The 222,058-nt window shown below is 66.6% G+C and carries 209 protein-coding genes, 1 tRNA gene, 2 other RNA genes and 1 pseudogene (2 of these 213 only partly in view); 134 read left to right on the top strand and 79 right to left on the bottom strand.

The features are described from left to right. From AC1DNE_RS01090 to AC1DNE_RS01105, 4 genes are all read left to right on the top strand, one after another. Window positions 1-1,189 carry the 3' portion of an elongation factor G gene (locus AC1DNE_RS01090; RefSeq protein ID WP_441469817.1) on the top strand. 896 nt of this gene lie to the left of the window's left edge, so only the last 1,189 of its 2,085 coding nucleotides appear in the window; its start codon lies beyond the left edge, outside the window; it ends in the stop codon at window positions 1,187-1,189. 279 nt (window positions 1,190-1,468) lie between these two features. Continuing rightward, window positions 1,469-2,134, top strand: a complete 666-nt coding sequence (locus AC1DNE_RS01095) for a phosphoribosyltransferase (RefSeq protein ID WP_441469816.1) — start codon at window positions 1,469-1,471, stop codon at window positions 2,132-2,134. Between the two features lie 408 nt (window positions 2,135-2,542). Continuing rightward, window positions 2,543-4,258: an AMP-binding protein gene (locus AC1DNE_RS01100; protein WP_441469815.1), complete on the top strand. Its 1,716-nt coding sequence runs from the start codon at window positions 2,543-2,545 to the stop codon at window positions 4,256-4,258. A 206-nt stretch (window positions 4,259-4,464) separates the two neighbouring features. Then, window positions 4,465-5,574 carry a sulfite oxidase gene (locus AC1DNE_RS01105; protein ID WP_441469814.1) on the top strand — a complete coding sequence of 370 codons (1,110 nt, stop codon included), beginning with the start codon at window positions 4,465-4,467 and terminating at the stop codon, window positions 5,572-5,574. A 262-nt stretch (window positions 5,575-5,836) separates the two neighbouring features. Here AC1DNE_RS01105 and mtaB read toward each other — a convergent pair whose 3' ends face one another. Both mtaB and dapF read right to left on the bottom strand, forming a co-directional pair. Next, window positions 5,837-7,108: a tRNA (N(6)-L-threonylcarbamoyladenosine(37)-C(2))-methylthiotransferase MtaB gene (gene mtaB / locus AC1DNE_RS01110; RefSeq protein ID WP_441469813.1), complete on the bottom strand. Its 1,272-nt coding sequence runs from the start codon at window positions 7,106-7,108 to the stop codon at window positions 5,837-5,839. Continuing rightward, on the bottom strand, window positions 7,108-7,992 hold the full coding sequence (dapF, locus tag AC1DNE_RS01115; protein ID WP_476765069.1) for a diaminopimelate epimerase: 885 nt from the start codon (window positions 7,990-7,992) through the stop codon (window positions 7,108-7,110). The genes mtaB and dapF overlap by 1 nt, the downstream gene beginning before the upstream one ends. Before the next feature lie 118 nt (window positions 7,993-8,110). On the opposite strand from dapF, the gene AC1DNE_RS01120 reads away from it, so the two are divergent. Next, complete coding sequence (locus AC1DNE_RS01120) at window positions 8,111-9,019, top strand: GyrI-like domain-containing protein (RefSeq protein ID WP_441469811.1); 909 nt, start codon at window positions 8,111-8,113, stop codon at window positions 9,017-9,019. 103 nt (window positions 9,020-9,122) lie between these two features. On the opposite strand, the gene AC1DNE_RS01125 is transcribed toward AC1DNE_RS01120, so the two are convergent. From AC1DNE_RS01125 to AC1DNE_RS01145, 5 genes are all read right to left on the bottom strand, one after another. Continuing rightward, window positions 9,123-10,181, bottom strand: coding sequence for an MBL fold metallo-hydrolase (locus tag AC1DNE_RS01125; RefSeq protein WP_441469810.1), 1,059 nt, complete (start codon window positions 10,179-10,181; stop codon window positions 9,123-9,125). 33 nt (window positions 10,182-10,214) lie between these two features. Further along, complete coding sequence (locus AC1DNE_RS01130; RefSeq protein WP_441469809.1) at window positions 10,215-10,823, bottom strand: class I SAM-dependent methyltransferase; 609 nt, start codon at window positions 10,821-10,823, stop codon at window positions 10,215-10,217. A 7-nt stretch (window positions 10,824-10,830) separates the two neighbouring features. Then, window positions 10,831-11,457 (bottom strand): LysE family translocator, encoded by a 627-nt coding sequence (locus tag AC1DNE_RS01135; protein WP_441469808.1) that lies wholly within the window; start codon window positions 11,455-11,457, stop codon window positions 10,831-10,833. Window positions 11,458-11,583: 126 nt separating this feature from the next. Then, entirely contained in the window at window positions 11,584-11,925 is a 342-nt protein-coding gene (locus tag AC1DNE_RS01140; RefSeq protein ID WP_441469807.1) for a hypothetical protein, read from the bottom strand. Window positions 11,926-12,087: 162 nt separating this feature from the next. After that, complete coding sequence (locus AC1DNE_RS01145) at window positions 12,088-12,645, bottom strand: CAP domain-containing protein (protein WP_476765070.1); 558 nt, start codon at window positions 12,643-12,645, stop codon at window positions 12,088-12,090. 379 nt (window positions 12,646-13,024) lie between these two features. Between AC1DNE_RS01145 and ffh the strand changes: the two genes are divergently transcribed. The 5 genes from ffh (at window position 13,025) to trmD (ending at window position 17,150) form a co-directional block, all read left to right on the top strand. Continuing rightward, complete coding sequence (gene ffh / locus AC1DNE_RS01150) at window positions 13,025-14,602, top strand: signal recognition particle protein (RefSeq protein ID WP_476765071.1); 1,578 nt, start codon at window positions 13,025-13,027, stop codon at window positions 14,600-14,602. Window positions 14,603-14,651: 49 nt separating this feature from the next. Continuing rightward, the gene (gene rpsP, locus AC1DNE_RS01155; RefSeq protein ID WP_476765072.1) at window positions 14,652-15,020 is read left to right on the top strand and encodes a 30S ribosomal protein S16; all 369 of its coding nucleotides are present in this window, start codon (window positions 14,652-14,654) and stop codon (window positions 15,018-15,020) included. Between the two features lie 99 nt (window positions 15,021-15,119). Next, window positions 15,120-15,641: a ribosome maturation factor RimM gene (gene rimM, locus AC1DNE_RS01160; protein ID WP_476765073.1), complete on the top strand. Its 522-nt coding sequence runs from the start codon at window positions 15,120-15,122 to the stop codon at window positions 15,639-15,641. Beyond that, window positions 15,628-16,299: an HAD family hydrolase gene (locus AC1DNE_RS01165; RefSeq protein WP_476765074.1), complete on the top strand. Its 672-nt coding sequence runs from the start codon at window positions 15,628-15,630 to the stop codon at window positions 16,297-16,299. Before rimM ends, AC1DNE_RS01165 begins: the two co-directional genes overlap by 14 nt. A 155-nt stretch (window positions 16,300-16,454) precedes the next feature. Next, window positions 16,455-17,150, top strand: a complete 696-nt coding sequence (gene trmD, locus AC1DNE_RS01170) for a tRNA (guanosine(37)-N1)-methyltransferase TrmD (RefSeq protein WP_476765075.1) — start codon at window positions 16,455-16,457, stop codon at window positions 17,148-17,150. Window positions 17,151-17,264: 114 nt separating this feature from the next. On the opposite strand, the gene AC1DNE_RS01175 is transcribed toward trmD, so the two are convergent. Continuing rightward, a complete protein-coding gene (locus tag AC1DNE_RS01175; protein ID WP_476765076.1) occupies window positions 17,265-17,639 on the bottom strand; it encodes a rhodanese-like domain-containing protein in 375 nt (124 codons plus the stop codon). Window positions 17,640-17,692: 53 nt separating this feature from the next. After that, window positions 17,693-18,895: a pyridoxal phosphate-dependent aminotransferase gene (locus AC1DNE_RS01180; RefSeq protein ID WP_441469799.1), complete on the bottom strand. Its 1,203-nt coding sequence runs from the start codon at window positions 18,893-18,895 to the stop codon at window positions 17,693-17,695. A gap of 164 nt (window positions 18,896-19,059) precedes the next feature. On the opposite strand from AC1DNE_RS01180, the gene AC1DNE_RS01185 reads away from it, so the two are divergent. After that, window positions 19,060-19,542 (top strand): YaiI/YqxD family protein, encoded by a 483-nt coding sequence (locus tag AC1DNE_RS01185; RefSeq protein WP_441469798.1) that lies wholly within the window; start codon window positions 19,060-19,062, stop codon window positions 19,540-19,542. A 36-nt stretch (window positions 19,543-19,578) separates the two neighbouring features. On the opposite strand, the gene AC1DNE_RS01190 is transcribed toward AC1DNE_RS01185, so the two are convergent. Continuing rightward, on the bottom strand, window positions 19,579-20,256 hold the full coding sequence (locus AC1DNE_RS01190; protein WP_441469797.1) for a hypothetical protein: 678 nt from the start codon (window positions 20,254-20,256) through the stop codon (window positions 19,579-19,581). 324 nt (window positions 20,257-20,580) lie between these two features. Here AC1DNE_RS01190 and AC1DNE_RS01195 point away from each other — a divergent pair, with 324 nt between their 5' ends. The 4 genes from AC1DNE_RS01195 (at window position 20,581) to AC1DNE_RS01210 (ending at window position 25,274) form a co-directional block, all read left to right on the top strand. Further along, a complete protein-coding gene (locus AC1DNE_RS01195; protein ID WP_441469796.1) occupies window positions 20,581-21,555 on the top strand; it encodes a Bug family tripartite tricarboxylate transporter substrate binding protein in 975 nt (324 codons plus the stop codon). Between the two features lie 105 nt (window positions 21,556-21,660). After that, window positions 21,661-22,962 (top strand): NAD(P)H-dependent oxidoreductase, encoded by a 1,302-nt coding sequence (locus AC1DNE_RS01200; protein ID WP_476765078.1) that lies wholly within the window; start codon window positions 21,661-21,663, stop codon window positions 22,960-22,962. A gap of 367 nt (window positions 22,963-23,329) precedes the next feature. Next, window positions 23,330-24,031, top strand: coding sequence for a phosphatase PAP2 family protein (locus AC1DNE_RS01205; RefSeq protein WP_476840884.1), 702 nt, complete (start codon window positions 23,330-23,332; stop codon window positions 24,029-24,031). A gap of 112 nt (window positions 24,032-24,143) precedes the next feature. Further along, window positions 24,144-25,274, top strand: coding sequence for a PQQ-dependent sugar dehydrogenase (locus AC1DNE_RS01210; RefSeq protein ID WP_476840885.1), 1,131 nt, complete (start codon window positions 24,144-24,146; stop codon window positions 25,272-25,274). Window positions 25,275-25,405: 131 nt separating this feature from the next. On the opposite strand, the gene AC1DNE_RS01215 is transcribed toward AC1DNE_RS01210, so the two are convergent. Both AC1DNE_RS01215 and AC1DNE_RS01220 read right to left on the bottom strand, forming a co-directional pair. Further along, window positions 25,406-25,708: a hypothetical protein gene (locus AC1DNE_RS01215; RefSeq protein WP_476765080.1), complete on the bottom strand. Its 303-nt coding sequence runs from the start codon at window positions 25,706-25,708 to the stop codon at window positions 25,406-25,408. 166 nt (window positions 25,709-25,874) lie between these two features. Beyond that, window positions 25,875-26,135 carry a SemiSWEET family sugar transporter gene (locus tag AC1DNE_RS01220; RefSeq protein WP_441469791.1) on the bottom strand — a complete coding sequence of 87 codons (261 nt, stop codon included), beginning with the start codon at window positions 26,133-26,135 and terminating at the stop codon, window positions 25,875-25,877. 135 nt (window positions 26,136-26,270) lie between these two features. Here AC1DNE_RS01220 and AC1DNE_RS01225 point away from each other — a divergent pair, with 135 nt between their 5' ends. From AC1DNE_RS01225 to AC1DNE_RS01255, 7 genes are all read left to right on the top strand, one after another. Continuing rightward, window positions 26,271-27,455 (top strand): lytic murein transglycosylase, encoded by a 1,185-nt coding sequence (locus tag AC1DNE_RS01225; RefSeq protein WP_476765081.1) that lies wholly within the window; start codon window positions 26,271-26,273, stop codon window positions 27,453-27,455. A gap of 187 nt (window positions 27,456-27,642) precedes the next feature. After that, window positions 27,643-28,029, top strand: a complete 387-nt coding sequence (locus AC1DNE_RS01230; RefSeq protein ID WP_441469789.1) for a RidA family protein — start codon at window positions 27,643-27,645, stop codon at window positions 28,027-28,029. A gap of 271 nt (window positions 28,030-28,300) precedes the next feature. Continuing rightward, on the top strand, window positions 28,301-29,410 hold the full coding sequence (gene leuB, locus AC1DNE_RS01235; RefSeq protein WP_476765082.1) for a 3-isopropylmalate dehydrogenase: 1,110 nt from the start codon (window positions 28,301-28,303) through the stop codon (window positions 29,408-29,410). Between the two features lie 59 nt (window positions 29,411-29,469). After that, window positions 29,470-30,060: a hypothetical protein gene (locus AC1DNE_RS01240; protein WP_476840886.1), complete on the top strand. Its 591-nt coding sequence runs from the start codon at window positions 29,470-29,472 to the stop codon at window positions 30,058-30,060. A 76-nt stretch (window positions 30,061-30,136) separates the two neighbouring features. Continuing rightward, window positions 30,137-31,093: a protein-methionine-sulfoxide reductase catalytic subunit MsrP gene (msrP, locus tag AC1DNE_RS01245; protein WP_476765084.1), complete on the top strand. Its 957-nt coding sequence runs from the start codon at window positions 30,137-30,139 to the stop codon at window positions 31,091-31,093. An 84-nt stretch (window positions 31,094-31,177) separates the two neighbouring features. Further along, on the top strand, window positions 31,178-31,753 hold the full coding sequence (locus tag AC1DNE_RS01250; protein WP_441469786.1) for a methylated-DNA--[protein]-cysteine S-methyltransferase: 576 nt from the start codon (window positions 31,178-31,180) through the stop codon (window positions 31,751-31,753). A 121-nt stretch (window positions 31,754-31,874) separates the two neighbouring features. Further along, window positions 31,875-32,426 (top strand): NADPH-dependent FMN reductase, encoded by a 552-nt coding sequence (locus AC1DNE_RS01255; protein WP_476765085.1) that lies wholly within the window; start codon window positions 31,875-31,877, stop codon window positions 32,424-32,426. Window positions 32,427-32,976: 550 nt separating this feature from the next. Here the strand turns inward: AC1DNE_RS01255 and AC1DNE_RS01260 are convergent. The 3 genes from AC1DNE_RS01260 to AC1DNE_RS01270 all read right to left on the bottom strand — a co-directional run bounded on the left by AC1DNE_RS01260 (window position 32,977) and on the right by AC1DNE_RS01270 (window position 36,074). Further along, window positions 32,977-33,867, bottom strand: coding sequence for a LysR family transcriptional regulator (locus tag AC1DNE_RS01260; protein WP_149133170.1), 891 nt, complete (start codon window positions 33,865-33,867; stop codon window positions 32,977-32,979). 144 nt (window positions 33,868-34,011) lie between these two features. Beyond that, a complete protein-coding gene (gene trxB, locus AC1DNE_RS01265) occupies window positions 34,012-34,977 on the bottom strand; it encodes a thioredoxin-disulfide reductase (protein ID WP_476765086.1) in 966 nt (321 codons plus the stop codon). 86 nt (window positions 34,978-35,063) lie between these two features. Next, window positions 35,064-36,074 carry a mitochondrial fission ELM1 family protein gene (locus AC1DNE_RS01270; RefSeq protein ID WP_441469783.1) on the bottom strand — a complete coding sequence of 337 codons (1,011 nt, stop codon included), beginning with the start codon at window positions 36,072-36,074 and terminating at the stop codon, window positions 35,064-35,066. A gap of 77 nt (window positions 36,075-36,151) precedes the next feature. Between AC1DNE_RS01270 and AC1DNE_RS01275 the strand changes: the two genes are divergently transcribed. Then, window positions 36,152-36,616, top strand: coding sequence for an Lrp/AsnC family transcriptional regulator (locus AC1DNE_RS01275; RefSeq protein ID WP_441469782.1), 465 nt, complete (start codon window positions 36,152-36,154; stop codon window positions 36,614-36,616). Between the two features lie 142 nt (window positions 36,617-36,758). Here AC1DNE_RS01275 and AC1DNE_RS01280 read toward each other — a convergent pair whose 3' ends face one another. Then, on the bottom strand, window positions 36,759-37,256 hold the full coding sequence (locus tag AC1DNE_RS01280) for a hypothetical protein (protein WP_441469781.1): 498 nt from the start codon (window positions 37,254-37,256) through the stop codon (window positions 36,759-36,761). 177 nt (window positions 37,257-37,433) lie between these two features. Here AC1DNE_RS01280 and AC1DNE_RS01285 point away from each other — a divergent pair, with 177 nt between their 5' ends. Beyond that, complete coding sequence (locus AC1DNE_RS01285; RefSeq protein ID WP_441469780.1) at window positions 37,434-38,045, top strand: MarC family protein; 612 nt, start codon at window positions 37,434-37,436, stop codon at window positions 38,043-38,045. Between the two features lie 123 nt (window positions 38,046-38,168). On the opposite strand, the gene greA is transcribed toward AC1DNE_RS01285, so the two are convergent. The 3 genes from greA to AC1DNE_RS01300 form a co-directional block, all read right to left on the bottom strand. Further along, entirely contained in the window at window positions 38,169-38,642 is a 474-nt protein-coding gene (gene greA / locus AC1DNE_RS01290; protein WP_441469779.1) for a transcription elongation factor GreA, read from the bottom strand. Between the two features lie 105 nt (window positions 38,643-38,747). Further along, on the bottom strand, window positions 38,748-42,065 hold the full coding sequence (carB, locus tag AC1DNE_RS01295; RefSeq protein WP_441469778.1) for a carbamoyl-phosphate synthase large subunit: 3,318 nt from the start codon (window positions 42,063-42,065) through the stop codon (window positions 38,748-38,750). 141 nt (window positions 42,066-42,206) lie between these two features. After that, the gene (locus AC1DNE_RS01300; RefSeq protein ID WP_441469777.1) at window positions 42,207-43,421 is read right to left on the bottom strand and encodes an MFS transporter; all 1,215 of its coding nucleotides are present in this window, start codon (window positions 43,419-43,421) and stop codon (window positions 42,207-42,209) included. A gap of 154 nt (window positions 43,422-43,575) precedes the next feature. Here AC1DNE_RS01300 and AC1DNE_RS01305 point away from each other — a divergent pair, with 154 nt between their 5' ends. The 4 genes from AC1DNE_RS01305 to AC1DNE_RS01320 all read left to right on the top strand — a co-directional run bounded on the left by AC1DNE_RS01305 (window position 43,576) and on the right by AC1DNE_RS01320 (window position 47,071). Next, the gene (locus AC1DNE_RS01305; protein WP_441469776.1) at window positions 43,576-43,965 is read left to right on the top strand and encodes an ArsR/SmtB family transcription factor; all 390 of its coding nucleotides are present in this window, start codon (window positions 43,576-43,578) and stop codon (window positions 43,963-43,965) included. Between the two features lie 97 nt (window positions 43,966-44,062). Then, entirely contained in the window at window positions 44,063-45,124 is a 1,062-nt protein-coding gene (locus AC1DNE_RS01310; protein WP_441469775.1) for a class I SAM-dependent methyltransferase, read from the top strand. 142 nt (window positions 45,125-45,266) lie between these two features. Then, the gene (locus AC1DNE_RS01315; RefSeq protein ID WP_441469774.1) at window positions 45,267-46,601 is read left to right on the top strand and encodes a hypothetical protein; all 1,335 of its coding nucleotides are present in this window, start codon (window positions 45,267-45,269) and stop codon (window positions 46,599-46,601) included. A 65-nt stretch (window positions 46,602-46,666) separates the two neighbouring features. Continuing rightward, entirely contained in the window at window positions 46,667-47,071 is a 405-nt protein-coding gene (locus AC1DNE_RS01320) for a GtrA family protein (protein ID WP_441469773.1), read from the top strand. A gap of 24 nt (window positions 47,072-47,095) precedes the next feature. On the opposite strand, the gene AC1DNE_RS01325 is transcribed toward AC1DNE_RS01320, so the two are convergent. The 3 genes from AC1DNE_RS01325 to AC1DNE_RS01335 form a co-directional block, all read right to left on the bottom strand. Then, complete coding sequence (locus AC1DNE_RS01325; RefSeq protein ID WP_441469772.1) at window positions 47,096-47,566, bottom strand: hypothetical protein; 471 nt, start codon at window positions 47,564-47,566, stop codon at window positions 47,096-47,098. Between the two features lie 5 nt (window positions 47,567-47,571). Next, window positions 47,572-48,366 carry a hypothetical protein gene (locus AC1DNE_RS01330; RefSeq protein ID WP_441469771.1) on the bottom strand — a complete coding sequence of 265 codons (795 nt, stop codon included), beginning with the start codon at window positions 48,364-48,366 and terminating at the stop codon, window positions 47,572-47,574. Window positions 48,367-48,504: 138 nt separating this feature from the next. After that, the gene (locus tag AC1DNE_RS01335; protein WP_441469770.1) at window positions 48,505-49,197 is read right to left on the bottom strand and encodes a class I SAM-dependent methyltransferase; all 693 of its coding nucleotides are present in this window, start codon (window positions 49,195-49,197) and stop codon (window positions 48,505-48,507) included. 149 nt (window positions 49,198-49,346) lie between these two features. On the opposite strand from AC1DNE_RS01335, the gene AC1DNE_RS01340 reads away from it, so the two are divergent. After that, a complete protein-coding gene (locus AC1DNE_RS01340; protein WP_441469769.1) occupies window positions 49,347-50,606 on the top strand; it encodes a class I SAM-dependent methyltransferase in 1,260 nt (419 codons plus the stop codon). A 118-nt stretch (window positions 50,607-50,724) separates the two neighbouring features. Here the strand turns inward: AC1DNE_RS01340 and AC1DNE_RS01345 are convergent, their stop codons facing one another. Next, window positions 50,725-51,633 carry a DMT family transporter gene (locus tag AC1DNE_RS01345; protein WP_476840887.1) on the bottom strand — a complete coding sequence of 303 codons (909 nt, stop codon included), beginning with the start codon at window positions 51,631-51,633 and terminating at the stop codon, window positions 50,725-50,727. Between the two features lie 91 nt (window positions 51,634-51,724). On the opposite strand from AC1DNE_RS01345, the gene AC1DNE_RS01350 reads away from it, so the two are divergent. Beyond that, entirely contained in the window at window positions 51,725-52,657 is a 933-nt protein-coding gene (locus AC1DNE_RS01350; RefSeq protein WP_441469767.1) for a LysR substrate-binding domain-containing protein, read from the top strand. A 105-nt stretch (window positions 52,658-52,762) separates the two neighbouring features. Here the strand turns inward: AC1DNE_RS01350 and AC1DNE_RS01355 are convergent, their stop codons facing one another. From AC1DNE_RS01355 to carA, 4 genes are all read right to left on the bottom strand, one after another. After that, a complete protein-coding gene (locus tag AC1DNE_RS01355; RefSeq protein ID WP_441469766.1) occupies window positions 52,763-53,188 on the bottom strand; it encodes a group III truncated hemoglobin in 426 nt (141 codons plus the stop codon). 51 nt (window positions 53,189-53,239) lie between these two features. After that, the gene (locus AC1DNE_RS01360; protein ID WP_441469765.1) at window positions 53,240-54,058 is read right to left on the bottom strand and encodes a prephenate dehydrogenase/arogenate dehydrogenase family protein; all 819 of its coding nucleotides are present in this window, start codon (window positions 54,056-54,058) and stop codon (window positions 53,240-53,242) included. 171 nt (window positions 54,059-54,229) lie between these two features. Beyond that, window positions 54,230-54,559, bottom strand: coding sequence for an NIPSNAP family protein (locus AC1DNE_RS01365; RefSeq protein ID WP_441469764.1), 330 nt, complete (start codon window positions 54,557-54,559; stop codon window positions 54,230-54,232). Between the two features lie 172 nt (window positions 54,560-54,731). After that, the gene (gene carA, locus AC1DNE_RS01370; protein ID WP_476840888.1) at window positions 54,732-55,940 is read right to left on the bottom strand and encodes a glutamine-hydrolyzing carbamoyl-phosphate synthase small subunit; all 1,209 of its coding nucleotides are present in this window, start codon (window positions 55,938-55,940) and stop codon (window positions 54,732-54,734) included. Window positions 55,941-56,095: 155 nt separating this feature from the next. On the opposite strand from carA, the gene AC1DNE_RS01375 reads away from it, so the two are divergent. The 6 genes from AC1DNE_RS01375 (at window position 56,096) to AC1DNE_RS01400 (ending at window position 62,692) form a co-directional block, all read left to right on the top strand. After that, window positions 56,096-56,557 carry a GatB/YqeY domain-containing protein gene (locus tag AC1DNE_RS01375; protein WP_441469762.1) on the top strand — a complete coding sequence of 154 codons (462 nt, stop codon included), beginning with the start codon at window positions 56,096-56,098 and terminating at the stop codon, window positions 56,555-56,557. A 117-nt stretch (window positions 56,558-56,674) separates the two neighbouring features. Then, window positions 56,675-58,567, top strand: a complete 1,893-nt coding sequence (gene dnaG / locus AC1DNE_RS01380) for a DNA primase (protein WP_441469761.1) — start codon at window positions 56,675-56,677, stop codon at window positions 58,565-58,567. Between the two features lie 199 nt (window positions 58,568-58,766). Beyond that, window positions 58,767-60,779, top strand: a complete 2,013-nt coding sequence (gene rpoD, locus AC1DNE_RS01385; protein WP_441469760.1) for an RNA polymerase sigma factor RpoD — start codon at window positions 58,767-58,769, stop codon at window positions 60,777-60,779. Window positions 60,780-61,001: 222 nt separating this feature from the next. Then, window positions 61,002-61,562 (top strand): hypothetical protein, encoded by a 561-nt coding sequence (locus tag AC1DNE_RS01390; RefSeq protein ID WP_476765090.1) that lies wholly within the window; start codon window positions 61,002-61,004, stop codon window positions 61,560-61,562. An 85-nt stretch (window positions 61,563-61,647) separates the two neighbouring features. After that, entirely contained in the window at window positions 61,648-62,259 is a 612-nt protein-coding gene (locus AC1DNE_RS01395) for a LysE family translocator (RefSeq protein ID WP_476765091.1), read from the top strand. Window positions 62,260-62,266: 7 nt separating this feature from the next. Further along, window positions 62,267-62,692: a secondary thiamine-phosphate synthase enzyme YjbQ gene (locus AC1DNE_RS01400; RefSeq protein WP_476765092.1), complete on the top strand. Its 426-nt coding sequence runs from the start codon at window positions 62,267-62,269 to the stop codon at window positions 62,690-62,692. 5 nt (window positions 62,693-62,697) lie between these two features. On the opposite strand, the gene AC1DNE_RS01405 is transcribed toward AC1DNE_RS01400, so the two are convergent. Then, window positions 62,698-62,949, bottom strand: coding sequence for a DUF2798 domain-containing protein (locus AC1DNE_RS01405; RefSeq protein ID WP_476765093.1), 252 nt, complete (start codon window positions 62,947-62,949; stop codon window positions 62,698-62,700). A gap of 150 nt (window positions 62,950-63,099) precedes the next feature. Then, a complete protein-coding gene (locus AC1DNE_RS01410) occupies window positions 63,100-63,417 on the bottom strand; it encodes a hypothetical protein (protein ID WP_476765094.1) in 318 nt (105 codons plus the stop codon). Between the two features lie 205 nt (window positions 63,418-63,622). Between AC1DNE_RS01410 and AC1DNE_RS01415 the strand changes: the two genes are divergently transcribed. Then, on the top strand, window positions 63,623-63,910 hold the full coding sequence (locus AC1DNE_RS01415) for an HlyU family transcriptional regulator (protein WP_441470032.1): 288 nt from the start codon (window positions 63,623-63,625) through the stop codon (window positions 63,908-63,910). A 28-nt stretch (window positions 63,911-63,938) separates the two neighbouring features. On the opposite strand, the gene AC1DNE_RS01420 is transcribed toward AC1DNE_RS01415, so the two are convergent. Both AC1DNE_RS01420 and AC1DNE_RS01425 read right to left on the bottom strand, forming a co-directional pair. After that, window positions 63,939-64,178, bottom strand: a complete 240-nt coding sequence (locus AC1DNE_RS01420) for a ketopantoate reductase C-terminal domain-containing protein (protein ID WP_476765095.1) — start codon at window positions 64,176-64,178, stop codon at window positions 63,939-63,941. Window positions 64,179-64,269: 91 nt separating this feature from the next. After that, window positions 64,270-64,956 (bottom strand): annotated as a pseudogene (locus AC1DNE_RS01425) (2-dehydropantoate 2-reductase N-terminal domain-containing protein); the annotation flags it as partial. 180 nt (window positions 64,957-65,136) lie between these two features. On the opposite strand from AC1DNE_RS01425, the gene AC1DNE_RS01430 reads away from it, so the two are divergent. Further along, entirely contained in the window at window positions 65,137-66,384 is a 1,248-nt protein-coding gene (locus tag AC1DNE_RS01430; protein WP_441469753.1) for an MFS transporter, read from the top strand. Here the strand turns inward: AC1DNE_RS01430 and AC1DNE_RS01435 are convergent. Next, a complete protein-coding gene (locus AC1DNE_RS01435) occupies window positions 66,357-66,779 on the bottom strand; it encodes a VOC family protein (RefSeq protein WP_476765096.1) in 423 nt (140 codons plus the stop codon). The genes AC1DNE_RS01430 and AC1DNE_RS01435 overlap by 28 nt on opposite strands. A 48-nt stretch (window positions 66,780-66,827) precedes the next feature. Here AC1DNE_RS01435 and AC1DNE_RS01440 point away from each other — a divergent pair, with 48 nt between their 5' ends. The 5 genes from AC1DNE_RS01440 to AC1DNE_RS01460 all read left to right on the top strand — a co-directional run bounded on the left by AC1DNE_RS01440 (window position 66,828) and on the right by AC1DNE_RS01460 (window position 70,998). Beyond that, window positions 66,828-66,947: a hypothetical protein gene (locus tag AC1DNE_RS01440; protein ID WP_476765097.1), complete on the top strand. Its 120-nt coding sequence runs from the start codon at window positions 66,828-66,830 to the stop codon at window positions 66,945-66,947. Further along, window positions 66,922-67,332: an acyl-CoA thioesterase gene (locus tag AC1DNE_RS01445; RefSeq protein WP_476765098.1), complete on the top strand. Its 411-nt coding sequence runs from the start codon at window positions 66,922-66,924 to the stop codon at window positions 67,330-67,332. The genes AC1DNE_RS01440 and AC1DNE_RS01445 overlap by 26 nt, the downstream gene beginning before the upstream one ends. Before the next feature lie 311 nt (window positions 67,333-67,643). Beyond that, window positions 67,644-70,052, top strand: a complete 2,409-nt coding sequence (locus tag AC1DNE_RS01450; protein WP_441469750.1) for a methyl-accepting chemotaxis protein — start codon at window positions 67,644-67,646, stop codon at window positions 70,050-70,052. A gap of 112 nt (window positions 70,053-70,164) precedes the next feature. Then, window positions 70,165-70,240: transfer RNA gene (locus tag AC1DNE_RS01455), tRNA-Ile, on the top strand. Window positions 70,241-70,623: 383 nt separating this feature from the next. Further along, window positions 70,624-70,998 carry a VOC family protein gene (locus AC1DNE_RS01460; RefSeq protein ID WP_476765099.1) on the top strand — a complete coding sequence of 125 codons (375 nt, stop codon included), beginning with the start codon at window positions 70,624-70,626 and terminating at the stop codon, window positions 70,996-70,998. A gap of 892 nt (window positions 70,999-71,890) precedes the next feature. Here the strand turns inward: AC1DNE_RS01460 and AC1DNE_RS01465 are convergent. Beyond that, window positions 71,891-72,085, bottom strand: a complete 195-nt coding sequence (locus tag AC1DNE_RS01465; protein ID WP_476840889.1) for a hypothetical protein — start codon at window positions 72,083-72,085, stop codon at window positions 71,891-71,893. A gap of 285 nt (window positions 72,086-72,370) precedes the next feature. Here AC1DNE_RS01465 and AC1DNE_RS01470 point away from each other — a divergent pair, with 285 nt between their 5' ends. Together AC1DNE_RS01470 and AC1DNE_RS01475 are read left to right on the top strand one after the other, a co-directional pair. Then, entirely contained in the window at window positions 72,371-73,228 is an 858-nt protein-coding gene (locus AC1DNE_RS01470; RefSeq protein WP_476840890.1) for a LysR substrate-binding domain-containing protein, read from the top strand. Between the two features lie 130 nt (window positions 73,229-73,358). Beyond that, entirely contained in the window at window positions 73,359-74,759 is a 1,401-nt protein-coding gene (locus AC1DNE_RS01475) for an amidohydrolase family protein (protein WP_476840891.1), read from the top strand. Between the two features lie 100 nt (window positions 74,760-74,859). On the opposite strand, the gene AC1DNE_RS01480 is transcribed toward AC1DNE_RS01475, so the two are convergent. After that, entirely contained in the window at window positions 74,860-75,606 is a 747-nt protein-coding gene (locus tag AC1DNE_RS01480) for a superoxide dismutase (protein ID WP_441469745.1), read from the bottom strand. Between the two features lie 271 nt (window positions 75,607-75,877). Here AC1DNE_RS01480 and AC1DNE_RS01485 point away from each other — a divergent pair, with 271 nt between their 5' ends. From AC1DNE_RS01485 to AC1DNE_RS01540, 12 genes are all read left to right on the top strand, one after another. Continuing rightward, the gene (locus tag AC1DNE_RS01485; protein ID WP_441469744.1) at window positions 75,878-77,380 is read left to right on the top strand and encodes a methyl-accepting chemotaxis protein; all 1,503 of its coding nucleotides are present in this window, start codon (window positions 75,878-75,880) and stop codon (window positions 77,378-77,380) included. A 53-nt stretch (window positions 77,381-77,433) separates the two neighbouring features. Further along, the gene (locus AC1DNE_RS01490) at window positions 77,434-77,901 is read left to right on the top strand and encodes a response regulator (protein ID WP_441469743.1); all 468 of its coding nucleotides are present in this window, start codon (window positions 77,434-77,436) and stop codon (window positions 77,899-77,901) included. A gap of 99 nt (window positions 77,902-78,000) precedes the next feature. Beyond that, window positions 78,001-78,306, top strand: coding sequence for an STAS domain-containing protein (locus AC1DNE_RS01495; protein ID WP_441469742.1), 306 nt, complete (start codon window positions 78,001-78,003; stop codon window positions 78,304-78,306). A 5-nt stretch (window positions 78,307-78,311) separates the two neighbouring features. Beyond that, a complete protein-coding gene (locus AC1DNE_RS01500) occupies window positions 78,312-78,671 on the top strand; it encodes a response regulator (protein WP_265054221.1) in 360 nt (119 codons plus the stop codon). Window positions 78,672-78,681: 10 nt separating this feature from the next. Continuing rightward, entirely contained in the window at window positions 78,682-81,024 is a 2,343-nt protein-coding gene (locus tag AC1DNE_RS01505; RefSeq protein ID WP_441469741.1) for a chemotaxis protein CheA, read from the top strand. Further along, the gene (locus AC1DNE_RS01510; protein WP_149133215.1) at window positions 81,021-81,533 is read left to right on the top strand and encodes a chemotaxis protein CheW; all 513 of its coding nucleotides are present in this window, start codon (window positions 81,021-81,023) and stop codon (window positions 81,531-81,533) included. Before AC1DNE_RS01505 ends, AC1DNE_RS01510 begins: the two co-directional genes overlap by 4 nt. A gap of 65 nt (window positions 81,534-81,598) precedes the next feature. After that, window positions 81,599-83,419 carry a methyl-accepting chemotaxis protein gene (locus AC1DNE_RS01515; protein WP_476766262.1) on the top strand — a complete coding sequence of 607 codons (1,821 nt, stop codon included), beginning with the start codon at window positions 81,599-81,601 and terminating at the stop codon, window positions 83,417-83,419. A 3-nt stretch (window positions 83,420-83,422) separates the two neighbouring features. Further along, complete coding sequence (locus AC1DNE_RS01520) at window positions 83,423-84,304, top strand: CheR family methyltransferase (protein WP_441469739.1); 882 nt, start codon at window positions 83,423-83,425, stop codon at window positions 84,302-84,304. Continuing rightward, entirely contained in the window at window positions 84,301-84,894 is a 594-nt protein-coding gene (locus AC1DNE_RS01525) for a chemoreceptor glutamine deamidase CheD (protein ID WP_441469738.1), read from the top strand. Before AC1DNE_RS01520 ends, AC1DNE_RS01525 begins: the two co-directional genes overlap by 4 nt. Continuing rightward, window positions 84,894-85,991, top strand: a complete 1,098-nt coding sequence (cheB, locus tag AC1DNE_RS01530; protein ID WP_441469737.1) for a chemotaxis-specific protein-glutamate methyltransferase CheB — start codon at window positions 84,894-84,896, stop codon at window positions 85,989-85,991. Before AC1DNE_RS01525 ends, cheB begins: the two co-directional genes overlap by 1 nt. 11 nt (window positions 85,992-86,002) lie before the next feature. After that, on the top strand, window positions 86,003-86,389 hold the full coding sequence (locus AC1DNE_RS01535) for a response regulator (protein ID WP_089174559.1): 387 nt from the start codon (window positions 86,003-86,005) through the stop codon (window positions 86,387-86,389). Window positions 86,390-86,497: 108 nt separating this feature from the next. After that, window positions 86,498-87,067 carry a glutathione peroxidase gene (locus AC1DNE_RS01540; RefSeq protein WP_441469736.1) on the top strand — a complete coding sequence of 190 codons (570 nt, stop codon included), beginning with the start codon at window positions 86,498-86,500 and terminating at the stop codon, window positions 87,065-87,067. A 139-nt stretch (window positions 87,068-87,206) separates the two neighbouring features. On the opposite strand, the gene mog is transcribed toward AC1DNE_RS01540, so the two are convergent. From mog to fliK, 4 genes are all read right to left on the bottom strand, one after another. Continuing rightward, window positions 87,207-87,740, bottom strand: coding sequence for a molybdopterin adenylyltransferase (mog, locus tag AC1DNE_RS01545; RefSeq protein WP_441469735.1), 534 nt, complete (start codon window positions 87,738-87,740; stop codon window positions 87,207-87,209). 93 nt (window positions 87,741-87,833) lie between these two features. Continuing rightward, window positions 87,834-88,994 (bottom strand): GNAT family N-acetyltransferase, encoded by a 1,161-nt coding sequence (locus AC1DNE_RS01550; RefSeq protein WP_441469734.1) that lies wholly within the window; start codon window positions 88,992-88,994, stop codon window positions 87,834-87,836. Then, window positions 88,991-89,284, bottom strand: a complete 294-nt coding sequence (locus tag AC1DNE_RS01555) for an EscU/YscU/HrcU family type III secretion system export apparatus switch protein (protein ID WP_441469733.1) — start codon at window positions 89,282-89,284, stop codon at window positions 88,991-88,993. The genes AC1DNE_RS01550 and AC1DNE_RS01555 overlap by 4 nt, the downstream gene beginning before the upstream one ends. Further along, on the bottom strand, window positions 89,281-90,876 hold the full coding sequence (gene fliK / locus AC1DNE_RS01560; protein ID WP_476840892.1) for a flagellar hook-length control protein FliK: 1,596 nt from the start codon (window positions 90,874-90,876) through the stop codon (window positions 89,281-89,283). The genes AC1DNE_RS01555 and fliK overlap by 4 nt, the downstream gene beginning before the upstream one ends. A 156-nt stretch (window positions 90,877-91,032) precedes the next feature. Between fliK and AC1DNE_RS01565 the strand changes: the two genes are divergently transcribed. Further along, a complete protein-coding gene (locus tag AC1DNE_RS01565; RefSeq protein ID WP_441469731.1) occupies window positions 91,033-92,043 on the top strand; it encodes an aldo/keto reductase in 1,011 nt (336 codons plus the stop codon). Window positions 92,044-92,158: 115 nt separating this feature from the next. Continuing rightward, window positions 92,159-93,973, top strand: a complete 1,815-nt coding sequence (locus AC1DNE_RS01570; RefSeq protein WP_441469730.1) for a monovalent cation:proton antiporter-2 (CPA2) family protein — start codon at window positions 92,159-92,161, stop codon at window positions 93,971-93,973. A gap of 112 nt (window positions 93,974-94,085) precedes the next feature. Here AC1DNE_RS01570 and AC1DNE_RS01575 read toward each other — a convergent pair whose 3' ends face one another. Further along, the gene (locus AC1DNE_RS01575) at window positions 94,086-94,403 is read right to left on the bottom strand and encodes a hypothetical protein (RefSeq protein ID WP_441469729.1); all 318 of its coding nucleotides are present in this window, start codon (window positions 94,401-94,403) and stop codon (window positions 94,086-94,088) included. A 94-nt stretch (window positions 94,404-94,497) separates the two neighbouring features. Next, window positions 94,498-95,115, bottom strand: coding sequence for a TetR/AcrR family transcriptional regulator (locus AC1DNE_RS01580; protein WP_441469728.1), 618 nt, complete (start codon window positions 95,113-95,115; stop codon window positions 94,498-94,500). Window positions 95,116-95,228: 113 nt separating this feature from the next. Here AC1DNE_RS01580 and AC1DNE_RS01585 point away from each other — a divergent pair, with 113 nt between their 5' ends. Next, on the top strand, window positions 95,229-95,969 hold the full coding sequence (locus AC1DNE_RS01585) for a 3-oxoacyl-ACP reductase family protein (protein WP_441469727.1): 741 nt from the start codon (window positions 95,229-95,231) through the stop codon (window positions 95,967-95,969). 63 nt (window positions 95,970-96,032) lie between these two features. On the opposite strand, the gene AC1DNE_RS01590 is transcribed toward AC1DNE_RS01585, so the two are convergent. Next, window positions 96,033-96,842, bottom strand: coding sequence for an MBL fold metallo-hydrolase (locus tag AC1DNE_RS01590; protein ID WP_441469726.1), 810 nt, complete (start codon window positions 96,840-96,842; stop codon window positions 96,033-96,035). A 111-nt stretch (window positions 96,843-96,953) separates the two neighbouring features. After that, window positions 96,954-97,499 carry a hypothetical protein gene (locus tag AC1DNE_RS01595; RefSeq protein WP_441469725.1) on the bottom strand — a complete coding sequence of 182 codons (546 nt, stop codon included), beginning with the start codon at window positions 97,497-97,499 and terminating at the stop codon, window positions 96,954-96,956. A gap of 163 nt (window positions 97,500-97,662) precedes the next feature. Between AC1DNE_RS01595 and ettA the strand changes: the two genes are divergently transcribed. Beyond that, on the top strand, window positions 97,663-99,315 hold the full coding sequence (ettA, locus tag AC1DNE_RS01600; RefSeq protein WP_441469724.1) for an energy-dependent translational throttle protein EttA: 1,653 nt from the start codon (window positions 97,663-97,665) through the stop codon (window positions 99,313-99,315). Window positions 99,316-99,472: 157 nt separating this feature from the next. On the opposite strand, the gene AC1DNE_RS01605 is transcribed toward ettA, so the two are convergent. The 3 genes from AC1DNE_RS01605 to AC1DNE_RS01615 form a co-directional block, all read right to left on the bottom strand. Continuing rightward, window positions 99,473-101,287 carry an SGNH/GDSL hydrolase family protein gene (locus tag AC1DNE_RS01605; RefSeq protein WP_441469723.1) on the bottom strand — a complete coding sequence of 605 codons (1,815 nt, stop codon included), beginning with the start codon at window positions 101,285-101,287 and terminating at the stop codon, window positions 99,473-99,475. An 85-nt stretch (window positions 101,288-101,372) separates the two neighbouring features. Beyond that, the gene (locus AC1DNE_RS01610; protein ID WP_476766266.1) at window positions 101,373-102,524 is read right to left on the bottom strand and encodes an alpha-hydroxy acid oxidase; all 1,152 of its coding nucleotides are present in this window, start codon (window positions 102,522-102,524) and stop codon (window positions 101,373-101,375) included. Window positions 102,525-102,620: 96 nt separating this feature from the next. Continuing rightward, window positions 102,621-103,244: a YitT family protein gene (locus AC1DNE_RS01615; protein WP_476840893.1), complete on the bottom strand. Its 624-nt coding sequence runs from the start codon at window positions 103,242-103,244 to the stop codon at window positions 102,621-102,623. A gap of 130 nt (window positions 103,245-103,374) precedes the next feature. Here AC1DNE_RS01615 and AC1DNE_RS01620 point away from each other — a divergent pair, with 130 nt between their 5' ends. The 7 genes from AC1DNE_RS01620 (at window position 103,375) to AC1DNE_RS01650 (ending at window position 113,290) form a co-directional block, all read left to right on the top strand. After that, window positions 103,375-105,573, top strand: coding sequence for a glycoside hydrolase family 3 N-terminal domain-containing protein (locus AC1DNE_RS01620; RefSeq protein ID WP_476840894.1), 2,199 nt, complete (start codon window positions 103,375-103,377; stop codon window positions 105,571-105,573). A 126-nt stretch (window positions 105,574-105,699) separates the two neighbouring features. Further along, the gene (locus tag AC1DNE_RS01625) at window positions 105,700-105,903 is read left to right on the top strand and encodes a cold-shock protein (RefSeq protein WP_441470030.1); all 204 of its coding nucleotides are present in this window, start codon (window positions 105,700-105,702) and stop codon (window positions 105,901-105,903) included. A gap of 828 nt (window positions 105,904-106,731) precedes the next feature. Further along, a complete protein-coding gene (locus AC1DNE_RS01630; RefSeq protein ID WP_476766268.1) occupies window positions 106,732-107,745 on the top strand; it encodes an ArsR/SmtB family transcription factor in 1,014 nt (337 codons plus the stop codon). Then, window positions 107,745-108,656 (top strand): methylenetetrahydrofolate reductase [NAD(P)H], encoded by a 912-nt coding sequence (gene metF, locus AC1DNE_RS01635; protein WP_441469719.1) that lies wholly within the window; start codon window positions 107,745-107,747, stop codon window positions 108,654-108,656. Before AC1DNE_RS01630 ends, metF begins: the two co-directional genes overlap by 1 nt. Window positions 108,657-108,661: 5 nt before the next feature. After that, window positions 108,662-112,414 (top strand): methionine synthase, encoded by a 3,753-nt coding sequence (gene metH, locus AC1DNE_RS01640; RefSeq protein ID WP_476840895.1) that lies wholly within the window; start codon window positions 108,662-108,664, stop codon window positions 112,412-112,414. 123 nt (window positions 112,415-112,537) lie between these two features. Further along, complete coding sequence (locus AC1DNE_RS01645; RefSeq protein WP_441469717.1) at window positions 112,538-112,846, top strand: alkylphosphonate utilization protein; 309 nt, start codon at window positions 112,538-112,540, stop codon at window positions 112,844-112,846. Between the two features lie 12 nt (window positions 112,847-112,858). Next, a complete protein-coding gene (locus AC1DNE_RS01650) occupies window positions 112,859-113,290 on the top strand; it encodes an N-acetyltransferase family protein (protein ID WP_476840896.1) in 432 nt (143 codons plus the stop codon). Window positions 113,291-113,308: 18 nt separating this feature from the next. Here AC1DNE_RS01650 and AC1DNE_RS01655 read toward each other — a convergent pair whose 3' ends face one another. The 6 genes from AC1DNE_RS01655 to AC1DNE_RS01680 all read right to left on the bottom strand — a co-directional run bounded on the left by AC1DNE_RS01655 (window position 113,309) and on the right by AC1DNE_RS01680 (window position 119,975). Next, window positions 113,309-114,250 (bottom strand): sensor domain-containing diguanylate cyclase, encoded by a 942-nt coding sequence (locus tag AC1DNE_RS01655; protein WP_476766272.1) that lies wholly within the window; start codon window positions 114,248-114,250, stop codon window positions 113,309-113,311. Between the two features lie 82 nt (window positions 114,251-114,332). Continuing rightward, the gene (locus AC1DNE_RS01660; RefSeq protein ID WP_441469714.1) at window positions 114,333-115,565 is read right to left on the bottom strand and encodes an ABC transporter permease; all 1,233 of its coding nucleotides are present in this window, start codon (window positions 115,563-115,565) and stop codon (window positions 114,333-114,335) included. Next, window positions 115,562-116,326 carry an ABC transporter ATP-binding protein gene (locus AC1DNE_RS01665; protein ID WP_441469713.1) on the bottom strand — a complete coding sequence of 255 codons (765 nt, stop codon included), beginning with the start codon at window positions 116,324-116,326 and terminating at the stop codon, window positions 115,562-115,564. Before AC1DNE_RS01665 ends, AC1DNE_RS01660 begins: the two co-directional genes overlap by 4 nt. A 166-nt stretch (window positions 116,327-116,492) precedes the next feature. Next, the gene (locus AC1DNE_RS01670) at window positions 116,493-118,154 is read right to left on the bottom strand and encodes an efflux RND transporter periplasmic adaptor subunit (RefSeq protein WP_441469712.1); all 1,662 of its coding nucleotides are present in this window, start codon (window positions 118,152-118,154) and stop codon (window positions 116,493-116,495) included. 107 nt (window positions 118,155-118,261) lie between these two features. Continuing rightward, complete coding sequence (locus AC1DNE_RS01675; RefSeq protein ID WP_441469711.1) at window positions 118,262-119,050, bottom strand: N-acetylmuramoyl-L-alanine amidase; 789 nt, start codon at window positions 119,048-119,050, stop codon at window positions 118,262-118,264. 175 nt (window positions 119,051-119,225) lie between these two features. Further along, window positions 119,226-119,975: a TerB family tellurite resistance protein gene (locus AC1DNE_RS01680; RefSeq protein WP_441469710.1), complete on the bottom strand. Its 750-nt coding sequence runs from the start codon at window positions 119,973-119,975 to the stop codon at window positions 119,226-119,228. A 429-nt stretch (window positions 119,976-120,404) separates the two neighbouring features. On the opposite strand from AC1DNE_RS01680, the gene AC1DNE_RS01685 reads away from it, so the two are divergent. Together AC1DNE_RS01685 and rnpB are read left to right on the top strand one after the other, a co-directional pair. Next, on the top strand, window positions 120,405-121,007 hold the full coding sequence (locus tag AC1DNE_RS01685) for a lytic transglycosylase domain-containing protein (protein WP_441469709.1): 603 nt from the start codon (window positions 120,405-120,407) through the stop codon (window positions 121,005-121,007). 223 nt (window positions 121,008-121,230) lie between these two features. Beyond that, an RNA gene (gene rnpB / locus AC1DNE_RS01690) (RNase P RNA component class A) lies at window positions 121,231-121,636 on the top strand. A 196-nt stretch (window positions 121,637-121,832) separates the two neighbouring features. Here the strand turns inward: rnpB and AC1DNE_RS01695 are convergent. Then, window positions 121,833-122,255, bottom strand: a complete 423-nt coding sequence (locus AC1DNE_RS01695) for an organic hydroperoxide resistance protein (RefSeq protein WP_441469708.1) — start codon at window positions 122,253-122,255, stop codon at window positions 121,833-121,835. Window positions 122,256-122,401: 146 nt separating this feature from the next. Between AC1DNE_RS01695 and AC1DNE_RS01700 the strand changes: the two genes are divergently transcribed. From AC1DNE_RS01700 to murD, 9 genes are all read left to right on the top strand, one after another. Further along, window positions 122,402-122,866 (top strand): MarR family winged helix-turn-helix transcriptional regulator, encoded by a 465-nt coding sequence (locus tag AC1DNE_RS01700; RefSeq protein WP_441469707.1) that lies wholly within the window; start codon window positions 122,402-122,404, stop codon window positions 122,864-122,866. Between the two features lie 468 nt (window positions 122,867-123,334). After that, the gene (locus AC1DNE_RS01705) at window positions 123,335-123,811 is read left to right on the top strand and encodes a division/cell wall cluster transcriptional repressor MraZ (protein WP_441469706.1); all 477 of its coding nucleotides are present in this window, start codon (window positions 123,335-123,337) and stop codon (window positions 123,809-123,811) included. Then, window positions 123,808-124,848, top strand: a complete 1,041-nt coding sequence (gene rsmH / locus AC1DNE_RS01710) for a 16S rRNA (cytosine(1402)-N(4))-methyltransferase RsmH (protein WP_441469705.1) — start codon at window positions 123,808-123,810, stop codon at window positions 124,846-124,848. Before AC1DNE_RS01705 ends, rsmH begins: the two co-directional genes overlap by 4 nt. Before the next feature lie 2 nt (window positions 124,849-124,850). Continuing rightward, window positions 124,851-125,237: a cell division protein FtsL gene (gene ftsL, locus AC1DNE_RS01715; RefSeq protein WP_441469704.1), complete on the top strand. Its 387-nt coding sequence runs from the start codon at window positions 124,851-124,853 to the stop codon at window positions 125,235-125,237. 26 nt (window positions 125,238-125,263) lie between these two features. Then, a complete protein-coding gene (locus AC1DNE_RS01720; protein ID WP_441470029.1) occupies window positions 125,264-127,012 on the top strand; it encodes a peptidoglycan D,D-transpeptidase FtsI family protein in 1,749 nt (582 codons plus the stop codon). A 28-nt stretch (window positions 127,013-127,040) separates the two neighbouring features. Next, on the top strand, window positions 127,041-128,495 hold the full coding sequence (locus AC1DNE_RS01725) for a UDP-N-acetylmuramoyl-L-alanyl-D-glutamate--2,6-diaminopimelate ligase (protein WP_441469703.1): 1,455 nt from the start codon (window positions 127,041-127,043) through the stop codon (window positions 128,493-128,495). After that, a complete protein-coding gene (locus tag AC1DNE_RS01730; protein WP_441469702.1) occupies window positions 128,492-129,916 on the top strand; it encodes a UDP-N-acetylmuramoylalanyl-D-glutamyl-2,6-diaminopimelate--D-alanyl-D-alanine ligase in 1,425 nt (474 codons plus the stop codon). The genes AC1DNE_RS01725 and AC1DNE_RS01730 overlap by 4 nt, the downstream gene beginning before the upstream one ends. Window positions 129,917-130,049: 133 nt before the next feature. After that, window positions 130,050-131,132: a phospho-N-acetylmuramoyl-pentapeptide-transferase gene (gene mraY / locus AC1DNE_RS01735; RefSeq protein ID WP_441469701.1), complete on the top strand. Its 1,083-nt coding sequence runs from the start codon at window positions 130,050-130,052 to the stop codon at window positions 131,130-131,132. Between the two features lie 10 nt (window positions 131,133-131,142). Further along, entirely contained in the window at window positions 131,143-132,591 is a 1,449-nt protein-coding gene (gene murD / locus AC1DNE_RS01740) for a UDP-N-acetylmuramoyl-L-alanine--D-glutamate ligase (RefSeq protein WP_441469700.1), read from the top strand. Between the two features lie 148 nt (window positions 132,592-132,739). On the opposite strand, the gene AC1DNE_RS01745 is transcribed toward murD, so the two are convergent. The 3 genes from AC1DNE_RS01745 to AC1DNE_RS01755 are packed head-to-tail and all read right to left on the bottom strand — an operon-like array spanning window position 132,740 to window position 136,011. Further along, window positions 132,740-133,369 (bottom strand): Isoquinoline 1-oxidoreductase subunit, encoded by a 630-nt coding sequence (locus AC1DNE_RS01745; protein WP_476766275.1) that lies wholly within the window; start codon window positions 133,367-133,369, stop codon window positions 132,740-132,742. Beyond that, window positions 133,369-135,549, bottom strand: coding sequence for a xanthine dehydrogenase family protein molybdopterin-binding subunit (locus AC1DNE_RS01750; RefSeq protein WP_476766276.1), 2,181 nt, complete (start codon window positions 135,547-135,549; stop codon window positions 133,369-133,371). Before AC1DNE_RS01750 ends, AC1DNE_RS01745 begins: the two co-directional genes overlap by 1 nt. A gap of 3 nt (window positions 135,550-135,552) precedes the next feature. Beyond that, window positions 135,553-136,011 carry a (2Fe-2S)-binding protein gene (locus tag AC1DNE_RS01755; RefSeq protein WP_476766277.1) on the bottom strand — a complete coding sequence of 153 codons (459 nt, stop codon included), beginning with the start codon at window positions 136,009-136,011 and terminating at the stop codon, window positions 135,553-135,555. 156 nt (window positions 136,012-136,167) lie between these two features. Here AC1DNE_RS01755 and AC1DNE_RS01760 point away from each other — a divergent pair, with 156 nt between their 5' ends. After that, window positions 136,168-136,836, top strand: a complete 669-nt coding sequence (locus tag AC1DNE_RS01760) for a TetR/AcrR family transcriptional regulator (protein ID WP_476766278.1) — start codon at window positions 136,168-136,170, stop codon at window positions 136,834-136,836. Between the two features lie 83 nt (window positions 136,837-136,919). On the opposite strand, the gene AC1DNE_RS01765 is transcribed toward AC1DNE_RS01760, so the two are convergent. Continuing rightward, window positions 136,920-138,173, bottom strand: coding sequence for an MFS transporter (locus AC1DNE_RS01765; RefSeq protein WP_441469695.1), 1,254 nt, complete (start codon window positions 138,171-138,173; stop codon window positions 136,920-136,922). 94 nt (window positions 138,174-138,267) lie between these two features. Between AC1DNE_RS01765 and AC1DNE_RS01770 the strand changes: the two genes are divergently transcribed. The 5 genes from AC1DNE_RS01770 (at window position 138,268) to murB (ending at window position 144,009) form a co-directional block, all read left to right on the top strand. After that, window positions 138,268-139,131 carry a LysR family transcriptional regulator gene (locus AC1DNE_RS01770; protein WP_476766279.1) on the top strand — a complete coding sequence of 288 codons (864 nt, stop codon included), beginning with the start codon at window positions 138,268-138,270 and terminating at the stop codon, window positions 139,129-139,131. A 126-nt stretch (window positions 139,132-139,257) separates the two neighbouring features. Beyond that, window positions 139,258-140,391 (top strand): FtsW/RodA/SpoVE family cell cycle protein, encoded by a 1,134-nt coding sequence (locus AC1DNE_RS01775; protein WP_441469693.1) that lies wholly within the window; start codon window positions 139,258-139,260, stop codon window positions 140,389-140,391. A 2-nt stretch (window positions 140,392-140,393) separates the two neighbouring features. Then, complete coding sequence (gene murG / locus AC1DNE_RS01780; RefSeq protein WP_476766280.1) at window positions 140,394-141,497, top strand: undecaprenyldiphospho-muramoylpentapeptide beta-N-acetylglucosaminyltransferase; 1,104 nt, start codon at window positions 140,394-140,396, stop codon at window positions 141,495-141,497. A gap of 15 nt (window positions 141,498-141,512) precedes the next feature. Then, window positions 141,513-142,919 carry a UDP-N-acetylmuramate--L-alanine ligase gene (murC, locus tag AC1DNE_RS01785; RefSeq protein WP_441469691.1) on the top strand — a complete coding sequence of 469 codons (1,407 nt, stop codon included), beginning with the start codon at window positions 141,513-141,515 and terminating at the stop codon, window positions 142,917-142,919. A 163-nt stretch (window positions 142,920-143,082) separates the two neighbouring features. Then, window positions 143,083-144,009: a UDP-N-acetylmuramate dehydrogenase gene (gene murB / locus AC1DNE_RS01790; protein ID WP_441469690.1), complete on the top strand. Its 927-nt coding sequence runs from the start codon at window positions 143,083-143,085 to the stop codon at window positions 144,007-144,009. Here murB and AC1DNE_RS01795 read toward each other — a convergent pair. Continuing rightward, on the bottom strand, window positions 143,984-144,871 hold the full coding sequence (locus AC1DNE_RS01795; RefSeq protein ID WP_441469689.1) for an EamA family transporter: 888 nt from the start codon (window positions 144,869-144,871) through the stop codon (window positions 143,984-143,986). The genes murB and AC1DNE_RS01795 overlap by 26 nt on opposite strands. Window positions 144,872-144,988: 117 nt before the next feature. Here AC1DNE_RS01795 and AC1DNE_RS01800 point away from each other — a divergent pair, with 117 nt between their 5' ends. From AC1DNE_RS01800 to recN, 8 genes are all read left to right on the top strand, one after another. After that, a complete protein-coding gene (locus tag AC1DNE_RS01800; RefSeq protein ID WP_476840897.1) occupies window positions 144,989-145,486 on the top strand; it encodes a MarR family winged helix-turn-helix transcriptional regulator in 498 nt (165 codons plus the stop codon). A 92-nt stretch (window positions 145,487-145,578) separates the two neighbouring features. Beyond that, entirely contained in the window at window positions 145,579-146,493 is a 915-nt protein-coding gene (locus tag AC1DNE_RS01805; RefSeq protein ID WP_441469687.1) for a D-alanine--D-alanine ligase, read from the top strand. 5 nt (window positions 146,494-146,498) lie between these two features. After that, on the top strand, window positions 146,499-147,461 hold the full coding sequence (locus tag AC1DNE_RS01810) for a cell division protein FtsQ/DivIB (RefSeq protein WP_476766282.1): 963 nt from the start codon (window positions 146,499-146,501) through the stop codon (window positions 147,459-147,461). Beyond that, complete coding sequence (ftsA, locus tag AC1DNE_RS01815) at window positions 147,458-148,789, top strand: cell division protein FtsA (RefSeq protein ID WP_441469685.1); 1,332 nt, start codon at window positions 147,458-147,460, stop codon at window positions 148,787-148,789. Before AC1DNE_RS01810 ends, ftsA begins: the two co-directional genes overlap by 4 nt. A 97-nt stretch (window positions 148,790-148,886) precedes the next feature. Then, complete coding sequence (gene ftsZ / locus AC1DNE_RS01820) at window positions 148,887-150,593, top strand: cell division protein FtsZ (protein WP_441469684.1); 1,707 nt, start codon at window positions 148,887-148,889, stop codon at window positions 150,591-150,593. 301 nt (window positions 150,594-150,894) lie between these two features. Further along, the gene (gene lpxC, locus AC1DNE_RS01825; RefSeq protein WP_441469683.1) at window positions 150,895-151,842 is read left to right on the top strand and encodes a UDP-3-O-acyl-N-acetylglucosamine deacetylase; all 948 of its coding nucleotides are present in this window, start codon (window positions 150,895-150,897) and stop codon (window positions 151,840-151,842) included. 165 nt (window positions 151,843-152,007) lie between these two features. Beyond that, entirely contained in the window at window positions 152,008-152,931 is a 924-nt protein-coding gene (locus AC1DNE_RS01830; protein WP_441469682.1) for an outer membrane protein assembly factor BamD, read from the top strand. A 61-nt stretch (window positions 152,932-152,992) separates the two neighbouring features. After that, on the top strand, window positions 152,993-154,672 hold the full coding sequence (recN, locus tag AC1DNE_RS01835; protein WP_441469681.1) for a DNA repair protein RecN: 1,680 nt from the start codon (window positions 152,993-152,995) through the stop codon (window positions 154,670-154,672). A gap of 68 nt (window positions 154,673-154,740) precedes the next feature. On the opposite strand, the gene aidB is transcribed toward recN, so the two are convergent. After that, complete coding sequence (gene aidB / locus AC1DNE_RS01840; protein WP_441469680.1) at window positions 154,741-155,562, bottom strand: AidB family quorum-quenching N-acyl homoserine lactonase; 822 nt, start codon at window positions 155,560-155,562, stop codon at window positions 154,741-154,743. Between the two features lie 360 nt (window positions 155,563-155,922). Between aidB and AC1DNE_RS01845 the strand changes: the two genes are divergently transcribed. Beyond that, window positions 155,923-157,953 (top strand): DEAD/DEAH box helicase, encoded by a 2,031-nt coding sequence (locus AC1DNE_RS01845; protein WP_476766284.1) that lies wholly within the window; start codon window positions 155,923-155,925, stop codon window positions 157,951-157,953. Window positions 157,954-158,344: 391 nt separating this feature from the next. Here the strand turns inward: AC1DNE_RS01845 and AC1DNE_RS01850 are convergent, their stop codons facing one another. Continuing rightward, complete coding sequence (locus AC1DNE_RS01850; protein ID WP_441469678.1) at window positions 158,345-159,136, bottom strand: DUF2189 domain-containing protein; 792 nt, start codon at window positions 159,134-159,136, stop codon at window positions 158,345-158,347. Window positions 159,137-159,486: 350 nt separating this feature from the next. Here AC1DNE_RS01850 and ligA point away from each other — a divergent pair, with 350 nt between their 5' ends. Then, on the top strand, window positions 159,487-161,667 hold the full coding sequence (gene ligA / locus AC1DNE_RS01855) for an NAD-dependent DNA ligase LigA (protein ID WP_476766286.1): 2,181 nt from the start codon (window positions 159,487-159,489) through the stop codon (window positions 161,665-161,667). A 140-nt stretch (window positions 161,668-161,807) separates the two neighbouring features. Here ligA and AC1DNE_RS01860 read toward each other — a convergent pair whose 3' ends face one another. Then, the gene (locus tag AC1DNE_RS01860) at window positions 161,808-162,782 is read right to left on the bottom strand and encodes an AraC family transcriptional regulator (protein WP_476766287.1); all 975 of its coding nucleotides are present in this window, start codon (window positions 162,780-162,782) and stop codon (window positions 161,808-161,810) included. A gap of 95 nt (window positions 162,783-162,877) precedes the next feature. On the opposite strand from AC1DNE_RS01860, the gene AC1DNE_RS01865 reads away from it, so the two are divergent. The 4 genes from AC1DNE_RS01865 (at window position 162,878) to AC1DNE_RS01880 (ending at window position 166,281) form a co-directional block, all read left to right on the top strand. After that, window positions 162,878-164,122: an MFS transporter gene (locus AC1DNE_RS01865; RefSeq protein ID WP_476766288.1), complete on the top strand. Its 1,245-nt coding sequence runs from the start codon at window positions 162,878-162,880 to the stop codon at window positions 164,120-164,122. A gap of 261 nt (window positions 164,123-164,383) precedes the next feature. Continuing rightward, a complete protein-coding gene (locus AC1DNE_RS01870) occupies window positions 164,384-165,247 on the top strand; it encodes an AraC family ligand binding domain-containing protein (RefSeq protein ID WP_476840898.1) in 864 nt (287 codons plus the stop codon). Window positions 165,248-165,271: 24 nt separating this feature from the next. Further along, entirely contained in the window at window positions 165,272-165,985 is a 714-nt protein-coding gene (locus AC1DNE_RS01875) for an AzlC family ABC transporter permease (protein ID WP_476766290.1), read from the top strand. Further along, on the top strand, window positions 165,982-166,281 hold the full coding sequence (locus tag AC1DNE_RS01880; protein ID WP_149133317.1) for an AzlD family protein: 300 nt from the start codon (window positions 165,982-165,984) through the stop codon (window positions 166,279-166,281). Before AC1DNE_RS01875 ends, AC1DNE_RS01880 begins: the two co-directional genes overlap by 4 nt. Before the next feature lie 118 nt (window positions 166,282-166,399). Here AC1DNE_RS01880 and AC1DNE_RS01885 read toward each other — a convergent pair whose 3' ends face one another. Continuing rightward, the gene (locus AC1DNE_RS01885) at window positions 166,400-168,235 is read right to left on the bottom strand and encodes an aminopeptidase P family protein (RefSeq protein ID WP_476840899.1); all 1,836 of its coding nucleotides are present in this window, start codon (window positions 168,233-168,235) and stop codon (window positions 166,400-166,402) included. Between the two features lie 396 nt (window positions 168,236-168,631). Between AC1DNE_RS01885 and AC1DNE_RS01890 the strand changes: the two genes are divergently transcribed. Together AC1DNE_RS01890 and AC1DNE_RS01895 are read left to right on the top strand one after the other, a co-directional pair. Further along, window positions 168,632-168,877 (top strand): hypothetical protein, encoded by a 246-nt coding sequence (locus AC1DNE_RS01890; protein WP_441469671.1) that lies wholly within the window; start codon window positions 168,632-168,634, stop codon window positions 168,875-168,877. A 53-nt stretch (window positions 168,878-168,930) separates the two neighbouring features. Then, entirely contained in the window at window positions 168,931-169,059 is a 129-nt protein-coding gene (locus AC1DNE_RS01895; RefSeq protein WP_441469670.1) for a hypothetical protein, read from the top strand. Window positions 169,060-169,116: 57 nt separating this feature from the next. On the opposite strand, the gene AC1DNE_RS01900 is transcribed toward AC1DNE_RS01895, so the two are convergent. Both AC1DNE_RS01900 and AC1DNE_RS01905 read right to left on the bottom strand, forming a co-directional pair. Then, window positions 169,117-170,064, bottom strand: coding sequence for a 50S ribosomal protein L11 methyltransferase (locus tag AC1DNE_RS01900; protein ID WP_441469669.1), 948 nt, complete (start codon window positions 170,062-170,064; stop codon window positions 169,117-169,119). A gap of 150 nt (window positions 170,065-170,214) precedes the next feature. Continuing rightward, complete coding sequence (locus AC1DNE_RS01905) at window positions 170,215-170,970, bottom strand: SDR family oxidoreductase (protein ID WP_441469668.1); 756 nt, start codon at window positions 170,968-170,970, stop codon at window positions 170,215-170,217. Window positions 170,971-171,071: 101 nt separating this feature from the next. Here AC1DNE_RS01905 and AC1DNE_RS01910 point away from each other — a divergent pair, with 101 nt between their 5' ends. Next, window positions 171,072-171,491 (top strand): winged helix-turn-helix transcriptional regulator, encoded by a 420-nt coding sequence (locus tag AC1DNE_RS01910; RefSeq protein WP_441469667.1) that lies wholly within the window; start codon window positions 171,072-171,074, stop codon window positions 171,489-171,491. Window positions 171,492-171,655: 164 nt separating this feature from the next. On the opposite strand, the gene AC1DNE_RS01915 is transcribed toward AC1DNE_RS01910, so the two are convergent. The 4 genes from AC1DNE_RS01915 to AC1DNE_RS01930 form a co-directional block, all read right to left on the bottom strand. Further along, window positions 171,656-172,078 (bottom strand): GNAT family N-acetyltransferase, encoded by a 423-nt coding sequence (locus AC1DNE_RS01915; RefSeq protein ID WP_441469666.1) that lies wholly within the window; start codon window positions 172,076-172,078, stop codon window positions 171,656-171,658. 42 nt (window positions 172,079-172,120) lie between these two features. Then, a complete protein-coding gene (locus AC1DNE_RS01920; protein ID WP_441469665.1) occupies window positions 172,121-172,408 on the bottom strand; it encodes a type II toxin-antitoxin system HicB family antitoxin in 288 nt (95 codons plus the stop codon). Between the two features lies 1 nt (window position 172,409). Beyond that, entirely contained in the window at window positions 172,410-172,604 is a 195-nt protein-coding gene (locus tag AC1DNE_RS01925) for a type II toxin-antitoxin system HicA family toxin (protein WP_441469664.1), read from the bottom strand. Between the two features lie 109 nt (window positions 172,605-172,713). Then, on the bottom strand, window positions 172,714-175,080 hold the full coding sequence (locus tag AC1DNE_RS01930) for an ATP-dependent helicase (RefSeq protein ID WP_476766292.1): 2,367 nt from the start codon (window positions 175,078-175,080) through the stop codon (window positions 172,714-172,716). A 243-nt stretch (window positions 175,081-175,323) separates the two neighbouring features. Between AC1DNE_RS01930 and AC1DNE_RS01935 the strand changes: the two genes are divergently transcribed. Continuing rightward, window positions 175,324-176,976 carry an acyl-CoA dehydrogenase family protein gene (locus AC1DNE_RS01935; protein WP_441469662.1) on the top strand — a complete coding sequence of 551 codons (1,653 nt, stop codon included), beginning with the start codon at window positions 175,324-175,326 and terminating at the stop codon, window positions 176,974-176,976. A gap of 114 nt (window positions 176,977-177,090) precedes the next feature. Here AC1DNE_RS01935 and msrB read toward each other — a convergent pair whose 3' ends face one another. After that, entirely contained in the window at window positions 177,091-177,519 is a 429-nt protein-coding gene (gene msrB / locus AC1DNE_RS01940; RefSeq protein WP_441470028.1) for a peptide-methionine (R)-S-oxide reductase MsrB, read from the bottom strand. Between the two features lie 203 nt (window positions 177,520-177,722). Between msrB and AC1DNE_RS01945 the strand changes: the two genes are divergently transcribed. Both AC1DNE_RS01945 and AC1DNE_RS01950 read left to right on the top strand, forming a co-directional pair. Then, window positions 177,723-178,988: a BtaA family protein gene (locus AC1DNE_RS01945; RefSeq protein WP_441469661.1), complete on the top strand. Its 1,266-nt coding sequence runs from the start codon at window positions 177,723-177,725 to the stop codon at window positions 178,986-178,988. Next, window positions 178,985-179,653, top strand: a complete 669-nt coding sequence (locus tag AC1DNE_RS01950) for a class I SAM-dependent methyltransferase (protein WP_441469660.1) — start codon at window positions 178,985-178,987, stop codon at window positions 179,651-179,653. Before AC1DNE_RS01945 ends, AC1DNE_RS01950 begins: the two co-directional genes overlap by 4 nt. Before the next feature lie 68 nt (window positions 179,654-179,721). Here AC1DNE_RS01950 and AC1DNE_RS01955 read toward each other — a convergent pair whose 3' ends face one another. Then, entirely contained in the window at window positions 179,722-180,288 is a 567-nt protein-coding gene (locus AC1DNE_RS01955; RefSeq protein ID WP_441469659.1) for a thioesterase family protein, read from the bottom strand. A gap of 203 nt (window positions 180,289-180,491) precedes the next feature. Here AC1DNE_RS01955 and AC1DNE_RS01960 point away from each other — a divergent pair, with 203 nt between their 5' ends. Next, window positions 180,492-181,931 (top strand): FAD-binding oxidoreductase, encoded by a 1,440-nt coding sequence (locus AC1DNE_RS01960; protein ID WP_441469658.1) that lies wholly within the window; start codon window positions 180,492-180,494, stop codon window positions 181,929-181,931. A gap of 136 nt (window positions 181,932-182,067) precedes the next feature. Further along, window positions 182,068-185,637: an AsmA family protein gene (locus AC1DNE_RS01965; protein ID WP_441469657.1), complete on the top strand. Its 3,570-nt coding sequence runs from the start codon at window positions 182,068-182,070 to the stop codon at window positions 185,635-185,637. A gap of 58 nt (window positions 185,638-185,695) precedes the next feature. On the opposite strand, the gene AC1DNE_RS01970 is transcribed toward AC1DNE_RS01965, so the two are convergent. From AC1DNE_RS01970 to AC1DNE_RS02000, 7 genes are all read right to left on the bottom strand, one after another. Then, the gene (locus AC1DNE_RS01970) at window positions 185,696-185,938 is read right to left on the bottom strand and encodes a ribbon-helix-helix domain-containing protein (protein ID WP_441469656.1); all 243 of its coding nucleotides are present in this window, start codon (window positions 185,936-185,938) and stop codon (window positions 185,696-185,698) included. Then, a complete protein-coding gene (locus AC1DNE_RS01975; RefSeq protein WP_441469655.1) occupies window positions 185,935-186,135 on the bottom strand; it encodes a DUF4169 family protein in 201 nt (66 codons plus the stop codon). Before AC1DNE_RS01975 ends, AC1DNE_RS01970 begins: the two co-directional genes overlap by 4 nt. A gap of 13 nt (window positions 186,136-186,148) precedes the next feature. Next, entirely contained in the window at window positions 186,149-187,543 is a 1,395-nt protein-coding gene (gene fumC / locus AC1DNE_RS01980; protein ID WP_441469654.1) for a class II fumarate hydratase, read from the bottom strand. An 11-nt stretch (window positions 187,544-187,554) separates the two neighbouring features. Further along, window positions 187,555-188,130 carry an SspB family protein gene (locus AC1DNE_RS01985; protein WP_441469653.1) on the bottom strand — a complete coding sequence of 192 codons (576 nt, stop codon included), beginning with the start codon at window positions 188,128-188,130 and terminating at the stop codon, window positions 187,555-187,557. A 56-nt stretch (window positions 188,131-188,186) separates the two neighbouring features. Further along, window positions 188,187-188,542, bottom strand: a transfer-messenger RNA (tmRNA) gene (ssrA, locus tag AC1DNE_RS01990). Window positions 188,543-188,580: 38 nt separating this feature from the next. Beyond that, window positions 188,581-188,811, bottom strand: a complete 231-nt coding sequence (locus AC1DNE_RS01995) for a hypothetical protein (RefSeq protein ID WP_441469652.1) — start codon at window positions 188,809-188,811, stop codon at window positions 188,581-188,583. A 342-nt stretch (window positions 188,812-189,153) separates the two neighbouring features. Continuing rightward, on the bottom strand, window positions 189,154-189,348 hold the full coding sequence (locus AC1DNE_RS02000; RefSeq protein WP_441469651.1) for a hypothetical protein: 195 nt from the start codon (window positions 189,346-189,348) through the stop codon (window positions 189,154-189,156). A gap of 226 nt (window positions 189,349-189,574) precedes the next feature. Between AC1DNE_RS02000 and AC1DNE_RS02005 the strand changes: the two genes are divergently transcribed. The 12 genes from AC1DNE_RS02005 to AC1DNE_RS02060 all read left to right on the top strand — a co-directional run bounded on the left by AC1DNE_RS02005 (window position 189,575) and on the right by AC1DNE_RS02060 (window position 201,413). After that, the gene (locus AC1DNE_RS02005; RefSeq protein ID WP_476765533.1) at window positions 189,575-190,477 is read left to right on the top strand and encodes a thymidylate synthase; all 903 of its coding nucleotides are present in this window, start codon (window positions 189,575-189,577) and stop codon (window positions 190,475-190,477) included. Window positions 190,478-190,841: 364 nt separating this feature from the next. Beyond that, the gene (mbfA, locus tag AC1DNE_RS02010) at window positions 190,842-191,831 is read left to right on the top strand and encodes an iron exporter MbfA (RefSeq protein WP_441469649.1); all 990 of its coding nucleotides are present in this window, start codon (window positions 190,842-190,844) and stop codon (window positions 191,829-191,831) included. An 18-nt stretch (window positions 191,832-191,849) separates the two neighbouring features. Next, window positions 191,850-192,422, top strand: coding sequence for a cytochrome b (locus tag AC1DNE_RS02015; protein WP_441469648.1), 573 nt, complete (start codon window positions 191,850-191,852; stop codon window positions 192,420-192,422). 462 nt (window positions 192,423-192,884) lie between these two features. Beyond that, on the top strand, window positions 192,885-193,694 hold the full coding sequence (locus AC1DNE_RS02020) for an ABC transporter ATP-binding protein (RefSeq protein ID WP_441469647.1): 810 nt from the start codon (window positions 192,885-192,887) through the stop codon (window positions 193,692-193,694). Then, on the top strand, window positions 193,648-194,481 hold the full coding sequence (locus tag AC1DNE_RS02025) for an ABC transporter permease (protein ID WP_441469646.1): 834 nt from the start codon (window positions 193,648-193,650) through the stop codon (window positions 194,479-194,481). Before AC1DNE_RS02020 ends, AC1DNE_RS02025 begins: the two co-directional genes overlap by 47 nt. Before the next feature lie 178 nt (window positions 194,482-194,659). After that, window positions 194,660-196,033 (top strand): NRAMP family divalent metal transporter, encoded by a 1,374-nt coding sequence (locus AC1DNE_RS02030; protein WP_441469645.1) that lies wholly within the window; start codon window positions 194,660-194,662, stop codon window positions 196,031-196,033. A gap of 386 nt (window positions 196,034-196,419) precedes the next feature. Then, a complete protein-coding gene (locus AC1DNE_RS02035; RefSeq protein WP_441469644.1) occupies window positions 196,420-196,836 on the top strand; it encodes a RidA family protein in 417 nt (138 codons plus the stop codon). Then, window positions 196,833-198,002, top strand: coding sequence for a pyridoxal phosphate-dependent aminotransferase (locus AC1DNE_RS02040; protein WP_441469643.1), 1,170 nt, complete (start codon window positions 196,833-196,835; stop codon window positions 198,000-198,002). The genes AC1DNE_RS02035 and AC1DNE_RS02040 overlap by 4 nt, the downstream gene beginning before the upstream one ends. 55 nt (window positions 198,003-198,057) lie before the next feature. Then, window positions 198,058-198,837, top strand: coding sequence for an ABC transporter ATP-binding protein (locus AC1DNE_RS02045; RefSeq protein ID WP_441469642.1), 780 nt, complete (start codon window positions 198,058-198,060; stop codon window positions 198,835-198,837). After that, window positions 198,834-199,562, top strand: a complete 729-nt coding sequence (locus AC1DNE_RS02050) for an ABC transporter ATP-binding protein (protein ID WP_441469641.1) — start codon at window positions 198,834-198,836, stop codon at window positions 199,560-199,562. The genes AC1DNE_RS02045 and AC1DNE_RS02050 overlap by 4 nt, the downstream gene beginning before the upstream one ends. After that, on the top strand, window positions 199,559-200,461 hold the full coding sequence (locus tag AC1DNE_RS02055) for a branched-chain amino acid ABC transporter permease (RefSeq protein WP_476803723.1): 903 nt from the start codon (window positions 199,559-199,561) through the stop codon (window positions 200,459-200,461). Before AC1DNE_RS02050 ends, AC1DNE_RS02055 begins: the two co-directional genes overlap by 4 nt. 7 nt (window positions 200,462-200,468) lie before the next feature. After that, window positions 200,469-201,413: a branched-chain amino acid ABC transporter permease gene (locus tag AC1DNE_RS02060; protein WP_476840900.1), complete on the top strand. Its 945-nt coding sequence runs from the start codon at window positions 200,469-200,471 to the stop codon at window positions 201,411-201,413. 28 nt (window positions 201,414-201,441) lie between these two features. Here AC1DNE_RS02060 and AC1DNE_RS02065 read toward each other — a convergent pair whose 3' ends face one another. Continuing rightward, entirely contained in the window at window positions 201,442-202,164 is a 723-nt protein-coding gene (locus tag AC1DNE_RS02065; RefSeq protein ID WP_441469638.1) for a GntR family transcriptional regulator, read from the bottom strand. Window positions 202,165-202,500: 336 nt separating this feature from the next. Between AC1DNE_RS02065 and AC1DNE_RS02070 the strand changes: the two genes are divergently transcribed. From AC1DNE_RS02070 to AC1DNE_RS02085, 4 genes are all read left to right on the top strand, one after another. After that, window positions 202,501-203,784 (top strand): ABC transporter substrate-binding protein, encoded by a 1,284-nt coding sequence (locus tag AC1DNE_RS02070; protein WP_441469637.1) that lies wholly within the window; start codon window positions 202,501-202,503, stop codon window positions 203,782-203,784. 70 nt (window positions 203,785-203,854) lie between these two features. Then, window positions 203,855-206,152, top strand: coding sequence for a molybdopterin guanine dinucleotide-containing S/N-oxide reductase (locus AC1DNE_RS02075; RefSeq protein WP_441469636.1), 2,298 nt, complete (start codon window positions 203,855-203,857; stop codon window positions 206,150-206,152). Beyond that, a complete protein-coding gene (locus AC1DNE_RS02080; protein ID WP_441469635.1) occupies window positions 206,149-207,462 on the top strand; it encodes an NAD(P)/FAD-dependent oxidoreductase in 1,314 nt (437 codons plus the stop codon). Before AC1DNE_RS02075 ends, AC1DNE_RS02080 begins: the two co-directional genes overlap by 4 nt. Before the next feature lie 2 nt (window positions 207,463-207,464). Beyond that, window positions 207,465-208,436, top strand: a complete 972-nt coding sequence (locus tag AC1DNE_RS02085) for an ornithine cyclodeaminase family protein (RefSeq protein WP_441469634.1) — start codon at window positions 207,465-207,467, stop codon at window positions 208,434-208,436. 3 nt (window positions 208,437-208,439) lie between these two features. Here the strand turns inward: AC1DNE_RS02085 and AC1DNE_RS02090 are convergent, their stop codons facing one another. Continuing rightward, window positions 208,440-208,961, bottom strand: coding sequence for a MarR family winged helix-turn-helix transcriptional regulator (locus tag AC1DNE_RS02090; RefSeq protein ID WP_441469633.1), 522 nt, complete (start codon window positions 208,959-208,961; stop codon window positions 208,440-208,442). 70 nt (window positions 208,962-209,031) lie between these two features. After that, window positions 209,032-209,823 (bottom strand): cyclase family protein, encoded by a 792-nt coding sequence (locus AC1DNE_RS02095; protein WP_476765526.1) that lies wholly within the window; start codon window positions 209,821-209,823, stop codon window positions 209,032-209,034. A 281-nt stretch (window positions 209,824-210,104) separates the two neighbouring features. On the opposite strand from AC1DNE_RS02095, the gene AC1DNE_RS02100 reads away from it, so the two are divergent. The 11 genes from AC1DNE_RS02100 to AC1DNE_RS02150 all read left to right on the top strand — a co-directional run. Further along, window positions 210,105-212,255: a thiamine pyrophosphate-dependent enzyme gene (locus AC1DNE_RS02100; protein ID WP_441469631.1), complete on the top strand. Its 2,151-nt coding sequence runs from the start codon at window positions 210,105-210,107 to the stop codon at window positions 212,253-212,255. A gap of 6 nt (window positions 212,256-212,261) precedes the next feature. Beyond that, window positions 212,262-213,836, top strand: coding sequence for an indolepyruvate oxidoreductase subunit beta family protein (locus tag AC1DNE_RS02105; RefSeq protein ID WP_441469630.1), 1,575 nt, complete (start codon window positions 212,262-212,264; stop codon window positions 213,834-213,836). Window positions 213,837-213,973: 137 nt separating this feature from the next. Next, window positions 213,974-215,548 carry a Re/Si-specific NAD(P)(+) transhydrogenase subunit alpha gene (locus tag AC1DNE_RS02110; RefSeq protein WP_476765525.1) on the top strand — a complete coding sequence of 525 codons (1,575 nt, stop codon included), beginning with the start codon at window positions 213,974-213,976 and terminating at the stop codon, window positions 215,546-215,548. A gap of 13 nt (window positions 215,549-215,561) precedes the next feature. Then, window positions 215,562-216,995: a Re/Si-specific NAD(P)(+) transhydrogenase subunit beta gene (gene pntB / locus AC1DNE_RS02115; RefSeq protein WP_441469628.1), complete on the top strand. Its 1,434-nt coding sequence runs from the start codon at window positions 215,562-215,564 to the stop codon at window positions 216,993-216,995. A gap of 355 nt (window positions 216,996-217,350) precedes the next feature. Further along, window positions 217,351-217,620: a thymidylate synthase gene (locus tag AC1DNE_RS02120; protein WP_441469627.1), complete on the top strand. Its 270-nt coding sequence runs from the start codon at window positions 217,351-217,353 to the stop codon at window positions 217,618-217,620. Further along, window positions 217,617-218,099: a GNAT family N-acetyltransferase gene (locus AC1DNE_RS02125; protein ID WP_441469626.1), complete on the top strand. Its 483-nt coding sequence runs from the start codon at window positions 217,617-217,619 to the stop codon at window positions 218,097-218,099. The genes AC1DNE_RS02120 and AC1DNE_RS02125 overlap by 4 nt, the downstream gene beginning before the upstream one ends. A 4-nt stretch (window positions 218,100-218,103) precedes the next feature. Continuing rightward, window positions 218,104-218,619 carry a dihydrofolate reductase gene (locus AC1DNE_RS02130; protein WP_441469625.1) on the top strand — a complete coding sequence of 172 codons (516 nt, stop codon included), beginning with the start codon at window positions 218,104-218,106 and terminating at the stop codon, window positions 218,617-218,619. Window positions 218,620-218,773: 154 nt separating this feature from the next. Further along, window positions 218,774-219,934 (top strand): FtsH protease activity modulator HflK, encoded by a 1,161-nt coding sequence (gene hflK, locus AC1DNE_RS02135; protein WP_441469624.1) that lies wholly within the window; start codon window positions 218,774-218,776, stop codon window positions 219,932-219,934. Next, a complete protein-coding gene (gene hflC, locus AC1DNE_RS02140) occupies window positions 219,931-220,866 on the top strand; it encodes a protease modulator HflC (protein ID WP_441469623.1) in 936 nt (311 codons plus the stop codon). Before hflK ends, hflC begins: the two co-directional genes overlap by 4 nt. Before the next feature lie 18 nt (window positions 220,867-220,884). Beyond that, entirely contained in the window at window positions 220,885-221,076 is a 192-nt protein-coding gene (locus AC1DNE_RS02145) for a DUF2065 domain-containing protein (RefSeq protein ID WP_400506061.1), read from the top strand. A 134-nt stretch (window positions 221,077-221,210) separates the two neighbouring features. Next, window positions 221,211-222,058, top strand: partial view of a DegQ family serine endoprotease gene (locus AC1DNE_RS02150; RefSeq protein WP_441469622.1) — the 5' portion only. It continues 670 nt past the right edge of the window; 848 of the gene's 1,518 nt are visible here — the first part of the coding sequence; the start codon lies at window positions 221,211-221,213; the stop codon falls past the right edge of the window.

Below are 222,058 nucleotides of genomic sequence, written 5' to 3' on the forward strand. Positions count from 1 at the left end.
CGAAGGGCCTCCGCTCGCCCAGGTGATGAAGACCTGGCATTCGAGCCAGGGCGGCAAGCTCTCGCTGGCGCGGGTGATGCGCGGCCGGATGGCCGAAGGTGACACCGTGACATCGTCGGGCGGCGTGGAGGCCCGCATTGCCGGTGTGCTGGCGCTCAAGGGCGCTGAGCAAAGCCGCAAGCCGGCGGCCGAGGAGGGCGAGGTCGCGGCGTTCGCCAAGCTGGAAGGCATCGGGACCGGGGAATCCTTCATGCTCGGCAAGCAGCGGGCAAGCGTCGTCAGCGCGATCGCGCCGCCGGAGGCTGTCCATGCGGTCGCCATCGCGGTGAAAGACCGCAAGGACGATGTCCGGCTGGCCGCAGCCTTGCAGCGATTGACGGAGGAGGACGCGGCGCTTTCGGTCACGCAGGTCCCTGAGCTGGGCGAGACCCGTCTGACCGGGCAGGGCGAGATGCATCTGCGTGTCGCGCTCGAGAAGCTCGCGGGCCGCTACGGCGTGACTGTCGCGAGCCGTTCGCCCCAGGTCGGCTATCGCGAGAGCATCCGCGGTCACGCCGGCGCGCGCGGCCGGCATCGCAAGCAGAGCGGTGGCCACGGCCAGTATGGCGATGTCGTGATCGAGGTCGCGCCGCTGCCCCGCGGGGACGGCATTCGCTTCGTCGACAAGATCACCGGCGGGGTGGTGCCGCGCCAGTATATCGGCTCGGTCGAGGCCGGCATGCGCGACTTCTGCGAGAAGGGGCCGCTCGGTTTCCCGATCGTCGATATCGAGGTCACGTTGACGGACGGCTCCTACCACACGGTCGATTCCTCGGACATGGCGTTCCGGCAGGCGGCGCGGCTGGCGATGAGCGAGGCGATGCCGCAGGCGAAGCCCGTCCTGCTCGAGCCGATCCTGTCCGTCGATGTCGTCATCCCGTCGGAGGCGATGTCGCGCGCATCGGCTCTGATCTCTGCCCGGCGCGGCCAGATCCTCGGATACGATACGCGAGCGGGCTGGCGCGGCTGGGACCAGATCAAGGCGCTGGTGCCGGAGGCCGAGATGCCCGGGCTGATCGTCGAGCTGCGCTCGGCGACCTCGGGCGTCGGCTCGTTCAACGCACGCTTCGACCATCTGGCGGAGCTCGCCGGCAAACCGGCGGAGGCGGTCGTCTCCGCGCAGGCCCTGGCTTCCGCCCAGGGGCGCTGACGGGGAACCCGCCTGAACCGTACCGCAGTGGCGGGAGCTTCGGCTCCCGCCGTCTTCGGAATTGATCGCTACCGTCATGGCGGGATGCAAAAGGCAGCTTCTCGGCGTTCGGCAATGTCTGCGAATGACGCGTCGGCCTTCGGTATTGGCCCCATCGCTGGCTCGCGTGGAATGCTGAATTTGTTCGGGCCGTCTGACCGGGATGGACGGCCCGGCTCCGAAGCCGCCGGACGCAATCTCGAAAGGCAGCGCATCCGGGCGCATGGGGAGGGCTGACACGTGGCCACCGTCTTCTCCGATCGCCGTGAGGCCGGCCGAAAGCTGGGGAACAGGCTTCGCCGGTATCGCGAGCGAGGCGATGTCGTCGTCCTGGCGCTGCCACGAGGGGGAGTGCCCGTCGGCTTCGAGGTTGCGCGAGCCTTGAAGGCTCCGCTCGACGTTCTCGTCGTGCGCAAGCTCGGCTTTCCCGGAGATGAAGAAATGGCCATGGGCGCGATCGCGACGGCGGGGACACGTGTCCTGAACCGGGACGTTATCGCCGCGCTTGGCATCGCCCAGGACGTGATCGACAAGGTGGCCGCCAAAGAGGAGCAGGAACTGCTTCGCCGCGAGCGTCTCTACCGCGGAGATCGCGCGCCGCTTTATCTGGAGGGCCGGACCGTCATCGTCGTGGATGACGGCCTGGCCACGGGCGCGACGATGCGGGCCGCGGTCATGGCGCTTCGGGACAAGCATCCGGCCCGCATCGTGGTCGCGGCTCCGGTCGGAAGCCGGGAGATCTGCGAAGCGATGAAGACCGTCGCTGAGGAGGTGGTTTGCGTGACGATGCCGCGTTACTTCGTGGGCGTCGGAAGCTGGTATTCCGATTTCTCGCAAACCAGCGACGACGAGGTTCGCTCCCTGCTGGACGAGGCCAACGGGCTGTTGACCAAGCCGGGTCATTAGAGCGTGCCGAGGCTTATGCGTAACCAGGATGCCGTCCCGGCCGGACGGAAGCGGAGAGCCGCGATATCCATGTCCGAACCTTTATCGGAAGCGCTCTGGCATGGATCGCGGGGCAAGCCCGGGATGACACCTCGGTTCCCGGTGGAATCAGCATACGCCAACGACGCACAAGGGTGCATGGTTTCGCCATCCCGGCGAGATCGTCCGCATCCCGGTTCGTCAGCCGCTTCCGGTTTCGCTTGCCTTCATCCCTTTCGGATAGTTTATATGTAAACGTTGTGCGGAGCGGAACAGCCGGCGCTTGCGCCTTGGTTCGCTGTTCCGCACTCTATGACGATGACAGTCCAACGATGTCGACAAGGCTCGGAACCCGGCGATGACGGGTAACCGGGCGACAGGGAGGAGATGATGAACGCGATCGGCGCCACGCAGGCCACGCAAGATTCGCGGCCGTGGCTTGCGCATTATCCACCGGCGGTGCCGGCGGAGCTGGACGACGCCAAGATCGGCACGCTGGTCGATCTGATCCGTTCGTCCTGCGCGCGCTATGCCAACAGGCAGGCCTTCGAGAGCTTCGGCAAGACGATCACCTTCGCGGAGACCCTGCGCGCAGCCGAGGCCTTCGCCGGGTGGCTGCAGGCCAAGGGGCTCAAGAAGGGGGATCGTGTCGCGCTGATGATGCCGAACATCCTGGCCTATCCGTCGGCGATCTTCGGCACGCTTCTCGGCGGCTTCACCGTGGTCAACGTCAACCCGCTCTACACGGCGCGCGAGCTGACCCATCAGGTCAACGATGCGGGGGCGCGCGTCCTCGTGGTGATCGAGAACTTCGCCCATGTCGTCGAGGAGGCGAAGCCGAACCTGAAGGTCGATGCGATCGTCATCGCCACGGCCGGCGACCTGATGGGTTTCAAGGGCAAGATCGTCAATTTCGTCGCGCGCCGGATCAAGAAGGTCGTCAAGCCGTTCAATCTGCCGGGCGCCGTGCCGCTGCAGCAGATCCTGCAGGGCGGCGTAGGGATGACACCGGTAACGGTGACGTCGCAGGATGTCGCCTTCCTGCAATATACGGGCGGGACGACCGGCGTGGCCAAGGGCGCGACGCTGACGCATCGCAATGTCGCGGCGAACGTCCAGCAGGCCGGGCTCTGGCTGGAATGGGTGCTGGAGCCGCCCCAAGGGCGCGGCGAATACCAGCACGTCATGGTCACGGCGCTGCCGCTCTATCACATCTTCGCGCTGACCTGCTGTTGCCTGTTCCTGCTGCGGATCGGCGCCAAGAGCCTGCTGATCGCCAACCCGCGCGACATCCCCGGCTTCGTCAAGACGCTGAGGTCGAGCCGTTTCACCCTGATCTCCGGCGTCAACACGCTCTACAACGCGCTGGCCAATCACCCCGAGATCAAGAACGTCGACTTCTCCGAGCTGCGCTTCGCCGTGGCCGGCGGCATGGCGACGCAGGCCGCGGTCGCCAAGCAGTGGAAGGCCGTGACCGGGCGCCCGATCATCGAAGGCTATGGATTGTCCGAGACCTCCCCGGTCGCGACGATCAACCGGCCGGATATCCAGGAATTCACCGGCACCATCGGCTATCCGATCCCCTCGACCGAGATCGCCATACGCGACGCCGAGGGCCATGACATGCCGCTGGGCGAATCCGGCGAGATCTGCATCCGCGGGCCGCAGGTGATGGCCGGTTACTGGAACCGCCCGGACGAGACCGCCAAGGCGATGACGGCGGACGGCTTCTTCCGCAGCGGCGATATCGGCGTGATGCTGCCGGACGGGCAGATCAAGGTCGTCGACCGCATGAAGGACATGGTGCTGGTCTCCGGCTTCAACGTCTATCCGAACGAAGTCGAGGACGTTCTGGCCGCGCATCCGGGCGTGCTCGAGTCGGCGGTCATCGGCCTGCCCGACGAGCATTCCGGCGAGGCCGTCACCGCCTTCGTCGTGCGCAAGGACCAGACGCTGACGGCGGAGGAGCTGCGCGCCTACTGCAAGGAGAACCTGACGGGCTACAAGGTGCCCAAGCAGATCTTCTTCCGGGAAACCCTGCCAAAGACCAATGTCGGCAAGGTGTTGCGCCGCGCGCTGCGCGAGGAGGTCGTCGTCAAGCGCTAGCGCGACGGGCCGAAAAGTGGAGCCCATCTTTCGGAAAAATCCGATGCCGAACAAGCAACTGGATCGCCACCCTGCGCCCGGCAGCGCGCATGGCGATCCAGCGGACGGCGGCAGCGTGGTCGACAGTCAGGACAGCAACGTGTCTTCTGTGCGGGGTTTCGCGGGAGGGAATCGCCGCCGCGAGCCGTCACGGAGAAGATTGTCGTTTGCCTCGCCGTCTCGTCGAATTTCCACTGCTGCGCCGGCTGAAGCCTGGGCTCCATGTCTATGACGAGGAGGCGCTGAATGCCGAGCCGGCCATCGGCCTGCTCGACCAGGCGATCACGCCGATCGATTCCTTCTTCATCCGCAACAACGGCGATCTGCCGGAGGTTGGCGGCGAACACGACTGGACGCTGACGATCGAGGGCGAGGTCGAGCGCCCGACCGTCTGGACCATTGCGGGCCTGCGCCAGCGCTTCGAGACCGTCACAGTCACGGCCGTCCTCGAATGCGCCGGCAACGGGCGTTCGCAGTTCTCTCCCGCCACTGATGGGCTGCAATGGCGGCTCGGGGCCGTCGGCTGCGCGCGCTGGACCGGGGTGCGGCTGGCGGATGTGCTGGAGCATGCCGGCCCGAAACCGAGCGCCGTCTATACCGGGCATCATGCGCCCGACCGGCAGATCGGCAGGCCGGAGAAGGCGGCTCTGTCGCGCGGCCTGCCGATGGCCAAGGCGCTGGCGCCGGAAACGCTGATCGCCTTCGCGATGAACGACGAGCCGCTGCCGCGCCTGCATGGCGGGCCGCTGCGGATCGTCGCGCCGGGCTATCCCGGCTCGGCCTGGCAGAAATGGCTCGACGGGATCAGCCTGCGCCCGGTCGAGCATGACGGCGAGAAGATGCGCGGCACCGACTATCGGATGCCGATCGAGGCGCTGCGGCCGGGCGAGGCGTTCGATCCGGCCAATTTCGCGGTAATCACCGACATGCCGGTCAAATCGCTCATCACCACCCCGGTCGACGGCTTCACGGTGAAGCACGGAGAGCCGCTGACAGTCGGCGGTTTCGCCTGGAGCGGGGCCATTCCGCTCGCTTCGGTCGAGCTTTCCTGCGATGGCGGCGGTAACTGGCACGACATCCCGTTGCAGCCGGGCGAGGGGCCTTTCGCCTGGCGGCGCTTCGAGGCGGAGGTTTCCGCCGACCAGGTCGGGCCACTGGTCATCATGGTGCGGGCGCATGACGTGGCAGGCAACAGCCAGCCGCTGGAGATCGCCTGGAACCCGCGTGGCTATTGCAACAACCAGGTGCAGCGCCTCCGCGGCTCGGTGGTCGCCTGAAGGTTTGAACCTTTTCGGCTCTCGCCGCGTCTAATGTTCGGGCCCGCCGCACCGGCAAGGCTCCGCCGCCCCGGTCTCTCCTCCTCCTCCCATCGGCGACCGGGGCGGCTATTCTTCCCTGATCGCGCGCATCCTGGCCCGAGCAAGCTCGTCGTGCTCGGGCTTGACCCGAGCATATCCCGCAAGATGAGGCTCTCGCGCTTTTCACGAGCCGCGATTCTCGGGTCTGCGCTTCGGCTCGCCCGAACATGACACACCGAGCTCAGGCCGCGAGAAGGGCCTTGCCATCGGCCGTATGGCTGGTCGTCCTGACGATCTGACCGGCCGCGATGTCGCTGATAAAGCGGACCAGCGTGAAATCCTCGGCCCGGCCGGTGTTACCGCGTTCGGTCAGGACGCTGAGCGGCCGGCCGACGCGCTCGGCGAGATGCCGCTCATGCGCAGCGCCTGCTGCCAGCCGCAGCCGTGCGGCGCGCTCCGCGACGACGCCGGCGGGTAGTTGCGGCATGCGCGCGGCCGGCGTGTCCGGGCGGGCGGAGTAGGGGAAGACGTGCACGAAGCTCAGCCCGCACTCCTCGACCAGTCCAAGCGAACCGGTGAACATCGCCTCGTCCTCAGTCGGGAAACCGGCGATGAGATCGGCGCCGAAGACGATGTCGGGGCGCAAGGCCCGGATCTCGGCGCAGAAGCGGACGGCGTCGGCGCGGCTGTGGCGGCGCTTCATGCGCTTCAGAATGAGGTCGTCGCCGGCCTGCAGGGACAGGTGCAGATGCGGCATCAGCCGCGCCTCGGTCGCGAGCAGGTCGCGCAGCCTGTCGTCGACCTCGACCGCGTCGATCGAAGACAGGCGCAGGCGCGGCAGTTCGGGGAGCGCCCGAAAAATTGCCTGGGCGAGAGCACCGAGCGACGGCTGGTTCGGCAGGTCGCGGCCATAGCTGGTGAGGTCGACGCCGGTCAGCACGACTTCGCGCGCGCCGGCCTCGACCAGCCGGCGGCATTGCGCGACCACATCATCGGCCGGGAGCGAGCGCGAATGGCCGCGACCGAAGGGGATGACGCAGAAGGTGCAGCGATGGTCGCAGCCGTTCTGGACCTGGACGAAGCCGCGCGTATGGCCGGTGAAGCGGCCGGTGGCCGGCGCGCGCAATGTCGTGCGGGCCATGATGTCGCCGACATCGAGCTTGTCCGCGGCGGCTGCATCCGCGCTTCCAAGGCTGTTGGAGCGGGCAAGCGCGGCCCAGCTCGCGGGATTGAGCTTCTCGTCATTGCCGAGGATACGGTCCGTCTCCGGCATCGCCGCGAAACGGGCGGGTTCGATCTGCGCGGCGCAGCCGGTGACGATGACCGGGCGGTCCGGCTTCTCGCGCTTCAGGCGGCGCACGGCCTGCCGCGCCTGGCGCGTCGCCTCGGCGGTGACGGCGCAGGAATTGACGATGGCGGCGTCCTTCAGCCCGGCGGCCTGCGCCTGGAGCCGCAGCGCCTCGCTCTCGACGATGTTGAGGCGGCAGCCGAAGGTGACGACCTCCAGCGCCATCAGGCGGCGCGCTCGATCAGGGCCGGGTCGATCCGGCCTTCCCATTCGAATTCGACCGGGCCGGTCATCAGCACATGGCCGTCGCTCTCGCGCCATTCGATCGCGAGGTCGCCGCCGGGCAGGCTGACCGTGGCCTTGCGGGCGGTAAGTTCACGCCGCACGCCCGCGACCAGCGCCGCGCAGGCGCCGGAGCCGCAGGCCTGGGTGATGCCGGCGCCGCGCTCCCAGACGCGCAGGACGATATGATCGGGCGCCTTCACCGCGGCGAGTTCGATATTGGCGCGGTCGGGGAAGATCGGATGGTTCTCGAGCAGCGGGCCGATCTGCTCGAGATTGTAGGCGTAGGGGTCGTCGACGAAGAAGACCGCGTGGGGATTGCCCATGTTGACGGCGCAGGGCGTGTGCAGGATCGGGTTGTCGATCGGCCCGATCTGCAATTCGAAGCGGCTGGTGTCCTCGAAGGGCTCGGCCAGCGGGATCTGGTCCCAGTCGAGACGCGGCGCACCCATGTCGACGGTGAAGAGGGCTTCACCCTCGCGCACCGTCGGCAGCAGCCCGGCCTTGGTCTGGAGGGCGAGGCTCGTCTTGGCGGCGTCGCCCATCTGCGGATCGGCGATCATCGCCCAGGCGACGCACCGCGTCCCGTTGCCGCAGGCGCCGGCCTCGGAACCATCGGTGTTGTAGATGCGCACGAAAGCGTCGGTGCCGGGCGCCACGGCATCGTGCAGGACCATGAGCTGGTCGAAGCGGGCGCGGGGCTCGGCAGCGATGGCGCGCGCCTCCGCCTCGCTGACGACATGCTTCGTGCCGCGCAGGTCGAGCACCGTGATCTGGTTGCCCAGCCCGTTCATCTTCAGGAACCGGCGATTGGCCAGAGCGTTCATTTGGTCACATGTCCCATGAATAGTGGGTCTATGGCCGAGGCGATGTGAAAAAGCCACCCTCATCCCGTTCCTGTGAAAAGGTGGACATTCTATGTTGCGCTGCAAGGGCGCGAATCGCGTGAAACTCAGGGCCGTGACGATGCGGTATTCCCGGATTTGTGTTCTGGCGCTTGCCGGCATGGTGAGCGTTTCCAGTGGAACGGTCTTCGCGCAGCAGCGCGTTGCTGCGCCGAGCCCGGTCGAGTCCGCGCCATTGGCGCCGCCGCCGGGCGCTGCTCCGGCCCAGGTGCCGGCCACCCCGGCACAGACGCCGCCGGCGCCTGCGCCCGGGCAGCCGTCTAGCCCGCAGCCGGTACAGCCGCCTCCGGCGCTGCAGGGGCCTGTGACGCCGCAACCTGTCCAGCCCGCGCCGACGCCATCGATGCCGATCGAGCCACAGCCGGTGCAACCGCCGCCGACGCTGCCCGCCCCGGGCCAGCCGCTGCCGCCCGCGCCGTCGCAGCAGCAGACCGGCGTGCCCGATCCCAATTCGACATTGGCCGGGAAGGGCACGGACAGCAGCGATGTCGGCGAGGTCGTGCTCTCGCCGAAGCCGGTGCTGATGCTGTCCGGGCAGGCGACCTGGGATCAGGGGTTCCAGAAACTCTCCAACAGCATCAAGACCCTGCGAGCCGAGGCGCAAAGGGCGGGGCTGGCGGTCGCGGGCAGGCCGCTCGCGCTGTTCGTCGAGACGACGGATGACGGCTTTCGTTTCGATGCGATGCTGCCGGTCGCGATTCCGCCCGGTGGGCAAGCGCCGTCTCTGGGCGCGGATTTCAGGATGGGAACCTCGCCCGCAGGGCCGGCGCTGCGCTTCCTGCACCAGGCGCCCTATGACGACATCGACTCGACCTATGAGACGATCACCGCCTATCTCGAAGCCAAGAGCATCGTCGTGAAGGACACCTTCCTCGAGGAATATGTCAGCGAGCTCAATGATCCGGGCGACCCGAATCTCGAGATCAACGTCTACGTGCAGCCCAAATAGAGCGCTCGTGCCGCGTCGTCATTGCGGGGAGCGGGGGGCCGGGTGGATGTCGAGCACGATCCGCCTGGATTGCTTCGCTGCGCTCGCAATGACGCGGTGAGCGCTACGCGCTCCAGCTCAACCCCGGCCGCATCGGCCTGAAGCGCTCTTCCGGCAGACCGGCTTGGGCGAGCGCCACTTTCAGCGCTTCCGGCGGCCGCTCCACGCCCTCGTCGGTGAGCTGGAAGGTGCCCCAGTGGTGCCCGATGGCCTGCTCGGCGCGCAGCGCCTGCATGACCTTGACCGCCTCGTCGGGGTTCATGTGGTTGTCCGACATGAACCAGCGCGGCTCATAGGCGCCGATCGGCAGCACGGCGAGACGGAATGGCCCATGCTCGCGGCCCAGCCGCTCATAGAGCGAGCCGTCGTGATAGCCGGTGTCCCCGATATGGAAGATTTTCGTGCCGGCCGCTTCGAGAACGTAGGAGCACCAGAGCGCCATGCGCCGGTCGAAGGCGCCGCGCGCCGACCAGTGATAGCTCGGCAGCAGCGTGATCGCGACGGCTTCCGACAATTGGAGCCGGTCGTTCCAGTCGTGGGCCTCGGCATGGGCGTCCGGGATGCGGGCCCGCACGATGGTGTCGTTGCCGAGTGGCATGATCATGCGCGGCTGGTCGCGGTGATGGATGCGCGCCAGCGTCTCGATGTCGAGATGGTCGTAGTGGTTGTGGGTGATCAGGACCGTATCGATCTTCGGCAGATCGTCGAAGGCGACGCCGGGCTCGTTCACACGCCTGGGGCCAATGAAGGAGAAGGGGCTGGCCCGCTCGGAATAGACCGGGTCGACCAGCAGGTTGAGGCCGCCGACCTGATAGAGAAACGAGGCGTGGCCGAGATGGACGATGCGAATGCCATCGACGCGCGCGGGCGGCTTGTCCTGCGGCGGCGCCGCATATTGCAGCGGGAAGGTCTCACGCTCGCGCTTGCCCGTCTGCCAGCGCAGGACGTCGAGCAGCCCCTTGCTGCCCGAGCGGCCATCGCTGAAGACGATGCCGTTGAAATGGTCGCTGACGGGGCCCTGGTAATAGGGGTTGCGCGAGCGGGAAATCGTGGCCCAGGCGGCGCCGGTCGAGGCCAGCAGCGCACCGAGACCGACGAAAGAGAGGAGTTTGCGGCGGGTCATGGCCCAGAAGAGGTAGGTCGCCGCAACGCCGGGTCAAGTCTCCGGGGCCTTGATCGCCAGGGCATGAAGCCAGCGCGTGGCCATGCGGTCATAGCCGGAGCCCATCTCCTCCTCGATCTGCAGGGACTGCCAGCCCCTGGCTGGTCCGTAGGCGTCGCGCAATTCGGCGGATGAGAGATAATTGAAATACCGACCGAGGCTGTCGCGTCCTTCGGCTTCTCCGGCCTTGAAGCTGGCGTAGAAGACGCCGCCCGGTCGCAACGCGGCACGGATGCGGTCGATGATGCCGGGCAGGCCCGGGCGCGGCGCGTGCAGCAGGCAGGCATGCGCCCAGACGCCATCATAGGCCGCGACCTCGGCCAGATCCTCGAAGAGCAGGACGCGGACCTCGCGGCCGAGCCGTTGCGCGGCCTGCTTCGCCAGCTCGGGCGAGCCGTCCGTCGGGACCACGTCGAAGCCGCGGCGCAGCATCTCCTCGCTGTCCTGGCCGCCGCCGCAACCGAGTTCGAGAATGCGGGCGCCGGGAACAAGCCCTGCGGCGAAGATGTCGATGCGGCGGTTTTCGGCCTGCCTGTCCCGCCCGGCATAGGCGCTGGCTTCCTCGGCATAGAAGCCGAGGGTTTGACTGTCCTTGCTCGACATTGCGGCGTCAGTTGCTTCCGGAGCGGATCGCGACCGTCGCGACACCGGCGCCGATCAGCAGCGTGCCGCCAGCTTTGTTGAAGAGCCCGATTGCGCGGGGGTTGCTGACCACGGCCCGGGCGCGCGAGGCGATCAGCGCGTAGCCCATGGCATTGGCGAAGGCGAGGCTGATGAAGGTCGCCTCGAAGATCAGCATCTGCGTCCAGAAATCGCCCTTGGTGTCGAGGAACTGCGGAAGGAAGGCGACGAAGAAGGTGATGCTCTTCGGGTTGAGCGCGGTCACCAGCCAGGCATGGCCGAGCATCTTCCAGGCGGGCGCGGCATCTTCGCGCGGTTTGGCGTCGAGAGAGCCGCCGGCGCGGAAGAGCTTGATCCCGAGCCAGACGAGATAGGCGGCGCCGATCCATTTCAGAGCGGTGAAGACCATGGCGGAGGTGGCGAGCAAAGCGCCGACACCGAGCATGGAGAGCGTCATCGCCGTGAAATCACCGAGCGCGACGCCCACGGCGATCGGGAAGGCCGTGCGCCAGCCCTGGCCGAGCGCATAGGAGATGACGAGGAGGATCGTCGGCCCGGGGATGACCAGCAGGACGGCGGTGGCGGCGGCGAAGGCGGCCCAGGCTTCGAAGGTCATGATGATGGCTCCGTTAAAACCAGAGCCATCACCAGAAGTGGTGTCTTGTAAAGAGCCGGGCCGCGGGAATTGAAAATTGGTGCCCGGCGTTTTCGACGATGCCTTCTTTTCTAGGTGCGCGGCGGCTCAGCGTGCACTGTCGAGGAAGTCGCAGAGGGCTGTCCGGACAGCCCCTTCCGGCGACATCTGGCCGGGCTGCACGGTAAAGGCGATGTCGACGCGCGTGCCGGTGGCCTGTTTGCGCGCCGTCACCTTCAGGATCTGTGGGCGGCCGGAGCCCGTCACTTCCTGCATGGCGGAGATCGTGCCGCTGGCCTTGTCGGTCCGGATGTCCATGAAGTCGCCATCGGCCTGGATCGCTTTGGCGATCGCAGGGAGCACAGCGGCCGGCGGCTTCTTGAATAGATCCCAGGTCTTATAGGTAATCTGCGAGACCATCGGGACGCCGGCGGAGTTGAAATTCGTCATGCAAGGCTGTGCTTGACCTTGCGTTACGCCCGCGATCAGAAATGGGACGGCTAGCGAGAATGCTATTCCTGAAAACTTAGCCATTGCAGTCCGTATCCTCTATGAAAGGACACAATTGCTAGCTGCAAGGACCACGGCCTGTCATCTCGGAATTTCCGCTCGTCAACGCCTTTGGGCGGGTATAAGCGGCCCGGTATCGAGGGTTACGCGCTGCCCGGGCTCGGCCGCGACCACCAGCACCCACCAGGCGCGGTAGGTCGTGCGCGGGTCCTTGGACAGTGCAATGCCGTAGCGGGTCGCTTCCTTCATCCGCAGATTGGCATCGTGGCCGGGCGATTTGCGCCAGCCGTCGAAAGCCTCTTCGACCGAGAAGTAGCCGCCGCCGAGGTTCTCCGCCGCCCGCGCGCTGTCGATGCCCGCGGCATGGATGCGGGCGGTGAAGTCGCCGCCGGCGTCGTGCGAGAGCGCGTTCGCTGCGACCATCGCATCCGCCTGGCGCTGTGCCATCGCCATCAGCCGCGGATCCGGCCGGACGGGACCGAGGCCGTTGCTGGCGCGGTAGGCATTGAGGATGCGCCCGGCCTGGGCCGGATCAAGCGAAACGGCGTTGAGTTTCTCGACCATGCGGTGATCGAGCGGGCCCTCGCGCCGCGGATCGCCGGCGCAGGCGGCCAGGAAGAGGGTAAGGGCAAGCAGAGGAAGGGCGGTGGCAATCTTCATGGGCATCGCTGTCGAATCGGGGGCAGCAGCGATGCCGTCAGATCAGGGCCATTCTACGGCCGAGACTCGTGATATCGTGTCCTGCCGGACAGGAAGCCGGCAGACCTGTTTTCTGCGGCGATGGGTTCGGGCGCCGCAAAGACACGTTCATCCGCAGCGAAACCAATCCCAACCTTGACTTTCGCCGCATTCTTCGGCTTTAAGGCCGCATCCGTTTCGCCGACATCGCCGAAACCACATCAGCCGACCGGGCCGCGCCAGCCGCTTCCACGAGCCCGGAGGTCAACGTCCGACAGCGCGTTTGCGCCCTCGGGCGCGAAACCGTTTGGCAGTGAGGTTCTGGTGTTGACGGTTCCCTGAGGCAAGTAGGCAGGTCCGCATGTTCGGCACGCTGAGCGAAAGACTCTCCGGCATCCTCTCGGGGCTGACCCGCAGGGGTGCGCTGACCGAGGAGGACGTCAACGCCGCCCTGCGCGAGGTGCGCCGCGCGCTGCTCGAGGCGGACGTTGCGCTCGAGGTCGTCCGCAGCTTCACCGACAAGGTGCGCGAGCGCGCCATCGGCGCCGAGGTGCTGAAATCGGTCACGCCCGGCCAGCAGGTCATCAAGATCGTCAACGACGTCCTGATCGAGACGCTCGGCGGAGAGGGGGAGGTCATCAGCCTCGATGCCGTGCCGCCGGTGCCGATCCTGATGGTCGGTCTGCAGGGCTCGGGCAAGACCACCTCGACCGCGAAGATCGCCAAGCGCCTGACCGAGCGCAACAAGAAGAAGGTACTGATGGCGTCGCTCGATACGCGACGCCCGGCCGCCATGGAGCAGCTTGCCGTGCTCGGCCAGCAGGTCGGCGTGCAGACGCTGCCGATTGTCGCCGGCCAGTCGGCCGTGCAGATCGCCAAGCGTGCGATCGAGGCGGGCCGCCTCGGCGGCTACGACGTCGTGATGCTCGACACCGCCGGCCGCGTGACGCTCGACGATACGCTGATGGAAGAGGTCGCGCAGGTGAAGGTCGCGACCGGCCCGCATGAGGTGCTGCTCGTTGCCGATGCGCTGACCGGCCAGGACGCGGTCAACACGGCGCGCGCCTTCGATGCGCGCGTCGGTCTCACCGGCATCGTGCTGACCCGCATGGACGGCGATTCGCGCGGTGGCGCGGCGCTTTCGATGCGCGCCGTCACCGGCAAGCCGATCAAGCTCGTCGGCACGGGCGAGAAGGTCGGCGAGCTCGAGGATTTTCATCCCTCGCGCGTCGCCAACCGTATCCTCGGCATGGGCGACATCGTCAGCCTCGTCGAGCGCGCGGCCGAGACGATCGACGCCGAGCAGGCGCAGGCGACCGCGCAGCGCATGGCGAAGGGTCAGTTCGACCTCTCCGACATGCGCGCGCAGCTCCAGCAGATGGAGAAGATGGGCGGTATCGGCGGCGTCATGAGCATGCTGCCCGGCATGAAGCAGGCCCAGTCCCAGCTCGCCAGCGCCGGCGTCGGTGACAAGATGTTCAAGCGCATGATCGCCGCGATCGATTCGATGACGCCGGCCGAGCGCAAGAATCCCGATTTGCTCAAGAACAGTCGCAAGAAGCGCATCGCGGCCGGCTCCGGCACCTCGGCGGAGCAGATCAACAAGCTGCTCAAGATGCATCGCGGCATGGCCGACGCCATGAAGATGATGAGCAAGCAGAAGGGCGGCATGCTCGGCAAGCTCGGCTCGATGTTCGGGCTCGGCGGCGGCCTGCCGGCCGGCATGCCCGATCCGTCGAAGATGGACCCGGCGCAGCTTGCCGAATTGCAGAAACAGCTCGGTGCGGGCGGTGGCGGCCTGCCGTCGATGCCGCCGGGCGGTTTTCCAGGATTGCCGAAGGGCGTGACCCCGCCGGCCGGCATGATGCCGAAGCTGCCGGGCCTTGGTGGCGGCGGCCTGCCCGGGATGGGCGGCAACCCGTTCGGCAAGAAGAAGTAGCCTTCAACGTTACGCACGACTTCAAACTTCAAACCAAAGGAAGAAGACCATGTCCCTCAAGATCCGCCTGACCCGCGGCGGCGCCAAGAAGCGCCCCTACTACCGCATCGTCGTCGCCGACGCCCGTAGCCCGCGCGATGGCCGCTTCATCGACAAGATCGGCTCCTATGACCCGATGAAGCCGAAGGACGCTGCCGACCGCGTCGTGCTCGACATCGAGAAGGTCCAGTCCTGGCTCGCCAAGGGCGCCCAGCCGACCGAYCGCGTCCTGCGCTTCCTCGACGCCGCCGGCATTGCCAAGCGTCCGGCCCGCAACAACCCGAACAAGGCTGTCCCGGGCGAGAAGGCCAAGGAGCGCGCCGAGAAGAAGGCCGAGAAGGCCGCTGCTCCGGCTGCCGAAGAAGCCGCCGAGGCGTGAGCTTGACTGCTCGCACGTCATTCTCGGGCGAAGCGCAGCTTCGACCCGAGAATCTCCTGCATGAGATGCCCGGGTCAGGCCCGGGCATGACGTGCTGACATGAGCGAACTCATCCTGCTAGGCATCGTCGGTGCGCCGCATGGCGTGCGCGGCGAGGTCAGGATCAAGACCTTTACCGGCGATCCGCTCGCGATCGCCGGTTACGGCCCGCTCTCCGACAGCAAGGGCCGCAGCTTCGAGATCACCGATATCCGCCCTGCCAAGGAAGTGGTCGTCGCCCGGCTCAAGGGCGTGACGACGCGCGAGGCGGCCGAAGCGCTGAACGGCGTCGAGCTGTTCGTCGCGCGCGACAAGCTGTCGGCAGGCGAGGACGAGGACGAGTTTTTGCAGGCCGATCTGATCGGCTGCAGCGTGGCCGGGCCGGACGGCATCGTGCTCGGCACCGTCACAGCGGTCGAGAACTATGGTGCGGGCGACCTGCTCGACATCGAGACGCCGGACGGACGATCCGTCCTGATGCCCTTCACCAAGGCCTTCGCACCGCGCATCGACATCGCGGCGCGCCGGATCGAGGCCGAGCCGCCCCTGGGATTGTTCGAGCCCGACGATGACAAACGATAGGCCGGCCCGCGCGCTGATCTTCGACATGGACGGCACCATCGTCGACAATATGCGTTTCCATGACGACGCCTGGGAAAGCTGGCACGTCAGCAACAAATTACCCTTCGACCGCGAGACCTTTTCGGCCCGCACGGCCGGGATGGCGCTGGCCGAGATCGTCGGGCCCTACTTCCCGCATGCGACCGCCGACGAGATCGCGGCGATGGGCGATGCCAAGGAAGCGCTCTATCGCGAGGCCTATCGCCCGCATGTCGCGGCGACGGCCGGTCTGCTGGAGTTGATGGCGCGAGCCGATGCGGCGGGCGTGCCGATGGCTGTCGGTACCGCCGCGCCGCCGCCGAATATCGAGGTGGTGCTCGATGCGCTGGACCTGCGCCGGCGTTTCGCCACCATCGTTTCGCCGAGCCAGGGTTTTCGCGGCAAGCCGCATCCTGACATGTTCCTGGCTGCGGCCGAGCGGATGAATGTCGACCCCGCTGATTGCATCGTCTTCGAGGATGCCCCGCTCGGCGTCGAGGCGGCACGGCGTGCCGGCATGCGGGCGGTGGCACTGCTCACCCTGCTCGATGCGAGCGGCTTCGCTGCTTATGACAACCTGATTGCGTCGGCTCCCGATTTCACGGCGCTGGACGGCTTGCCGGCGCTGCGCTTCAGTTAGTTGCTGTCCATCTTGGCGGGTCATCCCGGACAAGCCGCGTGAGCGGCGCCGATCCGGGATCCATGCCTGAACCGTTCCGGCATGGATCCCGGGTCTCCACTACGCTCCGCCCGGGATGACAGGCTGGAAGCAATTGCCTTATTTCAAGGTCGACCATGCCCTTTCGCGCTTCGATCCTGACGCTCTACCCGGAGATGTTTCCCGGGCCGCTCGGCATTTCGCTGGCGGGCGAGGGGCTGCGCAAGGGGCTGTGGTCCCTCGACACTCACCAGATCCGCGACCACGGCATCGGCCGCCATCGCAATGTCGACGACAACCCGGCCGGCGGCGGCGCCGGTATGGTGCTGCGCTGCGACGTGCTGGCGGCGGCGATCGATGCGGCGGTAGCGACGGATGATCAACGTCCGCGCCTGCTGATGTCACCGCGCGGGCGGCCCTTGCAGCAGGCGCAGGCGCGTGAATGGGCCGCGGGGCCGGGCCTCGTCATCGTCTGCGGGCGTTTCGAGGGCGTCGACGAGCGCGTGATCGAAGGGCGCAACCTGATCGAGGTCTCGATCGGCGACTACATCCTCTCCGGCGGCGAGATGGCGGCGCTGACGCTGCTCGACGCCTGCGTGAGGCTTATCCCCGGCGTGATGGGCAAGGTGGCGTCGGGCGAGGACGAGAGCTTCGAGAACGGGCTGCTCGAATATCCGCATTATACGCGGCCGCGTGAATGGGAGGGCAGGGGCCTGCCGGACGCGCTGCTCTCCGGCGACCATGCCCGCATCGCGAAATGGCGGCGCGAGCAGGCGGATAAGATCACGCGGGAGAGACGGCCGGATTTGTTGAAAGGACATGGCCAAGGCTGACCTGTGCCGTCATTCTCGGGCGAAGCGTAGCGCAGACCCGAGAATCTCTTTCCGGAAGAGGCGCCTTTTTCTGCATGAGATGCTCGGGGCAAGCCCGAGCATGACGGCCGTTCCTTACCGATAACCCGCCACCGGCAGTCTCTCGGCCAGCCAGCCGCCCGGCCCGAGCACGCCACCACGCACCGCCGCGAGATCGCGCCAGCCGCGTCCGCCCAGCTTCTGCGCCACGGCAACCGCCTGCGCGCCGGTGCGATCGATCAGCACGATGCGCTTGCCGGGATTGTCGAGGCGAAGCCCGGCGATCCTGACCTCGAAGGCCGGTGCGTCGACGTCGAGTGGCACGGCTCCCTGGGGCAGACCTGTATCGGCCCATTCCTGCGCGCCGCGGATATCGACCAGCAAGATCCGCTTCGCCTGGGCGGCCTCGAAGGCCTCGCGTGCGGAGAGCGTTGCCGTTGCCTGCCCGAAAACGAAAGTGGCCGGAAGCACGAGGCTCCCGGCCAGAAGGGTGCGGCGCGTTGCGGCGCCTTTGATCATTGTGCTCAGCGCAGCTCGGCGCAGAAGCGCTGGATGCGGCGGCAGGCCTCTTCCAGCTTCTCGTCCGAAGTGGCGTAGGAGATGCGGAAGTTCGGGCCGAGGCCGAAGGACGAGCCGTGCACGGCCGCGACGGCTTCCGTTTCCAGCAGGCCCATGACGAGGTCCTCGTCCGTCTCGATCTTCTTGCCGTTCGGCAGGGTCTTGCCGATCAGGGCGGAGCAATCGGGGTAGACGTAGAAAGCGCCTTCCGGCACCGGGCATTTCAGGCCGCGGGTCTGGTTCAGCATGGAGACGACGAGGTCGCGGCGACGCTCGAAGGCCTTCTTGAAAACCGGGATGTGCTCCTGCGTGCCGTCGAGCGCCTCGACCGCGGCCCACTGCGAGATCGCCGAGGTGCCCGAGGTCTGCTGGCCCTGGACCAGGTCCATGGCGTTGATGAGGTGCTGCGGGCCGGCGGCGTAGCCGATGCGCCAGCCGGTCATGGCGTAGGACTTGGAAACGCCGTTCATGGTCAGCGTCCGCTCATAGAGGGCGGGCTCGACCTGCGCCGGGGTGACGAACTGGAAGTCGCCATAGACGAGGTGCTCATACATGTCGTCGGTCAGGATCCAGACATGCGGATGGCGCATCAGCACGTCCGTGAGCTTCTTCATCTCGGCATGGCTGTAGGCGGCGCCGGACGGGTTCGACGGCGAGTTCAGGATCACCCACTTGGTCTTGGGGGTGATGGCCTTCTCGAGATCTTCCGGCTGCAGCTTGAAGTCGTTCTTCAGGTAGGTCTCGGCGAAGGTCGCCGTGCCGCCGCAGAGCGCCACCATCTCGGGATAGCTGACCCAGTAGGGCGAGACGCAGATGACCTCGTCGCCGGGGTTCAGCGTGGCGAGCAGCGCATTGTAAATGACGTGCTTGCCGCCGGTGGAGACGATGGTCTGGCTCGCCTTGTAGTCGAGGCCGTTCTCGCGCTTGAACTTGCGGGCGACGGCCTCGCGCAGCTGCGGGATGCCGGAGACCGGGGTGTACTTGGTCTCGCCGCGACGGATCGCGGCGATGGCCGCTTCCTTGATATTGTCCGGCGTATCGAAATCGGGCTCGCCGACGGAGAGCGAGATCACATCCTTGCCCTGGGCTTTCAGGTCCCGGGCCTTCTGCGTGATCGTGATGGTCGCTGAGGGCTTCACGCGCTTCAGGGCATCGGCAAGAAAGGCCATGGGACTGGTCTCCGGAGGAGCGGAATGGTGAGCGCCCAGTGGGGCGCGCGCGTGGTTTATGACTCGGCGGCAATGATCGCAAGCGCAACTGCTTGATGTTTTGCAGAAGGGTCATGAATTCGAGGCGGTTTGCCCTTGCGGTCACGGCATGCGAAGGCCGAGACATGACGAGCGCTGCCGCAACCATCGCGATCTATGTCGATGCCGACGCCTGTCCGGTGAAGCCGGAGATCTACCGGGTCGCCGAGCGGCATCGCATCAAGGTCTTCGTTGTCGCCAACAGCTTCATCAACGTGCCGCGCGAGCCCTGGCTCGAGCGCGTCATCGTGTCGGACGGTTTTGACGCCGCCGACAACTGGATCGCTGAGCGGGTCTCGCGCGGCGACATCGTGATCACCTCCGACATCCCGCTGGCCGATCGCTGCATCAAGGCCGGCGCCGATGTGATCGGTTCGACCGGAAAGCCCTTCTCCGAGGCCTCGATCGGCATGGCGCTGGCGACGCGCGACATGATGGAGGACCTGCGGGCGATGGGGGCGGCGAGCGGCGGGCCAAAGCCGTTCTCCGCCCGCGACCGCTCCGCTTTCCTGCAGGCGCTGGACGTCGCGGTCCAGCGCCTCAAGCGTGCCGGATTCCAGGTCAGCTGAAAGCCATTTCGACGCAGGCCTTGACCTGCGCCCATCTCAGCGCTCCGGGAACAGGAATGTCAGTACGGCACGCACACCCCAGCGCGGAGCGTCATCGGGCCTGACGGCATAGTATTTGAGGCCGATGCTGGCGCTCATCGCCTGTTTGCCGACATTGAAGACCTGCGAGGCACTGACATTGATCGGGACGGTCCATTTGCGGTTGACCCAATCATAGTTCGTCTCGGTGTTGAGACCGACGCTGAACCCTTGCCCGAAGCTGTAGGACAGGAATGGCTGAAGCAAGGTCGTGCTGACGTCGCTGCGACCATCCGGCCCGGCATAGGACCAGATGTGGTTTGCCAGGCCGCCAACGGTCCACGCCCCTTCCTGCACCAGCAGGAGCGCGGTGGGTCCTGCGCCCCATTTGCCGGAGCCCAGCTTTTCGCTCGAGGCCGTGGGCCAGAGAAAGACAGGGCCCAGCGCCCATATCACGCCGTTCTTGGGTGAGCTCGGCGTGAGGAAGAAGCTCTGGGTGATGTCGCCGACCCCGGCCGCGTCGGCCGCGCCATATCGCTCGCGCCGGATGACCGGCAGGATCGTCCGGACGATCAGGTTCCAGTCCTGGTTCAGATGGACTGGAATAACGGGCTGGATATTCGTCGTTGAGGAAAAGCCATCGTTCTTGGCGCCTCCCCGGAACTCGAAATTGCCCTGCAAGGGCAGACTGATCATAGGCGAAACCGGATTTTGGAGCTTCTTCGAGAGCTCTTCCGCATCCTGTGCGACGGCAAGGCCAGGCAAGACACAAATGGCCGCGACAAGCTTCGCGGCCATCCTCAACAACGATTTAGGCATAGACAGAAAAGGCCCCACGCATGCGGCTCGAATCGGCCGCGACCTTACGCTACCCGAGGGGCCGGCCGCGCTACAGCGCGCCGAGCGCAGGATGGTACGTCATCCTGGCATTCCTTCCCGCGCTGGACGTCGGCAGGCTTTCCCCCTAATTCTCGCCACAACCAAGGCCCGTCTCCTAACCGGGCGCTCCGGAGGATGCTCATGTCGTTGACCCGTCGTTCCACGCTCGGCCTGATGGCCGGCGCCGTCTTCGCTCCGTCGATCGTCCGGGCCCAGAGCTTCCCCAGCAAGGTCGTCACCCTGGTCGTGCCCTATCCGGCGGGCGGGCCGACAGACGCGATCGCGCGCTTCGTCGCGCAGGATCTGTCGACGGCCTTCGGCCAGAACGTCATCGTCGACAACCGGGCGGGTGCCTCGGGCGCAGTCGGCACGCGCGCTGTCGCTCATGCGGCTGCTGACGGCTACACCATCATCTTCGGCAACAACCAGACGCATGGCAACAACATGTTCCTGCTGAAGGAGCCCGGCTACGACGCGGTGAAGGATTTCGCGCCGCTCGCCGGTGTCGGCGCCTTCGAGCATGCCTTCGTCGTCCGCAACGACCTGCCGGCCAAGAACATCCAGGAGCTGATCGCGCTCGCCAAGGCGGAGCCGGGCAAGCTGAATTACGGCTCGACCGGCGTGGGCTCCGGCTCGCACCTCGCAATGGAGCTGTTCATGCAGCGCACCGGCATCAAGATGACGCATGTGCCCTTCCGGGGCGCCGCGCCGCTGGTGCAGGAGATCGTCGCCGGCCGTATCGACATCGCCAATTCGACGTTGCCGAGCGTGCTCGAGCAGATCAACGGCGGCGCTCTGCGCGCGCTCGCGCTTGCCAGCCCCGAGCGCAACCCGCGCGCCAAGGACATCCCGACACTGCGCGAGCAGGGCGTGAGCAACGCAGACGCCGACTCCTGGGCCGCCTTCTTCGCTCCGGTGAAGACGCCGGATGCCGTGCTGGACACGCTGTCCAAGGCGGTCATCGCCTCGCTGAACAAGCCCGAGACGCGTGAGGCCATCCTGAAGCTCGGCTTCACGCTCAAGGTGCGTGATCCGGCGGCGTTCAAGCCCTATCACACCCAGGAGATCGCGACCTGGAAGCAGATCATCGCCGATGCCGGCGTGAAGCCGGAGTAAGGCGCCTCGAGCGTCATTCCCGGGCGGAGCGGAGACCCGGGAATCTCGTCGAAGAGATGCACGGGGCAAGCCCGAGCATGACGGCGCTCCGGACGGAGTGAAGCCATGAACCTGATGCCCAAGCTCGCCGCCCGTCGCGAGGCCGGGAAGCCGGTGCGCGCGGCGCTGATCGGCGCCGGCAAGTTCGGTTCGATGTTCCTGTCGCAGGTGCCGCATATCGAGGGGCTTGAGGTCGTGGTCATCGCCGATCTCGACCCCGAGCGTGCCCGGGCCGCTTGCCGCAATGTCGGCTGGGACGAGGCGCGGATCGCACGAACCCGTTTCCTCGACGATGGTGTTCAGGCTGCACGCACAGATGGCGTCGAGGTGCTGCTGGAAGCGACGGGGCATCCTGCCGCAGGTGCCCGGCATGCGCTCGCCGCCATCGAGGCCGGGCGCCATGTCGTCATGGTCAATGTCGAGGCTGATGTGCTGGTCGGGCCGGTGCTGGCGAAGCGGGCGAAGGCTGCCGGCGTCGTCTATTCGATGGCCTATGGCGACCAGCCTGCGCTGGTCTGCGAGATGGTCGACTGGGCGCGCGCCACTGGCTTCACCGTCGCCGCCGCCGGCAAGGGCACGAAGTACCTGCCGGCCTATCACCACGTCACGCCCGACGACGTCTGGGCCCATTACGGCCTGACGCCGGAGGCGGCGAAGACGGCGGGCATGAACCCGCAGATGTTCAATTCCTTCCTTGACGGTACGAAGTCCGCCATCGAGATGGCGGCCATCGCCAACGCCTGCGAGCTCGACGTGCCGGAGGCGGGTCTCGCATTTCCGCCCTGCGGCGTCGACGATCTCGCCCATGTGCTGCGCCCACGCAGCGTCGGCGGGCAGTTGGAACGGGACGGCATGGTCGAGGTCGTGTCCTCGCTGGAGCGGGACGGCCGCCTGGTCTTCCGCGATCTGCGCTGGGGCGTCTATGTCGTGCTCAAGGCGCCGAACGACTATGCCGCCGCCTGCTTCAGGCAGTACGGCCTGCCGACCGATGCGACCGGGCGCTATGCCGCGATGTACAAGCCCTTCCACCTGATCGGCCTCGAACTGCCGATTTCGGTGCTGAACGCGGCACTCAGGGCCGAACCGACCGGCACGACGAGCGGCTGGCGGGGCGATGCCGTCGCAGTCGCCAAGCGGGCGCTGAAGGCAGGCGAGATGCTGGACGGCGAGGGCGGCTACACCGTCTACGGCAGGCTGATGCCGGCGGCCGCGAGCCGCGCCTGCGGCGCGCTGCCGATCGGACTTGCCCATGGCGTGAAGCTCAAGCGAGACGTGGCGGCCGGCCAGCCGGTGACGGAGGCGGATGTGACGCTGGACGAAAGCCAGCCGATCGTGGCGCTGCGTCGTGAGCTCGTTGCGGTGAGCTAGCGTCAAAAACGGCAGCGAGCGGCATTTTTAACGATGTGCGTTGACCGAGACTTAAGCGTCGCGAGCTATCGTCGGCCTCCGGTCTAGAAGGTGGCGTGTCTTGGAGACAGTAATCGAAGCGCAGGAGGCCAATCGAGCTAATCGTATCACGTGGGCGCTGCTCACCTGCTTATTGCTCGTTGCACTTGGCTGGTTGCCGTTCTCGACGGTCTCGCTCGCGCCGATGTCGCTGCTGTTGCCGATCTCGGTCGGTGCCGGCCTGACTGCGGGCGCGTGGTACTATCGCTGCCGACGCGGAGAAGGCAGGCTGTCCGATGCCCTCGATTGCACCGGGCAGATGACCGCCTTCACGGCCCTCGGACCGATGTTGTCCTATCTGATCGCGACAGTCGGCTTTCCGCTTCAGGATCGAGCGTTCTACGCAGCAGATCTCAGCCTTGGGCTTGATTGGCTCGCCTATCTCAAAGCCGTCGATGCCCGTCCCTGGCTCGGAGCACTGTTTTCGTTCGCCTATGCGAGCTTCATTCCTCAGGCGATCGTGCTGATCGCAGTGCTGAGCTTCAGCGGTGAGGGAACACGGATCCGCGTCATCATTCTCGCGATGATGATCGCGGGGGTGATAACGATCCTCATTTCCGGATTCCTGCCGGCGATGGCAATGTTCGTCCATTTGGGGCTTGGCCCTGCCGACTACCCGAATCTCAAGCCGGCGGCTTCGTTCGTCCATGTCGTCGACATGGCGGGCCTGCGGTCCGGTGCCCCTTTCCGCCTCGACCTCATGCGAGCCGAGGGGATCATTACCTTCCCGTCCTATCACGCGGCAGTCGGAATGCTGCTGCTGATCGGCAGCGCAGCCAATCGCTGGGCGCGATGGCCGCTCGGGCTCCTGAGTCTCACGATGATCGCCGCAACGCCGATCGACGGCGGCCACTACTTCGTCGACGTGGCGGCAGGGCTCGGGATCGCGGTGGGCAGCTATTTCCTGGCGCGGCGTTTCATTGTCGTGACTGGGCCGGCTTGCCAAAGCAGTGCTCGCCTCGCTAATGCCGGCCTGCAAGCGACATTGTGATGGCGCATCATGTAGTCGTCTCCGAAGCGCCCGGGGCCTACGCCTAGCCCACGCCTAGCGGTCGCGCCCTTGACGCTTCTTGGGCGAGTTGCGTCGTCTTTTGGGAGCCTCCATGCGCAATCCGATCCTGCGGATCAGTATCCTCAGTGCGATTTTAGCGATGGAGCCGAGCATGGCGCCAGCCCAGCAGCGTTTCCCCTCCAGTGGCGGCGAACTCGCCGTCGAGAGCGTTGCCAGCGGGTTGCAGCATCCTTGGGGGCTCGCCTTCCTGCCGGACGGGCGCATGCTCGTCACCGAGCGCCCCGGCAGGCTCAGGATCGTCGATGCCAAGGGCGAGCTGTCCCGCCCGATCACCGGCGTTCCCAGCGTGGTGGCGCGCGGGCAGGGCGGGTTGCTCGGAGTGACGCTTGACCCTGCCTTCGCGCAGAACCGCCTCGTCTATTTCTCCTTCGCGGAACCGCGTTCAGGCGGCAACGGCACCAGCGTCGGACGCGGGCGCCTCAACGAGCAGAGCACTGCGCTGACCAATGTCGAGGTGGTCTTCCGGCAGATGCCCTCGATCGAGTCCAACATGCATTTCGGCTCCCGCCTCGTCTTCGATCGGACGGGGGCACTGTTCGTCACGGTTGGGGACCGCTACAGCCAGCGCGATCAGGCGCAGAATCCGGCCAATCATCTCGGCAAGGTCATTCGCATCCGCCCAGACGGCGGCGCGCCGGCCGACAACCCCAAGAAGCAGGGTTGGGCGCCGGAAGTCTGGTCGATCGGCCATCGCAACGTCCAGGGCGCGGCGCTGCATCCGGACACGGGCCAGCTCTGGATGGCCGAACACGGCGCCCGCGGCGGCGACGAGATCAACACGCCCAAGGCCGGGCTGAACTATGGCTGGCCGGTGATCACCTACGGGGTCGATTATTCCGGGGCGAAGATCGGCGAGGGCACGGCCAAGCCCGGCATGGAGCAGCCGCTGTTCTACTGGGACCCGTCGATCGCGCCCTCCGGCGCGGCCTTCTACACTGGCCCGGTCTGGCCGGCCTGGAAGAACTCGCTCTTCGTCGGGGCGCTTGCCGGCCAGATGCTGGTCCGGCTTTCGACGCAGGGCGAAACGGTGACCGGCGAGGAGCGGCTCCTCACCACGATCGGCGAGCGCATCCGTGACGTGGTCCAGGGGCCGGACGGGTTCCTCTACCTGCTCACGGACGACGACAACGGCAAGATCCTGCGGGTGCGGCCGGCCAAGTGAGCATAAGGGCACGTCATGCCCGGGTTTGACCGGAGCATCTGTCGTCGAAGGAGGCTCCTTCAGCCTCATACTGCCCGAGATTCTCGGGTCTACGCTTCGCTACACCCGAGAATGACGTTCTGCGGGGCGCCTTACGGCCCGCAATCCCACTCGCTTTCGACGGCGAAGACCTTGCGCGTCGAGAGGTGGCCGTCCGCGTCATAGAGATCGCCGACATAGTACTCCGTGCCGGTGGCATCGCGCGTGCTCCGCTCGACCTGCAGCGACCAGCCATAGCCGAGCTGCTTGCCGCCCTGCCAGCTGCGATGGATGGCGCTCGGCGAGGCGGCGGAGAGGATGCGGGCCGTGTCGCTGCTCGGGCTGCAAGTCGGCCCGGCGATCGCCGCGCCCGGTGCGAGCATGAGGCCAAAGAAGATCAGTGCCGTCTTGTTCAAGGCTGGTATCCCCAGTCGGTTCGTCGGTTTGGAGCGTCGGCCAGAGCTGAGCGTGCTCAGCCCTTGGCGTGAAAAAGACTCAAGGAGGGCATGCAGGGTGGGCTTTCTTGCGACGGCCTGTTTGACGACGACAGATAACGGGCTTTCCGCATCGCGGTTCCGGCCGTCAGCCGAAGCGGAGCTTCATGGTGATGATGAGGAGGACGAGCAGGAGCGTGAGTGCATTGGCGGCTATGACCGGCCAGGAGAGGATCTGGATGCCATAGCTCAGCCACAGCGCAGTGCCTGCGGCAAAAAGTCCCTGTGTCCATAGCGAGATCGCGCGGGTGTCGCGGGTGCGGATGGTCCGCCAGGCCTGCGGCAGCCAGCAAAGGCTGGTCAGCGTGGCGGCGGCGAAGCCTAGGAGTTCGATGGCGGCTGGCGACATGGCGGCGAATCGCGGGAAGAAGGGTTGCTTCCCCATAGCGGAATTCGCTTCTTCGTGCCGCCATTCTCGACGGTTAACCTCCATTAACCACAGCGACCTAGCCTGCCCGAGAATCTGTCCGAATCGGTGGAGACCATGCGCGTCTATCAACTGGCCTTGCCACTCGCCCTGCTTGCTTCCACGGCTTCGGCTCAAGGGAGCTTCCAGTCCTGCCTTGCGGGCCTGCGCTCGGAGGCGGCGGCCAAGGGCGTCTCGAGCGCGACCTTCGACCGGGCCATGGCCGGCGTCGAGCCGGACATGAAGGTCATCGAGGCGATGAACAACCAGCCGGAGTTCAAGACGCCGATCTGGGACTATCTCGGCACGCTGGTCGATGACGAGAAGGTGGCGGAGGGGCGCGCGATGATGCGCCAGCATGCTTCGACCCTTGCGGCGGCCGAGCAGCGCTTCGGCGTCGACCGCCATACCATCGCCGCCGTCTGGGGCGTCGAGAGCGATTTCGGCAAGGCGCGCGGCAAGATGCCTCTCGTCCAGGCTCTTTCCACCGGCGCATGCCTGGCGCCTCGCCGCAACGCCTTCTTCAAGGGCGAGCTGATCGCGACGCTGCAGATCATCCAGCGTGGGGACGTGCGCCCCGAACGGCTGTTCGGCTCCTGGGCCGGCGCCTTCGGCCACACCCAGTTCATCCCCTCGACCTATCTGCGCCTTGCCGTCGATGGCGACGGAGACGGGCGGCGCGATCTCGTCGACTCCATTCCCGATGCATTGCATTCGACCGCGAACTTCATGGCCAAGGCTGGCTGGGTGACCGGCGCGACCTGGGGCTACGAAGTGCGCGTGCCGGATGGGTATTCGGGTCCGACCGGGCGCAACCCCAAGCAACCGGTCTCGACATGGTCGGCGCGCGGCATCGTGAAATACGATGGCTCGCCGCTGAACGGCACAGGCAATGCCGGCCTGCTGATGCCGGCCGGTCGCAACGGTCCGGCCTTCCTCGTCTTCAAGAACTACGACGCGGCCTACAGCTACAACGGCGCGGATTCCTACGCGCTCGCCATCTCGCTGCTCTCCGACCGGCTGCGGGGCAAGCCGGGCGTGCAGGGCGAGTGGCCGACCGACGATCTGCCGCTCTCGCGCGAGCAGCGGCGCGAGCTCCAGCGCCTGCTGATCTCCCGCGGCTATAATGTCGGCGAGCCCGATGGCGCGGTGGGGTCGCTGACCCGGACGGCGATCAAGGAGATCGAGGGGAAGCTCGGCATGCCGCAGACCGGGCGGCCGGGCGAGAAGGTGTTGCGCGCGCTGAAGAGTGGGCGGGTCTAGCAGCCTTTCCAGAAAACGGGTGGCATCGGTTTTTCGGCAGGGCGAAGAACCGCGTCATCCCGGACAAGCCGCGTCGGCGGTGCCGACCCGGGATCCATGCCTGAGTCTGGACGACAGAGGCTCAGGCATGGATCCCGGGTCTCCCTTCGGTCGCCTGGGATGACCGGTGTTTCATTCGGAGAACCCCATGCGCCGCCTCATTTCCACCGGCTCGCCCTTCGAGCGTTCTTTCGGCTATTCGCGCGCCGTCATCGACGGGGATCTCGTCTTCGTTTCCGGTACGACGGGTTACAATTACGCGACCATGACGCTGCCGGAGGATGCGGCCGAGCAGGCGCGCAACATCTTCCGCACGATAAGCTCCGTGCTGGAGGAAGCGGGATCGTCGCTGTCGCAGGCTGTGCGGGCGCAGTACTTCGTCACCGACCGCAGCTATTGCGAACCGGTTCTCACGGTCTGCGGCGAGTTCTTCCGTGAGATCAGGCCCGCGGCCGGCATCTATGTCGTCGCCGGGCTGCTGAAGCCGGAGATGAAGGTCGAGATCGAGGTCACGGCAAGGCTGCCTAAGACCTGAAGCCGTTTAGAGGCTGTTGGAAACCCCTCAGCCCTCATCCTGAGGAGCGCCGCAGGCGCCGCGTCTCGAAGGATGCTCCAGATGTCTTCCGAGCCTTCTGAAACATCCTTCGAGACGCGCCTGCGGCGCCCCTCGGGATGAGGGCTCGGAGAGTTTATGAAGCGGCTCCTAGCCCGCACAGGGCAGGGCTGCATCGCGGCGCTTGCGTGCGTCGCCAGTCGCTCGTAATCACCCCGCCAACGCAAACACGCGACAAGGCGAGGCGACGATCATGGCGACCCACAAGCTCCTGCTGCTCCCCGGCGACGGCATCGGCCCCGAGGTGATGGGCCAGGTCGAGCAGATCGTGTCCTGGTTCGGCAAGCAGGGCCTCGCCTCGTTCGAGATCGAGAAGGGTCTGGTCGGCGGCGCGGCCTATGACGCGCACAAGGCGGCGATCTCCGAGGGCGACATGAAGCTCGCCCAGGACGCCGACGCCGTGCTCTTCGGCGCGGTCGGCGGCCCGAAATGGGCCGATGTGCCCTATCAGCATCGCCCGGAAGCCGGCCTGCTGCGCCTGCGCAAGGAACTCGGCCTGTTCGCCAACTTGCGCCCCGCGATCTGCTATCCGGCACTGGCCTCGGCCTCCTCGCTCAAGCCGGAGGTGGTCGAAGGCCTCGACATCCTGATCGTGCGCGAGCTCACCGGCGGTGTCTATTTCGGCGAGCCGAAGGAGATCGTCACGCTCGAGGACGGCTCCAAGCGCGGCGTCGACACCCAGCTCTACACCACGCCGGAAATCGAGCGCATCTCGCGCGTCGCCTTCGAGCTGGCGCGCACCCGCCGCAACAAGGTCTCCTCCGCCGAGAAGCACAACGTCATGAAGACCGGCGTGCTCTGGAAGCAGACGGTCACCGCGCTGCACGCCGCCGAGTACGGGGATGTCGAGCTCGAGCATGTGCTCGCCGACAACTGCGCCATGCAGCTGGTGCGCTGGCCGAAGCAGTACGATGTCATCGTCTGCGACAACCTCTTCGGCGACATCCTCTCCGACGTCGCGGCGATGCTGACCGGTTCGCTCGGCATGCTGCCTTCGGCTTCGCTCGGCGCCGAGGATCCGGCAACGGGCAAGCGCAAGGCGCTCTACGAGCCCGTCCATGGCTCGGCGCCGGACATCGCCGGCAAGGGCCTCGCCAACCCGATCGCGATGATCGGCTCCTTCGCCATGGCGCTGCGCTATTCCTTCGGCGCGGGCGAGGCGGCCGATCGGCTTGAAGGCGCGATTTCCGACGTGCTGGGTTCCGGCACCCGCACCAAGGACATCGCCGCGCCGGGCGCCAACGCGGTCTCGACCAGCGAGATGGGCCAGGCGATCATCAAGGCGCTGGAAGCGCGGGGCTGATAGAGCCATCGAAGCTGTCATGCTTACATGAAGCACTGATTCTCGCGAGGATGTGCTTCATGGGCTTGGCTCGCCGCTTTGGCGTCGTTGCATTGATTTTCGGCGCGGCTGTCCCGGCCTTCGCGCAAAGTTGTCCAAGCATCGACGCACGTTCACGCCTCGTGCTTGAGCGGCCGGATGCCTCTACAGAACTATCTGTGCGGCAGCCGCTGGTTGTTGCGGAGACCAAGTTCCGCAACGGATCATCGGTCAAGGTGACCTATTATCAGGGGCTGGTCGAGCTTGATCGCGCGCAGCGTGATCGAGTTTTCGTCTTCAAGCCGAAGAGCCCGCTCGACACATTTTTCCCCATCAAGCCAAACGCCGTTCTTCGTTTCGAGGCCGAGCACGGCGAGGAAGGCCAACAACTTCGGAAAGCCACTGTGGAGCTGGCTGTCGTTGGTGCTCGGAAGTTCAGCATCGGCAATTGCACGAGCACCGTCTGGCTTATCGAACGGCGCGTTCCCGGCAGTGGCAGTGAGATGCGGGTCACCGAAACCTACTATTACTCGGACGAATTCAAATCGATCCTGGCGCGCGAATATCCTGAGAATGGAGGGCGCCGCGATATCATCAGCTATACGCGGATGTCGCAGCAGTCAGGCGATTGACCTCGCCCCCTCGTGAATTGCCGTGACCCCGCTTTCGTGGCCTAACAACCGCCAACGAAAACGGAGTATGTCCGTCATGCTGATCAAGCGCCGTGCCGGCTGGGAAATGCCGGAAAACCAGGCCACGCCCGAGAGCGTGTTCCTCAACCGCCGTCAGTTGATGACTGCCGGCGCCGGGTTGATCGCGGGAGCCGCGTTACCGGGCCGTGCGATGGCCGAGGGAGCCGATCCCACGCTCGATCTCTATCCGGCCAAGCGCAACGAAGCCTACAAGCTCGACGTGGCGCTGACGAAAGAAGACGACGCGGCGAACTACAATAATTTCTACGAGTTCGGCATGTCGAAGGACATCGTCGATGCCTCGAAGCGCCTCGCCACGCGGCCCTGGACCATCCAGGTCGAGGGCCTCGTCGAAAAGCCCTTCGAGATCGGTTTCGACGACCTCGTGCGCAAGCTGCCGCTGGAAGAGCGGCTCTATCGTTTCCGCTGCGTCGAGGCCTGGGCGATGGCGGTGCCGTGGACCGGCATCCCGCTCGCATCCTTTGTGGCGCTGGCCAACCCGCTCTCGGGCGCGAAATACATCCGCTTCGAGACCTTCCTCAATCCGCGCGTCGCGCCCGGCCAGGGGCAGCGCTGGTATCCCTGGCCCTATACCGAGGGGCTGACGATCGCGGAGGCGACCAGCGAGCTGCCGCTTTTGGTGACCGGCATCTACGGCAAGCCATTGCCGACGCAGCATGGCGCGCCGATCCGGCTGATCACGCCGTGGAAATACGGCTTTAAGTCGGTGAAATCGATCCGCAAGATCAGTTTCGTCGCCGAGCGGCCGAAGACCTTCTGGGAGGGACTCCAGGCTTCCGAATACGGCTTCTGGGCGAATGTGAACCCGGCGGTGCCGCATCCGCGCTGGAGTCAGGCGAGCGAGCAGGTGCTGGGCTCGCGCGACCGGCGCCCGACGCTGATCTACAATGGCTATGGCGAGCAGGTTGCCGGCCTCTACAAGGGGTTGGAGAACGAGCGCCTGTTCATGTGAGGGGCAGCAGGTTTCGGGTGCCCCAGCCGCACCGGGCCATGGTAGCGTGAAGCCACCATGCAGTCGGAACGGCACGAAACGCCCATGGCCACCCAGCATTTCCATCTCTTCGACACCGCGATCGGCACCTGTGCGCTGGTCTGGGAAGGCGAGCGCTTCATCGGCGCGCAATTGCCCGAACGCGACGAGGATGCGGCGCACAAACGGCTGGCGCGGCGCTATCCGGAGGCTGAGGAGGCCGGGGCGACCGGGTTCGTCGCCGAGGCCGTGGCCGGCATCCGGGCGCTGTTCGATGGGGAGAAGCGCGATCTCGCCCATCTGCCGGTCGCGCTTGAGATGGTCTCCGACTTCAACCGCAAAGTCTACGAGGTTGCGCTCTCCATCCCGCCGGGCGAGACGTTGACCTATGGCGAGGTGGCGCAGCGCATCGGCGAGCCCGGCGCGGCGCGGGCCGTCGGCGTCGCACTCGGCCAGAATCCCTGGCCGATCATCGTGCCCTGCCACCGCGTGCTGGCTGCAGGCGGCAAGACTGGCGGCTTCTCGGCCGATGGCGGCGTCGAGACCAAGCTCAGGATCCTGACGATCGAGAAGGCGCGCACGAGCGCCGAGCCCGGCCTGTTCGGGGCGCTGCCGCTTGCGGCACGGCCTGCCCGACGCTGAGCCGCGCAATTACCTGTTTTCCTTAAAATCGCGCAATAGCGCGTTTGCAGCGAGGTCGCTTGCGAGGCGCGCACAGGGGCCGCTACTGTTCGGGCATTTCCACGCTTCTTCGAGAGATATCATGGCCAAACTCAAGCTCGCCGTCATCGTGGGCAGCAATCGTCGCGACTCGATCAATCGTAAGCTGGCCCAGGCGCTGGTGAAGCTGGGAGCGAACGCTTTCGACGCGTCCTTCGTCCAGATCGACGACCTGCCGATGTTCAACCAGGATCTTGAGGCCGAGCGGCCGGAGTCGACGCTCCGGCTGAAACGCGAGATCGAGGCGGCAGACGCGATCCTGATCGTGACGCCGGAACACAACCGCTCGATCCCCGCCGTGCTCAAAAACGCCATCGACTGGGCGTCGCGGCCCTATGGCCGGAATTCCTGGGCCAACAAGACGGTGGCCGTGACGGGCACCAGCGCCGGCGTGGTCGGTACTGCCGTGTCGCAACAGGAGCTGCGCATGATCCTGACCAACCTTGCCGGCGTCGTGGTTGGCGGGCAGGTCTTCATCACCTTCAAGGACGGCCTGATCGACGCCGAGCACAACATCGCCAATGAAGGCACGCGCGCTTTCCTGCAGGGCTTCCTCGATCAGTTCGCCGGGATCGCCGCCAAGCTCGCGGCCTGACGGGGCAGGCGCTTCCCGCAAACTTCCATCGCAGGCGTCGCCTTTCCGGGCGGCGCCTTTTTGCTGGCCAGTGGCGGGGCAAAAAAAAGGGCCGGCGTCCCCGAGGGGAGCCGGCCTTGAAAGTTTGAAACATCTGGCGAAACCGCCAAACATCTCAGAGGGGAACGGCTGAAACGAACTCAACGCCGGGAGGAGATTGCGGAGCCCGTTCCGAACAACCGTGAGTGCAATATCGGGCATCACCTGCCGTTTTGCAATGCAGCATAGTTTGGGTCCGCCATGCGTTATCTGCATGAGATAGTGGCAAATGGTACGAATTTGAGCTTAAATGATTGAGAAATATGCACTCATTGCACGCTCGCTTCGCTTGTGGGTACAATTTTAGGTCGTTGAACGGGGTGTTTTCGCTCTTTTGGTGGTTATCTGTCGTTTTCGATGTGCGGATTTGCGCAGGGATTGCGCCGTCCTGGTCACAAAACCGCCAGAATTGAAAACGGGCGCCGTAGGCGCCCGATTCAACTGCCATATCGAAGAAGAGGCAGGCCTGCTGTCAGTAGGTCCAGCGTTGGGCCTTCTGGATCAGGAAGTCACGGAAGACCTGGACGCGGGCGACCGACTTCATTTCTTCCGGATAGACCAGATAGCTTTCGAGCTGCGGCATCTCGGTCTCGCGCATCAGCTGCACGAGAGGGGAGCCGGTCTCGATCAGATAGTCGGGCAGCACCGCGATGCCGGCGCCCGAATCCACCGCACGCTTCATCGCGGTGATGTTGTTCACCGTCAGGTGGATCGGCCGCGGGTTGCGCTGGTCGCGCCCCATCGTGCCCAGCCAGTGCACCGCCGTCAGATAGGAGGGCGAGGTGCCGCCGAAGGACAGGATACGGTGGTTGTCCAGGTCGTCATAGGTCTTCGGCTCGCCGAAGCGCTTCACATAGGCAGGCGAAGCGTAGACGTGGAAGTGCACCGTGAAGAGCTTGCGCTGGATCAGGTCCGGCTGCTGCGGCTGGCGCAGGCGGATTGCGATGTCGGCCTCGCGCATCGACAGGTCGAGTTCCTCATCCGTGAGGATGAGCTCGACCCGGATGTCCGGATAGAGATCCATGAACTCGGCAAGGCGCGGGGTCAGCCAGTGGCCGCCGAGGCCGCGCGTCGCGGTCACCTTGAGCTCGCCGGAAGGGTGCTCGCGCGTTTCCGAAAGCTGCGAGCGGGTCCGCTCCAGGCGCTGCGTCATCTCGCGAGCCGCGCGCCAGAGCAATTCGCCCTGTTCCGTGAGGATCAGACCGCGCGTATGCCGATGGAACAGCGGCGCGCGCAGCTCCCGCTCAAGCGCCCCGATCTGCCGGCTGACGGCCGATTGACTCAAGCCCAGAACATCGCCAGCTTTGGTAAAACTGCCTGACTCCGCGACCGTATAAAAGATTCTAATGCGGTCCCAATCCACCGCGCTTCCCCCGCTATGCGTTTTTTGCATGATGGGGGATAAAGAGGCGGTGCGTCAATGTCCGTGTGACAAATGTCGCCCATTATCCGTACTTAATCTGGTTACACGTCCCATCAGATTCGGTGATGAGTACGGAAAAAGCGGCTATTCAGCCGCTTCTCGCTGGTCGAGCTCGCTCGCAGCGAGCCAACGCTCTGCATCGAGGGCGGCCATGCAACCCAGGCCGGCCGCCGTGACCGCCTGACGATAGTGCTCGTCGGTGACGTCGCCGGCCGCGAAGACGCCCGGAACGTTCGTCCGGGTCGTGCCGGGCTCGACATCGATGTAGCCCGATTCGCGCATCGTGAGCTGGTCGGCGAAGAGTTCGGTCGCCGGCTTGTGGCCGATGGCAATGAAGACGCCGTCGGCCTTCAGCTCGCTCGCCGCGCCCGTCTTGGTATTGGTCAGGCGCAGATGGGTGACGTTCGGCGGCTGCGTGCCGCCACAGATCTCGGCGATGGCGCTGTCCCAGACCACTTCGATCTTCGGATGCCTGAACAGGCGCTCCTGCATCACGCGCTCGGCGCGCAGGCTGTCGCGGCGATGGACCAGCGTGACCTTGCTCGCGAGGTTGGCGAGGTAGAGCGCCTCCTCGACCGCAGTGTTGCCGCCGCCGACGACCACGACCTCCTTGTTCCGGAAGAAGAAGCCGTCGCAGGTCGCGCAGGCCGAGACGCCGAAGCCCTGGAAGGCCTGCTCCGAGGGGAGGCCGAGCCATTTGGCCTGGGCGCCGGTCGCGATGATCAGCGCGTCGCAGGAATAGGTCTCCCCGCCATCGCCCCAAAGGCGGAAGGGGCGCTGCGAGAGGTCCACGCGGGCGATGTGGTCGGAGACCATCTTCGTGCCCATGTGCTCGGCCTGGGCGCGCATCTGCTCCATCAGCCAGGGACCCTGGATCACGTCGGCGAAGCCGGGGTAATTCTCGACATCGGTGGTGATCATCAGCTGGCCGCCGGCCTGCATGCCGGAGATCAGCACCGGCTCCATCATGGCGCGGGCGGCGTAGATCGCCGCGGTGTAGCCGGCGGGGCCGGAGCCGACGATCATGACGCGGGCGTGGGTGTGGGCCATCGTCTCAATTCCTCTCCTGCGGCCGGGCGCCGCGGCTTCGATCCGTCAGATACGGCGGCGCGGCGCCGAAACAAGAGCCATCGGGCTCAAGCCGCGCCCAGCCCCAGAACGGCCCGGTGGCGCTGCCAGCCCTGCCGTATCGCATCGGCGATGACGGGCGTGGAGTCTATCGGCTGGTAGCCCTCGCCTTCAAGGCGTCCACAGAAGCGATGCACAACGCCCTCGCGCTCCAGCGCCTGGATCAGCGCCGCGATCTTGGGATGGCCGCCTTGCGGCTCGAACACCAAGATCGGTGCGCCCGTCGCGGCGGCCTCGCCGATCATGTTGGTGGAATCGGCGGTTGCGACGATGGCATCGGCATTGGCGAGCAGGGCGAGATAGGGGTTCTCGCCCGAACCGTCCCACCACCAGCCGCCGTGACGGGCGAAGACGGTTGCGACGGCGGCGGCCAGTGCGGGGGAGGTGCGCCGGGAGGGCGAGCCCATCAGGGACGCGCCCGACCGTGCCAACGCGTCGAGCTGCCCGGCGAAGCGCTCGATATCGGCCGGCGTGAAGCGGTGATGGCGGCTGTCACCGCCGACCAGCACCGCGACGCGCGGCCTTGGCAGGCCGGCGACCGCCGCGGGCGGAGCAGCGCGCGCGGCAGCCAGCTTCTGCGGTGTCAGGCGGTGAGGGGATGTGGTGGTGACGAGGACATTGTCGCCGCGCAGCCGGTCATGCCCGGCAACCCAGATCAGGTCCGCGGCGGCGGGGCCGGTGCGCGGGTCCTTGAGGAAAACGGTATAGGTCGCGCCGTTCGAGACCTTCTTCAGCGTCCGCAGATAGGCGACGGCGCGCCGTCCCGAGGCGATCGCGACCTCCGGAAAGGGCGGGCTGAGGGGGCTTCCCGGCCGGTCCGGCGCCTCGCGTGGATCGATCGGGCCGCGCGGCATCAGCCAGGCCCACGGCTTGCGCGGCTTCACCCGGCGGATTTCCGGGGCGGCACCCAGCCGCTCGGCCACGCCGAGGCACTGCAACTCGTCGCCGGCCTTGCCGTCGCTCAGGACCCAGACGGTCGGCGTCGGATTTTCGTGCATGGCTGTCTGCGTCTGCGGCATGCGCCTTGTATCGCCCGTCGCTGCCGTCTACACCAGCCCGGCTTTTCTTTGAGGATACTTTGCCTTCGGGGATCTTCGTGCGTCCGAAACTCGACGATATCGACCTGCGCATCCTGCGCGAGCTCCAGGCCGATGGGCGCATGACCAATGTCGAGCTCGCCAGCCGCGTCGGCATTTCGCCGCCGCCCTGCCTGCGCCGCGTCAGGGCGCTTGAGGAAGCCGGGCTGATCCGCGGCTACCATGCCGATCTCGACGAGCGAAAGCTGGGCTACGAGGTGGTTTGCTTCGCTTTCGTGCATCTGGCGAGCCAGGCCGAAGCCGATCTCGCTGCGTTTCAGGGCCGTATCCGCGAATGGGCTACGGTGCGCGAATGCTGGACGCTCTCGGGGGACATCGATTTCGCGCTGAAATGCGTGGCGCCGGACCTGAAGGCCTTCCAAGATTTCGTCGGGGAACTGACGGCCATGCCGAATGTCCGCAACGTCCGCACCGCGCTCGCCCTCGACCGGGTCAAGGACGAGCCGATCGTGCCCTTCGGCTGAGCGGCTTCCGAGCATCCAGCCCCGCATCCTTCAAGACGCAACCTTCGGCTACTCCGCAGGATGATTCAGCTGGCTCCGGAGCCTCCTTCGAGACGCCGTTGGCAGTGCCTCAGAGCTCAAAAATGCTCCGAACGATCTGCATTCAGCCGACGTAGCGCTTGATCCAGTAGGCGTTGTTGCGGGCGAGCGCCTTCAGGCGAAGCTGATCGACGTCCGGCCGATACCAGGCGCCGGCGCCGCCGGAGAGTTCCGTCGACATGATCGGATAACTTGCAAGCTCGCGGCCTTTGCGATCGTAGAGCGTCGCGATGCTTTCCAGATAGTCATTGGAAGCCCCGCCATCGGACGGCTTGCCGCTGCCGCCGCCGCCGGCGTAGCTCGCCAGCCAGATGCTGCTGACGTTGACGACGAGGATCGTGCCGGCGCCGCGCTGCAGCGACGGGCCGAGCAGGTCGATGAGCGTGCGTTCGAGCTCGCTCTTCACGATCGCAACATTTTCGCCCCAGGCCTGGGTCACGGTTGGCGAGAACTGGATCTTGATCGCGCCGATCGGCACGGTCTGAGCGGAGGCGATGCCGGGCACCAGAGCCAACGCCGCGGCACCGAGCGAGGAAGCGAGAAACAGTCGACGCGTCATCATGGCCCGGGTCTCCAAATGCTTGCCGCTTCAATGTAGGTGCGCGGCTGAGATAGTCCATGGCAGCAGGCCCGCGCCTCATCTTCCCTCGATCTTGGTTGCCAAGATGTGTCGGGGTGCGGCTGCATATCCGCTATCGCCCGGGCATGCTCTATGAGGCGCGAGACGCGGGGGGATTCGATGGAACGCTGGTTGACGGAATTCGTGAAGCTCTGGGTGGTGATCGATCCGATCGGCACCCTGCCGGTGTTCCTGGCGGTCACGGCCGGGCTCAGCGCTGCAGCGGCGCGGCGCATTGCCATTCAGGGATCGCTCGTCGCCTTCCTCGTGCTGCTGTTTTTCGTCGTGCTCGGCCAGATCCTGCTGACGGCAATGGATATCGAGCTGAGCTCCTTCCAGATCGCCGGGAACATCGTGCTGTTCCTGTTCGCGCTGACGATGATCTTCGGCGAATCGAAACTTGAGGAGGATCAGAAGCTTCTGCGCTCCTCAGACCTCGAGAAGGCGGTCTATCCACTGGCAATTCCGAGCATCGCCAGCCCCGGCGCGATGCTGACCGTGATGACCATCACCGACAATTCGAGATTCAGCATCGCCGAACAGGCCGAGACCGTGGTTCAGATTGCGATTATCTTCGCCATCCTGCTCGGATTGCTGTTCTGCGCCTCGCGCATCATCGCCGTCATCGGCAATGCGGGTGCGAGCGTCATCAGCCGGGTGATGGGCCTTATCCTGGCGAGCGTCGCTGTGGACGGTATCATCAGGGCGGTGAAGATCGTCGTGATGGGGTGACGCCCGGCGTCGCCACGCCGGGTTCGCCCCGAACATCTCCGTGCTCGTTCATCACCGGCCGCGCCCGAAACACAAATGCTCGCCACCAGGGCGAGCATGGTGCTGTCTGCGGAGATGCTGAGCTCAGCGGAAGTCGACGCTGACGACCTCGTAGGATTTGCCGCCGCCGGGCGTGTTGACCTGGACGGAATCGCCGACCTTCTTGCCGATCAGCGCGCGCGCGATCGGCGAGCCGATCGAGACCTTGCCGGACCTGACGTCCGATTCCGGCTCGCCGACGATCTGGTAGCTCTTCTCTTCCTCGGTATCGTCGTCGATCAGCTTGACGGTCGCGCCGAACTTGATCGTGTCGCCGCCGAGCTTGCTGACATCGATGATGTCGGCGCGGCCGATCAGCGATTCGAGTTCCATGATCCGGCCTTCGTTGAGCGACTGCGCTTCCTTGGCCGCGTGATATTCCGCGTTCTCGGAGAGATCACCCAGCGCGCGCGCTTCGGCGATCGCCGTGATGATGCGCTGGCGCTGGACCTGCTGGCGGTCCTTCAGCTCGGCCTCCAGGGCGGCGAAGCCGCCCGCGGTCATCGGAACCTTTTCCATTCTTTCCGTCCCACAAGCTCCGAAAGCGCGGCCCACCGGCGGTAAAGTGACCGTCGGTGTCTCCGCGCTTCCGCTCAATTTTTGAACTTCGCCGCGAACGGCCTCTCAGGCCGCGCGTTCGAAGTATGACTGCAACGATCGTACTTCGAGATCGCCGCTGCAATAGGCCTTGATGCCCTCCGCGGCAGCGATCGCTCCGGCCAAGGTGGTATAATAGGGCACCTTGTGCAAGAGGGCTGTTCGACGGAGCGAACGGGAATCCGCAAGCGCCTGTGGACCCTCCGTGGTGTTGAAGATCAGCTGGATTTCGCCGTTCTTGATCGCGTCGACGACATGCGGCCGACCTTCCAGAACCTTGTTGATCCGCGCTGCGTCGATGCCCTGTTCCTGCAGCAGGCGCAGCGTGCCGCCGGTCGCGACGATACGGAAGCCGAGATCGGCGAGGATGCGCACGGAGGGGACGATGCGCGGCTTGTCGTCGTCACGCACCGAGACGAAGACCGTGCCCTTGACCGGCACCTTGGAGCCGGCGCCGAGCTGGCTCTTGGCGAAGGCGGTGTCGAAGGAGCGGTCGAGGCCGATGACCTCGCCGGTCGAGCGCATCTCCGGCCCGAGCAGGACATCGACGCCAGGGAAGCGCGCGAAGGGGAAGACCGCTTCCTTGACGCCGACATGGTCGAGCACCGCCGGCTTCAGGCCGAAGCCCGCCAGCGGCTCGCCGGCCATGATGCGGGCCGCGATCTTGGCGATCGGCTGCCCGATGACCTTGGCGACGAAGGGCACGGTGCGCGAGGCGCGCGGATTGACCTCGAGGACGTAGATCTCGCCGTCCTTGATGGCGTATTGCACGTTCATCAGGCCGCCGACATCGAGCGCGAGCGCCATCGCCTTGGTCTGGCGCTCCAGCTCGGCGATGGTCTCGGCCGAGAGCGAGCGCGGCGGCAGCGAGCAGGCCGAATCGCCGGAGTGGATGCCGGCTTCCTCGATATGCTCCATGATGCCTGCGATGAAGGCGTCCTTGCCGTCCGCGAGGCAGTCGACATCGACCTCGATCGCGTCCGACAGGTAGCGGTCGAACAGCAGCGGGTTCTTGCCGAGGACGGTGTTGATCTGGCCCGTCTTGTCGTTCGGATACTTGGCCTTGACCTCGGAGGGGATCAGCGAGGGCAGGGTGCCTAGCAGGTAGTCCTCGAACATCACCTCGTCGCGGATGATGGCCATGGCGCGGCCGCCGAGCACGTAGGAGGGGCGAACGACGAAGGGCAGGCCGAGTTCGCCGGCAATGATGCGGGACTGCTCGACCGAGTAGGCGATGCCGTTCTTCGGCTGCTTCAGGTGCAGCTTGTCGAGCAGGCGCTTGAAGCGGTCCCGGTCTTCCGCGAGGTCGATCGCGTCAGGCGAAGTGCCGAGGATCGGGATGCCCGCCTCTTCCAGCGCATTCGCGAGCTTCAGCGGGGTCTGGCCGCCGAACTGGACGATGACGCCGTGCAGCGTGCCGTTCTGCTTCTCGGTCTCGAGGATCTCGAGCACGTCCTCCGCGGTCAGCGGCTCGAAATAGAGCCGGTCGGAGGTGTCGTAGTCGGTCGAGACCGTCTCCGGGTTGCAGTTGATCATGATGGTCTCGTAGCCGGCGTCGCGCAGCGCGTAGCAGGCATGGCAGCAGCAATAGTCGAACTCGATGCCCTGGCCGATGCGGTTCGGACCGCCGCCGAGGATGACGACCTTCTTGCGATCGGAAGGATTGGCCTCGTCCGCCGTCTTGCCGGCGAAAGGCATGGCATAGCTCGAATACATGTAGGCGGTCGGCGAGGCGAACTCCGCCGCGCAGGTGTCGATGCGCTTGTAGACGGGGCGGACGTCGAGCGACTTGCGCAGCGCCCTGACCTCGGCCTCGGTCTTGCCCGCAACCGCGGCGAGGCGCTTGTCCGAGAAGCCCATCGCCTTGATCTGGCGGAAGGCGCCGGGCGTCTGCGGCAGGCCGAACTTGCGGATCTTCTCCTCGGTCTCGACGATGCCGCGCATCTGGGCGAGGAACCAGGGATCGATCTTGCAGCTCTCGTGGATCTCCTCGTCGCTGAAGCCAAAGCGCATGGCCTGGGCGACGTGGAGGATGCGGTCCGGCGTCGGCGTCGAGATCGCGGCCTTGATGGCGTTGCGGTCGTCGCCATGGCCGAAGCCCTCGATCTCGATCTCGTCGAGCCCGTCAAGGCCCGTTTCCAGCGAGCGCAGCGCCTTCTGCAGCGATTCCTGGAAGGTGCGGCCGATCGCCATGGCCTCGCCGACCGACTTCATCGCGGTCGTCAGCGTCGGCTCGGAACCCGGGAACTTCTCGAAGGCGAAGCGCGGGATCTTGGTGACGACATAGTCGATCGTCGGCTCGAAGGAGGCCGGGGTCGCGCCGCCGGTGATGTCGTTCTCGATCTCGTCGAGCGTGTAGCCGACGGCCAGACGCGCCGCGACCTTGGCGATCGGGAAGCCGGTCGCCTTGGAAGCGAGAGCAGACGAGCGCGAGACGCGCGGGTTCATCTCGATGACGATCATGCGGCCGGTGGCCGGGTCGATCGCGAACTGAACATTCGAGCCGCCGGTCTCGACGCCGATCTCGCGCAGCACCGCCAGCGAGGCGTCGCGCATGATCTGGTATTCCTTGTCGGTCAGCGTCAGGGCCGGCGCGACGGTGATCGAATCGCCGGTATGGACGCCCATCGGATCGAAATTCTCGATCGAGCAGACGATGATGCAGTTGTCCTTCTTGTCCCGGACGACCTCCATCTCGTATTCCTTCCAGCCCAGCACGCTCTCCTCGATGAGGACCTCGCTGGTCGGGGAGGCGTCGATGCCGCGCTCGACGATGTCGATGAACTCGCCCTTGTTGTAGGCGATGCCGCCGCCCGTGCCGCCCATGGTGAAGGAGGGGCGGATGATCGCGGGAAGGCCGATATCCTCGAGCGCGTCGAGCGCCTGGCCGAGCGTCTTGATGTGATGCGAGCGTGGGGTGTCGAGGCCGATCTTGGTCATTGCCTCGCGGAAGAGCTCGCGGTCCTCGGCCTTGTCGATGGCCTCGGCCGTGGCGCCGATCATCTCGACGTTGAACTTCTCCAGCACGCCCATCTTCTTCAGCGAGAGCGCGCAGTTCAGCGCGGTCTGGCCGCCCATCGTCGGCAGCAGCGCGTCGGGGCGCTCCTTCTCGATGATCTTGGCGACGATCTCGGGCGTGATCGGCTCGACATAGGTCGCATCGGCCAGGTCCGGATCGGTCATGATCGTCGCCGGATTCGAGTTGACCAGGATGATGCGGTAGCCCTCGGCCTTCAGCGTCTTGCAGGCCTGGGTGCCGGAATAGTCGAACTCGCAGGCCTGTCCGATGATGATGGGGCCGGCGCCGATGATCAGGATGGACTTGATGTCTGTGCGCTTGGGCATGATCTCGACCGGTCTTGCGGGCGCGCGCAAGGCCGGTCCGATCGGGCGAGCGGAGGCCTGGCGAACGTCTGAATGAATGCTAGGCGCTCGCTATAGACGGCCAAGGCGGCGGGGGGAAGCTAAAAGCGCTTCCCCCGTCGCTCAACGCACAGGCCTTGGCGCGGGAACGATGAGATCGATCTCCAGCGAACGGGGCTGCCGGCGCTTGCGCCGCATGGCGATGAAGAGCACGGCGAGGGCCGCAATCTCGCAGGCGGCGCCGACGAAGCCGAGCGGCCAGGTGCCGGCATGGCGCATGACTTGCTGGCCGAGCGCAGCGCCGGCCGCGATGCCGAAATAGAGCGCGGAGGCATTGAGCGAGAGCGCGACCACGGCCGCGTCCGGTGCCATCGCCGCGAGGCGCGACATCTGCGAGGGGTGCCCCGCCCAACCCGCCGCGCTCCAGATCAGCAGCACGAAGGGGATCGGGTAGATCGCCAGTGCCGGCGGCAGGTTGACGGCGATCAGCGAGGCGGTGAGCAACGCCGCGGCCAGCACGGTCAGCACGACGGTCAGCGTCCGCTCCGGGCCGAAGCGGTCGCTCGCGATGCCGCCGAGCTGGTTGCCGATGGCCGAGCCGATGCCGGAGACGACCAGCGCCGCGGCGAGCCAGGGGCCGGCGATACCGGCATGGTTGGTCAGGAAGGGCGCGATATAGGTGTAGAGAACGAAGGCGCCGGTGGTCCAAAGCATCGTTGTTGCCAGCGCCAGCAGCACATCGCTGCGCCCCGCGACCTGCAGGCGCTCGCGTAGCGTGTTCGTGCTGTGCGGCAGGCCCTTGGGCAGCTTGACGAGAAGGCCCGCCAGAGACAACGCGCTGAACAGCGTCACGATCAGGAAGGCAAGGTGCCAGCCGCCGAAACCGACCACGGCCGTGCCGATCGGGATGCCGAGAATCAGCGAGACCGTCATACCGCCGGTGACCAGTGCGATGGCGCGGCCGCGCCGCTCCGGCGCGGAGACCGCGACGGCGACTGCGTTCGCCGCCGGCATGAAGACGCCCGCCGAGAGCGCCATCACGATCCGGGCGGCCATCACCACCCAGAAATCGCTGGCGAAGGCGGCACCGAGATTGGCAAGGCCGAACACCGTCATCGCGCCGACCAGCACCGTCTTGCGGTCGGCATCGCCGAGCACGGTGGAGAGTATCGGCGAGCCGATCGCATAGGCGAGGGCGAAGATCGAGATGAGCAGGCCGGCGGTGTCGACAGAAACGCTCAGGCCGTTGGCGAGGTGGGGCAGGATGCCGGTGACGATCAGGCTGCCCGTGCCGATGGCGAAGGCGCCGCCGGCGAGGGAAAGAAGGCGCGTATCCATGGGAATGATCCTTGCGGATGATCGCTGTTTCGAAGGCAAGCTTCAAAACTTCAATGATCGTTGAATTTTAAGGGTGCCGATCACTGCCCGCAAGGGTAATTTCAATGAATGTTGAATATTGTCAGCGGCAGCTTCATCGCCTATCTCGGAGGCGATGAAGCCGGTCTTCCACCCCGATATCGAGGATGTCGCGCCCGCCGACGTGTTCGCGGCGCTGGCGGATCCGATACGGCTCGGCATCCTCGTCGCGCTCGCCGATGTCAGCGAGGTCGACAAGGCGCGCTGCAGCCATTTCACCGCCTTCGCCTCGCCTTCGCTGCTGTCCTACCACTTCGCCAAGCTGCGCGAGGCCGGCATCACCCGCATGCGGGTGGAGGGAACGTCGCGCTATCTCAGCATCCGGCGCGACGAGCTGAACCAGCGCTTTCCCGGGCTGATCGACAGCGTGATCGAGACCGCGCGGCGTGACCCGAACCTGCCGCGGCTCGGTCCCGAATGGCTTTCAGGCAGCGACGAGACGCAGGGTTCGACTTCGCCCCGTTGACAGCGTCTGGCGCAGGTTTAGCGTCCTCTCTTCCGCGATGGCGTCGAGCCGGATCGCGACGCGGCACCGGCCACGCCCGAACCCGAGGAGCATGGCCATGCGTGCTGCTGACCCTCAGAAACTCGATGCCCTGGTGGGGCGTCTCGTCGGTGACGTCGGAGCCTCCGTCACTGGCGCCCTGATCGTGCTGGGCGACCAGCTCGGCCTCTACAAGGCGATGGGCGACGGCGAGCCCGTCACCTCCCGGCAACTGGCAGAGAAGACAGGCTTCAAAGAACGCTATGTGCGCGAATGGCTCGCCGGCCAGGCGTCGGCCGGCTATGTCGACTATGACGAGGGCAGCGACAGCTTCAGCCTCTCGCCGGAGCAGGCCATGGCCTTCGCCGAAGACGACAGCCCCGCCTTCTTCGCCGGTGCCTTCGAGATCGTGCAGTCGATGTGGGTCGACGAGCCGAAGGTCGAGGAGGCCTTCCGAACCGGCTCGGGCCTCGGCTGGCACGAGCACAGCAAATGCCTGTTCCGGGGAACCGAGCGCTTCTTCCGGCCCGGCTACAACGCGCATCTGACCGCGGAGTGGATTCCGGCGCTGGACGGTGTCCAGGCCAAGTTGATGCAGGGCGCGACCGTCGCCGATGTCGGCTGCGGGCACGGCTCATCCACCATCCTGATGGCGCAGGCCTATCCGCAATCGCGCTTCTATGGCTTCGACTATCACGGGCCTTCGATCGAGCGGGCGCGCGAGGCGGCGGAGAAGGCGGGCGTTGCCGATCGCATCGTCTTCGAGCGTGCCTCCGCGAAGGACTTCCCCGAGCGGAAATACGACCTCGTGACGATGTTCGACTGCCTGCACGACATGGGCGATCCGGTCGGTGCGGGGAAGCATGTGCGGGAGTCGCTGGCGCGGGACGGCAGCTGGATGATCGTCGAGCCCTTCGCGCACGACCATCTCAAGGACAATCTGAACCCGGTCGGGCGGATCTTCTACGGCGCGTCCACGATGATCTGCACGCCAGCCTCTCTTTCGCAGGAGGTCGGGCTCGGCCTCGGCGCGCAGGCCGGCGAGATGCGGCTGCGGAAGGTCGCGATGGATGCGGGCTTCTCGCATTTCCGCCGGGCGACCGAGACGCCGTTCAACATGGTCTTCGAGGTGCGGGCCTAACACGGTTCGGCTGAAACCCAGGGGGCGCGGTCGGAAGCGCCGCAGGGGGCGGGATTTATCCACCGCTCGCCGCAGAAGCGAGTTGAGGTGTCGGTCGTTATTATGCAATGTTATATCATTGCGTAATAAGTGGAGTTTTCCCTTGTCTTCGTCTCGCCTCGTTGCGGCCGGCTTCGGCCTCGTCGGCTGCCTGCTCGCGTCCGCGGCCCTTGCGCATGACCATGCGCTGCTACGCGGGCGGCTCGTCTTCGCCGACCACGAAAAAACGGTCGTCCGCATCCTCGACCTCGACAGCGGCGAGGTCACGCATAGCTTCGACGTGCCAAAAGCCAATCCGGGTTTCGCCGCGGTTTCCGGCGGGCGCTACGTCGTGGTCAAGACGGGAGACGACGCGGGGACGCTGCGCATCCTCGACACCGGGCTGATCGCCGAGTCGCATGGCGACCATGTCGATCTCGACAAGGCCGAGCCGAAGCTCCTCGACTTCTCGACGAAAGGGGACCGGCCTGCCCATGTCATTTCGGGCCATGGGCAGCTCGCGCTGTTCTATGACGGCTTACGTCCCTGGGAAGGCAAGAGCGAGCCCAAGGTGGTGATGCTCGCCATCGACGCCCTGGCCAAGCCGGAACCCGAGGTCACGATCTGGCCGAGCCCGGCGCCGCAGCATGGCATTGCCGTGCCGCTCGGAGCGCGGCAATGGTTGATCTCGGTGCCCAACCCCGCCTATGCCAAGGGCGATGACCGCAGCGCCTCGCCACGTCCCAACGGCTTCGAGATCCTCGAGCAGGGCCGAGCGTCACAGAACGATGGCGGTTGGAAGCGTGTCGCAGGCTTCAACGACCCGGCGCGAGCGGAAGCTTCCTGCAAGCTCTATCACGGCTATGCGCCGGCGCGCGGCGGGCGCTATGTCTTCGGCTGCACCGAAGGGGAGGGCGGCGGTTTGCTGGTGCTGTCCAAAGCCGCGAAAGGCGCCGCAGACGGTTGGAGCGCGCGGAAGCTCGCCTATCCCGACGAACGGCGCACCAGCGCGCTCAAGTCCCGCGAAGGCGGACGCCATCTCGTCGGCAATTACGGGTTGAAGGCGCCCTATGACGCGCTGCTCCGGATCGATCCCGAAGCGAAGGCGCTCTCCGCCGAGGATGTGCTGCCGGTGCCGGGCGAGCAGGCTGTCTGCCGGTTCGAGCTCAGCAGCAATGGCAGCCGGCTCGCCAATCTGACGCCGGACGGCAAGCTCAGGATCTACGAGGTCGGGCCCGCCTGGAAGGAAATCGCCTCCTTCGACGCGGTCCCGGCCTTCGACTGTGCCTACGCGGCGAAGACGCCAACGCCGAGTCTCGCCGTGATCGGGGGCAGCGCCTTCGTCAGCGACCCGACGAACGCGCGCATCCGCGAATATCATCTCCACACGTTGAAGCAGGGGCTCGATATGCCGGTCGGCGGCATGCCCGCCAACCTTGCCGGCAGCGACGCCGGATAATTCGTGAAGCAGCGCGGGGCGAAAAAATCGTTCGCCCCGCGCTGTCCATGATCTAGGAAGCGCGGATGCCGTTTCGCCGCTATCCGCGCCAGTTCCGCCAGCTCATGGCCTATGTCGTCGCCGGCGGGCTCACCGCGGTCGCGCATTACGGCGTGCTGATCGGGCTCGTCGAGCTCGGCCGGATCGATCCTGTTCCGGCGACGCTCGCCGGCTTCGTCGTCGGCGCGCTGGTTTCCTATACGCTGAACCGCTGGATGACCTTCGACGCCACGCGCACCCATGCGCAAGCGGGGTGGCGCTTCGCCCTGATCGCAGCCGGCGGCTTCGTGCTCACCGGAATCCTGATGCATTTCTTCGTGACGAGGGCTGGCTTGCCCTATCTGCCGATGCAGATCGTCACCACCGGCGTGGTGATGGTGTTCTCGTTCCTCGGTCACAAATTCTTCAGCTTCGCCGACCGGGCGGCCTGACGGCACGCCGCCCGGTCGTTTTCCTCACTGCTGCGGGGCGACCGTCAGCGTGAGCTGGCGGCGGCCGATGCGGCCTTCCTTGTCGGTCGCCTCGATCTCGATGATGTGGCTTCCGCTGGGGACGAGGACTGAGGGCGCGTCGATTCCTGCCGGCGTGATGAAGGGCTTGATCCGCTCGGTGATGTCGACCGGAGGCTGGCGGCGATAGAAGACGCGCACGGTCGCCGGATCGATCGGCACGCCGTTGCTCGGCATGAAGCGAACGGCCAGCCGGAAAGGCTTGCCGTCAACACTCTTGTCGGGCGTCGGCAAGGTGTCGATGCTGGGGCCGCGGGTGAGGTTGCGCGTGCTGGCTGGGGCCTTGGCTGTGGTCGGCAAGCCCGCTTCCTCACGGGTGATGAGCTGAACCGGTTCGGCGGCGTGTGCCGTCGTCGACATCACAGCGGCGGCGAGAACAACACGCAGAATGTGCGGGATGAGCACAGTCTTCATCATCGTCCCTATTTCACTCCCAAGATTCCGGCGATGAGGCCGGCGATGGCAGAAATGATGGTACCGGCCATCAGGATGGTGGTTTCGATGGTTTTCAGCGTTTCCATCGGCACCTTGCCATGCACGGCCAGCAGCCCCTTCCGCAGTTCCGGCAGCGAGACGAGGCCCCGCGCGGTGAGCGCAGCCTGCGTCACGCGCAGCAACATCCCCGAGAACATGGAGGCGCCGATGCTCAGCGCATAGAACGAAGTCTCGCGCCAGGCTGCCAGCCCTTGCGGAAGGAGCGGTATATTGTCGTGCCAACCGAGCAATGCGTTCATGGTCACGACGGAAAAAATCGCGAAACCGATGGCGATGCCGATATCGAAGGCGATCAGCCGCGGGCGAAGCCCGAAATAGAGCATGCCGGTGATGAAGGGGATCGCGATCGAGGCAAGGCGCAGCGCCCAGAGCGGCAGGTCGAGCCAAAGGACGATCGCGCAATAGGCCAGCAGCAGCAAAGTCAGGCCGAAGGGCAACACCCAGTAGCGGCGGCGCGCAACGGAGTGGGCGATCGGAGGGGCAGGCTCAGGCGTGTCCGCCTTCTCGGATGCTACAGGTTCCAGGGCTGCAACGGGTCTTGCAGCCAGTGCGGCGCGGTCCTCTTCGGCACGCTTCTCGAAGGCCGTGAGCCGCTCCTCCAGAGCACCGAGGCGACGCAGCAGGGGAAGGACCGGCGTCAGGTCACGCCCGCAGCAACGGCAGGACAGGACGCCCGCCTTGAGCGTGGCGTCGCAATAGGGACAGTTGAACTGATCCTGCACGGAGCTCTCACGCCTTCGGGGCAAGCCGCGCTCAGAGCCACGTTCGCTCCGCCAAATCAAGCTACTTTGCGCGCTCCCCTAGCGGAACTTTAGTATAAGTCAGCATTCTTGCCGTAATGGATGCGCGGCCTATTTCGATCAGGTGGGCTTCGTCGCCTTGAACGTCATCCGATGCGGGTTGTGGCCGAAATTCGCGGGCCTCTGCAGGTCGGCGAAGCCGGCCTCGCCGATCAGTTCGGAGATGGCGTCCGGGGTGTAGGTCGACAGCCCGTATTGCGCCCTGAGCTTCCGGTAGTCCGAAAAGGCGGTGCGGATGAGGCCTGCGAGCGCCGCCATCAGGAAGCCGCCGCGCCAGGCGAAGCCGAGAAGCTGCGAGGCATCGGTGAGCGGGCTGACGTCGGGCGGAATGACGTCCGCTATCACCAGCTTGCCGCCGGGCCTGAGCTTGCTGCGCCAGGTTTCGAGCAGCGCCTTCAATTCGTCGCGGGAGAGATACTGGACGAGCGAATTGGCGACGACGAGATCGAGCGAAGCCTCCGGCAGAGCCTCGACCTCTTCGGGGGAGACGACCGTGATGTTGACCTTGCGGCCGAACTGGGCGCGCAGTTTGTCACGCACGGTGGGCGCAGCTTCGCAAAGATAGAGCCTGCCGCAGGCCGAGGCGACGCGTGCCGCATCGAGCGCCTCGCCGCAGCCATGGTCGAGCACGACGGCGTCGGGCGCGGGAACATGTGCGATCACGTCGCTTGCGATGGCGTGGTAGTGCAGCGCCTTGTGGCGCGGCGAGACGTAGATGGAATGTTCGCCGTTCCAGAAATCGCGCCAGGACATGGGCAGTATCGATCCTCGGGGTCGCTCACGACCGTTGCCCGATGACTAGACGCAAGCGGCAGGGCTTCGCAACAGCCGGGGTTCCGGGACGCGGCGGTTTCCGCTTAAGTCACGATTGCGTCCCCGACTCGGGGCGCGCGGGACGGGGGATGCCGATGCTGCTGCTGCCGCGATTGCTCAAGGGGTTCGTCCGGCAGGGACGCCTCACCGTCATCACGCCGGACGGCAAGCGCCACGTCTTCGGACCCGGTCCAGCCGAGATGTTGTTCGCCGGCGTGCGAAAGACGGCGCCCTCGGTCACGGTGCGCTTCCATGACAACCGTATCGAGCGCGAGCTTTTCCTCAATCCCGAGCTCGCCTTGGCCGAAGGCTACATGGATGGCCGGATCGACTTCGAGGAAGGCACGATCCACGATCTGCTGACGCTGTTCTGGCTGCAGCGCAAGGAGCTGCGGAAGCACCCGCTGCAGAAGGTGATCCGGCAGGTGCGCTTCCGCATCCGGCGCTGGCGCATGCACAACCCGCTCGGCCTCGCGGGCAAGAAGGTCAAGCACCACTACGACATCCCGACCGATTTCTATCGGCTCTGGCTCGACGAGAGCATGACCTATTCCTGTGCGTACTGGCACTCGCCGGATGTCGGGCTGGAGAACGCGCAGAAGGCCAAGCTCCGGCACATCGCCGCCAAGCTGAAGATCGAGCCCGGCATGCGTGTGCTCGATATCGGCTCGGGCTGGGGCGAACTGGCGATCTATCTGGCCAAGGCCTGCGGGGCGAAGGTGACCGGCCTCAACGTCTCGCCCGACCAGATGGCGGCGGCTGCGAGGCGCGCCGAGGCGGCTGGGGTCGGCGATGCCGTAACCTTCGTCAACAAGGACTATCGCGAGCTCACCGGGACGTTCGACCGCATCGTCTCGGTCGGCATGATGGAGCATGTCGGCGTCGCGCATTACGGCGAGTATTTCGAGGGGATCCGCGATCTCCTGACGCCGGACGGGATCGCACTCGTCCACTGCATCGGCCGCGCCGGGCCGCCCGGCTTCACCGGGCCGTTCTTCGAGAAGTACATCTTCCCAGGCGGCTATGCGCCGGCATTGTCGGAGGTGTTCGCCGCAGTCGAGCAGACCGGGCTCTGGTCCTCGGACTGCGAATTCTGGCGCCGCCACTACCACTGGACACTGGAGGCCTGGCGCGAGCGCTTCATGGCGAGGCGCGAGGAAGTGGTCGGCATGATGGGCGAGCGCTTCGCGCGGATGTGGGAGTTCTATCTCTGCGCCTGCTCGATCTCCTTCGACATCGGCGGCGACATGGTGTTCCAACTGCTGCTCGGGCCGCACAAGAGCGCCGTCCCGATCATCCGCGACTACATCGCGGATGACGAGAAGGCGCTGGCCGCGAAGGGGTTTTGAGCGGGCTGCCCTCATTGCGAGCGCAGCGAAGCAGTCCAGGAGGCGCAGGGCTCTGCCGCGCCTGGATTGCTTCGTCGCTTCGCTCCTCGCAATGACGACATAGGCCGAGGAAAGCGCCTTACCGCTTCAGATTGACGATCACCACGCCGGCGAGTGCCATGGCGCCGCCCATCAGGCCGAAGGCCGTCGGGACTTCGCTGAGCCAGAGGAAGCCGATCAGCATCGCCATCGGCGGCACGGCGTATTGGAAGTTCGACGCGCGGGCGGCCGGCAGGCGCGAGAGGGTGATCGCCCAGGTGCCGTAGGCGATCAGGCTCGGCACGGCGGCGAGATAGACCACCGACCAGAAGGAGACGGCCGGGGCGACCTGCGCCTGCGCGATCGCGGAAGGCAGGAAGGGCAGCAGCACGAAGCCGCCGATCGCCATGTTCCAGGCCGCGACATGGAGCGGCTTGTAGCGGGCGAAGAGCGGCTTCTGCACGACAGTGGTGATGGCGTTGCAGAACGCGGCGCCGAGAATCAGCAGCACGCTCATGCCGATCTCGACATCGAGCCCCTTGCCGATCGCGATCACGCCGATGCCGGCGAAGGAAAGGGCGGTGCCGAACCAGGCGATCAGGCTGAAGCGCTCGCCCAGGATCATCATGGCGAGGACGGCGGTCATGATCGGGTTGGTGTTGATGATGAAGGCGGCAGGGCCAGCCGGCACGACGCGCTGGCCGAAGTTCAGCAGCAGCGCATAACCCGCGATAAAGATGACGCCGCCGACGAGGAAGCGCCAGATATCGGCGCTTTCTGGTAGCTTCGCCCGCGTCGCGAGAAGGAAGAGCGCGGCGGGGCCGCCGGCGAGCGCGAAGCGCAGCGCAGCCATCTCGGCCGGGCCGAAGCCGGCCAGGCCGGCGCGGATCGCCGGGAAGGAGGAAGCCCAGGCCATGACCGTGAAGGTGACGGTGAAGACCAGCGTCGGGTCGAGGCGCTGAGAACCGGAAGTGGTCGGCGCGGAGGATGCGCAGCTTGAGGAGGACATGGCGTCGATCCATCGGTGACGAAAGGTTGCTCCCGATAGACGCCTCAGCGAGCTGATTGACAAACGAACAATTCGCGCATGAGCTGTGAGGATGGATCACAGCTCGAACCTCCCTCCGCTCGACACCTTGCGCGCCTTCGAAGCCGCCGCGCGCACCGGCAGCTTCTCTTCGGCGGCCGAGGCGCTGAACCTGACCCATGGCGCCATCAGCCGGCAGATCGCCAAGCTCGAGCATTGGCTGGGCCTGCGCGTCTTCCTGCGGCAGGCGCGCGGCGTCTCGCTGACGCCGGAGGGGCAGCGCCTGCTCCAGCGCACGCAGGAGGCCTTCGCGCTGATCGCGGATACCTCCGAGCGCTGGCGCGAGGCGCGCGGCGCTTCGGTGGTGCGCGTCAGCGCGCCGCCCTCGGTTTGCGCCTTGTGGCTGATGCCGCGTCTGGCGGTTCTGGAGGCGGGCATGCCGGCCCTGCGCATCGTGCTGCAGGTCGAGCATCGCAAGGTGGATTTTGAAGAGGAAGGTGTAGACCTCGGGATACGTTGCGGACGCGGCGGCGCGCCGGACCGGCTTTCGCTCAAGTTGTTCGAGGAGTGGTGCTTCCCGATCGCCTCGCCGCAGCTCGCTGCGCTGATCGGGGAGGGGCCTCCCGAGCGACTGCTCGGCCAGCCGCTGATCCACGATTCCGACGCTGCGGGCTGGAAGGCCTGGTTCGCGGCGCAGGGGCTGGATTATCGCCCGCGCCCGCAGGACCGCCGTTTCGAGGATTACAACCTCGTGCTGGATGCTGCGGCGCACGGCCTCGGTATCGCGCTGGCCCGTCCGCCGCTGGCGCGCGAGCAGCTCACGGCGGGTCGGATCATGCGCGTGGATGCACGCGAGGCACTGAACCCCGTGTCCTACTGGCTCGACCGGCCCCATGGCGCACTCAGACCTTCGGCGGCAGCTTTGGCCGAGCGCATTGCGCGGGCGGCCGGTGCGGCCAGAGGCGACATCGAGGCGTTCCTGAGCCGGGAGGCGCGGGCTGCTTGATCCGCGTCATACTCGGGCTTGACCCGAGCATCTCGTGACCAGCAGGTGCCGGAACCTCTTTCGGCCTGAGATTCTCGGGACAAGCCCGAGAATGACGAGCTGCATTTACCGCAAGCTATGCCGCGGAGCGGCGAACTCCCCGCGCTGGCTGGCGCGGGCCATCTCGAAACTGTCGGCGATGCGTCGCGCCCTGACGATGAAGGCCTGCGCGATATCCGGCGGGCAGACCTCGTGCGCGGTGATCTCGAACAGGTCGAGCCAGCGGTCGAAATGCTTGCCCTCCAGGGGCAGGATGAGATGCGGACGCATCGGCCGGCCGTTGTAGCGGCCGGAGCGTAGCATCACGCCGCTCCAGAAATCGGTGATCTTGCCGATATGATCGTCCCAGTCCTCCACCGCTGCCGCGAAGACCGGGCCGATCAGGTCGTCCTGACGCGCCCGCTCATAGAAGGTGCGGACCAGCTCGGCGATCATCGGCTCGCGCAGGTCAGGGTGGGCAGCGCCCGGATGAATGAGGGGGTTGTCGGTCATCTTTGGGGCATTCGAGGTTTCTCGTATTGTCTGCGGGCCGAGCGGAGAAGGCTAGGCCCGCACGGTTTCTGCGACCTTGTGAGGCAGGGTGGGGTCGGGCGGGGCGATATCCTGTTGGCCGTGCTCCAGAAACAGCCGCATCTCGTCGGCGAGCGCGAAGAAGCGATCCCGCACCGCCTTGGCGTGGGGATTGGCGCGCTCGATCGCCATGAAGACGTTGGGTGCGTCGTAGCGGACCATCTCCGTCGCCTGCATCAGGTGGTCAAAGCTCGCAGTGGTCATCGTCCGGGGCAGCGGCTCCATGCGGACCAGGATCTTGGCGATGAGATGGGTCAGGCCCTGCACCATGGCAGCCTCGCGGTCATGGGCGTCGGCCGTGGTCACGATGACCTTCAGCTTGAGCACGCGGCGCAGGAAGGCGGCGATGCGCGGGGTGCTGCCGCCCCTGATCGGGCAGAGCGCGATCTTGAGCCCGTCGAGGCCGTTGCGGGCGCTCTGCGGGCCGAAGAGCGGGTGCGTGCCGATGATCTCGACATCCTCCGGCAAGGCCGCCTCCATCGCCCGTGCCGGGCCGATCTTGACGGAGCCGACGTCGAGGACCACGGCGCCGGCCTTGAGATGCGCGCGCAGCGACGCGATCGCCTCGGGGATCGCCGGGACGGGCACTGCGAGAATGACGAGATCGCAGGCCCCGATTTCGGCGGGGGAGGCGGGAACCAGCCCCTGGCCGCTCGCATCCGGCTCGGGCGGATGGGCCGGGTCACAGATGCGCAATGCAAAATGCGGCTGGAGATGGCGGGCCATCAGTCGCCCGAAGGCGCCGAAGCCCATGATGCCGATGGAGGTGACGGCTCTGATCGTGGAAGACATCGCTCTGGTCCGGTGGGAGCCGCGATGCCGGGTGATCTGCCTGAATTCAACCGCCAGCGCGGCGGTTGAACATGGGAATGCCACCGCCTCTATGAGGACGGGGCGTAATAGCTGCGGAAGCTGGCCATCAGGCTGGTCATGGCCCGTTTAAAGCTCGCGGGCGCAACGCTGTCAATCGAGCGGGGGCGAATAGTCGGTCGGCGTCAGCGTGCGGTCCTCGATCGCGCCGACCATGTCGCCGTGCTCGATCTTGGTGGCGCGCTTGATCTCGCTCCATTCCGGATCGGCCATGAAGCTCGCCCAGGCCTTGGCCTTCGTCTCGGCGTCGGGCCAGGCGAGGATATAGGCGAATTCGGTCCGCCCGGCGCTAGCCGTTTCCCACATCGCCACGATCCTGAAGCCGTGGCGGCCCATGATGCGGGCGGCATGGTCACGGAAGCGGGCATGGAAGGCCGCCTTGTTGCGCTCGAAGATCTCGTAGATGCGCAACTGGTGGATCATGCCTGCCTCCAATCGGGACTGCGTCTTACCGAGCCCTCATCCTGAGGAGGCCGCAATGGCGGCCGTCTCGAAGGATGGTCTGCCGTGCGCCGGAGCCTGCCGAAGCATCCTCGAGACGCAAGCTTCGCTTGCTCCTCAGGATGAGGGTTCTGACGCTGAAGCAGCGACCTCTTCAGGCCGCCTTCTTGCCCTTCTCTGCCACCATCAGCTCGACGAAGCGGTTGAAGAGATAGTGGCTGTCCTGCGGGCCGGGAGAGGCCTCCGGATGATGCTGGACGCTGAAGGCCGGGCGGTCGGTCAGCGCGATGCCGCTGTTCGAGCCGTCGAAGAGCGAGACATGGGTCTCGACCGCATTCGCCGGCAGGCTGGCGGGATCGACGGCGAAACCGTGGTTCATCGAGACGATCTCGACCTTGCCCGTGGTCTTGTCCTGCACCGGATGGTTGGCGCCGTGGTGGCCCTGCTTCATCTTCATCGTCTGGCCGCCGATGGCGAGCGCCATCATCTGGTGTCCCAGGCAGATGCCGAAGGTGGGGATATTCCGATCCAGCAGCTGCTTGATCACCGGCACGGCGTATTCGCCGGTCGCGGCCGGGTCGCCCGGGCCGTTGGAGAGGAAGATGCCATCGGGGGTGAGGGCCAGAATATCCTCGGCGGTTGCGGTCGAGGGCACCACTGTGACGTCGCAACCGGCCTTGGCGAGCAGGCGCAGGATGTTGCGCTTCACGCCATAGTCGATGGCGACGACCTTGAAATTGCTGGTTTCGCGCTTGCCATAGCCGGCCGGCCAGACCCAGGGGGTCTCATCCCAATCGTAGCGCTGCGAGGCGGTGACGAGCGGGACGAGGTCGAGGCCGGCCATGGAGGGCAGCTCCGCCGCCTGCTTCTTCAGCCGCTCGATGTCGAAGACGCCGTCCGGGCTGTGCGCGAGGATGGCGTTGGGCATGCCGTTGTCGCGGATCAGCGCGGTGAGTGCGCGGGTGTCGATGCCGCAGATGCCGACGATGTTCCGGGCCTTCAGCCAGGCGTCGAAATGCCGGTTGGCGCGCYAGTTCGAGGGCTCGGTGATGGCGGCATGGAGCACGCAGCCGCGCACGCCCGAGGAGGCGGCGGCGTTCACCGTCTCGGTGTCCTCCTCGTTCACGCCGACATTGCCGACATGCGGGAAGGTGAAGGTGATGATCTGCCCGGCATAGGACGGGTCGGTCAGGATCTCCTGATAGCCGGTCATCGCGGTGTTGAAGCAGACCTCGCCGGGCGCTTCGCCCACGGCGCCGAGGCCGAAGCCTTCCAGCACCGTGCCGTCGGCGAGCACGAGGAGCGCGGTCGCGTGCGGTTCGGTCCAGCCGCCTGGGGCGGGGTTTCCTTCGGAAGCGGTCATGTCTATGTCTCGGTCCAGGCCGCGCCAGCGGCAGAATGCGGGGGCGGGGCTGCAGAAATCCACTCCGCCGGTCTGGAACGCGAGCCATAAAGAGCCGGGCGCTGCCCGTCAATCAAGGTTGGCGCAGGCCGCACAAGAGAAAAAGGAACAACGAGATGACGAGCCTGCGCGAGCGCTTCACCAGCGATTTGAAGGAAGCGATGAAGGCCGGCGAAAAGGGCAGGGTTGGCGCGATCCGCCTGATCCAGGCGGCGCTCAAGGAAAAGGACATCGAGGCGCGCGGCGCCGGCAAGGGCGAGGCCACGGCCGACGAAATCCTCGGCGTGCTCCAGAAGATGATCAAGCAGCGCCAGGAATCGATCGCGATCTACGACGCCAACAACCGTCCCGAGCTCGCCGATGGCGAGCGCGTCGAGGTCGCGGTGATCTCATCCTATCTGCCCAAGCAGATGTCGGACGACGAGGTGAAGGCCGCTATCGACAAGGCCATCGCCGAGAGCGGCGCGACTGCGGTCAAGGACATGGGCAAGGTCATCGGCATCCTCCGCGCCGCCTATGCCGGCCAGATGGATTTCGGCAAGGTCAGCCCGATGGTGAAGGCGGCGCTGGGCGGCTGAGCTGCCCGGACAGCCGCTTTTCGGCTGCCGCCATCATCTTTGTGAATCACGGGAGAAAGCCAACTGCCGGCGCGATCGGCGGTTGGCTTTCGGCTTTTGCAGGTCCACATAAGGTCGATGAAATTCCCCCCTTCCGTCCTTGAGGAGATCAAGGCGCGGCTGCCGGTTTCGGCGGTCGTGGGTAAGCGCGTGCGCCTTCAAAAAGCGGGGCGCGAATGGAAGGGGCTCTCGCCCTTCAACGCCGAGAAGACGCCTTCCTTCTTCGTCAACGACCAGAAGGCCTCGTTCTTCGATTTCTCCTCCGGCAAGAACGGCGACATCTTCAAATTCGTGATGGAGACGGAAGGGCTCTCCTTCCCCGAGGCGGTCGAGAAGCTTGCGGCCGAGGCTGGCGTCATTCTGCCCAAGATCACGCAGGAGGCGCAGGTCCAGGAGGAGAAGCGCAAGGGGTTGCACGAGGTCGTGGAGCTCGCGGCGCAATTCTTCGAGGCCGAGCTGATGGGCGATCGCGGCGGCGCTGCCCGGCGCTATCTCGCGACGCGCGGGCTCGACGGCGAGGCGCGCACACGCTTTCGCCTCGGCTACGGCCCGGTCGACCGCTTCGCGCTGCGCGACCATCTTGCCGGCAAGGGCGTGCCGGCCGAGCTGATGATGGAGGCGGGGCTGCTCGTGCATGGCGATGAGATCGCCGTGCCCTACGACCGCTTCCGCGACCGCGTCATGTTCCCGATCCACGATTCCCGCGGGCGTGTCGTCGCCTTCGGCGGGCGGGCGATGAGCGCGGAGGTGGCGGCGAAGTACCTCAACTCGCCGGAGACGCCGCTCTTCCACAAGGGCCACCTGCTGTTCAACCACCACAATGCCCGCAAGGCGGCGCATGACACGAGCCAGGTGATCGTGGTCGAGGGCTATGTCGACGTCATCGCGATGTCGCTTTCGGGCTTTCCGCAGACAGTGGCGCCGCTCGGCACGGCGCTTACCGAGGGCCAGCTCGGCCTGCTCTGGCGGATGGCCGACGAGCCGGTGATCTGCCTCGACGGCGACAAGGCCGGGCGCAAGGCGGCTAGCCGCGCCATCGATCTGGCATTGCCGCTCCTGGAGCCCGGAAAGTCGCTCTCCTTCGCGCTGCTGCCGGACGGGCAGGATCCCGACGATCTCGCCCGGTCGGGCGGGCGGCAGGCGATCGCGGAGGTAATTGCCGGGGCGCGCCCGCTGGTCGACATGCTCTGGCAGCGCGAGGTCGAGGCCAGCCCGCTCGACACGCCGGAGCGGCGCGCCGCCTTCGAACGCCGTCTCAAGGAGCCGCTGGCCGAGATCCGCGACGAGACGACCCGCAAGCATTACCGCCGCGAGATGGACGAGCGGCTGGCGCAGCTCTTCACCAGCGCTGCCCCGGCACGGCAGGAGCGTGGCGGCGGGGGAGGAAACTTCCAGCGCGGCAGGGGCGGACCAGCCCCGCGGGGCGGCCGGCAGGTGCCATCCTGGCTCGCCGGTCCCTTGCGGGCCTCGAGCGCGCTGACCCAGTCGCGACTCGTGGCTAAGGTGCGCGGCGAGGACCAGCGCGAGGCCTTCATCCTGCTGGCGCTGGCCAGCCACCCCGACCTCATCCTGCGCTGCGCCGACGAAATTGCCGAGCTTTCGCTGGACGGGCCGGCAGCCGAGCGCTTCCGGCAGGCGCTGCTCGATGCGGTCGAGGATAAGCTCGACCGGGAGATCCTGGCGAATCGGCTGGTGCAACCGCGTGTGCGGGAGGCCCATAATCAACTCATGGCTGTCACCGGCCCCGCAGAACGGCGCAAGCTGGCGCAAGATGCTGATCCTGAATCGGTTTTTGACTCGATTTATCAGGCTATCGTCTTGCATCATCGCGCTCGAACGCTAAATAGCGAGTTGAGAGCAGCCGAGCGTGCATTGGCTGACGATGCGACCGAAGCCAATTTCGCCTGGATCAAGGACGTGAAGGCCCGCCTCGAAGCGATCGAGGGCACCGAGGCAATGTCCGAGGATTGATAGCCCAGCGAATGGTGGACGCAGGTTCGATGCGCGCGGGGCTGGTGGGGTGGTTCACGATTCGTCAACGACGTCTGGTGCCATCTGCGAATAGATTTGGGTGGGTGAGCGCGCCGGGCCTGCGGTCGCGCCGCCCTTTTATGCGTCGGTATATGACTTTTCTGGTCATGGCCGGCGCGCGAGTGCGGAGCGCTGATTGATGGCGACGAAAGCGAGCGAACGGGAAAAGACCGATCAGGTCGCGCCGGATGCCCCCCCGACTACCGACGGCCCGTTGCTCGATCTGACCGATCAGGCCGTAAGGCGGATGATCAAGCTCGCGAAGAAGCGCGGCTATGTCACCTATGACGAACTGAACGAAGTGCTGCCCTCGGAGGAGTTCTCCTCCGAGCAGATCGAGGACGTGCTCGGCCAGCTCAGCGAGCAGGGCATCAACGTCGTCGACAACGAGGATCCGGAAGCGGCAGGCGAGGAACGCGCCAACCGCAAGGATGCCGCCGGCGGCGACGACGACGAGGTTGAAGGCGGCGATCTGGTCGAGGCATCGCGCCAGACGCTTCCGACCGAGACCAAGCGCAACCTCGAGCCGACCGAGCGCACCGACGACCCGGTGCGCATGTATCTGCGCGAGATGGGCTCGGTGGAGCTTCTCTCCCGCGAGGGCGAGATCGCCATCGCCAAGCGCATCGAGGCCGGCCGCGAGGCGATGATCGCGGGTCTCTGCGAGAGCCCGCTGACCTTCCAGGCCATCATCATCTGGCGCGACGAGCTCGTCGACGGCAAGGTGCTGCTGCGCGACATCATCGATCTCGAAGCGACCTATGCCGGCCCGGACGGCAAGAACCCGGCCGTCCCCGGCGAGGAGGAGGGCGAGGAAGGCGAGCAGGCTGAGGCCGCCGAGGGCGAAGCTCCGCCCGAGATGGACGACGACGACATCGAGAACAACGTGTCGCTTTCGGCCATGGAGGCCGAGATCAAGCCGCGCGTCCTGGAGACGTTCAACGCCATCGCAGACGACTACAAGAAGCTGCGTCGTCTGCAGGACCAGGACATCGCCAACCGGCTGGAGAACACCAAGCTCTCGCCGTCGCAGGACCGCAAGTACAAGAAGCTCAAGGACGACATCATCACCGCGGTGAAGTCGCTCTCGCTCAACAACAACCGCATCGAGGCGCTGGTCGAGCAGCTCTACGACATCAACAAGCGCCTGATCGGCCATGAGACGCGCCTGCTGCGCCTCGCTGAGAGCTATGGCGTCGGCCGCGAGGACTTCCTCAAGCAGCATGTCGGCGGCGAGCTCGATCCGAAATGGCTGCTGCGCGTCTCCAAGCTCGGCTCGCGCGGCTGGAAGGAATTCGTCGCCTCGGAGAAGGACCGGATCAAGGACCTGCGCGAGGAGGTGCACACGCTCGCCTCCGAGACCGGCCTGGAGATCCAGGAATTCCGCAAGATCGTGCTGATGGTCCAGAAGGGTGAGCGCGAGGCCCGGCAGGCGAAGAAGGAGATGATCGAGGCCAATCTGCGTCTCGTGATCTCGATCGCCAAGAAGTACACGAACCGCGGCCTGCAGTTCCTCGACCTGATCCAGGAAGGCAATATCGGCCTGATGAAGGCGGTCGATAAGTTCGAGTACCGCCGGGGTTATAAGTTCTCGACCTATGCGACCTGGTGGATCCGGCAGGCGATCACCCGCTCGATCGCCGACCAGGCCCGCACGATCCGCATCCCCGTCCACATGATCGAGACGATCAACAAGATCGTGCGAACCTCGCGCCAGATGCTGCACGAGATCGGCCGCGAGCCGACCCCGGAGGAGCTGGCCGAGAAGCTGGCCATGCCGCTGGAGAAGGTGCGCAAGGTCCTGAAGATCGCCAAGGAGCCGATCTCTCTGGAAACGCCGATCGGCGACGAGGAAGACAGCCATCTCGGCGACTTCATCGAGGACAAGAACGCGATCCTGCCGATCGACGCGGCGATCCAGTCGAATCTGCGCGAGACGACGACCCGCGTGCTGGCCTCGCTCACCCCGCGCGAGGAGCGCGTGCTGCGCATGCGCTTCGGCATCGGCATGAACACCGACCACACCCTCGAAGAGGTCGGCCAGCAGTTCAGCGTCACCCGCGAGCGCATCCGCCAGATCGAGGCGAAGGCGCTCAGGAAGCTGAAGCATCCGAGCCGCTCGCGGAAGCTCCGGAGCTTCCTCGACAACTGATCGCGAGCAGGCCGGCGGCGACGCCTGCCGATCGAGAACGGGGCCCGCTTCCATGCTTTGGAGGCGGGCTTTTCTTTTGGCGCGCGCTGAAGCCAGCGCCAGATCGGTCCTCCTGCGAATGCAGGATGCGGCCGGGCCGGCGGCTGGTCAGTCTGCCGCCGCTCGACGATCTGGCGGTCGGTCGGTCATCGACATCGCTGCCTTGCGCTCAGGAGGTTGCCCGTGCTTCCGTTCAGCTACGATGCCCTTGCCGAGCGCTTCGCCACGATCCGCCCCTGGGCGAAGAACGCGATCGGCGACGCCACCAATCGCTGCGCCATCTGCATGGGCTACACGCTGCGCCTGACGCCGTCGCAGGACGACGCGACGATCCAGACCATCATGAATGCGGATATCAGCGCATCCTTCCAGGGCGCTCCGCCGCTGGCGGGCGGGCCTCGCCCGGGAGTGCTGCCCGGCTCGGGGAGACCGCTCGGCGGCCTGAGCCAGCTCCTCTTCATCCGCGCTTCGGAGTTGCTTCCGCGTGTTCAGCGGGCGTATGGCCCGGCCGATATCGAGGGCGTCTGCAAGGATGTCACCCCCAAGGTGCTCGGCCGGAAGGGCGTGCTCTATCTGGAGAACTGCTACCAGACGAGCGGCGACAAGAGGCGTTCCTTTCTGTTCTTTCAATGGACGAATGGCGACCATTGGGACCTGTTCGAGGGCACCACCATCATCGCGCAGGAGGAAAAACTGGCTGGCAACAGGCATACCGGCCAGCTCTATTTCTGGCAGGCGCGCTGACGCGCCTGATGTCATCGCGGGCCGGCGCGACTTGATCTTCCGGGCGAGAGAGGGCCTCCTGCGCCTCCCAGCCGCCGGAGGCGCCATGTCCCCAGAATTCCTGCTGACCTCGCTGATCATCGTCGCTTCGCCGGGAACGGGGGCGATCTACACCATTGCCGCTGGCCTCACGCGCGGCAGCCGAGCGAGCGTGCTCGCGGCTATCGCCTGCACGATCGGGATCGTGCCGCATCTGATCGCGGCGATGATGGGCATCGCGGCGCTGCTGCACGCCAGCGCGCTCGCCTTCGCCATCGTGAAATATGCCGGCGTCGCCTATCTGCTCTACATGGCCTGGCAGACGCTCAGGGAGCATGGCGCGCTCAAGGTCGAAACCAAGGCGGATGCGCGCTCGGCCTGGCTCGTGCTGCGCGACGGGCTGGCCATCAACCTGCTCAACCCCAAGCTCTCGATCTTCTTCGTCGCCTTCCTGCCGCAGTTCATCGCGGCCGACGAAGCCAGTCCGATGGGGCGTATGCTGGAGCTCTCGGGCGTGTTCATGGCGATGACCTTCATCGTCTTCGCGCTCTATGGGCTCTTCGCCGCGGCGATGCGCGACAAGGTCATCGGCCGCCCGGCGGTGATGGCGTGGCTCAGGCGCAGCTTCGCTGCCGCCTTCGTCGCGCTCGGCGCCAAGCTCGCGCTCACCGAGCGTTGAAATCGGAATGCCGCGCCAGACGATCCTGACGATCGATACGCACGGGGCCGGGCTCTACGAGTTCACCGACCGCGCCGTGGCTTTCGTGCGCGCCGGCGGGGAGACGAGCGGGCTGCTGACGCTGTTCGTACGGCACACCTCCTGCTCCCTGCTGATCCAGGAAAATGCCGACCCCGACGTGCGGCAGGATCTCGACACCTTCTTTCGCCGGCTGGTGCCGGCCGCGGATGATCCGGCGATGGCGTATCTCGTCCATCGCGCCGAGGGGCCCGACGACATGCCCGCCCATATCAAGGCGGCGCTGACGCCGGTTTCCCTCTCGGTTCCGGTGATGGGCGGGCGGCTCGCGCTCGGCACCTGGCAGGGCATCTATCTCTTCGAGCACCGGGCCAGGCCGCATCGGCGCGAGGTCGCACTGCACCTCGGCGCGTAGCGGGTTCAGGCCGGCGGAGCCACAACCAGCGCGACGAGGCGCCGGACCACGGGCAGCACCAGCAGCAGGGTCGGGAAGGCGACGATCCAGGACAGGGCCCAGGAGCCGGGCCAGGTCTGCAGGAATTCGGCCGTCGGGCCCAGCGCCTTCAGCGTCGAGATACCCGAGACGACGAAGGTCATCAGCACGGACAGGAAGAATGGCATGGCCACCCCGGCGTAGCGGGCAGGGAGGCGGCGGAAAACAAGGCGAGGCATCAGTCAGGCTTTCGCAAGTGGCAGGCCGTTCGGGAGCACCCGATCCGGCCATGAGCCGGTTGGGTGCGTTGCCTGACGTGAGACGCTTACGAACGGGAACGAAGCCCGATGGCGGCTCCATAGTCGATTGACATGGCGCTGCCAAGCCGTCTACCGCGCCACGAAAATGTCCGGGGCGGGCAAGGGCTCCCAGGATTCGCCGGCGCCAACGAGACAGCTGATGCCGGTGGGCGCGGTGGCGAGGAGGGTCCAGGTGCCGGCGGGGCCGACATAGAGCTCGAACAGCATGCCGCTCTCGGTCAAACCACTCCCGACCATGCGCTCGCCGAAAGTCTCGCGGAGCTTTCCGGCAACATGGGCGCGTTCGGCACAAGGCCGCTCCGGCGGCGCAGGCTGCTGGGCGAGGGCGCGGGGCGCAAATGCCACGCCGGCCAATCCAGCGATCACCAGGACCTTGATCAACGTCACGGCCACCTCCCTGTCCGGAGGCGGCCGCCTGGGCGGCACGACGACGGCAAGTCTTGCGACCGCCCAGAACAGATTTGATGTGGGAAGTCGGTACGGTCGTTCAAGCGCCCGAGGCAGCGCGGCGGGCCAGTTTCGGCGAGCCGAAACAGTGCTCCCCTTGGCGCTGCTCCTGTCCTATATCAGCGGCAAGCAATCCGGAGGTGCCATGTCTTTCTTCAAATCCCTGTTCGGCGGTCGCAAGGCCGCGGAGGAGAAGCCGGCCGGCCCGGTCAAGAGCATCGAGCACAACGGCTTCACCATTCACGCGACGCCCTATCAGGAGGGCGGCCAGTACCAGCTCTGCGGCGTCATCGAGAAGGTGATCGAGGGCGAGACGAAGAGCCATCGCTTCATCCGCGCCGACCGCTTCCCGGGGCAGGCCGAAGCCGCAGACTTCACGCTGATAAAGGGCCAGCAGATCGTCGACATGGAAGGCGAACGAATCTTCCGCTGAGCACTGGCCCCGGCGCAACCGAGGCGCGCTATTTGCCCGGGGCCCGCCGCAGCGCTTGCAGAAGCTGGTCTGCGGTCCATGGGGACCGTGGGCTTTGCGCTTCGGCATCATGGACGAGTTCGCAGAGCCGGGCATTGACGGGGGCGGTTTGTCCGAGCCCTGCCGCCAGCCTGACCACCTCGCCATTGATCCAGTCGATTTCGGTGAGGCGGCCGGCCGCGAGGTCTTCGGCCATCGAGGAGCGCGCGCTCGGGTCGATGGCAAGCATGCGCCGCGCCAGCACGCGGAAGGCGAGGTCGGGCCATTCGAGCAGGGCGGGGATCCCGCGCGGGCAATGGCGTAAGCCGCGCGGGTTCGATGCCCGCCTTGTCCAGAAGCGAAAGCGCCTCGCGCTGTGCCGCGGCGAGGCAGCGCCGAAAGCCGCGCTGCGACAGTTCCTGCTTCAGCGGTTGGCCCGCCAGCGCATTGATGGCGTTGTTGAGGTTGAGCAGGAGCTTGGCCCACTGAACGGAGCGCATGTCGACCGGTCGCGTCAGCGTCAGGCCGGCGCGGCCGAAAATCGCGAGGCGTTGGTCGGCATCGCCGCCGGCCTGAACATAGAGGTGCCCTTCCGAAGCCTGATGGAACCGACCCGGTTCCTTCGAGACGACGTTGAACGGCACCATGCCGTCGAGGACGGTGCGATCGCCCAGGGCTTCCCGGAGCAGGGCGCCGTTGCCGAGGCCGTTCTGGAAGCTGACGATGGCGGCGGCAGGCGGCAGCGCCCCTGCCAGATCACGAGCGGCCACGGCCGTGCCGCCCGATTTGACGGTGACGAGCACGAGATCGGCATCGGACGCCATGGTGGCGTCCGGGCCGAAGACGATCGCCTCGGGCGGCACATGCCAGCTGCGGCCGTCATAGTGTGAGACGGTCAGGCCCTCGCGCGTCAGCACCTCGCCGATGGCGGGGCGCCCGACGAAGCGGACATCGCCGCCGGCGGCGAGGAGGCGCCCACCGAGATAGCAGCCGATCAGGCCGGCGCCGTAGATGCAGATCCTCGTCATGTCCCGCGCTCCCGCCGCTTCGGTGTTCCGTCAAAGAGCGGGGTCGTCAAGCGCAGTCGGCAGGCCGATCCTGCCGCGGTCGCGCGGCCGCCCTGCCTCCGGCGCGCTTGTCCGGGGCATCCCAGTCGCTAAAGCTGCCGGGAGAAGAGTCATCTCCAAACAGGTGGCCGCCGAGGAAACATGTCCCATTCTGCCGACCGCTACCAACCCGATTCTCCTTACGCCTGGCTGCGCCTTGCCGTCGCGCTGGTGATCGGCACCGTCGCCTGCGTTGGCTCCTGGTCGGTCGTGGTGGTGCTGCCGGCGATGCAGGGCGAGTTCGAGACGCTGCGCGCCGGCGCCTCGCTGCCCTACACCTTCGCCATGCTCGGCTTCGGCGCCGGCAACATCATCATGGGCCGTGTCGCGGATCGCTACGGCATCATGGTGCCGATCATCGCCGGCGCCTTTCTGCTCGCGGCCGGCTACACCGCGGCGGGGCTGTCGCATTCGCTCTGGCAGTTCGCGCTGGCGCATGGGCTGCTGATCGGGATGGGCAGCGCGGCGGGCTTCTCGCCGCTGATCTCCGACCTGTCGCACTGGTTCCGCCGCCATCGCGGGCTCGCCGTGGTCTGCGGCGCCTCGGGCAGCTATCTCGCCGGCGTGGTCTGGCCGCAGGTCATCACCTGGGGGCTGGCCCATCATGGCTGGCGCGCGACCCATTTCGGCATCGCCGTCGTGGCGCTGGTGGTGATGCTGCCGCTGGCTCCGTTCTTCCGACGCCAGCCCACGGCCGCGACGCTGGCCGCCGCGGAGGCGCACAGCGCCGGGGCGCGCGGGGATCTCGGGCTGAGTGCCAACCAGCTCCAGCTCCTGCTCTGCGTCGCCGGTTTCGCCTGCTGCGTCGCGATGGCGATGCCGCAGGTGCATATCGTCGCCTACTGCGGCGATCTCGGATACGGCGTCGCCCGCGGCGCCGAAATGCTGTCGCTGATGATGCTGCTCGGCATCATCAGCCGCATCGGCTCGGGCTTTGTCGCGGATCGGATCGGCGGAGCGGCGACGCTGGCGCTGGGCTCGCTGATGCAGGGCGTCGCCCTCTTCCTCTATCTCTGGTTCGACGGTCTGCAATCGCTCTACGTCGTCAGCGGCATCTTCGGCCTGTTCCAGGGCGGCATCGTGCCGATGTACGCTGTCGTCATCCGCGAATACCTGCCGGCCAAGCAGGCGGGCGTGCGGATCGGCATCGTCATGTCGGTGACGGTGCTCGGCATGGCGGTTGGCGGCTATCTGTCGGGTGTGATCTTCGACTATTTCAGCTCCTACCGGATGGCCTTCCTCAACGGCCTCGCCTGGAACCTCGTCAATCTGAGCGTGGTCTGCTGGCTGATGCTGCGGTCGCGGCGGCCTGCGCCGCCGGCTCAGCTCGCCGGCGAGGCGGGGCGGTAGGTGCCGAAGCACCAGATATGGCCTTCCGGGTCCTTGCAGATGAAATCCCGGCTGCCATAGGGCTGGTCTGTGGGGCCCATGCAGATCTCGGCGCCGGCCTTGCGGGCGCGCTCGCAGCGCGCGTCGATGTCGTCGGTCGCAATGTAGGGCGAGGCGGTGGTGCCGCCGAGCTCGGCCGGGCGCGAGACCAGCTTGCCGAACGCGTTGTTGTCGGACGAGCCGAGCATCACGAAGCTCGCACCCATGCGCAATTCGCCGTGGAGCAGCGTCCTGCCATCGTCCGAATAGTAGGCGGCGTGCTTCTCGAAGCCGAACGCCTCGATCAGCCAGTCATACATGCGCTGCGCATCGGCGTAGCGCAGCGAGATGCAGATCATCGGCTCCGGCGTGGACATTGGCGGCGATCCCCTTCGGTGAAACCTCGGTGACTGTCGCTGGTAACTTTGCGCGAAGCAAAGGGGGCCAGGGCGCTTGCCTGTCGCGGGGCGCCTCGCCATCATCGCCGGGCGGATCTCCGCCAAGCCTTGCAGGATGCCCATGACCAAAGCCGACCATCGCCATGACAACGATCCGCGCGGCACGCTGACGGTGCGGACCATTGCCATGCCCGGCGACACCAACGCCAATGGCGACATCTTCGGCGGCTGGGTGATGTCGCGGATGGACCAGGCCGGCGGCATCGCCGGTGTCGACCAGGCGCAGGGGCGCGTGGTCACGGTCGCGGTGGATGCGATGACCTTCATCCACCCTGTGAAGGTCGGTGACGTACTGAGCGTCTACACGGAGATCGAGTCGATCGGCCGGACCTCGATGAAGATCCATGTCGAGGCCTGGGCCAAGCGCTTCCGCACGACCCTGCACGAGAAGGTCACCGACGCGACCTTCACCTTCGTCGCGATCGACGAGGAGGGCCGGCCGCGCCCGGTGCCGAAACCGGCCAAGGATTGAGCGCGCCGCAATTCCTAACGGGGCGTGAAGCCGCCCCCGAACGATGTGATTCAAAAGAATCCATTTAAACCGTTCTTTAAGCGCGTCCGGACGATGCTGCGCCACGACAGACCGGGGAAGACCCGGCCGGGGGAATTCATGTCCGTTCGATGCCGCATGCGGGTCCAGTCGCCTGGCCGTTGCCAGGGGAGGGAGGGGATTCCCATGGCCACGGCGCTACCGGTTCGGCACCTCCCGGCTGTGCCCCGGCAAGCATTCGTTTTCCCTTGAGTTCTTCGTTCAGCGTTGCGTGATATCCGGAGTACGACTTCATGACGAAAGCCAAGCCCGCGCGTGAGGGCAAGCCGTTGCGGATCGGCATTGCGGCACGGATCTATGCAGCACTCGGCATGATGACGGCCCTGACCCTCGTCTCGTCCTCGGTTGCATGGTTCTCCTACAATCGCGTCGACCAGACGGTCGACGATCTCGTCGGCAAGAAAATGCCGGTCGTGGAGCTCGCGCTGGAGCTGTCGCAGGCCGCGACCCAGTCGACCGCGTTGGCGGCGCGCTTCAGCGAAATCGAGACTGTCCAGCAGCGCTCCGCCCTGACGGGTGATCTCGACAAGGTCGAAGCCCGGCAGATCGACCTGCTGCGCCGCATCGGCGAGCAGGGTCAGGTCGACAAGGCGAAGGCACAGGCCGCGATCGACACGCTGTCGCGCCAGATCAACGACATCAACGACCTGACCGGAGACCGGCTGCGCAACGTCTCCGAACAGGGCGAGGCGCTGGACAAGCTCTCGAAGGCACGCGAAGGCTTCACTGCGCTCGCCGATTTCGAGACGGGCGATGCGCAGTTCAACGTCAAGATGAACATCGCCAGCGCGACGCAGCTCACGGGCAAAGAGGTCGAGGAGGCGCTGTCCAGCATCATCGACAAGGACCTGGCGGCGCTGCAGACGGCGCAGGCGCTTCAGCTCCAGGTCAGCGAGTTGGTCGGGTTGCTGCGCGAGATTTCGCAGATCGAGAGCCCCGAGAAGCTCGAGAACGCAAAGGCGCGCTTCAAGGCGATCCTCGGCCAGGTTCGCGGCTTCCTCGCCGCGGCAGACAAGATCCAGGCCAATCCGGCACGCGCCCAGGCCGTCAACGCCGTGATCGATCTCGGCGAGGGGCAGAGCGGGCTGATCGCGATCCGCGAGCGCGATCTCGCTACCCGCAGCGCGATCGATGCCGGTCTCAAGCAGACCCATGTCGCGGCCGAAGCGGTCCGCGCCCAGGTCGGCGAACTGGTCAGCACGGCGCGCAGCGAGGCCGTGGCTTCGGGCGATGCCAGCGGGGCGCTGATCGACCAGAGCAAGCTCTGGCTCGGTGGCATCGGGCTCGGCTCGCTGCTGATCGCGCTGGCGCTGTCGCTGTTCTATGTCCGGCCGATGATCGTCGGACGCCTCAATCGGCTTTGGGCTGCCACGAGGGCGATTGCCGACGGTGCGCTGGAGACTGCGGTCGACACCAAGGGCAATGACGAGATCTCCGACATCTCGAAGAGCGTGCTGCTCTTCCGCGACAATGCGGTGGCACTGCGCGCCGCCGAGGCCGCCAAGATCGAGGACCAGGCCCGGGCGCAGGAGCAGCGCCGGCAGATGATGCAGGAGCTGGGCGAGGCCTTCGGCGTGGTGGTGGCTGCGGCTGCGGCCGGCGACTTCAGCCAGCGCGTCGCGGCTCAGTTCGCCGATGCCGAGCTCAATGCGCTCGCCGGCTCGGTCAACACCCTGCTGGAGACGGTCCGGACCGGTCTGTCCGAGACCTGCGAGGTTCTGGCGGAGCTTTCGGCCGGGCATCTCTCGGCCCGCATCGAGGGGCTCTATCAGGGCGCCTTCGCCGAGCTCAAGGACGGCACCAATGCGCTGGCCGACGAGTTCGAAAGCACGCTGGCGCGTCTTGCCGAAACGGTTTCGGCCGTGCGCAGCGCCACGAGCGAGATCCTTGACGGCGTGACCGATCTCGCCGAGCGCACCAGCGAGGAGAGCAACGCCGTCTCGATGGCCACCAACCAGCTCGGCGCCTTCGCCGGCACGGTCAAGAAGACCGCAAGCGAGGCGGCCCAGGCCACCGGCATGGCGCAGGGTGCAGAGCAGCGTGCGCAGCAGGGCGAGAAGGTCGTCGCCTCCGCGCTCGAAGCGATGCAGCGCATCCGCCAGTCCTCGAGCAAGATCTCCGAGGTTATCGCGATGATCGACGAGATCGCCTTCCAGACCAACCTGCTTGCGCTCAATGCGGCCGTCGAGGCGGCGCGCGCCGGCGATGCCGGCAAGGGCTTCGCGGTCGTTGCCACCGAGGTGCGCAGCCTTGCCAAGCGCTCGGCCGATGCCTCGAACGACGTCAAGAAGCTGGTCGAGGCCGCGCATGGCGACGTCAAGGTCGGCGTGGGCCTCGTCGAGGAGACATCCGCCATGTTCGGCGCGATCGTCTCCTCGGTGAACGAGCTGACCGGGCTGATGAACGGCATCTCGCAGACCGCGCGCAACCAGGCGACTGACGTCTCGGCCATCAACACCGAGATCGACGGCATCGGCACGATGGCGCATCAGAACGCGGCGCTGGTCGAGGAGACCAATGCAGCGCTGGCGCTGACCGACGAGCAGACCCGAGCGCTGACCGAGCACATCGCTCGCTTCACCTTCCGCGAGGGGCACGCAGCCGGGCATCACGACAAGCCGGCCATGGCGAGCGCTGCCTGAACTCCAAGGCGCTGACAAGACGAAGGCCCTGCGCACTGCGCAGGGCCTTTTCCGTTTCAAAGTGGTCGCTAGCGCCTTGCTTGCCGGCCTCGGGCGGTGCTAGGCGAGTGATGGGCCGGTAGCTCAATGGTTAGAGCTCGCTGCTCATAACAGCGCCGGTGCCGGTTCGAGTCCGGCCCGGCCCACCAATTATCCTGTAAGTTATTGAATTTATTTTGATGTCTTTTCCGCGCGACGCCAGCCGGGCATTGGAGGCGTCGGAAGGCAGGCGCAACTGCGTTCACTGCAAGTGCCGGCCAGTCAAACAGGGCTGATGTCAGAGCCCGAACTGGGTCGGAAGCGGAGATTGGTTCGGTGTCTGTGAGCGGACATTCGGCTTGCAGTAATCGCTGCATCTTCAGAGGTGGGTAGGTGCGGGGCTTGCTCCCAACCCTGCGGAAGTGCCTTGTGACGGACTGATCATTTCTCAAAGACCGCACAGGGCAGCTGACGATCATCGGTTTTTATTCGCGGTCAGCCGCTCGTCTCTACGCTCGATTATCTCGCACAGGCCCTCTTTGGAGATAAAGATATGTTCACTCATGTCATGATCGGCAGCAACGACCTGGAGCGTGCTAGAGATTTCTACGACGCCACATTCGCCGCGTTAGGAGGCGAGCCTGGCGAGATAGATGCCAGAGGCAGGCTGATCTATGCCCACAAGGGCGGTCGGCTGATGATCACGAAGCCGATCGACGGCAATCCAGCGACCGCGGCCAACGGTGGGACTATTGGTATCGCCGCTGCGAGCCGTGACCATGTTCTCGCGTGGCATAAAGCCGGCGCCACGCACGGTGGGACGGCGATCGAGAGCCCGCCGAGCGAGCGCCCGAACGGAGCCTTCGTCGCCTACCTTCGCGATCCGGACGGAAACAAGCTCAGCGCGCGCTCTCAACCGACGAAGTAACACAATTGGCAGCAGCCGCTCCGAAGATCATCTCGCTTTTCGGGAAATTCGCCGGCAAGCGGACGGTCCAATCTCGGTCTCTCCTTTCGGGTCAATCGGCCCGTCAGGAAGCGGACCTCCCCGCAGTCACAGATGGGTCGATAGCGGTCGGAGAATCACCGGCCTGCATGTGAGTGACCAAATGCGGTCAAGCGTTGGCTAGACCGTACGAAGCGTTGACGGGGAATCTGCCCGTCAGCGGCCTCGACGCAACTACACCTCTCAGATACCGCGGAGGTCGCGTCGCTTAGCGGCAAATGACGGCTTTGTTTTGCTCAGTCATGGTGCATATGTCCACTCGTCGCTCTTCGCGAGGGAGTGGCCGATAGGTGCGCATGCTGTCGCGAGTGATCAAGACTGCGGCGCTCTGCTGAGGCGGGACATAGGTTGCGCACCCAGCAAGGAAGGCGCAGCATGCGGTAACGGCAAGCATCTTCATGCTGTTTCTCCCAGTGCGGCTTACAGATTGAACTCTACCACCAGATGCTTGACAACGGCGTTGATTTCACAAGATGCCCGGCCTTCGAAGGGGCCGGCCTTTATCGTTTGGCTGGAACGTCCTGGACGTGTCGAGAGCTGATTATCAGCAAAGCTGACGAAGCTGGCCCGCGACGTGAATCCCGGACTAAGCGAATTCCGAACGTGGACGTGGGAAAGAAGCTGGCCGAAAGGCCAGCAAAGTCGCAGCGGCTGCAGCTTTCCTGCTCAAGCTTAAATTATTGATCTTGTTTGGGTAAGGTGCTCCGGCGCGGCCCACCAATCCTCGCGGGGCGTCATCGGCTTTGGGCTCTCCAGCCGGAGACCGCCACAAGCTGATGCTCGGTCCAGCGCACAGGGCGGCAGCTGCTCGGCTTCAGTGACCGGGTGTTCGGGAATACTCTTCGTCTGGAATTGGCCAGTCTCGGGACCGGCCGAAGTCTTCGAGGTCCGCCGCGAGCTTCTTCATCTTGTCGCCCTCGTCATGACGGTCGGCAAGATAATGAACCATCATGAGCCGGCGGGCCTCCTTCAGCTTCCTGAGCCACGCCTCCCGCTCGTCTCCAGCCATCCCAGGACCTCTCATCCTTGATCGCGAATGGGGTAGATGTCCGTCCTCGCCAATCCAAAGCGCGCATGTTTCCGTGGGAATTGGCCGAGGGGCGAGTGCTTCGGCCGCGTAGCTTGCCGCAGGATACGCCAAAAGCGACGGCAACGCCCTAGGCTTGGATGAGCACTGCTTCGGCGTTGACAGCTCCGGCGGCTTCGCCAACCCTGCAATCGGCCTGCCGCCTGGGCGGCGCTCGCCCCTCAAGGTCCTGGACAAGCGGCCCATGACGTGCCTCGCGGTGGGCGAATGAATCGCTATCCGATGTTCAATCCACAGCTGCTGCTCAGCTTCGTCGCGGTATGCGAAACGCTGAGCTTCACCCGCGCTGCCGATCGCGTGTCCCTTTCGCAATCGACCGTCAGCCAGCAGGTCCGGCGGTTGGAGGAGCTGCTCGGCAAGCCGCTGCTGGAGCGATCCTCGCATCAGGTCGAATTGACCGAGGAGGGCGGGAGGCTCCTGAGCTATGCCCGGCGCATCATTGCCCTCAACGAGGAGGCGCATGATGCGCTGACCGGCTTCTGGCGCGACGGCGTATTGCGGCTCGGCATGCCCGAGGACTTCACGGTGCCGACGGTCGATCTGCTGGCGGCGTTCAGCCGCGAGCAGCCGCATTTGCGGCTCGACGTCACCAGCGGCCTCAGCGCCGATCTGCGCAGCGCCTATGATCGCGAAGAGCTGGATCTGATCCTGGTCAAGCAGCGCCGCCGCCAGCCGCCCCGGGCCGCCCGGCCGGAGCCATTGCTGTGGCTCGACAGCAGGGCCCATCCGGCGATCGAGCGCGCGCCGGTGTCGCTGGCCGTGTTTCCGCTCAACGGGCTCTACCGCGAGGAGCTTTGCGAGGCGCTCGACGGCCTCGGCATTCGCTGGCGCGTCAGCTACAGCAGCGCGAGCCTCGCGGCACTTGCCGCCGCATCGGCGGCCGGGCTGGGCGTGACCCTGCTGCCTGCGAGCTGCCGCTTGCCCGGCCACCGGACGCTGGGAGCAGCCGAGGGATTGCCGGAGATCACGGACTTCGAGCTTGCGCTCTACTACCGCGACAATGCCCCCGCCGCGGCCATCGTGCTGGCCGAGCGATTGGCCGATTTCTGCAAGCTGGAATGGTGACCGAGCGCGGGCTGGCGCGCAGCATTGCCGTTTCGAATAGCCAGGATTGGCAAATATCGCTGCCAAGCGGAGCTGCCCGCGCGTACATCCGGAGGAGGAAACGCAACCACCGAGGCAATGGAAAACCGCCATGGAAACCGGGCACCATCACAGCCGACGCGCCTTTCTCAGCCAGACCGGAAAAGTCACCGCCGCCTATGCGGTCGCCGGGCTGGCGAGCGGCGCCGCCCAGGCCGCTCCGGCTGCGCCCCCTCCGGCGCGTCCGATGTCCGAGGCGGGTGTCAGCAGGCTGACGGACCAGCATTACTGCCTCACCGACGTGCGGCTGGAGGACGGCTTCGAGCGCGACGGCGAGATCGTCGTGGGCACCCGCACGGCGCTGTACACGCTGGAGATCAAGGCCGGGAAGATCGCGGCGCTGCATCCGGTCGGTGCGACCCTGCCGGCCGGCGTGCCCTGCTATCGCGCCCATGGCCAGCTCGCCCTGCCGGCGATGCGCGACATGCACATCCATCTGGACAAGACCTTCTACAGCGGCCCGTGGCAGGCGCCGCGGCCGCGCCAGGGCAAGACGATCCTCGACATGATCGCGCTGGAAGAGAAGCTGTTGCCGCAGCTCCTGCCGACCTCGCAGCAGCGCGCCGAGGCGCTGATCGCCCTGCTGCAGTCGAAGGGCACGACGGTGGCGCGCAGCCATTGCAACATCGATCCGGTGAGCGGCCTCAAGAGCCTCGAGCACCTGCAGCGCGCGCTGGAAAATCATCGCGACGACTTCGTCTGCGAGATCGTCGCCTTCCCGCAGCACGGCCTGCTGCATTCGAAGGTCGACGGCCTGATGCGGGAGGCGATGAAGATGGGCGCCGCCTATGTCGGCGGGCTCGATCCGACCAATGTCGACGGGGCGATGGAGAAGTCGCTGGATGCCATGTTCCAGATCGCGCTCGACTCGGGCAAGGGCGTCGACATCCACCTGCATGAAACCAACCCGGCCGGCGTCGCTGCGATCGACTACATGATCGACACGGTCGAGAAGAATCCGGCCTTGCGCGGCAAGGTGACGATCAGCCACGCCTTCGCCCTCACCACGCTGCCCGCAGGCGCGTTGGCGGAAACCATCGGGCGCATGGCGGCGCAGCAGATGACCATCGCCTCGACCGTGCCGCTGGGAAGCCTGACGATGCCGCTGCCGCAGCTGAGCGAGAAGGGCGTGTTCGTGATGACCGGCACCGACAGCGTGATCGATCACTGGTCGCCCTTCGGCAAAGGCGACATGCTGGAGAAGGCGAACCTCTACGCGCAGCTCTACAGGGGCAGCGACGAGTTCCGGTTGTCGCGTGCCATGGCGATCGCCACGGGCGGCGTGCTGCCGCTAGACGACAGCGGCAAGCGGGCCTGGCCTAAGGCCGGCGACGAGGCTGCCTTCACGCTGGTCCCCGCCAGTTGCTCGGCCGAGGCCGTCGCCCGCCTGCCGGAGCGCAGCGCCACCTTCCATCGGGGCCGCATGGTCTACGGCAGCGTCGGGGTTGCCTGACCTCCGAGCACGTCGTTCGTTGTGATTTCCGCATGCGCGCGGCCGTCGGCGGCGCGCATGCGCTCAATGTCCGGCTTGAACCGGGCCTGTCAGCCGCCCGTCAGATCGCGAGCTTGCCGGCCTTGGCTGCGGCATAGCGCTCGTTGACCTTTGTCCAGTTCACGACGTTCCACCAGCTCTTGAGATAGTCGGCACGGCGGTTCTGGTACTTCAGGTAATAGGCGTGCTCCCAGACGTCATTGCCGAGCAGGACCATCTGCTTCTCCATGATCGGACTGTCCTGGTTGGGCTTCGCCAGCAAGGCGAGCTTGCCGTCCTTGTCGACGGTGACGAAGACCCAGCCCGAGCCGAAGACGCGCAGGCCCGCCGCCTCGAAATCGGCCTTGAACTTGTCAAAGCCGCCGAGGTCCTTGGTGATCGCCGCGGCGACGTCGCCGGTCGGCGCGCCGCCGGCCCCCGGACCCATCACCTCCCAGAACATGGTGTGGTTGGCGTGGCCGCCGCCATTGTTGCGCACGAGGGTGCGCACGCTCTCCGGCAGCTGATTGAGGTCGGCCAGCAATTCGCCGACCGAGGCCTTGGCGATGACGCCATTGTCCTTGGCGGCGTTGTTAAGCGCCGCGACATAGGCCGCATGGTGGCGGTTGTAGTGGATATCCATCGTCGTCGTGTCGATATGCGGTTCGAGCGCGTTGGGCTCATAAGCGCGCTTCGGCAGCGAGAAGGGGCCGGTGGGCGCTGCCGGGGCTGTGGCCTGTGCCCAAACCCTGGGCGCCGCGGCGGCTGCGAGAGCACCGACGCCGAGCCCGAGAACGGCACGGCGGGAGAAGACCGAAAACTCTGTCATGACGTCCTCCGATGTGAAGCTTTGTGCAGGCAGCGCTGCCGGTTGCCATCATTGAGCATTGCTTTGTCTACGTCGAAAGGTCGAGCGGGTTCCCGTGGCTGAGGCGTCTCCCGGATCTAGTAAGGGCCGCTGGCGCGCCAGCCGGCGGCAGCGATGAAGGCTCACCCCCGAGTTCCGGCGCCCTTAACGCCCGGAATGCCTTCTTAACCCGCGATTTACCGCGTTTCACTACGGTCTGGAAGGAAATCCGTCGGTTCGGGGAACGCCTCGCATGCACGCACTGGCTCTCAAGGCCGATCTGGCGACCCTGGACGAGTCGTTCAACGACGCAGCGGCGTCCGTCAGCACAGCCGACTGCCCGGTCGCAAACACGCAGACGGGCGCCGAGCGCGCGGTGCGCGAGATCGCCGATCGCTTCGGCAAGCTCAGTGCCGAGATCACCGATGTGGCCGGCCGAATTGGCGATGTGACCCAGCAATTCGAGACCCAGACCGCGGGGCTTCGGCGTGTCGTCGGGGCGGTCGAGCAGGTCTCGCGCGCCAACCATGCGATCCGGCAGTCGGCCGAGGGGGCGCAAGCTGCGGCCTCGGTGGTGCGCAGCGGGCTCGAACGCGTCGCCGGCTCGGTCAAGCTCGGCCTCAATGCCGCCCAGACGGATATCGAGACGCTCTCGGAGGAGGCGCAGTCGATGTCGCAGGCGCTGGCGCAGGCCGTCAGCGACGCGCACAAGGCGCGTGCCTCCAGCGATGCGATCCAGTCGATCACCCGCGAGATCCAGCTGCTCTCGATCAATGCCGGTGTCGAGGCGGCGCGCAGCGGCGAGGCCGGCAAGGGCTTCGCCGTCATCGCCGCCGCAGTGAAGGCGCTGGCCGAGCAGACGCGGGAAGCGACAGCGGCGAGCGCGACGCAGCTCGACCTTCTGGTCAAGGCGGTCGACGCTCTCTCCCGCCGCAGCCAGAACAATGCGCAGACGGCACAGCGTGCCCGCGAGGGCAGCCGGATGATCTCGCAGCAGGTCGGCGAGTTCGACAGCTTCGGCCGCTCGGTCGTCGAGCTGATCGGCGAGATCGAGGCGGTGTCGCGGCCGACGCGGGAGAATGCCGAGGCCTGTGCCAAGGCCGGGCAGGACCTTGCCGGGCTCGTTGCCGGGGTTGATGCGTCGACCCACACCCTGGAGCAGGCCGTCGAGCGCACCGACGCGCTGGTTACGATCAGCGAGGGCATTCTGGGCTCGATCGCCGCCTCCGGCGTGCGGACTGCGCAATCCGAACTGATCGCGACGGTGATGGAGACGGCAGCCACGATCGGAGAGCTGTTCGAGGCAGCATTGGCGCGGGGCGATGTGACGCTCGCCGATCTGTTCGACGAAGCCTATCGGCCGGTGCCAGGCTCCGATCCGGTCCAGCACATGACCCGTTTCGTTGGCCTGACCGACCGGCTGCTGCCGCCGCTGCAGGAGCAACTGCTGGGCTCGAACGGGCGGATCGTGTTCTGCGCCGCCGTCGACCGCAACGGCTTCCTGCCGACGCATAACCGCAAATACGCGCAACCGCAGGGCAGGGATGCGGCGTGGAACAATGCCAATTGCCGCAACCGGCGCATCTTCGACGACCGGACCGGGCTCGCCGCCGCGCGCAACCGCAAGCCCTTCCTGTTGCAGAGCTACAGGCGCGACATGGGCGGCGGGCAGTTCCTGGTGATGGAGGACCTGTCGGCGCCGATCCTGGTGAAGGGTCGGCACTGGGGCGGCTTCCGCATCGGGCTGAAGGTGTAGCGGTCAGTCGGGCCGTCTGTAGAGTCGAGTGAGCGAGTACCCGAGCGAGCGCCATGCATATCGCGCCATCCTTCCCGAACCTGTCGGTGCTGCTCATCGACCCGAGCCCGCACTATCGGCGGATCATCCGCACGATGCTGTACCAGACGCAGCTCAACCGCATCTTCGAGGCGCCGGACCTGTCCTCGGCCGCGACGACCTTCATTCAGAAGCAGCCCAACATCGTCATTCTGGACTGGGATCTGCCGGATGGCGGCAGCGTGAAATGCCTGGCCGCGATCCGCTCCTTCAAGACCTCGCCCTTCGCCAAGGCGCCGGTGCTGGTGATGATGGAGCGGCCCGACCGGCGCTCGATCGTCCAGGCGGCGAAGCTCGGCGCACATGAGATCATCACCAAGCCGATCTCGCCCAACAACCTCTGGCTGCATATGTCGGGCATCATCAACATGCCGCGGAAATACCGGGAGGCGAACGGCAAGATCACGCTGGTGCCCCGGGCCATCAGCAACAATATGTTCTGAGCCGGGCCGCCCGGCCGCGCAATCGTCGCGAAAGCGTCACGAGTCTTGACGGGCGTCGCGTCATTTAGCGAAGTTTTTACCAGTTTGTTGTGATGCTCCGTGGGCAATCCTGGGTCGCCCTTCATGGTCATCACCGTCTCGCTTCCGCCCTTCCTCGGTCGTTCCGAGGCTGCGACGTTCCGCAACCAGTTGCTCGTAGCGCTGGAACAGAAGGAAAGCGTCGCCGTCGAATGCGCGGAAGCCGGGCCGCTGCCGAGCCTGTGGATCCAGCTCCTTCATTCCGCAGCTGCCAGCGCTAAGGCGCGGGGGCTTTCGGTCACGCTCAAGGCGGCCTCCTCGGAATGCCGCGAATCCTTGCGGGCGATCGGCTTCGATGCCGCTCACAGCGCTCTCGTTCTGGAGTGACAGGCATGAAAATCCTGGCCATCGACGATACCAAGACCCTGCTCAGCCTGCTCAGCCTGACTCTGCGCAATGCCGGTCACGAAGTGGCGGAGGCCGAGAACGGCGAGGACGGCCTGAATAAGTTCGACCAGTTCAAGCCCGATCTCGTTATCACCGACCTCAACATGCCGATCATGGACGGCATCGAGTTCACCCGCGCCTGCCGCTCGCGGCCCGCCGGGCAGAACACGCCGATCATCGTGCTGACCACGGAGAACGGAGCCGAGATCAAGGCGGAAGGCCGCCGCGCCGGCGCCAGCGCCTGGATGGTCAAGCCTTTCGAACCCAACACGCTGCTCGGCCTCGTCGCGCGCTACCAGAACTGAAGGTCGGCCGATGGATCCGTTGGCAGAACTCAAGCAGACCTTCTTCCAGGAATGCGAAGAACTCCTCGGCGCGCTGGAGCAGAAGCTCCAGGCTCTCGACGAGGGCTCCGTCGATCCTGAGGACGTCAATGCCGCCTTCCGCGCCATTCACTCGATCAAGGGTGGCGCGGGCGCCTTCGGCTGCACGGAGCTGGTCGGCTTCGCGCATGTCTTCGAGGCCTCTCTCGATCATCTGAGGTCCGGCCGCGTCGCCATCGAGGATGCGCCGTTCACGCTGTTCCTGCGCTGTGCGGATGCCGTCGCCGATCTGGTCTCCGCCGCCCGCAACTCCGAGCCCGGGACCGAGCGCCCGGATCTGCTGGCCGCGCTGGAGCAGGTCGGCAAGGAGCCGGCAGCGCCGGCCCCAGCGTCCATTCCCGCTCCCGCCACTGTCGCCGTGCTTGCTGCCACTGCCGGGGATAACGATGCCCCTCTCGGCATCGCCGCGCTCGGCAACCTCCTCGCCATGGTCGAGGCTAAGACCGTTGCCGCAACGGCGCCTGCCGATGACGGCTGGGACGACGAGCCGGTCGCAATCCCTGCACCGGCGCCCGCCGCCGAGAAGCCGGGACGGAACCTGCGCTTGCGCATCACGCCGGAGAACGACCTGTTCCGCCGTGTGATCGAGCCGCGCGTCGTACTCGGCTCGCTGCCCGCCGACGATGTCGTCGCGATCCGCTGCGATCTCAGCCAGGTTCCCTCGCTCGAAACCCTCGACGTTACCGATTGCTGGATGCGCTTCGAGGTCGATTTGCGTACCGAATTGTCGGTCGAGGAACTGCACGGGCGCTTCGACTTCAGCCTGGCGAACGAAGAATTCGAGATCGAAATACTCGAAGGCGCCTTCGCGGCCGAAGCGGCTCCCGCCGAGCCGGCTGCCGATGCCTCCGAGGTTCCGAGTTCGGTCGCTGCCGATCTCTCGGCGATCCTGGCCAAGCTTGGCCCGGCGACCGATGCCACGAGCCAGCCCGAGCTTGCTCCCGCGCAGGCAATACTGCCGGTCGCCGCCCCTGCCGTCGCTGCATCGGCCGTCGTTGCACCGGTTGCCGAAGCGCCGGCAGCCGCCCGCACGGCCCCGCGTGCCCCGGCTGCGGATACCTCGGCGCGCCAGCGCCAGGCGGTCAGCGTGCGCGTCGATCTCGACCGCATCGACAAGCTGATGAACCTCGTCGGCGAGATCGTCATCACCCAGTCGATGCTGGTCGAATGCGTCCGCTCGCTGCCTTACGACGTCCATGCCAAGACCGCCGAGGGCATGCTGACCCTCTCGCGCCAGACGCGCGAATTGCAGGACCATGTCATGGCCGTGCGTGCGCAGCCGGTGAAGGCCGTGTTCCAGCGCATGCCGCGCCTGGTGCGCGAACTCGCCCAGACGCTGGGCAAGGAAGTGCGCCTGGTGCTCGAAGGCGAGAACACCGAGGTCGACAAGACGATCATCGAGGAACTCGCCGATCCGCTCACCCATATGATCCGCAATTCGATGGATCACGGACTGGAGACGCCGGACGAACGCGTCGCCGCGGGCAAGCCGCGCGAGGGTACGATCAAGTTGATCGCCGAGCATCGCGCCGGCCGCATCGTCATCTCCGTCACCGATGACGGGCGCGGCATCGGCCGCGACCGGCTGCTCGCCAAGGCCCGCTCGCGCGGCCTCGTCGGCGCCGACGAGCGGCTGCAGCCGGAGGAGATCGACCAGTTGATCTTCGCCGCGGGCCTGTCGACGGCGGAAGCGGTCAGCGACATCTCCGGCCGCGGCGTCGGCATGGACGTCGTGCGCCGCAACGTCGAGTCCCTCGGCGGGCGCATCAGCGTCGATTCCGAGCCGGGCCGCGGCTGCAAGTTCACGCTGGCGCTGCCGCTGACGCTCGCCGTGCTCGAAGGCATGGTGATCCGCTGCGGCGACGATCGCTATGTCATTCCGATCGCCTCCGTCATCGAGACGCAGCATCTCGCCTCGACGCCGATCGAGCGGCTGCCCTTCGGTCAGGAGGTGCTGCGCTGGCGCGGCGAGGTGACGCCGCTCTATCGCCTCGGCGAGGTCATGGGTTCGACCGGCACGACCAACGAGAACATCGTGATCATCGCCGAGAACGAGCGCGGCAACAACGTCGGCATTGCGGTCGACGAGATCGTCGGCCAGCAACAGGTGGTCGTGAAAAGCCTCGAGGCGAATTACGGCACCGTCAACGGCGCCTCGGCGGCGACGATCCTCGGCGACGGCCTCGTCGCCCTGATCCTGGATATCGACTCCATGCTGCGGCTTGCCGCGTCCGGCGGCCGGACTCCCGTGTCAGATCTCAAGATGGCTGGATGACCATGACCCTCCAACTCGGCGAAAAGCACTTCTCGTCTGCGCAGCCGGAAGCGGCGGCGCGGCGGATCGTCACCTTCAAGGTCGGCGACCGCACCTTCGGCATCGATGTCGGCATGGTCCGCGAGATCAAGGGCTGGCAGGCGACGACCCCGCTGCCGCATGCGGCTCCGCATGTGCGCGGCGTGCTCAACCTGCGCGGCGTGATCCTCGCGGTCTACGACCTGCGTACCGCGATCGGCATGGGCGTCACCGACGCCTCCGCCACGCATGTGATCGTCGTCGTCGATGTCGAGGACAAGACGGCGGGCCTGCTGGTCGACTCGGTCTCGGACATCGTCGACGTGCCGGTCTCAGCCGTGCGTCCGGCGCCGGATCTGGAGCGCGACGAGCACGGCCTGATCGAGGGCCTCGTCCTGCTCGACAGCGACATCGTGGCGCTGCTCGATCTGGCCGCGGTCATCCGCGACGGCGGCGGCGAAGCGCAGCTCAAGACCAGCCGCGCTGCCTGAACAGCTTTCAAAACACAGCCCGAGCGTAGCGTCCAAGCGGGCCAGAACAAGAAACGACAGGACCTATGGGCAGCGCGCTCGGCCCCTTTTCGCGACTCTCGGTCAGCCAGCCGCTGACCGCGGTCGGCTCCGCGGCACTTGCCGGGGGGATTGCCTATTATGCGGCTGGGGCCGGAGCTCCCGTCATGGGGGCTCTCGCCGTCTCGGCCGTGGCGTTGCTCGGCGGGTTCGCTGCCTGGGGCGCGAGCCGATCCGTGGCCAGCCTGTCGCGGGTCGCGCCGCGTCTGGCGGATGACGTGGATCTGGCTCTGCCGGAGGTCGGTGGAAGCCACGAGGCCGGCGAGCTGTCGCGTGCGCTCGCCAGCTTGCAGGATCGGGCGCAGGAAGCTGTCCGGCTGCGCTCCGCGCTCGACCATGGCCGCGCCAACGTCATGATCTGCGATCCGGACGGACGGGTCATTTATGCCAGCAAGGGCCTGTTGCGCTTCTTCGCCGAGGCGCAGGACGATTTTCGCGCGGCGTTTCCGGGCTGTTCGGCCAAGGACATGCTCGGGCGCGTGATGGAGCGCGTGCGGGCCGAGCCTCGGCTCGCGACCGGCCCCTCGGTTCGCCTGACGCTCGGCCGCCGCATCGTCTGCCTGACGTTGACGGCCATCGAGACGGCCGATGGGCGCAGCCTCGGGACGGCGGTGGATTGGCACGAACTGACCGAAGAACTGGCGGTCGCCAGGGAGGTCACGCAGGTGATCGAGGCCGCCGTCGAAGGCGATTTCTCGCGGCGGATCGCCCCGCAGGGCAAATCCGAAACGGTGGCCCGGATCGCCGAGGGCATGAACCGGATCAACGGGCAGCTGGACGAGGTCTTCGCCGATATCGATGCGGTGGTCGAGGCCCTATCGGAAGGCGATTTGACCCGCCGCATGGCCGGCGGCCGCTCCGGCCGGCTGGGGCGGCTCCAGCACGAGCTCAACCAGGCGCTCGGCCTGCTCGACGAGCGGATCGAAATGATCCGCGCGACGGCGGGCTCCGTCTGCCATGTCGCCATCGACGTGAACAGCGTCGCGACCGACCTTGCGGCGCGGACCGAGAAGGTCGCCGCCGAACTGGGCGAGACATCGGGAGCGGCGGTCGAGATCGCGGCCTCGGTCGGACGCAGCCATGAGCGTTCGCGCGAGGCCAGCGAGCTCGCCGGCACGACCATGGGCGTGGCGCAGGAAGGCCGGAACGTGGTCGCCAAGGCGGTTGGTGCGATCGAGCGGATCGAAAGCTCTTCGCTGCGCATTGCCGAGATCGTTGGAGTGATCGACGAGATCGCCTTCCAGACCAATCTGCTGGCGCTCAACGCGGCGGTCGAGGCGGCCCGCGCCGGCGATGCCGGCAAGGGCTTCGCCGTGGTCGCTTCGGAGGTGCGGTCGCTGGCGCAGCGCTCGGCCCAGGCCGCGAAGGACATCAAAGGGCTGATCGCGACCTCGAACGGGCAGGTCGCCGAAGGCGTTGGCCTCGTGCGCGAGACCGGAGAGACGCTCGGCCGCATCGTCGCCGCGGTGGGCAAGGTTTCCGAGACGGTCGCCGAGATTTCCGCCGTGAGCGCCGAGCAGGCGCGCGGCATGGGAGGAGTGAGTCGCAGCGTGGCGCAGGTGGACAAGGGTATCCGGCAGAATGCCGAACTGGCTGGGCGCGGCGTCGAGGCGGCCGGCGAGCTCGCCGACCAGGTCGCCACGCTGAGCGAGATCGTCGACACGTTCCGCCCCGCCAGCGTGGCGGTGCGCAGCGAGCCTCCGCGCGCACGCCGCTGGGCGCCTGCTCCGATCCCGGTCGAACAGCGCATGCCGTTGCAAATTCAGCCTCGCCGCCTTGCCGCTGCCGGCGCACGGACGGGAGGCTGAACCATGTCCAGGCCGACATCGCTCCCCAGCATGCTGCCGTCGCTCCAGCCCGCAATGGCCGACATCACCCTGACGCGCGACGACATGAAGTTCATCGCGGCGCTGGTCTATGAGCAGGCCGGCATCGTCATCCGCGAGCACAAGGAAGCGATGACGCGCGGGCGGCTGGCGCGGCGCGTCAAGGCGCTCGGCATGGGCTCGGTCGCCGAATACTGCGCCTTCCTGAAGACGCCGCAGGCGGCGGGGGAACTGCCCGAGCTGATCAACGCGGTGACGACGAACCACACCGCCTTCTTCCGCGAGCGCCATCATTTCGATCACCTGCGCAAGGAGGTGATGCCGCGGCTCCTGCAGGAGCGTGCGGGCCGGCGCGGACGCATCCGCATCTGGTCCTCGGCCTGCTCGTCGGGCGAGGAACCCTATTCGATTGCGGCCTCCTGCCGCGAGGTGATGGGGGCGCGCGGCGACCTCGACTTCAAGATCCTGGCGACCGACATCGACACTGACATCCTGGCACGCGCCGAGGCCGGCATCTATCCGGCGGAGCAGTTCGAGCGGCTGCCCGCGGATGTGAAGCCACTGCTCAAGCTGGAGAGCGGCGGGGGGCGAGGCGAAGCCCGGATCAGCGAGGACCTGCGCCGGCTGATTGCCTTCAAGCGCCTGAACCTCATCGAGAAATGGCCGATGAGCGGGCCTTTCGACGTGATCTTCTGCCGCAACGTTTTCATCTATTTCGACACGCAGACCAAGGCCTCGATCCTCGATCGCTTCGTGGCGCTCTTGTCGCCCGGAGGCTTTCTCTATCTCGGCCATTCGGAATCGCTGCCGCAGCCGCACCCAAATCTGCGCCTGATCGGCCGGACTATCTATGAGAGGACAGCATGAGCGTCTCCCGGTCCTCTCGCCGCTATTTCGATCCGCGCTTCGAAGCGACGATCATCACCGTCGCGCCCGGCGAGCACGAGATCACCTCGGCCAAGGACGAGATCGTCGCGACGGTGCTCGGCTCCTGCGTCTCGGTCTGCATGCGCGATCCGCAGATCGGCGTCGGCGGGCTCAACCATTTCCTGCTGCCGAAGAACAACGGCAACGCCGATCCCAGCGCCGGTGAGCGCTACGGCGACACGGCGATGGAAGTCCTGATCAACGACCTGCTCAAGCGCGGCGCCCGGCGCCAGAATTTCGAGGCCAAGGTTTTCGGCGGGGCGCGGGTGCTTTCGGGCGCGACGATGCTGGCGATCGGCGACGGCAACATCGCCTTCGTCAATGAGTTCCTGAGGGTCGAGGGAATTCCCGTCGTCTCGCGGGATGTCGGCGGCACGCGCTCGCGACGCATCCACTACCAACCCTCGACGGGCCGGGCCTGGGTTCAGCACGTCCAGCCCACGGCACGCGACAGCGGCCACGAGCAGGAAATCGCCTATCTCAACCGGCTCAAGAGCCAGCCCGTGGCTGGTGAAGTGGAGGTCTGGTGATGAACATGCCGACGTCCTCCACAGCACCGGTCAAGGTTCTCGTCGTCGACGATTCCATCCTGATGCAGAAGCTGATGACCAAGATCATCGATTCTGCGCCGGGCTTCCAGGTGATCGGCGTCGCCGGCAGCGCCGAGGAGGGCTGGGATGCCATCCAGGAGCTCCGGCCCGACGTGTTGACGCTCGATCTCGAATTGCCCGGTCGGCACGGCCTCAAGCTCTTGGCGCGGGTGCTGAAGCAGGACCCGCTGCCCGTTCTGATCGTCTCGGCCTTCGGCGGCCCGGGCGCCGACAACACGATCCAGGCGCTCGAGCTCGGCGCCATCGACTTTATCGAGAAGCCGGACGGCACCACCCACACGCTCGAAGGCTTCATGAAGCATCTGGTCGCGGCGCTGCAGCGCGCCGCGGCGAGCCGCAAGATGATCGCCGCCGCCCGCCAGATGGCGCAGATCGCCGCGCCGGCGCGCCCGGCGCCGCCGAAGGAGCCGGCGCGCGCCGGCAAGACCTCGCTGATCGCGATCGGCGCCTCGACCGGCGGCGTGCCGGCCGTCCAGACGGTCATGCGTGATCTCGCCCATCTGCGCATGCCGGTCGTCGTGGTGCAGCACATGCCGCCGGGATACACGGCAAAGTTCGCGACGCGGCTCGCGACGGCGACGGGCCTCGATGTCCGCGAGGCGGCGGATGGCGACCGTTTGCGACCGGGAATGGCCGTGGTGGCGCCGGGGGGCTTGCGCCATCTCGAAATCGAGGAGCGGCGCGGCGAGCTTGTCTGCGTCCTGAAGGAGGGCCCGCTCGTCAGCGGCCATTCGCCCTCGGTCGACGTCATGTTCCATTCGGTGGCGCGCAGCCTGGGCGCTCATGCGGTCGGCATCCTGCTCACGGGCATGGGCCGTGACGGCGCTGACGGTTTGTTAGCCATGCGCAAAGCAGGGGCCGAGACGTTAATCCAAAGTGGTGAGACCTGCGTGGTAAACGGGATGCCGAAAGCGGCCTTCGAGATAGGAGCCGCCGACAGGGTCGTTCCGCTCAGCCAGATCGGCGCGGCGGTCGCGCAGCTGATCGGCGAGCGCCCGAATCTGCGGAGCGCGTAAGGAGCAAAGTTATGTCAAAGGCCAGAAGCGAGTTCCGCATCCTGGTGGTCGACGACCAGAAGAGCATGCGCGGTCTGGCGACCTATTTCCTGAAGCAGATCGAGTTTCAGGACATCGACGAGGCGGAGAACGCCCGCGAGGCGCTGATGAAGATGCAGCAGAAGCGCTACGATCTGCTGTTGCTCGACTGGAACATGGAAGGCATGAGCGGCATCGACCTGCTGCGCGCCATCCGTTCCGTGCCGGAGCTGAACCAGATCAAGATCATCATGGCGACCTCCGAGCGCTCGGTCGACAAGATGGACGAGGCGACCAGCAACGGCGCCGACCATTATGTCGTGAAGCCCTACGAGCTGCGCGACCTCGAAGTGCGGGTGAAGAAGGTCCTCGCCTGCTGAGGCACCCGGTCTCGCCATCGTGAAGCAAAGCCCTGCGCCGACCGGCTGCGGGGCTTTTTGCTTTGGGGCATGATGCCGCCTGTTCGACGGTCAAACCGGAGAGAAGCCATGCTGCTGTCACGCCGCCAAATCGTGGCTGGGATCGCCGGAGCCCTCGCCACGGGTATCGGGGCACGTGCAACTGTGGCGCAGGCTCTGACCGGCGCCCATGCCTTCGGCTTCGACCGGCCGGGCGGCGGAAGGCTTGCCCTGTCCGACTACCGCGACCGGCCGGTCCTCGTCGTCAACACGGCGACGCGTTGCGGCTATGCCGGGCAGATGGCGACGCTGGAACAGCTCTGGCAGCGCTACCAGGCGCGCGGGATGATGCTCGTCGCCGTGCCGAGCAATGATTTCGGCGGGCAGGAGCCGCTCGAAGGCGCTGCCATCGCCGAGGCGGCGCGGGAGAGCTATGGCGCGACCTATGCCTTCGTCGAAAAGACCGTCGTGCGCGGGCCCGAGGCGCACCCCTTCTATCGCTGGGCGGCAGCGCAGCGACCGGCCGAGGCGCCGCGCTGGAACTTCCACAAATATCTGATCGGCCGCGACGGCATGCTGATCGGCGGCTTCCCGGCGGCAACCGATCCGCTCTCCCCGCAGCTCGTCCAGGCGATCGGCGAGGAGTTGCAGGCGGGGTGAATTCCGCCATTCCCGGTCTTTGGCGAGAGCGTCATTCTCGGGCGGAGCGAAGCTCAGACCCGAGAATCTCAGGTAAGACGAAGCGCGGGAGCCTCTTCCGGCATGAGATGCTCGGGTCAAGCCCGAGCATGACGTGCTTCTATTTCTTCGGCCGGAAAGCCGCGATCAAAGCCGGATCGGTCTCGATATAGGGCCCTTCGATCAGGTCGATGCAGTAGGGGATCGCCGGCATCACCGCGTCGAGGCATTCGGCGATGGCGCGTGGACGGCCCGGCAGGTTGACGATCAGGGTCTTGCCGCGGATCCCGGCCGTCTGTCGCGAGAGGATCGCGGTCGGCACCTTGGCGAGGCTGACCTGCCGCATCAGTTCGCCGAAACCCGGCATCGGCTTCTCGATCACGTCCTCGGTCGCTTCCGGCGTGACGTCGCGCGGGGCAGGGCCGGTGCCGCCGGTGGTGACGACGAGGCAGCAGCCCTCGCGGTCGGCGAGCGCGATCAGGGTCTCGGCGATGAGCCTGCGGTCGTCGGGAATGACGCGCTCGATGGCTTCCCAGGGAGAGGTCAGCACCTTCGCCATGTAGTCGCGGATCGCCGGCCCTCCCTCGTCGGCATAGACGCCGGCCGAGGCGCGGTCCGAAACAGTGACGATTCCAATGCGGGCGATGGCGGACATCTGGCGTCTCCTGCGTAGCGCTCCGGCTCTATCGGCGAGCGCGAAGGGTGGTCAAGCGCGGGAGCCGTGCGGGCTCTCCCCTCGGCCTGCTTCTCAAGACCGCTTGGAAGGAGATGCTTGCCCCGGTCGGGCTCGGGCTGCCTCCCGCAGGCGCCGCAGCCACATCCGGCCGAGGGCCGCGAACTGCGCCGCGCCGGGCCGGCCGGGGCCGATGCGGATGATGGCGTTGGCCATCTCGCGGCGCTCGCCCCAGGCATAGGTGCCGGCATCGACGCCTTCACCGGCGCCGCTGTCGAAAAAGGCGGGCGGCGTGCCGGCAAGATCAGCCTGCAGCATCGCGATCGTCAGGGTGCGGCCAGGGGAATGGCGCGCCTGCGCTTCGTCATAGGCGATCTTGAGGAAGTGGCGGCGGTCGCCGCTTTCGACGAGCAGGCCCATGGCAAGGACCTGGCCGTCGAGCAGCAGGGTATCCATCTGCAGGGCGTCGGCGCCGGCAAAGAGCTCGGCCATCCGGCGGATATAGGCGGCGTCCGTCGGCAGGCAGGCAATCGCCGTCCCGGCAGCGCCCTTCCAGCCCGAGGCTTCGAGCGTGAGGAAGGTGTCGAGCGCGTCGAGCGCCGCGCGGCCGCGGCTACGGCGGAAGGTCAGCGCGCCATGCTTCGCCACCGCCCGGAACTGCTGCATCCGCTTCTTGTAGCTGGAGCCGAGGGAGCGCCGCAGATAGCGCTCCATATCGTCGCCGGGCTGGGGGATCATCACCGGCCGGCTCCAGCGCTCGTAGATTGAGATCCGGCTGCCCGTCTGGCGGGAAGCTTCCGAAAGGGCGGCGTAGCAGGGGCCGTCGAGCGGCAGCAGCGGCAGCAGCAGCACATGCGGCAGGTCGCGTGAGGCAAGGAGATAGCGCATCAACGCCCGGGCAGACTCCGCCGCGTGGTCGTGGTCGAGCACCGGCAGCGAGGAGACTTCGTAGAGTGGCACGAGCGGCGAGGCGAGGGCGCCGGCGAAGCCGCTGCGCCAGCCCTGTTCGCGCCGGAATGCCCAGACACCAACCAGCCGCTCGAAATCGAGCGCTTCGCTGAACCAGGCGCAGAGCACGATGATCTCGTCCTCGGGGACGAGCAGGGTTGCCGCGCGGACGGCAGCCGGCGCCATATGCGGATTGGGCTCGAGCGCGTGATGGGCGAGCTCCGCGAAAGCCGGGCCCAGTTCCGCATAAGCGGCTGGGCCGATGCGCCTGACGACGATACTGGTCAAGGTCGATGGCCGTCGCGGTTCAGCCGGTGCAGTTCGCCGCGCAGCGCCAGCACGAAGGCGATCACCTGCGCCGTTGCCCGATAAAGCTCCTCCGGAATCTCGTCGTCGAGTTCGACGGCCGAGAGCGCCTGGGCGAGGATGGCGTTCTGCTCGATCGCGACATCATGTTCGCGCGCTGTGGCGACGATGCGTTCCGCCAGCTCGCCACGGCCCTTGGCGGTGACGCGCGGCGCGCCATGCCCGTCATATTCGAGCGCGACGGCGATGCGGGGCGGCTGCGGCGCGCTCATGACAGGCGGTCCAGGAACTGGCCGGCTGTCGGCTGCATCACGCGGGGCTGGCCGGTGTGGATATCGACGGCGCCACTGGCGAAATCGGCATGGAGCAAGGCGCTTTCGAGGCCGGGTGCCGCGCCGCGCAGGAGCCGGCTGGTTTCCTCGCGCTCTGCCCAGAGCGTCACGCCGACATCGCGCGCCTGCAGGGTCACGACGCCTTGCAGCGGCCCCATCGGCTCGACATCGAGGGCGAAGCGGATGCGCCAGAGCGGCGGAGTTACACCCTGGACATCCCGCCGCGGGGCTTCGCGCTCGACTTGCAGCGGCAGGATCGCGGTGCCGTGCTGGAAGGCGATCGGGATCTCGGCAAGCCAGCGCTGCGCCGGCTGGCTGATGTCCTGCCGTGCCTGATCGAGAGGCAGCGAGGCGTATTGGGCGAGCTTTATGCGATCGAGCGCCGCGTCGGTCTGATCGAGCAGCGTCTCAGCAATGGCAAGTGGCTTCTCGCCCGGCGAAAGCGTCGGCTCGGCGGCGGCCTGGGGCAGCAGCGGGCCATCCCGCCGAGGCGGGGCGGTGCGGTTGGCGTTGTCCGCTGCGGTGCCCGGCAGGCTGTCGGATGGCCGGTCGGGCGCGAGCGCAGCGGCGGCGCGGTCCAGCTGGCTGGCCTTCGGCCCCGGCGACAGACTGTCGATGATCGGCTGCAGCGTCTCGCGCAGCGCCTGGAGGCTGGTCTTGAGATCGCCCTGCCTCGGGGTGGGCGCCCCGGCGGCCTGGCGAGCCTCCGTGAATAGACCTGAACCCTGGAACGCTTCCTTCAGGCGCAGCGCCGTGACCGGCTGACGTTCAGCGGGCATCGCTTGAGCCAGCACGCGATCGATGGCCGCCAGCAGGGGTTTCGGCAAGGTCAGTGCGATCGAGCCCTGCGCCAGGCCGCGCAGATTGGCGAAGAGCGGGGCGAGGCTATCCTGGGTTTGCAGCACGGAGCCGAGCAATGGCCCGGCAAGCATGCGCGCCGCCGCGGGGTCTGGAATGACGGGGCCAGCCGGGGGCGCCCCGGGCTGCGCGGCCAAGCCGGCAGGGGAGACAGGAGAAGAGGTGGCAAGTAGGCTGCCCGCAGATGGTGCGGGCGCATTGGCAGGAGCGGCCGTCGGAGCAGATTGCGGCGCCTGGCTGGTGGCTGGCGGCAAAGGCGTTGGAACCGGAGCCGGTGCTGGCGCGGTGGATGCCGGGTTGCCGGCCGGCAGCGACATGTCCGGTCGTAGGCTCGCAAGCGCGACGGCCGGTTGCGAGGTTGCCGGGCTTGGGGGCGAGGCCGGGGGCGGACGCACCTCGACCAGCGTGGCGCGCAGATCGCCGCCGGGTTGCTCGGGAGGGTCGAGGCGCAGCAGCAGGGTGGCTCCAGGCTGTAGCTCCGCCTGCTTCGCCTGCGGGCCGGCCAGGACGAGGGCGACCTTGCTGTCGCCGATCATGGCCGTTGGCGTGCCGTCCGTCTCCAGAGAGAGCAACCTGGCCTGCACCGTCCGGCCAGCCGTCAGCTCGCCCGCCGCTTCGAGCGCCTGCAGCAGGGTGGCAAAGGTCTGGCTCTTGACGAGCTGGGTGAGGTTCATCTGGCTGCCATGTGACGACGGCCCATCCTGTCACGAAAGATTAAGCGTTTCCTTGCTGTTGGCCGTGCCGCGCAGGGCGCGCCTGCGCCGTCGGCTCTGGCGTCGCCGCTAGCCCTGCTGCAGGCTCGGCGCTCCCCCATCCGAAGGTTGACTGCCATGGATTATCGCCGTCTCGGCCGCTCCGGCCTCAATGTCTCGCCGTTGTGCCTGGGCACGATGATGTTCGGCGGCCCGACGGATGAGGCGACCTCGCGCCGGATCGTCGACAGCGCCCGCGAGACGGGCATCAACTTCATCGACACGGCCGATGTCTACAACGAGGGGCGCTCGGAGGAGGTCACCGGCCGCGCCATCGCCGCCAATCGCCACGACTGGGTGCTGGCGACCAAGGTGGCGAATGCGATGGGGCCGGGCCCGATGAGCGGCGGCCTGTCGCGTCGCTGGATGATGCGCGCCTGCGAGGACAGCCTGCGCCGGCTCGGCACGGAGACGATCGACATCTACTATCTCCACAAGGAGGATCATCAGACGCCGCTGGAGGAGACGGTGCATGCGATTGCCGATCTCGTCCGCCAGGGCAAGATCCGGCATTTCGGCGTCTCGAACTATCGGGCCTGGCGGCTGGCCGAGATCTGCCGGCTCTGCGACGAGCTCGGCATCGACCGGCCCGTCGTCAGCCAGCCCTATTACAACGCGATGAATCGCATGCCCGAGGTCGAGCACCTGCCAGCCTGCGGCTATTTCGGCCTCGGCGTCGCCTCCTATTCGCCACTGGCGCGCGGCGTGCTGACGGCGAAGTATGCGCCCGGCGAGGCTCCGGCCGAGGGCACGCGCGCCGGGCGCGGCGACCGGCGGATCATGCAGGCGGAATGGCGCGAGGAGAGCCTCGTCATCGCCCAGACGTTCAAGGAGCATGCCGCCAGGAAGGGGCTGACCCCGATCCAGTTCGCCGTGCGCTGGGTGCTGAACAACGCCTTCGTCACGGCGGCGATCGCTGGGCCGCGCACCTTCGAGCAATGGCAGGCCTATCTTGCGGCGCTCGACGCCGGTTTCGACAAGGAGGACGAGGCGCTGGTCGACAGCCTCGTGCCGCCGGGCCACCCCTCGACGCCTGGCTATTCCGATCCGGCCTATCCGCTCGAAGGGCGGATCAGCCGGGCGGGTTAGTACTGTCCGGGCAGATCGAACACCTGCTTTGTTGAACGCTTGGCTTGTTGAACATTGGGCGCGCCCGCTAGTTTGAACGGCGGGCCGCAGGGAGCCCGCCGCGAAGGAAGGGCGAATGGCGGCCGAGGCAGGACTGACGAGCGACCTCGTCAAGGTCGTGGCGCTGCTCGGCGCCGGTGTCGTGGCCGTGCCGGTCTTCCGCAAGCTCGGGCTCGGCTCCGTGCTCGGCTATTTCGGCGCGGGTATCGTGATCGGCCCCTTCGGCCTCGGTCTGTTTTCCAATCCCGAAGGCATTCTGCACATCGCCGAATTCGGCGTGGTGATGTTCCTGTTCGTGATCGGGCTCGAGATGCAGCCCTCACGGCTCTGGGGCCTGAGGAGTAGCATCTTCGGGCTCGGCATCGCGCAGGTTCTCGCCTGCGGCTTTCTGCTGACGCTGTTCGGCATGGCCGGCGGCCTCGGTGTCAAGGTCGCCTTCATTGCGGGGATGGGCTTCGTGCTGTCCTCGACGGCCGTGGTCATGCAGATGCTCAACGAGCGTGGCGAGACCTCGACACCGCAGGGGCAGAAGGCGGTCTCGATCCTGCTGCTCGAAGACCTCGCCATCGTGCCGCTGCTCGCCATCGTCGCGTTCCTGTCGCCGCAGCGGGGCGGCCACGAACAGGCCTGGGTCTCCTTCGCCATTGCCGCGGGCGCGCTCGGCGGGCTGATCGCAGCCGGGCGCTGGCTGCTCAACCCGATGTTCCGCGTGCTGGCGGCCGCCGAGGCGCGGGAGGTGATGACCGCGGCGGCGCTGCTCGTGGTGCTCGGCGCGGCGCTCGCCATGCAGCTCGGTGGGCTGTCGATGGCGATGGGCGCGTTTCTGGCCGGCGTGCTCCTGTCCGAATCCACCTTCCGCCATCAGCTCGAAGCAGACATCGAGCCGTTCCGCGGTATCCTGCTCGGGCTCTTCTTTCTTGCTGTCGGCATGTCGCTCGACCTCGGCGTCGTGGCGCGCGAATGGCGCCTCGTCCTGGCCGCCGTCATCGGCTTCACGGCGGTCAAGGCGCTCGGCATCTTCATCGTTGCCAAGCTCTTCGGCTCGGACTGGCGCGAGGCGATCACGCGCGTCGCGCTGTTCTCGCAAGGTGGTGAGTTCGCCTTCGTGCTCTATGCCGCCGCCGCGGCCGCCGGCATCTTCGATTCGCGCATGACCGCCATCGCCAGCGGCACCGTGATCATCTCGATGGCGTTGACGCCGCTGCTCGCGCTGGCGCTCGACCGCTTCATGCCTGCGCCGCCGACCGATCTCGATGGCATTGAGGTCGCTGACGGGCTGAAGGGGCAGGCGCTGATCGTCGGTTTCGGCCGCTTCGGCCAGGTTGCGAGCCAGGCACTGCTCGCCCGCGGCATCAGCGTCTCGATCATCGATTTCGATGTCGAGATGATCCGGGCTGCGTCGCAGTTCGGCTTCAAGCTCTATTATGGCGACGGAACGCGGAGCGACATCCTCCACGCCGCCGGCGCCGAGCGGGCCGAGGTGATCGTGGTCTGCGTCGACCGGCGGCAGACCGCGGATGCGATCGTGCGGCTGGCGCAGGCCGAATTCCCACATGCCAAGCTGTTCGTGCGTGCCTATGACCGAGGTCATGCGCTCGACCTCGTCCATGCCGGCGTCGAGTATCAGATCCGGGAGACCTTCGAATCGGCGATGGTCTTCGGCACGGCACTGTTGAAATGCCTCGGCGTTCCCGAGGATGAGGCCGACGCGATCGAGGCGGATGTGCGCCGCCGCGACGACGAGCGCTTCGACCTTCAGCTGGCGGGTGATCTCTACTCCGGGCGCGAACTCCTCAGGAACAACGCGCCGACCCCGACGCCGCTGACGAAGCCGAAGCGACCCGGCCAGATCCCGGCGAATTTGCCCGACGACATCGGCGGGGAGAGCTGAGAGACTGTTTGAAAATTCACTGAACCCTCATCCTTAGGAGCCCTTCCGGCAGGAATGGCTCCTAAGGATGAGGGCTGGAGTTCCCAAACGGCCTCTGAGTGCGGGCGTCAGCTCAGTTCAGGATGCAGAAGCCGCCGACCACCACCTCGGTCCGGCACCAGGTCTTCTGGTCGCCTTCGTTGGCGGTCAGGCGCAGCGGAACGGGTTCCTCGCGCGGTGCGCTGGAAGGCGGGAAGGGCACCCGCTCGGGTTTGTCAGATTCTGCCGCCTGAGTGCGATTGGCGGCGGCTGCGCCGGGGACGATGACGATGCTGCGGCTGGTCTTGGTGGTGGCGCCGCTGCGGCCGCCACGGAATCGGGCGGCCTCCGCCTGAACCGGCAGGAAGGTGGAGGCAGCGAGCAGGCAGGCGAGGGCAGCAATGCGGCGCATGGAGCGATCTCCCGATTGCAGGCAGGATGCCGCGATCTGCCGCAACGGCAAGGAAAGCCTCGGATCAGCATCAGCGAGGCGTTAACGCGAATGGTCAGGCTGCCGCATGTTCCCGGGTCAGGCTGTCCCATGCCGCCATGGCGCCGCGCACGATCGCTTCGAGCAGCGTGCGCGAGGCGCCGTCCCGGGCCTGGATCGACATGCCCTGCTGAACCGTGACGTAGTAGCTCGCGATCGGGCGCGGATCGAGGGAGGCGGGCAGTTCGCCTGCCGCGATCGCCCGGTTCAGCCGCTCTTCGATCATGGCGACGCTGCCGGCCCGCATCTCGCGCAGGATTCGGCCGGTTTCCTCGCCGACGCCGACCGCATTGACGGCCGATAGCACGACCATGCAGCCGGGCGGGCGGCCGGGCCGGGTGAAGGTCGCGGCGCTCGCCATGAGATAGCCCTCGACCGCCGCGCGCGCGGTCGGCGCGTTCTGCAGGGGGGCGACGATGTCGTCGCTCTCTGTCGCGGCGAAATGGGCAATGGCCTCGCGATAGAGTTCCTCCTTGCTGCCGAAGGCGGCGTAGAGGCTGGGCGAATTGATGCCCATGGCGTCGGTGAGGTCGCTCATCGACGCCGCCTGGTAGCCACGCTCCCAGAACACGTCCATGGCGCGTTCCAGCGCTGCCTGCCGGTCGAAACTGCGTGGGCGGCCTCGTTCGGCCATGCCGCTCCCCTCTCCGAAATAATTCTGTGTCGATCACTATGTATTTTGCTTGACGCCTTCAGGCAAGCACGTCATTCGTTTGTGTATCGATCATCACATAAATGGAGTTTGCCATGTCCCGCCTCGCAGGAAAGCGTGCTCTCGTCACCGGCGGCAGCCGCGGGATCGGCGCTGCCATCGCCAAGCGGCTGGCTGCCGAAGGTGCGGATGTCGCGCTCACCTATGAACGTTCCGCCGACAAGGCCGCCGAGGTCGTGAATGCGATCGAGGCGCTCGGTCGCAAAGGCGTCGCCATCGCCGCCGACAGCGCCGATGCCGAGGCCGTGAAGCGTTCGGTCAACGAGGCGACGAAGGCGCTCGGCGGTCTCGACATCCTCGTCAACAACGCCGGCATCTATCGCGGTGGCCCGGTCGCAGATTGGAGCCTCGCCGATATCGACGCGACGCTCGCCGTGAACATCCGCGCCGTGGTGCTGGCCTCGCAGGCCGCGGCTGCGCATCTCGGCGAGGGCGGGCGTATCATCTCGATCGGCTCCTGCCTTGCCGAGCGGGTGGTCGAGTCCGACATCACGCTCTATGCAATGAGCAAGGCGGCGCTGATCGGCTTCACAAAAGGGCTGGCGCGCGATCTCGGCCGGCGCGGCATTACGGTCAACATCGTCCATCCCGGCTCGACCGATACCGACATGAACCCGGCCAACGGTCCGGGCGCGGAGGCGCAGCTCGCGCGCATGGCCATTCCCGCCTATGGCAGGCCGGAAGATATCGCCGGGGCCGTCGCCTATCTCGCCAGCGATGAGGGCCGCTTCATCACCGGTGCCGGCTTCGCCATCGACGGCGGCGTCAACACCTGAAATGGCGCCGTCATGCTCGGGCTTGACCCGAGCATCTCGCGACCATGGCGCTCGGGAGGCTTTCTAATGCCCGGGCAGGACGATCACGGTGGGCGTCGCCGGCAGCGTGGCCTTGCTCAGCGTGATCGTCGGGCGCTCGCGGCGCTCGACCGGCCAGAGATCCTGCGTGCGGGCGAGGAAGCGGTTCAGCGTGCCGCCGCCGAAGAAATGCATCGGGATCATCACGCGAGCCTGCAGCGACTTCAGCACCTCCACCATGCCTTCCTGGTCGAGCGTGTAGCTGCCGTCCACCGGAAAGAGCACCACATCGACCCGGCCGAGCGCGCGCAGATGGCCGGGTTCGAGCGGGTGATGCAGATGGCCGAGATGGGCGATGCAGAGATCGCCGATCTCGAAGACGAAGATCGAGTTGCCGTCGTAATCGGTGCCGCCGTCATAGGTTCGGATATTGGTCGGCACGTTGCGGACGCGAACATCGCCGAGCGTGACGTCATGATGGGCGGCGCCCTTACCCTCAGGATCCCAGCCGCGCAGCACTTGCTTGATGCCCGGGTCGGGATGGTTCGAGTAATGGGTCGAATGCGCCTTGTTCATCGTGGCGATGTCGGGCGTCACCGGGGGGCGGATATAGTCGTTGTAGTCGGTCGCGATCTTCACGCCACCGGGCGTCTCGATCAGGAAGGTGGCATGGCCGACGAAGGTGAGCCGGACCTCGTCCTTCGCCAATTGCACGCGCTGGATCGGCAGGCCGAGGCGCGCCATCTCCGGGCGGCAGCCCGGCTCGCCCGGTTGGGCGCGGGTGGGCGAGGGGATGAAACCTGCGATAGCGGCGACAACAAATGCCAGTGCTGCGAAGGGGCTCGACAGATTCATCGCACGGCTCCTGCTTTCCTTTGCCTGCGACGATCAGGCAAAGGGTGGGCCGTTGGAAGCGCTCTGGCGGTTTTGTGAACTGACGCCGAGGCGCGGCCCGCGACCCGCATTTCACTGTTTGGGCAATCTGACCTCGACATTCGCCTCGGCGAGGCGCCGGTAAAGCTTCCTGCGCCGCAGAATCGGCACCCAGTCGTAGAGAAACATCTCCGCTGGGCGCCAGATCACGACCCAGCCGATGATGATCAGGCTCTCCTGGAAGACGCGCGCGAAGGGGCCCTCCTGTCCCCGGGTCAGCAGCCAGCTGAGGAACAGGCAGGCGGCGAGCCCGGCGAAGCCGATCATCAAGGCCAGCCGGCCGTCCCGGAAGAGCTCGTACAACGCCCGCGTCTCGGCGCTGGCCCGGCCGGCGAACCAGCGGGTGATGGTCGCGGCGAGGTCCGGAAGAGGCCTGTCGTGTGTGTCGGGCTTTTCCAGATGGATCACGATTGCGATCGGCCGGTCCTTCGGCAGATCGCGGGCCCAGTCGAGGATGTACTCCTCGGCCTCGGCGGCGAGGTCGCCTTCGCGAAAGGGGAAAGGGTCGAGGCTGTTGTAGAGCTGCGCGCCGTCGCGCAGCCTCAGCTCGATCAGGGCCTTGCCGTTCTGGTCTGACATCTCGGATCAGGTCTTTGCCGCGGTCGGTCCGCATTGTTCAGGAGGCGCGCGGCGGCCGCAATCCGCCCGATGCGGTTGCGGCGCGGGCTGCCGCTCGCTACATAGCGGCCAGATTTCCCGACATCTCGTCGCCAAGCGCCTGAAAGCGGAGCCCGCTCGCCTCATGTCCCGCCAGTTCATCTACCATATGCGCGGCCTGTCCAAGACCTATCCGGGCGGCAAGCAGGTTTTGAAGGACATCCATCTCTCGTTCTATCCGGACGCCAAGATCGGCGTGCTCGGCGTCAACGGCGCGGGCAAGTCGACCCTGCTCAAGATCATGGCCGGGTTCGACAAGGAGTGGACCGGCGAGGCCTGGGTCGCGGAGGGCGCGCGCGTCGGCTATCTGCCGCAGGAGCCGAAGCTCGACGAGACCCTGACGGTGCGCGAGAACGTCATGCTCGGCGTCGCGCCGCAGAAGGCGATCCTCGACCGCTACAACGAGCTCGCCATGAACTATTCGGACGAGACCGCCGACGAGATGACCAATCTCCAGGACGAGATCGAGGCGAAGGGGCTGTGGGATCTCGACTCCAAGGTCGACCAGGCGATGGACGCGCTGCGCTGCCCGCCCGACGACTGGGCCGTCGACAAGCTCTCGGGCGGCGAGCGCCGCCGCGTCGCCATGTGCAAGCTGCTGCTGGAGCAGCCGGAGCTGCTGCTGCTCGACGAGCCGACCAACCATCTGGACGCCGAGACCACCGCCTGGCTCGAAGGCCATCTGCGGACCTACCCGGGCGCGATCCTGATCGTCACCCACGATCGCTACTTCCTCGACAACGTCACGAGCTGGATCCTCGAGCTCGATCGCGGCCAGGGCATACCCTATGAGGGCAACTACTCGGCCTGGTCGGTGCAGAAGCAGAAGCGCCTGGCTCAGGAAGGCCGCGAGGACGTGTCGCGTCAGAAGACACTGGAGCGCGAGGCCGAGTGGATGGCCGCTTCGCCGAAGGCCCGCCAGGCCAAGAGCAAGGCCCGCATCCAGCGCTATGACGAGCTGGTCCAGAAGGCCAACAACAAGGGGCCGGACACCGCCCAGATCATCATCCCGATTGCCGAGCGGCTGGGCAACAACGTCGTCGATTTCGAGGACCTGTCGAAGGGCTTCCAGGACAAGCTCCTGATCGACGGACTGTCCTTCAAGCTGCCGCCGGGCGGCATCGTCGGCGTGATCGGCCCCAACGGCGCCGGCAAGACGACGCTGTTCAAGATGATCACCGGGGTCGAGAAGCCCGATGCCGGCACGATCAAGGTCGGCGAGAGCGTCCAGCTCGGCTATGTCGACCAGAGCCGCGACTCGCTCGACGACAAGAAGAACGTCTGGGAGGAAATCTCCGGCGGCAACGACATCCTCTATCTCGGCAAGCGCGAGATCAATTCCCGCGCCTATTGCTCGGCCTTCAACTTCAAGGGCGGCGACCAGCAGAAGAAGGTCGGCTCGCTCTCGGGTGGTGAACGCAACCGCGTCCACCTCGCCAAGATGCTGAAGTCCGGCGCCAACCTGCTGCTGCTCGACGAGCCGACCAACGACCTCGACGTCGACACGCTCCGCGCGCTTGAAGAGGCGCTGGAGGATTATGCCGGCTGCGCCGTGATCATCAGCCACGATCGCTGGTTCCTCGACCGTATCGCGACCCATATCCTCGCCTTCGAGGGCGACAGCCATGTCGAGTGGTTCGAGGGCAACTTCGCCGAATACGAGGAGGACAAGAAGCGTCGCCTCGGCATCGACTCCACCATTCCCAAGCGCATCCAGTACAAGAAGTTCACGCGCTGAGGTTTCGCGAGGGCGCCGCGCGATGCGGCGCTCTCATCCTGCTGCTGCCTTCCGTCGAGCCCGCCGATGCGCCTCCAGTCGCCGGCGGGCTTTGCTTTTGGGGAGGGCGCCGGAGGGGCCACCGGAGGCTTTTGGGCCCGCTTCGGAAAGCGGACGATCAGCTGCAGATTTCGGCTTCGACCGACGCCATGGCCTCCCGGTACGACCGCACATGAATGCCGTCATGGGTGCTGTCCGGCTTGGCGAGGCCGTCGACTCCGTCGCGGGTTCCGGCGAAGGGGTCGATGAACGTGCAGGCGTTGCGGCTGCAGGCCCGCTTCAGCCGCTCCGACAGGGCGACGACCGCCGCCGGCTCATAATATTTGATCATCGAGGGCTCGGCCGGGGGAACGGCGGCGACGAAGACCTTCGCGGACAGTGCGGCCGCGCTGGCGATGAGCCGGTCGGTGTTGCGTTCGAATGCGTCGAGGTATTTCGGCTGGGTGGGATTGCGCTTGCGATGCAGGTCGTTCGTGCCGACCAGGATGACGATGGTGCTGGGCTTCTTCGTAAAGGCAAACTTCGCCCAATGGCCGTTCATATCCGTCATCTTGGCGCCGCTGATGCCGGCGTTGACGACGTTGCGGCCGCAGAGGCGATGGGTCGAGTTGATCATCTCGGCGTTGGAGTCGCCCGCGATGAAGACATAGTCGGGATCGGCTTCGCCGATCTGGGCGTTGATCACCGCGAGCCTCGCCAGAAGCGGGAAGTTCTCGGCCGGTTTGCGCAGCGCGAGATAGGTGCCGGCTGCCGCGGCGGCGATGAGCCCCATGGCAAGAGCCGCAATGATGCGGCGTGAGCGGAACCATCCGGCGAAGACAATGGGCCCCGGCAGGCGCGCGAGCAGGCTTGTTTCGGTGGCGAGGAGGCGGGGGCGCAGCTTCATCGCGTTCTTTTCGACGAAGTGCCAGGAGAGGAAGGCGAGGATGAAGGCCAGGCACCAGGAGATGGCGGCATTGGCCCACCAGGACTGGCCTCCCGCGCCGAAGGTGGCGACCACTGCCTGCTGGATCGGGAAGCCGTAGAGGAACAGGCCGTAGGAATAGTCGCCCGACGAGACCAGCCAGACGCGGCGCGGCCTGGTGAGCCCGATGAAGGCGGTGAGATAGGCGCAAGGGAGGGCGATCAGATAGTCGCCGCCGGGGAAGCTCAGCCCCAGCAGCGTTGCTCCGAGGGACAGCGCGAACAGCGCCTTGCTCCACACGATCCGCTTCCGGAACAGATAGAAGCCGATGCCGTAGAGAAAGCAGAGGATCAGCACGGGGCCCGAGACGGTGACGCCCGGCTGATGACGCCTGATCAGGACGTAGATGACGAAAATGACGGCGTGGACGGCGAGGATCGTGGCCAGGGCGCGATCGCTCCGGCGCAATAGTCCCAGCGCCGTGATGCCGGCAATGATCAGGTAACAATACAGTTCCCAAGGTAGGGTCCAGAGCTGGCCGTTGACCAGCCCCGCCCAGGGATTGTCCAGAAACACTCCCGGCAGCGAAAATTGGACGACGCCGAGGATGTTCAGGAAATACTGCCGGAAGAGCGGGCTGGCAAAATACTCCTTCAGCGGCAGCGTCGTGAAGATCGCGCCGATGACGATGGCGGCGGCAAAGGTCTCCACAGCGAGGGCTGGAACCAGCCGGAGCAGCCGCAGCCCGAGGAACGAGATCAGAGACCGGCAGCGTTCGAGGCTGCCGGCGACGAGAAAGCCGCTCAATGCGAAGAACATCGGCAGGATCAGGGCCACCGCCGGGCGCAGCGCTCCGCCGAAAATCCGAAGCGTCTCGCCGACGCCGTAGGCCACACCCACCGCATGGGTGACGATGACGAGCGTCGAGAGCAGGAGGCGCAGATAGTCGAACCCGGCCGGCCGGTTGCCGGCGGCCGCCAGACGGTCTGCGAAGGACGGACCGGCGAACAGGCGCTGCGGGAGGCTCACGCGCGCCGTCAGGGGCGGGTCCGCCGGCGCGGCCTGCTCCGGATAGTAGGCCAGTGGTCTCAGGATAGGTCTCCCCGCGGGTGGATCAGGCTCTCGGCTTGCCGCCGACGAGGATGCTTGCGTCGACATCCCTGATGTCCCGCTTGCCGCAGAGCGCCATGGTGATGTCGAGCTCCTTGCGGATGATGTCGAGCGCGGCGGTGACGCCCTGCTCGCCCATGGCACCGAGGCCGTAGAGGAAGGCGCGGCCGATGAAGGTGCCCTTGGCGCCGAGCGCGATCGCCTTAAGCACGTCCTGGCCCGAGCGGATGCCGCCGTCGAAGAGCACCTCGATGCGGTTGCCGACCTGCTCGACGATGCCGGGCAGGGCCTCGATCGAGGACAGCGCGCCGTCGAGCTGCCGTCCGCCATGGTTCGAGACGATCAGCGCGTCGGCGCCGCTCTTGGCCGCCATCTCGGCGTCCTCGGGATCGAGGATGCCCTTGAGGATCAGCTTGCCGCCCCATTGGTCCTTGATCCACTGGACGTCGTCCCAGTTGAGCTGCGGATCGAACTGGCTGGCGGTCCAGGAGGAAAGCGAGGACATGTCGGCGACGCCGGTGACGTGGCCGACGATGTTGCCGAACTGCCGCCGCGGCGTGTCCAGCATCTTCAGGCACCAAAGCGGCTTGAAGGCGAGGTTGATCAGGTTGGCGATGGTCGGCTTCGGCGGGGCGGAGAGGCCGTTGCGGATGTCCTTGTGGCGCTGGCCGAGGATCTGCAGGTCGAGCGTCAGCACCAGCGCGGAACAGCTGGCAGCCTTGGCGCGCTGGATCAGGCGGGAGATGAAGTCGCGGTCCTTCATCACATAGAGCTGGAACCAGAACGGCGCCTGGGTGTGGTTCGCCACGTCCTCGATCGAGCAGATGCTCATGGTCGAGAGCGTGAAGGGCACGCCTGCCTTCGCGGCAGCGCGGGCCGCGAGGATCTCGCCATCGGCGTGCTGCATGCCGGTAAGGCCGGTGGGGGCGAGTGCGACCGGCATCGCCACCGGCTGGCCGATCATCTCGGAAGCCAGCGAGCGGTTGGTCATGTCGACGGCGACGCGCTGGCGCAGCTTGATCTTGGCGAAGTCGGTCTCGTTCGAGCGATAGGTGCTCTCGGTCCAGGCACCGGAATCGGCGTAATCGTAGAACATGCGCGGCACGCGGCGCTTGGCCAGAAGGCGCAGGTCTTCGATGGTCAGGGGCTGGGCCATGTTCTCGTCTCGCCGTTCGCTTCCTGTCAGTTTCCTCGGCTGAGTCGCATGTCGGACGATGGGGCGCAACCTCCCGAACGACAGGGCGCCCTTCCGTCAGGAGATCGCCATGTAGCGGCCCGGCTTATGGTTCATCGCCAGGATGGCGTTGAGGACGAGCGTGCCGACCAGGGACAGGGCGACCTTGTCCAGCGGAAGCACGAAAAGGGCGGCGGCGAAAATCGCTGCGTCGATGCCGAGCTGGACCCAGCCGGCGCGCAGACCGTGGCGCTCCTGCAGGTAGAGCGCGAGGATGTTGACCCCGCCGATGGCGGTGCGGTGGCGCGCGAGCGCCAGCAGGCCGAGCCCCATCGCGACACCGCCGGCGATGGCGGCATAGAGCGGCGCTACCGCCTCGATCCGGAACCAGCCCGGCGTCGCCCAGACGAAGAGCGAGATCAGCGCGACGGCCGCGACGGTGCGCAGCGTGAAGGCGAAGCCCATCCGCCGGAAGGCGAGCCAGTAGAACGGCAGGTTGATGACGAAGAACAGCGGGCTGAAATCGGCGCCGGTGGCGAATTGCAGCAGCAGGGCGAGCCCCGCCGCTCCGCCGGTCAGCAGGGTCGCCTTGGCAAAGAGGACGATGCCGATGCTGATCATCAGCGTGCCCAGCGGAAGGGCGAGCAGATCCTCGTAGAGACGGTGCTGCTGCGGCATGGCGGCGATGGCGGTCTGGGACATGGCGAGCCCTGTATCGGCTGGAGGCTGCGAGCGCCAGAGGCTATGCAATGGTCGAGCCAGGAGGCCGGGGAACCATTCCGTGGGGCACAGACTTCTCCTACTTCCCGCGTTCCTCGGAGAGATGTTCTTGATGCTTTTGCGGCTCGTCGCGGCCCTCCTGCTGCTGATCCCGAGCGGCATCGCATTCGCCCAGCAGCCCGTCGCCTGGAAAACCGGACGCGAGGCGCGCGAGATCGAGCGCAAGGTCGATGCGCTGATCGGGAGGATGACGCTGGCGGAAAAGGTCGGCCAGCTCCACCTCTCGGGGCGCGGCGAAGGTTTCGACGTCAATCAGGTCCGCAGCGGCGAGATGGGCGCGGTGATGAACTTTGTCGTGCCGGCCGAGGTTCTGGCGGTGCAGAAGGCCGTGCGCGAGAGCCGGCTGAAGATCCCGCTGATCATCGGGCTCGATGCGGTCCATGGCTTCTCCACCTACTTTCCGCTGCCGCTCGGGCAGGCTTCGAGCTGGAACCCGGAATTGATCGAGCAGGCCGCTTATTGGACGGGGCGGGAAGCCTCGGCCGCCGGCATCAACTGGACCTTCGCGCCGATGGTCGACATCTCGCGCGATCCACGCTGGGGCCGTGCGCTGGAGGGGGCGGGCGAGGACGCCTATCTCGGTGCCGTCGTCGCGGCGGCACGCACACGCGGCTACCAGCGTGGCGGGGTGGCGACGACGCCGAAGCACTTCGTCGGCTATGGCGCCGTTGAGGCGGGGCGCGACTACAACGCGACCTGGATCCCGACGAGCCAGCTCTTCGACCTGCATCTGCCACCGTTCAAGGCCGCCTTCGAGGCCGGTGCGATGACGGCGATGGCGGCTTTCACGGCGCTGAACGGCGTGCCGACGACGGCGCATAAGGGCATGCTGACCGATCTCCTGCGCGGCCGCTGGGGCTTCCGCGGCTTCGTCACCTCCGATTTCGGCTCGATTACCGAGCTCAGGCTGCATGGCATCGCCCGCGACGATGCCGAAGCTGCGCGCAAGGCTCTGCTCGCCGGCATCGACATGGACATGATGGGCGACGTCTATCACAAGCACCTCGCCGGCGAGGTACGCGCCGGCCGCGTGCCGGTGAAGGCGGTGAACGAGGCGGTGCGGCGGGTGCTGCGCGTCAAGTTCCATCTCGGCCTGTTCGAGAGACCCGATGTCGATCCCGCCGCCGCGCAGAGCCTGATGCAGACGCAGGCCGCCCGCGAGGTTGCGCTGCAGGCGGCGCGCGAGGGTGCGATCCTGCTCAAGAATGCCGATGAGACGCTGCCGATCCGCGAGACGGTGAAGTCGGTCGCCGTGATCGGCGCCATGGCGGTGCCGGAAGACGAGCGGGTCTGGACCGATCCGGCGGGGCTCGGCCGGCGCGTCGTCGCCCCCCTGCCGGACGCGCTGCGCGAGCGGCTGCCGAGGGAGGTCTCGGTTGCCTACCAGCCCGCCTTCACCAAGAACTGCGGCACGGAATTCGCCGACAAGGAGGCCGCGATCCGCGCCGCTGCCGAGAGCGATCTCGTCGTCGCGATGCTCGGCGAGGATTGCGAGTTCATCGGCGAAGCGGCCTCGCGCACCAAGCTGGACCTGCCGGGCGTGCAGCAGGAACTGCTCGAGGCTCTGGTCAAGACCGGCAAGCCGGTGGTTCTGGTGCTGGCGACGGCCCGGCCGCTCATCCTGACCTGGGCGAACGACCATGTCGCCGCGATCCTGCAGACCTTCCACGGTGGTACGGAGGGGCGGACCGCGATCGCGGACATCCTGACCGGGCGCTACAATCCGTCGGGGCGCGTGCCGATGAGCTTCCCGCGCTCGGTCGGCCAGATTCCGGTCTATTACGGCCAGCTTCCCTCCGGCCGGCCGGAAAAGCCGGGCGAGCGTTACGCGTCCATCTTCATGGACGAGCGCAACGAGCCGCTCTACCCCTTCGGATACGGGCTCTCCTACAGCCGCTTCAGCTATGCCAATCCGCGCGTTTCGGCCTCGTCGGTGCGGCGCGGCGGCGCGGTCGAGGTGGCGGTCGACGTCACCAATACGGGTGCGCGCGACGGGCAGGAAGTGGTGCAGCTCTATATCCGCCAGCCCGTTGCGAGCCTGTCGCGTCCGCTACGTGAGCTGAAAGGCTTCAGGAAGGTCATGATTGCTGCCGGAGAGACGAAAACTGTGCGATTCAAGCTGGAGGCCTCAAGCCTCGGGGCCCATGACGAACAGGGACGTTATGTCGTCGACCCCGGCGAATTGGAAATTTACCTCGGCGGATCGTCCCGCGCGGCAGCAATGACACAAGTCGTCGTGTTAAGGTCTTGATCGAATATTTGATTCGTCTGCATCGTGTTTAATCTCGACAAGTTTCGGTTTTCGGTGAATCCTTCCGTTGCCGGCTTGCACGCCATGGCGTGCGGGCCGGTGGGCGCGGCTTCGAGGGATGTGGCGATGGCGACCGGAACCGTAAAATGGTTCAATACTGAAAAGGGGTACGGCTTCATTCAGCCGGAGGAAGGCGGCAAGGACGTGTTCGTCCATATTACTGCCGTCAAGGAAGCCGGTATGATGACGCTGACGGAAGGGCAGAAGGTTTCTTTCGAGCTGAAGACCGAACGCGGCAAGACCGCAGCGGGCGATCTGAAACTGCTCTGAACGTTTCCTGCTGCAAGGAAGAACCGCCTGCCGCGCGCGGCCAAGGCCGCGGCAGGCGCTCGCTGACATCGAAAGACCGGAGCGACGTTGACCGCCGTATTTCCGGGGTCGTGGTTTTGCTTACTTTTCTGGATAGGCGCGCCGAAAGCCCCGCCCAGGCCCAGCCTGCGGGGTTTCAGGCTTGAGCATCCGAGGGATGCGCGGATGCCTTGCGGCGTTCGCAGTGGACGGTTGCGCGCCGATGTGGTGTCGATGTCGAATGTCGCACAGCGATGACCTCGCGCTGCCCGGCTGCGCGCACGGGCATCTGGGGGGCGCCCGCTTGGACGCCCGGCGAGCGCGGGGAGTTGCCTGCTCGGCCAGCGCGAACTCGCCACCTACGCGCTCATCGCATCAGAGCTTTCTGGTGCGATCGTGAATAGATCGATCACCGTTATCGCGTCTTATCGGACGCGCGGCGATCGAGCGGATCCGCAACGGCGCGGGATGCGAAACCCGCAGTTCCCTCCGGCCTACGATGCCTCGCGAAGCCCCTCCGTCGGATAGGACGCGCGCAGGATAGGCATGGGTCCCGCGTCGGCGCCGCTGTGCAGCTTATCCGGGATAGCGTCGTGGGAGGAAATAGCGACCAGGCTCGGAACAGGCGCGACCCCTCATCCGTTAGCGCCACCCGCTGCCGCCTTCTCCCGCCAGGGGAGACGTGAAGCATTGCCCCTGCGGCTCGTTCCGTGGGTCGTCCTGTTTTCCGCACGACAATCCGCTTGCACGAACGATGCTCTCGATATAAAGATATCTTTATATCTTTTTTCGAGCAAGGGAGGCGTTTGCGTGCGGCAGCCGACGGCATTGTCTTCCGATGTGCTTCTCGCAGGTCTCAGGGCCGCAGGCGAGGAGACGCGCCTGCGCATCCTTGCGCTCCTGTCCGAGGGCGAGCTTTCCGTTTCCGACCTGACCGACATTCTCGGCCAGTCGCAGCCGCGCATCTCGCGCCATCTCAAGCTCCTGGCCGAGGCCGGGCTCGTCCGACGGTCCCGCGAGGGGGCCTGGGCCTTCTTCCGGCTCGATGAGACCGGGCCGGGCGGGGCTTTCGCCGCTTCGCTCGCCGCCTGGCTCGACCGCGCCGATCCGGTGCTCGCGGCCGATCGCGAGAGGTTGGCTTCCGTCCGGGCGAACCGCGCCGAGGCAGCGCAGAGCTATTTCGCCAGCGTCGCGCGCGACTGGGACCGTTTGCGCGGCCTGCATGTGCCCGACCACGTCGTCGAGGCGGCGGTCGAAGAGGCCGTCGGCGAGGGGACGCCGGGCGCGATGCTCGATCTCGGCACCGGCACCGGCCGGATGCTGGAGCGGATCGCGCCGAAATTCGGCCGCGCCGTCGGCGTCGATGCCAACCACGCGATGCTCGCGGTTGCGCGTGCCAATCTGGAGCGGGCGGGGCTGTCGCGCGTCGAACTCAGGCAGGGCGATATCTATGCGCTGCCGTTCGCGCGCAACTCTTTCGACCTCGTCGTCGTCCATCAGGTGCTGCACTTCCTCGACGATCCCGGCCGGGCCGTGCGCGAGGCCGCGGCCATGCTGGCGCCGGGCGGACGGTTGATCGTCGTCGATTTCGCCCCGCACGACATGGAATTCCTGCGGACCGAGCATGCGCATCGCCGGCTCGGCTTCTCGCGACAGCAGATCGCCGGCTGGTTCGCGGAGGCCGGTCTCGCCTGCGATCTTTCCCGCGAAGTCACCCTGGCCGATGGCGGCTCCGGGCAGTTGCCGGTCATGCTCTGGCGCGGGCGCGACCGGCGCGTGCAGTCCGATCCGCCAGCCCGCATGATCAATCTCGAGGTTGCGTGATGAATGCCTTTCGCCCTAGCCGGCACGGTTCGCGCCGTCCCCGCGTCTCCTTCGAGTTCTTCCCGCCGAAGACGGCGGAGATGGAGGTCGCGCTGTGGGAGAGCGTGCGCCGGCTCGAGCCGCTCGGCCCGAACTTCGTCTCGGTGACCTATGGCGCTGGCGGCTCGACCCGTGAGCGCACCCATGCCACGGTCAAGCGCATGGTCGAGGAGACGGCGCTGAAGCCGGCCGCGCATCTCACCTGCGTTTCGGCCTCGAAGGCCGAGATCGACGAGGTCATCCGCTCCTATTGGGATGCCGGCGTGCGCCATGTCGTGGCACTGCGCGGGGATCCGGCCGGCGGCCTCGGCACCACCTATGAGCCGCACCCGGACGGCTATCACCAGACTTCGGACCTCGTCGCGGGCTTGAAGCGTATCGGCGATTTCGAGGTGACGGTCTCGGCCTATCCGGAGAAGCATCCGGAAGCCGCCTCGCTCGATGCCGATATCGATGCGCTGAAGAAGAAGGTCGATGCCGGCGCGACGCGGGCGATCACCCAATTCTTCTTCGATAACGACGTCTATTTCCGCTATCTCGACAAGGTCCGCGCTGCCGGCATCGAGATCCCGATCCTGCCGGGCATCGTTCCCGTCCAGAACTTCAAGCAGACCGCGAATTTCGCGCGCAAGACCGGCGCCAGCGTGCCGCAATGGCTGGCAGACCGCTTCGAAGGGCTGGAGGATGATCCGGCGACGCGTCGTCTGGTGGCGGCCGCCGTTTGCGCGGAGCAGGTGCTCGACCTGATCGATCGCGGCGTCTCCGACCTGCATTTCTACACGATGAACAAGGCCGACCTCGTCTACGCCATCTGCCATCTCGTCGGCTTGAAGCCCGAGAAGCCGGCGGCGCAGGCGGTGGCGGCGGAGTGAGCCTGATGTCCGACTTCATTCCCGCTCCCGTCGATGGCGCCGAGATCGAGCGCTCGCTCCGCCAGGCCGCGCGCGAGCGCATCCTCGTGCTCGACGGCGCGATGGGCACGCAGATCCAGGACCTCAAGCTCTCGGAAGCGGATTTCCGCGGCGAGCGCTTCAAGGGCTTCAACCACGACCTCAAGGGCAACAACGACATCATCGCGCTGACGCAGCCCGATGCGTTGCGCGACATCCACCTCGCCTATTTCCGGGCGGGCGCCGATATCGTCGAGACCAACACCTTCTCCGGCACTTCGATTGCCCAGGCCGATTACGGCATGGAGGCGTATGTCCATGAGCTGAACGTCGAGTGCTCGCGCATTGCCCGCGAGGCCGCGCTGATCGCACAGAAGGAGGACGGGCGCCGCCGCTATGTCGCGGGTGCCATCGGCCCGACCAACCGCACGCTCTCGATCTCGCCCGATGTCAACAATCCCGGCTTCCGTGCCGTCACCTTCGATCAGGTCCGCGAATCCTATGCCGAGCAGGTGAGGGGGCTGATCGATGGCGGTTCCGAGCTGCTGCTGATCGAGACGATCTTCGACACGCTCAACGCCAAGGCCGCGATCGTCGCGATCGAGGAGGTGTTCCGCGCCAAGGGCATCCGCCTGCCGGTGATGATCTCCGGCACGATCACCGACCTTTCGGGCCGCACGCTCTCCGGCCAGACGGTCGAGGCCTTCTGGAATGCCGTGCGCCACGCCGCGCCGCTGACCGTCGGCCTCAACTGCGCGCTCGGCGCGCGCGAGATGCGGGCGCATATCAAGGATATGTCCCGTGTCGCCGACACGCTGATCTGCGCCTATCCGAATGCCGGCCTGCCCAACGAATTCGGCCTCTATGACGAACGGCCCGAGGCGACCGCCAAGATGCTGGCGGAGTTCGCCGATGCCGGCTTCGTCAATGTCGTCGGCGGCTGCTGCGGCACCACGCCGGGGCATATCGAAGCGATCGCGCAGGCGGTGGCCGGCAAGGCGCCGCGCCAGATTCCCGAGACGAAGCCCTATCTGCGCCTTGCGGGGTTGGAGCCCTTCACGCTCGACGAGACCATCCCCTTCGTCAACGTGGGCGAGCGCACCAATGTCACCGGCTCGGCCAAGTTCCGGAAGCTGATCACCGCCGGCGACTATGCCGCGGCGCTTGATGTGGCGCGCGACCAGGTCGCCAACGGCGCGCAGGTCATCGACATCAACATGGACGAGGGCCTGCTCGATTCCGAGAAGGCGATGACCGAGTTCCTCAACCTGATCGCCTCCGAGCCCGACATCTCGCGCGTGCCGATCATGGTGGACTCCTCGAAGTTCCCGGTGATCGAGGCGGGCCTCAAGACGATCCAGGGCAAGCCGATCGTCAACTCCATCTCGATGAAGGAGGGCGAGGAGGCGTTCCTCGAGCATGCCCGCATCTGCCGGCAGTACGGCGCGGCTGTGGTCGTGATGGCCTTCGACGAGACCGGGCAGGCCGATACCTATGCCCGCAAGATCGAGATCTGCACGCGGGCCTATAAGCTGCTGACCGAGAAGGCCGGCTTCCCGGCTGAAGACATCATCTTCGACCCGAACATCTTCGCGGTGGCGACGGGCATCGAGGAGCACGACAACTACGGCAACGACTTCATCGACGCGACCCGCGCGATCCGCGAGACGCTGCCGCATGCCCATATCTCGGGTGGCGTGTCGAACCTCTCGTTCTCCTTCCGAGGCAACGAGAAGGTGCGTGAAGCCATGCACTCCGTGTTCCTCTACCACGCCATCAAGGCGGGGATGGACATGGGCATCGTCAATGCCGGCCAGCTCGGCTCTTACGACGATCTCGATCCCGAGCTGCGGGAGCTCTGCGAAGACGTCGTTCTCAACCGCCGCAAGGATTCGACCGAACGGCTGCTGGAGGCCGCGCCGCGCTTCAAGGGCGATGGTTCTGTGGCAGCATCAGGCAAGGATCTCGCCTGGCGCGAACTCCCGGTCGAGAAGCGGCTGGAGCATGCGCTGGTCGCCGGCATCACCGAATTCATCGATGTCGATACGGAAGAAGCCCGCCTGAAGGCGGAGAAGCCGCTGCACGTCATCGAGGGACCGCTGATGGCCGGCATGAACGTGGTCGGCGACCTGTTCGGCGCGGGCAAGATGTTCCTGCCGCAGGTGGTGAAGTCCGCTCGCGTGATGAAGCAGGCTGTCGCCTATCTCATGCCCTTCATGGAGGAGGAGAAGCGCCTCAACGGCGGCTCCGAGCGCGCCGCTGCCGGCAAGGTGCTGATGGCGACGGTGAAGGGCGATGTCCACGACATCGGCAAGAACATCGTCGGCGTCGTGCTCCAGTGCAACAATTACGAGGTGATCGACCTCGGCGTGATGGTGCCGACGCAGAAGATCCTGGAGACGGCGCGCAAGGAGAAGGTCGACATCATCGGCCTCTCCGGCCTGATCACGCCCTCGCTCGACGAGATGGTGACGGTCGCCTCCGAGATGGAGCGCGAAGGCTTCGACATCCCGCTCCTGATCGGCGGGGCGACGACGAGCCGCGTGCATACGGCGGTGAAGATCCATCCGGCCTATGAGAAGGGCCAGACGGTCTATGTCACCGACGCCTCGCGCGCGGTCGGCGTTGTTTCGAACCTGCTCTCGCAGGACCAGAAGCCGGCCTATGTCGATGGGCTCAAGGCCGAGTACGCCAAGGTCGCCGACGCGCATCGCCGCTCGGAGGCGGACAAGCAGCGCCTGCCGCTGGCCAAGGCCCGCGCCAACGCCTTCAAGCCGGATTGGGCCAGCTACGTGCCGCCGAAGCCGAGCTTCCTCGGCACGCGCGTCTTCCGGACCTACGACATCGCCGACCTCGTGCCGGTGATCGACTGGACGCCGTTCTTCCAGACCTGGGAGCTGAAGGGCCGCTTCCCGGCGATCCTGGAGGACGAGAAGCAGGGCGAGGCGGCGCGCGCGCTCTGGGAAGATGCGCAGGCGATGCTGAAGCGCGTCGTCGAGGAGCGCTGGTTCAACCCGAAGGCGGTGATCGGCTTCTGGCCGGCCAATGCCGTCGGCGACGACATCCGCCTCTATACCGGCGAGAGCCGGCAGGAGACGCTCGCAACCTTCCACGGCCTGCGCCAGCAGCTCTCCAAGCGCGACGGCAAGCCGAACATGTGCCTCTCCGACTTCGTTGCGCCGGAAGGCGGAGCGCCCGACTATATCGGGAGCTTCGTCGTCACGGCCGGCGCGGAGGAGGAGCGCATCTCCGAGAAGTTCGCGCGCGACAACGACGACTACCGCTCGATCATGGTCAAGGCCCTGGCCGACCGCTTCGCGGAAGCCTTCGCCGAGCGCATGCACCAGCTCGTGCGCAAGGAGTTCTGGGGCTACGCGCCGGACGAGGCGTTCAGCAACGAGGATCTCATCCGCGAGGAGTATCGCGGCATCCGCCCGGCGCCCGGCTATCCGGCCCAGCCCGACCACACCGAGAAGGAGACGCTCTTCCGGCTGCTGGAGGCGGAGCGGCGCGTCGGCGTGAAGCTGACCGAGAGCTATGCGATGTGGCCGGGCTCCTCGGTCTCCGGGCTCTATCTCGCCCACCCCGACGCCTATTACTTCGGCGTCGCCAAGGTCGAGCGCGATCAGGCCGAGGATTATGCGGCGCGCAAGGGGATGAGCATCGAGGAGGTCGAGCGCTGGCTCGCGCCGATCCTCAACTACGATACCGCCGCCTATCGGCTTCAGGCGGCGGAGTAGGGCAGGGGCGGCCAGGGCGGCGGCTCTTTATTTCTACAGATGGAGTTTGTTGAATTTCCGGCCCGGCTCGTATAACCGAGCGGGGCCGGGCTGTCCGGCATCCCTATGGCGGACTGAGCGGTCATGACCGACGACAACGACAACTACGTCTATGACGAGGCGACGGGCGAGTGGCGCCCTGCTTCCGAGGCGGCGGCGGCCGCTGCCGCCGCGGCGCACGTCGAAGTGCGTGATTCCGCCGGAAATGTTCTGGCGGATGGCGATTCCGTCGTGCTGATCAAGGATCTGAAGGTCAAAGGTGCCGGCCAGACCCTGAAGCAGGGCACGGTGATCCGMTCGATCCGGCTGACCGACAATCCTGAAGAGATCGACTGCCGCCACGACGCGATCAAAGGCCTCGTGCTGCGCACCGAATTCGTCCGCAAGCGCTGAGGCGGGGGCTCGGTGATCCGGAAAGCGACCCTTGCCGACCACGCGCGCATCCATGCCATCCGCATGGGCGTGCGCGAGAACGTCCTCAGCGATCCCTCGCTGGTGACGCCCGAAGAAGTCGACTGGTATCGCGAACACGCCATCTTCCTGGTTGCGGAGGAGGCGGGCGAGATCGTGGCCTTCACCTGTGCCAACCATCAGAGCGGTCTGGTCTGGGCTCTGTTCGTCGACCCCGCGCATGAGGGGCGCGGCCATGGCCGGGCGCTGCTGGACGCGGCGCTCGCCGAATTGAGGGCGGCAGGGCATGCGCAGGCGTGGCTGACGACGGGATCGGGTACGCGGGCCGAGCGCTTCTATCGGCGCCATGGCTGGCGCGAGATGGGCCGGTCGATCGACGGGCAGATCGTGTTCATCCGGGCGTTGGCGGAGGCGGACGCCAGCTGAGCCGCGACGAAGCTCCGATCAGGCCGAGGCGGCCCTGGAGCGGATTGCGGTGACCGGCCCGTCGAAGACGCGGACGCAGTCGCCCCCAGCCATGCCGGCGACATGGAGTGCGGCTTCCGCCTCGGCGAGGATTTCCTGCTGCTGGCGAAAGCGGTCCGCCATCACCAGCGCGGCGCCGATCGACAGCTTGAAATCGAGCACGAGCGCGCCGTGCGAGACCGGGCGGCAGAGCAGGCGGCGTGTGCCGTCGAGCACGGTGCCCAGATAGTGCCGGTCACCGGGCATTTGCAGCAGCAGGGCGAAGGCGCCAGGTCCCGCCGGATCGATCGCCAGCGCATCGGGGAAGAGCCGCTTCAGCCGCTCGGCGATGCCGCGCGTGAGCGTATCGCTCGCCGCCTTGCCGAAATCTTCGACCAGGTTCTGGAAACGGTCGATCTGGAAGATCGCGAGGGCGAAGCGGTCGGGACCGGAGCGCCGGTCGTGCCTGATCTGCCGTAGCGTGTCGGCGAAGCTGTGCGGCAGGGCATGGCCGGTGAGCGGTTCGCTGCGCGCCATGCCGGCAAGCTCGGTCCAGAGCCCCTTTTCGGCGGTGACGTCCTGCTTGGAGCCGAAGATGCGGAGCGGTCGGCCATGCTGATGGCCGACGCCGACGACAAGACGCATCCAGCGCCTCTCGCCCGTCGCTGCCTTGATCCGGCAGTCCAGCGCGAAGCCCTGACCGGTGCGGATGGCAGTGCTGCGCAGCCGGTTCATGTCGCGGCGCGACTGGTCCTCGTAGAGGTCCAGGGTCGCGCTCCGGTAGATGGCCGAGCCGCGCTTCAGGCCGAAGAGGTCGTAGACGCCGTCGGTCCAGCTCAGCGATTCATTGGAGAGGTTGCATTCCCAGGCGCCGATGGAGGCCGTGGCGGCGGCGCGATCATAGAGGGGACGGGTCGCCGCGATGAGCTGCTGGCTGTTCAAGACGCCCCTCCTGTGCCGATGTGGCAACCCTAAGCCCGGTCCGTTAAGGGACCTTTGCGTTACATGCGCGGCGGCTGGAATTTCATTCGCGCCGCAACGCCTCGATCGGATCGAGCCTTGCGGCCCGCTGCGCCGGGTAGAAGCCGAAGAAGACGCCGATCAGCCCGGAGACGCCGACCGCGATCAGGATCGTCTCGATCGAGATCACCGAGGGCCAGCCGGCGACATGGGCGATGGTGAGCGCGGCCGCAATGCCGAGCGCCACGCCGGCCGCGCCGCCGATGGTCGCGAGCGTGGTCGCCTCGATCAGGAACTGGATCAGCACCGCGCTCTGGCGAGCCCCGACCGCAAGCCTGAGGCCGATCTCGCGGGTGCGCTCGGTCACCGAGACCAGCATGATGTTCATGATGCCGATGCCGCCGACCAGCAGCGAGACGGCGGCCACTGCCGCGAGCAGCCAGGACAGGGTGGTTGCGGCGGCTGTCGCGGTGTTGGCGATCTCGGTGAGGTTGCGGACGATGAAGTCGTCGTCCTGATCCTCCATCAACCGGTGGCGCTGGCGCAGCAGGGCGGTGACCTCGGCGATGCCGGGATTGATCGCCTCCTCGTTCGCGAACTTCACCATGATGCTCTGCACCGAGCGGTCGCGGGCATAGTTGCGGCCGACGATGCGGCGCCGGCCGGTATCGAGCGGCACGAAGATGACGTCATCCTGGTCCTGCCCCAGCGCCGACTGGCCCTTGGGTGCCATCACGCCGATGACCTTGAAGGGCACGTTGCGGATGCGGAACTGCTGGTCGAGCGGGTTCTCCTCGCCGAAGAGATTGCGCGCCACGGTCTGGCCGATGACCGCGACGATCTCGCCCTTGCGCAGTTCCTCGGGCTCGAACAGCCGGCCGTCGGCGAGATCCCATTCGCGGGCGGCGAAGAAATCGAGATTGGTCGCGGTGATCTGCGTCGACCAGTTGGTGCCGGCATAGACCGCCTGGGCGCGGGTGACGATGACGGGCGCGGCGGCGGTGGTGTCCTCGACTTCCTTCAGGATCGCGGCGGCGTCCTCGTCGGTCAGCGTCGAGGAGGCGCCGGCGCCGAGGCGCACGCCGCCCTGGGTGACGTTGCCGGACTGGATGATCGCGAGATTGGCGCCGAGCGACTTGATCTGTCCGGTGACGCGCTCGCGCGCGCCGGAGCCGATCGCGACCATGGCGATGACGGCTGCGACGCCGATGATGATGCCGAGCATCGTCAGCGCCGAGCGCAGCGCATTGGCGCCGATTGCGGAGAGGGCCGAGCGGAGGGCTTCGACGAGACTCATGCGGCGGCCTCCGGCAAATCCATCTCAGGCAAGGCGACGCCGGCATCGAGCGCTTCCAGCGCAGTGCGAGCGTCGGCCGGCTCCTGCCTGATATCGCTGAGCAGATGTCCGTCGCGAAAGCGGATCAGCCGGCGCGCATGGCGGGCGACCTCGGCGTCATGCGTGACGAGGACAACGGTGACGCCTTCGCGGTTCAGATCCTGGAAGAGCGCGAGGATTTCGAGCGCAGTACGGCTGTCGAGCGCGCCGGTGGGCTCGTCGGCGAGCAGGAGGCGCGGCTGGTTGACCAGTGCGCGCGCAATGGCGACGCGCTGCTGCTGGCCACCGGAGAGCTGCATCGGGCGGTGATGGGCGCGCTCGGCCAGGCCGACACGCCCGAGCGCCGCAAGCGCGCGCCGGCGCCGCTCGGCCCGCGCCACGCCGGCATAAACCATCGGCAGTTCGACATTGGCACAGGCATCGATGCGCGGCAGCAGGTTGAATTGCTGGAAGACGAAGCCGAGCTTGCGGTTGCGCAGCTCGGCCAGGCCATCGCTCGACAGCGTCTCGACCGCGACGCCGTCGAGCACGTAATGGCCGGCGCTCGGCCGGTCGAGGCAGCCGATCAGGTTCATGAAGGTCGACTTGCCCGAGCCGGATGGCCCCATCACGGCGACGAGGTCGCCGGCCTCGATCGTGAGCGAGACCCGGTCCAGCGCCGTGACGCGGCCGGAATCGAGATCGTAGACACGGGAAAGGTCGCGGGTTTCGATCAGGGGCATGGTGCGTGCTCCGATCGACGCCTACACTCAGTGCTCGTCCCGAGGCGAGCCGCAGGCGCGTCTCGAAGGATGTTCCAGATGTTTCCGGAAACACCCCGACCATCCTTCGAGACGCCGCTGCGCGGCTCCTCAGGACGCGGGCTACACATGTGATCGCGGGCTGTCATCAGAACAGCCGCGGCCCGCGCGGGCGGGAGGCGGGCGGTTCGGGTGCCGCCGTGGCGCGTGGGCCGCCCCCGGTCACGATCTGCATGCCGTCCTTGACCTCGCCGCCGAGAAGCTCGGTGAAGGCGCCGTCGGTCGGCCCGAGCATGACCGGCACCGGCTTGGGCTGGCCGGCGTCGTCGAGCACATAGATGCGTCCCGGAACGCCCTGGGGCGGGGCGGCGCGTCCTTCCTGCATGATCGCCTCGAACTTGGCGCGGCGCTCGGGGTCGAGAACCGCGCCGATCTTGGCGACGAGCTCGTTGCGCGCCGTGCGGATGGCGGCGCGGCGCTCCTCCGGCGAGAGGCCGGCCATCGCCTCGCGACTGCCGCGGCGCTCCTTCAGGATTTCGGCGATCGCCTGCTTCTGCTCCGCCGTCGGCTGCAGCTCGGTCTCGATCCGCTCACGCAAGGCCGCAGCGGCGCGCGGGCCGCGCTCGCTCGCCGAGCCATCGGAAGCGGGACCGGCGCCGGAGGGAGCGGATGGCGCGAGCGCGGCGCCGGCGGGGCGGAAACGCAGCGCGGCATTGGGCACGCGCAGCGCTTCGGAGCGGTCTTCGGTCACGACCTGAAGATTGGCGGTCATGCCCGGCAGAAGCGCCATGTCGCGGTTCTCGACCCGCACGACGCCGGTATAGGTCACGACGTTCTGGATGGTCTGGGCGCCGAGGCGAACCATCTCGACCCGTCCCTGGAAGGTCCGGTTGGGATAGGCGTTGACGGTGAAGGAGACCGGCTGTCTCGGCCTCAGCCGGCCGACATCGGCTTCGTCGATATTGGCGTAGATGTCGATGGTCCTCAGGTCCTGTGCGATCTGGAACAGCGTCGGCGTCGAGAGCGAGGCGGCGACCGTCTGGCCGAGATCGACCTGGCGCTGCACCACGACGCCATCGACCGGCGAGCGGATATCCGTGCGCTCGAGATCGATCAGGATGTCCTTCAGCTTGGCCTCGCGGCTGCCGATCAGGGCGGTGCCGGACTGGACCTGGCCTTCGGCGAGCTGAATGTCTGCATCGAGCCCCTTGAGCTCGGCGCGGGCCGAGGCGAGCTGGGCCTCGTTCGAGGCGAGCGTCGCGGTCTGGATCTCGACCTGCGTGCGCGCGGTGTCGAGATTCTGCTGCGAGCCGGTGCTGCGGTTGAAGAGCTGCTCCTGGCGCTCGAAGGTGCGCTTGGCGTCGGCGAGTTGGGCGGCGGTGCGGTCGCGCTGGGCTTCGAGATCGCGGATGACCGAATCGGCCTTGATCCGGGCGGTGCGGGCGCGGTCGAGCTGGGCGCGCTTGACGGTGAGATCGGCTCTGGCCTGCTCGAGATCCGACTGTGCCGCGTCGCGTCGCGTCTTGATCTGGTCGCTGTTGAGGCGAGCAACGATCTGCCCGGCCTTTACCTGCGAATTGTAGTCGACGAGGATCTCGACGATCTGGCCGGAAAGCTGGGAACCGACGAGGACGGTGGTGACCGGCGTCAGTGTGCCGGTGGCGCGCACTGCGGCGGTAATGCGGCCCCGATCGAGCGCTGCGGTGCGATAGGGTGGTTCATTGGCGGCCCCGCCGGCCGGGCGCAAAGCCCAGTAGCCGCCGGCTGCTGCGAGCACGACGAGCCCCGTTCCGATCAGCCATTTGCGCAAGGTCGCTTCCCCATCCCGCCTGCGCGCGAGCGCAGTTGGCGGCGACTGTGCCAGAAAGCGGATCGGCCGGCGAGTTAACTTCCTGCAATCTTTGGGTTAGCCACCGCTCAGGCCGTGCGGGCGCCCTGCGTTGCAGCGAGCAGGTCTCGCAACGTCGTGATCGTCGAGGAATCGGCGACGCCGTCGACCTTCTCCGGCCGCCAGTGGCGCTGGAAGGCGGCGACGACGGCTTCGAGCTTCTCGTCGAAGATGCCGTCGACCGCGACGCCATAGCCGAGCATGGCGAACATCGCCTGCAGTGCCTCGACCGGCTGGCCGCTCTCGCCGCGGGCGAAGAAGCGCCCGCCCCGGATCGGGGCAGGCTCGCTCCACAGGCCGACGCCGGCCTCGGCGAAGCGCCGCCACGGGAATTTCTCGCCGGGATCGATCTTGCGCCCCGGCGCGATGTCGGAATGGGCGAGCACGCGTTCGGGGGAAATGGCCCAGCGCTCGCAGATGTCGCGGCAGAGGTTCAGCGTCGCGACGATCTGCTCCTCGGGATAATCGGGGAGGCCGCCGGGATGGCCGGGGTTGGCGATCTCGATGCCGATCGAGCAGGAGTTGAGGTCGGTCTCGCCGGCCCAGTGCGAGGCGCCAGCATGCCAGGCGCGACGGCCTTCCGGCACGAGCTGTAGCGTGTGGCCGTTCTCGAAGACGAAATAATGCGAGGAGACCTGCGAGACCGGGTTGCACAGCCACTGCAGCGCTTCGCCGGCAACCGGCATGCCGGTGTAGTGCAGGATCAGTATGTCCGGCCGGCGGCCAGGCGCGCCGTCGCGCTGCTTGCGCTCGCCGTGATTGGGGGAGGGAAAGACCTTGGCAGCGAAGCGGCTGTCGGGGGTTGCTGAGTCGGTCATGGGCCTGGCTTTAGCGCGTGAGACAATGGCGGTCGAACCACGCCGTCATCCCCGGCGACCGAAGGAAGACCCGGGGTTCATGCAGGAGCATTCGTGGGGGGCGGCATGGACCCCGGGTCGGCGCTGCTTCGCTGCCTGTCCGGGATGACGGCACGTTTTCCAAAAGGAGCAACGCTCAAGCGGGTTCGGGCGTGAGGTTGCGGCTCATTCCGCGTTCCTTCCGGATCGCGTCCCAGGCTGCGTTGATCGCCGAGAGCCGCTTCGTTGCGATGGCGATCGCCTCCTCGGGGAGGCCGCGGGCGATCTCGCGGTCGGGATGGGTCTCGGCGACGAGGCGACGATAGTGCCGCTTCAGCTCGGCATCGTCCATCTCGCGGCTGGCACCGAGGACGAGATAGGGATCATCCGCGCGCCGGACGTGGCGCGCTTCGATCCGAGCGAAATCGCGCTCCTCGATGCCAAAGATGCCGGCGACCGAGCACAGATAGGCATGCTCCGCCTCATGGATCGCGCCGTCGGCCGCGGCGATCAGGAAGAGCCCGTCGAGGACATCCTCCAGCAGTGCGGGTTCGTCCCTGAAGGCGCCCGCGATCTGCGCGGCATAGGCCTCGAAGCCGGCGCTGGTCTGCTTGGCGAGGTCGAACAGATGCTCGATGCGCTGCTGCTGTTCCGGCGGAACCTCGATGATGCGGCGGAAGGCGGTGACCTCGTCGCAGGTCACGACGCCGTCCGAGCGCGCCATCTTGGCGGCGAGCGCGACCAGACCGGTGGTGAAGACGAGCTCGCGCGGCGCCGGGCCGAAAGGCGCCCCCTCGCGATCGACCAGCACATGGCCCGCAACCGCACCGAGCAGGGCGCCGAGGGGGCCGCCCAGAACGAGCCCGAGCCCGCCGCCGCCGAGTGCACCCCAGAAAGAGGAAGCCATGAACGCAATGACCCTGGTGAATCCGAAGGGCGAATGATGTGGGGAGCCGCCGCACTGATGCAAGGGGCGCGGCTGCGGCGGCCTGACGCGCCAAAAAAGTTCCGCCGGCCGGGAATGGGGCGGCAATGGGGCGGTTCGGATGCCTGCTTGATTCGTTCTTATGGACGCCGGGCCGGCTAAGTTTTCAAGGCGACTCAATACATAAAAATACTAAATAGATAAATATAGAATAAATTCCTGTTTATGTATTGAATTGCATGTTTTTCTTAATTAATGGACAGATTATCGACATATTCGACCATCAATTGAACGCCCCCATTGGCCAGTCGTGGCGTAAGGTGGGTTCAGTTCAACATGCGGTATATCTCTGGTGGTCTCGCGGCTGTGTGCCTGATTAGCCTCTCCGGCTTGGCTTCGGCGGAGGAATTCGTGAACGCGGAAACGGACGCCAGAGCCTTCATCGTTCGCGAGGCGCAGATCGCCCGCGAGAAGGCCGAGGATGCGCAGGGCGAGCAGGTTGGTGCGGCCGCCACGAAGGCGGGCGCCAGGGGCGGGCGCAAGGCGGCGCGGATGGCCAGGGCCGAAGCGGCGCGTGCTGCCGATGCCGAGACAGAGAAGGCCGAGCCTCGCGCAAGTCATTCGCCGGCCGCTCCGGCCGGGCCCGAGGGAATCAAGGCCATCGTCGCGCGCCATGCAGCAGCCAACGGCGTGCCGTTCTCGCTGGCCGATGCGGTGGTGCGGGTCGAGAGTCGCTACAATCCGCGCGCCTCGCATGCCGGAAATCTCGGCCTGATGCAGATCCGCCACCAGACCGCCCGCGGCATGGGCTATTCGGGCGGGGCCAGCGGCCTGCTCGATGCCGAGACCAATGCCCGCTACGGCATGAAATATCTGGCGCTGGCCTACAAGCTTGCCGGCGGCGACACCTGCCGCACCATCATGAAATATCAGAGCGGCCACATGGCGACCCGGATGAGCGGCGCCAACCGCACCTATTGCGCCAAGGTGCGCACCATCACGGCGCGCAACTGACGGCTATCGTGCAGGTTCCGGGCTTGCTTCTTCTCACGCGAGCCCTCGTCCTGAGGAGCCGTTCCGTCAGGAATGGCGTCTCGAAGGGCGCTTCGGGAGGCTCCGGAACCCTCTGGAACATCCTTCGAGACGCAGCCTTTGGCTGCTCCTCAAGATGAGGGCTCGATTTCCTGGCGGCTTTCCCAGCTTGACGCCGGCCGCGCCAGCGCGCATTCCCCCCTCGCCAGTCGGCCGGACGGCCGCTCCCGCTCGCGGGGGAGGAAAGTCCGGGCTCCACGGAAACACGGTGCCGGATAACGTCCGGCGGGGGCGACCCCAGGGAAAGCGCCACAGAGATCGAACCGCCGCCGGCCATGAGCTTCGGCTCCTGCCCGTCGGTAAGGGTGAAAAGGTGCGGTAAGAGCGCACCGCGGACCCGGCAACGGGGACGGCATGGCAAGCCCCACCGGGAGCAAGACCGAATAGGGACGACGCTTTCCGCGCAAGCGGAGAGGGGCTGGTTTCTGAGCCCCGTCGTCCGGGTTGGTTGCTCGAGGCGCGCAGCAATGCGCGTCCCAGAGGAATGGCCGTCACGTCGGGGGAGCGATCCTCCGGCCATCCAGAACCCGGCTTACAGGCCGACTGGCACCTCTACCGTCGCGAATTCTGCTCCGGCGGACTCAGGCGCGGCTTTCTGCGCTTCCGGTGTTGCGGGTCGAGCCAAGCCTGCCGGCCGGCGCCTCCTTTTCGGCGCTCCCGATCGTCTCTTCAGAGCCGCGTCGTCCCGGGCGACCGCGCATGCGCTGCGTCCGGGATGACTGCGCCGTGTCGCTTGACGGCTTCGCCTCAGGCCACCGTCGTCTGGACGTCGATGTTGCCCTTCGTCGCGTGCGAGTAGGGGCAAACGACGTGGGCCTTCTTCACGAGGTCCTCGACCACGGCCTTGTCGAGGCCCGGCACCGAGACGGTCAGCTTCGCGGCGATGCCGAATCCCTGCCCGTCGTCGCGCGGGCCGATGCCGACATCGGCGCTGACCCGGGCGTCCTCAGGAATCTTCACCTTCTCCTTGCCGGCGACGAATTTGAGCGCGCCGAGGAAGCAGGCCGAATAGCCCATCGAGAAGAGCTGCTCCGGATTGGTGCCTTCCCCGCCACCGCCGCCGAGCTCCTTCGGCGTGTTCAGGACGAGCTTGACGTTGCCGGTATCGGTCGCGGCCTGGCCTTCGCGGCCGCCGGTGGCGGAACCATGGGCGGTGTAGAGGATTTTCATGGGATGCTCCTACTCTGCGGTGAACCGATGCTTGCCATTTAGATTGTGCACAATTAGATTGTCAACAATCAATTTATGCAAATGACGGGTCGGTTGATCGCGCGGGCAAATTCCGCTTTGCCTGAGCTGCTGATGATGAGGATGCGATGACGGAGCAAAGCGAGGCCAAAGAGGCGATGCCGCGGCTTGAGCAGCAGCTCTGCTTTGCGGTCTATCAGGTCGGCCATGCCTTCAACCGGGCCTATCGGCCGGTCCTCGCCGAGCTCGGGCTGACCTATCCGCAATATCTCGTGATGCTCGTGCTCTGGGAGCAGGACGGGCTGGCCGTGAAGGAGCTCGGCGAGAAGCTGATGCTGGATTCCGGCACGCTGACGCCGCTGCTCAAGCGACTAGACGCCGCCGGCATCATCCGGCGCGAGCGCGACGCGCGCGACGAGCGCCAGGTCCGCATCCTGCTGACGGAGAAGGGCGAGCGGATGCGGGAGCGGGGCCGTTGCATCCAGGATGCGATCGGGCAGGCGCTGGGGGCGACGGCGCCGGATGCAGGGCGGCTGCGCGATCAGCTCGGCCTTGTTCGCGACGCGCTGCTGGCGGCTTCCCGGGACGCTTGAACATTCCGTCTCTCACCTGAGGTGCGGCGTCGTTCCCGGGTTGACCCGGAATCCGTCGGAGGGCGCGGGTGCCTTGTGAAGGCTCCCGGATCGGCGCTGCTTTGCAGCTTGTCCGGAATGACGCTGCGCTTCCGTAGAAATTTTTCATCGCGGTCGTGCCGTGCGTCGCCGTGGCGAAGGGTGCCGCGGCGCCGAATTCCGCGCGCTTACGGATACTTAACCTTAACGAGCTGTGATGGCGGAGAGTCCCCGCAGGTGCGTTCGCGCACCCTCGATTCCATTGACGCCCATTATTGCCCATGCTATCCCAAATCATCCCGTCGAAGCCGGCAGGCAATCCAAAGGTCAAGGTCCGTGTGCCGCGCGGAATTTGGCTGCAGGAGGTGTCTTGCCCGCTTCGGCGGGGGGTCTTTTCGCCGCCAGCCTCGTCGTGCTGCGGCGCCGTGAGGAGCAAGCCGGGAGGCGGCGTTGACGGACCGCTTCGTCTCGAACTTCACCAATCGGCTCGACGCCAAGGGGCGTGTTTCCATTCCTTCAAGTTTCCGGGCTGTCCTTGCGAAGGACGGCTACGAGGGGCTCTATGTCCATCAGGCGCTCGACCTGCCGGCGCTGGACGCCGGCGGCAACGCGCTGCGGGCCACGATCGACGACATCCTGGCGCGCTTCTCGCCGTTCTCGGACGAATGGGAGCTGCTTTCGACGGCGCTCAACGGCACCTCAGAGGTGCTGAAGGTCGATACGGAGGGGCGGATGGTGCTGAGCGAGGCGCTGAAGGCGCATGCCGGGATCGGCGACATGGTGACCTTCGTGGGCCATGGCCACAAATTCCAGATCTGGGAGCCGGAGCGTTTCCGCGCCCATCTCGAAGCCGCGCGGACGCGGCTGCGCGACGTCAAGCGCGCGCTGGGCGGATTGACCATTCCAGCCGGAGGTGCGGGCACATGACGGATCGTGGCGACCGTCCAGGTGCGGCCATTGGCGGACCGGCTCGTCATGTGCCCGTGCTGCTCGCTGAAGTGCTGGAAGCGCTCGCGCCGCAACCGGGCGGGCGCTATCTCGACGGCACCTTCGGAGCCGGCGGCTACACGAAGGCGATCCTCGATGCGGCGCCGGGCGCGATCCTGCTCGGGCTCGACCGCGATCCGACGGCGATCGCGGGCGGGGCCGATCTCGTCGCGGCGATGGACGGGCGGCTGACATTGTCGCAGGCCTGCTTCGGCGAGCTCGCCGAGGAAGCCGAGCGCTTCAAGATGGCGCCGCTCGACGGCGTCGTGCTCGACATCGGCGTCTCGTCCATGCAGCTGGATCAGGCCGAGCGTGGCTTTTCATTCCGCTTCGACGGGCCGCTCGACATGCGCATGAGCGGGCAGGGGCAGAGCGCGGCCGAGATCGTCAACGAGGCCGAGGAAGGGCTCCTCGCCAACATCTTCTACCATTATGGCGAGGAGCGCCGCTCGCGCGCCGTCGCACGCGCCGTCGTCGAGGCTCGCCGCAAGGCGCCGCTCACCACCACCAAGCAGCTTGCCGATCTCGTCGCCGGCATCGTGCGCGGCGAGCCGGGCGGGGCACATCCGGCGACGCGCGTCTTCCAGGCGCTGCGCATCGCGGTCAACGACGAACTCGGCGAGCTGGTCAGGGCTCTGCATGCGGCCGAGACGGTGCTTAAGCCCGGCGGGCGGCTCGTCGTCGTGACCTTCCACTCGCTGGAAGACCGCATCGTCAAGCAATTCTTCGCCGAGCGCTCGGGCCGCGTGCCGGCCGGCTCGCGTCATGCTCCGGCCGTGGCTGCCGCGCAGCCGACCTTCCGGCTGATCGCCAAGGGCGCGGTCGCGCCGTCCGAGGCCGAGATGCGGGCCAATCCGCGGGCGCGCTCGGCCAAGCTGCGCGCCGCCGAGCGCAACGAGGCGCCGGCACGCAGCGCCGATGCCGGGCTCGTCGCGCTTTCGACCGTCCCCGACCCGCAGCCGCGCCGGAGATCCTGAGCGTGATCAAGCTCCTGCATGTCATTGCCATCGGCGCACTGGTCTCCTCGGCGGTCTATGCCTATTCGATCAAATACGAGACGACGCTGGCGGCCGAGCATCTCCAGAAGCTCAAGACCAAGACCCAGCGCGAACGCGACGCGATCCAGGTGCTCAAGGCGGAGTGGCAGTTCCTGAACCGGCCCGACCGGGTCCAGGCGCTGGCCGAGCGGCACCTCGACCTGCAGCCCTTCGTCGTGACGCAGGTCGTGAAGCCTTCCGATATCCCCAATCGCGGCCCGAAGGTCGACACCATCGGCCGCAAGCTTGAGGATCTCGGCCTCAGCGTCCCGACCGAAACGCCGAAGAGCGCCAGGACGGGCGCGACGACGCCGGGGCCGATGCCATGACCGGACCGAAACAGAACGAGGCCCCGATGGAGCAGCAGCACGAGGCCGCCGGGGGCGCGGTCAAGCGCGGGCGCCTGGCCTGGCTGCGTGATGTCTTCCGCATGAGCGGCGAGAAGAGCCAGCCGCGCGTCGGCCTGGTCATCCTCGGCTTCTCGGCGCTGTTCATCGCCATTACCGGCCGGCTCGTCATGCTGGCGACACTGCCGAACGAGCAGGTCGGCCTGCGCCGCGCGACCTCCAACGCCATCTCCGCGGCGCGGCCCGACATCACCGACCGCAACGGCGAGGTGATGGCGACCGACATCCGTACGGTCTCCGTCTTCGCCGAGCCGCGCAAGATCCTCGATAAGGACGAGGCGACCGAGCTGCTGACGGCCGTGCTGCCCGATCTCGATGCCAAGGATCTGCGCGACAAGCTCGGCACCAAGAAGGGCTTCGTCTGGGTGAAGCGCGAGATCACGCCGCGCCAGCAGGCCGAGGTGCACCGGCTCGGTATCCCCGGCGTCGGCTTCGTGCCCGAGAACAAGCGCGTCTACCCCAACGGCACGGCGGCTGCGCATGTGCTGGGCTTCGCCAGCGTCGACAATGTCGGCATCGCCGGCATCGAGAAATATATCGACTCGCAGGGGCTGCAGGACCTCAACGGCGCCGGCCTTGCGACCGAGGCCTCCGATCTCAAGCCGGTTCAGCTCTCGATCGACCTGCGCGTCCAGCACCTGCTGCGCGACGAGCTCTTCAAGGGCATGGAGCGCTTCAAGGCCATCGCGGCGGCCGGCGCGATCATGGACGTGAACACCGGCGAGGTGATCGCGCTGGCCTCGCTGCCGGATTTCGATCCGAACAATCCGGTCGACGCGCTGGAGAAGGACCGCATCAACCGGATGAATGTCGGCGTCTACGAGATGGGCTCGACCTTCAAGGCGCTGACCATCGCGATGGCGCTCGATTCCGGCAAGGTCAACATCAATTCGAGCTTCTCGACCGCCGGCGGCATGATGCGGTTCGGCCGCCAGGTCATCAAGGAATACCACGGCACCGGCCGCAACCTGACGGTGCCCGAGGTCTTCCTGCACTCGTCCAATATGGGCTCGATCAAGATGGCGCTCGCCGTCGGCGTCGAGGGCCACAAGGCCTTCCTCAAGAAGATGATGCAGCTCGACCGGATGACGACGGAGCTGCCGGAAAGCGCCGCCCCGATCGTCCCGCAGCGCTGGGGCGAGATCAACACCGCGACCATCGCCTTCGGCCACGGCCTGGCGGTCGCGCCGCTGCAGGCCCTCTCCGCCGTCGCGGCGCTGGTCAATGGCGGCTATCTGATGAAGCCGACCTTCCTGAAGCGCACCGAGGAGGATGCGCGCAAGGTGGCGACGCGCGTGATCAAGCCGGAAACCTCGGAGGCGATGCGCTACATCATGCGCCTCAACGGCGAGAAGGGCTCCGCCCGCAAGGCCGACATTCCCGGCTACTTCGTCGGTGGCAAGACCGGCACGGCCGAGAAGGTCATCAACGGCCGCTACGCCAAGAACAAGAACTTCACGACCTTCACGGCGATCGCACCCTCGGACAAGCCGAAATATCTCTTCCTCGCGATCTACGACGAGCCGAAGGGCTATGCCGAGAGCGGCGGCTATTCGACCGCCGCCTGGAATGCCGGCGTCACCACCGGCAAGGTGATCGAGCGTGCCGCCCCGATTCTGGGCCTGTCGCCGCGCTTCGACCCGCCGCCGTCGCCCTTCCCGCTGATGGCGAAGCTCGGGGCCTGGGGTTCGCGCTGATCTCGGCCTATACACGGTGACCATGACGATGACCGGATACAGCCTCGGAAACCTCTTCCCCGAGACCTTCGACGTCGACGCCGCCAGCCAGCAGGTGCACGGCGTCGCCTTCGACAGCCGGAAGGTCACGGGGGACGACGTCTTCGTCGCGCTCGCCGGTGCGAAGGCGGACGGTGCGCGCTTCATCATGGACGCGGTGGGGCATGGCGCCGTCGCCGTTATTTCGGGCGGCCCGCGCCCGGCCGACCTGCCGGCGGGCGTCGCCTTCGCGCAGGTCGACGATCCGCGCCTTGCATTGGCGCTGGCTGCCGCGAAGATCCATCCGCGCCAGCCGCAGACCATCGTCGCGGTGACAGGGACGAGCGGCAAATCCTCCGTCGCGGATTTCACCCGGCAGATATTCCAGGCACTCGGCCATGAGGCGGCGAGCCTCGGCACCATCGGCGTGGTGACGGCGAAGGGCGCCGATTACGGCTCTCTGACGACGCCCGACCCGCTTTCGCTGCACGCCTCGCTGGATCAACTCGCCGGTGACGGCATCACCCATCTCGCGATGGAAGCCTCCTCGCACGGGCTCGACCAGCGCCGCCTCGACGGCGTGCGGCTGCAAGCCGGCGCCTTTCTCAATCTCGGGCGCGACCATCTCGACTATCATCCCAGCGTCGAGGACTATCTCACCGCCAAGCTCCGGCTCTGGGAGCTGCTGCCGGAAGGTGCGCCGGTCGTGATCAATCGCGACGAGCCCTATGCGGAGGAGGCGGCGCAGGCCGCCGCCGCCGGCGGGCATCCGATCATTGGCATCGGCCGCAAGGGCGAGACGCTGACGCTGCTTGGCAATGAGCGCGATGGCTTCTCGCAGCGGCTCACGGTCGGTTTCGACGGGCAGAAGCTCTCGGTCGCGCTGCCGCTGGTGGGCGATTTCATGGCCGGCAACGCGCTGGTCGCAGCCGGGCTTGCGATCGCGACCGGCGAAGACAAGGCCGCCGCGCTGCAGGCGATTGCGGGCCTCGAGGGCGTGGCCGGGCGGCTGGAGCGCGTCGGAGAGGCCAATGGCGGGCTCGTCGTGGTCGACTATGCCCACAAGCCGGATGCGCTGGCCGCCGTGCTGACGACGCTACGGCGCTATGCTTCCGGGCGGTTGATCTGCGTCTTCGGCTGCGGCGGCGACCGCGACAAGGGCAAGCGCCCGCTGATGGGGGCGATCGCGGCCGAGAAGGCCGATATCGCCATCGTTACCGACGACAACCCGCGCAGCGAGGATCCGGCGACGATCCGTGCCGAGATCATGGCTGCCTCGCCGAAGCTCCTGGAGGTCGGCGACCGCGAGGAGGCGATCAGAAGCGCGGTGTGCATGCTGATGCCTGGGGATTTGCTGGTCATAGCCGGAAAAGGCCATGAAACCGGCCAGATCGTGGGCGACCGCACACTGCCCTTCTCCGATCACGACGTGGTCCGGAAAGCGCTATCGGAGATCGCAGGATGAGCGCCCCTCTCTGGACCGGAGACAAGCTGATCGCGGCGCTGGGCGCGCGGCCCGAGGGCGCCGTGCCGCCGGCCGTGACGGGGGCCTCGATCGACACCCGCACTGTTGAGCCGGGTGACGCCTTCTTCGCCATCAAGGGCGAGGCGCGCGACGGGCATGAATTTGTCAAGGCTGCGCTTCAGAAGGGTGCTGCGCTCGCGGTGGTCGATGAGGCGCATGCGGCGGACCTCACGGGCGCCGGTGCGCTCGCCGTCGTTCCGGACGTGCTGAAGGCGATGGAGCGGGCCGGAACGGCGCGGCGGGCGGAGCTCAAGGCGGGCGTCATCGCCGTCACCGGCTCGGTCGGCAAGACCGGCACCAAGGAGGCGCTGCGCCTCGTGCTCTCGCGGCAGGGCAAGACGCATGCGCCGGTCGCCTCCTACAACAACCATTGGGGCGTGCCGCTCACTTTGTGTCGTACTCCCAGCGACGTGGCCTATGCGGTCTATGAGATCGGGATGAACAGCCCGGGCGAGATCGTGCCCCTGGCGCGGATGGTGCGCCCGCAGGTTGCGATCATCACCACGATCCAGCCGGTGCATCTGGCCGCTTTCGCCTCGCTGGAGGGCATCGCGGAAGAGAAGGCCGGTGTCTTCTGGGAGCTTGAGAAGGGCGGCACGGCGATCGTCAATGCCGACATTCCGCAATCCGAACTGCTGCGGGACATCGCCAAGTCCGGCCCGGCCGGGCGGATCATCACCTTCGGCGAAAGTCCCGATGCCGACGTGAAGCTCGTCTCCTGCGCGCTGAAGCCGGACATGTCGACGGTCGAGGCGCGCGTCTTCGGCGAGCCCGTCACCTATCGTCTCGGCAGCCCGGGCAAGCATATCGTGCTGAACTCCCTCGGTGTGCTCGCCGTCGTCCATGCGCTCGGCGCCGACCTCGCGCTCGCGGCGCTGGCGCTGGGCGATCTGAAGCCGCCGGCAGGACGCGGGGCACGGCAGATTTTGCAGGCGCCGGGCGGACGGATCACGCTGCTCGACGAAAGCTACAACGGCAACCCCGCATCGATGCGCGCTGCGATCGAGAATCTCGGCCGCCTGCCGGTCGAGGGGCGGGGCCGCCGCATCGCCGTGCTCGGCGATATGCTGGAACTCGGATCCACAGGCGCGGAGCTGCACCGAGGCCTGGCTGATCCTCTGGTCGCTAGCAAGATCGACAAGGTTTTCGCCTGCGGGCCGCTGATGAAAGGGCTCTATGAGAGCTTGCCTTCGCCCATGCGGGGGGCTTATGCCCCCGGGGCGGGCGAACTGGAGCCGCTCGTGCTCGATGCGATCCGTGCCGGCGATGTCATCACGGTGAAGGGGTCGCTCGGCTCGCGCATGGGGCCGATCGTCAAGGCGATCCTCGCGCGCTTTCCTGCCATGCCTGCCGATGACTGATCTCCAAGAGCGGGATGCGAAAAAGTGGAAACCAGTTTTTCGCATCCCGCTCTCATCTTTTGGAATCGATCACGTTTTATGATTTTGGATCGAATCGCTCCAAAATCATCGTGATCTAAGAGAATAACGAAGCATGCTCGTCTGGCTCGCCGAACTCTCCGGCACCTTCCCGATCCTGAACGTCTTTCGCTACATCACCTTCCGCGCAGGCGGGGCGACGGCGACGGCGCTGCTGTTCGTCTTCTTCTTCGGGCCAGCGGCGATCTCCTGGCTCAGGATCAAGCAGGGCAAGGGACAGCCGATCCGCACCGACGGGCCGGAAACGCATCTCGCCAAGCGCGGCACGCCGACCATGGGCGGGCTGATGATCATGTCCGGCCTGTTCGCCGCGGTGCTGCTCTGGGGCAATCTGCGCAACCCCTATGTCTGGATCGTGCTCGGGGTGACGGCGGCGTACGGCGCCATCGGCTTCTATGACGACTATCTCAAGGTCACCAAGCAGTCGCACAAGGGTTTCTCGGGCAAGGCGCGCATCTCCATCGAGGTCGTGGTCGCGCTGATCGCCTGCTATTTCATCATGCAGACGCAGCCACCGGCAATCGGCTCCGGCTTCGCTATGCCCTTCCTCAAGGAAGCTATCATCCCGCTCGGCATCCTGTTCCCGCTGGTCACGGCCTTCGTGGTGGTTGGCGCCGGCAACTCGGTGAACCTGACGGACGGGCTCGACGGGCTCGCCATCGTGCCGGTGATGATCGCGGCCGGCACCTTCGGCTTCATCTCCTATCTCGTCGGCAACGCGATCTTCGCCAACTACCTGCAGATCCACCACATCCCCGGCGCCGGCGAACTCGCCGTGGTCTGCGGCGCGGTGATCGGCGCCGGCCTCGGTTTCCTCTGGTTCAACGCGCCGCCGGCCCAGATTTTCATGGGCGATACCGGTTCGCTCGGCCTCGGCGGCCTGCTCGGCACCATAGCGGTCGCGACCAAGCACGAGATCGTGCTCGCCATCGTCGGCGGCCTCTTCGTCGTCGAGGCGCTCTCGGTGATCATCCAGGTCGCGGTGTTCAAGCGTACCGGCAAGCGCGTCTTCCTGATGGCGCCGATCCACCACCATTTCGAGAAGCTGGGCTGGACAGAGCCGCAGGTGGTGATCCGCTTCTGGATCATCTCCGTGGTGCTGGCGCTTGTCGGCCTCTCCACGCTCAAGCTGCGCTGAGACACAGAGCATGACGCCCGTCACCGTGTTCGCCGGGTGCAAGGTCGCCCTTTTCGGCCTCGGCGGCTCGGGCCTTGCCACTGCGCGCGCGCTGAAGGCTGGCGGCGCGGATGTCTCAGCGTGGGACGACAGCGAGAAGAGCCGGGAGAAGGCGGCGGCCGAAGGCATCACTGTCGTCGATCTGGCGGGTGCCGATTGGTCGAGCTTCGCTGCCTTCGTGTTGTCGCCGGGCGTGCCGCTGACGCATCCGGAGCCGCATTGGACCGTCGGGAAAGCCGAGGCTGCGGGCGTCGAGATCATTGGGGATGTCGAGCTGTTCTTCCGTGAGCGGGCGAAGACCGCGCCGGGTTCGCCGGTCATCTGCATCACCGGCACCAACGGCAAGTCGACCACCACCGCGCTGATCGCGCATGTGCTCAAGGAAGCCGGGCGCGACGTCCAGATGGGCGGCAATATCGGCACTGCCGTGCTGGCGCTGGAGCCACCGGCGGCTGATCGCATCCATGTCATCGAGTGCTCGAGCTACCAGATCGACCTCGCGCCGACGCTGGCGCCGACGGTCGGCATCCAGATGAACCTGACGCCTGATCATCTCGACCGGCACGGCTCGCTGGAGAACTACGCCGCGATCAAGGAGCGGTTGGTCGCAGCAGCGGATATCGCCGTGCTCGGGGTCGATGACGAGGCCTCGAAGCAGATGGCGCGTCGCCGTGCCGCCGGGGGGCGCCCGCTCGTGAAGATCAGCGGCGAGCAACCGCTGGACGAGGGCGTCTTTGCCGGCGTCACCGCCAATCAGGGCCGGCTCGACACCCGTATCGTCGAGGTCAGGGGCGGCAAGCCGCGCGTCGTCGCTAATCTCGCCGGCATCGGCTCTTTGCGCGGCTCACACAATGCCCAGAACGCGGCGGCAGCCTTCGCCGCCTGTGCGGCGCTGGGCCTGAGCGCTGAAGAGATCGAAGCGGGCTTCAAGAGCTATCCGGGATTGGCGCATCGCATGGAGGAACTCGGCCGGATCGGCCGCGTCGTCTTCATCAACGATTCCAAGGCGACCAATGCCGACTCGACCGAGAAGGCGCTGACCTCCTTCCACGACATCTTCTGGATACTCGGCGGCAAGGCCAAGGATGGTGGTATCGAGTCCCTGCGCCGCTATTTCCCGAACATCGCCAAGGCCTATCTGATCGGGGCAGCCAGCGACCTCTTCGCCGCGACCTTCGACGATGACGGACGCGTCGCCTATGAGCGTAGCGACACGCTCGACAAGGCGGTGGCGGACGCGGCGCGAGACGCGCTGGCGAAGCCGGGCGAGGGCGAGATCGCGGTGCTGCTCTCGCCGGCCTGCGCCTCCTTCGACCAGTTCCCCAATTTCGAGGTGCGTGGCGACAGCTTCCGCGCGCTGGTCGCAGCGTTGCCGGGCTTCGAGCCCTTTGGGGCGGGCGGGAAATCTACCGCTCCGTAGCGCCCGCTGATTCGAGCGGGAAACGCGTGGTCATCCCGGGCTTGACCCGGGATCCATGCCTGAACAGGTCCGGCATGGATCCCGGATCTCCGCTTCGCCGCGTCCGGGATGACAACGCGGATGTTCAAACCCGGCTGGGCCGACCCTTTCACGGCGCCGGGCAGGCAGCACCGCTGTCGGCCCAGGCCTGCATCAGCGCGCCGAACTCCGCTGCGGTGCCCGGTGCCGGCTGGCGGCCCTTGCCGGGATTCCAACCCCAGAGCACGAGGGTGTCGGTGGTGACGTGCTTGATCAGCGCGGCGGTGTCGCGGCTGCCGTTGCGATTCTGGTCCTTCAGCTGCTCGCAGATCTGACCGATCGTCTTACCCTCCCAGGCCATGGAGGCAGGAGCGAGTGCCCAGTGCCCGTCGCCGGGAACCCCTGCCGGATCGAAATTCTCCTTTCCGTGGCAGGTTGCGCAATGCAGCCCGGCTGCGCCATGGCCGTCCTTGCCGCGTACGACCACCGGCTCGTGCAGCTTGCGCGCATCGCCCTGGCGCGGCCGCTCCGTCGCCGGATGGCAGTTCATGCAGCGCGGATGCGTGAGCACCTTGCCCATCTCGTTGAACAGCGCGACCGAGCGGTCGCGCTGATTGGCAATCGAGGCGAAGCTCGAAGCCGGACGTAGGGCCGTGCCGCCGGGCTGGGGCTGGCCGGCACTCTGCGCCAGCGTCAGCGCGCTGCCGGTGACGCAGACAGCGAGCGCTGCCGAGGCGGCGAGGATCAGATTTCGGCTCATCAGACCGTGCCTCCCTGCATTGGCAGCTGGCGCGGCCGGCCATGGCCGAGCGCGGCGAGCGCGTTCGCGACGGCGGGGCCGATCGGCGGCACGCCGGGCTCGCCGACGCCCGTCGGCTTCTCTGTGGAGGCGATGATCCTGACCTCTACCTCCGGCATCTCGTGGATGCGCAGCGAGCGGTACTCGTGGAAGTTGGTCTGGACCGGCCGGCCGCCGTCGAGCGTGATCTGGCCGTAGAGGGCGTGGCCGAGGCCGAAGCCGATGCCGCCCTCCATCTGGGCGCGGATGACGTCGGGATTGACGGCGACGCCGCAATCCACCGCGCACCAGACCTTGTGCACCTTCGGCTCGCCCTCCGGGCCGATCGAGACCTCGGCGATCTGGGCGACGAAGGAATTGAAGCTCTCGACCACGGCGACGCCGCGCGCACGGCCATCGACCGGCGCGGAGCCCTTCCAGCCGGCCATCTCGCCGACCGCCTTGAGGACAGCTGCGGCGCGCGGATGCCTGTCGCCCATCATCGCGAGCCGGCCCTGCAGCGGGTCCTGCCCCGCGGCCTGCAGCAACTCGTCGACGAAGCACTCGACGGCATAGCCGGTGTGGGTGTGGCCGACCGAGCGCCACCACAGGGTGGGCACGCCGACCTTGGGGTTGTGCACCTCGCAGCGGAAATCCGGTACCTCGTAGAAGATCTCGTTGGCGCCTTCGACCGAGGTCGCGTCGATGCCGTTCTTGACCACGAAGGACTCGAAGGGCGTGCCGAGGAAGAAGGATTGGCCGACCACTGTGTTCGACCAGGCGGTGATCTTGCCATCCTTCACCGCACCCCTGAGGCGGTGCACGAAGAGCGGGCGGTAGTAGCCGCCGGTGAGATCGTCCTCGCGGGTCCAGACGATCTTGACCGGCCGGTTCGGGCCGATCGCCTTGGCGGCCATGGCAAGCTCGGCAGCAAGGTGCTGGCTGACCTGCGCGCGCCGGCCGAAGCTGCCGCCGGCGAGCATGGTCTCGAGGTTCACCTTCTCGGGCGGCAGGCCGAGGATGGTGGCGATGGTCTGGTGCTCGGTGGTCTGGAACTGGCTGCCGAAGCGGGCATGCGCCTTCTCGCCGTCCCATTCCAGATAACCGTCGAGCGGCTCCATAGGCGCATGCGCCAGATAGGGGAAGACGAACTCGGCTTCGATGACCCGGTTGGCCTTGGCGAGCGCGGCTTCGGCGTCACCGTGGCTGCCGGCGACCGTGCCGGGTTGGCGGGCGAGGCGGCGATATTCGGCGATCAGCTCGGCGCTGCCGCGCTTCTCCGCCTCGCTGTCATCCCAGGTGACCTTGAGCGCCTCGCGGCCCTTCAGAGCCGGCCACATCCCGCTGGCATAGACCGCGACGCCGGAGCCGATCTGCTTGACGTCGACGACGCCCTTGACCTTGAGCGCCTGCGAGGCGTCGAAGCTGGCGACCTTGCCGCCGAAACGCGGCGAGCGGGCGACGACCACCGTCAGCATGTTCGGCGCGTGGATATCGATAGTGAACTGAGCCTTGCCGCGCGTCTTGTCGGCGGTGTCGAGGCGCTTCACCGCGCCCTCCTTGCCGATCAGCCGGTAAGCAGAGGCCGGCTTCAGCGGCGGGTTCTCGGGCACGGGCAGTTTCGCCGCTGCCTCGGCGAACTCGCCGAAGCGACCCTGCTTGCCGGAGGCATGGCTGATGACGCCGGCCTCGACCTTGATCTCGGAGACGGGAGCCTTCCAGGCATCGGCGGCCGCCTGGACCAGCATGGCGCGGGCGGCGGCGCCGGCCTTGCGCATCTGCTCCCAGCTGTTGGCAATCGCGGTCGAACCGCCAGTGCCCTGAACCCCCAGCGCGAGATTGGCGTAGAGCTTGACGTCGGCCGGCGCATGCTCGGCGCGCATCTGGCTCCAGGCGGCGTCCATCTCCTCGGCGGCGAGGGTGGCGAGGCCGGTGAACGGCCCCTGGCCGAACTCGATATGTTTGACGATCACGGTGACGGTGTCGTCCGGCGCGACGCGGATGAAGGCATTCGGCGCGAAGCTGTCATTGCCGCCGGGCCGGTAGCCGGCCGCAGCGCCGGACTGGGCGCGGGCATTGCGCGGCAGGTTGAAGCCGATGACGAGGGCGCCGGCGCCTTTGAGCAGCATTCGGCGGGAAAGGGCGGGATCATGCGCGGTCATGGCTCAGATCTCCAGCGCGCGAGCCGCGTCATGGATCGCGGCGCGGATGCGGACATAGGTGGCGCAGCGGCAGATGTTGCCGTTCATCGCGAGATCGATGTCGCGATCGGTCGGCTTGCGGTTTTCCTTGAGGAGGGCGATGGCGCTCATCACCTGGCCGGACTGGCAATAGCCGCATTGCGGCACGTCGCGGGCGATCCAGGCGGCCTGGACGGCATCCGCCTCCTTGCCGGCGAGGCCCTCGATCGTGGTGATCTCGCTGGTCCCGACCGCGGAGACCGGGGTCACGCAGGAGCGCAGCGGCTGGCCATCGATATAGACTGTACAGGCGCCGCATTGGGCGATGCCGCAGCCGAACTTGGTGCCGGTGAGGCCGATATTGTCGCGGATGGCCCAGAGCAAGGGCGTGTCGTCGTCGACGTCGACGGTATGCGTCGTCCCGTTGACTTTGAGAGAGACCATGGCTGCCTCCGATGCTGGCATGACGCAGCGCGGCACCATGGTGCGGATCGAGGGCTCGCCCTCGATGGCCCGATCTGACATATCAGATGACGGGCGATGTATCCGTAGCCCTGGGTCGCGCGACTGGACTAGATAGACGATTTGAGTCTATTTGGGATGGTCGCGCGCAGTTTGGATTTTGTCAAGACTACTGACGCTGCAATGTCGGACAGACGCGAAAGTTCCAGCTCTCTCCCCGTCGACGACGCTCGTGCTCGCGTCGACCAGATCGCCGAGGCGGCGCTGCGGCTGTTCGCCCGCTATGGCTACAAGCGCAGCTCGATGGACGACATCGCCAAGGAGGCGGGGCTGGCCAAGGCGACGCTCTACCTGCATTTCAAGGGCAAGGACGACGTCTTTCGGGCGATGCTGGACCTGCTAGGACGCCGCGTCGAGGCACGTTGCCGTGAGGTCGTCGCGAGCAAGGGCCCGTTTCCGGAGCGGCTTGCTGCCCTGCTGCAGGCTCATCATGGGCAAGCCTATGCGAGCTTCGGCACCGGCGAACATCTCGTCGAGCTGAAGGCGGTCATGAACGCCATCGCGACGCGCGAGTTGCAGGCGTTCGAGCAGATATTCGCCAAGCTGGCAGCGCAACTTCTTCAGGAAGCCGAGAGCCAGGGCGAAATCGCCTTTGCCCGCGCGTGCGTCCCCACCGGGGACTGGATCGCCGGCCTGATGTTCGCGGCGGCCGGCGCAAAGACGGGCGAGCCGCCGAGTGCCCAAGTCTATGCGCAGCGGCTTGCCGACGTTGCCCGCATCTTCGCGGCGTCGGTTGCCGCCCGGTAGCGAAGGGCGAAGGCGTTCGGGAACTCCGAAGGCTGCCTGCCGGCAGCGATCCAATAATCCACGTCGTCGACGGGTTCGTTGCTCTAGCCGTTCGAACGCCCGAGCAGCCCCGTCAGCGGCAGCGCCACGATGACGACGGGCGCGGTGAGCAGTGTCCAGGCAGCCGCGTATCCGAAATGATCGACGATCAGGCCGAAGAACCACGGCCCGAGCGCCATTGCGATCAGGCAGAGCGTCGAGGCGAAGCTGACGGTCGAGGCCACGGATGTGGGCGGGGCCATCTCCGCTATCTCCAGCAGATAGAGCGGGAACCAGCCGATTCCGAAGAGGCCGAAGGTGACCAGCACGCAGGCTGCGAGCCATGACGGCGTATCGCCCGGCAGCGCGGCGAAGATCGCGACGGTCGTCGCGCCGATAAGCGCGATGACCGCAAATGAGCGGGGCCGCCGGCCGGGCCATAGCCTGTCGCTCAGACAGGGCAGAACGACCCGGCCGGGAATGCCGGCGAGCTGCGCAATGGCGAACAGGCTGGCCGCGCCGACGATGCCGAGGCCGAGGGAGCCGGCCATGTAGCCGATGGCGTGGGCGGTGAAGGTGAACTGGAAGGCGGACATCGCGATGCCCAGGCGCAGCACCGGCCAGAACCGCGGGTTCAGGCCAACCGTCCGAACCAGCGCGCGCAATGGCAGCGGCTTGTCGCGATTGCCTGCGCCGGCACTCTGCTGTTCGCCTTCCCGGTAGAAAGCGAGGAACAGCAGGCTGCCGAGAAGCGAGATGCCGGCGCTGAACCAGGCTGCCGCCGGCAGGCCGGCATGGACGACGAGCAGGGGCAGAAGGGCGGCTGCGATCATTGTCCCCAACGGGACAGCGGCCTGCCGAAAGCCCGTCGCCAGTGCGCGGTGGCGCGGCGGGAACCAGCGCATGATGGCCCGCGTGCCGCCCGGCTGCACCGCTGCATAGGTGCCGCCGAGAAAGGCCATGCTGAGCAGAAGGCCGGTCAAGCCCGTCGCGAAGGAAGCCGCGGCCATCGCAGCCGCCATGCCCAGCATGGCGATGCCCACGACGATGCGCTCCCCGTACAGATCGATGGCCCGCCCGATCACGTAGATCGTCGCGATCTGCGTGCCGTTCATCACGGTGACCGCGAGGGAGGCCGAGGCGAGCGAGATGCCATAGGCATCGCGCCAGAAGGGTACGAGGATGTAGACGCCCTGCGAGACCAGTGAACCTGCCGTCTGGGTGGCCACGGCGACCGTCAGGACGGTCCAGATGTAGGAGTTGGTCCCGGCTTGCCGGGTATCCGGTGCGGATGCGACTGCGAGGGAGGTTCTGGGCATGGACTTCGTTCTCGGGTGGCGGCCGCACACGGAAGCCCGATTTTTAATGCGATCGGAACTGTCGGGTTTCGGATATCAATGATATCGTTCTGTTATGAATGTTCGCCGTTCGCTCGATCCCGAGGCCATCGAAACCTTCGTTCTGGCCGCCGATCTCCGGTCCTTCACGAAGGCCGCTGCGGTTCTCAACACCACCCAGGCGGCCGTCTCGCTGCGGCTGAAGCGCCTCGAGGCACATCTCGGCCAGCGCCTGCTCGAGCGCACGCCGCGCCGCATCAGCCTGACCGCGGCTGGAGAGCGCTTCCTAGGTCCGGCTCGCGAGTTCCTTTCTGCGCATCGCCGCGCCGCCGAGGCGCTGTCGGAAGAGGCCGTTTCGCTCAACCTCGGCGTGACGCATCACCTCGTTGGCCCCGAGTTGACCCGTGCGATCCAGGCCGCCGGCAAGCAGGCTGGCGGGGTGAAGCTTTCGCTGCGAACCGGATTGTCGGGCGGGCTGCTCGAGCGGTTCGATGCCGGCGAGCTCGATGCGGTCATCGTCCTGCGCCACGATGCCAGCCGGCGCGACGGCGAGATTCTCGCTCAGGCACGCTTCGGATGGTTCTGCGCTCCCGACTTTTCGCCGTTTCAGGGAGAGCCGCTGCCGCTCGCGGTCCAGAGGCCGCCATGCAATCTGCGGAGCATGGCGATCGGTGCGCTCGACGCGGCCGGAACGCCATGGCGAGAGGCCTTCATCGGCGAGGGGGCCGCTTCGGTGGCAGCGGCTGCGAGTGCGGGCCTTGGCCTTGCGCCGCTGGCACGATGCGCAGCGCCGGCCGGGCTCGTCGAGGCGGGCTCGCGCTTCAAGCTGCCGCCGCTGCCGGCGCGGCCCATCGTCCTCCATTCGGCCGTGAGCAGGCTCCGTGCCGCGGCGCTGCTCAACGGCATGGCGGCGACGTTCCGCGCCGAGGCGCAGCGATAGCGGGCGGCTGTGGGAAGCCCGGCATTCCGACGCATCGGAATCAATCGGTTAACCATTCATTGACAGAGTGATTCGTCTCGCAAGGCGCGGCCTCGCCGCGCAGAATTTGTCGATGGGATGCCCGTCATGGTCTCGCGCGCGGAACCTTCTCTCAGCGGCCGCTGGTGGTGGTCGATCGACCGCCTGATCCTTACCGCCCTCGTCGCCCTGATGGTGTCGGGCGTCGTGCTGCTGATGGCGGGCGGACCGCCGGTGGCCGAGCGACTCGGGCTCTCGACCTTCCATTTCGTCAACCGTCAGGCCGCCTATCTTGCCGCGGCGATGGTGATCTTCCTCGGCGTCTCGCTGATGACGCCCCGGCAGGTGCGGCGCGCGGCGCTGATCATCTATGTGCTCTCGCTCGCCATGGTGGTGGCGACGCTCTATTTCGGCGTCGAGGTGAAGGGCGCCAAACGCTGGCTGACGCTCGGACCGCTGGGCTCGGTGCAGCCCTCCGAGTTCCTGAAGCCCGCTTTCGTCGTGATGGCCGCCTGGGCCTTTGCCGAGGGCACCCGCCGGCCGGATCTGCCGGGCACGATCCTGGCGCTGCTGCTGCTGCCGGTCACGATCGTGCCGTTGGTGCTGCAGCCCGACTTCGGCCAGACCATGCTGGTCAGCCTGGTCTGGGCAGGGCTGTTTTTCGTCGCCGGATTGCACTGGTTCTGGGTGATCGGACTCGGCGGCGTCGGCGCCGTCGGCATCCTCGTCGCCTACGAACTGGTGCCGCACGTGCGCGCCCGCATCGAGCGCTTCATGGACAAGGGCTCGGGCGACACCTTCCAGGTCGATACGGCTCTGGAGAGCTTCGCGCAGGGCGGCTGGCTCGGGAAGGGACCCGGCGAGGGCACGGTGAAGCGCATCCTGCCGGACGCCCATACCGACTTCATCTTCGCGGTCACCGCCGAGGAGTTCGGCGTCGTCGTCTGCATGCTGCTGGTCATGCTCTTCGCGGTGATCGTGCTGCGCTCGCTCTTCGTCGCGCAGAAGGCGGAGGACCCGTTCATCCGTCTCGCAGTCACCGGGCTCGCGCTGCTCTTCGGCATCCAGGCGGCGATCAACATGATGGTCAATCTGCACATGATGCCGGCCAAGGGCATGACGCTGCCCTTCATTTCCTATGGCGGCTCCTCGCTGCTCTCGCTCGCGATCGGTACCGGCTTCCTGCTGGCGCTGACGCGGCGGCGGCCGCGGTCGGTCGATTTCGGCTCGTACAGGCGCTGAGCATGGCCGCGGGCAAGCTCATCATGCTGGCTGCGGGCGGAACCGGCGGCCATCTCTTTCCGGCGGAGGCACTGAGCCACGCGCTGCACGCAAGGGGCATGCGCGTCGTGCTGATGACCGATACGCGCGCGGCCGAATATGCCGGCAATTTCCCGGCCGAAGCGGTCCATGCCGTGCCGGCGGCGACCCCCTCCGGCCGCTCGCCGCTGCAGAAGGCGGCGGCGCTGTTCAACATCGCCAAGGGTACCTTCGCGGCGCGGCGGATCATCCGGCAGGTGAAGCCGGACGTCGTCGTCGGCTTCGGCGGCTATCCGACGGTGCCGCCGGTGCTCGGCGCCTCGCTCGCGGGCGTCCGCACGCTGATCCACGAACAGAACGCCGTGATCGGCCGGGCCAACCGTTTCCTCGCCGGCCGGGCCGACGTGATCGCGACCGGCTTCGCCAAGGTCGGCGGTTTGACGGAAGCGCAGCAGACCAAGTGCCGCCATGTCGGCAATCCCGTGCGCCCGGCCGTGATCGAGGCCGCAGGCCATGATTATGACCCGCCGGGCGAGGGCAAGATCAGGCTGCTCGTCTTCGGCGGCAGCCAGGGTGCGCGCATCATGGCCGATATCGTGCCGCCGGCGATCCAGCTCCTCACCGAGGGCGAGCGGGCGCGCCTGACCATCGTCCAGCAGGCGCGGGCCGAGGATGACGAGCGTGTGCGCGGCATCTACGAGACGCTCGGCGTCAAGGCGACGATCGCGCCGTTCTTCAAGGATCTGCCGGCGCAGATGGCGGCGGCGCAACTCGTCATCGCGCGCTCCGGCGCCTCGACCGTCGCGGAGCTTTCGGTGATCGGGCGGCCCGCAATCCTGGTGCCGCTGCCGGGCTCGCTCGATCAGGACCAGGCGGCCAACGCAGCCTTCCTGCAAGGGGTGGGCGGCGCCATCCGCATGCTGCAGACGGATTTCACGCCGCGGCACCTCGCCGGCGAGCTCTCCAAGCTCATCGCGCAGCCGGCGCACTTGACGAGCATGGCTGCAAACGCGAAGAGCGCCGGCATCCCCGACGCTGCCGACCGCCTGGCCGATCTCGTGATCGCCACGGCCCATTCTTCGAACTGATAGGATTTCGGGACCATGAAGCTGCCGCCGAAGCTCGGCTCCATCCATTTCGTCGGCATCGGCGGCATCGGCATGTCCGGCATCGCCGAAGTCCTGCACAATCTCGGCTACAAGGTGCAGGGCTCGGATGCCTCCGATGGCGCCAACGTCAAGCGCCTTGCCGAGAAGGGCATCACCACCTTCGTGGGCCACAAGGCCGAGAACCTCGGCGAGGCCGAAGTCGTGGTGATCTCGACCGCGATCAAGCGCGACAATCCCGAACTGCTCGCCGCCCGCGAGCAGCGCCTGCCGGTGGTGCGCCGCGCCGAGATGCTGGCCGAGCTGATGCGGCTGAAAAGCTGCGTCGCCATCGCCGGCACCCATGGCAAGACGACCACGACCTCGCTGGTCGCGACGCTGCTGGAGAAGGGCGGGCTCGACCCGACCGTCATCAATGGCGGCATCATCAACGCCTATGGCACCAACGCCCGCATGGGCGAGAGCGACTGGATGGTGGTCGAGGCCGACGAGTCCGACGGCACCTTCCTGAAGCTGCCGGCCGACGTCGCGATCGTCACCAATATCGACCCCGAGCATCTCGACCATTTCGGCACCTTCGACGCGATCAAGGCGGCCTTCCGCTCCTTCGTCGAGAACCTCCCGTTCTACGGCTTCGCAGTGATGTGCATCGACCACCCGACGGTTCAGGGTCTGGTCGGCCAGATCGAGGACCGCCGCGTCGTCACCTATGGCGAGAACCCGCAGGCCGATTTCCGCCTGATCGACATCGATCTCTCGGGCGGGCAGGCGAAGTTCACGCTCCTTATCCGCGACCGCAAGAGCGGGCGCGACGAGGTGATCCGGGACCTCGTCATGCCGATGCCCGGCCATCACAACGCGCTGAATGCGACCGCTGCGATCGCAGTCGCCTACGATCTCGGTATTCCCGTGCCTGTTATCCGCGAGGCGCTCGCCGGCTTCGGCGGCGTCAAGCGTCGCTTCACCAAGACCGGCGAGTGGAACGGCGCGCTGATCTTCGACGATTACGGCCATCACCCGGTCGAGATCGCCGCCGTCCTCAAGGCGGCGCGGGCCTCGACCAAGGGCAAGGTCGTCGCCATCGTGCAGCCACATCGCTACACTCGTCTCTCCAGCCTGTTCGATGACTTCGCCGCCTGCTTCAACGACGCCGATACGGTGATCGTGGCCGACACCTACGCGGCCGGCGAGGCACCGATCCCCGGCGCCGACCGCGATTCGCTGATCGCCGGCATCAAGGCGCGCGGTCATCGCCACGCGCTGGCGCTGGAAGCGCCGGACAAGCTTGCCGGCATGGTGGCCGAGCTGGCGGGACCGGGCGATTACGTCGTCTGCCTCGGCGCCGGCAACATCACGCAATGGGCTTATGCGCTGCCGGGTGAGCTCGAGGCGCTGAACGGGTAACCGCGCCCCGCGTTCTCCACCGTCATTCTCGGGCGAAGCGAAGCGCAGACCCGAGAATCTCGAACAGAAGAATGAGGGAGCCTCCTTCGGCGAGAGATGCTCGGGTCAAGCCCGAGCATGACGACCTGTTCCGTCCCGGAACATCATGCGCTAAAGCGACGCCATGCCCTTCGAAGATCTCTCCTCCGACATCCGCGCCTCGGCCCCCGACCTGCGGGGCCGGCTTCTCGCCAATCAGGACCTCGCGGGGCTGACATGGTTCCGCGTCGGCGGCGCCGCGCAGATCCTGTTCACGCCGGCCGATGACGAGGATCTCGCCTACCTGCTCTCGAAGCTGCCGGACGACGTTCCAGTCACCGTGGTCGGCCTCGGCTCGAATCTGATCGTGCGCGATGGCGGCATTCCCGGCGTCGTGGTCAGGCTCGGCGGCAAGGCTTTCGGCGAGATCAAGCTGGAGAGCGGTGACCGGCTGCGGGCCGGAACGGCGGTGCCGGACGTCAAGGTGGCGCGTGCGGCGGCCGATGCCTCGCTCGACGGGCTCGCCTTCTATCGCGGCATTCCCGGCTCGATCGGCGGGGCGCTGCGCATGAATGCCGGCGCCCATGGCGGCGAGACCACCGATGTGCTGGTCGAGGCGCGCGGCGTCACCCGCAAGGGCGAGATCGTCACCTTGTCCCACGCGCAGATGGGCTTCACCTATCGCAACAGCGCGGCATCGACCCGCGACATCATCTTCACTTCCGCCCTGTTCCAGGGGCGGCCGGGCGATCAGGCGCTGATCCAGGCCGAGATGGACCGGGTGACGCAGGCGCGCGAGGCGGCCCAGCCGATCAAGGAGCGCACGGGCGGCTCGACCTTCAAGAACCCGGATGGCGGCAAGGCCTGGAAGCTGATCGATGCCGCCGGCTGCCGCGGTTTGCGGGTCGGCGGGGCCCAGGTCTCGGAGATGCACTGCAACTTCCTGATCAACACCGGCGGCGCGACGGCCGCCGATGTCGAGGGGCTCGGCGAGGAGGTTCGCCGCCGGGTCAAGGAGAATTCCGGCTTCGAGCTCCAGTGGGAGATCAAGCGGCTCGGGGTTGCGGCGTAGCGGCTGTTGTGGCCGCAGCCCGGCGCGAGAGCAGCATTCCCGCGATCGTCGAACTCAGGATGATCGCGATGCCGAGGAGCTGGACCGCGCCCAGCCATTGGCCGAGCAGCACGGCGCCGAGGATGGTCGCGACCGTCGGGCTGAGCAGCCCGAGGAAGGCGACGCTGGCGCCGAGCGTGGTGATGCCCCTGACCCAGAGCCAATAGGTGAGGGCGGTGCCGATCAGGACGAGATAGCCAAGCCCGATCCCGTTCAGGGCAGTCGGCATCGGCGGCGGGCCTTCGACCAGCAGCGCGACCGGCAGCAGGATCAGCCCGCCGAGCGTGAGCTGCCAGGCCGCCAGCGCGAGGGCCGAGCCCAGCTTGCCCCAGCGCTCGATCAGCACGGTTCCGGTTGCCATGGAGGCGGCGCTGGCGAGGCCGGCGACGATGCCGATGGCGTCGGGCCGCGCATGCGGATCGAGCACCAGCAGGGCGACGCCGACGAGGCCGGCGAGCGCGGCGAGGATCTGCCCGCGGCCCGGGCGCCGGCCGAGCAGCGGCCAGGCCAGCAGGCCGACGATCAACGGCTGGGTCGAGCCGACCGTGGCGGCAAGTCCGCCGGGCAGGCGCGCCGCGCTGACGAAGAGCAGCGCGAAGAATATCCCGATATTGGCGAGGCCGAGCGCCGCGAGCGGCAGCAGCTTGTCGCGCGGCGGCAGGCCCGCGCCGAGCGCCATCAGCAGAAGGCCGGCCGGCAGAGCCCTCAGCGCGCCGACGAGCAGCGGATGATCCACGGGCAGCGTCTGAGTGAAGACGACGTAGGTCGAGCCCCAGATGCAGGGCACGAGGATGGTGGTCAGCAATATCTTGTTCAGCGGCATGGCGGCCTCCCAGGCGCGTGGAGCTTGGCTCACGACAGCGCGGCTGCTATTTTTATTTCATGTCAGATAATTCGATATCGAATTATCTGACATGAAATTACTTGGCAAGGAGCAGCCATGAGTCAGGAGCGACCCCACGTTCAGGGTGGGCCGATGGATTCGATCCTGGCGCAGTGGCGGCGGGAGCGGCCCGATCTCGACACGAGCGTGATGGCGGTCTGCGGCGATCTCTGGCGGGCGGCCGACCGGGTGCGGGACGGCGTTTCGGCCAATCTTGTGGCCGATGAGCTTGATCTCGCCGGTTTCGACGTGCTGCTCACTTTGCGGCGCCAGGGCGAGGGGCGGGCGCTATCGCCGTCCGAACTCGCGCAGGACATGATGATCTCGACCTCGGCGATGACGAACCGCCTCGACCGGCTGCAGAAGCGCGGGCTGATCGAGCGGCAGGCCGACCCCGCGGATCGCCGGGCGCTGCGCATTGTGCTGACCGCGACGGGCTTCGCGCTGGCGGACCGAATCGTTGCCTCGCATGTCGCGACCGAGGAGCGGCTGGTGAGTGCGCTCTCTTCGGAAGAGCGTGCACAGTTACGACAGTTGCTTGCCAAAATCGGTTGATTCCGAGCTCGTTAACGACCGCGAGCTTATGGTTAACGCGCTGTTAACCATCTCCGGCTGAGGTACGGCTATCGCGTCGAACGAGGGCCGGCATGAGCAAACACGTTGCAGTGCTGATGGGGGGATGGTCCGTTGAACGGGGGGTCAGCCTCAACAGCGGTGCGGCCTGCGCGCGGGCCCTGGAAGGGCAGGGCTTGCGCGTCACCCGCATCGACGTGCAGCGCGACATCGCCGAGGTGCTGGCGAAGCTGAAGCCGGACGTCGCCTTCAATGCCCTGCATGGGCGCTTCGGCGAGGACGGCACCATCCAGGGCGTTCTGGAGATCCTGCGCATTCCCTACACCCATTCGGGCGTGCTCGCTTCGGCGCTCGCGATCCGCAAGGACCGGGCGAAGACGGTGGTCAAGGCGGCGGGCGTTCCCGTCGCCGACGGCGTCAACGTTTCCCGCTTTGCCGCGGCGAAAAGCCATGTCCTGCCGCCGCCCTATGTGCTCAAGCCGATCGACGAAGGCTCCTCCGTCGGCGTCGTGATCGTGAAGAAGGGCAGGCAGCATCCGCCGCAGGAAATCGCCCGGCCGGACTGGCCCTGCGGCGAGATGATGCTGGCCGAGACCTTCATCGCCGGGCGTGAGCTGACCTGCGCCGTGATGGGCGAGCGGGTGCTCGGCGTGACCGAGATCAAGGCCGCGACCGGCGACTTCTACGACTACGATGCGAAGTACGCGAAAGGCGGCTCGATCCACATCTGTCCGGCTCAAATTTTACCGAAAATTTACCAGCAGATCGAAGAGTGTGCGTTAACGGCGCATCAAGCAATCGGATGCCGGGGCGTCAGCCGATCTGACTTCCGCTACGACGACGAGACCGACACGCTCGTCTGGCTGGAGGTCAATACGCAGCCCGGGATGACCGAAACCAGCCTGGTGCCCGAACTGGCTGCCCATGCGGGGCTGAATTTCGGTGAGCTCGTCAAATGGATGGTGGCGGACGCCTCCCTCGATCGGTGAAAGCGATGACGGCGAAACCCGTTTCAGCGCAGCGACGTAGCCCGGCCACGGTGCCGGCTGCACGCCTGCCGGTCCGGCACAGCGGGCCGCAGCTGCTCGTCGGCGAGCGGCAGGGCCGCTGGATGCGCCGCACGCGCCGCAGCGCCATCGCGGTGCCGCTGTCGCAGCGCGTGCCGAGCAGCCTCGGCACCTGGCTCGCCCTCGGCTTCCTGACGCTCAGCCTCGGCGCCGGCTTCGTCATGGGCGGTCACTGGCAGAACCTCCAGGACAATTACGGCGAGCCGCGCCACATGCTGGCCCGCGTGCTCGGCTTCGGCATTGACCGCGTCACCATCTCCGGCCTGTCGGGGCTCTCGGAGCAGGAGGTGCTGGTCGCAGCCGGCATCGATTCGAAGACCTCGCTGGTGTTCTTCGACGCCGACGAAGCCCGCAAGCAGCTGGAAGCGACGCCGCTGATTCGCGAGGCGGCGGTGCGCAAGCTCTATCCGGGCGAAGTCTCGATCGCGCTGACCGAGCGCGATCCCTATGCGCTGTGGCAGGTTAAGGGGGAGCTTTTCGTGATCGCGGCCGACGGCACGGTGATCGACAAGATGGATGACGGCCGCTTCGCCTATCTGCCGCTGGTCGTCGGCAAGGATGCCAACAACCGCGCTGGCGAATATCTGGCGCTGCGCAACCAGGCGGGTCCCTTCGCCCAGCATATTCGCGCCGCGACCCTGATCTCCGGGCGCCGCTGGAACCTCAAGCTCGACAACGGCATGGATGTGCGCCTGCCGGAAACCAAGCCGGAAGCGGCGCTGCAGCGCCTCGTCTCGCTGGAAAGCGATTTCCGCGTCCTCGAGAAGGACGTGCTCGCCATCGATCTGCGCCAGCCGGACCGGGTGGTGATGCGCCTCTCCGAGGAAGCGGCCGCCGCCCGCGCCGACCAGTTGAAGAGCAAGTCCAAGAAGAAGGGAGGCGAGGCATGAACCACGTCACCTCCCAGGGTCTGACACCTCGCATGCGTCCGCTGTCGTCGCGCAAGAGCGCGACCTTGTCGATTCTCGACATCGGCACGAGCAAGGTCGTCTGCCTGATCGCCGAATTGAACCCGGCCGAGGCCAATGAGCGGCTGCGTGGGCGCACCCATGTCGCCCGCATCATCGGCATTGGCCATCAGCGCTCGCTCGGCCTCAAGGGCGGCGCGATCATCGATCTCGAAAGCGCCGAGCGCGCGATTCGTGCCTCGGTCGACGCGGCCGAGCGCATGGCCAAGGTCGAGGTGCAGTCGGTCATCGTCAACCTGACCGGCGGGCGCATCGGCTCGCAGCATTACGCCGCGAGCGTCGATCTGCGCTCGGGCTCGGTCGGCGACAGCGACGTCAAGCGCGTGCTCGCGACCGCCGCGACCCATGCGATCCGCCCCGGCAAGGCCGTGCTCCACGCCTTGCCGACGGGCTATGCGCTCGACGGCGTGCCGGGCGTGCTCGATCCGCGCGGGCTGATCGGCGGCAAGCTCTCGGTCGACATGCATGTCGTCGCCAGCGAGGCGGCGGCAGCGCGCAACGTCATGCTGGCGGTCGAGCGCTGCCATCTCGAGGTCGAGGCCGTGGTGGCGACGCCCTACGCCTCCGGCCTCTCCGTTCTGGTCGATGACGAGGCCGAGATGGGCGTCGTCGTGGTCGATCTCGGCGGCGGCACCACCAGCCTCGGCGTCTTCTCCGGCGGACATCTCGTCCATGCCGACGCGATCGCGGTGGGCGGCAACCACATCACGATGGACGTGGCGCGCGGCCTTTCCACCCGCGTCTCGGCGGCGGAGCGGCTGAAGACGCTGCACGGCTCCTGCATCTCCAGCGCTTCCGACGAGCGCGACATGATCGCCGTGCCGCAGGTCGACGACGACGAGCGCGACATGCCGAACCATCTCGCCAAGTCGCATCTCGTGCGGATCATCAAGCCGCGCGTCGAAGAGATTCTCGAATTGGTGCGCGACCGGCTGACCAATGCCGGCTTCTCGGCCCAGGCCGGGCGGCGCGTCGTCCTCACCGGCGGCGCCTGCCAGCTTACCGGCCTGCCGGAAGTGGCGCGCCGCGTGCTCGGCGGGCAGGTCCGTACCGGCCGTCCCCTCGGGATCAAGGGTCTGCCGGAAGCGGGCAAGGGCCCGGCCTTCTCGGCGGCGGTCGGCCTGCTGGTCTACCCGCAGGTCGCCCATGTCGAGCACTTCGAACCGCGTTCTGCCGGTGCGCGCTACTTCGCGACCGGAACGGATGGCTACTTCTCGCGCGTCGGGCGGTGGCTGAAGGACAGTTTCTAGTGAGTTCGGCTCGTTCGAAGGGGCGAGCCACGGCGTCAAACGTAGTAATCGGGACGGCTCCCGCCAGGCGCCGGACACAGGATCAAAAGAGGCAACCATGGCGATGAATCTGCAAGCCCCGGACATCCGGGAACTGAAGCCCCGGATCACGGTCTTCGGCGTCGGCGGAGCCGGCGGCAATGCCGTCAACAACATGATCGAGGCCGGCCTCGACGGGGTCGATTTCGTCTGTGCCAACACCGATGCCCAGGCTCTGGCGCTCTCGCGCGCCCCGCGCATCATCCAGATGGGCCTGCAGGTCACCGAGGGCCTCGGCGCCGGCTCGCAGCCGGAAGTCGGGCGTGCGGCGGCCGAGGAAGTGATCGACGAGATCCGTGATCACCTGGCGGGCGCACACATGGTCTTCATCACCGCGGGCATGGGTGGCGGCACCGGCACCGGCGCCGCTCCGGCCATCGCCCGCGTCGCCCGGGACATGGGCATACTGACCGTCGGCGTCGTCACCAAGCCGTTCCAGTTCGAGGGGCAGCGCCGCATGCGCATGGCGGAGGCCGGCATCGGCGAGCTGAACGAAGCGGTCGATACCCTCATCGTCATCCCGAACCAGAACCTGTTCCGCGTCGCCAACGAGACCACCGGCTTCGCCGACGCCTTCGGCATGGCCGACCAGGTGCTTTATTCGGGCGTCGCCTGCATCACCGACCTGATGGTCCGCCCCGGCCTGATCAACCTCGACTTCGCCGACGTGCGCGCCGTCATGCGCGGCATGGGCAAGGCGATGATGGGCACCGGCGAATCGCAGGGCGAGAAGCGCGCGCTGACCGCCGCCCAGGCCGCGATCAACAACCCGCTGCTCGACGACGTCTCGATGAAGGGCGCGCGCGGTCTGCTGATCTCGATCACCGGCGGGCGCGACATGAAGCTCTATGAGGTCGACGAGGCCGCCACCCGCATCCGCGAGGAGGTCGATTCCGAGGCCAACATCATCGTCGGCGCCACTTTCGACGAATCGCTCGAGGGCACGGTCCGCGTCTCTGTCGTCGCTACCGGCATCGACAAGCCGATCTCCCAGCATGGCGAGGTCGACGAGACGGAAGCCCGCATCGCCCAGGTCGCCGAACGCCTGAAGCAGGAAGCCCGCCTGCGCAGCAATGCTACCGCCGCTCCCCGTCCCGTCGCCCAGATGGCGCCGGCATCGATCCCGGTGATCGACACCACCCGCCTTGCGCCTGCCGCCGAGCCGGCGCCGATCGCCCCGATCGCGCACGACATCCGGATCGAGCCGGTGCAGCCCCGCCCGGTGATGGTCGCCGCTCCGGCTCCGGAGCCGGTCCACCATGCCGAGCACAACCTGCATCTCGACGACAGCTTCATCCCGCCGATGCCGGAGCGCGCCGTCCGCCCGACCCGCATGCCGCGCGTCGAGGATCTGCCGGTCCCGGGCCAGGCTCAGCTCAACGCCCAGCGCGGCGCCCAGCCGGCGCCGCTGCCGCCGAATGCCGTCGAGCAGAAGCGGATGTCGCTGATGCAGCGGCTGGCCTCGGTCGGATTCGGCCGCAAGGACGAGGAATATGCCGAGCCGGCGCCCGCCCCGGCTCCGGTCCGCCAGGCGCCGCAGGCCCCGGTGCCGCAGGCGGCCGCGCCGAGCGCTGCCCATGCCGAGTATATGCGCCGCCCGGCTCCGCAGCCGGCCTCGCGCCCGGCCCAGGGCCAGCTCGACCCGCATGGCCGAGTCGCGCCGACTCGCACCAGCGAGGAAGACCACCTGGAGATTCCCGCTTTCCTGCGCCGCCAGGCGAACTGAGCTCCAGCCGTTCTTGACGGTTCTGCAACAAATCCCGCCGCGGTCTTCCGCGGCGGGATTTTCGTTGTTAGAAAATCGTTATCTTTCAGCGTGTTATAAACGCCTGTCCGCGGGCTTTCGATTGTAACACAGCGAAAGAAAGCGTGATTTTGAGAGGTTGCCCCCAGAGCTTATGTTGCAGCTGCATCAAGAGGATAGCGCGTTAGGTCTGACCTGACGTCAACCTCGGAAGACATCGTCGGCGTCGGCCACTGCCCAGAGCAGGTTGGGTGCGGTCCGATGATCAGGATTGGATAGCGGAATGAGCTTCGATCGGCAGACGACCTTGCGGGCAGCAGTGACCCTGACCGGGATCGGTGTGCATTCCGGAGCCCCCGCCAGCATCTGCCTGAAGCCTTCCAGCGCGAATTCGGGCGTCGTCTTCCTGCGGACCGGCATCGAGGGCATGCCGCCCCAGCTCATCCACGCCAAGCACAACAAGGTCAGCGCCACCGAGCTCTGCACCGTGATCGGAGACCGCGGCCCCGCCTCGGTCTCGACGATCGAGCATCTGATGTCGGCCTGCGCCGGCCTCGGCCTCGACAATGTCTTGATCGAGATCGACGGCCCCGAAATGCCGATCATGGACGGCAGCGCCACCGCTTTCGTCACCGCGATCCAGACGACCGGGACGGTCACTCTCCACGCGCCGCGCCGCTATCTCAAGGTCCTCCAGCCCGTGCGGATCGAGAACGGCCGCGCCTTCGCCGAGCTGATGCCGGCCGAGCAGGGCTTCCGCCTCGATGTCGAGATCGATTTCGACAGCGCCGTGATCGGCCGCCAGCGCAAGATCTTCGACCTCGACGCAGAGACCTATGCCCGCGAGATCTCGAAGGCCCGCACCTTCGGCTTCATGCGCGATGTCGAGCAGCTCTGGAAGGCCGGCTTCGCGCAGGGCGCCTCGCTCGAAAACACCGTGGCGATTGGCGAAGACAAGGTCATCAATCCCGAGGGGCTGCGCTACAGCGACGAGTTCGTGCGTCACAAGGTGCTCGACGCGATCGGCGACCTCGCGCTTGCCGGCTATCCGATCATCGGTGAGTTCCGCTCCTATTGCGGCGGCCATCGCATGAACGTCCGCATTCTCGAAGCGCTCTTCGCCGACCGCGCCAATTTCGCGATCATCGAGGCCCAGCCGGTTTTCGCCACGCCGCGCGCCGTGAAGATGGCTGCAGCCGCGCCGGCTGCCTACGCGCCGGATCTGCACTGAAAAGTCGCGGCGGCGCTTTTCGCCTTTCCTTCGCCGGGTTTTTGTCCCAGATGCCGCATGGTGGCGGAATCGCGCCCTGACCGGTTTTCGGCAGTGGCGCGGTGGAAGCGTCTGAGGTAAGGCATGCTTCCCGCCAACTGGGACGATCGAAAGAGGACGGACGACGTGAGCGTGAAGCGGCATAGCCTTCCGGCAATCCATCGCGGCCAGTATCCGCGCAAGGGCATCGCCCTGGCGCTGGGCGCCGCCATGCTGCTCGGCGGCTGCGATACGCTGTCGTCGCTCAATCCCTTCGACAAGCCCGAGGTCTACAAGCCGGACCTCACGCCGCCCGAGCCCGCCGACAAGCTCTACAACGAGGGTCTCGCACGCCTGCAGAACGGCGACAGCGAAGGCGCGACCAAGAAGTTCGAGGGTATCGACAAGGCGGCGCCGTTCTCGCCCTACGCACGCAAGGGCCTGCTGATGACGGCCTACACCAATTTCCAGGCCTCGAAGTGGGAAGAGGCGATCACCGCCTCCAAGCGCTTCATCGCCCAGAACCCGGCCAGCCCCGATGCTGCCTACGCGCAGTACATCATGGCAATGTCCTATTATAACCAGATCCCTGACACGACACGCGATCAGGAGCGCACGGTTCAGGCGATCCAGGCTTTCGAGCAGCTCATCGCGAACTACCCGAAGTCGGAATACGTGCTGGACGCCAAGGAGAAGCTCCTGGTGGCGCGCGACCAGCTCGCCGGCAAGGAGATGAACGCCGGGCGCTACTACCTCGAGAAGCGCAACTACACCGGCGCGGTGAACCGCTTCCGCGAGGTGATCATCAAGTACCAGACCACGCGCCATGTCGAGGAGGCGCTGATGCGCCTGACCGAGGCCTATATGGCGATGGGCATCACCAACGAGGCGCAGACCGCCGCGGCCGTGCTCGGCCACAACTTCCCGGACAGCCCCTGGTACAAGGACGCCTACAAGCTGCTGCAGAGCGGCGGCCTGGAGCCGCGCGAGGATCGCGGCTCCTATATCAGCCGTGCCTTCGACGGCTTCCAGCGCACGGTCGGCGGTCTTCTCGGGTTCGGTGGGCGCTGACGAGGCGTCCATGACGGGCCTCGGGCGACGCTGCCGGCACCGGAAACCGAGCTGAGCGCCGATGCTGGCGCAGCTCTCCATTCGCGACATCGTTCTGATCGACCGGCTCGATCTGGGCTTCCGTGAGGGCTTGAGCGTCCTCACGGGCGAGACGGGCGCGGGCAAGTCGATTCTGCTCGACGGTTTCGCGCTTGCGCTCGGCGGGCGCGGCGACGGTTCGCTCGTCCGCCACGGCGAGGCGCAGGGGCAGGTCAGCGCCGTTTTCGATCTGCCGCTCGACCACGCCGCACGCAAGCTGGCCCATGCCCAGGAAATCGACACCGACGGCGACCTGATCCTGCGCCGGGTGCAATATGCCGACGGGCGCACGCGCGCCTTCATCAACGACCAGCCGGTTTCAGTGCAGATCCTGCGCATGGTTGGCGCGGCGATCGTCGAGATCCACGGCCAGCATGACGACCGTGCGCTGACCGATCCGGCGCAGCACCGCGCCATACTCGACGGCTTCGGTGATCTGGAGAGGCAGGCGGAAGCCGTCTCCGAGGCCAGCGAGACGCTGAAACGGGCGCGGCAGGCCCTGCAGTCGCAGCGCATGCGGGTCGAAGCGGCGCGCAAGGAGGCGGATTTTCTGCGCCATGCCGTCGAGGAGCTCGGCAAGCTCGCGCCGCAGCGGGGCGAGGAAGACGCGCTCGCCGCCACCCGCCAGTCGATGATGCAGGCGGAGAAGGTGGCGCGCGACCTCATCGATGCGCATGAGGCGGTCGGCGGGCAGGCATCGCCTGTTGCCACGCTCGCCGCGGTTCTGCGCCGGCTGGAGCGCCGGGCCGGGCAGGCGCCCGGGCTGGTCGATCCGTCGATCGCCGCCCTCAACACCGCCATCGTCGCGCTGGAGGAGGCGGGGGAGACGCTTGCTGCGGCGATGCGCGCCGCCGAATACGACCCGCGCGAGCAGGAGCGGATCGAGGAGCGGCTCTTCGCGTTGCGTGCGGCGGGACGCAAATACGACGTGCCGGTCGATGGGCTGGCGGTCCTGGCTGCCACGATGGCGAGCGACCTCGCGGCGCTCGACGAGAGCGAATCATCCTTGTCGCGACTGGAAGCCGAGCTGAACGAGGCGGAGGGCACTTTCCTCGCGCGGGCGCAGGTCTTATCGGAGGCGCGCAAGGCGGCGGCGGCGCGGCTCGATGCCGCCGTGAAGGCCGAATTGCCGCCGCTCAAGCTGGAGCGGGCGCGTTTCATCACCCGGGTCGAGAGCGATGAGGCCGCGCGTGGGCCAGAGGGCTTCGACCGGGTCGAGTTCTGGGTCGAGACCAATCCGGGCACGCGGCCGGGGCCTATGATGAAAGTCGCCTCGGGCGGCGAGCTCTCGCGCTTCATGCTGGCGCTCAAGGTCGTGCTGGCCGAGCGCGGCTCGGCCCCGACGCTGGTCTTCGACGAGATCGACACGGGCGTCGGCGGCGCCGTCGCAGATGCGATCGGCGAGCGGCTGGCGCGATTGGCCGGACGCGTGCAGGTGATCTCGGTCACCCATGCGCCGCAGGTCGCGGCCAAGGCCGGTCAGCATTTCCTGATCGCCAAATCGGCGGAAGGCGAAGCCGTGCGGACGGTGACGCGCGTCACAGTGCTGGCCGAGCAGGCGCGGCGCGAGGAGATTGCGCGGATGCTTGCCGGAGCCTCGATCACCGAGGAGGCGCGCGCCGCGGCCGGGCGCCTGCTGGAAGCGGCGGGATTGCGCGGCTGAAGCGAATTCTCTGAAGTCGTCATTCCGGATCTGCGCTTCGCTTGCCCGGAATGACGACGGTTGATGACCTACGCGGCGACCAATTCGTAGCCCGCGCCCTTCTTGACCACCCGCCGGAAGCCCTCAACATGGCCGCCGCAAACCAACCAGTTCTCATGCGCGGCGCGTTCCAGGATGCCGCGGCGGGAGGCTAGCGCAGTCGCAGCGTCGAGATCGTAGACGAAGCCGATATCCGGTTCCAAGGCCTGGAGGTCGGAGAGATGCAGCGCATCGCCCCAGAGCAGCAGGCTCTCGTTCTCGCCTTCGATCAGATAGCCGCTATGGCCGAAGGTGTGGCCGGGCAGGGGGAGCAAGCTGATGCCGGGCCGCGCCTCGCCGGCCGGAACGGAGCGGATGCGACCGGCATAGAGCTTCTTCAGCGTTGCCGTGATGGCGAAAGCGCCGTGCTTCTTCTCCGGCACCCGTGCGCGATTGGCCTCGTCGCCATAGAAGCCGAAATCGGCCTCGGGCACGATGATCTCGGCATTCGGGAAGCGGGCTGCATCGCCGTCGAACAGGCCGAGCGCGTGGTCGCCATGAAGATGCGTGATCAGCACGCGGGCGACATCCTCTGGTGTAATCCCGGCGGCGGCCATGGCCTCAGGGGCATGGCCCATCGCGGCGCCCCAGGAGGGGCCGGTGCCAGCATCGATCAGCGTGATGCCATCCGATCCCTTCAGCGCGAAGCAGTTCACGACGATGTTGATCTTCGGCTTGCCCCAACGCGCCAGCGCCTCGTCGCGAGCGGCCGCGCCGTCGGCGTGGATCAGCACATCGAGCGGGGCCTCGAAGACGCCGTCATGCAGGATCGATATCTCGTAGGCGCCGATGCGGCGGGACTGCAGGACCATGGCTGTTCTCCGCTGCGGCATCTTGCACGTTCGGTGAAGCTGGGAAGCTAGTGGGCCCGCCGCCTTGCCGGCAAGGCGCGTCCGGCCCGGCCCGGCCCTGCGCAGGGCGCGGGAATGCCGCATTTCCTTTTGTGTCGCTTTGCTTTATGAGCTGCTGTCATCCGATGGTGCAGCTGCCCGTTAGATCGCCATGCGTCCTGCTGGACGCCCCTGGGGGCGACCTAATTATTTGTTTTGGCATCGGATTTTCTGAGAAGTGAGACCCACTTTTCGGTCCGATTACCAAATGCCGCCTGAACCCATCGCCACGCTTCGCGCCGTTAATTCATCTTACGCCGCAAACCTTTAGGCCCTTATCGCATGTCCTTTTCCCTCACGAGCCCGCCGCTCGCGCGCGCGCTCGCCGATCGCAATTACTCCGACCCGACGCCGGTGCAGAGCGCCGTGATCGAAGAGGCCGCCCGCGGGCGCGACCTCTTGGTCTCATCGCAGACCGGCTCCGGCAAGACCATCGCCTACGGTCTCGCGATCGGCGAGACCCTGCTGGGCACCGCCGAGAAGCTCGGCCCCGCCGCCGAGCCGCTTGCTCTCATCATCGCGCCGACGCGCGAGCTTGCCTTGCAGGTGCAGCGCGAGCTCGCCTGGCTCTATGCTCAGACCGGTGCGCGGGTGATCTCCTGCGTCGGCGGCATGGACCCGCGCCGCGAGGCGATGCTGCTCGACGAGGGCGCCCATATCGTCGTCGGTACGCCCGGCCGCCTGCGCGATCATATCGAGCGCCGCCGCCTCGACGTCTCCGCTCTGAAGGCTGTCGTGCTCGACGAGGCCGATGAGATGCTTGATCTCGGCTTCCGCGACGATCTCGAATACATCCTGAAGACCACGCCGGCGGAGCGCCGCAGCCTGCTGTTCTCGGCGACCTTCCCGAAGGCGATCGTCCAGCTCGCGCAGAGCTACCAGCGCGATGCGCTGCGCATCGAGGTCGAAGCGACCCGCCGCGGCCATGCCGACATCGCCTACAAGGCCGTGCGCGTCTTCCCGAAGGAAGCCGAGCTCGCGGTCGTCAACCTGCTGCGCTTCCATAATGCGCCGGTGGCGCTGGTCTTCTGCAACACCCGCAATGCGGTGCGCCATCTCGAGGCGATCCTGCTGGAGCGCGGCTTCACTTCGGTCGCGCTGTCCGGCGAACTCGGCCAGAACGAGCGCAATGCGGCGCTCCAGGCGCTGCGCGACGGACGCGCGCGGGTTTGCGTCGCGACCGATGTTGCGGCGCGCGGCATCGACCTGCCGGGACTCGACCTCGTCATCCATGCCGAATTGCCTAATGATTCCGAGGTGATGCAGCATCGCTCGGGCCGCACCGGCCGCGCCGGCAACAAGGGCACGAGCGTCCTGCTGGTGCCGCAGTCGCGTCGGCGCAAGGCCGAGCGCCTGCTGATGGAAGGCAAGGTCGAGGCCGAGTGGATCGGCCCGCCGACGCCGGAGGAGATCCGCGCGCTCGATCAGGAGCGCCTGCTGGCCGACCCGATGCTCAGTGGCGAGACCGGCGAAGACGATGTCGGCATGATCGAGGCGCTGATGGCCGGCCGCGAGGCGCGCGACATCGCTGCGGCGCTGGTCAGGCTCTATCGGGCGCGGCTGCCGGCGGCCGAAGAGGTCGGCGATCCCGGCTTCGGCCGAGACGAGCGCCGTCCGGTTCGTTCGAACGAGGACTATGCCGCCAAGCGTCGGCCCTTCGGCGCGGGGCGCGACGAAGGCGAGGATGGCGAGCGGCCGCGCAAGCCGGCAGGGCCACGCGGGGATACCGTCTGGTTCCGGCTCGACATCGGTCGCAAGCAGGGCGCCGATCCGCGCCAGCTGCTGCCGATGCTGTGCCGGCGCGGCCGGATCACGCGCGACGAGGTCGGCGCGATCCGCATCTTTGATCGTGAGACCAAGGTCGAGATCGATGCCGAGGTGGCCGAGCGCTTCTACGAATCCGTGCGCATCCCCGATCGCGACAAGATCGTGATCGAGATGGCGGAAGCGGACGAGCGGCGTCCGGCGAAATCCTTCGCCGACAAGGCCGAGCGTCCGGCCGCGCCGCGGAAGAGCTGGGGCGATGATAAGGTGGCTGGCGAGGACAGGCCGCAGCGGCCACGCTTCGAGCCCCGGGACGCGAATCAACGCGCGCCGCGGGGAGAGGACCGCCAGCCCTATCGCGCCGACAGCAGGCCCGCGCGCGACGACGCGCGTCCGCCGCGCCGCGACGACGGCAAGCCCGGTGGTGGCGGCTTCAAGAAGCCCTATGCTGGGAAGGGCAAGCCTTTCGCTGGCAAGCCAGAGGGCGGGCGCCCGGCCGGCGGCAAGCCGTTCGGCAAGGGCAAGCCGCGCGGCGGCCCTCGCGGCTGAGCTTCAGCCTTTACACAAAGCGCCGTCAGCCCGGACAAGCTGCGCAGCAGCGCCGATCCGGGATCGATCGTAGAGCTCTGCGCTCTATGATGGATCCCGGGTCAAGCCCGGGATGACGGCGCTATTTCTTTGAAGATCGGTGCGCTTCAAGCCGTCGCCCGTTGGGTGGGCGCTTCCGGTCCCCCGCCTCAGCGCAGGCCGAGGAAGGAGAGAATGGCGAGGACGACGACGACGAGGCCGACGATATAAATGATGTTGTTCATGAAAAACCCCCTGACTAAATGGAGCCGTCAGGCTCGATCTGGCAGGGAGTGAACCCCTTTTGGGGGCAAAAAGTTCCCGTATCGACAGGAGCGCGCGCCCGTGGCGCGCTCGACCCCAGGCCGGCCGGTCAGCCCACGACCTTGCGATAGAGATGCCAGGTGGCGTGGCCGAGAACCGGCATGACCACGACCAGCCCGACCAGCACCGGCAGGCAACCGAGCACCAGAAGCCCGGTCACGATCAGGCCCCAATACATCATCACGCGCGGATTGGCCTCGACGGCGGCGATCGAGGTGCGGATCGCCGTGGGCGCATCGACATGCCGGTCGATGATCAGCGGGAACGACACCACCGAGATCGCGAAGGCGGCGATCGCGAAGAGCAGCCCGAGCGAGTTGCCGATGACGATCATGATCCAGCCATCGGCCGTGGTGAAGACGGCACGCAGGAAATCTGCGGTCGAGACGTCGGCCGGCAGGCCGAGGATCCCGCGATAGAGGAACCAGGCGCTGAACAGCCAGGCGAGGAAGAGCCCGGTCAGCATCGCGCCCAAAAGGACGGTCTGCCCGATCGACGGCGAGCGCAGCACTTCGAGTGCGTGGGACCAGGACGAGTCGAGCCCCTTCTCGCGGCGGCGGCTCACCTCATAGAGCCCGATTGCGGCGAAGGGGCCGATCAGCGCGAAGCCGCTGAGCAGCGGGAAGAGCAGGGGGAAGATGTTGTAGCTCACGGTGAGCTGCGCCAGCAGGATGCCGGCGATGGGATAGATCACGGCGATGAAGACGAGATGGCTCGGTTGCGCCATGAAGTCTTCCCAGCCGCGCTGCAGCGCCTCGCGCAAATCCCTCGTGGTGATGGTCTTGATGCGCGGCTGCGAGAGCGTGACGATGTCATGTACGGTGCCGTCAACATTGGCCATGGCGAGCCTCCCGGTTCCGGCCCGGTTCACCACGGCTGTCGACGTGTCCTTGGCGTCAACGGCCGATGGCGTCGAGCTTCCAATTCCCAGCGCCTAAACTATACGCGCGAAAGCCGGATTTGTCGCAAGGCATCTCGCGGATGTGAGGATTGGCCCCCCGAGCCCTCATCCAGAGGAGCCGCGCCTGCGGCGTCTCGAAGGATGTTCCAGGCGGTCCGGAGCCATCTGGAGCATCCTTCGAGACGTAGGCCGATGGCCTGCTCCTCAGGATGAGGGCCGCGGGGCTGGAGCGGCGCGAGGCAGCGGTTCCTGCCCTTCCTCGTCACCGCCATCTCGCCTAATGCTGTGCCATGAGCGACTCCGACGACACCGCCCTCTCCGAAACGCCCGTTGCCGAGCTGACGCCGCGCAAGGCGAAGGCCGAGCACGAGCAGCTCGCAGCGCAGGTGCAGGCCGCGAACGACGCCTATTTCCAGGACGATCAGCCGATCATGGACGACGCGGCCTATGACGCGAAGCGTCGGCGTCTGGTCGCGCTCGAGGAGGCTTTTCCAGGGCTGAAGGAAACCGGCGGCGTCAGCGGCAAGGTCGGCGCCAAGCCTTCAGGCAAATTCGCCAAGATCCGGCACCGTGTGCCGATGCTCTCGCTCGACAACGCCTTCTCTGATGAGGCCGTGGCCGAGTTCGCGGGCCGGGTCTACCGTTTCCTCGGCCGCAGGGAAGAGGAGGGCGGCATCGCCTTCACCGCCGAGCCGAAGATCGACGGCCTATCGCTCTCGCTACGCTACGAGAAGGGCGAGCTGGTTTCGGCTGCGACGCGCGGCGATGGCGAGGAGGGCGAGGACGTCACCCTCAATGCCCGCACCATCTCCGAAATCCCCGGAACGCTCGCCGGACCGGATGTGCCTGAGATCGCCGAAGTGCGCGGCGAGGTCTATCTCGGTCATGCCGATTTTGCGGGGATCAACGAACGCCAGCGCGAGAAGGGGCAGCCCGAATTCGCCAATCCGCGCAATGCCGCGGCAGGCTCGCTGCGCCAGCTCGACGTTAGCGTCACGGCCTCGCGGCCCCTGCGGTTTTTTGCCTATGCCTGGGGCGAGATGCCGGTGTTGCCGGCGCCGACGCAGATGGGCGTGGTCGAGGCGTTCAAACGCTGGGGTTTCCGCACGAACCCGCTGATGAAGCGCTGCGAGAGCGTGGAGGAGCTGATCGCGCGGTACCGGCTGATCGAGAGCCAGCGCGCGACGCTCGGCTACGATATCGACGGCGTGGTCTACAAGGTCGACGATCTCGCGCTGCAGGCCAGGCTCGGCTTCGTCTCGCGGGCGCCGCGCTGGGCGATCGCGCACAAATTCCCGGCGGAACTCGCGACAACCGTTCTCGAAGCGATCGACATCCAGGTGGGCCGCACCGGCGCGCTCTCGCCGGTGGCGCGGCTGAAGCCGGTGACGGTCGGCGGTGTCGTCGTGACCAACGCGACGCTGCACAACGAGGACTATATCCGCGGCTTCGATTCCAAGGGTTCACCGATCCGCGACGGCACCGACATTCGCATCGGCGACACGGTGACGGTGAAGCGGGCGGGGGACGTCATCCCGCGCGTCGAGGCGGTCGATCTGTCGAAGCGGCCGGCGGATTCGAAACCCTATGAATTCCCGACGCTCTGTCCGGCCTGCGGCAGCCATGCGACGCGGGAGCTCAATCCGCGCACCGGCAAGGAAGATGCGGTGCGCCGCTGCACCGGCGGCCTGATCTGCCCGGCGCAGGCCGTCGAGCGGCTGAAGCATTTCGTCTCGCGCGATGCGATGGATATCGACGGGCTCGGCGACAAGCAGATCGAGTTCTTTCACAGCGATCCTGAACTGCCTGTGAAGGAGCCCGCCGACATCTTCACGCTGGCCGAGCGCGATGCCGCCAATCTCAAGAAGCTCAAGGACAAGGAAGGCTTCGGCGCCGTCAGCGCGAAGAAGTTGTTCGACGCGATCGAGGATCGGCGCCGGCCGCCGCTCAACCGCTTCATCTTCGGGCTCGGCATCCGCCATATCGGCGAGACGACCGCGCGGCTTCTGGCGCGGCATTACGGTTCGTTCGAGGCGCTGCGGGCAGCCGGCATAGCGGCTGCCGACGAGGCCTCGCCCGAGCGGCAGGAACTCGACGCCATCGATAGCGTCGGCCCCACAGTGGTCGAAGCGCTGATCGAGTTCTTCGGCGAGCCGCATAACGAGGAATTGCTCGACCGCCTGCTGGCGCAGGTCTCGCCGCAGCCTCTCGAGGCGGTGGCCTCGGCGAGCCCCGTCGCTGGCAAGGTCGTGGTGTTCACCGGCGCGCTGGAGCGGATGACCCGCGACGAGGCCAAGGCGATGGCCGAGCGGCTCGGCGCCAAGGTCGCGGGCTCGGTGTCGTCGAAGACCGACCTGCTCGTGGCCGGACCGGGGGCGGGCTCCAAGCTCAAGGACGCTGCGAAGCATGGCGTCGAAGTGATCGACGAGGCCGGCTGGTTCGATCTGGTGGGTGGAAGCGCCGGGACCTGAGCGCGGAACCCATGACCGCAACGGTTGCCGTCATGGTCGGGCTTGTCCCGACCATCCACGTCTTCGTGGTCGAGGGTCGTGTTCAAGACGTGGATGCTCGCCACAAGGGCGAGCATGACGACAACTGGGTCGCCTGTCAGCTACTCCGCCGCTTCCGCCGGCGGCGTGAACATCGCGGCCGGCTGCGCCTCGCCCGCCGCCCGCACCTGGCCCGGTGCCGTGCCGGTAACGCGCTTGAAGGCCCGGCTGAAGGAAGCCTCGGACTCGTAGCCGAGGCGCTGCGCGACCACCGCGATCCGCAGCTTGTCGCGGGCGAGCCATTGCCGGGCCTGATGCATCCTGACCTGCGCGACATAGCGGGCCGGAGTCTCGCCGACGACCTCGGCGAAGCGCTCGGCGAAACCCGAACGGGAAGCGCCCATCAGCTCGGCGAGGCTCTCGACCGTCCAGTCCGCCTCGGGATGGGCGTGGATGGCCGCCAGCACCTTGCCGATTGTCGGGCAGCGCGCCGCAGCGACCCAGCCCTTGGCGGCGCCGCAGCCGCGCTCGACCCACGCGCGGATGATCGCGGCTGCCAGCACGTCGGCGAGGCGGGCGAGGATGCCGCCAGCACCGACCCGGTCCATCGCGACTTCGCGGCCCATCGCCTCCAGCAGATGCGGGATGCCGGGCTCGTTGGCGATGAAGTCGCTCATCCGCATCAGGTCAGGCATCAACCGCAGCAGCGGGTGGTCGAGATCGACATTGAAGGTCATGCGGCCGGTGAAGAGCAGCATATGCTCGCCGGTGCCGCCGCCCTCGACATCGAAGATATTGCCATAGGTTTCGCGCACCCGGCAGTCGCAGGGCGGGGAGGCGACGACCTCTGGCGAACTCGCCAGGACATGGCCGCCGCCGCGTGGCAGCAGCACGGCGTCGCCATCGGCGAGTTCCAGCCATTCGCCGGCCTGCGTCTTCAGCCAGCAGCGGCCGCGCGAAATGAAGTGGAAATAGGCTTCATTGGTCGGGGGGAAGGCGACGCCCCAGGGCGCTGCCAACTGGCAGCGGCTGTAGTCGACGCCGTCGAGTCTCAGGCCCCGGAGCATCTCTGTCAGGTGGTCGGCGGAAGCGGTCATGGCAATCCTGGACGAACGGTCATGAGATGCGGATGATATAGCATGGAAACTCCACGAGGCCACGCCCATCTTCCGGCGACTTCATGGAGACCCCCATGTCAGATTCCCTGTCTGCCACTGCACTTGAATTCGACGACACCGCCGAGGATGCTCGCGAAAAGCCGGCTTGGCCCGCTGTCGTCTCATTGACCTTCGGCGTCTTCGGCCTCGTTACCGCCGAGTTCCTGCCCGCCAGCCTGTTGACCCCGATGGCCGCCGATGTCGGCGTTTCCGTCGGAGCCGCCGGGCAGGCCGTGACCGCAACGGCGGTCGTCGGCGCCATCGCCGGCCTCGCCGCCGCCATCGTGACGCGCGGCATCGACCGGCGCCTCGTGATCTGGTCGCTGACCGGACTGCTGATCGTCTCCAGCGCGCTCGCCGCCGTCGCCACCAATCTGCCGACGCTGCTTTTCGCCCGTGTCCTGCTCGGCATCGGGCTCGGAGCCTTCTGGTCGATGGTGGCGGCGACCGCGATGCGGCTCGTGCCGCCGAGCGCCCTGCCCAAGGCGATGTCCCTGATCTTCACCGGCGTTTCGGTTGCGACGGTGAGCGCGGCGCCGATCGGCGCCTATGTCGGCAACCTCTGGGGCTGGCGCGTCGTGTTCTGGCTGTCGGCTCTGATCGGCGTGGCGACGCTCATCATCCAGATGGCGGTGCTGCCGCGGCTGCCGGCGCGCGGCTCGCCCGACATCCGCACGCTCTTCCGGTTGCTCGGCCAGCCCAGCATCGCGCTCGTCCTGGCCGGCATCGTCGTGGTGATCTCCGGGCACTTCGCCGGTTTCACCTATGTGCGACCGTTCCTGGAGCAGATCCCCAAGCTTTCGGTCGAGGCGATCTCGCTCGTCCTGCTGGCCTATGGTGTCGGCGGCTTCTTCGGAAACTTCCTGGGCGGGGCGATCACGGCCCGCAGCGCCAAGGCCTCGGTGATCTTCGGCGCCTTCGCGATCGCGCTGATGGGGGTGAGCCTGCTGTTCGCCGGCGCCTCGCCGATCGCCTCGGCGGTCGCTGTCGGTCTCTGGGGCTTCGCCTTCGGCGCGCTGCCGGTGGGCTTCCAGACCTGGCTGGTGCGCGTCGCACCGGAAGAGGAGGCCGAATCGGCCGGCGGCCTGCTCGTCGCGGCCTTCCAGGTCGCGATTGCGAGTGGCGCCATCTTCGGCGGGCTCCTGGTCGACGGTTTCGGCACGCTCGGTGTGATCGCCTATGCCACCGTCGCGACGCTGGTCGGCGGGCTCGGCGTGCTCCTGCTCGGCGCGAAGAGCCCCGAGCGGGTCGGTGCCGGCAGCGCCTCCCACGCCATCTGAGATCGCTGTTCGAGCATCTGAGCCCTCATCCTGAGGAGCAAGCCGACGGCTTGCGTCTCGAAGGGTGCTTCAGAGGGTTCCGGAGACATCTGGATCGCCCTTCGAGACGGCCCTTCGGGCCTCCTCAGGACGAGGGCTCGAAAAGGTGCTCCGGCCGAACCGTGAATCCCATCGCCGGGCAACGAAACACATCGGGCGCGTGATGCGCCCGATCACTTTTCTTCAAGACAGCAGCGCCGCGAGAGCGTTTATGCTCGCGCCATGGAAACAGTCACACAAGGCGAGACATTTGGCCTCGAACCGCTCGTCGCCGGCGAGCGGGCGAAGCTGTTTCCGGCCGAGCGTTTCGACGGGCTGGATTGCCTCGCCGCGACCTTCCGCCGCCATGCCTACGCGCCGCACCAGCACGAAAGCTATGTGATCGGCATCATCGAGGCCGGCTGCGAGACCTTCCGGATCCGGGGCGAGCGCCATTACGCACGCCCGAGCCAGATCGCCTTCGTCAATCCGCTCGAGACCCATGACGGGGAGCCCTACGGGCCGGGCTACAGCTACCGGATGACCTATCCGGAGGTCGGGCTGATCCGCGAGGTCGCGGCCTCGCTCAGCGGCCGGGACAGTGTCGGCACGCCGTTCTTTCCGCTGCCGCTGGTCGAGGACCCCGATGGGGCTGCGCTGTTCGCCGCCGCGCATCATGCCATCGAGGACGGCGAGGATCTGCTGGCCGGCGAGGAGATGCTTCTGCGCTTCTATGCGCTCTGCCTGGCGCGCCATGCCGATCTCTCGGTCCGCCCCGTCGGGGCCGAGGCCGGCCCCGTCGCCAGGGCGCGCGAACTGTTCGAGGCGCGCTACGAAGAGGATCTGTCGCTCGCCGATCTCGCCCGGCTCACCGGCCTGCCGCGCCATCACCTGATCCGTGCCTTCCGGCAGGAGACGGGGCTGACGCCCCATGCCTATCTGGTCGATGTCCGCGTGCGGCGCGCCCGCGAGCGGCTGCGACGCGGCGAGATGCCCGGCGATGTCGCTGCGGCGACCGGCTTCTGCGACCAGCCGCATCTGACCCGCGCCTTCAAGGCCCGCTTCGGTGTGACGCCTGGCGCCTTCCGCGCGGCGCATCTCGGCTGAGCGCCCTTCCGAAAGAACCCAACCATGTCCACGATGCGTGACGACATCAGGCGCGGCCTGAACGATATCTGGCCGGCTGCGGTGGCTGCGGCGCCGATCGGCCTGCTCTTCGGCGCGGTGGCCGCCAGCAAGGGGCTGTCGCCGCTGGAGGTGTTCCTTATGAGCACCATGGTCTTCGCCGGCGGGGCGCAATTTGCAGCGGTGGAGCTGTGGACGACGCCGGCGCCGGTCGCGGCGCTGGTCTTCTCGACGCTGCTGATCAATGTCCGCCATGTCCTGATGGGGGCATCGCTCGCGCCCAAGCTCGAGGGCTTCAGCCGCTGGCAGAAATTCCTCGGCCTCTACTACATGGCCGACGAGAACTGGGCGCTGGCCGAGAAGCGCTCCCGCACCCACCGGCTCACGCCGGCCTACTGGTTCGCGATGGTCATCCCCTTCGTGCTGGGCTGGCTCGTCAATTCGACGCTGGGGGCGACCATCGGCGCCGTGCTGGGCGATCCGAAGCGGCTGGGCGCCGATTTCGCCTTCACGGCACTCTTCATCGCGCTGGTCGCGGCCTTCTGGAAGGGACGGGTGACGTTCTGGACGGTGGCGGCGGCGGGCATCGCCTCGGCCGTGACCTATCGCCTTGCCGGGCCGCCCTGGCATGTCGCGGCGGGCGCCCTTTGCGGTTTGCTGGCGGCCTGGCTCGCGGCCGGCGAGGAGGAGCTTCCGATGACGAAGGAGGTCGAGGCGTGAGCGTCGATCCGATCAACCTTCTCGCCTTCCTCGGCATGGCGATCGTGACCTATGCGACGCGCGTCGCCGGGCTCGCGCTCGCCGGGCGGCTTAATCTGTCACCCCGCGCGCAAGCCGCCTTCGATGCGATCCCGCCCGCCGTGCTTGTCGCCGTCATCGCGCCGAGCGCGCTCGCCACCGGCTGGGCCGAGACGGCAGCGGCGGCGATTGCGGCATTGGCCGCGACGAGGCTGCCGCTGCTGGGTGTGGTGGCCGTCGGCGTGGTGGCGGTGGTGGCGTTCCGGATGGTGATGTGAGCTGCCGTCATGCTCGGGCTCGATCCGAGCATCTCATGACCAGAGGCTGCGGTTTCGCCCCTTTTCCGGCAGGAGATTCACGGGTCGAAGCTGCGCTTCGCCCGAGATTGACGCCGGGTCACAACGGCCGGCAGGCCTTCTCCAGCCATTCCTCGGCCTCGCCCGTGACCAGCGGGCTGAGCTTCTGCCAGACCGTGGCGTGATAGGCGTCGATCCAGGCGATCTCGCCGGCATCGAGCAGTGCCGTGTCGATCAGCGCCCGCTCATAGGGGCACCAGGTGATGGTCTCGAAGCCGTAGATCGTGCGCTCGGCACCGGGGATCGCGCGCTCCTCGACGACGATCAGGTTCTCGATGCGGATGCCGTATTCACCCTGCTTGTAGTAGCCGGGCTCGTTGGAGAGGATCATACCCGGCTCCAGCGGCGTGATGCCGAGCTTGGACAGGCGCTGCGGCCCCTCATGCACCGAGAGATAGCTGCCGACGCCGTGGCCGGTGCCGTGGTCGAAGTCGAAGCCGCCCTGCCAGAGCGGCAGCCGGGCGAAGGCGTCGAGCTGCGCGCCGGAGGTTCCCTTGACGAAGACCAGCCGCGAGATCGCGACATGGCCCTTGAGCACCCGGGTGTACCGGTCGCGCATCTCGGCCGTGGGCTCGCCGATGACGATGGTGCGGGTGATGTCGGTGGTGCCGTCCTCGTACTGGCCGCCTGAATCGACCAGGAAGATGCCCGGCTCCAGCCGGCGGTTGGTCGCGTCGCTGACGCGGTAATGCGGGAGGGCGGCGTTGGGGCCTGCGCCAGCGATCGTGGTGAAGGAGACGTCCTTCAGCAGCCCGGTCCTGAGACGTTCGGCTTCGAGCGCTGCGACGGCGTCGATCTCGGTGAGATCGCCCTTCGGCGCCTCGCGCGCGAGCCAGGCGAGATAGTTCGTCATCGCCGCGCCGTCACGCAGATGGGCCGTGCGGGTGCCCTTGAGTTCGGCAGCGTTCTTGCGCGCCTTCATCAGCGCGATCGGGTCGGTGCCGGCGTCGGGCGTGCCGCCGGCATCGCGGATCAGCGTCGCCAGGGCCGCCGCGGCGGTCGTCGCGTCGAGGCGGACCTTGGCCTTGGCCGCACCGAGCTTCTTGAGCTGGTTTTCGAGCTCGGCCGGGGGTGCGATCTCGCCGACCGCGCCGATCGCGTCGCCGGCCTCGTTGGTGATCTTCTCGGGCGCGAGGAACACGGTCGGGCGCCCCTCCCGTGGGACGATGGCGTAGCCGAGCGGCAAGGGCGTGTGCTCGACATCGCCGCCGCGGATGTTGAAGACCCAGGCCAGAGCATGCGGATCGGAGACGACGAGCGCGTCGACCTTGGCCTCGGCAAGCGCCTTCTGGATGCGGGCGAGCTTGGAGACGCTGTCCTCCCCAGCAAAGGCGGCCGGATGCGCCTTGACGGGTGCGGTCGGCGGTGCCGGGCGGTCGCTCCATAGCGCGTCGATCGGGTTGGTCTTGACCGCGACGAGGCTGCCGCCGGCTGCGGCCGCCGCCTTTTCGAGGCGGGCGAGGCCATCGACCGTATGCAGCCAGGGATCGTAGCCGAGCTTGCCCCCAGCCGGCAGGTTCTGCTCGACCCAGCGCTCCAGCGGCGTCTGCTCCATGCGCACGGGCGTGACGACCTTGGTGTCGGTCTGCTCGGCCGATTGGATGGTGTAGCGGCCATCGACGACCAGAGCGGCCTTGTCAGCCAGCACGACGGCGTTCCCGGCCGAACCGGTGAAGCCGGTCAGCCAGGCGAGGCGGGCCATATGCGCCGGGACATATTCGCCCTGATGCTCGTCGGCGCGCGGGATGACGAAGCCGTCGAGACCTTGCGCCGTGAGCGCCATGCGCAGCGCAGCGACGCGGCCGGCAACCAGCCTTGGGTCGCTGGGCTCGGAGAAGGACTGGAAGCGGCAGGTCGGTAGGGTCGATTCGGTCATGGCGGGGTCCGGCTCAGATGGTCGTGCGTGCTGTCGAACGACCACGGCGATCTATGTAATTGTTATCGCGTCGAATTTCTCCGAAAGGCGGATTCCACTTTTCGGTCCGATGCTATGGTGTGCCCATCGTCGCGCTCCATCGGCGAAAGCGCCAGTGCAAATGCGCCGGCGGGCGATGCCTGTTCCGTGGGATCGCGCTGCCTTACAGGCCGGCATTGTGCTGTTTGGTTATGCAATATACGCAAACATTAACGGATATTGGCGTCTTGCATGCGTTTTTCGCATATCTCGCATATGCGAACATATCTTCTCGCATGTGCGAAATGATCCCACTTTAGTCGCATAAGAGAACGAGGAAGCGACCGGGACTGTCCTTCGTTTTTCGGAGATAGACCCATGACCTATGTGTTGAACAACGCCGACGTGCTGCCCGTAGCAGTGGTGGCCGAAACCAGGGCCAGCAAAGCCGACAAGCCGAGCGTGATGCAGCGCCTCTATGCCGCGCTGATCGAAAGCCGCAAACGCTCCGCCGCTCGCGAACTGCGTGCCCGCAACCTCCTCGTCAACGAGGCCGAGATCGTGCTGGGCGGCTACCCGTCCGCGACGCTGTCGAGCGACGTCTCGCTGCCCTTCAACCGCTGAGTTTCCGGCCGCTGCGGCCAGCCCGCGCGCCGATAGCACACAGGACCCGAACCATGATCACCATCATCAAGCATATCGTCGAGCAGATCGTCGACGCTGCGAAGTTCACCGCCGCCGTCTGGCACGATGCTCGTAGCCTCCAGGCCGAGGCCGCGCGCGAGTACGGCCATATTGGCGAGTAACAACCTCGCGCTTCTAGCGGCATCGGCCTATCAGGCCCGATGCTCTGGCGCCGGAGGTCAGGCAGGGCGGCGGAGCCTCGGGGCTGCGCCGCCTTTTTTCATGACCAGGGTCGCCCAGCCCTCGCGCAGCGACTGGCTGACGAGATAGATGCCGTGGTGCCGGTAGGCCGAGACCACCCCGGCGACATCCATGGCGAGCAGGCCGGACAGGATGAGTGTCCCGTCCCGCGAGAGCACGCGCGCGATCGAGGGCGCGAGCTGCCTCAGGGGCCCCGCGAGGATATTGGCGAAGACGAGGTCGAAACGGCCGGGCCGGTTCGCCTTGGCGTGGCGCAGGCCCGGCGCGACATAGAGATCGAGCGCATTGGGCGCGTGGTTGAGGCGGGCGTTGTGAGCGGAGACCTCGACCGCGATCGCGTCGATATCGCCGGCGACGACCTTGCGCTTGATCTGCTTGGCCAGAGCCAGTGCCAGGATGCCTGTGCCGGTGCCGACGTCGAGCCCGTGGCGCGGACGCCGCTTCTTCAGCTCGGCGTGCAGCGCCAGCAGGCAGCCCGAGGTGGTGCCGTGATGGCCGGTGCCGAAAGCGAGCGCCGCCTCGATCTCGATGGCGACGTCGTTGACCCGCACGACATCCCGGTCATGCGCACCGTGGACGATGACGCGGCCGGCGCGCACGGGCTTCAGCCCGTCGAGGCTGGTCGCGACCCAATCCCGCGTGTTGACGGTGGTGAAGGGCGTGGTGTCGACGAGATCGCCGATGATCGGGCGCAGCAGGTCGCGCACCGCCTCCTCGTCCGGGTGCTGGGCGAAGTAGATCTCGACCTTCCAGGGCGCATTCAGCGAAAGCGTGGTGACGCCTTCCTCGATCTCGAAAGCCGAAATTGCGGTCTCGGTCGGGTCGAAGATCTCGCCGAGCAATTCGGTCAGGGCCCGGGCCTTCTCGCCCGAGGTGGAGAGTTCGAAGACGGTCGCGACCGTCGCTGGCAGGAGGCCTTCGCGCATGCGGTGGCATTAGCAGGGCGGGGCGGGGTTGTCATGCGGTGCAGCGCAGCCGTCATGGCCCGGCTTGACCCGGCCATCTCCGAAACAAGCGCCTTCCCGTCCTGAGATTCTCGGGTCGCCGCCGAGCGGCGCGCGAGAATGACGCGGGCATCACGCGTGCTGGGCGTTCAACGCGGCGAAGACATTGGCGAAATTGCCCGTGGCCTCGGCATAGCGCAGCGGCTTGCAGCGCTCGACGATGACCTCCGCGGCGTCGGGCCCGGTTTCGAGGATCGTCATGACCTCGGCGATGAAGTCGGCGAGCGGCATGGCGGCGGGGTCGACGGCCTGCTGTGCCCCCATCAACTCGGTCTGGACATAGGGCGGGGCGATCTCGATGACCCCGACAGACGTATCCTTCAGCTGCTCGCGCAGGCCGATCGACCAGGAATGGATTGCGGCTTTGGTCGCGCTGTAGGTCGGCGTCACCGCCAGGGGCACGAAGGCGAGGCCGGAGGAGACGGTCAGGACCGTGGCGCTTGGCTGCTTCAACAGATGCGGCAGCAGTGCGGTCGTCAGGCGGATTGGGCCGAGCAGGTTGGTCGTGACTGTCTCTTCGGCGATGGCGAGATTGTCAGCGGCTGGGACATTCTCGGGCTTCATGATGCCGGCGTTGTTGATGATGGCGTTGAGCTTCGGGAAGCGCTCGACGGCCTGGCGGGCGAAGGCTTCGATATCGGCCTTGTCCTGAATGTCGAGCAGCATCGAAGCCATGCCCGGATTGGCGGCGGTGACCTCGTCGAGCACGGCTTCGCGACGCCCGGCGATGATGACCTGGTTGCCCTTCGCGTGCAGCGCCTCGGCCAGCGCTCGGCCGATGCCGGAGCCGCCGCCGGTAATCAGGATGGTGTTGCCGGAAATGTTCATCGCAAGTCCCTTTCGTGGTTGCGTGACACCAGTTGGCATCGTTACTCTTCAATGGAAAGAAGGCGCCGAAAGGTTCCATACATACCAAAAGGAGAGCGTCGATGCAGGCGATCCGAACCGCGATGGCGGCGATGCATGCGCGCAGCGAAGCGATCCCTCCGGTGAGCCCCGCGGTGGAGTCGCTGGTGCGGCAGGTGATCGCTCAGGTCGCGGACAAATGGACGATGCTGGTTCTGGAGGCGCTCGAGGAGCATGGCACGCTGCGCTTCACAGAGGTCGGCCGCATGGTCGGCGGCATCAGCCAGAAGATGCTGACCAAGACGCTGCGGGAAATGGAGCGAGACGGGCTGGTTGTCCGCACCGTCCATCCGGTGATCCCGCCCCATGTCGATTATACGCTGACCGAGCTCGGCCGCGAGCTCAGCGCCGCCTTCTGCGGCGTCTGGGTCTGGGCCGAGACCTACTATCCGCAAGTCTCGGCGGCGCGGAAGGCGTTCCGCGAGCGGGAAGGCGGCGCCTGATCATTCGTTCGCAGACGCGCAGCCCTCATCCTGAGGAGCAAGCCATCGGCTTGCGTCTCGAAGGATGGTCCAGGAGGCTCCAGAGACATCTGGAACATCCTTCGAGACACCGCTCACGCGGCTTCTCAGGATGAGGGTTCGAATCTACAAGGGACTCCGAGCGCTCAGAGGTCTTTCGTCAGGTAGATCCGGGTCGCGCCCGGCGGCTTCGGGGCGATCTCGCCGAAGACCTGCCAGCCGAGCTTCTTGTAGAATTCCGGCGCCTGGAAGCTGATGGTATAGAGCACAGCCTTGCTGCAGCCGCGCCGCCGGCCTTCCTCCTCCGCCATGGCGAGGATGCGGCTGCCGACGCCGGAGCCGCGCAGGCTCTTCGGCAGATAGACGGTGTCGATGAAGAGCAGGCCGAGCGAGGTGCGCCCCGCGAGCCCGCCGATCGGCTCGCCGGTCTCCGGATCATCGACGCGGATCGTCAGCGTCTGGCGATCATTCCGACCGATCTTCTCGTCGTTGTAGCTTCGCAGGCCGTTATGGAGGACGTCGCGAAGAGCATCGTCCTCGGCGTCGGTCAGCGCGATCTGGGGAGTCATATCGGTCGTTTCGTCAAAGAGTCGGCGGCGTAGGCGCCGCTTCTACTCCGCTGCCGGCTGGAGCGATACATCCGACGCCGGGATAAGGGCGATCGCGTGCCGAGCCATCTCGGCTGCTGTCTCGGCATCGGCCTTCAATTCGCTAGGGGTCCGGGCTCGGGGCGCTGCCCCGCCCTGCGCTTCGATCCAGACCGCGACGGCCTCCGGTGCATTGAGCAGGGCTTCATCCAACGTATCGCCGGCCGCGAAGCAGCCGGGCAGATCGGGAAACCAGACGCCGACGGCATGGTCGGGGCCTGCATCCTCGATGATGGCGACGTAGTGGGTCATGTCAGTCGCGCGGCCAGCCTGCCTGCTTGTAGATTTTCAACACAAGGCCGGGTCCGAAACTCTTCTTCGGATGCGGCACCACGATAGTGTCACGGACGCCGGGCTTTTTGAAGACATGGTGCGAGCCGGTGACGCGCACGCATTCCCAACCCTCGCGTTCGAGGCGGCGCATGATGTCGGCGCTGTTGTTGAGCATCGGTGCTCCAAAACGATGATTGGTGAAGCACCCTGCTATCTATACTAATCTCTCGGCATGTCTGGTGATAAACGCTGAGCAGTTACCACTTGACAAGGCAATGAAGAACTCATCCCGCCTTCTGCACGAACGAGTCCAGCACCATCTTCCGCCCGGCCTTGTCGAAATCGACTGTCAGCTTGTTGCCGTCGACGCTGGCGACCGAGCCGGGGCCGAACTTGACGTGGAAGACGCGGGCGCCCTCGCCATAGGCGGATTCGCCGGTGGATTTGGCCGTCAACTCGCCCTCGATCAGCAGCGGGCCGCGCTGGCGCGAGCTTGAACCGAAACCGCGGCCGCTTTCGGAGAAGCCGCTTCCGCCGCCGCCGTTCTTGGCGCGATTCTCCTGCGCGCGCTGCCAGCCCGGCGTGTTGTAGCTGGAGCCGAAGCTCTCCATCCGATCGAAGCGCGAGGCGCCGTAGCCGCCCTGCGAATAGCTGGTGGGGGCCTGCTCGACCTCGACATGCTCCTCCGGCAATTCGTCGATGAAGCGGGAGGGGAGGCTGGTCTGCCAGAGGCCGTGGATGCGGCGGTTCGAGGCGAAATAGAGCTTCAGCTTCTTGCGGGCGCGCGTGAGGCCGACATGGGCGAGGCGGCGCTCTTCTTCCAGGCCGGCGCGGCCGCTCTCGTCGAGCGCGCGCTGGTTGGGGAACAGGCCCTCCTCCCAGCCGGGCAGGAAGACCGTGTCGAACTCCAGCCCCTTGGCGGCATGCAGCGTCATGATCGAAACGCGGGCTTCCGCCTCGCCGTCGGCGACATCCATCACGAGCGAGACGTGCTCGAGGAAGGCCGGCAGATCCGGGAATTCGTCGAGCGAGCGCACGAGTTCCTTGAGGTTTTCGAGGCGCCCGGCGGCATCGGCCGAGCGATCCTTCTTCCACATCTCGGTATAGCCGGATTCCTCCAGCACCAGCTCGGCGAGCTCACCCTGCGGCATGTGCTCGGCGCGGGCCGACCAGCGGCCGAAGGCCTCGACCAGTTCGCGCAGCGCCGTGCGGGCCTTGGGCTTGAGCTCGTCGCTCTCGACCGCGGCGCGGGCCGACTGCATCAGCGAGAAGCCGGTGGCGCGGGCATGGTTGTGCAGGAGCTGGACCGTCGCGTCGCCGAGGCCGCGCTTGGGCACGTTGACGATGCGCTCGAAGGCAAGATCGTCGGTCGGCGAGACCACGCAGCGCAAATAGGCGAGCGCGTCGCGGATCTCGGCGCGCTCGTAGAAGCGCGGGCCGCCGATGACGCGATAGGGCACGCCGGCCTGGACGAAGCGCTCCTCGATTTCGCGCATTTGGGCGGAGATGCGGACGAGCACCGCGACCTGGCCGAGATCCTGGCCCTTGGACTGCATCGCCTCGATCTCGTCGGAGACGAGGCGGGCTTCCTCCTGGCTGTCCCAGGCGCCGGTGATGGTGACCTTCTCGCCGAGCGCATCCTCGGTGCGCAACGTCTTGCCGAGACGGCCTTCATTGCGGGCGATCAGCTTGGAGGCGGTGGCGAGGATATGGCCGGTCGAGCGGTAGTTGCGTTCCAGCCGGATCACGGTCGCGCCTGGAAAATCGTGCTCGAACCGAAGGATGTTGTCGACCTCGGCGCCGCGCCAGCCATAGATCGACTGGTCGTCGTCGCCGACGCAGCAGATGTTGCGGCGGCCCTGCGCGAGCAGGCGCAGCCAGAGATACTGCGCCGTATTGGTGTCCTGGTACTCGTCGACGAGGATGTAGCGGAAGCGGTCGTGATAGGTCTGGAGCACGTCCGGATAGTCGCGGAACAGCGTCAGGCAATGCAGCAGGAGATCGCCGAAATCGACAGCGTTCAGCGCCTTCAGGCGCTCCTGATAGGCGGCGTAAAGCTTGCCGCCCTTGCCGTTGGCGAAGACGGCTGCCTCGCCCGGCGCGACGTCCTTCGGCGCAAGGCCGCGGTTCTTCCAGCTATCGATGAAGCCCGCCAGCATGCGGCCGGGCCAGCGCTTCTCGTCGATGTTCTCGGCCTGGATCACCTGCTTCATCAGGCGGATCTGGTCGTCGGTGTCGAGGATGGTGAAGTCGCTGCGCAGGTCGAGCAGTTCGGCGTGGCGGCGCAGGAGCTTGGCCGAGATCGAGTGGAAGGTGCCAAGCCAGGGCATGCCCTCGGCGACAGGGCCGACGAGATGGGCGACGCGCTCCTTCATCTCGCGCGCCGCCTTGTTTGTGAAGGTGACGGCGAGGATCTGCGAGGGATAGGCGCGGCTGGTCGAGATCAGGTGGCCGATGCGTGTGGTGAGCACGCGGGTCTTGCCGGTGCCGGCGCCGGCCAGCACGAGCACCGGTCCCTCCGTCGCCTCGACCGCCTGGCGCTGTTCCGGGTTCAGACCCGCGAGATAGCCGGCCGCCGGCTGCGCGGCAGCGCGCGCGGCCAGCCCGCCGGGGCGGGGCAGGGGAGCGGAAAAGGCGTCGGTATCGGACAAGGGTCTAAGCTGCTCGTGCGTGATTCGTTCTCCGGCGAATATAGGGCGTCAGTGTCGGGATTGCGCCCCCCACCGACAAGGCGTTGAAAATATCGAGCCCTCATCCTGAGGAGCCCCGCAGGGCCGTCTCGAAGGATGCTTCAATAGCCTCCTTGAGGTTCTCCCGCGATCTGGATCATCCTTCGAGACGCAGCCTGCGGCTGCTCCTCAGGATGAGGGCTCGCGTGTGGAGAGGAGGCGCCCATGACTGATGTCGTGTCGCGATCCGGCGGCTGGGAGGTCATCAATCAGGTGCCTGTGCTGGCCGACTACGATGCCTTCTTGGCCGATCCGGTGCTGCCCGGCATCGTCGCGGCCTTCGGGGCCGACTGGGCGCGCGAGCGGCTGCAGGAGGCGGGGCGCACGGTCGGCTCGGCCCGCGTGCAGGAACTGGCCTATCTCGCCAACCGTCACACGCCGGAGCTTCGGGCCTTCGACCGTTTTGGCAATCGCATCGACGAGATCGCCTTCCATCCGGCCTGGCATGAGCTGATGGGGTTCGCCATCGGGCAGGAGACGCATGCGCTGGCCTGGAACCGTCCGGGGCCCGGCGCGCAGGTGGCCCGCGCCGCGCTGCAATATCTCTGGTACGGCGGGGAGAGCGGGATCTGCTGCCCGATCAGCATGACCTATGCTGCCGTGCCGGTGCTGAAACAGGACGCGTTGATTTGGGAGCAGTGGGGTTCCCTCGTCACCTCCAATCGCTATGACGCTCGACAAGGACCGGCGCATCTCAAGACCGGCGCGACCGTCGGCACGGCGATGACGGAGACGCAGGGCGGCTCGGATCTGCGCCAGACACAGACCGTTGCCGAGGAAAATCGCGACGGCACGTTTTCGCTGCACGGCCGGAAATGGTTCTTCTCGGTGCCGCATTCCGACGTCTTCCTGACGCTGGCGCGCACGCCGGAGGGCATCTCCTGCTTCGTCGTGCCGGGCTGGCTGCCGGATGGGTCGCGCAACGGCGTCGCGATCCAGCGGCTCAAGGACAAGGTCGGCAATCGCTCGAATGCCTCATCGGAGGTCGAGTTCCGCGGCGCCATCGGTCGTCTGATCGGCGAGCCGGGGCGGGGCATCCGCACGGGTCTCTCGATGAACCACAATTCGCGGCTGGACATCGCCGCAGCCTCCTCCGGGCTGATGCGGATGGCGGTTTCGCTCGCGGCGCATCACGCGCAGCACCGGCGCGCCTTCCAGAAGGCGCTGATTGACCAGCCGATCATGCAGAACGTTCTCGCCGACCTCGCCATAGAGGCAGAGGCCGCTGCCTGGCTGGCTTTCCGGCTCTTCGCGGCGCTCGACCGGCAGGAGGAGTCGGCCGGCGAGCGGCTGCTGGCGCGGGTGGGGGCGCCGATCGCGAAATACTGGATCACGCGGCGGGCGCCGGCCGTCGTCACCGAGGCGCTGGAATGCCATGGCGGCAATGGTTTCATCGAGGAGAACCCGATGGCACGGCTCTACAGGGAGGCGCCGCTCAACGCGATCTGGGAGGGCTCGGGCAATGTCATCTGTCTCGATGTGCTGCGTTCGCTGGCGCGCGAGGAAGGGGCGGTCGACGTGCTGCGGGCGGAGTTGTTGACGGCTGCGGGAGCGGATCGGCGCTACGATGCGGCGCTGAAGCGACTGGAAGGCGAGCTGCCGGAACTGATCGGCAATGAGGGGCAGGCACGGCGGCTAACTGAAAAGCTGGCGCTGGCGCTGCAAGCCTCGCTGCTGTTGCGGTTCGCGCCCGCTGCGGTGGCGGATGCCTTTGTGGCGACGCGCTTGGGCGAGGGCTGGTCGGGGCAGTTCGGGGATTTGCCGCCGATGGTAGATGCGGCGGCGTTGGCGCGGCGGGCCGTGCCGGCCGTTTCGTAGAGCGGGCCGTCATGCTCGCCCTTGTGGCGAGCATCCATGTCTCGAACTCCGTCTTCGACCAGCGAAGACGTGGATGGTCGGGACGAGCCCGACCATGACGGCGGAGCGATTTTGCTAGGCTTCCGGCTCGAAATTCATCGCCACGCCGTTGATGCAGTAGCGCAGGCCGGTGGGCGGCGGGCCGTCGGGGAAGACGTGGCCGAGATGGCCGCCGCAATTGGCGCAATGGACCTCGGTGCGGACCATGCCGAACTTGCGGTCCTCGCTGGTCTCGACCGCGCCTTCGAGCGGCTGGTCAAAGCTCGGCCAGCCGGTGCCGCTCTCGAATTTCTTGCCCGACCTGAATAGCTTCTGGCCGCAGCCGGCGCAGGAGAAGGTGCCGGCGCGCTTCTCGTAGTTGAGCGCGCAGGAGCCAGCCCGCTCCGTGCCGTGGCCGCGCAGGATCTGATACTGCTCGGGCGTCAGGCGCTCGCGCCATTCGGCGTCAGTCAGCTGGAAGGGGAAGGTCTCGTCCTGCTTCTTCGGCTCGCCGAACATGCTCATCAGACCCATTGCGATCTCCTTTCGGCCGGGGCGGTGGCCACCTCATCGGCTCTCGTGCCGGCAATATGGCGTCTCGCGCGCTGAATTTCAGCCCCGCCGATCCAAGACGATTTCACGAGGCCGTGGCAATCGCCGGGGCTTCGTCACCTGACCGTCACGCGACTCCTCTAGCAGCCCCGCCACCCGCAAAGGGAGGAAAACCGGTGACGCAACAGGCGACGCAAACGGCGCGCGCGGCCCGCCGCATGACGAGCTCGGGCCTGGGATTGGCCGTCCGACGCAGCAAGAAGCTGTCGAAGGCGGGCATGCTGGAATGGCTGTTCGCCCGCGCCTTCTCCGGCCTGGTCTATCCACAGATCTGGGAAGATCCGGTCGTCGACATGGCGGCGCTGCAGCTCAAGGCCGACGACCATGTCGTGGCGATCGCGTCGGGCTCCTGCAACATCCTTTCCTATCTGACGGCTGCGCCGATCCGCGTCAGCGCCGTCGATCTCAATGCCGCGCATATCGCGCTCGGCCGGTTGAAGCTTGCGGCGCTGGCGCGGATGGAGCGACAGGAGGACTTCCTGCGCTTCTTCGGCCGGGCGAACGTGCGCGGCAACGTCGGCGTCTACGACCGCGAGATCGCTGATCATCTCGACGCCGTCTCGCGCGGCTACTGGGAGGGGCGGGGCCTTAACGGCCAGCGTCGGATCAACGTCTTCGCTAAGGGCTTCTATCGCTACGGCCTGCTCGGCCGTTTCATCGGCACGGGCCATGTGCTGGCGCGGGCGTTGGGCGGCAACCCGCTGATGATGCTGGCGGCGCGCGACCTTTCCGAGCAGCGTGCGCTCTACGAGCAGCATCTCGCGCCGGTCTTCGAGCGCAAGCTGGTGCGTTGGCTCGTGCGCCAGCCGGCCTCGCTCTACGGGCTCGGCATCCCGCCGGCACAGTACAAGGCGCTCGCCGCCGATGGCGAAGACGGGATCCTCGGCGCGCTGAAGCTGAGGCTTGAGCGGTTGGCCTGCGATTTCGACATGAAGGAGAACTACTTCGCCCAGCAGGCTTTCGGCCGGCGCTATGGCGAGGGGCCGGATGCGGCCTTCCCGCCCTATCTGCAGCCGCGGCATTTCGCGGCGGTGAAGGAGCGCGCCCCGAACGTCTCCTATCGCCAGAGCGCGATCACGGCCGTTCTCGAAGACCAACCAGCCGAAAGCTGCGACGCCTATGTGCTGCTCGATGCGCAGGACTGGATGAATGACGCCGACCTCACGGCGCTGTGGTCGCAGATCACGCGGACGGCGCGGCCGGGCGCGCGGGTGATCTTCCGCACGGCGGCCGACGAGCGGCTGCTGCCGGGCCGGGTGCCGGCGGCGATCCTCGATCAGTGGCAGTACGAGGAGGAGCGCAGCCGCGATCTCTGCCGGCAGGACCGCTCGGCGATCTATGGCGGCTTCCACCTCTATGTGCTGAAGGGGGCGGCCCGGTGAGCGCGGCCGAGGCGCCGGGCGGCTCGGCCGCCGGGTTGATGGACCGGATCTATCGGCATCAACGGCATATCTACGACGCCAGCCGGAAGTTCTATCTGCTCGGCCGCGACCAGCTTATCGACGGGTTGCAGCCTCCTCCCGGCGCCGCCGTGCTGGAGATCGGCTGCGGCACCGGGCGCAACCTGATCCAGATCGCAAGACGCTACCCGTCCTGTGCCTGCTACGGGCTCGACGTCTCCAGCGAGATGCTGGCGACGGCGCACGCTTCGGTGGCGCGGGCGGAGCTGGAAGATCGGATCCAGCTTGCCGAGGCAGACGCCACCGGTTTCGATCCTCAGGCGCTGTTCGGCCTTGAGGGCTTCGACCGGATCGTGATCTCCTATGCGCTGTCGATGATCCCGCCCTGGCAGGGTGTCGTCGCCGAGGCGCTGCGCCGCCTTAACATGGGCGGCTCATTGTATATCGTCGATTTCGGCGACCAGAGCGGGCTTCCGGCGGCGTTCAAGGCGGTGCTGCTGCGCTGGCTCGCCCTTTTCCATGTCACGCCACGCGAGGATCTGCCGGGAGCTGTGCGGGCGCTGGCGGAAGCTGCCGGAGCCGAATGCCGGCTCGGCGCGCCGTATCGCGGCTATGCGATGCATGCCGTCGTCACGCGCAGCCGCTAGGCTGCGTAGCGGCGCGCCTGCGGAGGTGAAGCAGAAATCCCGAGCTACGCCTGATCGGGCAACACCGCTCAGTGCCGCGTCTCGACCTCGGGCTCGCGCTCTTCGTTCGCTTCCTCGACGCGGATCGCCGACTTCTTCGGCATGCCGATGATGCGACCGATCGTGGCTGGCAGCGGCATCATGCTGTGGGCCGCCTTCATCAAGGCAAGATTCGCCAGGATGTCGGCAGGGAAGGGCACGACCCTGCGATGGACCATATCGACGTGCAGCGACAGGTTCTCGCTCGTCGCGGCGAGCCAACCCTCATGGGCGTGGCGCATCTCGAGATAGTAGTGCAGGCGCTTGTCGTCGAAGTCGATGAGCTGGGCGGTGACGCGGACGAGATCGCCGTCGGTCAGCTCACGCTTGTAGAGGATGTGGCATTCCGCGGTGAAGGTCGAGGCATGGCGTGTCTCGACATAGTCCCGCGTCAGGCCGACGAGCGAGAAGACTTCGTCCACCGCACGGTCGAACAGGACATGATAATAGGCCATGTTGAGGTGGCCGTTGTAGTCGATCCATTGCGGCTCGACCCGCATCGCCGACGAGACGAAGGGCGAGAAGAAGAGCGCCGGAGCGCGTGTATCGTTTGCCATGATCGCCCTCCCTGTCAGGCGCCTCGTTCAAGGGGCCGTCGCAGAATTGCGGCTGCCCATTTCCTCGTCTCGTGATCTAGTATGCACCGGTCGCAATCGGCGTCAGCATCTTGCTCCGACGAATAAAGCCGGATCATGTCGGACTGTAACCGATTGCGAAACCGATCTGTTCCAAGTCTAAGCGCCAAAACCGGATCTTGACAATGAGCCTGCCCGCCACCGCCCTTCATGACGGCCCTGCCTCTGCTGCAGCGCTGCCCCCGTCGCCGGAAGCCGTTGGGGCCGTGACGCAGGCGCTGGCCGCGCGCTTCGGCAACAGGCTCGTAACCAGCCTGGCGGTGCGCCAGCAGCACGGCCACACGCTGACCTGGATCCCGAATTTGCCGCCCGATGCGGTGGTGTTCCCGCAGAGCACGGAGCAAGTCTCCGAGATCGTGAAGCTCTGCGCCGCCCATGGCGTGCCGGTCATCCCCTTCGGCACCGGCACCTCGCTGGAGGGCCATGTCAACGCGGTCTATGGCGGCATCTGCATCGACATGTCGCAGATGAAGCGGATCATCGCGGTCCACGCCGAGGATCTCGACGTGGTGGTCGAGGCCGGCGTCACCCGCAAGGAGCTCAACGAGCATCTTCGCGACCAGGGCCTGATGTTCCCGATCGATCCCGGCGCGGACGCCTCCATCGGGGGCATGGCCGCGACGCGCGCTTCCGGCACCAACGCCGTCCGCTACGGCACGATGAAGGACAATGTGCTGGCGCTGAAGGCGGTGATGGCCGACGGCTCCATCGTCAAGACCTCGACCCGCGCCCGCAAGACGTCCGCGGGCTACGACCTCACCCGCCTGCTCGTCGGTTCGGAAGGCACGCTCGGCATCATCACCGAGGTGACGCTGAAGCTGCATGGCATCCCGGAGGCGATCGCAGCCGGCGTCTGCCCTTTCCCATCCGTGAAGGCGGCCTGCGACGCGACGATCCTGACCATCCAGACCGGCCTGCCGGTTGCGCGCATCGAACTGCTCGACGACGTGATGATCCGCGGTGTCAACCTGCATGCCAAGCTCGGCCTGCCGGAGACGACGATGCTCTTCGTCGAGTTCCACGGCACGGAAGCCGGCGTGGCCGAGCAGTCCGAGCGCTTCGGCGAGATCGCGGCGGAATATGGCGGCGGTCCCTTCGAATGGGCGACCAAGGCCGAGGACCGCTCCAAGCTCTGGCAGGCGCGCCATGACGCCTATTGGGCGGCGAAGGCGCTGCGGCCCGGCTTCGACTCGGTCGCGACCGATGTCTGCGTGCCGATCTCGCAACTGGCCGAATGCGTCGAGGAGACCAAGCGTGACATCGAGGCCTCCGGGCTGATCGCGCCGATCGCGGGCCATGTCGGCGACGGCAATTTCCACACGCAGCCGCTGGTCGATCTCAACGACAAGGCCGAGGTGGAGCGGGTCCAGGCCTTCATCGACAGGCTGGTGAAGCGCGCGCTGGCAATGGGCGGGACCTGCACGGGCGAGCACGGCGTCGGCCAGAAGAAGATGAAGTATCTCGAGCAGGAGCACGGGGCGGAAGCGCTCGCGGTCATGCGGACGCTGAAGCGTGCGCTCGACCCGCAGAACATCCTCAATCCCGGAAAAATCATCGTCCTGTGACATCGGCGCGGCTTGCGCTGCGGGCGCCCTTCGCGAAATGTCGTGATCCTGCCGCGACTTGCCGGCATGATCGCGGGCGGCCGCCGGTTCCGGGCCGGCGGCGCTACACCATTGCGACAGGGATAGAAAGCGGACGTTGCGTGAAAGCCTGACAGTTCTGGCCGGCCTGCTGGTGCTGGCGCTGCTGGCGGCCCTGATCGGCCCCGGCTTCGTCGACTGGCGCGTCTACCGGCCGCAGATCGAGACCAGGCTGAGCGAGGCGCTCGGAGTCGAGACGCAGATCGGCGGCGCCATCGGCCTGCGCCTGCTGCCTTCGCCGCGCATCTCGCTGGAGAACGTCCGGATCGGCGGCGGGGATGGCATGACCAGCGCGGCGGCCGCCGAGCAGGTGACCGTCGAACTGGCGCTGGCCGCGATGGCGCGCGGCGAATTCCGCTTCTCCGAAGCCGAGATCGACGGGGCCACGATCTCGCTTTCCCTCGACGATACCGGCGCGATCCGCCTGCCGGAGCGGACCGGCAAGGGCCTTCCGGCCGAGGCGCGGCTCGACAGGCTGCGGATCAGCCGTTCGGCCCTGATCTGGCGAGAGCCGGGCAAGCCGGCGGTCACGTTGACGCCCATCGCCGCGGAGGTTTCCGCCGTCAGCTTTGCAGGCCCCTGGCGCTTCGAGGGCGAGGTGGCCGGCGCATCCCTGCGCGTGATGACCGGCGAGATGGAGGAGAGCGGCAGACTGCGCGCCAAGGCCTTCCTCACCGGCGAGGATCTGCAGCTCAATTTCGACGGCTCCCTGATCCTGCCGACGGCGCCAGGGCGGATCGGCGTCGAGCTCGACGGCGCCTTCGGCCTGTCGCCTGGCGGGGCGGTCTCGCTGTCGGGCAGGGTGAAGGGCGGTGGCCGCCAACTCGACCTTGCCGGTCTCACGCTCGACCTCGCCGGCGGTGCGGCAAGGCTGGAGGGGGAGGGGCAATATCTGCCGGGAACCGGAGCTGGCTCGCTGGCGTTGCGCGCCCGCCGGCTCGATGCCGATGCACTGGCGGCGGCGCTGGCGGAACGCCAGGGCTTCGAGCGGGCGCTTACTGGCCTGCCGGGCGCTCTCGACATCGGCCTCGACCTCGACCAAGTCATCTGGCGCGGCGAGGATCTTTCGACATTCGCGCTGCGCGGGCGCCTGCATGACGGCGGATTAAGCGATGCTTCGGCCTCAGTCCGCGTGGCCGGCGCGTTGATCGGGGCGTCCGGCGGTCTGCGGGGCGAGGGAGCGTCGGGCCGCATCAATCTCAAGGCGGATGATGCGCGGCGCATCGCGCTGGTTCTGGCCAGGGCCGGATTGGACCCGGCCATGGCCGATTTCATCGCCGGGCTCGGGCGCATCGATGCCGATGCGGTCGGCTCCTGGGCGCCGGGGCGGATCGCGTTGCAGCGGCTGCTGGTTGCGGGTTCATCCGGCTTGCGGCTCGACGCGTCAGGGGAGGCTGGATCGGCCAAGCTCGCGGCCAAGGCTACGGTGAGCGGGCTCGCACTCGATACCCTGCCGCCGGGAACAAGCTTCAGCGGATTGTTCAGGCAGCCTGACATCGCGCTCGATCTGACGCTGGCCAATGCACGCTTTCGCAATGCTCCACCGGGCTCGGCCAGCCTCGATATCCGCCGAGAGGGCGATGCCTGGCGATTGAGCCGGCTCTCGGTCAACGGTTTCGGCGGCGTCAACGTCACCGGGGCCGGTTCGTTGCTGGCCGAGGGCGGGGAGATTTCGGGGCGGATCCGTGCGCCACGGGTCGAGACCCTGACGGCACTGGCCGGGCCGCTGCTGCCGGATGCGGCCGTGCAGGCGTTGATGCGGGCGGGCGAGGGGCTGGCGCGGCTGGACAGCGGCTTCCGCCTGACTCGGGCGGCTTCGGGCGAAACCGCGCTCTCGGCCGAGGGCAACGCGGCAGCCGGGAAGCTGACGATCAAGGGCGTGCTCGACCGCGCCGGAAACTGGAATCGCGCCACTCTGGGCTTCGACCTCGCCGACCGGCGGCAGGCCTTCACCGCGCTTGGCCTGCCCACGCCGATGCAGGGCGGAGCTGGCCGGCTCACGCTCGACATCGACAAAGGGCGCATGGTCGGCTCGCTGGCAGGGCCGGGTCTGTCCCTCGTGGTGGAGGATGGCGCCGGGGGGGCGCAGGTCTCGCTGCAAGCCGAAGGGCCGGCCCAGGTTCTGGCGGAGGGGCCGGCGCGGCTGCTGCCCGACGGGGTGCTCGACGCACATGCGCGACTGCAGGTGACTGGCGATGCGGTTCGGCTCGACGGTATCGCGGCCAATCTCGGTGGCATGGCAGCCAGCGGCTCGCTCACCTTGCCACGCGAGGGGCGCTACACCGGACGTTTCGCGATCCCCGCGGCGGATCTGCGCCAGCTGATCGCGACGGCGCTGGGACCGGCGCCGTCGGCCCCCGGGTCGATCTGGTCCACCGCACGGTTCGGGCGCGTCGGCGAGTTGCCGGAGCTCGACATCGCGGTCGAGGCCGGCACGCTCGCGGTCTTCGACGGCGGGGCGATCCGCAATGCCAGCTTCGCGTTGCGTTCGGATCAGGACGGGCTGCGGGTCGACGACATCAAGGGTACCTTTGGTGGGGGGCAGATCTCTGGCCGCCTCGGCCTGCGCCGGGATGGCGGGCTCGCTCAACTCAACGGGCGGCTGGCCCTGACCGCGATCGACATCGTGGAGATGACCAAGGGAGCCATCGGCGGCAAGGCTTCGGGGCAGGTCGAGTTCGGCGGATCGGGCGAGACGCCGGCACGCCTTATCGCGGGCCTGAGCGGAGCCGGCAGCCTGTCGCTCTCCGGCACGCGCCTCGCCCGTTTCGATCCGAACGCCTATGCCCGCATCATTGCCAATACGGGCGAGGATGCCTCCGAGAGCGATACCTCGCGACTGCAGGACCGGCTGGCCGAGGCTCTCGATCGCGATGCCTGGGCGCTCGGCGACGTAACCTTGCCGTTCACGCTGGCAGGCGGACTCATCCGGCTGCAGCCGTTCAGCTTCGAGCGCAACGGCTTGCGGGCGGAGGCGAGCGGCACCATTGATCTGCGCGCGCTCAATGCCGATCTCAGGCTCGCTCTCAAGCCCATCGGCGCGCTGCCGAAGGGGTGGCCCGGCGATGCCCCGCAGATCGGGATCGCCTGGCGTGGTCCGCTCTCGAACCTGCGGCGTGAGAGCGATGTCAGCGCGCTCTCGAACACGGTGGCGGCGCGGGCACTGGCGCGCGAGATCGAGCGCGTCGAGGCCTTCGAGGCGGATGCGCGCGAGCGGGCGGCGCATGCCCGGCGCCTGCGGGCCGAGCGCGAGATGCGTGAGAACGAGCGCAAGCTCAACGAATTCCTGAGGGGGCAGGAGGAGGCCCGCCTCGCCGAGGAGAAGCGGCAGGAAGAAGCGCGGCGTGCCGAGGAGCAGCGCAGGCAGGCCGAGGAGAAGCGGGCCGAGGAACTGCGCCGCGCGGAACAGGCGCGTGCCGATCAGGAGGCGCGCCGAAGGGCGGAGTTGGAGGAACGTGCGCGAGCCGCTGCGGAGCGGGCTGCCGTGCAAGCCGCTCCGCCGCAGCCGCAGTCACAGCCCGGCCCGCTCGTCCTGCCGGGCGCGCCGCGCGCCAGCTCTCCGGAAGGCGTCGTTCAGCAGCCGGCTCCGCCGTTGCAGATCCTGCCGGGCGCGCAGCCGCGCAATTGAGGGGCTTCAAACCCTTCGCGGGTTTGATTCCCGGCCTCTTCTCAAGCGGCTGAAGTAATCATGGCCCAGCGCTGCCTTGATGCTCAGCGGCGAGCCGCCGGTAATGAGAAAGCGCGTGCAAGCGCAGGGCCGAGGAGAGGTTGAGCTCGCCCCGGCGGGAATCGACTTCGACGACGAGGGCGGAAACCGGCTGGCCTTCGGTGGCGGCGATCTCCTTCAGTGCCTCCCAGAACTCGTCTTCCAGCGAGATACTGGTGCGATGGCCTGCTATGCTGAGCGAGCGCTTGCGCTCCGAACTCATGCCGGCTCCGGGTCCTTGTCGCCCTGCGCAAGCCTATGCCCGTCGATGTGGCGGGCGGCCTTGTCGCGCTCGGCCTCGGAGAGGCTGCGCTCGGCCTTGGTCCGGCCGAAGCTGATGCGGTTCTGCTCGGCCGCCTTATCCGCCTCCGTGCGCGCCTTCTGCTTGCGGGCGCGGCGGAGATTGATGATCTCGGCCATGAGCGCAGCTCCCTCAGCGCGGGCCGAGCATCTGCTCGGGCTTGACCGTCCTATCGAAGAGATCGGCGTCGACACCAGCCTTGAGCGCTTCCTCGCGCAGCGTCGTGCCGTTGTGGTGCGCGGCTTTGGCGATGTTCGCCGCCTTGTCATAGCCGATCGCCGGAGCCAGGGCGGTTACCAGCATGAGTGAGCGCGACAGCAGTTCCTTGAGCTGCGTCTCGTTGGCCTCGATGCCCTCCACGCAGTTGGTGCGGAAGCTTTCGGCCGCGTCGGCCAGCAGCCGGACCGACTGCAGGAAGGCGGCGGCGATGACCGGCTTGAAGACGTTGAGCTCGAAATGGCCCTGGCTTGCGGCGAAGCCGATCGTCGCCTGGTTGCCGTGGACCTGGGTCGCGACCATGGTCAGAGCCTCGGCCTGAGTCGGGTTGACCTTGCCGGGCATGATCGAGGAGCCGGGTTCGTTCTCCGGCAGGCTGATCTCGCCGAGACCGGAGCGCGGGCCGGAGCCCATCAGGCGGATGTCGTTGGCGATCTTGAACAGGTCGGAAGCGAGCGCAGCCAGCGAGCCATGGGCGGCAGCGAGTGCGCCGTGGCTTGCCAGCGCCTCGAACTTGTTCTCGGCCGTGCGGAAGGGCAGGCCGGTCAGCGTCGCGACCTCCTTGGCGAAGAGCACGGCGAAATCGGGATGGGTATTGAGGCCGGTGCCCACGGCTGTGCCGCCCTGCGCCAGCGCGTAGAGCCCGCCGAGCGCGGCTTCGATCCGGCCGATGCCGAGATGGAGCTGCATCGCATAGCCGGAGAATTCCTGGCCGAGCGTGACGGGCGTGGCATCCTGCAGATGGGTGCGACCGATCTTGACGAGATGCCTGAAGGCCTCGGCCTTGGCGTTCAGCGCCTTTTCGAGGTTGCGCAGGGCCGGGAGCAGCTTGCGCGTGATCTCGAGCACGGCCGCGATATGCATCGCAGTCGGGAAGGCATCGTTCGAGGACTGGCCGCGATTGACGTGGTCGTTGGGATGGACCGGGCTCTTGGCGCCAAGGCCGGCACCGAGCAGCTCGTTTGCCCGGTTCGCCAGCACCTCGTTGGCGTTCATGTTGGACTGGGTGCCGGAGCCGGTCTGCCATATCACCAGCGGAAAATGGCTGTCGAACTTGCCGGCGAGCGCTTCGTCTGCGGCCTGGCCGATGGCGCCGGCAACGCGCTGGTCGAGCAGCCCGAGCCGGGCGTTGACATGAGCCGCCGCCTTCTTGACCAGCACGAGGGCATGAACCAGCGGCAGCGGCATGCGCTCACGCTCGCCGCCGATCCGGAAATTCTCCAGAGAGCGCTGCGTCTGCGCGCCCCAATACCGGTCCGCAGGCACAGCGATGGGGCCGAAGGAATCGGTTTCGGTGCGCGTCTCGGTCATGGGAAGGTCCGTCAGGTCTTCTTGCGGAAGGAATCGAGGCTGACGACTTCGGCGCCGCTCTTGCCGTCGTCATCGGTTTCGCCGATCGCCGCGTCGCTGCCCTTGTCCGCGTCCTCTGCCGCCGAGGCCCGCGTCTTCAGCGCGGGCACGCCGGTCGGCACGACCTTGGTGGGAACGGGAGCGGGGGCAGCAACCGACTCGGACTGCGGGGCACCTGCCTCCTCCGGCTCGCCCTGCGTCTCGAACTTCAGGCCGAACTGCACGGAGGGGTCGAAGAAGGTCGTCACCGCATCGAAGGGGATGAGCAGCCGCTCCGGCACACCCGAAAAGGACAGGCCGACCTCGAAGGCATGGTCGCTGACGCTGAGGTCCCAGAACTGGTGCTGGAGGACGATCGTCATCTCGTCCGGGTGCTTCTCGCGCAGGCGCTGCGACAAGCGCACACCGGGCGCCCCGGTCCGGAAGGTGACGTAGAAATGATGCTCGCCGGGCAGGCCGTCCCGCGCCGCCTCCGTCAGGATCTTGCGGACGACGCCCTTCAGCGCTTCCTGCACCATCAGATCGTAACGAAGAACATCTTTGGACATCGGGTGCGTTTTTCCGCTTGCTGCTCCGGCGGGAACAGCCGGCAGGCCAGAATGAAAGTGGAGGCTTCTGTTGCCAGGCGCCTCCGGGCCCCGCCTTACGCGGCTAAGCGCAAGGGCTTTGGTTTGGGAACCAGCACCGCTTACGCGGCGACAGCAACCCGAGCATTGTTGTCGTTGGCAACTATGCTTTGGCCCGATAACGGCGGAACCATGCCGAGCAAAAGGACAACTTTTACACCCTCGTCGATCCTATTTCGCCCCCGCCAAAACCCTGAAAGATCAGGGCTTTGGTGGAGGCGCCGGGTACTGCCCCCGGGTCCGAAAGGCTTATTCCGAAATCCGTTTATCGCCATAGCCGCTCTTGCGAGTGGCAATGACGAATATAGGCGCAGCAGCGGCGCGGGGAAAGAGTGCTGAGCCGATTTCGACAGGCAATGCGGCATTCGGGCCTCAATCGAGAATGCGACCATTTCTAATGTCGATGTCGAGGATCATCTCGTCGTCGTCGACGCTGCGGCCGGATATCTCCCAGCGGTCGTCGGCGCGGGTTATTTCCTCGACATGGACGAGGCCGGCGCTCCAGGCGATGTTCCGGGCTTCGCTTTCCGAAATGATGGCATCCACTTCCCGCGCATGCCCGGCCACCGCGATGAGACCGTTCAGCGCGAGCGCGACCAGCAAGCCGGTTCCGGTCGTTTTCATCCACATCGACATATTCCCCACGAATCAGGCCGCGATGAGCGGCCCGGATTGAGGCGGGTTTGCGGATGCGGACGTTCACGGCCAGTCGCAATGGCGTGAGCCCTGGCGCATCTCTGCGTCTCCTTCCGGCGCGAAAATGCTCCAACTCCTTATCCGATCGCATTTTCTTCACGCGCGCCGGTGTCGCGCTCAAGAATGCGCTAGCTGCGTTCCGCCTTGACGGAGGCCGGACGCTCGCGCTCCATCTTGATGACGACACCGTCACTGGCGCGCAGGCCAATCTCGATTTCGGCGCCCGTGCTGTCCCGCCCCTCGACCTTATCAAGCGTCCTTGTCGAGTTTGGCCTCCTCGACGCGGACGAAGCCGTTCTCGGGGGCGATTCGCCTGGCCTCGTCCATCGAGACTGGGGGCGGCGCGGGGTCGATCGTCTCGGGCGCCTGGGCGTGGCCCGCATAGCCCAGGAGCCAGAACGGGCCGGAGACGGCGAGCGCCAGGAACGATCTACGCGAAAGCATGGAAATGTCTCCCTCTGGCGTTCCGGAGACGGCAACCGGGGGCCTCTGGCATCGTTCCTGCCGTCGGCCGGCGGGAGTGCATGCAAAGGCTGGGGATGTCCGCAGCGACAAGGGGGGCCAAGGCGCCGCAGAGCCGCTATGTTCGTCCGCCTTCAACTGTGAAGTAGGACTTCGCGAGAGGATGAGGGTTGCTGCGACAATGGTCGCGCAATTTCAGGAGGCAGGAATGACCAGGCGGCACCCGGAATACCAGTATCTCGACCTTCTTTCCGACGTGCTGGAGCGGGGCGACGAGCGGCTGGATCGTACCGGCGTCGGCACGCGGTCCATCTTCGGCGCCATGGCTCGATTTGACCTGTCGGATGGGACGGTACCCATTCTTACAACCAAGCGAGTCTTCTGGAAGACTGCGGTGAAAGAGATGCTCTGGTTTCTGACCGGGCAGACCAACATTCAGCCGCTGATCCGCGAGAATGTACGAATCTGGACCGACTGGCCGCTCGCCACCTACCGTCGCGAAACCGGCACGGACATCAGCCAGTCCGAATTCGAGAAGCGCATCGCGGAGGATGATGCATTTGCCGCGCGTTGGGGCGATCTGGGTCCCGTCTATGGCAAGCAATGGCGGCGCTGGTTGGGCGCTGATGGTCGCGAACACGACCAGATCGCGGATCTGATCAGCACTCTACGGAACAATCCGTCCAGCCGCCGAATGCTATTTCACGGTTGGAACGTGGCCGAGCTAAGTCAAATGGCCTTACCGCCTTGCCATATGGTCTATCAATACCACGTCACTTCCGATGGGCGGCTGAATTCTCTTTGCTTCCAAAGGTCAGCAGATCTGCTCCTTGGAGTAGGGTTCAACTGGGTGAACTGTTGCGCCCTTCAAATGATGATTGCGCAACAGGCGGGATTAAAGCTGGGCGACTTTGTCTGGTTTGGGGGAGACGTTCATCTCTACCTCAATCATCTCGGCCAGGCCCGGGAGCAATTGAGCCGTGATCCGCGTCCGTTCCCGAAAATGCGTCTGGTGCGGCAGGCAGCCAGCATCGACGACTATCGGATCGAGGACTTTGAAGTGGAGGGCTATTTGCCTCACGCCGTCATCAAGGCGGACGTCGCGGTCTGAGCCTAGCTACCGCGGACCAACTTGAGACGATCCGACCGTCCGGCAAAGGCGCGAACGGCCGCCTGGGCGGATGCCGTGATGGGTGCTTGTTCCTGCTGAGCGATCGCAGAAAGGCGCAAACCTGAGCTCGGGGTCTTGCCGCCCGCCGCAACTCGCCACGATCGATGCGCCGCAAACTTTCTCGCGGCCGCCTGCGTCGCGGCTGCCGTTACCTTCTGGCTGTGATCAACGAGTCCTGAGCCCCCGCGGCCGTTTGCGCGCCTCGGTATCGCACGACCTCACCCAGCGCCGGGAGATACCAGACTGGACTCAACATTAGAATGTTTCTAAAGAGTGTCGAGAACTCCTGTTTGTTGGTGACGTCTTGCCCGCGTTCTTCTCGCTCTTTCGGCCTGCCCGGCGACGGTTCGATGACCTCAGCCCGCAGGAGGTCCTTTCCCTCGCGATTCTCGCCGAGGAGGAAGACGGCCGCATCTACGCAGCCTACGCGGCAAATCTGGGCGAGCGGTATCCAGCTTCGGCTGCGATGTTCGATGCGATGGCGGCGGAAGAAAATGAGCACCGTCGCAGTTTGCTCGACCTCTATGTGCGCCGGTTCGGATCCACGGTCATTCCCATTCGTCGCGAGCACGTCGAAGGCTTCTATGCGCGGCGGCCGCTATGGCTGGTAAAATCGCTGCCGCTGGAGCGCGCCCGGGCGGAAGCCGCAGATATGGAGCGGCAGGCGGAAGCCTTCTACCGGCTGGCCGCATCCCGCAGCTCCGATGCAGAAACACGCAAGCTGCTGGGAGATCTTGCCGCCGCCGAGGCGAAGCATGAGCGGACGGCACTGGCTCTCGAAGACAGCCTGACGAGCGGCGACGAAGGGAAGACTGAAGCGGAGCACGCCAAGCGTCAGTTTGTCCTGACATGGGTCCAGCCTGGCCTCGCCGGACTGATGGACGGCTCGGTCTCGACGTTGGCGCCGATCTTCGCGACCGCGTTCGCGACACAGAACACGTGGACGACATTCTTGATCGGCCTGTCTGCTTCGGTCGGTGCTGGTATCTCGATGGGCTTCACAGAAGCAGCCCACGACGACGGCAAGCTCTCGGGACGCGGACCGCCGTGGAAGCGCGGCGTCGCTTCCGGCGTCATGACAGCGTTGGGCGGACTCGGGCATGCATTGCCCTACCTCATCCCTCAATTCTGGACCGCTACGATCATCGCGCTCTGTGTCGTTTTCGTCGAACTCTGGGCGATTGTCTGGATCCAAAATCGCTACATGGAGACGCCGATCGGCCGAGCCATGTTCCAGATCATTCTGGGCGGTCTGCTTGTTCTGGCGACCGGCATCCTCATCGGCGGCGCGTGAAGAACAAACGGAACCACCATGCAGCATAATTCCGACCTGACGCGGTATGACTCGACTACCATCGCTCTGCATTGGCTGACAGCTGCGCTTGTGCTGCTTTTGTGGCTCATGGCTCAAAGCGAAGCTCTGCTGCCGCGTGAATGGCGTCATGGCATGTGGTCCATCCACATCGCGGCCGGGGTGGGGCTGATATTGGTCTATGGCGTTCGAGTTCGGTGGCGCGTGTCATCAGGCCGCCGTCTTCCCTCCATCAATACGGGTGTTCTCCGGATAGCCGAGCAGGCCGTGCACTGGCTCCTATATGCCGTTCTGGCGGTCACCCTGGTTCTCGGCGTCGTCAATGTGGCAGCCAGAGGATGGGACCTGTTCGGCTTGGTCCAAATACCGTCCTTTGCAGCTGATGACCGCGCTCTGCGTCGCTCGATCAACGGCTGGCACGAACTCGCCGCCAACGCGTTGATCTGCTTGGCGGCGTTTCATGCGGTGGCCGCATTGTGGCACCACTATGCCTACAAGGATGGCGTGCTGAAGCGAATTTGGTTCACAAGCGGCGGAATGTCCGCTTCCCAGCGACCGCCCGGCGGCCATTAATGTGAAGGGTTTTGGCCCGGCCCATGCGGCGGCATGGTGCCGGGAGTGCCTGCCCACGAGGACTTCAACGAGCATCTGTTCCGCAGGCTATGGACTTATCGAAGAACCGCTGACCGAGCGCCGCCCGGGAGTTTCGAAGACCGTACGCCGTACGGTGCTCAAGGGACCAAGCGAGAACAGATTCCAGCTATCAAAAAAGGCGGAAGCAGCGGCGAGATCATAGTCAGCGTCCGTTTGTGCGCGCCGAAAGCAGCGCGGGGCCATCAGCGCGTCTCTCGTCGGTTTTGACGCAAATCAAACGGAACACCCTGGCACCGTGCAAAGTTCAGTTGTGCTGCTGAGCCCGGCGCTTCGGAGCGTCACGGAATCGCAGGTGGTCGCGCTCGTGGACGGGGGCGATAGCCAAAGCCGTCATACGCGTTGCCTCGGCCGAAGCTGCGATGATGCGAGAAAGGCCTGGTCATGTCGGACACGCAAGGCGCGGTGATTGACACGGTCCGCCTCTGCAAGGCGTTTGACCGGAACATGGTCGTGAACAATGTCGATCTCACCGTGAATCACGGCGAGATTTTCGGCCTGATCGGGCCGAATGGCGCCGGTAAATCCACACTTATCAAAATGTTGACCACGCTGTTGCCGCCAACCGGCGGAGATGCGTCGGTCGCGGGTTGCGATCTCCGCAAAGAGCCGCAGCGGCTGCGATCGCGTATCGGTTATGTCCCGCAACTCCTGTCGGCGGACGGCGCGCTGACGGGCTACGAGAACCTGTTGCTGTCGGCTCGGCTCTATCTCATCCCCCGAAAGGAGCGCGCCGCACGGATCGCCGAAGCTCTTTCGATGATTGGGCTAGCCGATGCGGAGGACCGTCTGGCGCAGCACTATTCCGGCGGCATGCTGCGGCGCCTCGAAATCGCCCAGAGCACGCTGCACAGGCCCGCGCTCGTGATCATGGACGAGCCCACCGTGGGGCTCGACCCCGTCGCGCGCAATGCGATCTGGGACCATATCCGCGATTTGAGGCAGCGTTTCGAGACGACGATCCTGATTACGACACATGTGATGGAGGAGGTCGAGGAGCTCTGCGATCGCGTCGGGATCTTGCACCGCGGGCGGCTCGAAAAGGTCGGAACCCCGGCGCAGCTCAAAGCCGAAATCGGTCCGACAGCGACGCTCGATGATGTCTTCGCTGCCATAGCCGGGCATGACATCGAAACAGGAGGCGACTATGGAGATGCGCGTCAATCGCGCCGCAGCGCCATCGGACGAAACTAGCGCCGGTCTGGCCGGGATCGCGGGTTTCTTCACCCAGATCCATGCGGTCGCGGATGCGGAGTTCCGCAAACTCAGGCATGATCCCAGCGAAATCCTGACCCGGGCCATCCAGCCGGTGATCTGGCTTTTGCTGTTTGGCGAGGTCATGGCGCAAGTGCGCGGACTTGCTACTGGCAATGTCCGCTATCTCGACTTTCTGGCACCGGGCATCCTGGCTCAGAGCGTGCTGTTCGCCGCCATCTTCTACGGCATAGCGGCGATCTGGGAGCGGGATCTGGGCGTCCTGCATCGCTACATGGTGAGCCCGGCACCGCGCAGCGCGCTGGTGCTGGGGAAGGCTACCGCAGCCGGTATACGTGGGCTTGCGCAGGCGGCGGTGGTCTATCTGCTTGCCTGGCTTCTCGGGATCGCGATCGATTTCAATCCGCTCAATCTTCTGGCGGTTGCAGGGCTGATCGCGCTGGGGTCGGCCCTCTTCTCGACTTTCTCGCTCATCATCGCCTGCATCGTGAAGACACGTGAGCGTTTCATGGGTATCGGCCAGGTGCTGACCATGCCGATCTTCTTCGCCAGCAATGCGATCTATCCGATCGAGATCATGCCCGGCTGGTTGAAGGCGGTTTCCCTGGCAAATCCGCTGACCTATCAGGTTGACGCGCTGCGGGCGCTGATGCTCGTCGGAGGCCAAAGCCGTTACGGACTGCCTGTCGACTGTGCCGTGCTGCTGGCAACGACCGCTGTTCTCGTCGCCATCGCAGCACGCATGTACCCCCGTCTCACGACGTAACGGCAGGAGGCATCCATGGCATTCCCGCGATCTCGGAGGTTCCGCGTGAGGCGTGGCGCCTCAATGCCGCATCCGGCGAGTTCCGGCGGATTCCTCAGGCCGTCCAGCCAACTTCTTCGATCATGGACGAATGTGCCGCGCCGGTCGTGCACGCGACGGGCAGGGCCGGGATCGCAAAATGAATGATCGCAATCGCGCTGACATGATGCAGGGGGTGGCTGCGGACGAGGCGGCGGGTGCGAGCGCCGCTTCGAAGCCGGAGGCCACGCCTCCTCGCGAAGGAGCCGCCGTAGATGCTGCTTCGGCCTCTCCGGGCAGGCGATTCATCGCGCTGCTGGGTCCGGGGCTGGTGACCGGCGCTGCCGATGATGATCCCAGCGGAATTGCGACCTACAGTCAGGTCGGCGCACAGTTCGGCTACGGCCTCGCCTGGACAATGCTGTTCAGCTTTCCCCTGATGGTCGCCATTCAGGCGATCAGCGCGCGGATCGGCTCGGTGACCGGCCGCGGCATCGCCAGCAATCTGCGGCGGCACTACTCGCCCTGGCTGCTGCGCAGCGTGCTGTTGTTGCTCGTCGTCGCCAATGTCTTCAACCTCGGCGCCGATCTGGGCGCGATGGGTTCTGCGCTCAAGCTTCTGATCGGCGGCTCGCAGCACCTCTATACTGTCGGGTTCGCCGTTCTCTCTGTACTGCTGCAAGCCTATATGAGCTATGAGCGCTATGCTGCCGTGCTGAAATGGGCGACGCTCTCGCTCTTCGCCTATGTCGCCGTCGTCTTCATATCCGGCGTACCGCTCGCTGCCGCGCTGCGCGGCGCCTTCGTTCCGCACCTGACTTTCGATAGCGCCCATGCCATGGCGCTGGTTGCCGTGCTCGGGACCACCATCAGCCCCTACCTCTTTTTTTGGCAGGCGGGCCAGGAGGTCGAGGAACTGCATCGGCGTCACATCAAGCCGTTGTTCGTTTCCCCCAAGGATGCGGGCGGGGAGCTGACGCGCATCAGGATCGACACTCTGGTCGGCATGGGCGTTTCCAACACGATCGCCTTGTTCATCATTCTCGCCACGGCCGCCACGCTCAACGCCCACGGCATCACCGATATCCAGACTTCGGCGCAGGCGGCAGAGGCGCTCCGCCCCATCGCGGGAGCCTATACCTTTGCACTCTTTACCACCGGCATCATCGCGACCGGGATGCTCGCCATTCCCGTTCTCGCCGGCTCTGTCGCCTATGCCACGAGTGAGACGTTTCGCTGGCCCGAGGGGCTGGACCATCGCCCTCGGGAAGCAAAAGCCTTCTATGCGACAATCGCCGTCGCTACGGTCGCCGGTCTCGGCCTCAACTTCGCCGGCATCGACGAGGTCAAGGCGCTTTACTGGAGTGCCGTACTCAATGGGGTGCTTGCGGCTCCATTGATGGTGGTGATCATGCTGATCGCTACAAACCGGCGCGTGATGGGGCGTCTGGTTCTGCCGCGCGCCCTCGTTGCAGGTGGTTGGATCGCGACAGCGGTGATGGCGATCGCAAGTGCGGGTTTTCTTCTGCTTTGAATTTTATGTTGAGAATTATCTCAAATGACTCAATGTCTTCGGCAATTTTGAAAGTTATGCGCCGGGTCGCCAAAGTTTTATTCCCGAATAAAGTTGCCTGAAGTTCGCGGATGTATGTGTCTGTATTGCGTGTGAATTCTATATATTAGGCGTTAATATCCTCAATATCGCCTGAATACACTTGTTCCAATAAGATGATTGAGCATTGAGATTGTATCTCTTCTCGAAGGGGTGCCGATTGATGCCCTTTTGGCCGCGACCGCGAGCTGTGCGGGCCTCCCGGCATTTCACTCCCGAAAACGCTGCACTCCACCCGTTGCATGTCATTCCGGATATGCTAAAAGCAGAATCGATTATTTGATCAAACGAGCACTCATAGGAAGCCCATGGGCCGGCGAGCGATCTACTCGGGTTCGAAGTTTGAGGAGCTGGCCGGCTATTCGCGCGCGCTCGTCGACGGGGACTGGATCTTCGTGTCGGGGACGGCTGGCTATGATCCGGTGAGCGGGGCCTTTCCGGCCTTGGCCGAGGATCAGGCCCGCCGTGCCTTGCAGACAATCGCGGAAGCGTTGGCGCAGGCCGATGCGTCCCTCGCCGATATCGTGTCGGTGCGCGTCTACCTCGCCGAGCGCGGCGATGTTCTCGCCGTATCCAAAGTCCTCGGTGAACAGTTTGTCGATCCGCGGCCGACCAATACGACGATCCTCTGCGGTTTTCCGGTCGAGGAGATCAAGGTCGAGATCGAGGCGGTTGCGCGGCGGGCTCAGGCGAGCGCCGTCGCATCCGAGGAGGCCGGACGATGAAGCGCGTTGCCCAGCGGATTTCGGGAACGCCGAAGAAATCCTTCGGCATGTACCAGAAGGCGGCGGCGCTGCGCGGTGCCGGCCATGATCTGATTCATCTGGAATTGGGGCGGCCGGCAGCGGACACGCCGGAGCACATCAAGCGGGCCACGATCGACGCCTTGCTCGCTGGTGATGTCCACTACAGCGACTTGCCCGGAACGGCGCGGTTGCGGAATGTCCTCGCGGAGAAGCTGCAAGCGCGCAACGGCATCGCGGCCGAGCCCGAGACCGTTCTCGTCACGAACGGGCTGACGCATGCGGCCTTCGCCGTCTTCATGGCGCTTCTCGACCAGGGCGACGAGGTCATCCTGATCGATCCCCATTACCCGCAGCATATCGGCAAGATCGAGCTCGCCGGAGCCAAGCCCGTCTTCGCGGCGCTCGACCCGGCCGATGATTTCAGGCTCGCGCCGGAGCGCATCGAAAGCCGGATCACGAGCCGGACGCGAATGATCGTGCTCGTCAATCCGGTAAACCCGACGGGGCGGGTGTTCACGCGGGCCGAGCTCGAGGGGCTCGCGGAACTCGCGCGCCGGCACGACCTGCTGGTCTTCGCCGACGAGGTGTATGAGGACATCGTCTATGACGGGGCGGAGCACTGCAGCATCGCTTCGCTTCCCGGCATGGCCGAGCGGACCTTCTCGGCCTTCGCCTTCACCAAGTCCTTCGCGATGGACGGCTGGCGCATCGGCTATCTCGCCGCGCCCGCCTGGGCCATGGCCGGACTGCTCAAGATCACGGCGAACGACGTCACGCATGTGAACACGTTCATCCAGGCCGGCGCCCATGCGGCGATCACCGGGCCGGGCGACGTTCTCGCCGCGCTGGTCGAGGAGGATCGCCGCAAACGCGATTTCGTGGTGCAGCGGCTGAACCAGATGCCGGGCGTGCGATGTGCCCTGCCGCAAGGCGCCATCTATGCGTTTCCCGACATCTCGGGCACCGGCCTGCCATCCCAGCTTCTCGCCGATATGATCCTCGAGCAGGCCCATGTCGTCGTCGAAGCCGGCAGCTTCTATGGCGCGGCGGGCGAGGGACATCTGCGCATCTGCTTCGGCTCGGAGGGCTTCGCGAGACTGGAAGAGGGCATGGATCGCCTGAGCAGCTTCTTCAATCGGCTGTGATCCGGGCGATGACTGCCAGAAAGCGACCTTTCACCATTCGGGGCGGCATGACGAGATGAGCGACGTCATCCTTGCAACCCGCGGCCTCTCCCGCAGCTTCGGCGCCTTGCGCGCCGTCGACGACGTCACCTTCTCCATCGCGAATGGCGGCATCACCGGGCTCATCGGCCCGAATGGCGCCGGCAAAAGCACGCTCTTCGGCTTGATCGCAGGCGAGGTCAGGCCGAGCTCGGGAGAAATCACCTTTGCCGGCCGGCCGATTACGGGTTTTCGACCGGATCGGATCTTCCGCGAGGGGTTGGCCCGCACCTTCCAGATTCCGCGCCCCTTCCCGCAGATGACGGTGCTCGAAAACGTCATGCTGGCCCCCGTCGCGCAGGCCGGGGAGCGCTTCTGGAACAACTGGTTTCGGCCGTCGCTCGTTCGCGAGGAGGAGCGACGCTGCCGCGAGCGCGCCATGGAGGTGCTCGGCTTCACGGGGCTGGCCGCCAAGGCGCAGGACCCCGCGGGCGTGCTTTCGGGCGGTCAGCAGAAGCTGCTCGAACTTGCGCGGGTGATGATGGTGGAGCCGCGGCTGATCCTGCTCGATGAGCCGGCGGCCGGCGTCAATCCGGCGCTGCTGGAGACGCTGATCGAGAAGATCGTGGCACTGAACGCGAGGGGGATCGGCTTCCTCATCGTCGAGCACAACATGGACATGGTGATGCGGATCTGCGGATCGATCATCGTCATGGCGCAAGGGCAGCTGATTTTCTCGGGCAGTCCGCAGGACGTCGTCCGCGAACAGCGTGTGGTCGACGCCTATCTGGGCGATGTGACGGAGCTGGCGCTGTGAGCGGGCCGCTTCTCGTCACCCGCAACCTGCGCGCCAGCTATCGCCGCGGTCTGCCGATCGTCCACGACATTTCGGTCGATGTCGCCGCTGGCGAACTCGTCACCCTCGTCGGTCCCAACGGCGCCGGCAAGTCGACCTTCATGAAGGCGCTCGCCGGGCTCGTCATGATCGAAGGGGGCACCATCCATCTCGACGATCATGACATCACCGGACGATCGACCCACGCGATCATCGCGGCCGGTGTCGGCTTCGTACCCCAGACCGGCAATGTCTTCGCCACGCTTTCGATCGAGGACAATCTGATCGCAGGCGGGCACATCCTTCCCAAGGCACTGCTGCGCGAGCGGCTCGCGCGCGCCTTCGAGCGGTTCCCCGCGCTCGCCGGCCATCGGCGTTCGGCCGCCAACGTCCTGTCGGGCGGTCAACGCCAGATGCTGGCGGTGGCCCGCGCCCTGATGACCGAGCCGCGGCTGATCATGCTCGACGAGCCGACGGCGGGGCTTGCGCCGAAGATCGTCCAGGAGGTTCTGGCCGATCTGCGCGCGCTGGCGGATAGCGGCGTCGCCGTGCTGATGGTCGAACAGAATGCGAAAGCGGCTCTGCGCGTCTCCGACAGGGGCTACGTCCTGGTCGAGGGTCGCAACCACATGGCGGGTACCGCGCGCGATCTGCTCGATGACGCCGCGATCGCCGAAGCCTTCCTCGGATCCCGGAGAGCGCCATGATCGGCCAGGCGATTGTGGACGGCCTCCTGACAGGCGGCATTCTGGCGCTCGGCGCGATCGGCTATTCGCTGAGCGCGCAAATCCTCAAATTCGCGAACTTCGCCCATGCCGAGATGCTGACGGTCGGCGCCTATCTCGCGCTGGCACTGGTGAGCCTGATGGGAACGGCCGAGCCGATCGGCCCCCTGTCCTTCGGCCTGCCGCTGATCGCGGCGACGGTGCTCGCGGGCATCGGCACCGGGCTGGTCGCGATCGCGGTCGACAGGCTCGTCTTCAGCCGGCTGCGCTCGCGGCGGGCCGCGGCTCTCACGCTGGTCTTCGCCAGCTTCGGCGTCGCGCTGATGCTGCGTAATCTGGTCCTGCTGCTATGGGGACCGGACGCGCATTACTACAGCCAGGAGCTTCAGATCGCGGTCGAGATCCTGCCCGACGTCCGTCTGATGCCGGATCATGTCTTCGTGCTGGCCCTGACCTTCGTCCTCGTGCTCTCGCTGCACCTCTTCCTGCAGTCGAGCCGCGTCGGCATCGCGATGCGCGCGATGGCGGACAGCCCGGCGCTGTCGCAGGCCTGCGGCATCGATACGGCGAGTGTCATTCGCTGGACCTGGCTATTGGCCGGCATGCTGGCGGCCTGCGCCGGCGTCTTCACCGGACTCACCGTCCAGATCCGGCCGGAGCTCGGCTTCAACATGCTGCTCGCGGTCCTGACCGCGGCTGTGCTCGGCGGGTCCGGCAGCCTTTTCGGTGCCGTCGTCGGCGGGCTGATCGTCGGGCTGGCCGAGAGCCTCTCCGTTCTGGTCATTCCCGCAAGCTTCAAGCCTGCGGTGCCGTTCCTGCTGCTCCTGCTCGTGCTGTATCTCCGGCCGCAGGGGCTCTTCGCCAAGTCGACACGCGCGTGAGGGCGGAATGATCGGTCTGTTATCCTATCTCGTCTTTTTCACGAGCGTCGCGTTGATCTTCGCGGTGGTCGTGCTGGGTCTCAATTTGCAGTGGGGCTCCCCCGGCCTCTTCAACGCCGGTATCGTCGGCTTCTATGCGATCGGCGCCTATGCCTTCGCCATCCTGACTGCGCCGCCACGCCCTGAGCTCATCGGCAACTTCGGGCTTCCCTGGCTGGTCGGGCTGGCAGGTGCGATGGTCGCCTCGGCCTTCGCAGCGCTGATCATCGGCCTGGCCACGCTCAAGCTGCGCGACGACTATCTCGCGATCGCGACCTTCGGCATCGCCTCGACGATCCAGCTCCTCGCCCTGAACGCCGAGCCGCTGACCGGCGGCGCGATGGGCGTCGCATCGATCCCCAACCCCGCCCGCGGCCTGTCCGGCTCGCCCATCGTCAACAATCTCTGCTATCTCGGGCTGGTTCTGGTGATCGTCGCGCTGGTCTATGGCGGCCTGCAGAAGATCGTCGCGTCGCCTTGGGGGCGCGTGCTGAAGGCAATCCGAGAGGACGAGATCGCCGCGCAGACGCTCGGCAAGGATGTCAGCCTTTTCCGGCTCCAGGCCTTCGTGCTGGGGTCGATGCTGATGGGGCTCGGCGGCGCGCTCTATGTCGGCTTCGTCGGCTTCGTCAGCCCCTCCGACTTCATGCCGATCCTGACCTTCCAGATCTGGACGATGCTGATCATCGGCGGGAGCGGCAACAACAAGGGCGCGATCCTGGGCGCGATCCTGGTCTGGGCGCTATGGACCCTGATCGGCGCCGCGACAGCCCAGTTGGTTCCCGCGCAATATCAGGCCTATGGCGGCGCGCTCCAGTCTGTGGTCATCGGCCTCATCCTCGTGCTGACGCTGCTGCTGCGCCCTCGCGGCCTGATCGGCGAACGAAGCACGACGTCCCGTCACGCCGCCTGATGGAGGCCAGCCGCGACGCGATCGCGGCTCAGCTCCCTTTCTTGCGCTTCGGCGGTGAATTCTCGACCTCGTCGCGACACAGCCGGCGCAGGAGATCCTGCGTCGTCTCGATGTCGCCCTTCACCGCCTTGGCGGCCGCGCGCGCATCGCCGGCCTCGATCGCCGCCACGAGGTCGCGATGATGGGAGCTAGGCCTGTAGCTGTCGGACACGAGCAGGGGCTCGATATAGTTCGACAGCATGCGCATATAGGGGCCGAAGCGCAGCCAGAGCGTCTGGATGAACTGCACCACCACGGGCGAGCCGCAGCTGTCGTAGACGGCGAAGTGGAATTCCTGGTTCCGGCCGAGCATCTTGGCGAGGTTGCGCTCGGCCGTGGCGGCCTCATGCTCCAGCATCAGCGCGGCGAAGCGCTTGCGGTCTTCCGCCGTGCTGCGCTCGGTGGCGAGCTTCGCGGCAAGCGTCTCCAGCGCGATGCGCGTGAGGCACAGATCGTTCAGGCCGGCGAGGCTGACGGTAGGCACCTTGGCCGATCCGTTGGCGACCACGACGAGCGCATTCTCCGCGGTCAGGCGACGCAGTGCTTCGCGCACCGGCATGTGGCTCGTCTGGAACGTCTCCGCCAGAAAGGCGATCGTCAGCGTCTGCCCGGGTTCGAAATGTCCGGACATCAGTGCATGCCGCAGCTGCCTGTAGACTCCGTCCTGGATCGTCGAGCGCGACGAGACCGGCTCAAGGAAATCGATGGCCATTCCAGATCACTTTTTGATCAAACGATGCTTCGATTTGCAGCATAGGACGCTAGCCATGCCGGGACAAGCCGTCGCTTGGCTCCCGAGCGCGCGAAGGCTCGCTTCGCTGCGTTCGGATTAGAGATGAAAGCCAAAGTCGAACGGCGACTCTCGCGCACAAAACCGCATAAATATCAGGCTGATATCATACTTCCAGAGGGTGCGTGGCGGCCGCTTTACCCCATGGCGTTTGTGTGCTCTTATGATCAAATGATGCAAGATCATCTCTGGTAACCCGACGCGTCCGGAGGGCCGTCGGGAAGCCGTTTCGACCAAGGCATAAAAGAGGGGAAAGCCATGTCGAGCATAATCAGGAGCCTGCTGCTCGCCTGCGCGGTAGGCGCTGCCGGGTCAGCGCTGGCGCCGTCGCAGGTTCTGGCTCAGAGCGTGTCCTGCCCGGTCAAGATCGGCGGCGTCCTGTCGCTCACAGGATCGATGGGAGCGGTGGGCAAGAACATCGCCAACAGCGCCCAACTCGCCGTGCAGCACATCAATGCCGGCGGCGGCGTCAAGGGATGCCAGGTGCAGCTTGTGCTGCGGGACGATCAGGGGCAGCCCAATGTCGGCGTCGACGCCGCCAAGTTCCTCGTGGAGGTCGAGCGGGTCGCGGCGCTGACCGCGGCGATCTCCAGCGGCGTCACCATTCCCGTCCTGACCTCGGTTGCGGTGCCGTCCAAGATTCCGCAGATCGCCTGCTGCTCGTCCGCGCCGATCCTCACGACGATGGCGCAGGAGGGGAAGACCGGCGGCTTCTTCTTCCGAACCTTTCCGACTGTGAAGAACCTCGCTTACCCGCCGGCGAAAATCGCGGCCGAGCGCGGCTGGAAGCGCATCGCGATGATCTACGTCAACACCGATTACGGCACGAGCCTGGTCAAGGACTTCACGCGCGCGACCGAGGCGTTCGGAGGCAAGGTGGTCAAGACCGTCGGCTTCAACGAGAACCAGGCCTCCTACCGGGCCGAGGTCGCCTCCGCGCTTGCCGAGAAGCCGGATGCGATGTTCCTCGTCGCCTTCCCGCAGGATGGCGCAACGATCGCGCGCGAATGGATATCGCTCGGCGGCACGCAGAACCTGATCCTCAACAACGCCCTGCGCAGCCCGGACTTCGTCAAGGCGGTCGGCGAGAAATACCTCGCCAAGGCGTTCGGCACGGACAATGCCTCGGCCGCTGGACCTTCCGTCAACGTCTTCAAAGAAGCCTTCGAGGCCGAGTTCAAGGCGAGCGCGGCCGGCCCAGGCATCTACAATATCTACGACGCGGTGATGGTGCTGGGCCTCGCGATGAACATCGCTCCGGACCTCTCGGGAACCTCCATCCGCGACGCGATCCGCAAGAGCCATGTGGCGGGGGGAGAAGCGGTCTCGACCGGTCCTGCCGAGTTCAAGAAGGCGCTCGCGCTGATCGCGAAGGGCGCGCCGATCAAGTATTTCGGGGCGACCGGGCCGGTTGAGTTCGACGCTAACGGCGACGTCAGCGGTCCGGCCCTGGCCTGGCGTGTCGAGGGCTCCAATCTCGTCATCGACCGCAGCTTCTCGACCGAAGACATGCAGAAGCTGTTCAAGCAGATCGATGGCTGACACATAGGGGGCTAGGTTCCGGACGGACCCGGGCCGTGCTCGCGGCCCGGGCCGACCGGCTGAGAGGGCCATGACGAACTACACGCTGTCGCATTGGGGGCTCTACGAAGTCGAGCCGCGGACCGGGACCGATCCCGCCATCGCTCCGTTCCGGCGCGATCCCGACCCGAACCCGATCGGCCTGCACCAACTCGATCCCGCATTGAAGCGCCTGCGGGTGCGGCGGCCAGCGATCCGTGAAAGCTGGCTGCGCGATGGACCTGGCGCGTCACCGGAACGACGCGGGCAGGACGCTTTTGTCGAGGTCCCCTGGGACGAGGCGCTCGACCTCGTCGCCTGCGAAATCGAGCGTGTCCGCAAGCGTTTCGGCAACAGCGCGATCTTCGGCGGTTCCTATGGCTGGTCGAGCGCGGGGCGTTTCCACCATGCGCAGAGCCAGGTGCACCGCTTCCTCAACGCCGCCGGCGGCTATGTCCGACATGTCGACTCCTACAGCCTCGGCGCCGCTAACGTGGTGCTGCCACACATCGTCGCCAGCATGGACGAGCTCATGGCGAGCCATACCTCCTGGGAGGTGATGGCTGAGCATACCGAGCTCTTCGTCACCTTCGGCGGGGTGCCGGTGAAGAATGCGCAGATGAACGCCGGCGGCGTCGCGCTGCACGGCGTGGCGCATGGTCTCGCCATGATGCGCGAGGCCGGCGTGCAATTCGTCAATATCGGCCCCGTCCGCGACAATATCGGCGCAGCGCAGGCGGGAGCCGAATGGCTTCCGTGCAGGCCGAACACCGACACGGCCGTGATGCTCGCGCTCGGCTTCGTCCTGTTCTCGGAGGGCCTCGTCGATCACGACTTCCTCGAGCGCTTCTGCGTCGGTTTCCACGCCTTTGCGTCCTATCTGACGGGAGCCTCCGACGGCATCGCCAAGACTCCCGAATGGGCGCAGGCGATCAGTGGCGTGCCGGCGGCGACGATTACCGCGCTGGCGCGGCGCATGGCCGCGTCGCGGACCATGCTCAACGTCTCCTGGTCGATGCAGCGCGCCAGCCATGGCGAGCAGCCGTTCTGGGCGGTGATCTCGCTGGCAGCCATGCTCGGGCAGATCGGTCGCCCCGGCGGCGGCTTCGGCCTCGGCTACGGCGCCGCCAATCTGGTGGGCAGCGCGCATGCCAGGGTGAAGGGGCCGACACTCTCGCAAGGACGCCCCGGCATTCCCGACTTCATTCCCGTCGCGCGGATCGCCGACATGCTGCTCGGGCCGGGTGAACCCTTCACCTATGACGGTGGGAGCTTCGCCTATCCCGACATCCGCCTGATCTACTGGGCGGGAGGCAATCCCTTCCACCATCATCAGGATCTCAACCGCCTGAGGCGGGCCTGGCAAAAGCCGGAGACGATCGTGGTCAACGAGCAGTACTGGACCGCGACGGCCAAGCGCGCCGATATTGTCCTGCCCGCCACGACGACACTCGAGCGCGACGATATCGGCTCCGCGACACTGGAAGCCTTTCTCGTGGCGATGAAGCGCGCCGTGCCTCCCGAGAACGAAGCCCGCGACGATTACGATATCTTCGCGGCGCTCTCCGCCCGGCTGGGTTGCGCCGAAACCTTCACCGAAAACCTCGACACGATGGGTTGGCTGCGTCGCCTCTATGACGAAAGCCGCAAGATCAATCAGGGGCGTAACATCACGCTGCCCGAGTTCGAGAGCTTCTGGCGAACGGGGCTCGTCGATCTGACGGCGCATGATCGCCCGGCGACGATGCTCGCGGCCTTCGTTGCCGATCCGGAGCGCAACCCGCTGGGAACGCCGTCCGGCCGCATCGAGATCCACTCGCGGCGGGTTGCCGGCTTTGGATTGCCCGATTGTCCGGGCCACGCGGTTTGGCGGGAACCCACAGAGTGGTTGGGCGCCGATAAAGCGAAGCGTTTCCCCTTGCATCTGCTGACCGATCAACCGGCGCGGCGGCTGCACAGCCAGCTCGACGCGAGCCCCCATAGCCGCGCCGGCAAGATCGCCGGGCGCGAGCCAGTCTATCTGAACCCGGCCGACGCGGCCGCCCGCGGCATAGCCGAAGGGCAAGTGGTCGAGCTGTTCAACGATCGCGGACGCTGCCTGGCCGGGGCGATCCTGAGCGACGAGATCATGCCGGGCGTCGCGCGCCTCTGCACCGGCGCCTGGTACGACCCTGATCCTGCGACGGGGCTCGACCGGCACGGCAACCCGAACGTGCTGACGCTCGACGAGCCGGCCTCCACCCTGTCCCAGGGCTGCAGCGCGCAAAGCTGCCTCGTCGAGATCGCTCCCTGGACGGGGGAGCTTCCCCCTGTCACCGCCTTCGATCTGCCGGAGTTCACGACGCGATGACGCCAGCGAGGCGATACGATCCGGCGACGCCACAATACCGAAGGACGGTCTGGTGGAGCACGGCCGCACCGCGACCGAACACCAGCACGCTCGCGGCGGATATCACCGCGGATATCGCGGTCATCGGTGCCGGCTTTACCGGCCTGACCGCGGCGCTGCATCTTGCCAGGACAGGCGCCAGGTTGGTCGTGCTGGAGGCGGATGCGATCGGCTCGGGGGCCAGCGGCCTCAACGCCGGGTTCGTCGTCCCGAACTTCGCCAAGGCCGATCCGGCCGCCGTCATCGCGCGGCTTGGACGGGAGCGTGGAGAGCACCTCCTCACCATGATCGGCGCCGGTGCCGACCGGGTTTTCGCGACGATCCGCGACCACGATATCGCCTGCAACGCGGAGCAGGTCGGCTGGATGCAAGTCGCCCATTCGCCTGGGACGGCGGAGATGCTCTCGCGCCGTGCCGAAGCCTGGCAGGAACTCGGCAGGCCGGTCGTCATGCTGGACGAGGCGAGCGCGCGCGGTCGTTCCGGGCTGCAGCATTGCGCCGGCGCCCTGTTCGACGCGAGCGGCGGCATGCTCCATCCCCTGAACTATGCCTATGGCCTCGCTGGTGCGGTGATCGCCGCCGGGGGGCATATCCATGAGGGCTGCCCGGTGGACAGCGTCGAGCGTTCGGGAAGCGGTTGGCGCCTCGTCTGCGGGGGACGCAAGGTTCAAGCCGGTCAGGTGCTGCTCTGCACCAATGCCTTCGAGCAGGGCGTGGCGCGCCGCCTCGGCCGGTCGACCGTGCCGCTCACGGTCTATCAGGTCGCTACGCAGCCGCTCGACGAGGAGACCGTCCGCAGGATTTCGCCCCGCCGGAATCCCATCGCTGATACGCGCGCGAACCTCCTGACCTACCGTCTCGACCGCGACAACCGCCTGATCAGCGGCGGCATGGCGATGCTGCCGGTCAGGGCCGAAGAGCGCATGGCGCGCATGATCGTCGCGCGCCTCCGGCGCGAACTCGCCCTGCCGGAAAGGCCCGAGGCCGCTTTCGTCTGGCGCGGCACCGCGGCGATGACGACCGATTTCCTGCCGCATCTCTACGAGTTTGGGCCGGGTTTCCTCGGTGGGATCGGCTGCAACGGGCGCGGTATCGCACTGACCGCCATGCTCGGCGAGGTCATGGCCGCAGCCGCGGGAGGCACCCGCCTCCAGGATCTGCCGATTGGATTGGCGCATCCGGGGGGCATTCCCTTGCGCACGCTCGCCGTGGCCGCTCCGTCCTTCGCGATCGCGCAGGCGCGCTGGCAGGACAAGCAAGCGGGGCTTTGACGATGCTGATCCTCGATGGAATGGACGTTCGCGCCGCGCTCACGATGGAGGATTGCATCGGGGCGGTGCGCGAGGCGCTGCAAACCTTCGCGCGCGGAGAGTGCGAACAGTTTCCACGCCTCCAGCTCAAGCCGGGGACGGACGCGCCGCTGATGGGGCTGATGCCGGCGTTTCGGGGCGGCGACGCGCCGGTCTGGTGCCTGAAGGACGTGCTGGTCGCGTCGGGCAATCGCGCGCGCGGCCTCGACAGTCATCAGGGCGCCATCCTGCTTCATGACGGGACGACGGGCGAACCGCTGGCGCTCGTCGACGCGACGGCGATCACCGCCTTGCGAACGGCGGCAACCAGCGCGGTCGCGACGCTGGCCCTGGCGCGCCCGGACGCCCTGAGGATCGCGATCCTCGGAAGCGGAACGCAGGCTCGGGCCCATATCGAAGCCTTGCGCTTCGCCCTGCCGCGGGCCGAGATCGTCATCTGGGCCCGCTCTCCCGAGCAGGCCGAGCAGCTGGCCGGGGAAACCGGGTGCCGCCTGGCCTCGAGCATCGAAGGCGCTGTTGTCGAGGCCGACATCATCTGCACGGTCACGGGCGCCCGCGAGCCCCTGCTGCGGCTCGATTGGCTCAAGGCAGGTTGCCACGTCAACGCCGTCGGCGCGAGTTCGCCCCAGGCGCGTGAGCTCGGCTCGGACATCGTCTCGTCGGCCGAGTTCTTCGTGGATTCGCGGGCGCAGGCGATGGTCGAGTGCGGTGAATTGCTGCTGCCGATGCGAGAAGAGGTGATCGGCGAGGATCACGTCCGCGCCGAGATCGGCGAGGTTCTGGTCGGTTCCCGGCCCGGCCGGTCCGGCCCCGACGCGCTCACGGTCTTCAAATCCCTCGGCATGGCTGTCGAGGACATGGCGGCGGCCGTTTGCGCCCTTCGCAAGGCGCAGGCTTCGGGAATCGGGCAACAAATCCGCTGGCGGGCCGGCTGATTGTCAGCGGGCGAGGTTGGCGAGGAGCTTGTGCAGGGTCGCGGCAAAGGCCGCGAACTCCGCCTCGTCGACGCCCTCCATCAGGTCCGCATGCATGGTCAGCATCGTCGGCCAGAACTGCTGGAAGAAGGCAGCCCCGGCAGCGGTGATGGCGATGCTGCGCACGCGCCCGTCCTGTTCATGAATCTGGCGGCTGACGAAGCCTTGCCTCTCCAGCGCGTCGAGCGTGCGACTCATGGTCGATTGCTCGGTCGCGGCATACTGGGCGAGTTCGTTCACCGTCAGGGACGGGTAGATGCTCAGGACCGCGAGCGCACGCATCTTGGTGGTGGTCAGCCCGAACCCGCGGACGGCCTGGAGCATGCGCGCATTCCACAGCATCGCGGTGCGATTGATCAGATAGGGCGCGAAATTCTCCAGCCCGAATTCCCCGATGGTCGGAGGACGGTGCCGGGTCGCGTCGCCGGTGGCGGCCCGCCGGGAAGCGGGCCGCGGAACGCTCTTGCGTTTGACGTCACTGGCCAAGAAATCGGGTCCGCATGCTCAAGCTTAACGGCATAGGTACCGGAGTTTCCGGCGCAGGCAACCCCGGCACTCAGCCCGCCGGGGTCAGCGCCAGAACGCGCACCGGGCTACCCGTTCCGCCGACGATCTTCAAAGGCGCCACCAGCAGGAGCGATCCCTTCGGTGGCAGCTTGTCGAGATGACAGAGGCTGGCCAGCCCATATTTGCCCTGGCCGAGCATCAGCGCATGCGCGGGGAAAGGCGGCTCGAAAGCGGCGGCACCGCCAGCGTCGGTGCCCACGCATTCGCTGCCGAAGCCGATCGCACCCCGCGACAGGAGAAGCTCGATGCAGTCGACGCTCGGACCAGGCGAATGCGGGCCGTTTTCGTCCGCATTGAGGAACGCCTGGGCATTCGTGTTGCGGTGGTGCCAATCCGAGCGCATCAGCACCCAGGAACCGGGCTCGATCTCGCCATGCTCGGCTTCCCAGGCCCGCACGCCAGCGGCCGTCAGCAGGAAGTCGGGATCTTCCGCGACGGCGCGGCTGCAATCGATCACCACGGCGGGTGCCACGAAATCGCGCGGCGGCAGCTTGTCCGTCGTGTTGTCCGGCCGATCCTTGCCGGAGATCCAGTGACTGGGTGCGTCGAAATGCGTGCCGGTATGCTCGCCGAGCTCCATCCAGCCCCAGGCCCACCAGGGACCGTTGCCGTCATAGGCCGAGATCTCGTGCATCTTGAAACGCGGCGTGTTCTTGCCGAACTGGGGCGGCAGATAGAGCACCGGCGTGTCCGGCCCGAGCGGCGCGGTGAGATCCACCACCGATATGGCGCCCGACGCGATGGCCGTGGCGACGCCCGAGATCAGCGCCGAAGCGTTCATGTCAGCATCCCCTTTTTCTGTCTTGCAGCCGACAGCATGCAGGCCACCGGGCGATTGTCGCCGATAAATATGATAATGCAAATAAATTCGATGACACGATGCAGAATGGCGCGTTTATCTCCTTGGGAGGCGATCTGCCTGTCACGTTTCCTGACCCCTTTGAGGCCGATAACGCCGAGGTACCGGCATGCCGATGCGCATAAAGGTACCAATTGACAGTCGACGGTGCTTATTAGATGAACGTGCATATAAATATTCGATAGCGCGATAAGGGGAGCGCCATGGCCGAACGGTCCTTCGCGAAGGAAGTGCAGGATCTGCGCCTGACGGAAGGGGAAATCTTCCGCGGCGAAGGTATCCTCGCTCTGACCAAGGCCTTGCTGCAGTCCGGTGTGGCCTATGTCGCCGGTTATCAGGGTTCGCCGATCTCGCATCTGATGGATGTGCTCGCGGACGCCAAGGATGTCCTCGACGAGCTCGGCGTTCATTTCGAGTCATCCGCCTCGGAAGCGGCCGCCGCAGCGACGCTCTCGGCATCGGTGATGTACCCGCTGCGCGGCGCGGTGACGTGGAAATCGACGGCGGGCACCAATGTCGCCTCCGACGCGCTGACCAATCTCGCCTCCAGCGGCGTCAATGGCGGTGCGCTGATCATTCTCGGCGAAGACTATGGCGAGGGCTCCTCGATCCCGCAGGAGCGCAGCCACGCCTTCGCGATGAAATCGCAGATCTGGCTGCTGGATCCGCGCCCCAATCTCGAATCCATCGTCAAGTCGGTGGAAGACGGCTTCGCCCTGTCGGAGGCGTCGCATACGCCGGTCATGCTGCAGGTGCGGATTCGTGCCTGCCATGTCCATGGCCATTTCGTCGCCAAGGCGAACAAGCCGCCACCCTTCCCGCTGCGGGAGGCCCTGGAACAGCCGCGGCGCGACGTCGACCGCGTCGTGCTGCCGCCGGCCTCGATGCTCCAGGATCGGCAGAAGCTGCAGGAGCGCTGGCCCGCTGCCGTCGAGTACATCCGCACGCATCGGCTGAACGAGTTCTTCGGGCCGGCCGCAGGGGATGTCGGCATCATCCTGCAGGGCGGCATGTACAATTCCGTGATCCGCGCCCTGCAATATCTTGGCCTGGCCGACGCCTATGGCGAAACCGCCGTGCCGCTCTACGTGCTGAACGTGACCTATCCGCTGGTCGACGGGGAAGTCGCGGCGTTCTGCGCCGGCAAGCGCGCCGTGCTCATGGTCGAAGAAGGCCATCCCGCCTATCTGGAACAGGCCGTCGGCATGGTGTTGCGCCAGCACGGGCTATCCGCGACGCTTGCCGGCAAGGACGTGCTGCCGCTCGGCGGCGACTATACGGCGGCCGTGCTGACCAAGGGCATCGATACCTTTCTGGCCGCTCATGCCCGTCCGCTGTTGGGCAACCGGGCGCCACCGCCCAATGCCGATGCGGTCCTCATGACCCCCGAGGTCAAGGAACTGGCAACGGTCGTGCCGCCGCGCCCCGCCGGCTTCTGCATCGGCTGCCCCGAGCGGCCGATCTTCGCGGCGATGAAGCTCGTCGAGAAGGAGCTCGGTCCGCACCATATCTCGTCCGATATCGGTTGCCATCTCTTCTCGATCCTGCCGCCGTTCAATCTCGGCGGGACGACCATGGGCTACGGGCTCGCGGGCGCTTCTGCCTCCGCCTTCAACGTGCCGGCCGGCAAGAAGCCGATCTCGGTGCTCGGCGATGGCGGCTTCTGGCATAACGGCCTGACATCGAGCGTCGGCAATGCGGTTTTCAACAAGCAGGATCAGGTCATCCTGATCGTCGACAACTTCTATTCTGCGGCGACCGGCGGGCAGGACATCCTGTCGTCGCGCGCGACGAGCGACACGCGCTCGACCAAGCATTCGATCGTCCAGGCGGTGAAGGGGATCGGCGCGGGCTGGGTGCGCCAGATCGAGCGCACCTACGATGTCGGCCGGATGCGAGATACCTTGAAGGAGGCGCTCACCTCGACCGAACCGGGCCCGAAGGTCATCGTCGCCTCCTCGGAATGCATGCTGAACCGCCAGCGCCGCGAAAAGCCGCTGTTCAATCGCGCGGTGAAGGACGGCCGGCGCATGGTCAAGGAGCGCTTCGGGGTCGATGAGGACGTCTGCACCGGCGATCACGCCTGCATCCGCCTGTCCGGCTGCCCTTCGCTCTCGGTCAAGGAAACCGACGATCCGCTGAGGGACGATCCCGTGGCGTCGATCGACAATAGCTGCGTCGGCTGCGGCAATTGCGGCGAGGTCGCCGAGGCGGCGGTGCTTTGCCCCTCCTTCTACCGCGCCGAGATCATCCACAACCCGTCCTTGCGCGACCGGCTGCTCTCCCGGGTTCGGAGCGCTGTGATCGGCTTCCTGCAGCGCCGGCGCGACCGTCGCCGCATCGTTTTCGGTTGAACCGCCATGACCGACATCGCTTCCCCCGCCGCAGCCGGCGAACGGCATGAACGGCCGATTTCGATCGCGATCCTCGCCATGGGCGGCCAGGGCGGCGGCGTGCTCTGCGACTGGATCGTCGACCTGGCCGAGCGGCAAGGCTGGGTCGCGCAATCCACCTCGGTTCCAGGCGTCGCCCAGCGGACCGGTGCGACGATCTATTACATAGAAATGCTCCCGGCGCGCGCGGGGCGCCTGCCGGTGCTGTCGCTGACGCCGACGCCGGGCGACGTCGATGTGGTGATGGCGGCCGAGTTCATGGAAGCGGGCCGCTCGCTTCTGCGTGGCTTCGTAACGCCGGAGCGGACGACCTTGATCGCCTCGACCCATCGCTCCTTCGCCGTGGCGGAAAAGGAGAAGCCGGGCGGCGGGATCGCCGACCCCGGTACGGTGACGGCCGCGGTTGCCATAGCGGCGCAGCGCTCCGTTCTGTTCGACATGCAGGCGCTGGCGGAGCGCAATGGCAGCGTGATTTCGGCCGCTCTGTTCGGCGCGCTGGCCGGCGCGGCTGCATTGCCCTTTCCGCGCAGCGCCTTCGAGGAGGCGATACGCGCCGGGGGGAAGGGCGTCGAGCCCAGCCTGCGCGCCTTCGCGGCGGCGGCGGAGCGGGCGGCAGGACGAACGATCGAATTGCCGCAGCCTGTCGGAAAAACGCTGCTGCCGCCTCCACGCAGCGTCGGAGCCCCGAAACTTGATGCACTGCTCGGCCGGCTCCATGACGGGTTTCCCGAGCCGTTGCACCCGATCCTCTTCGCCGGCTTGCGGCGCTGCGTCGATTACCAGGATACGGCCTATGGAGCCGAATATCTGGCGGAACTATCGCGATTGCTTGAGCGGGACCGCGCGGCCGGTGGCGCTGAAAAGGCCTATGCGTTCGCGGCGGCTGCGGCCAAGTATCTCGCCGCCGCGATGAGCTATGACGACGTCATCCGGGTTGCCGATCTGAAGACCCGCCCCGCTCGCTTCGCCCGGATCGATCGCGAGACCGGGCGCAAGCCCGACCAGGTCCTCTACATGACCGAGTTCATGCATCCGCGCATCGAGGAGATCGTGGGCTCCTTGCCCGCTGCCCTCGGCCGCAGCATGGAAAAGCGCCCCGGCCTGCTACGCCGTCTGGGGCGTCTGACCGATCGTGGACGGCGCGTACGCACCGGCACGGTCTCCTGGTTCCTGCTGCTCTATGGGATATCGGCCTTGCGTCCGGTTCGCCGCAGCCTACTGCGCCATCAGCGCGAAATGGAGCACATCCACGGGTGGCTGGAGCGCGCCGAGAAACTCATAAGCCAAGATTACGACCTCGCCGTCGAAGTGCTCGCAAGCAGGCGCCTGGTGAAAGGCTATTCGGATACTCACGCGAGGGGCTTGTCGAAGTTCGATCGCGTCCTCGCTGCCGTGCCGATGCTGTCCAGCCTGCCGGATGCGGCCGGTTGGCTGAACCGCTTGGTTCGCGCCGCGCTCGCCGACGAGGACGGGACGATGCTGGACGGAGCCTTGCGGACGATCGCGAATCTGCAGCCAGCTACGAACCCTTCGGCGACTTGACGAATTGGCAGGTGAAAGGCAGCGGTTCCCGTCGCGGTCCATCGCCTGTATCTGCCGAAGGTGGAACGCGACCAAAAATCGTTTGGCTGTGATGGGGCTTTCATCCGTCACAACGCCAATTTACCAGAGGGGGCACCGTGAGGATCGGATCACCGAAGGAAGTTCTGGCTGGCGAGGCGCGGGTTGCAATGACGCCCGAGAGCGCGCTGCAGCTCCAGAAGCTCGGCTATGATTGCTTGGTCGAGACCGGGGCGGGCGTCGCTGCGGGCTTCACCGACGATGCCTACCGCGCTGCTGGCGTGACGGTGGTCGAGACAGCCTCCGCACTCTGGGACGAGGCGGACGTGGTCGCCAAGGTGCGGCCGCCCGAGCCGGCGGAAGCCGAGCGCCTGAAGGCCGGCAAGACGCTGATATCGTTCTTCTATCCGGCGCAGAACAAGGAGCTGATGGAGCTCTGCAAGGACAAGGGCGCCAACGTCATCGCCATGGACATGGTGCCGCGCATCTCGCGCGCCCAGAAGATGGACGCCCTGTCCTCGATGGCCAACATTGCCGGCTATCGCGCCGTGATCGAGGCCGGCAACAATTTCGGCCGCTTCTTCACCGGCCAGATCACGGCCGCCGGCAAGGTGCCGCCGGCCAAGGTGCTGGTGGTGGGCGCGGGCGTCGCGGGCCTCGCCGCGATCGGCACGGCGACCGCGCTGGGCGCCGTGACCTATGCCTTCGACGTGCGCCCGGAGGTCTCCGAGCAGATCGAATCGATGGGCGCGCAGTTCGTCTTCCTCGACTTCAAGGGCCAGCAGCAGGATGGCGCCACGACCGGTGGCTACGCCGCGCCGTCGAGCCCCGAGTTCCGTGAGGCGCAGCTCAAGAAGTTCCGCGAGCTCGCTCCCGAGATCGACATCGTCATCACGACCGCGCTGATCCCCGGCCGAGATGCGCCGGTGCTGTGGACCAAGGACATGGTCGAGGCGATGAAGCCCGGCTCCGTCATCATCGATCTCGCCGCCGAGCGCGGCGGCAATTGCGAACTGACCAAGCCCGACCAGCGCACCGTTACCCCGAACGGCGTCGTCATCATCGGCTACACCGACTTCCCGAGCCGGATGGCAGCCCAGTCCTCGACGCTCTACGCGACGAATATCCGTCACATGATGACGGATCTGACGCCCGGCAAGGACGGTAAGCTCGTCCACAACATGGAGGACGACGTCATCCGCGGCGCGACGGTGACCTATCAGGGCGCCGTCACCTTCCCGCCGCCGCCGCCCAAGGTCGCCGCGATCGCGGCGCAGAAGCCGAAGGAGAAGGCCAAGGAGCCGACCCGCGAGGAGAAGCTCGCTCTGGAGGCGGCTGCCTTCAAGGCGCAGACCCGCTCGCAATTGACGCTGCTGACCGTCGGAACGGTCGTGATGCTGATCGTCGGCGCCTATGCGCCGGCGAGCTTCATGAGCCATTTCATCGTGTTCGCGCTCTCCTGCTTCGTCGGCTTCCAGGTGATCTGGAACGTGTCGCATTCGCTGCATACGCCGCTGATGGCGGTCACCAACGCGATCTCCGGCATCATCGTGCTCGGCGCGCTCTTGCAGATCGGTTCCTCGGGCTGGCTCGTCACCATCCTGGCGATGGTCTCGGTACTGATCGCATCCATCAATATCGTAGGCGGCTTCCTGGTCACGCGCCGGATGCTCGCCATGTTCCAGAAGTCCTGAGGGGGGCTCTGAGGTGAGCATCGGTATCGTTTCCGCGGCCTATATCTCCGCCGCCATCCTCTTCATCCTGTCGCTCGGCGGCCTGTCCAATCAGGAGAGCGCCAAGCGTGCGGTCTGGTACGGCATCGTCGGCATGGCGCTGGCCATGGTCGCGACGGTCTTCGGGCCGGGCAGCGGCAAGCTCTGGCTCGTCATCATCATGTTCGCCATCGCGGCCGCCATCGGCTGGCAGGTGGCGATGAAGGTGCAGATGACCGAGATGCCGCAGCTGGTCGCGGCGCTGCACTCCTTCGTCGGCCTCGCAGCCGTGCTGATCGGCTTCAACGCCCATCTCGAGCTCGGTGCGGTCCAGGCGCTGGAGCCGGCCGCGCGTGAGGCGCTGACCGGCTTTGCCGCTGTGCTGGCGCACAAGACCGGGGTCGAGATCAGCATCCTGAAGGTCGAGGTCTTCCTCGGCGTCTTCATCGGCGCGGTCACCTTCACCGGCTCGATCGTCGCCTTCGGGAAGCTTGCCGGCAAGGTCGACGGCAAGGCCAAGAAGCTGCCGGGCGGTCATCTGTTGAACGCCGGTGCCGCCATCCTCTCGATCCTGCTGCTGATCCTCTATGTGAAGGGCGCCGGCATCTGGGCGCTCATCCTGATGACGCTGCTGGCCTTCTTCATCGGCTACCACCTGATCATGGGCATCGGCGGCGCCGACATGCCGGTCGTGGTMTCCATGCTGAACAGCTATTCGGGCTGGGCGGCGGCGGCGATCGGCTTCACGCTGGGCAACGATCTCCTGATCGTCGTCGGCGCGCTGGTCGGCTCGTCGGGCGCGATCCTGTCCTACATCATGTGCAAGGCGATGAACCGCTCCTTCATCTCGGTCATCCTCGGCGGCTTCGGCAACACCACCGGTCCGGCCCAGGCGATCGAGGGCGAGCAGATCGCGATCGACGTCGACGGCGTTGCGGCGGCGTTGAACGAGGCCGACAGCGTCATCATCGTGCCCGGCTACGGCATGGCGGTGGCGCAGGCCCAGCAATCGGTCTCGGAGCTGACGCGCAAGTTGCGCGCCGCCGGCAAGACCGTGCGCTTCGCGATCCATCCGGTCGCCGGGCGCCTGCCGGGCCACATGAACGTGCTGCTCGCCGAGGCGAAGGTGCCCTACGACATCGTCATGGAGATGGACGAGATCAACGAAGACTTCCCCGAGACGGACGTCGCGATCGTCATCGGCTCGAACGACATCGTCAATCCGGCGGCGCAGGAGGACCCGAACTCGCCGATCGCCGGCATGCCGGTGCTCGAGGTCTGGAAGGCGAAGCAGGTCTTCGTCTCCAAGCGCGGGCAGGGCACGGGCTATTCCGGCATCGAGAACCCGCTCTTCTACAAGGAGAACACGCGGATGTTCTACGGCGACGCCAAGGCGTCCGTCGACAAACTCCTCCCGCAGATCGCGTGAAGCGATCTGCGGTACCGGTTCGCGTCTCGCCTCCAACCGAAATTCAACGACGCACTGTTGAGCCCCGGCCTCGTGCTGGGGCTTGAATGCTGATGTACCGAGCCGAGCGGGCTTAAGCGTGTGACGATTTACGTGAATCGAGCATCGCTCTGCCATTCTGCTCGCACGCGCCTTCGCGAGACTATTAGAGCCAATCCCGACCGTGCCGCTCACGCCGTATTTCGATGGGCGCGCGGGGCAACCCATGTGCACAAGCCCTAGCTGTGGTGTAACCGTAATCTTGGTTGCAGCCGATTCTTTCGCTTAGTCCTGCAGTGGAGATACCGCCATCAAAGCGATTCTGGGCCAAACAGCGGTGACCGGAAGACCGTTCGATGTCGCGAGCTATGCGCTGCCGACCCATATGGTGATGCAGGTGACCGGGCTGGGCGCAGGCGAATTCCTCCATTCCTTCGGCGATACTCATCTCGATCAGGCCCCGCTGCAGCTTTCGCGCGAGTCCCGGGCGCTGCCGAAGCTCTCGCTCAATCCGGCAGTGTCGCGGCTCGAGCATTTCCAGTTCGGGGACGTGACGATCCCGGACTACGACTCCCACCCCACTATCAAGGCGCCGATCGCAGCATGACCCTCAACATCCGCTCCGCCCGCTCCGGCGAGGCCGGGCTCGTGCTCGCCTTCATCAAGGAACTGGCCGAATACGAGAAACTGCTGCACGAGGTCGTCGCGACCGAGGCGGAGATCGGCGAGGCGCTGTTCGGCGCGAATCCGAAGGTCTTCTGCGACATTGCCGAATGGGATGGCGAACCGGTCGGCTTCGCAGTCTGGTTCTACACCTATTCGACCTTCTCGGGCTGCCACGGCATCTGGCTGGAGGACCTCTACGTCCGGCCGGGACAGCGGGGGCGCGGCATCGGCAAGGGGCTGATCGCCGGCTTGGCACGTCGCTGCGTCGCAGAAAATCTGCCGCGCCTCGCCTGGTGGGTGCTGAACTGGAACGAGCCTTCGCGCGTTTTCTACCGGTCGATCGGCGCCAAGGCGCAGGACGAGTGGACGGTGAAGCGGCTGGAGGGCGAGGCGCTCAGGCGATTGGGCGCGGAGGGTTGAAGCCATGGAGAAGCGCCCGATCGTGGTGGTCGCGGCCGTTGCCGACAATGGCGTGATCGGCGACGACAACCGCCTGATCTGGCGGCTCAAGAAGGATCTGCAGCGGTTTCGCGGGCTGACGATGGGCCGCCCGGTGCTGATGGGGCGCAGGACCTTCCTCTCCATCGGCAAACCGCTGCCGGGGCGCGAGATCATCGTGCTGACCCGCGATCGGAGCTTCGCCCCGGACGGCGTCAGGGTCGCGCATTCGCTCGACGAGGCTCTGGCGACGGGGCAGGAGGTGGCAGCAGCGAGCGGCGCGGATTCCGTCACGGTCGCTGGCGGCGCTGAGGTTTATCGGCAGGCGCTGCCCTTCGCCGACCGGCTGGAGTTGACGCTGGTCCATGCCGAGCCGGCCGGAGACGCGCTTTTCCCCGATTGGGAGCGCGGCGCCTTCGAGGCCGGAGCAAACGAGCATCACCATGCCGATGCGGACAACGAGTATCCTTATACCTTCGTCACCTACCGCAGGCGCGGCTGATCGCCGCTTTCCGTTCACGATGAATGGCTTGCGCGGTTGACGAATCCGTGGCCCATGACCAACTCAGCCCAGCGTCTTCAGCCGAAGGCGCTGACAAGCGGCCGCTATTCGCCTATGGCTCGGCCTCGACAGAACGGAAGGGATCGGCTCGGGAATGCCTTGGAGCAATCAGAGCGGCGGTGGCAGCGGCGGGGGTGGACCCTGGGGCCAGCGCGGGGGTAGCGGTGGTGGCGGCCCATGGGGGGGCGGCTCAGGCGGAGGCAACGGCAATCCGCCCGATCTCGAGGAAATCCTGCGGCGCAGCCAAGATCGGCTGAAGAACCTGATACCGGGCGGCAATATCGGCGGGCGCGGGCTCGTGCTCGGCCTTCTGGTGCTCGTGCTGATCTGGCTCGGGTCCGGCATTTATTTCGTGCGGCCCAACGAGGTCGGCCTCAACGTCGTCTTCGGGCGCTTCGCCGGCAAGACGGGCGAGGGCGCCAACTGGAACTGGCCCTATCCGATCGGCAGCGTGATCAAGCCGCAGGTGACGAACGTCATCACCACGGAGGTTGGCTTCCGCACGGTCGAATCGGTGCGTACCTCGCGCCAGACCGACGTCATCGAAGAGAGCCTGATGCTCACCGGTGACGAGAACATCGTCGACATCGATTTCATCGTGCAGTGGCAGATCGATCCCGCCGCGCCCGAGAACTACGTCTTCAACATCCAGGATCCGCCGGGTACGGTGAAGGCCGTGGCCGAGAGCGCGATGCGCGAGATCATCGGCCGCCGCAACATCCAGCCGGTGCTGACCACTGACCGTGGCGCGATCGAGACCGAGGTGCGCCAGCTGATGCAGGAGACGCTCAACGGCTACAATGCGGGCGTGCAGATTCGTCTCGTCCAGCTCCAGAAGGTCGATCCGCCGCAGCAGGTCATCGACGCCTTCCGCGACGTCCAGGCGGCGCGCGCCGACCAGGAGCGCCTGCGCAACGAGGCGCAGACCTATGCCAACCGCGTCGTGCCGGAGTCGCGTGGCCGGGCGGCCCAGCTCGTCCAGTCGGCGGAAGCCTTCAAGGAACAGACCGTTGCCGAGGCGCGCGGTCAGGCGAGCCGCTTCAACGCGGTTTACGAGCAATACAAGAATGCTCCGGGCGTGACGCGCGAGCGTCTCTTCCTGGAGACGATGGAACGCGTGATGGGCGGGACTGACAAGATCATCCTCGACAACCCCGCGGGTGGGCAGGGCGTGGTGCCTTATCTGCCGCTCGACCAGCTCAATGCGGGCCGACAGGCCCAGGGCTCCCGTCTGCAGGGAGGGGCCAACCGATGAACGGTTCCTACCTTCGCGCGGCGCTGCTGGTCGTCGTCGCCGCCGTCGCAGTCGTGTTTTATGCCTGCACCTTCGTGGTCTCGCAGACGCAGTCGGCGATCGTGCTCCGGCTCGGCGCGGTGCGTGCCGTCAAGACTGCGCCCGGCCTCTACTTCAAGTGGTTCGCGCCGATCGAGACGGTGACGCTGCTCGACAACCGCATCCTCGATCTCGACCTGCCGGCGCAGGAAATCATCGCCTCGGACCAGAAGCGTCTCGTGGTGGATGCTTTCTCGCGCTATCGCATCTCCGATCCGCTGCGCTTCTACCAGGCGGTCAACAACATCCCTCGTGCGAACTCGCAGCTCGCCTCGATCGTGAACGGCAATGTCCGCTCGGTGCTGGCGGAAGCGACCTTCACCTCGGTGGTGCGCACCGAACGCTCGCGGCTGATGAACCGCATCCGCGACGACGTGAACCGTGAGGCGGCGCGCTTCGGCATGACGGTGGTCGATGTTCGGCTCCGGCGCGTCGACCTGCCGGCGGCGAACTCGGCGGCGGTGTTCCAGCGGATGCAGACCGAACGTCAGCGCGAGGCCGCGGAAGCCCGCGCGCTCGGCGGCCAGCAATCGCAGGAGATCAAGGCGCGGGCCGAAAGGGACGCCACCGTCATCGTCGCCGAGGCGCAGCAGCGCTCGGATGTGATCCGGGGCGAGGGCGAGGCCGAACGCAACAAGGTCTTCGCCGAAGCCTTCGGCAAGGATCCGGAGTTCTTCTCCTTCTACCGCTCGATGCAGGCCTATGAGGCCAGCATCAAGCCAGGAGACACCCGGATGGTGCTGACGCCGGATTCACCGTTCTTCCGTTACTTCAACGGTCCGAACGCGCAGCGTCAGGATGGTCAGGCGGGAGCTCCGGCGACGCCTGCCACGCCTGCACCGGCCCGGCCCTGATCATGGCGAGCGACGCGGATGCTTGATTTCGTCGCGGCGCTCGGCCTGGTCTTCGCTATCGAGGGCATCCTTTTCGCGGCGATCCCGCATCTGGCGAAGGATGCCCTGCGAAGCGCGGCGGAAACCCCGCCGGATCGGATGCGGCTCATCGGCCTCGGCTCGGCGGTGCTGGGTGTGTTCCTGGTATGGTTCGCGCGTGGTAGCTGGTAGAATGACGGCATAGGGCACGCGATCGTGTTCACTGACATGATCGTGTGTCGCCCTTCCGCCGCATTTTGGAGTTCAATCAACGCGCGCGCCTGCCTGGATCGATCGGCCCGCATCTTTCCGTCATGAGGATTCATATGGCATCGAAATCCGTTCCCGCAGTCCGGTCCGTCCGCATCGCTCTCGCTGCCGGCGTCGCTGGCCTCGCGTTGCTGGCGTCGCCGGTTCTGACGCCGGGGCACGCGCAGGCCAACACTCCGTTGCTGCAAGGGCAATCTTCCCTTGCCGATCTCGTCGACAAGGTCATGCCGGCGGTGGTCAACATCTCGGCTGTCACCACCAACGACACGAAGGGCCGCAACCTGCCGCAGCTGCCTCAGCTCGGCCCGGACACCCCCTTCGGCGACCTGTTCGAGGAATTCTTCAACCGCCGCAACCAGCAGGGCGAGCGCCAGGCGCCGCAGCAGCGCCGCTCGCAATCGGCCGGTTCCGGTTTCGTGGTCGATCCGTCGGGCATCGTCGTCACCAACAACCACGTCATCGGTGATGCCAACGAGATCACGGTGATCTTCAACGACGGGCTCAGGCTCAAGGCCGAGGTCATCGGCAAGGACACCAAGGTCGACCTCGCCGTGCTGCGCGTGAAGCACGACAAGCCGCTGCCGGCCGTCAAGTTCGGCGATTCCGACAAAATGCGGATCGGCGACCCGGTGATGGCGATCGGCAACCCGTTCGGCCTCGGCGGCTCGGTTTCCTCGGGCATCGTTTCCGCCCGCAACCGCGACATCAGCCAGGGCCCGTACGACACCTATATCCAGACCGATGCGGCCATCAACAAGGGCAATTCAGGCGGCCCGCTGTTCAACATGGCGGGCGAGGTCATCGGTATCAACACGGCGATCCTGTCGCCGACCGGCGGCTCGGTCGGCATCGGTTTTGCTGTGCCCTCGACGCTGGCGACCAATGTCGTCGACCAGCTCAAGGA

It is taken from the genome of Allobosea sp. 05L423 (assembly GCF_056397745.1).

What these genes read in the sequence shown, in the direction of transcription:
- AC1DNE_RS02020 (WP_441469647.1), top strand. Translation starts at nt 192,885, where the DNA reads ATGTCGGACACGCAAGGCGCGGTGATTGACACGGTCCGCCTCTGCAAG.
- AC1DNE_RS01405 (WP_476765093.1), bottom strand. Translation starts at nt 62,949, where the DNA reads ATGCCTCGCCTTGTTTTCCGCCGCCTCCCTGCCCGCTACGCCGGGGTG.
- AC1DNE_RS01845 (WP_476766284.1), top strand. Translation starts at nt 155,923, where the DNA reads ATGTCCTTTTCCCTCACGAGCCCGCCGCTCGCGCGCGCGCTCGCCGAT.
- AC1DNE_RS01500 (WP_265054221.1), top strand. Translation starts at nt 78,312, where the DNA reads ATGAAAATCCTGGCCATCGACGATACCAAGACCCTGCTCAGCCTGCTC.
- AC1DNE_RS01770 (WP_476766279.1), top strand. Translation starts at nt 138,268, where the DNA reads ATGAATGTTCGCCGTTCGCTCGATCCCGAGGCCATCGAAACCTTCGTT.
- AC1DNE_RS01225 (WP_476765081.1), top strand. Translation starts at nt 26,271, where the DNA reads ATGCGCGTCTATCAACTGGCCTTGCCACTCGCCCTGCTTGCTTCCACG.
- AC1DNE_RS01625 (WP_441470030.1), top strand. Translation starts at nt 105,700, where the DNA reads ATGGCGACCGGAACCGTAAAATGGTTCAATACTGAAAAGGGGTACGGC.
- AC1DNE_RS01505 (WP_441469741.1), top strand. Translation starts at nt 78,682, where the DNA reads ATGGATCCGTTGGCAGAACTCAAGCAGACCTTCTTCCAGGAATGCGAA.
- AC1DNE_RS01210 (WP_476840885.1), top strand. Translation starts at nt 24,144, where the DNA reads ATGCGCAATCCGATCCTGCGGATCAGTATCCTCAGTGCGATTTTAGCG.
- AC1DNE_RS01900 (WP_441469669.1), bottom strand. Translation starts at nt 170,064, where the DNA reads ATGCGCGAAGGCCTCCTGCCAGCGACGGTCGCGACCGTCTTCGAACTC.
- AC1DNE_RS01400 (WP_476765092.1), top strand. Translation starts at nt 62,267, where the DNA reads ATGCCGCGCCAGACGATCCTGACGATCGATACGCACGGGGCCGGGCTC.
- AC1DNE_RS01805 (WP_441469687.1), top strand. Translation starts at nt 145,579, where the DNA reads ATGAGCAAACACGTTGCAGTGCTGATGGGGGGATGGTCCGTTGAACGG.
- AC1DNE_RS01445 (WP_476765098.1), top strand. Translation starts at nt 66,922, where the DNA reads ATGACCAAAGCCGACCATCGCCATGACAACGATCCGCGCGGCACGCTG.
- AC1DNE_RS01910 (WP_441469667.1), top strand. Translation starts at nt 171,072, where the DNA reads ATGCAGGCGATCCGAACCGCGATGGCGGCGATGCATGCGCGCAGCGAA.
- AC1DNE_RS02130 (WP_441469625.1), top strand. Translation starts at nt 218,104, where the DNA reads ATGGAGAAGCGCCCGATCGTGGTGGTCGCGGCCGTTGCCGACAATGGC.
- AC1DNE_RS01745 (WP_476766275.1), bottom strand. Translation starts at nt 133,369, where the DNA reads ATGAGCCGAAATCTGATCCTCGCCGCCTCGGCAGCGCTCGCTGTCTGC.
- AC1DNE_RS02145 (WP_400506061.1), top strand. Translation starts at nt 220,885, where the DNA reads ATGCTTGATTTCGTCGCGGCGCTCGGCCTGGTCTTCGCTATCGAGGGC.
- AC1DNE_RS01915 (WP_441469666.1), bottom strand. Translation starts at nt 172,078, where the DNA reads ATGACTCCCCAGATCGCGCTGACCGACGCCGAGGACGATGCTCTTCGC.
- AC1DNE_RS01320 (WP_441469773.1), top strand. Translation starts at nt 46,667, where the DNA reads ATGCCGTTTCGCCGCTATCCGCGCCAGTTCCGCCAGCTCATGGCCTAT.
- AC1DNE_RS01775 (WP_441469693.1), top strand. Translation starts at nt 139,258, where the DNA reads ATGGTCTCGCGCGCGGAACCTTCTCTCAGCGGCCGCTGGTGGTGGTCG.
- AC1DNE_RS02105 (WP_441469630.1), top strand. Translation starts at nt 212,262, where the DNA reads ATGACCGACATCGCTTCCCCCGCCGCAGCCGGCGAACGGCATGAACGG.
- AC1DNE_RS01340 (WP_441469769.1), top strand. Translation starts at nt 49,347, where the DNA reads ATGCCGATGCTGCTGCTGCCGCGATTGCTCAAGGGGTTCGTCCGGCAG.
- ffh (WP_476765071.1), top strand. Translation starts at nt 13,025, where the DNA reads ATGTTCGGCACGCTGAGCGAAAGACTCTCCGGCATCCTCTCGGGGCTG.
- AC1DNE_RS01615 (WP_476840893.1), bottom strand. Translation starts at nt 103,244, where the DNA reads ATGTCCCAGACCGCCATCGCCGCCATGCCGCAGCAGCACCGTCTCTAC.
- AC1DNE_RS02060 (WP_476840900.1), top strand. Translation starts at nt 200,469, where the DNA reads ATGATCGGTCTGTTATCCTATCTCGTCTTTTTCACGAGCGTCGCGTTG.
- AC1DNE_RS01765 (WP_441469695.1), bottom strand. Translation starts at nt 138,173, where the DNA reads ATGCCCAGAACCTCCCTCGCAGTCGCATCCGCACCGGATACCCGGCAA.
- AC1DNE_RS01240 (WP_476840886.1), top strand. Translation starts at nt 29,470, where the DNA reads ATGGGCTTGGCTCGCCGCTTTGGCGTCGTTGCATTGATTTTCGGCGCG.
- msrP (WP_476765084.1), top strand. Translation starts at nt 30,137, where the DNA reads ATGCTGATCAAGCGCCGTGCCGGCTGGGAAATGCCGGAAAACCAGGCC.
- AC1DNE_RS01610 (WP_476766266.1), bottom strand. Translation starts at nt 102,524, where the DNA reads ATGGCCCAGCCCCTGACCATCGAAGACCTGCGCCTTCTGGCCAAGCGC.
- AC1DNE_RS01675 (WP_441469711.1), bottom strand. Translation starts at nt 119,050, where the DNA reads ATGACCGACTCAGCAACCCCCGACAGCCGCTTCGCTGCCAAGGTCTTT.
- AC1DNE_RS01300 (WP_441469777.1), bottom strand. Translation starts at nt 43,421, where the DNA reads ATGGATACGCGCCTTCTTTCCCTCGCCGGCGGCGCCTTCGCCATCGGC.
- AC1DNE_RS01190 (WP_441469797.1), bottom strand. Translation starts at nt 20,256, where the DNA reads ATGATCAGTCTGCCCTTGCAGGGCAATTTCGAGTTCCGGGGAGGCGCC.
- mtaB (WP_441469813.1), bottom strand. Translation starts at nt 7,108, where the DNA reads ATGGCGCTGGAGGTCGTCACCTTCGGCTGCCGCCTCAACATCGTCGAG.
- AC1DNE_RS01470 (WP_476840890.1), top strand. Translation starts at nt 72,371, where the DNA reads ATGAATCGCTATCCGATGTTCAATCCACAGCTGCTGCTCAGCTTCGTC.
- AC1DNE_RS01535 (WP_089174559.1), top strand. Translation starts at nt 86,003, where the DNA reads ATGTCAAAGGCCAGAAGCGAGTTCCGCATCCTGGTGGTCGACGACCAG.
- dapF (WP_476765069.1), bottom strand. Translation starts at nt 7,992, where the DNA reads ATGAACGCTCTGGCCAATCGCCGGTTCCTGAAGATGAACGGGCTGGGC.
- fumC (WP_441469654.1), bottom strand. Translation starts at nt 187,543, where the DNA reads ATGACCGAGACGCGCACCGAAACCGATTCCTTCGGCCCCATCGCTGTG.
- AC1DNE_RS01565 (WP_441469731.1), top strand. Translation starts at nt 91,033, where the DNA reads ATGGATTATCGCCGTCTCGGCCGCTCCGGCCTCAATGTCTCGCCGTTG.
- AC1DNE_RS01895 (WP_441469670.1), top strand. Translation starts at nt 168,931, where the DNA reads ATGATCACCATCATCAAGCATATCGTCGAGCAGATCGTCGACGCTGCG.
- AC1DNE_RS02070 (WP_441469637.1), top strand. Translation starts at nt 202,501, where the DNA reads ATGTCGAGCATAATCAGGAGCCTGCTGCTCGCCTGCGCGGTAGGCGCT.
- AC1DNE_RS01310 (WP_441469775.1), top strand. Translation starts at nt 44,063, where the DNA reads ATGCGTGCTGCTGACCCTCAGAAACTCGATGCCCTGGTGGGGCGTCTC.
- cheB (WP_441469737.1), top strand. Translation starts at nt 84,894, where the DNA reads ATGAACATGCCGACGTCCTCCACAGCACCGGTCAAGGTTCTCGTCGTC.
- AC1DNE_RS02075 (WP_441469636.1), top strand. Translation starts at nt 203,855, where the DNA reads ATGACGAACTACACGCTGTCGCATTGGGGGCTCTACGAAGTCGAGCCG.
- AC1DNE_RS01460 (WP_476765099.1), top strand. Translation starts at nt 70,624, where the DNA reads ATGTTCACTCATGTCATGATCGGCAGCAACGACCTGGAGCGTGCTAGA.
- lpxC (WP_441469683.1), top strand. Translation starts at nt 150,895, where the DNA reads ATGAGCTTCGATCGGCAGACGACCTTGCGGGCAGCAGTGACCCTGACC.
- AC1DNE_RS02065 (WP_441469638.1), bottom strand. Translation starts at nt 202,164, where the DNA reads ATGGCCATCGATTTCCTTGAGCCGGTCTCGTCGCGCTCGACGATCCAG.
- AC1DNE_RS01250 (WP_441469786.1), top strand. Translation starts at nt 31,178, where the DNA reads ATGGCCACCCAGCATTTCCATCTCTTCGACACCGCGATCGGCACCTGT.
- AC1DNE_RS01230 (WP_441469789.1), top strand. Translation starts at nt 27,643, where the DNA reads ATGCGCCGCCTCATTTCCACCGGCTCGCCCTTCGAGCGTTCTTTCGGC.
- AC1DNE_RS01935 (WP_441469662.1), top strand. Translation starts at nt 175,324, where the DNA reads ATGACTGATGTCGTGTCGCGATCCGGCGGCTGGGAGGTCATCAATCAG.
- AC1DNE_RS01335 (WP_441469770.1), bottom strand. Translation starts at nt 49,197, where the DNA reads ATGTCCTGGCGCGATTTCTGGAACGGCGAACATTCCATCTACGTCTCG.
- AC1DNE_RS01700 (WP_441469707.1), top strand. Translation starts at nt 122,402, where the DNA reads ATGACGGAGCAAAGCGAGGCCAAAGAGGCGATGCCGCGGCTTGAGCAG.
- AC1DNE_RS01665 (WP_441469713.1), bottom strand. Translation starts at nt 116,326, where the DNA reads ATGCCCCTGATCGAAACCCGCGACCTTTCCCGTGTCTACGATCTCGAT.
- AC1DNE_RS01395 (WP_476765091.1), top strand. Translation starts at nt 61,648, where the DNA reads ATGTCCCCAGAATTCCTGCTGACCTCGCTGATCATCGTCGCTTCGCCG.
- AC1DNE_RS01185 (WP_441469798.1), top strand. Translation starts at nt 19,060, where the DNA reads ATGACGAGCGCTGCCGCAACCATCGCGATCTATGTCGATGCCGACGCC.
- AC1DNE_RS01270 (WP_441469783.1), bottom strand. Translation starts at nt 36,074, where the DNA reads ATGCCGCAGACGCAGACAGCCATGCACGAAAATCCGACGCCGACCGTC.
- ettA (WP_441469724.1), top strand. Translation starts at nt 97,663, where the DNA reads ATGTCCCGCCAGTTCATCTACCATATGCGCGGCCTGTCCAAGACCTAT.
- murB (WP_441469690.1), top strand. Translation starts at nt 143,083, where the DNA reads ATGCCCTTCGAAGATCTCTCCTCCGACATCCGCGCCTCGGCCCCCGAC.
- AC1DNE_RS01955 (WP_441469659.1), bottom strand. Translation starts at nt 180,288, where the DNA reads ATGGCAAACGATACACGCGCTCCGGCGCTCTTCTTCTCGCCCTTCGTC.
- AC1DNE_RS02040 (WP_441469643.1), top strand. Translation starts at nt 196,833, where the DNA reads ATGAAGCGCGTTGCCCAGCGGATTTCGGGAACGCCGAAGAAATCCTTC.
- AC1DNE_RS01520 (WP_441469739.1), top strand. Translation starts at nt 83,423, where the DNA reads ATGTCCAGGCCGACATCGCTCCCCAGCATGCTGCCGTCGCTCCAGCCC.
- AC1DNE_RS01255 (WP_476765085.1), top strand. Translation starts at nt 31,875, where the DNA reads ATGGCCAAACTCAAGCTCGCCGTCATCGTGGGCAGCAATCGTCGCGAC.
- AC1DNE_RS01415 (WP_441470032.1), top strand. Translation starts at nt 63,623, where the DNA reads ATGTCTTTCTTCAAATCCCTGTTCGGCGGTCGCAAGGCCGCGGAGGAG.
- AC1DNE_RS01750 (WP_476766276.1), bottom strand. Translation starts at nt 135,549, where the DNA reads ATGACCGCGCATGATCCCGCCCTTTCCCGCCGAATGCTGCTCAAAGGC.
- AC1DNE_RS01280 (WP_441469781.1), bottom strand. Translation starts at nt 37,256, where the DNA reads ATGATGACGCGTCGACTGTTTCTCGCTTCCTCGCTCGGTGCCGCGGCG.
- leuB (WP_476765082.1), top strand. Translation starts at nt 28,301, where the DNA reads ATGGCGACCCACAAGCTCCTGCTGCTCCCCGGCGACGGCATCGGCCCC.
- AC1DNE_RS01485 (WP_441469744.1), top strand. Translation starts at nt 75,878, where the DNA reads ATGCACGCACTGGCTCTCAAGGCCGATCTGGCGACCCTGGACGAGTCG.
- AC1DNE_RS01695 (WP_441469708.1), bottom strand. Translation starts at nt 122,255, where the DNA reads ATGAAAATCCTCTACACCGCCCATGGTTCCGCCACCGGCGGCCGCGAA.
- AC1DNE_RS01325 (WP_441469772.1), bottom strand. Translation starts at nt 47,566, where the DNA reads ATGATGAAGACTGTGCTCATCCCGCACATTCTGCGTGTTGTTCTCGCC.
- AC1DNE_RS01595 (WP_441469725.1), bottom strand. Translation starts at nt 97,499, where the DNA reads ATGTCAGACCAGAACGGCAAGGCCCTGATCGAGCTGAGGCTGCGCGAC.
- AC1DNE_RS01760 (WP_476766278.1), top strand. Translation starts at nt 136,168, where the DNA reads ATGGTCGCGCGCAGTTTGGATTTTGTCAAGACTACTGACGCTGCAATG.
- AC1DNE_RS01580 (WP_441469728.1), bottom strand. Translation starts at nt 95,115, where the DNA reads ATGGCCGAACGAGGCCGCCCACGCAGTTTCGACCGGCAGGCAGCGCTG.
- AC1DNE_RS02000 (WP_441469651.1), bottom strand. Translation starts at nt 189,348, where the DNA reads ATGCTTTCGCGTAGATCGTTCCTGGCGCTCGCCGTCTCCGGCCCGTTC.
- AC1DNE_RS02125 (WP_441469626.1), top strand. Translation starts at nt 217,617, where the DNA reads ATGACCCTCAACATCCGCTCCGCCCGCTCCGGCGAGGCCGGGCTCGTG.
- AC1DNE_RS02025 (WP_441469646.1), top strand. Translation starts at nt 193,648, where the DNA reads ATGGAGATGCGCGTCAATCGCGCCGCAGCGCCATCGGACGAAACTAGC.
- AC1DNE_RS01490 (WP_441469743.1), top strand. Translation starts at nt 77,434, where the DNA reads ATGCATATCGCGCCATCCTTCCCGAACCTGTCGGTGCTGCTCATCGAC.
- AC1DNE_RS01220 (WP_441469791.1), bottom strand. Translation starts at nt 26,135, where the DNA reads ATGTCGCCAGCCGCCATCGAACTCCTAGGCTTCGCCGCCGCCACGCTG.
- AC1DNE_RS01540 (WP_441469736.1), top strand. Translation starts at nt 86,498, where the DNA reads ATGCTGCTGTCACGCCGCCAAATCGTGGCTGGGATCGCCGGAGCCCTC.
- murC (WP_441469691.1), top strand. Translation starts at nt 141,513, where the DNA reads ATGAAGCTGCCGCCGAAGCTCGGCTCCATCCATTTCGTCGGCATCGGC.
- AC1DNE_RS02085 (WP_441469634.1), top strand. Translation starts at nt 207,465, where the DNA reads ATGCTGATCCTCGATGGAATGGACGTTCGCGCCGCGCTCACGATGGAG.
- AC1DNE_RS01590 (WP_441469726.1), bottom strand. Translation starts at nt 96,842, where the DNA reads ATGAATCTGTCGAGCCCCTTCGCAGCACTGGCATTTGTTGTCGCCGCT.
- AC1DNE_RS01925 (WP_441469664.1), bottom strand. Translation starts at nt 172,604, where the DNA reads ATGCTCAACAACAGCGCCGACATCATGCGCCGCCTCGAACGCGAGGGT.
- AC1DNE_RS01890 (WP_441469671.1), top strand. Translation starts at nt 168,632, where the DNA reads ATGACCTATGTGTTGAACAACGCCGACGTGCTGCCCGTAGCAGTGGTG.
- AC1DNE_RS01450 (WP_441469750.1), top strand. Translation starts at nt 67,644, where the DNA reads ATGACGAAAGCCAAGCCCGCGCGTGAGGGCAAGCCGTTGCGGATCGGC.
- AC1DNE_RS01800 (WP_476840897.1), top strand. Translation starts at nt 144,989, where the DNA reads ATGAGTCAGGAGCGACCCCACGTTCAGGGTGGGCCGATGGATTCGATC.
- AC1DNE_RS01140 (WP_441469807.1), bottom strand. Translation starts at nt 11,925, where the DNA reads ATGACGAATTTCAACTCCGCCGGCGTCCCGATGGTCTCGCAGATTACC.
- AC1DNE_RS01725 (WP_441469703.1), top strand. Translation starts at nt 127,041, where the DNA reads ATGACCGGATACAGCCTCGGAAACCTCTTCCCCGAGACCTTCGACGTC.
- AC1DNE_RS01350 (WP_441469767.1), top strand. Translation starts at nt 51,725, where the DNA reads ATGGATCACAGCTCGAACCTCCCTCCGCTCGACACCTTGCGCGCCTTC.
- AC1DNE_RS01195 (WP_441469796.1), top strand. Translation starts at nt 20,581, where the DNA reads ATGTCGTTGACCCGTCGTTCCACGCTCGGCCTGATGGCCGGCGCCGTC.
- AC1DNE_RS01100 (WP_441469815.1), top strand. Translation starts at nt 2,543, where the DNA reads ATGAACGCGATCGGCGCCACGCAGGCCACGCAAGATTCGCGGCCGTGG.
- AC1DNE_RS01165 (WP_476765074.1), top strand. Translation starts at nt 15,628, where the DNA reads ATGACAAACGATAGGCCGGCCCGCGCGCTGATCTTCGACATGGACGGC.
- AC1DNE_RS01510 (WP_149133215.1), top strand. Translation starts at nt 81,021, where the DNA reads ATGACCATGACCCTCCAACTCGGCGAAAAGCACTTCTCGTCTGCGCAG.
- trmD (WP_476765075.1), top strand. Translation starts at nt 16,455, where the DNA reads ATGCCCTTTCGCGCTTCGATCCTGACGCTCTACCCGGAGATGTTTCCC.
- AC1DNE_RS02095 (WP_476765526.1), bottom strand. Translation starts at nt 209,823, where the DNA reads ATGAACGCTTCGGCGCTGATCTCGGGCGTCGCCACGGCCATCGCGTCG.
- AC1DNE_RS01430 (WP_441469753.1), top strand. Translation starts at nt 65,137, where the DNA reads ATGTCCCATTCTGCCGACCGCTACCAACCCGATTCTCCTTACGCCTGG.
- AC1DNE_RS01305 (WP_441469776.1), top strand. Translation starts at nt 43,576, where the DNA reads ATGAAGCCGGTCTTCCACCCCGATATCGAGGATGTCGCGCCCGCCGAC.
- AC1DNE_RS01850 (WP_441469678.1), bottom strand. Translation starts at nt 159,136, where the DNA reads ATGGCCAATGTTGACGGCACCGTACATGACATCGTCACGCTCTCGCAG.
- murG (WP_476766280.1), top strand. Translation starts at nt 140,394, where the DNA reads ATGGCCGCGGGCAAGCTCATCATGCTGGCTGCGGGCGGAACCGGCGGC.
- AC1DNE_RS01180 (WP_441469799.1), bottom strand. Translation starts at nt 18,895, where the DNA reads ATGGCCTTTCTTGCCGATGCCCTGAAGCGCGTGAAGCCCTCAGCGACC.
- AC1DNE_RS01720 (WP_441470029.1), top strand. Translation starts at nt 125,264, where the DNA reads ATGGAGCAGCAGCACGAGGCCGCCGGGGGCGCGGTCAAGCGCGGGCGC.
- greA (WP_441469779.1), bottom strand. Translation starts at nt 38,642, where the DNA reads ATGGAAAAGGTTCCGATGACCGCGGGCGGCTTCGCCGCCCTGGAGGCC.
- AC1DNE_RS01620 (WP_476840894.1), top strand. Translation starts at nt 103,375, where the DNA reads ATGCTTTTGCGGCTCGTCGCGGCCCTCCTGCTGCTGATCCCGAGCGGC.
- mraY (WP_441469701.1), top strand. Translation starts at nt 130,050, where the DNA reads ATGCTCGTCTGGCTCGCCGAACTCTCCGGCACCTTCCCGATCCTGAAC.
- AC1DNE_RS01905 (WP_441469668.1), bottom strand. Translation starts at nt 170,970, where the DNA reads ATGAACATTTCCGGCAACACCATCCTGATTACCGGCGGCGGCTCCGGC.
- AC1DNE_RS01135 (WP_441469808.1), bottom strand. Translation starts at nt 11,457, where the DNA reads ATGACCTTCGAAGCCTGGGCCGCCTTCGCCGCCGCCACCGCCGTCCTG.
- AC1DNE_RS01570 (WP_441469730.1), top strand. Translation starts at nt 92,159, where the DNA reads ATGGCGGCCGAGGCAGGACTGACGAGCGACCTCGTCAAGGTCGTGGCG.
- AC1DNE_RS01985 (WP_441469653.1), bottom strand. Translation starts at nt 188,130, where the DNA reads ATGTCCAAAGATGTTCTTCGTTACGATCTGATGGTGCAGGAAGCGCTG.
- recN (WP_441469681.1), top strand. Translation starts at nt 152,993, where the DNA reads ATGCTGGCGCAGCTCTCCATTCGCGACATCGTTCTGATCGACCGGCTC.
- AC1DNE_RS01680 (WP_441469710.1), bottom strand. Translation starts at nt 119,975, where the DNA reads ATGGCTTCCTCTTTCTGGGGTGCACTCGGCGGCGGCGGGCTCGGGCTC.
- ftsA (WP_441469685.1), top strand. Translation starts at nt 147,458, where the DNA reads ATGAACCACGTCACCTCCCAGGGTCTGACACCTCGCATGCGTCCGCTG.
- AC1DNE_RS01355 (WP_441469766.1), bottom strand. Translation starts at nt 53,188, where the DNA reads ATGACCGACAACCCCCTCATTCATCCGGGCGCTGCCCACCCTGACCTG.
- AC1DNE_RS01525 (WP_441469738.1), top strand. Translation starts at nt 84,301, where the DNA reads ATGAGCGTCTCCCGGTCCTCTCGCCGCTATTTCGATCCGCGCTTCGAA.
- metH (WP_476840895.1), top strand. Translation starts at nt 108,662, where the DNA reads ATGTCCGACTTCATTCCCGCTCCCGTCGATGGCGCCGAGATCGAGCGC.
- hflC (WP_441469623.1), top strand. Translation starts at nt 219,931, where the DNA reads ATGAACGGTTCCTACCTTCGCGCGGCGCTGCTGGTCGTCGTCGCCGCC.
- AC1DNE_RS01365 (WP_441469764.1), bottom strand. Translation starts at nt 54,559, where the DNA reads ATGATCCACCAGTTGCGCATCTACGAGATCTTCGAGCGCAACAAGGCG.
- trxB (WP_476765086.1), bottom strand. Translation starts at nt 34,977, where the DNA reads ATGGCCCACACCCACGCCCGCGTCATGATCGTCGGCTCCGGCCCCGCC.
- AC1DNE_RS01795 (WP_441469689.1), bottom strand. Translation starts at nt 144,871, where the DNA reads ATGCCGCTGAACAAGATATTGCTGACCACCATCCTCGTGCCCTGCATC.
- aidB (WP_441469680.1), bottom strand. Translation starts at nt 155,562, where the DNA reads ATGGTCCTGCAGTCCCGCCGCATCGGCGCCTACGAGATATCGATCCTG.
- AC1DNE_RS02100 (WP_441469631.1), top strand. Translation starts at nt 210,105, where the DNA reads ATGGCCGAACGGTCCTTCGCGAAGGAAGTGCAGGATCTGCGCCTGACG.
- dnaG (WP_441469761.1), top strand. Translation starts at nt 56,675, where the DNA reads ATGAAATTCCCCCCTTCCGTCCTTGAGGAGATCAAGGCGCGGCTGCCG.
- murD (WP_441469700.1), top strand. Translation starts at nt 131,143, where the DNA reads ATGACGCCCGTCACCGTGTTCGCCGGGTGCAAGGTCGCCCTTTTCGGC.
- AC1DNE_RS01755 (WP_476766277.1), bottom strand. Translation starts at nt 136,011, where the DNA reads ATGGTCTCTCTCAAAGTCAACGGGACGACGCATACCGTCGACGTCGAC.
- AC1DNE_RS01960 (WP_441469658.1), top strand. Translation starts at nt 180,492, where the DNA reads ATGAGCCTGCCCGCCACCGCCCTTCATGACGGCCCTGCCTCTGCTGCA.
- AC1DNE_RS01375 (WP_441469762.1), top strand. Translation starts at nt 56,096, where the DNA reads ATGACGAGCCTGCGCGAGCGCTTCACCAGCGATTTGAAGGAAGCGATG.
- AC1DNE_RS02005 (WP_476765533.1), top strand. Translation starts at nt 189,575, where the DNA reads ATGACCAGGCGGCACCCGGAATACCAGTATCTCGACCTTCTTTCCGAC.
- AC1DNE_RS01465 (WP_476840889.1), bottom strand. Translation starts at nt 72,085, where the DNA reads ATGGCTGGAGACGAGCGGGAGGCGTGGCTCAGGAAGCTGAAGGAGGCC.
- AC1DNE_RS01585 (WP_441469727.1), top strand. Translation starts at nt 95,229, where the DNA reads ATGTCCCGCCTCGCAGGAAAGCGTGCTCTCGTCACCGGCGGCAGCCGC.
- AC1DNE_RS01420 (WP_476765095.1), bottom strand. Translation starts at nt 64,178, where the DNA reads ATGCTTGCCATCGACCCGAGCGCGCGCTCCTCGATGGCCGAAGACCTC.
- AC1DNE_RS01810 (WP_476766282.1), top strand. Translation starts at nt 146,499, where the DNA reads ATGACGGCGAAACCCGTTTCAGCGCAGCGACGTAGCCCGGCCACGGTG.
- AC1DNE_RS02015 (WP_441469648.1), top strand. Translation starts at nt 191,850, where the DNA reads ATGCAGCATAATTCCGACCTGACGCGGTATGACTCGACTACCATCGCT.
- AC1DNE_RS01145 (WP_476765070.1), bottom strand. Translation starts at nt 12,645, where the DNA reads ATGAAGATTGCCACCGCCCTTCCTCTGCTTGCCCTTACCCTCTTCCTG.
- AC1DNE_RS01920 (WP_441469665.1), bottom strand. Translation starts at nt 172,408, where the DNA reads ATGACCCACTACGTCGCCATCATCGAGGATGCAGGCCCCGACCATGCC.
- AC1DNE_RS01730 (WP_441469702.1), top strand. Translation starts at nt 128,492, where the DNA reads ATGAGCGCCCCTCTCTGGACCGGAGACAAGCTGATCGCGGCGCTGGGC.
- mog (WP_441469735.1), bottom strand. Translation starts at nt 87,740, where the DNA reads ATGTCCGCCATCGCCCGCATTGGAATCGTCACTGTTTCGGACCGCGCC.
- AC1DNE_RS01885 (WP_476840899.1), bottom strand. Translation starts at nt 168,235, where the DNA reads ATGACCGAATCGACCCTACCGACCTGCCGCTTCCAGTCCTTCTCCGAG.
- AC1DNE_RS01345 (WP_476840887.1), bottom strand. Translation starts at nt 51,633, where the DNA reads ATGTCCTCCTCAAGCTGCGCATCCTCCGCGCCGACCACTTCCGGTTCT.
- AC1DNE_RS01970 (WP_441469656.1), bottom strand. Translation starts at nt 185,938, where the DNA reads ATGAGTTCGGAGCGCAAGCGCTCGCTCAGCATAGCAGGCCATCGCACC.
- AC1DNE_RS01555 (WP_441469733.1), bottom strand. Translation starts at nt 89,284, where the DNA reads ATGAGCGCGCCGCAGCCGCCCCGCATCGCCGTCGCGCTCGAATATGAC.
- hflK (WP_441469624.1), top strand. Translation starts at nt 218,774, where the DNA reads ATGCCTTGGAGCAATCAGAGCGGCGGTGGCAGCGGCGGGGGTGGACCC.
- rimM (WP_476765073.1), top strand. Translation starts at nt 15,120, where the DNA reads ATGAGCGAACTCATCCTGCTAGGCATCGTCGGTGCGCCGCATGGCGTG.
- AC1DNE_RS01200 (WP_476765078.1), top strand. Translation starts at nt 21,661, where the DNA reads ATGAACCTGATGCCCAAGCTCGCCGCCCGTCGCGAGGCCGGGAAGCCG.
- metF (WP_441469719.1), top strand. Translation starts at nt 107,745, where the DNA reads ATGAATGCCTTTCGCCCTAGCCGGCACGGTTCGCGCCGTCCCCGCGTC.
- AC1DNE_RS01975 (WP_441469655.1), bottom strand. Translation starts at nt 186,135, where the DNA reads ATGGCCGAGATCATCAATCTCCGCCGCGCCCGCAAGCAGAAGGCGCGC.
- AC1DNE_RS01870 (WP_476840898.1), top strand. Translation starts at nt 164,384, where the DNA reads ATGGAAACAGTCACACAAGGCGAGACATTTGGCCTCGAACCGCTCGTC.
- AC1DNE_RS01130 (WP_441469809.1), bottom strand. Translation starts at nt 10,823, where the DNA reads ATGTCGAGCAAGGACAGTCAAACCCTCGGCTTCTATGCCGAGGAAGCC.
- ligA (WP_476766286.1), top strand. Translation starts at nt 159,487, where the DNA reads ATGAGCGACTCCGACGACACCGCCCTCTCCGAAACGCCCGTTGCCGAG.
- AC1DNE_RS01660 (WP_441469714.1), bottom strand. Translation starts at nt 115,565, where the DNA reads ATGAGTCTCGTCGAAGCCCTCCGCTCGGCCCTCTCCGCAATCGGCGCC.
- AC1DNE_RS01285 (WP_441469780.1), top strand. Translation starts at nt 37,434, where the DNA reads ATGGAACGCTGGTTGACGGAATTCGTGAAGCTCTGGGTGGTGATCGAT.
- AC1DNE_RS02030 (WP_441469645.1), top strand. Translation starts at nt 194,660, where the DNA reads ATGAATGATCGCAATCGCGCTGACATGATGCAGGGGGTGGCTGCGGAC.
- ftsZ (WP_441469684.1), top strand. Translation starts at nt 148,887, where the DNA reads ATGGCGATGAATCTGCAAGCCCCGGACATCCGGGAACTGAAGCCCCGG.
- AC1DNE_RS01435 (WP_476765096.1), bottom strand. Translation starts at nt 66,779, where the DNA reads ATGTCCACGCCGGAGCCGATGATCTGCATCTCGCTGCGCTACGCCGAT.
- AC1DNE_RS01875 (WP_476766290.1), top strand. Translation starts at nt 165,272, where the DNA reads ATGTCCACGATGCGTGACGACATCAGGCGCGGCCTGAACGATATCTGG.
- AC1DNE_RS01360 (WP_441469765.1), bottom strand. Translation starts at nt 54,058, where the DNA reads ATGTCTTCCACGATCAGAGCCGTCACCTCCATCGGCATCATGGGCTTC.
- msrB (WP_441470028.1), bottom strand. Translation starts at nt 177,519, where the DNA reads ATGAGCATGTTCGGCGAGCCGAAGAAGCAGGACGAGACCTTCCCCTTC.
- rpoD (WP_441469760.1), top strand. Translation starts at nt 58,767, where the DNA reads ATGGCGACGAAAGCGAGCGAACGGGAAAAGACCGATCAGGTCGCGCCG.
- AC1DNE_RS02080 (WP_441469635.1), top strand. Translation starts at nt 206,149, where the DNA reads ATGACGCCAGCGAGGCGATACGATCCGGCGACGCCACAATACCGAAGG.
- AC1DNE_RS01865 (WP_476766288.1), top strand. Translation starts at nt 162,878, where the DNA reads ATGTCAGATTCCCTGTCTGCCACTGCACTTGAATTCGACGACACCGCC.
- AC1DNE_RS01575 (WP_441469729.1), bottom strand. Translation starts at nt 94,403, where the DNA reads ATGCGCCGCATTGCTGCCCTCGCCTGCCTGCTCGCTGCCTCCACCTTC.
- AC1DNE_RS01480 (WP_441469745.1), bottom strand. Translation starts at nt 75,606, where the DNA reads ATGACAGAGTTTTCGGTCTTCTCCCGCCGTGCCGTTCTCGGGCTCGGC.
- AC1DNE_RS02045 (WP_441469642.1), top strand. Translation starts at nt 198,058, where the DNA reads ATGAGCGACGTCATCCTTGCAACCCGCGGCCTCTCCCGCAGCTTCGGC.
- AC1DNE_RS01860 (WP_476766287.1), bottom strand. Translation starts at nt 162,782, where the DNA reads ATGACCGCTTCCGCCGACCACCTGACAGAGATGCTCCGGGGCCTGAGA.
- fliK (WP_476840892.1), bottom strand. Translation starts at nt 90,876, where the DNA reads ATGAACCTCACCCAGCTCGTCAAGAGCCAGACCTTTGCCACCCTGCTG.
- AC1DNE_RS01125 (WP_441469810.1), bottom strand. Translation starts at nt 10,181, where the DNA reads ATGACCCGCCGCAAACTCCTCTCTTTCGTCGGTCTCGGTGCGCTGCTG.
- AC1DNE_RS01475 (WP_476840891.1), top strand. Translation starts at nt 73,359, where the DNA reads ATGGAAACCGGGCACCATCACAGCCGACGCGCCTTTCTCAGCCAGACC.
- carB (WP_441469778.1), bottom strand. Translation starts at nt 42,065, where the DNA reads ATGCCCAAGCGCACAGACATCAAGTCCATCCTGATCATCGGCGCCGGC.
- AC1DNE_RS02055 (WP_476803723.1), top strand. Translation starts at nt 199,559, where the DNA reads ATGATCGGCCAGGCGATTGTGGACGGCCTCCTGACAGGCGGCATTCTG.
- rsmH (WP_441469705.1), top strand. Translation starts at nt 123,808, where the DNA reads ATGACGGATCGTGGCGACCGTCCAGGTGCGGCCATTGGCGGACCGGCT.
- AC1DNE_RS01515 (WP_476766262.1), top strand. Translation starts at nt 81,599, where the DNA reads ATGGGCAGCGCGCTCGGCCCCTTTTCGCGACTCTCGGTCAGCCAGCCG.
- AC1DNE_RS02035 (WP_441469644.1), top strand. Translation starts at nt 196,420, where the DNA reads ATGGGCCGGCGAGCGATCTACTCGGGTTCGAAGTTTGAGGAGCTGGCC.